Consider the following 182,925-nt stretch of genomic DNA (forward strand, 5'->3'; position numbering starts at 1 on the left):
GGGTTCGGCATGATCATAGGTCTTGGGGAACAGGCCGATCGGGTTGATGCCCTCGCTCTTGCGTCCGGCATACCAGATGTCGAGATTGGCAACGACGGCTGCTGCATCGAGCGGGCTCCCGTCGGAGAAGGTCACGCCGGTCTTCAGATGCAGGGTGAATTCCGTCGCATTGTCATTCTGCTCCCAGCGCTCGGCGATCCACGGGCTTACCTTGCCGTCGGCATCGACATAAAGAAGCTTGTCGGTGACATGGCCCCAGATATGGCCCTGAAAGCTGGAGATCGCGCTGTTGTTGGGAATCCAGGTGTCGCCCAGCGAATCGATCAGGAAGACGACATCTCCGCCATCATGCGCGCCGTCCTCAGCCAATGCCGGGGTTACATTCGCTGTTGCGACCAGGGCGGCAAATGCCAGCGCAGAGGTGGCGGTCAGCAGACGACGCCGGGAAAGAAGAAGGCGAGGAGAACGGTCGTTCATGAAGCAGTCCTGTTTGGTTGCCGGGCTAATGACGAACAGGAGCCTATGTGAGCGGATCGGTTTCGAGAAAGACTGGTTGTTCTTTTTCCATCAAATTTGTAGATTATTTTGTCAGCGCGATCTGAAGCACGAGGATCAGGATTTCCGCCGGTCGAGTGCCGGGCGAGCGGGATTGCGTGACGACGGTCTATCCGACGATAAACGTCATTCCATCGAGAATGCGTACGGGCGGCGGTTCACCGGTAAAGCGCTCGACATCGACCTTCGTCAGCTGGCCCGTCGAGCCTTGGGAAAGCTGCGATGTGCCGGCGTCACGGGTGAGGATGTTCGGATTTCCATGAACGCACATGGCCATCGCAGCTTCAGCGTTATCGGGCTCGAACCATGCGCCGGTGGCAAGCTGCATGACACCCGGTCTTACATCCCTACTGATGACAGCGGCAGCGAGGCAACTGCCGCGGGCGTTGAACAGCCTGACGATATCGCGATCCGAAATGCCACGCTCTGCGGCATCGGCAGGGTGGATGCGCAGCGGTTCCCGGCCGCCGATCTTGGTGGAACGGCTGAAGTCACCATAGTCCAGCTGGCTGTGAAGGCGCGAGTGGGGCTGGTTGCAGACGAGATAAAGAGGATAGGGACCTTCCGCCGCCTCCGTCTTCGGGTCCGGTCCATACCAACGTGGATGGCCGCGGCAATCGTCATAACCAAAGCTCTCGATTGTTTCGGAGAAAATTTCGATCTTGCCCGATGGCGTCGGCAACGGATGGGCGTTCGGATCGGCCCGGAATGCGCGCGCAGGCCCGCCGTCGTCGGGTCTTACCGGTAGCAGCAGCTCTCCCTTTTCCCAGAACGTTTCGAAGTCCGGCGCCGGATGACCGGCGGCGACGAGGGCTGTTCGCGTGGTCTCGAAGAGGAAAGCGAGCCACTCACGGCTTGACCGGTTTTCGGTGAATTCAGCGCGCTTGCCGAGGCGCTCTGCAATATCAGCGAATATCTCGTAGTCGGAGCGTGCTTCGCCGACCGGTTCAATCAGCTTCTTCATCGCGATCATCATCGGATCGCGGTCGGCCGCACCGATATCGTCGCGCTCGAGCATCGTGGTTGCGGGCAGGACGATATCGGCGTGGCGTGCAGACGACGTCCAGGCCGTCTCGTGCACGATAATCGTCTCCGGCTTCTTGAACGCCTGGCGAAGCCTGTTGAGATCCTGATGGTGGTGGAACGGATTGCCGCCGGCCCAATAGACGAGGCGGATGTCAGGATAATGCAGGGCCTGACCATTGTAATGGAACGGTTCGCCCGGGTTCAGAAGCATGTCGGCGATCCGTGCGACGGGAATGAAATCCGGCACTGGATTGTGAAACTGCTTGAGCGTCGGCAGGGGCACGGCAAGCTGGCTTTTGCCGATATTGCCGAGCGCACCAAGCGAATAGGAAAAGCCGCCGCCATCCAGGCCGATCTGGCCGAGCATGGCCGCCAGTACGATCCCCATCCAGACCGGCTGCTCGCCGTAATCGGCACGCTGCAGCGAATGGCTGACGGTGATCAGCGTTCGGGCATTCGCCATGCTGCGCGCCAAATCCACGATCGTCTCGGCGGCGATACCGCAGATGCCGGCTGCCCATTGCGGGCTCTTCTCGATGCCATCCTCGCGTCCCAGCAGATAGGCCTCAAGGCGTGGATAGCCTGTCGTATAGCGGTCGAGAAATTCCCGATCGTGCCGTCCCTCGCTGATGAGCACGAAGGCGATCGCCAGCATGAGCGCGACATCCGTTCCCGGGATGACCGGCAGCCATTCGGCCTCGAGATCACCTGCAATGTCGTCCTTGAGCGGGCTGATGAGGACGAAACGCGCGCCGCGCGCACGGGCGCTGCTCAGCGTCGGGCGTACGACGTGCCGGCTGATGCCGCCGCCGTGGACATCGGTATTCTTCACCGCCATGCCGCCGAAGGCGACGATCAGCTCGCTGCTGCGCTCTATCGCTTCCCAGGTAACGCTCTTTCGGTCGAAGGTATCGTAAGGACCGAGCACATGCGGAATGATGACCATCGCCGCGCCCGAACTGTAGGTATTGACCGATCTGACATATCCGCCGAGCACGTTGAGGAAGCGGTGGATCTGGCTTTGCGCATGATGAAACCGCCCTGCGCTGGACCAGCCGTACGAGCCGCCGAAAATGGCCTGCGGTCCGGCTTCGGCGTGAACACGGCGAAGCTCGTTGGCGACAAGATCGAGCGCTTCGGGCCAGCTGACCTCGACATATCCGTCGCTCCCACGTTTTCCGGCATTATCAGGCCGGCCTTCAAGCCAGCCGCGCCTGACGGCCGGGCGCCGGATGCGGGCGGGGCTATGAGCGATTGCGGACAGGTTGCCGAGCAGGGGCGATGGATGCGGGTCGGCGGGATGGGGACGGATTTCGAGGACGTCGCCCCGGTACCGTCCGTAGAATGCGCCCCAATGAGAGCTGTGGGGTTTGAAGCCGTCCATCGCAGCGTCTCCCGTGAACAAGGGTGGAAAGATCGGCAATCCTCACCCAGGCAGGATCTTGCCGGGGTTCATGATGCCCTCGGATCGCCGGCGTGGGATGGATTCGCCGCGGCCATGCTGGTCACGCAACGCGTGCGAGGTCGATGAGCGGTTATCGAATCTTGCCTGTAATTGGACCGATAGCTCGGGGATAGGATGCCCATCTTTCACGTCCTTTTCCGTGCTGACCGTGACAGCCGGAATCGCGCTATGCCGTCACGATCAGGCATCGATGCGGGTTGGCCGGTACCAAGTCTCACAGACGCGCCGTCAGACGGCGATCTTCTCGCCATTCAGGTGGCGCTCAAGGAAGGGCAGGCTATCCTGCCCCCAGTAGAGCTCATTTTCGTAGCGAAACGTCGGAAGACCGAAGACGCCGGCGGCTTTGGCCATCTCGATGTTGGATCGCCAGATCGACTGGATGGCCTCGGTCTTCGCGCGTTCTTCCAGCTTCGCACCGTTGAAGCCGACGGAACTGGCGATCGCCTGACGCACCTCGCTCCGGCCGATATCCGCCGCTTCGGCCCAGAATGCCGTCTGTAGCGCGCGGGTTAGTTTTAGCCAATCCAAACGATCCTCGATGGCCGCAATGACCATGAAACCCGCGGGAGTCGGGTCCGAAAGGGCGGCGCGATTTTCGAAATTGAGCGTCTTGCCGCGCAAAGCCGCCCAGCGTTTCAGGTCTTTCATCCAGTAGGCGCGCCGAACCTCGGGCCTGTTGCGGGAATAGATACCGCCGTTCTCTTCGATTACGGAAATGACGTGCGGGCGGATCAACATGTCGTGCGCTTGCGCAAGATCTGTAAACGCATCGAGGCCGATGAAGGACCAGGGCGAGCCGATGCCGAAGAAATAGTCAATTACCTTTGTCATGCTGTGCCTTTTCAGCCTTTTTGATCGAAGAAACCGCGACGTCAAATACAAAAAGCGCGCAGTCTCTGGCGGTCAGAACAGCCTGGGGATCGCGGCCGACGGCGACTGTCGCGAGTGCTCCCTCGTAGAGAAGGCAAAGATGGGCGGCCGGCTGGACTGCTTCTACGCCTGCTCTCGTCATGAGCGAGGCAAACAAATGACGCACCGTTGCTTTGTGGTTGCGCGCGACGGCAACGACGCGTTCTGAATCGCCATGCTCGGCGACCGCAAGCGCAAATGCGCACCCTCGAAATTCAGGGCTATCTGCTTTTTCATGCAGACGCTCGAAGATCAGGTTGAGCTGATCTCGCGGATTTGCTGCCTCGGCGAAGACGGCGTCCAAAGAGCGGATTACCCGCTCATGGCGATCCTTAAGATAGGCCGCGACGAGATGATCCTTGGATGGAAAATGCCGGTAGAGCGTTGCCTTGGCGACCTTGGTCTCATCGATGATGCGATCGATGCCCACAGCGCGGATACCCTCTCGATAGAAAAGCGCGCCGGCAGACGCAAGAATGTGATCTGAAATGGAGGCTTTCATGGAATTGCTACGGGGCCTTCTCGAAACAGCGCGCTGACATGCGAGTGCAGCGAGGGAGATTTCTATGCCCTCCGACCATTAAGAGAAAGACAGGTCATTCCGCTTGGATGGGTCGCTGGAAATATTTTTGCTCCGACACATGGCGTTGGTGCATGGCTCAAGGAGTGGCCGGATTCCAGTCCATGATCCCGTGGCTATGTCGTAGGCGGCTTGCACCGGACAGATTTCGGGCGTTCGGATGCCAGCATCCGGTTAAGCACGGTGCAGCCAATGGCGACTTCCATCTGCTGCGTGCGGAAGGATCGTGGCCGCAGTCGATGCCCGACAATCGCGGTCTCAACCAGCGAACGCTTGCCGTGGCAGGTCGCAGCTTGCCATTTCATCCGTCCGCCCGTGTTGATCGCCGCGATGTGCCGGTCTCGTTGACTGGCGGTTTCTGTATCGGAGCAGTTGATCGCATTGTTGCGCGGCGGAATGACGACGACAGCATCGGCGCCGTGCTTGATGACGTCGTTGTAGGTCGGCTTCCCACCATAGGCACCATCGGGCGTGATTTGGCGGATCGGAGTGTCGATTTGGCCGAGCAGCGGTTCGACTTGCGAGCCGTTGCCGGTGTCTTGGTCGGTCATGACGTGGGCGATGATCTCGCCGCTGTCGGCATCCAGTGCAAGGTGCAGTTTGCGCCAGGTCCGTCGGGAGTTGGTGTCGTGCTTTTCCTCCAGCCACTGGCCAGCGCCGTAGACCTCGGCCCCGGTGCTGTCAATGAGGACGTGAACGGGCTCATTTCTCGAAACCGGGCGGCTTTGCCGCCGATCAGACGATCGCCACAAACTTGCCCTCCGGCTCAGCGTGGCATGATGGGGAACGGCGAGATCTAGCCCCGTCAATTGCAGCACCGAAGTCAGCGAACCTTCCATCTGGCGCAGCCGCAAGCTGAATACGAGGGCCAAGGTCAGGGCAGTCTCAATCGGCAGGCACGAGTAGCGTGGCTGGCCGCCACGCATTGTTCTCTTCGGCGCCGGCCGGGATGACAGCGCCGCTGGCGTCATCCAAAGCGTCAGGCTGCCGCGCCGGCGTGGATCGGCCTCCTATTCCGACCAATTGGTCAACTTGAATTTCATCTTGCCAATATGGTGACGGCGGGCGGAATGGTGTTTGTAGGGCATGGACGAAAATCATGGCGTCCGTTGGCGATCCCGCCCGCCTATCGGCAAACCATTGGAATTTGATCCATGCACCAACGCTCATCGTCAGCGAATAGCGCTGACGATGTCCATGAAGCGCTTGACGCGGGCGGGCTCGACCTTGTTCCAAGTATTGCCCTCATATTTGAAATGCGTGCCGATGACGACGCCGCTGGCGCAGGAGAGGATGTCGGTGACATTGTCCTTGTTGACGCCTGTATTGGCGAAAACGGGAACATCCCTCACGGCTTCGCAGACCTTGCGCAAGCCGGACTGATCGACCGGCTGCCCGGTCAGCGGACCGGACACAAGGATGGCGTCGGCCAGCGATGAGAAGACCGCGCTCTTTGCGCGCAGTTCGATCGGGCGCTGGTCGAGCGAATGGGCGAATTCGGCATTGATGTTGAACAGCATCTTCATGTCGGTGCGGCCGAGCTTGGCGCGCAGCCGCGCCGGCGTCGCGCAATCCGGGGCCCAGATACCCATGTCGGAGGCGAAGACGCCGGTGAAGATCTCGCGCACGAAGCTTGCGCCGGTGGCGGCACCGATGGCGACGCTTGCCGTCGGATCCCAGAGATAATTGACGCCGAAGGGAATCTTGAGTTCCGCCTTCGCAGCCTGGACGATCGCCGTCATTGCAGCGATACCCTCCGGCGGTGCCTTCAACTCGTAAGGCCTGTCATTCTCGTTGCCAAACATGATGGCATCGACGCCGCCTTCCTGCAGCGCGCGAATATCTTCCATCACGTCGTCGATGAGTTTCGAGACGCCGCCTTTCGGATCATAATTCGGCGAACCGGGCAATGCGCCGATATGCGCCATGGCAATGATGACCTTCTTCTTGTCACCAAAAAATTCAAAAACCATCGAAAGCTCCGAAATTGGGCGTTAGGGAAAGCGGGTTTTCACAAACCGGATGCTTCAGGAGGATGCGCCGGCGACCATCACTTCAACCCTGGCGGCTTCAAGCGCTTTTGCCAGTTCTGGCGGCGGCGATGCATTGGTGATCAGCATGTCGAATTGTGACAGCGGGGCGATATGAACGAGCGACATGCAATCGAATTTCGATGCGTCGCAGAGAACGACCTTCTTCGTCGAGCGGCGGAGATAGACGCGCTTCATCTCCGTATCATCGAAGGAATAATCATAAATACCGTCTGACGTCAGTCCGGAAACGCCGACAAAGGCGATGTCGAACCAAAGTGCTTCGAACTGGGAAATCGCCGTTGCATTGGAGATCGACAATTCATCGTTTCTCATGCGTCCGCCAGGCAAGTAGACTTCCGCCAGGCCTTCCCCAAGCTGGGTGGCGTTGCGCACGCTGTTGGTGAAAAACTTTACATGCTGCTGGCCGGCGAGCAACCGGGCAAGCAGGAATGTTGTCGTGCCGACATCCAGCGCGATGGTGCGAAGTCCTGAGGCGACCCGCGCTGCCGCTTCCGCAATCAGCCGTTTCGGCAATGCGTTCTTGGCAAGGCGAGCCTGAAAGGTCGGCTCGTTGAGGCGCGAGGTGGTTGCTGAAAGGCCGGGTTCGACAATTGTGGTAAGGTCGGTGCTGACTGCTCCGCCATGGGTGCGGGCAAGCCGTCCTTCCTTCTCCAGTTCCGTCAGGTCGCGCCGCACGGTCATTTCAGACACGCCGAGCTGTGCGGCAATTTCCGTTACGGATACGGCGCCCGTTTCGGCCAGCGCATCCAAAATGAAGGAACGGCGCGTGCGCGCGAGAACTTTCGTTTTTTCGACGGTCAGCGTTTCGGCGTCATGGCCTGTGATCATTGGTCTGTCTTTCATTTAGATAAGCTGAGCGGGTGTTTGCGTTCGCATGCTACCGAAGCTCAGCCTTCCCATTACATAACCAGTGCTTAGCTCAGAAAGCGAACAAATTCAAACATAAATTTCGATTGATTTGTAAGTTTTTGTTGTTATATGATCGCGGTGTTGTTTTGGTCGGAGATATGGCTCGTGGGACATCCGAAGTTTGCGGAACTCGACGGTTTGAAGGCGATCGTTACCGGCGGCGGCAATGGAATAGGCCGTGCAATCGCGCAGGCGCTGGCAAAACAGGGTGTCAAGATCACCATTTGCGACATCAATCTGGAGGCGGCGAACACAGTCGCACAATCGATTGCCGGCCATGCGCTGGAGATTGATGTTCGTTCGCGTTCCTCCGTGGAAAAGACGTTCGAACGAGCCGCGGATCTCATGGGCGGCTACGATATACTGATTGCCAATGCCGGGGTCTCTACGATGCAGCATGCGCTGGAGATCACCGACGAGGAGTGGGACTTCAACTTCGACGTCAACACGCGCGGCATCTTCCTGACGAACCAGATCGCTGCGCGCCGCTTCGTGTCGCAGGGCCAGGGTGTGATTGTCAACACGGCCTCGCTTGCCGCGAAGGTCGGCGCGCCGCTTCTGGCGCATTACTCTGCCAGCAAATTCGCCGTTCTCGGCTGGACACAGGCGCTTGCCCGCGAACTGGCCTCGAAAGGCATCCGCGTCAATGCCGTCTGCCCGGGCTTCGTCAAGACCGGCATGCAGGAGCGCGAGATCGATTGGGAAGCCAAATTGCGCGGCGTCAGCCCCGAGCGCGTCGTTGAAGACTATATCGCCCAGACGCCGCTCGGGCGGCTGGAAACACCCGAAGATGTCGCCGATGTCGTCGTTTTCCTCTGCTCGAATTCCGCCCGTTTCATGACCGGTCAGGGCGTCAATGTCACCGGCGGCGTCTATATGGCCTGACAGGCCAGCCGACCGCCCAAGCCGCATCATATCGGAGAGAGCATGGCATCCATCGTCTTTGAGGGAGTGGAAAAGCGTTATCCGGACGGATATGCGGCAATCCAGCACCTCGATCTCACCATCGAGGATGGTGAGTTTCTGGTTCTAGTCGGCCCAAGCGGCTGTGGTAAGTCGACCGCGCTGCGAATGATTGCGGGTCTCGAGGATATCACTTCGGGTCGCCTGTTGGTTGGCGATACGCTCGCCAACGGCCTTGCGCCCCGTGACCGCGACATCGCGATGGTCTTTCAATCCTACGCGCTTTATCCGCATATGACCGTTGCCGAGAATATCGGCTTCGGCCTTTCCGTGCGCGGCGTCGACAAGACGGAAATCGATCGCAAGGTCAGGGAAACGGCCAAGCTTCTCGAACTCGACGCCTATCTCGGCCGCAAGCCGGGGCAGCTTTCCGGCGGTCAGCGACAGCGCGTGGCGATGGGCCGGGCGCTGGTGCGCGCGCCCAAGGCGTTTCTGATGGACGAACCTTTGAGCAATCTCGACGCACGGCTGCGCGGCCAGATGCGGGCCGAAATCGCCCGGCTGCAGAAGTTGAGCGGCATTACCACCGTCTATGTCACGCATGACCAGATCGAGGCGATGACCATGGGTGACCGCGTCGCCGTGATGCGCGCCGGCGTTTTGCAGCAGCTCGGCACGCCGCGCGCGCTTTACGACACGCCCGCCAATCTCTTCGTTGCCGGTTTCATCGGCACGCCGTCGATGAACTTCCTGAAAGCCACGCTGGCGGGCAGTGAGGGCGGTCTGGCTGCTGCCGCCGGAGGGTTCACTCTGCCGGTGCCAGAGCCTGTCATTGCCGCGCGTCCGGCGCTTGCGCGTCATGTCGGCAAGGAGATCATTGTCGGCGTTCGGGCCGAGGCGTTGAGCACCGCGGATGCTGTTGATCCGAGTTTCGGGCGCATGGAAGGAACGGTTGCCTTCATGGAGGATTTCGGCGCCACGAAACTTATCCATCTCGAGATTGGCGGGGCCGGCAAGCTGGAGGAGGTGACGGCGGAGGCAGACGAAGTTTCGCTTTCCGGCCCTCGATTGCGTGCCTCCGTGCCGGCAACACTTCCGCTTTGCGTTGGCGAGACGATCGCCCTGTCGGTCAACCCGGCAGAACTGCATTTCTTCGACGCAGCGACTGAAAACGCGATCCGCGATTGAAAGGTTCTTTCGCCATGCCCGTGTTCATCGGCATCGATATCGGGACGACCTCGACGATCGCGGTAGCGATGTCGGAAACCGGAAAACCGTTGGCCTCGGCCTCGCGCCCCTCGCATTTGTCCTCGCCGCATCCCGGTTTTGCCGAGGCCGACCCTGGGCAATGGTGGGCGAACACGCAGGTCGTGGTGCGGGACATGATCACGCGCTTGCCTGAGGGATGCGAACTCGCCGGCGTCTGCGTCACCGGAATGTTGCCGGCTGTGGTGCTGCTCGATCGCCAGCGCCGCGTCCTGCGTGCGAGCATCCAGCAGAGCGATGCGCGTTGCGGGGCGGAAGTCGAAGCCATGAAAGCGGCGTTGGACGAGGCGCGCTTCCTCAGCCGCACCGGCCAGGGCCTGACCCAGCAATTGGTCGCCCCGAAACTGCAATGGCTCAAGGCGCATGAGCCGGATGTCTATGGCCGGATCGCCCATGTCCTCGGCTCCTATGATTTCATCAACATGCACCTGACCGGGCGCCTGACGGTCGAGCGCAACTGGGCGCTCGAAGCGGGATTCATCGATCTTGACGATCACCGGATTGCGGACGACCTCGTGGTGCTGTCGGGACTTCGCCCCGGCGCCCTGCCGGAGCTCGTCGCATCGCATGAGGTCATCGGCGCGGTGACGGCAGACGCGGCGCAACTGACCGGCCTGCCGGAAGGCCTGCCCGTCTTCGGCGGAGCCGCCGACCATATCGCCTCCGCGCTAGCGGCTGGCCTGACGCAGGCCGGCGATGTCCTCCTCAAATTTGGTGGGGCAGGCGATATCATCGCCATTGCCGGCAGGCCGGAGCCAGATCGTCAACTTTTTCTGGATTACCATCTCGTCCCCGGCCTTTATGCGCCGAACGGCTGCATGGCCTCCTCCGGCTCGCTTCTCAGATGGCTTGCCGCCCTCATCGGTGGCTCGGAAGGTGACGATGTTTTAAAGCAGCTCGACCAGGAAGCGGCGGCCGTGCCTGCCGGCGCGGACGGCGTGCGTGCACTGCCTTATTTTCTCGGCGAGAAGACGCCGATACATGACCCGCTGGCGCGCGGTACGTTCACCGGCCTCAGTCTCGGTCATACGCGCGGCCATATATGGCGCGCGGCGTTGGAGGCGATTGCCTGCGGCTTCCGCCATCATCTCGATGTTCTTTCGGAAACGGGGCGCCCGGCAACACGGCTGATCGCCTCCGACGGGGGAAGCCGAAGCCGTATCTGGATGCAGATCGTCGCCGATATCTGCGGCCAGCCGATCCATGTCTTGTCGGATGCCTTCGGCTCGTCGATTGGTGCGGCCTGGGTGACGGCGGCCGGATCAGGCGTGGCGGCATGGGAGGATGTCGCGGCCTCCGTGCGTTTTGGCGCGGTGCTGCAGCCTTCGCCCGAAGGTGTCGCCGCCGGCGACCGGATCTATGCCGACTACCGCGATCTCTACCGGTCGCTGAAACCCTTCTTCGCGCGTGGAGACTAGCCATGATCAAGGCAATCGCCTGGGATGTCGACGGGACGCTGATCGACAGCGAACCGGTTCACCACAAGGCGCTAATGGCCGTTTCGGAGCGCTATGGCGTCAACATTGCTGCCGATGATACGCGTTTCATCGGGGTGGCGATGAGCGATGTCTGGACGACGCTCGCACCGCTCTATCCGCTGGGACTTGGCCCGGAGACTTGGATCGCCGAGATTGTCGAAGCCTATATTGAGCGGACCGCCGAATTGCAACCGATTGCTGGCGCGCGGGAGACGGTGCTTGCGCTAGCCGAGTCCGGGCTTGTTCAATGCGCGGTTTCCAATTCGTCTCGCCGCATCGTCGAGGCCAATCTTAAGGCTATGGGGCTCGACCGCGCGATGGCCTTTGCGATCGGGCGCGAGGATGTAGTGCACGGCAAGCCCGATCCCGAGCCCTATCGGCTTGCCAGCGGGCGTCTTGGCCTTGATGCTTCGCACATGCTGGCCGTCGAGGATAGCGTCGTGGGCGCGGCCTCGGCGCGGGCGGCGGGCATGCCGGTGCTGCGCTATGGCGCGGATTTCACCGACTTCGCGGCGATCCTCGACCTGGTTGAGGAGCGGAGGCTTCGCGCATGATGAATTTCTGGCCCTGTAATCCGCCTGAACGCGCCGCAAAGGCGGCGCTCGTCGTGATTGACATGCAGGTCGATTTCTGCGCGCCGGGCGGGTGGGTCGATCAGTTGGGCGAGGATGTCAACAATACGCGCTCCATCATCCCGGCCGTTGCCGAGGCCCTGACAATCGCGCGGGCCGCGGGCCTAGCCGTCTTCCACACCCGAGAGGGCCATAAGCCGGACCTGTCGGATCTACCGGCCAACAAGCAATGGCGCACCCGCATCCATGGGCTCGGCATCGGCGATGAAGGTGCTTCCGGGCGCATCCTCGTGCGCGGCGAACCCGGCTTCGAAATCGTTCCCGAGCTTGCGCCGCTCGCTGGCGAAATGGTGATCGACAAGCCGGGCAAGTCGGGTTTCCACGCGACCGATTTCGATGCGCGGCTGACGGCTCTAGGCATCACCCATCTCATCGTCATCGGCGTCACCTCCGATTGCTGTGTGCAATCGACCTTCAGAGACGGCTTCGAGCGCGGTTATGAATGCGTCATTCTCGAAGACTGCACGGCAGCGGTCGAAACGGCAAATCACGAAGCGACGATGGATATCTTGAAAGCCTTCGGCGGCCGCTGGGGGACAGTGTCCGATCTCGCGAGCTTCCGCGCCGCCGTGGAGGCGCTTCATGGCTGACAACTTCCCCGGCGTTGCCGCCGCCCCGTATTCCTGGCCCTTCGACGGGCAATGGAGCGCTGCCGACAGCGCGCTTCTCATCCTGGGGTTCCAGAACGGTACGATCGCCGCACTCGGTGCGGAGCCGGAGGCTGCTGTTGCGGCAAAGCTGATCGCATGCGCCCGGGAAGCCGGCCTGCCGGTGATTGCGAGCCGGCGCGGCCGCAGCGAGACGCTTTCCCCGGCTGCTGCCCGGCGCGCCGCCATGGGCGATCCCGTCTTTGCGCCCGGGACGTCGGAATGGCAGCTTTCCGACATGCTCGGCCTGCAGGTGGAGGCTTTGATCTTCGACCATCCGGGCGACAATGCCTTCTATTCGACTGGGCTCGAAGCCTGGTTGCAGCGGCGCGGCATCCGCAATCTGGTGCTGGCGGGTGTTCCAACCGAGGGCCTGCTGCACGCGACCCAACGTGCTGCCAATGACATGGGCTTCGAATGCATCGCCGTTTCCGATGCGTGCAAGGGAACGACGGATGCACGTCATGCCGGGCAATTGCGCATCACCGTCTTCGGCAACGGGCTTTTTGGCACCGTGACGTGCTCGGATCAACTGCTCTCGGCGCTGAGGGCGCCCATCCCGACCTGAAGAGGATCGACATGTCTGATTTTCACTGGCCGGCCGAGACCGGCAGCCTCGACTTCCATACGCTGACAGCTGCCTATGCGTCCGGTCAACTCAAGCCTTCCACGGTCGTCAACGCCATCTATGACCGGATCGAGGCGCGGGGTGACGACCATGTATGGATCTATCTTGTCTCCCGCGCCGACGCACTGAGAGCGGCAGAGGAATTGGAGAATGCCGGCTATGACGGCCGTCCTCTCTGGGGGATTCCTTTTTCGATCAAGGATTGCAACGACGTTATCGGCCTGCCGACGACGAATGCGCTGAAAGAGGGGACCTATATAGCCGAAAGCACCGGTCAGGCCGTGACGCGCCTTTTCGACAATGGCGCGATCCTGATCGGCAAGACCAACATGGACCAGTTCGGCATCGGCCTTGTCGGCATGCGTACGCCGTATGGTGCGTGTTCGTCGGTGTTCAACGATGATTATATTTCCGGTGGTTCCAGTTCCGGTTCTGGTGTTTCCGTGGCGGCAGGGCTTTCCAGCTTCTCGATCGCCAATGACGCCGCCGGCTCCGGCCGCGTGCCGGCGGGCTTCAACAATATCGTCGGGATCAAGCCGACGCCGGGCATTGTCAGCAATGCCTGCGTATCGGGCGGCGGCTGCGTGAAGACGATCGAGACCGTGTCCGTCTTCGCGCTGACGGTGGAGGATGGCATGGCGGTCATGCGCGTCATCACCGGCTACGATCCGACCTATCCCTTTTCCAAGCCCGAGGCCGATCATGTCGCGCTCGACATGCGGCCGGCCCCGCCGAAGTTCCGCTTCGGCATTCCTGCCGGCGCGGCGCTTCGCTTCTTCGGCGATAGCGAGGCGGAGCGGCTGTTCCAGGAAGCCGTCAAGCGGCTGGATGCCATGGGTGGCGTGGCGGTCGAGGTCGATTTCGCCGCATTCGAGGAAACCCAGCGTATTCTCTACGAAGGCCCGTGGATTTCGGAGCGTGCGCTCAGCCTCGATAAGGTGCTGGCCCAGCATGGCGACGCGATCCATCCGGTCACAAAGACGATTCTCGAAAACAGCGGGCAATATTCATCCGTTGATACATTCCGCGCCATTCACCGCATCGCCGAGTTGAAATGCGCGACACGCCCAATCTGGGATGACATCGAAGTGCTTCTGGTGCCGACGACGCCGACGATCTATCGCAAAAGCGAGATTCTCGCCGATCCGATCGCGCTCAACGCGCGCCTCGGTATCTATACCAATTTCGTCAATCTGATGGGGCTTTGCGGGATCGCCGTGCCGAACGGTTTCCGCGTCGACGGGTTGCCCTCGGGTGTCACCTTCCTCGCTCCCGGCATGGCTGAAGCGAAAGCGGCGGCGATCGCGGCTGAATTCCATCATCGCGCCGGCATCGGGCTCGGCATGAACCTCAATCCCTATCCGGCCTATGGCGCCCCAACGGAAATTCCGGCCGGTCACCGCGAGATTGCCGTTGTCGGCGCACATCTGTCCGGCATGCCGCTCAATCATGAACTGACGGAGCGCGGCGGCGTATTCCGTGGCCATACCCGCACGACAGGCGATTATCGGCTTTATGCGCTCACCGGCACGACACCGGCCAAGCCCGGTCTCGTTCGCGATCCGAACGCCAAGGGGCCGGGCATCGAGGTCGAGATCTGGTCACTGCCGCTCGCAGGCTTTGCCGATTTCATCGAGCGCATTCCGCAACCGCTGGGGATCGGTAAGGTCGCGCTCGAGAGCGGTCGCCAGGTATCCGGATTCCTTTGCGAGACCGTGGCGCTGAACGGCGCGATCGACATTACCGCGCATGCCGGCTGGAAGAATTATCTGGCTTCGAAAGCGGCTTGAGAAAGGTGCTCGCGGGGAGCGTTTCCGTTAAAACCGGAAGCATATGAAGCGCTCCGGACGTTTTGTTTGTCTTGCTCGAAATGCCAAAAGGCCCCGCGAGATGCCCACCTTTTTAATCGTCGGAGTTTGTCCGCTCAGTTGATGCCTTTGGTCAGTCCCTGCACGAAATAGCGGTTGAGGACGAGGACGATGAGCACGATTGGCACGGTCGAGAAATGCGCCAACGCCCCCAGCGTCCCCCAGGTGATATCCTTTGTGCCGTAGGCCGAAAGTAACGCCACCGAGATCGGCTTGGAATCGAGCCGTGTCAGGAACATGGCGAAGAGGAAGTCGTTCCACGAGAAGAGCACGCAAAAGAGTGCGGAGGCGATGATGCCGGAACGCACCGCGGGCAAAGATACTTTCCAGAAGGCGCTGAACTGCCGGCAGCCATCCGTCAGCGCCGCTTCTTCCAGCTCCTGCGGCAGGCCACGGAAATAGGAATACATCATCCAGCTCACGAAGGCGGTGTTAAGCACGCAATTGATGAGGACGACGCTGAACAAGCTGCCGATAAGGCCGATATCGCGCATCAGCAGATAGAACGGGATAAGCGCCGCGACAGCGGGGACCATGCGGATCGTCATGAAGAAATAAGCAACGCCCATGGCGGCAGGATGTCTCGAGCGGGCGAGCGCATAGCCGGCAGGAACGCCGAGTATCAGCGAAAACAGCATCGAGCCGCCTGCAATCAAGAGGCTGGAAGCGATGAGGCTGCCGACATCGAAGATTCGCAGCGCATTGCGGAACTGGTCCAGCGTCGGCGTGAAGAAGAGATGCGGCGGAATGGAGAAGATCGCGTTCGACGGTTTGTAGGCGGTCATGGCGAGCCACAGGAAGGGCAGCAGGAAGAAGACGAGGGTCAGCAGCAGGAAGCCGCGTCGTGCCGTGTCAAAGACCATGGAGCGTCGCGTCATCGGCCGTTGGCCTTCTTGTCGAAATGGCGGATCATGAGGATGAAGCAGGTGGCGATGATCGCCACACAGAGAAGCGCGATGTTGGAAATCGCCGACGCCTTGCCGATATTGAAGAAGCTCAGGCCCTCCTTCACCGCATAGACCATGAGCATGTTGGTCGAATTGCCCGGTCCGCCACCGGTCGTCACGAACACGCTGTCAAAGACGCGGAAGGCGTCGATGGTGCGCAGCGTCAGCGCCAGCATGACGGCTGGCAGCATGAGCGGCAAGGTGATGGAACGGAAGGTGCGCCAGGCGGTTGCTCCGTCGACGGCGGCGGCCTCCAGGAGGTCGCCGGGCAGCGCCTTTAGGCCGGCCAGCAGAATGAGCGCGACGAGCGGCGTCCATTCCCAGATGTCGATGAAGATGAGCGTGGCCAGCGCGGTCGACGGCGTGGCGAAGAGGCCGCGCGGATCGGTGATACCCCACTGGGCAAGATAATAGCCGACCATGCCGTAGTCGGCGAGCAGCAAGCCCTTGAAGATGAGACCGACGACCAGCGGCGTGATGGTGACGGGAACAAGGATCAATGTCAGGCAGACGCGATTAAACCGGTCGTCGCGCCAGAGCGCCAGCGCGATGACAAAGCCGAAGATGAGTTCGATGGCGACGGAAAAGACGGTGAAGATCACCGTATTGGCGATGGCGCCGCGAAAATCGGCGTCTGCCAGCAGGTTGAAGTAATTGTCGATGCCGACGAAATGCGTCCGCGCCGGTTTCAGCAGATTGTATTCGTATAGGCTGTACCACATGCCTTTTACGAGCGGGAAGACGCCGAGCGCGATCACATAGGCGACGGCGGGGAGCGCCATGGCAAGCAGGAACAATTTTCGCCGCGTGGCAAAAGGGACAGGCGAGAAGCCCGTGGCCGCCTTGCTTTCAACGGAGCTGGTCAGGTTCATCGCGTAATTCGTCATCACCGAATGGCCGTTTGCTTCGCGTTTCGATCTGAGAGGAAAACGGGCCGGCGTGCAAACGGAATCTTGCTTTCAGCGTACCGTTGAAGCTCGCGCGACCAGCGCCCTCGAAAATGAAAGGCCGCGTCACGGTCTTTCGTGAAGCGGGCCTGTTCTTAGAACAGCTTGGCGGCTGCTTCCTGCGCCGCGTCAAGCGCGGCCTTGGGCTCGACCGTACCAACGAGGACGGAGTTGACTGCCGTGCCCAGGATGTCCTGGATTTCCGGATACTCCGGAATGCGCGGGCGATAGTCGCCGTCGCCGTTCTCGAAGACTTCGTTGAGGACAGGCAGGAATGGATACTTGGCGTTCAGCTCCTTGTCGGTAACCGTGCTCTTGCGGATGTAGCTGCCCGCACCGAGCATATTCATCTCCTTCTGGATCTTCGGACTGATGACCCATTTGATGAAGGTCCAGGCGGCTTCTTTCTGCTTGTCCTTCGCATCGGCGTTGATGGCCATGCCCCAGCCGCCGATTCCGTAGATCTTCGGTAAACCCTTACCGCGCGGAGCAAGCGCGACATCGACCTTGCCGACCACCTTCGACGTCTTCGGATCGTAATAGCCGGGCGCGCCGACAGACCAAGTCTGCATCGTGGCGGCAATCCCTTGGCGGAAGCTTTCCTCGCGGCCGCCCCAGTCATAGTCGGCGGCACCGGGAGGAGCTGCCTTCTTGAAGAGATCGCGATAAACAGTCAGGCTCTTGATATTGGCTTCGGAATTGAGCGCGGGCTTGCCGTCCTTGTCGAGGATGGCGCCGCCCATTTCGGCGTTATATTGCATCCAGTCCTGAGCGACCGCCGGGCCTTTCTGGCCGTTGGCGACAAAGCCGTACTGCTTCTTGGCCGGGTCGGTCAGCTTATAGGCGGCGGCAACCAGATCTTCCATCGTTTCCGGCGCCTTCAGGCCGGCGGCATCGAAGAGATCCTTGCGATAGGCGAGAACGTTGGCATAGCCGGCAAAGGGGTAGGCGACCTGCTTGCCTTTGTAGTTGCCGAGCGCTTCCATGAGCTTGGGATAGATGTCGGCGGTATCGAGCTCCTTGGCATCGCGCTTCATCAGGTCGTTGAGATCAATCGTATAGCCATTGGCGGCGAACTGCCCTGCCCAGACGATGTCCATGGTGATCAGGTCATAGCCGGCGGTGTGGCCCACGAAATCGGCGGTCGTCTTCGTCAGCAGAGAGCCGTAATCCATGATGTCGACCTTGATCTCTGCGCCGGTCGCTTCCTTGAACTCGGGCGCGATCTGCGCCAGCACGGCCGAAAACTGGTCGTTCATGGATGCCAGATTGAGAGTGATGCCGGCCAGCGGCTTGTCGGCGGCCTGCGCCATGCCCGCTGTCAGGGCAAGGATGCAAACGGTAGCAAATTTCTGAAAATTCCCCTTCATGAATGTCATTAGTGTTCTCCTTTTCATGATTGATTGCCACTATACATCAAACAAAAACGCACTCAAGTACACTTGACAAAAAAGCAATAACGGCCTGAATATAACAAAATTGAACAATATCGCTCATTTTTTGCTTGATGATTGTGCAATATGCCTCGTTTTTGCGCATCGGCCGGCTTGCTTAAGAGACTGCGGTCATGCCGGACTTGGCGCGAGGCCGTGTCAAAGAAAAAAATGTCAGGATCGAACATGAATGGGGGTCTCAGCATATCGCGACTTGAAACGCTAGAAAAACGGCTCGTCGCCGAGATGGAGGCCACGGAAGCGCTCGGGCGGGTCTGGGCTCCAGCACCGGAGCCAGGACCTGCTTGTATCTCGCGCTATAATGTCGTGATCTGTGGGGCCGGCATGTCGGGGCTCGCTATCGCCTTTGGCCTGAAACGGCGTGGGGTTGCGGGTGTTCAGGTGATCGACAAGGCCGGGAAGGGGCGGGAAGGGCCTTGGATCGGCTGCGCGCGCATGAAGACGCTGCGCTCGCCGAAATATCTCGCGGGGCCGGATTTTGGCCTGCCGTCGCTGACGCCGCGCGCCTGGTACGAAGCCGTCCATGGCACAGACGCCTATGAAAGCCTCGACAAGATGTCACGGCAAGACTGGATGGCCTATCTCGGCTGGTATCGTGCGGTGACGGAGCCTGATGTGGCCAACGGCACGAGCCTTGCCGGTATCTCGCAAGTCGGCGGCTGGTTGCGGCTTGCGCTCGAAGCGGACGGTGAAACGCGACAGATCGAATGCCATCGGCTTGTGCTGGCGACCGGTATTGATGGCGGCGGCGCGCCCATGATCCCCGATTTCGTTCGTACCTTGCCCAAGTCGTACTGGACCCATAGTGCCGAGATCGCAGACGACAGCCATCTCAAGGATCGAGATGTCGCCATTCTGGGTTCGGCGACCTCCAGCTTCGACTGGGCGGTGACGGCTTTGGAAAAGGGTGCGAAAAGCGTGGCGATGATCGGCCGCTCGCGCAATTTCGGCCGGACGGAAGTGTTGGCCTGGACCAATTTTCCGGGCTTCCTCGGTCATTTCGGCGATCTGTCGGATCTGCAAAAATGGCGCTATATGCGGCTATACAATGGCTTCAAGATCCCGCCGACACAGGATCAGTTCGACCGTGTCGTGTCCGATCCGCGCTTCACGATGGCGCTGGGCCACAAGGTGCAGTCCGTGACATTGGATGCCGCGCGGGTTGTGATCGAAAGCGACAGCGGCATGTTCAGCGCCGATCATCTCCTGCTTGGAACCGGTTATACGATCGATTTCAACCAGCGCGCGGAATTGAAGAGCATTGCGCCGCATGTTGCTTTCTGGTCCGATCGTTTCACGCCGCCGGATGGCGAGGCATCGGCCGAGATCGCGGCCCATCCCTATCTCGGGCGCGGCTTCGAACTCACGCCGAAGAATGCGGCGACCCATGGCTGGCTGTCGCACATCCATTTGTTTAATTGTTCAGCCATTGCTAGCCTAGGCCCGATCAGTAACGGTGTGACTGGCATGAAATACGGTCTGCCGCGCATCGTCGATGCGGTTGTGGGTGGTCTCTTTCACGAGGCGGCCGACGATTTTCTCCGTGACCTTGCGGCCTATCGGGAGCATCATTTCGATCCGCGCGGCTATGATGGAGACCTTGAAGGCATGAAGGAAGTGTCATCATGACAATCATACCTACGTTTCCGCTCGACAAGGTTCTGGAAAGGGCTCGGCGTGACAGCGTGGAATTTCCCTATCTGCTCGCCAATCACGTTCCAATGGTCCTCGTGGCGCTCGATCGCATGGGCGCGACCCCTGAGCGTCTCGACGAATGGTACGAGATTTATCGCGTGGCAAACCAGCTCGTTCCCGCGCCGCCAACCGTGGCCCCGATCGAGCGTGAGCATTGGGACGTGGCGCTCGGTGACCGGACGCGGGAATCAGATTATCGCGCCTATTTCGTCGCGGAAGTCGAACGGCTCGGGACCGATGCCGCGATCCGCCATTATTTGCCTCGGCTTATCCAGGGTGTGGCCGGCAGTGCGCTGCACCCGCTGATGCGGCTGGCTTACGCGGTGCTCAACAGCGACCCAGCGGAAGTGGGAACGGCGCTCGGATACTGGGCAACCTGTTATCTGCCCTTGCCCGATCCGACTGGGATAAAACCGGACACGGACGATCCGGCAGCGATTCTCGCTGCTATGAATGATGTTGCCGGCGCACACGACTATGTGCCTGAAACCGATCTTCTCTGGCACAATATACGCGAAGTCGCCGCCTTGCCGGACTTTCCGCCGGTGATCGATCGCTTGCGCATTGATGAAGCGACACCGAAACGCATGGCGGAGACGGCCCTGGCCCTATTCGCCGCGACCATGGATTTCTCGGCGCTCCACGCCGTTACCGGCTTGCATTGGGCTCGGTTGGTCGCGCCGCATCTGGATGCTCCGCTGCCGCTCTACCGTGCCTTTTGGCAGGTGATTGCCACACTCGTTCCGAAGATCGGCTTCCCGGTGCTTCCGACCGCCGAAGCCCTTCAGGTGATGCGTGAGATGCAGGTGCCGGACTGGCCGGAGATAAGGGCCGCCGCGGTGGCCTCTAACGACGAACACGACGTTAGCCTGGTCTTTTCGGCGTTGCAGGAACACCTGGCCTGGGGTGATCCTCTTTATCGAGTCGTGGCGGCGCGCCGCGTCCGGCTGATCTAGAGGTTGGCGTGCTGAGTTTCAGCTCAATTTGAGCCACTTTTTCATTTCGCGTTGTACCAACTGAGTGCAATTATGGTGTTGATCGAAAACATTTTCTTGCGGTGTGGGCGGATCCGTCCAGAATAAAAAAGTGAATTAAATTCGTGCGATAATCAACAGACGGAGTATTAGTCGCTGTCAAAACGGACCGTGCAGGTCTTTGACGCCGAGGCCGGGCATAGTGGAAACCATCAAAGGGCTCGGCGTAATGGACCACGCCGCTGCGTTCCTCGTCGAACACCTGCCAGATCGTTCGATCTCTCTGCTCGGGGTAGCGGTGTGCCTCGGCATAGGCAAGGCTACGACGCATCGGCAACCCCTCTTCGCTTCCAGCATATGGAACGGCTTGATAAGCCGACGAGCCCGTCGAAGTTTTGCCGGACGATGAGCTAGATGATCGAACAAAAGCGATATGAGAGCGCTCTACTTCATCACTGTGTAAGGCCGGATGGAATCATGGGTCAGCTCTCGCAGTATACAAGAAACCTTCCGGAAACTACCAAGAGCTAAAAAGCGTTCTCTTGCTGTGAACCTTATCAGCAGGAGACAGCAATGGCGGATAACAGCACCACGACAATCAGCGCCACATTCCAAATACGTCAGGCAACAAATCTTGTCGTCGAACATCTAGTTCAGGAGCACGCAATTTCGAGGCAGGACATTTTCGCTCAATCGGCAAACGATCGCAACACCGCAGGTTCGGCGGCCTCGGGAGGCGATATCCGGTATGACGAGGGAGCTCGCGGTGACGCACCGTTGGCGGGCGGGATCGAGGTCTCGGCGGATATCGTGCCAAATCCGGCTTACCTTCGCCGAGAGACTTTAGAGCATCATGGTTGAGATCGTCCGCGTATTCGCCTTCGGAACCTTGAAGAAGGGTTTTGTGCTGCATCAGCGAGGCTTGGCAGGCGCGCATTATTGTGGCCGCGCTCAGACGCGAAAGGCCTATCCAATGGTGATCGCGGGTCAATGGTTTGCACCCATGATGTTTGATGAACCTGGAACCGGATCGATCGTCAGCGGCGAACTCTACGAACTGAGCGGGGAAATGCTAAGCAAACTTGATAGGCTCGAGTCCGTCGGCCAGCCTGGGCACTTTCGCAAACGGATCGAACTTGAAACCGCTAGCGGCAATCTTGCTGACGCTTTTGCCTATTTCAAGGCTCGCAGGTTGGCGGTGCCGATATATACTGGCTATCTCTCCACCTATGACGACGATCGCTTCGTTCCAACAGAGCGACGAAGCTGAGTGAGACACGATTGTTTCGAGTTGGACTTTGGAAGGGAGGGCGCAAGCTGCTTCAATGCAGGTAATGCCGATCCGCTCATATAGTCGATGGACGGATCACCTGGGTCCGCGGGCAAAGATTGGCTTGAGGACAGGAAGGTTCGAAGTGAGCGATTAAGCCTGCGCTGAAAACATTGCCAAATGCAATGCGCCTCCCGTTCCGCGCGGGCTTTATCTTCGCCGTCCTGAAACAATCAAGAGGTTTGCCTCAACGGGTGCTTGTGATCAAACTTGTAATCCAATTGAGAAAGGCAGGCGGCGGTCGAGCCGCCTCGCTGGTTAGGCCATGCCAAGCGGCGGTATCGTGGAACCAACAGTTAGACTCCGTGTCGGCGGTGGCAAACGAATTTGTCTTGACTGATTTCCTCAACGATCTTTAATTAACTGATCTACTGGACCAACCAGTGGACCGGGGGGAGCGATGGACGAAAGTCCGATCTTGACCGAGGGGCCGAATATCGCGCGGAGTCTCGCCCGCCGAACGGCGCGTGATGTCATCGCCGAGAAGCTGATGGTCCTGATCGCCACCAATATGTTGCGACCGGGCGACGAGCTACCGGGCGAGCGCGAATTGGCCAACGTTCTCCATGTCAGCCGCGAAACGGTGCGTGGCGCGATTCAGGCGCTCGCCGCGCAGGGCATCATCGAGGTTTCACATGGCAGCCGCAGTCGTGTCTGCGAGGTCGATCTCAGCCACATTACCGTGACGATTGCCTCTTCCAATGCAATTGACGGCTACGATCTGGACTCCGTCCATGCCGCGCGTCTTCATATCGAGCTCAAGGTTGTCGGCGATGCCGCCGAGCGCATCGATGACGTCACTCTGGCAAAGGTGCAGGCTCTGCTGGAGGCTCAGCGCCTCGGGGGTAACGATGCGATGCGTTTCCTGATATGCGACCGCGAATTCCACGTGGCGATCTATCGGGCCTGCGGAAACCCGCTGCTGGCCGCCTTCGTCACCGATTTATACACTTACATGATGAATTACCGCCGCCACGTCATGGCCAAGCCGGGCGCCATCGAGGCAAGCTACCTCGATCATCTGGCCATCTTCGAGGCGCTCGCTCGCCATGATCGCGACGCCGTCGTTGCGGCCTTCGAGCATCATCTGACACGTATTTACGATACGACCAAGGTTCAACTGGCGAGCGGCAATCCGGTCTGATCCGACCAGCATGAGGGGATTTGACTGACATGAATGTGAGGGAGACAAAGATGCCGGTCGGCAGCGGGGAATAGGACGTCGAAATTGGATTAATGCGTTCCGGCGGTGGTGTCTCGGAGGAGGGATGACCGCAGGTCAGGAAAGTGAAAGGTTCTGGGAGGGACTTTTATGGCAGGTGTCGAGTTTGTCGATGTCAGGAAATCATTCGGGGCGTTCCCCGTTATCAAGGGCGTGAACATCGAGATAGCGGACGGTGAATTCGTGATCCTGGTCGGACCGTCCGGGTGCGGAAAATCCACGCTCCTGAGAATGCTTGCCGGGCTCGAGAATATTTCCGCCGGCGAGATCCGTATCGGCAACCGCGTCGTCAATGGAGTGGCACCGGGCGACCGCGACATAGCGATGGTCTTTCAGAATTATGCGCTTTATCCACATATGTCGGTGGCCCAGAACATGGCTTTCTCGCTGATGCTCAAACGCGCGCCGAAAGCGGACATGGATCAGCGTGTCAAGAAAGCGGCGGAAATCCTGGGTCTGACCAAACTTCTCGACCGCTATCCCCGCCAGCTTTCCGGCGGTCAGCGTCAGCGTGTCGCCATGGGCCGGGCGATCGTGCGCGATCCCCAGGTTTTCCTCTTCGACGAACCGCTTTCCAATCTTGATGCCAAGCTCCGGGTCGCAATGCGCGCAGAAATCAAGGAGCTTCACCAACGTCTTGGCACCACGACCGTTTACGTCACGCATGATCAGATCGAGGCCATGACGATGGCCGACAAGATTGTCGTCATGCATGATGGCGTCGTCGAGCAAGTAGGTAAGCCGCTGGATCTCTACGACACGCCTGCCAATCTTTTCGTCGCAGGCTTCATCGGTTCGCCGGCGATGAACATGATCAGAGGCCGCCTCGATCCGAAGAGCGATGGCCGGTTTATCGCGTCGGATGGTACCGTCCTGCCCATTGCAAATCCGCCTGCCGGCGCAAAGGGTCGGGATCTCGTCTATGGGTTGCGTCCGGAATACATCATGCTCGATGCCGATGGGCTGCCCGCGGAAATCATCGTGATCGAACCGACAGGCTATGAGACGCAGATGACGGTTCGCTTCGGCGGCAGCGATGTCAATTGCATCTTCCGGGAGAGGATTAGTGCCAAACCCGGAGATACGCTGCGCATTTCCATCGATGTGCCGCATGTCCATCTCTTCGACGCAGAAAGCGGTCAGAGATTGACGATTTGATGTCGCTTCGGTGGGGAGCCGGAAGAAGAGGAGTCTTCCTGCTCACCTATCGATGCGGAAGCATTCGACCGGTTCGAATGCGATAGTCGTCGTCCACCAAACGGGAAGGTGGGCGCCGGGGGAATTTGCTCCCGTTTTCAAAGGAGGAGTATCATGCCATTCAAGAGACGTGACTTTCTTGCCGCATCGGCGGCAGCGGCCGGGATCGCCGGCCTCGCGCCGCTCGGAATACGCCCATCTTTCGCTCAAGCCGAACCCAGCTACACGCCCGAAAAGGGCGCGAGCCTCCGGCTGCTTCGCTGGACCCCCTTCGTCAAGGGAGACGAGGATGCCTGGCTTGCAAATACCAAGAAATTCACCGAGACGACGGGCGTTGAGGTTCGTATCGACAAGGAAAGCTGGGAAGATATCCGACCGAAGGCCGCCGTCGCCGCCAATGTCGGTTCCGGCCCCGACATGGTCATGTGCTGGTTCGACGATGCTCATCAGTATCCTGACAAACTCGTCGACCTGACGGAACTCGGCAACTACCTCGGCAACAAATATGGCGGCTGGTATGACGGCGTGCGCGGTTATGCAACCCGCGGCGACAAGTTCATCGCCATGCCGCTGACAGCGATCGGCAATGCCGTCGTTTATCGCGACAGCCATGTAAAGGCGGCCGGCTTCAGCGAATTCCCCAAGGACACCGCCGGGTTCCTTGAGCTTTGCAAGGCCATGAAGGCCAAAGGCACGCCCGCCGGCTTTCCGCATGGCAAGGCGGTCGGTGACGGCAACAACTACGCCCATTGGCTGCTTTGGAGCCATGGCGGCAAGATGGTGGACGAAAGCGGTAAGGTGACCATCAACAGCCCTGAAACGCTGGCGGCAATCCACTATGCGAAGGATCTTTATGCGACCTTCATCCCCGGCACGGAAAGCTGGCAGGACATCAACAACAACCGGGCCTTCCTTGCCGGACAAGTATCGCTGATCGCCAACGGCGTTTCGGTCTATTACGCAGCTAAAAAAGATCCGAAGCTCGCCGAAATCGCGGCCGATATCAGAACCACGAACTTCCCGATCGGTCCGGTCGGCAAGAGTGTCGAACTGCACCAGACGAGCTCGCTGGTTCTCTTCAGCCATACCAAATATCCGGAAGCAGCCAAGGCCTATATCAAGTTCATGATGGAAGGCGACCAGATGAACGCCTGGATCCAAGGATCGAGCGCCTATTGCTGCCAACCCTTGAAGGCCTTTGCCAACAATCCCGTCTGGACCGCCGATCCCGTCCATGCACCCTATGCACGCGCATCGGAAACGCTGCGCCCGAACGGCTATGCCGGTCCACTGGGCTATGCTTCGGCGGGTGTGATGGCCGATTACGTGCTCGTCGACATGTTCGCCGCCGCGGTGACCGGCCAGATGACGCCGGAGGATGCGATGAAAGAGGCTGAGCGCCGCGCAAACCGCTACTACAAGGTTTGATCGCCCGCTAAGACCTGCAGCATGCCGGCGACGGCATGCTGCGACTGTCCATCAGGAGATAATGCCATGTCGACCGTGACATCCAGCGATACGACGCGCGGCCCGATCAGATCGCTCATGCAGAACAACAATATGCTCGGCTTCCTCTTCATGTTGCCGGCGGCCATCTTTCTGGTTTGTTTTCTCACCTATCCGCTGGGACTTGGAGTCTGGCTCGGCTTCACGGACACGCGGATCGGGCGCAGCGGCAGCTTTATCGGATTGGAGAATTATCAATTCCTGGCCAATGATTCCGTATTTTGGTTGTCGGTCTTCAATACGCTGCTCTACACCTTCATCGCCTCGATCCTGAAATTCGTGCTCGGCCTTTGGTTGGCACTGCTTCTCAATCAGCACCTGCCATTCAAATCCTTCTTCCGGGCGATCGTGCTTCTGCCCTGGGTGGTGCCGACGGTGCTTTCGGGATTGGCATTCTGGTGGATCTACGACTCCCAGTTTTCGATTATCTCATGGTCGCTGATGAAGATCGGCGTGATCCATGGCCCGATCAATTTCCTCGGCGATCCGACCAATGCGCGGATCTCAGTCATCATCGCCAATGTCTGGCGCGGCATTCCCTTCGTCGCGATCTCGCTGCTTGCCGGCCTGCAGACAATCCCTGCTTCGCTGCAGGAGGCGGCATCGCTTGATGGCGCCACAAGCTGGCAGCGTTTCCGTTATGTAACGCTACCGATGTTGACCCCCATCATCGCCGTCGTGATGACCTTCTCCGTGCTGTTCACATTCACGGATTTCCAGTTGATCTATGTGCTGACCAAGGGCGGGCCGGTCAACGCGACGCATCTGATGGCGACACTGTCTTTTCAGCGTGGCATCCCGGGCGGGCAGCTCGGCGAGGGCGCGGCAATCGCGGTGGCCATGATCCCGTTCCTACTCGCCGCCATCATGTTCAGCTTTTTCGGTCTGCAGCGCCGCAAATGGCAGCAGGGTGGACAAGACTGAGACCGGGAGGACGCCATGACCATCAAAACCGAGACGGCCAATCCCGTTCTGACCGATGACATCCAAGGGATGGGCTATCTGAACCGCCTGCCTCGCCGTATCGTCATGCTCTACCTGCCGATGGCGGTCTTCGTCTTCGTGCTTCTATTTCCCTTCTACTGGATGGCCATAACGGCTATCAAGCCAAACGCACAGCTGACCGACTATAATAACTATAGCCCCTTTTGGGTCGTGGGGCCGACGCTCGATCACATCAAGTACCTATTCTTTGAAACCTCCTATCCGGGCTGGCTTTGGAACACGATATTGGTGGCGGTGGGATCGACGGCGCTGTCGTTGCTGGCATCGATTTTTGGCGCCTACGCGATCGAACGCGTGCGTTTTACCGGCTCTCGTTCGATCGGGTTGCTGATTTTTCTAGCCTACCTCGTTCCGCCTTCGATCCTGTTCATTCCCCTGGCGTTCATCGTCTTCAAGCTTGGAATTTACGATTCCAGACTTGCGCTCATCTTCACCTATCCCACCTTCCTCATTCCCTTCTGCACATGGCTGCTGATGGGCTACTTCAGGTCGATACCCTTCGAGCTGGAAGAAAGCGCGCTGGTCGATGGCGCCAGCCGCTGGCAGATCCTTGTCAAAATTATCCTTCCGCTGGCGGTGCCTGGGCTGATTTCGGCTGGCATCTTCGCGTTTACGCTTTCCTGGAACGAATTCATCTACGCGCTTACCTTCATTCAATCGTCGGAAAACAAAACAATTCCGGTTGGTGTACTGACGGAATTGGTTCGCGGCGATGTCTTTGAGTGGGGTTCGCTCATGGCCGGCGCTTTATTTGGTTCATTGCCGGTCGTTATCCTCTACTCTTTCTTCGTCGATTACTACGTCTCGTCGATGACCGGTGCTGTGAAAGAATGATGGACGCTCCGACAGCGGATCGGTGGTACGCGGTCCGCTGCCTGCGCTTTTCGGCATTTAGTAGATTACCGATCAAGGGGTGATGTCACGTTGTCGAACGATCACTGAGCATCCGGGACGAGGCTGAGTTCAGGTGATGGCGCCAGTAACGCTTTCCAATGCGCCATTGCGCGGATGGCGATGGATGTGAGTGGCGAGAGCGGAGCGTCTGTGACGTGGAGTGACGAAGAGATTTGGGAGGACCGCGCTGCCGACAGGTGCGCCCGGCGATGGTGACCAAAGGGCACGGTGCGGCCGAGGGCAGTATCGCTTGTCTGGTCCATGGTGGAGGCGTGCAATGAGAAGCGCGAGAAAGCGCTGGAAGTCGATCAGCTGAGTCGTGTCTTCGACGTTTCCACTGCCTGGCTCAACCGGATGATCGATCGCAAGCCAAAGTGCTATCTACACGTCGTGCAGGATGTCGCTCTCGTCATCGGAGAGGCAAATCCTGGCGCTTGGGGGTGAATCCGACTGCGGCAAGTTCATCGTGGCGCGACTTGTCATCGGGCTCCATGGCCCCAGTGAAGGCGTCATCGTGTTCGGGCCGTCCTCAGACGGCCGCCCGATGGAGGCGCAGATGATCTTAGGATCCGCATGCCAGCCTCAATCCGCGCTGGCGGGTCGGCGACATCATTGCCGAGCCAATCCGCGAGTTTGGCTTGCGTGAAGGACATGACGCGATCGATGAGCGCGTAGCGGAACTGCTGCGCACCGTCGGTCTTTTGCCCGATGATGCCAAGCGCTTTTGCACAAGTTTTCCGGTGGGCAGCGACAGCCATATCGATCGCTCGCGCGCTGGCAAGCGAGCCGGAATTTCTCGTTTGCGACGAACCAACATCGGCGCTCGACGTTTCTGTTCAGGCGCAGGTCCTCAATCTTATGCATGAACTGCAAGACGAGCTTGGGCTCACCTATCTCTTCATAAGCCACAATCTTGCCGTCGTCCGTCCCATGGCTGACCGGATCGTCGTCATGTATCTTAGCCACCAAGCCCCCTTGAGCCCCCGGAAGGATGTGCCTTTCATCCCCGCTGTCCGAAAGCGACTGAGATCTGTTAGTCGGTCACCCCTGACGTACGCCTGCGTCGGGGTGGCGGCGCGATTGCCTGTCATCTGGCGCCAAAAGACTAGATAACGATTGTAGAGTTCTACGACGCGCGAAGGAATGCACGGTTCGCAATGGAAATTACTCGCTTCGCCGAATGCAAGAAGCAGATGGAATATTGCCGACAAGCAGATGAAGACCTTTTGTGCACTTGGAGATAAGATTGCACACAAGCGCGGATTCTCGACGCAGATCGGCTAAGCGACGGGACGGACCCGCATATCGTCACGAGTGCTCGAACTTTATAAATCCCATCTATAACGTATTCTAAGCGGGTGGGTGCATCCGAAGATCTTATCACCTGGCAGTCAGATCGGATTGGGCTGGTCTCCCGCGGGTGGCTCTGGTGCAGTAATCGACCGATGATCGAGACGGTCCGCGCCCTCGGCGCCGCGAGCTATCATCGCCATGGCGATATGACGGGCCTCGTCCGCGAAGCCTCCCATGATGGCATTGGCGAGCGCCAGATGAATGATCGGGTTCGGATCATAAACGAGATCGCGATCGTGCAAACTCAGATCCGCCGTGAACAGGGTACGAAGCATGATCTCCAGCGATCTGCCTATGCCGAGTAACAAACTATTGTGGCTTGCTCGCAGGACCGCGAGGTGAAAGGCGATGTCTTGCTCAATTGCCGCGACCGTCGGAAGATCTTGCATGGCCATTGCAAGCGCTTGAATGTGTTGCTTCTCTTCGGCCGTCGCATTTCGAGCAGCCATGGATGCGGCGCCGGGCTCGATAAGTTCCCGCAATTGCGCGACCTCACGTCGAAACATGGCGTGCGATTTGCGATCTTTAAGTTTCCAACGGATGATGTCGGCATCCAGCCCGTTCCATTCTTCCTTCATGGCGACGCGGGACCCGTAGCGGCGCGCGGTCCTGATCAATCCTTTGCCTGCCAAGACTTTGACGGCTTCCCGCAAGGCGTTTCTTCCGACACCGAAGCGAGAGGCGAGTTCAGATTCCAGCGGCAACTGCTCTCCAGGTTGCCAATCACCTTCCACGATGGATCTGCCGAACCTTTCGACGGTGTCCATAATCACGCCCTTCGGAAGCATGGTCTTCTCCTGCTTGCAAACATTCTAGATCCTATCTATAACGCATTTAACGCTTGGGGAGGGCAAGCAGTCATCGGCAAATGTCGCAGATGTTAGTTTGATAGATCAAGTCAGGTCTAACCCGCAATCCAGGGAGGAGCCGATCCTGTGCGAACATTTATAGGAAATCTGTCGCAGCGATGCTGGGCCGGATAACAAACCTCACATCAGAGGCTGGATCCAGAGCACCAGCGCATTTGGCGTCCTTTGACTGCTTCGCTTGCATTGAAGGGCGACGTTGTCGGCGCGGCCTACCTTCCTGGGCGTCACGGTTTGACGAAACTCACATTAGTTCATTCTCCCAACGGACGAATATCCATGAAAATCGAAAGAATAGAGTGCTTCACACCACGGGTTGGTCATCGCAATCAGCTGCTGGTCAAGGTGACGACTTCAGATGGAATTCATGGTTGGGGCGAGTCCGGTTTAACGGGCAGGGAACATGCCGTCATCGGGGCGATCCGTCATTACGAACAGTTCCTGATCGGCTGCGATGTTCGGCGGGCCGGGGCTCTGTGGCAGGAAATGTACCGCAGCCAATATTTCGAAGGTGGTCGTGTACTGACGGCGGCAATTGGCGCGCTGGACATCGCCTTCCACGATATTCGCGCAAAGGCGCTCGGCGTGCCCGTTTACGACCTTCTCGGGGGCAAGCATCGCGAGCGCGTCCCAGCGTTTGCGACCGCGCCGGCCAATCCCGGTCCCGAGATGATCGAGCAGGCGATAATCCTGAAGGATGCGGGCTGGAACTCCATCCGCTTCGTTCCGTGGGGCCAACACTCCTTTGATCTTTTCGAGCCGCGAGAGTCGATCGCGCGCACCGCTCCCTGGATGATTAAGGCGAGAGAGGAGGTGGGCGCGGAAGTCGTTCTGGGGATCGACTACCATCACCGGCTCAGCGTCGCCGAAGCCGCCTCGTTCTGCCAGAAGATGCCTTCCGGAACCCTCGATTACATCGAAGAGCCGATCCGTGACGAGACGCCGGAGGCCTATGAGGCGCTTCGAAAAATGACCGATGTACCCTTCGCGATCGGCGAGGAGTTTTCCTCGAAGTGGCAATTCTTGCCCTATATCGAGCGCGATATTCATCAATTCAATCGGTTGGATATTTGCAATGTGGGCGGTTTTACCGAAGCCATGAAGGTCGCCGGCTGGAGCGAGGCGCATTACGTCGACCTGATGCCACACAATCCGCTGGGACCTGTCTGCACGGCGGCGACCGTGCATTTGGCAGCGGCGGTGCCCAACTTCGCTTGGCTGGAGTGTCGGGCGTCACCGGTCGAACAGCTTGGTTTTGATTCGCGTGAACTCTTTCCGTCACAGGCCGAGTTGAATGGCAGTTCCTATGACGTACCGCAGTTTCCGGGTTTGGGGATCGAGGTGAACGAAGACGCGCTGAACAAGCTCGACTTTCAATATTTCGAGCCGCCCCACCTGCGCCGTGGCGATGGAAGTTTCACCAATTGGTGATTGGAGGACCGGGAGGAATAGACTATGGCAATTTCAACATACTATGCGTCGGCGAGCCGGACGCGATATGTCATTACCGCACTCTTATTTATAACCGGTGTGATCAATTACCTCGATCGCACCAATCTGTCGATCACGGCACCGTCTTTGTCGGCGGAACTGAAAATCGACCCGGTGACCATGGGATGGTTGTTTTCGGCATTTGGATGGACCTACACGGCCATGCAGATCCCTGGCGGGTGGCTCGCTGATCGTGTCCATCCGCGAATCGTCTATCCCCTGACAATCCTCGTTTGGTCGGTGGCAACTTTCAGTCTCGGTTTCGTCGCCGGGATCGTCAGCCTCTTTATCCTTCGACTTGCCGTAGGCGTTTTCGAGGCGCCGAGCTATATCGTCAACAACAGGATCGTCACAACCTGGTTTCCCGAGCGAGAACGGGCCACCACAATCGGCATCTATATCTCCGCGCAATATGTGGGTCTCGGCTTTCTTACGCCGGTTCTCGTCTGGATTGAAGCCGCCTACGGCTGGCGTTCAGTGTTTGTCCTGACGGGTATCCTCGGTTTGATCGCTGCCATTTTGTGGGCGACGATCTATCGCGATCCAAGCAAGTTCAAAGGGACAAACGACGCGGAACTCGATCTTATCCGGGAAGGCGGTGGCGTTCCCGAGCTGAGTTCACGCTTGGTGAGGGAACAGGCAGGCCGCAAATCCTTTACCTGGTCCGATCTTGTGGTCGTGCTCAGCAAGAAGAAGCTGTGGGGACTCTATATCGGTCAGTTCAGCTACTTGGCTTCTGCTAACTTTTTCCTTACCTGGTTCCCGACGTATCTGGTTCAATACCGACATCTCGATTTCATCAAAGCCGGATTCTATGCCTCCGTGCCGTTTCTCGCCGGTTTTGGGGGCGTGCTCGTCTCCGGCTTCATCTCGGACGCGCTTCTTCGTGCCGGCTATAGTCTGAGCGCCTCACGCAAAATCCCGGTCCTTACGGGTATCGCTCTCTCCGTCCTGATCGTGGGTGCGCAATTCGTTGAGAGCCCTGGACTCATCATCATGCTTTTGGCCATCGCATTCTTCGGAACGGGAATGGCCTCGATTACCTGGTCCTACGTATCAGCATTGGCGCCGGAACGATTGATTGGCTTGACAGGTGGCGTCTTCAACCTGTTCGGAGGCCTCTCGAGCATCGTGATACCAATCGCAATTGGTTATCTCGTCAATGGTGGGAGCTTCGCGCCTGGGCTCGCTCTATGCTCCGGCCTGGCGGTAGTGGCGGCTTGCTGTTACATTTTTCTCGTCGGGCGAATGGAGCGGGTAGAAGAGTAGATATTCGTCGCAAGGCCATCCATCTGGCAACTGTTGACAGAATTCGATTTGGGGAGCCGGTTGGCTTTAAACTAATCCAACTGACAGCACACGTGTATTCAATTCCTCGACCATCTGGCTCACGAGAAGTCTCGTGGCGCCACTTGCGCCGTTTTCACTGCCTTCCGCCCCTCGGCGCGAGGCGAGATTGGTGCGCTCGATCTGCCTCCTTAGGCCGCCACCCGCCCAATTTGTCCGCGTGTTCCTGTGTAAAATCCACAAACCATGTCGGTTGGACGCCAAACGTCTGATGCGTGGCCATCAGCACCTTAGCGACGGGTGCCTCAGCCGCTCCTCGGTTTGTTCGTCGAGCGCGTCGACGAAGTCTTCGGGCAGCCCCCTGTCAAGCAAATCCCGACGTCGCTCTTCAGGGGTAATGCTGACATATTTTACCGGCTTCCCGATTGACGCGGAAATGCGCGCTGCAATTTCGTCCATCTTCAGGGCTTCAGGACCGGTCATGTCGAGACTTTCCCCCTCGTGACCACCGTCTCGAAGCAGACGGTATGCGATCTTGGCAATATCCTCGGCGTCTATTGGCGAAAGCGATATGTTCCCGAAGGGAAGGCGGAGCGTAAGTGAGCGGACCGGAGTGTGATCCATGCTTCGAAAGAACGTCCTGCATGTCGATCAATGGGATCGGATGCAGACGCCTTTGTGGTACGAAGAGGATATGTCCGCCCCGCAACTTGAGCGTGAGCAGTAAGATGAACAGATCTACGGCCAACGTGAGCTCGACGGCGGCCCCCCTTTGGGCGGGTGGCAGGAAAGCGGCGATAGGTCGAGACCTGCACTTATTGTTAAGCCGGCGCCTCCGTGGATTGCCCGCCATAAGTTCTCTTTTCAGCGATCGAGGCTTCAGGCGTGGCCGGATTGGGATTGATACAGGTTCCCCGCTAACGCATGACGCATCAGATCGCCGCCGGGCAGTTGGTTCCAATACTGGAAGCGTTCCGACCCCCGCCGATGCCTGTTTCCGTGCTCTACCCGCAGAACCGTCACCTATCGTCGCGGATCAGGGTCTTCATTGACTGGCTCACCGAGGTGTTTCATGATCCCTAGGGCGGAGAAAGAGCGGTGATGTCCTGGGCATGAGATGTGGGAGGCTTAACGGTTGATGGATGACCGGGTGCGGATGAGCTCGCCGACGATTAGTCACAAGAACCGCTGCTTTCCACCACAGATCATTGCTCGTGCAGTCTGGCTCTATTTCCGGTTCCTCTTAAGTCGGCGGTTGGTCGAGGACATGTTTCCGAGCGTGGCATCGTCGTGTCTTATGAAACGATCCGGCGATGGGGCTGCAAACTCGGTGTGGCTCACGCAAAGCCGTTGGGCAGAAGGAAACCTTCGCGAAATAATATCTGGTATTTGGACGAGGTGCTGATATCCATCGGTCGGAAGCTTTGGCCACGGCGAGCCGTCGATCAGGATGAAATCGTCCAGGTCGTCGCGGCACGACAATGGCCAAACGGTTGCTTGTCAGACTGGCGAACAAGCAAGGCCTGTCGACGAAAACGCCCTTGTCACCGACAAGCTCAGTGCTTGCGACGGTCACTGTCGACACCACGGCCATCACGCGTGACAATGCAAAGTAGATGATGGGCAAATTGGACCCTAGAGGCCAATCCGGCTGGACGTAGGATTGAGCGGATTACATGGCGACCGCCATCGGGCCACTGTCAGCGCGTATACCTCAACGCAGTCGTCGGTCTGGATGGTCGCCCGTTTATCTGATCAAGAGCATAAGCTATTGCCGCACCTCGTGCTGGAGCTTTTGAGCATGGCTATCTCGATGGTCAAAAGGCACGTCAGTGCGTTGATTTCCGTCAGCGAACGGTCCGCCGAAACGGCAGGTTCATCTCTCGCCGACGATTGCGCGCGCGGGTCGCGGCATGGGCCGCCGCTCAGAACTTTGTGTTGAAAGAATCCGAAGGCGGCTCTGGTGAGGATGCTTCAACAAGTCTTTTTGGTCTGAAGTACGCGATCTTGTCGGCTCATCAGGACAAAGATGGCGCTCGTATAGTGGTTAAAGGACAGGACGGTCGCGTGAACAACGCGATGCTGACGTCGTTTGCCCTGCTTCTGCACGAGTTCGCTACGAACGCGATAAAATATGGTTCACTTTCGGTAAACCGGGGGCGCGTCGAAATTGAGGTTACATACAACGATAGTGTCGTGCTGACGTGGACAGAGGTCGTTGGACCACCGGCGCGGGTTTCCCGAAGGCTCGGCGGGCTTCGGATCGGAGCTTGAACGCATGACAATCGCGTCATTGAAGGGATCGATCCACCGAGAATGGCGTTCCGATGGGCTGCGCATCATCGTCGAAATTCCTAATCGCCCTTCGCACGGTTAGCTTGAATGTTGACTGGCCGGAACTCGGCGACGACGACCCGGCTCGATTGAGCTAGGGGCCTCGTCAAAAGCGGCGGGATCATATTCCGACGCGGTCCTCAACCAAGCGACTCTTGCGGGATCCTCAAGCGGATGCGCAAGCCGTCCGACATCCAATCTCGTGTAATCGAGCCCTTGAGGGCTTCCACTGCGACACTTTCCAATTGCGAGCCAAAACCAGTTGTGCCGGTCGGCGCCTGAACAGGGGGGCCGCCGGTTTCCACCCAATTCAAGTCGAGGCCATCTTCGTCCCGGACCTCGACATTGACTTGGCCTTCCGGTGACGATAGCGCGCCGTACTTTATCGAGTTCGTGACCAATTCGTGAAGAACCAAGGCGATCGACGTCAGTGCAACCGCACCGACCTCAATGTCGTTGCCTTTGGCAGTGATGCGTACGCTCTCCGAGTCCAGGTGGGCTGCGAAAATGGCTTGAATGAGCGCAAAGAGGCTGGCCGAACCGCTGGAGTGTGCCACGCCGCCGCCCTTGCCCAAAACGAGGTCGTGGGCGACGGACAGTGCTCTGATACGCGCGCGTAGGTCACCGGCAAGGTCGCCAGCGTTCGTGGTTGTTCGTTCGCTCAGGGACACGAGCGAATGCATGATGGCGAAGAGGTTCTTCACCCGGTGGCTCATCTCGCGCAACAGAAGATCTTGCCTCTCAATCAACCGCTTTCGCTCCGAGATGTCCCGGACAATCTTGGAAGCGCCGACAATTACGCCATCCTTGTCACGGACGGGTGAAATCGTCAGTGAAATCTCAACAAGGGTACCATCTTTGCGGCGCCTCACCGTTTCATAATGCTCAATCCGCTTGCCAGCCCGAATTGAGGCGATGATGGCCGCTTCCTCGTTCAGTCGATCGGGTGGCACGATAATGGTGATGGGCTGTCCGATTGCGTCGGCGGCGAGAAAACCGAACAACCGCTCGGCGCTCTTATTCCAACTCGTGATTACGCCGTCGACGGATTTGCTGATGATGGCGTCCTCGGAGCTTTCGACGATGGCGGCAAGCCAAGCGTCAGCCGATAGGGACAGGGCGGCCGAATGAACATCTTTGCGTTCCTGTGACAATTGCTTCTCCTTCTCTTGCGCTGTCGCAGATTGCGAGAATCAATTCACCTTTCCGTCTCTCCGATTGACCGCGTTTCGACTCCTTGGATCGATCGGAGGAACCGCATGATTATTTCCACTGTATAATGACTACCGGGCCCAGAAGTTTCAACATTGATGATGTCTCCAGCGGGCGCGCGGTAGAGTCTCCCGCTGGACATGGCGATTGTCCATTTAGAATGCGCAACCCTCATAGCCTGGCATCCGGAACCTTTCTATTGATGAGATGTTGTAATGCCTAAAAGCGCCGCCGCCTGCCGGACCAATGATGTCCAGCAAGGTGCACAAGAGCCTCTTCGGGACCTCCATGCGAATTCTTGTGGTTGAAGATGAAGCCCTGATCGCCATTGATATGGAATATGTCCTGCGCTCGTCCGGCTATGACGTTGCGGGGCCGGTCGGCAATCGAGAGGATGCGTCCCGGATGGGAGCCAACGTCGATATCGCCCTTGTCGATGTTCATCTCAGCGATGGTAAGACAGGTCCGTTACTGGCAGCAGATCTTGCTCAGGTGCACGGTGTCACCGTTATATTCGCAACAGCCAATCCGGAAATCGTCGCCGCCGATCCTCACGCCATCGGGGTGCTTGTGAAGCCTGTCTTTGCTTCCGATCTCCTTAACACCATAGAGTATGCCGTCGCCCTTCGCAACGGCGTGCCCGCCGAGGCGCCCCCTTGTCTGATACGGCATCAGCCATAGCCTTCTTGCCGCCGACCTCCGGCGATGTCGACGCTCAACCAGCCTAGGAGCGAGCCGAAACATCGCCTGCCTGCCGGCTTAACCTGAGGAGAAAAGGTGATGCGCAATCAAATTCTCATGCCTCCGGCTGGCCTCAGCTTGACGCCCGCGCGACCGTATTCGCATCGGGCGGGGAGTAACTGGATTTTCGGATTTGGAAGCCTCCGCAGAGGTAGTCAGAAAGACTTGTGAGCGTGGAGACGACGCAGGCATGCGCGACATGGACGATGAAGAGAACCTCTATCCGGAAGGAAGCACGCGCACCAAGGTCTTCGAGCATGGTTATCTTAATGGTCAAAAGGCACGGCAATAGGACATGTTCGCCAGCTTGAACGGTCGGACCTTGAGATGTCAGAGAATTCCTTGAGATTCTTCATCATGATTCATGGTATTCGCAGGCACCGCAGAGGTTTTCTCCGCGATGCCGAGGGAAGCCGGTGGGCGCCGTCATCAATATGGGATTTTCACTTATTTGGGAGATGCCAGTTCTCATTCACTGGGATGGCTTTTGTACCAGGCCATAAACGGTCCAAGAGGGGCGCTGCGGTATCTGCAGAATGGGTTTGAGCGACATTCGGGCCAACGTTATTGGCACGCGGCATATTCCTGCCAAATCGCCCTTCGCTATCGCTCCGCTCCTGAAATTGCTCGCGAGTCTTTTATCTCCGCCTGTGACAATGCCAGAACCGGAGCTAGCTGGGTCGGCTCGTATGCGGCTTTCATTTAGATGCCGCGAAAGATCTATCCAGGCGTGCCGAACTGATCAGCGATCTTACGTCCGACCGTTGATAATGCGGCGCGCTGCATCATTTTCGTTGAGAATAGCACAGAAGATGCGCGCCTCCTCTCTCCGGCAAGTTGTCGAGCTCCCAAGTCGTGGGCTTGGCGGTTTTGCCGGTAAACACATCCTAGACGGTCCAGGAGAAGTCCGGCTCCTGGCGGAGGGCATATCGTCTTGTCGTTGGCCCCATCGCATTTTCGTGAAAGATGGCAACGGCCGAATTGGTCTTCGCGTTCATCGATCACGGCGAAACTGTCGGAATAGTCTGTGCAGACGCCTCATCTGCGGAAGTCATTTGCCTGCTTCCTGATTATATTTTCCGCCATGACTTGTCATATCGGAAATAGAGCCTATGTTACCTCCATCGACCATTGCTTGTGACGTCGCTCAAGAGCCTCGTGCTCTTCCTCGGATTCCCTCTCAACTAATCGATCTCATCCCGCAAGGTATCGCGGGAACAACAACGATTGCTTCGAAAGGAAATCGTTATGAACACTGGCACCGTTAAGTGGTTCAATTCCGCAAAAGGCTTCGGCTTTATTCAACCCGATAATGGCAGCACGGATGTTTTCGTGCATATTTCCGCCGTTGAACGTGCTGGAATGAATTCCCTGAATGATGGTCAGAAGATCCGCTACGACATCGTGCAGGACCGAAGGTCGGGCAAGAGTTCGGCCGACAATCTTCAGGCTGCTTGATATTGTCATTCTCTCTTGCTGACCACGGATGTACTGGCAGCTGGGGTGAATGGTGCTGAGAGGTCGGGGTAACGCCCGGCCTTTTATTTTTTCACGGAGCGGGACATGAAAAACCGGCAATACCGGATCGGCGACACCATCCTGTTGAAACACGGTGTTCTTGGAGCTTCCGGCCCATCGGGGCGCGGTCGAATTGTCTGTCGTTTGCCCGACTCCCAGGGCAGTGTGCAATATCGCGTGCAGTTTGAATTCGAGAATTTCGAACGGCGGATCCTCCAAATCGACATTGATGTTGTCGCATCGCCACCCTCGCTGCTGGAGAAAAGTTCCCCGCGAGAAGGAAAGCCGTCCAACTGGCTCAATTCACACGCAATTCGTATCAAGAAAAACTAATCGAAGGAGCAATCTTGCTAGTAGATGTAAGGGACAACAATGTCGATCAGGCGCTTCGCATTTTGAAGAAGAAGATGCAGCGCGAGGGCCTGTTTCGGGAAATGAGAGCGCGCCGCGCCTATGAAAAGCCGTCAGAAAAACGCGCCCGCGAGAAATCCGAGGCGATCCGCCGGAGCCGCAAGCTCGCCCGCAAGCAAGCCCAGCGTGAGGGGTTGCTTTCCGTCCGCAAAAAGAAAGCGGTCGCAAGTTCACGCTAACCGATTCTTTTCGCCATCCCTCGTTAGGAGATGTCATGACCGTGACGAAAGAGAAGCTTTTCAAGCAGGCAAGGGTTTCGCCTCAGGATAAGATATCCGCGACCGATTTAGCGGCGAGGGAAATTACCGCTGCTGAAACCGCTAGCCGCGAGAAAAAGACGGAAAAACTCCGTGCGCTCCGCCTGGCGCAGCCCGTCGTGGAACCCGCCAAGCAGTCGAAAAAGCGGCAAAAGTTAGCTTAAACCTGCTTCCGCCGCTTCATTCAGACTCATGGGAACTGCGTACATGAACGCGCTGTGGCCCCACCGCTCCCCGTGCGCGTGAATCTATTATACCGCACAGCATGATGTTCCACGAGCTGGCAACGAATGCGTTGAAATATGGCGCATCATCCGCTCCGGACGGTGAGTTGCAGGTTCAATGGTCGTTGGAGGAGGGGCTGGGGACCGCTCGGATTTCTTATGCCGGTGGCGTGAAGCGGGTGGCCCTGGGGTCCCGCCGCCGAAGAGAAAAGGGTACGACACCGAATTGATCGAAGGTACCTGCCGGCATCTTGGTGGAACCGCGGAACTTAACTTCGATCCAAAAGGTTTGACAGCAATTATCAATCTCCCCTGGACACGCTTGTGAGCGAACCTGAAAATGGCGAGGTCATGCGCAGGATCGTTCTCGTAGTCGAAGACGAGTTTTTCATCGCGATAGAGCGGGAAAGCGTCTTGACCAAAGAGGGATTTGAGGTCTTGGGGCCGGCGAGCTCCGTGCACCAGGCGTTTGAACTGTTGAAGAGCCAACGTCCGGATGCCGCCGTGCCGGATGTCACTCTCAATGGCGAGAAGGTTACGCCCGTCGCTCTCCTTTTAAAGTCCTGAGGCGTGCCGTTCGTCCTCGCCAGCGCGAGCGATGCGGCCGAACTTGCCCGGCATGATATCTTCGCCAAGGTGCTCAATCTCGGGAAACCACGGACATGAAACACCTTGTGGAGGTTGTTCGGTCGCTTTGAGGTTCCGCTGGAGGATCGATAATCGTCGCTTTGTGAGCCCCGATCCGATTCCCGCTCGTTGGAACCGACGACGGCACGAGAAGTTTCCCTTTGAAGGAGACTGCCATGACTGAGAAAAAGAAGATCGTTGAAGTGAAGGTGAGGACCGACGAGGGCGAAGCGGTGCCGATGGGCATCATGAACGCCAGCCAAGCGACCAAACTTTCGGAGGGTCTTGATGTCGTGGTCTCCCCCTCGGATGGCGAGACAGGTGCCGGCGATCATGAAGAGCTGAAACCTGTGGTCAGTCATGGCGCTGCGAATCCTGTGTTTCCGTCACCAACCGCCAACACAGAGGCTGACCGCGCCAAGGAAGCGCGGTCCGTCGTGCGCGATGCTTTGGACAGTCTGGTTGCATCGGCGAATGAAGCGGGCTGGAGCACGCGCGAAATCGTTGTCGCGATCCTCGAAGCAGGAAGGTTCCTCGAAAAAGCAAATGCCGCCGATCCAGATCCCGCCGAAGATCCGGCCATCAGCGATATCGCACGCGAGCAGATTGGTCACGGGGAGCAATATGACTAGAGGATCGGCTAATGCTCGCCTGTGCGAGTCTGGATCAACTCTTGATAGAGTAGCTTGAACATCCGCGGCTGACAATCACTCGCGATACTTTACTTCGCTTGCGCAACGAAACGAAAAGCTTCAACCACGTCGAAGCTCAGAGTCTCGAAAATATAGGGGAAGCGACGCATAGCGAAGTTATTAGGAGGCACATTCATTGGTAACGACAATGATTTGGCTCTCCCCGCGGCCCATCGCCACCGATCGGATATGTGTATTTTGGTCGGCCATTGGAACGTACGTGATGTCATTCGCGTTATTGCTTGCCGGATAACGCGAGGCCAATATGAGCAAAAGCACTGCATCGAATTTCTTTTCCCAATTCGCGACAACGATTGCCGACTGGTCTGGTCGTCCAGCAACTTTCGTGCTCGCCGTAATACTTGTTCTGGCTTGGGCAATTACTGGCCCGATTTTTAACTATTCGGAGACGTGGCAGTTGGTGATTAACACTGGAACGACCATCATCACTTTCCTGATGGTCTTTGTTCTCCAGAACTCGCAAAACCGCGACGGAAAGGCACTTCAAGCTAAGCTCGATGAGTTGATCTTGACGTCACAGGCCCATAACAAATTCGTAGGCATTGAGAAGCTTGACGAAGAATCCTTGCGGAGGATGAGCAAAACGCTGGCCGAAGAAGCTGACTGTATCGAAGAAGTCGCCGACGGAAAGACGAACGCGCGTCAACCGGTGTGATCTGTTGCTTTTCTCAACCTGGACGTTGAAAGCGATCATCGACGGAATCACTCCGCCGATGATCGAGCCCATCCTATCGAATATTGGCCGGCATTCTTGCCGCCGACATCAGTGGCTGCGCGACCTGGTCAAGTAGTTGGCCGGCATTTTGTTCCTCTCCCAGTGATAACGTTAACAATTGGGCAATGCGCGGCTGAGCGAGCTGAAGGGCGAGGTTGCGGGCCGCGGTATAGGCGGCGATCTCGTAGTGCTCGACGCGCAGGGCGGCGCCAATAAGCGCAAGATCCGCCGGCGCGTCGTCCTTCTTTTTTCCCTCCGACATCACTTCCTCACCCTCTTCCACTAATCCCATCATCCCCTTGCAGGGCTTCGCCCTTGCGGATGATCCCAGGATGCGCAGACATTCGTTCAGGCGCTCCACCTGAGTTTCGGTCTCGGCCAGATGTTTTTCCAACAGAGTCTGCAGCTGTACTGAGCGTGCACTCTTCTGCATTTTGGGAAGCGCCTTCACCAACTGCTTCTCCGCATGCAAGAGATCTCGTAGTTCATCGAGAAGCACGGCTTCAATCGCCTCTGATGCTTCTGGCGGGGCGCTGCGGGCCGCGATCTTCGTGGCTTTGTCCGGGGCGCCTCTCAAGTCTTGAAAGGCCGGAGCTTCGACAAACTTCCACGGCTCGCCCTCGTTCCAGGGGCCGCGCGTGTCTACCTCGCCAAGATCGCCTTCCCCGGTCGAATCGTTGAAGAACTGATCAACCAGCCCGGCCGTGGGCGCAATCCTGCCGACGCTGAGCGGCGGCTTTCCCATGCTTTCGAGCGCAAGCTGGAATGCCCGCATGTGAGTGATTTCCCTGGTCATCAAGAATTGAAGAGCGTCCTTCGTTCCGGGATCGCGACAAAAATCGATCAGGCGCTCGTAAACGATCTTGGCGCGCGCTTCCGCGGCAATATTGCTTCGGAGGTCGACATCGAGTTCGCCTGTGATCTTCAGATAATCGGCTGTCCACGGATTACCCATCGAGTTAAACAGGTTCACGCCACCACCTCCAGCGATAGCGATCAGAGGATCGGCCTCGGCTTCTTCGCGCACTGACTTCAGTGGCTTGAGGTGCATTCTTGCGAGCGTACCGACAATTTCAAGGTGGCTGAGCTCCTCGGTGCCGATGTCCATCAACAGGTCCTTGCGACCAGCGTCTTCGCAGTTAAGGCCTTGGATCGAGTACTGCATCGCTGCGGCCAGTTCGCCGTTTGCCCCTCCAAACTGCTCCAGCAGCATGTTTCCGAACTTCGGGTCCGGTTCGTCCACACGAACGGTATACATAAGCTTCTTGACATGATGATACACGGGCGGCGTCCTCCTTGGTTGCCGCGCTCGAACACCAGCGGCTGAGGTTTGTTCCGGCTCTCATCAAAAATGGCTGGCCAATGAACCAGGCGGAAGCAATCCGCGCGAACCTCTCTTGGCCGCTAGGTTTAATTCCGCCCATGTTCGTTGACCGAACTCAGAAATAATTGTCGGTAAGCATGCCAGCTATGCGAGCCCGGGAAAAAACGACCGGAAGTCGTTATTTTGAGCGATTGAGAGTCTTTAGCCCGTTAGGTGGTGGTCGATCTCTCCCGGGCGAAATTCACACGGATAGATGAGTGCCCGCTCGACATCGGCTTTGCTCAAGAGTTTTTCGATGACGCCAATGGCTGATTTGTTGGTAGCGACCACCTCCGGCTTCGCGATCGCAAAGATCACCGTAACGTTGTACTCCTGAACGAGATGGTCCGCCACCATCGGACCGCTTCTCCCGTCGCTCAAATGGACATCGATCAGAGCTATATCGGCAATTGCGCCGAGGGCCTGCTCTTCATTGAAGCTTCTTGCGAGCCCGACAAGGGCATAACCGAGCGATGATATCGTATGCTCTAGATCCGCCGCGAGCTAGGAGGCGTGACGCAGGTTGCCGTCATACGTCGATCCGCGAAACTCGGCGATGAGGGTCGGCCATACGAAGGCCAGGTTCTTTCCCTTGAGCGGCACGGCAAGTCGGCTGGTTTTCAGGGTGTCGAGTGTCTTCCTGAGGTAGGCGGCATCCTTGGCATCGAAGCCGGTTCCCACCCACCGACATAGATCCAGTCGCGTCCCTTGTGGCCGGCAACAAGAAGGCTTCCGATGCCCCGCGGGCGGAGGCTGATTGCTCATAGCCGACGATCATTAAGCTTTTGCTTTGCACACATTTGATCTTTATCCAGTCCCCAGTTCGCCCGCAGCGATAGGGTCGATCCCAGTGTTTCGCGATCATACGCTCGAGCACCCTGGAACAGGCCTTGGCGAGAAGTGCCGCGCCATCGCCTCGAATTCTTCGGAGCTGTATTGCGCCTGCGGCGCCATCGAGAGAATCCTCAGGCAGATGCCGGCGGACGGAAAGTTCCATTCCCGTGAGATCATGGCCGTTGAAATAAAGCGGATCGAAGGCAAAAATGACCGCTTCCGCCGGGGCTCGCTTGCCGCCGCGTCCGACGAGCGAGCGCTGCAACGCCCCAAAAGTCCGAGTACCCCTTGTTATCGAACACAATGGCCTCGCCATCGAGAATGGCGGTGTCGACATCCAGTTTCCGCGCGGCATTGGTGATAGCTGGAAAGTGATGGGTCCAATCGTGGCCTCCGCGTGTAATGACGCGCATACGTTTCCGCTCAATATGGACACATGGGCGATAGCCGTTTCACTTTAAGCGCCCGGTCAGGGCCTTCCGGCGGATCCGTCTTCAAGAGAGCGAGACACGGCTCGATACGGTCCGACATTTAGCCAAAGGGAAGATTTGGGCTGGGCAGGGTCACGGCGTTGGGCGGGCTTCGACCGGGCGACCCAGGCGAGCCGTGTTGCAGGGGCAACTCGGTCATGAGCGATCTTAAAAGTGAGTCTGGAAAACGGTCACTTTTTATTCAGCGGGCATGAGTTTCGCGTTCGGCTCGGCCTTGTGTCGCGAAGCCTACGACTTCACCTGTCTAAACAGCCAATCTCTAGCAGCGTTGATGTAGAAAAACTTCCGCGCGGAACCCATGTGGTCGACACCCTTGAATGTGAGAAATGTAATGTTGCTGTCCTCATTCAGGTAACCGTTGATCTGATTGCTCAGTACTTTCTGATTATTGACTGGGAATATAAGTGCTGGATCGAGCTGCTCGGCTGGCCGAGTTACTTTGGCACCCGCGTTTCTCCATACTGGCACGCACTTCTCGTTCCAGGGTGTCGCCTTGTTGTCCTCGGTACCCGTGATAATCAGGACCTTCTGCTTGGCAAGCGCGACAACATCGCTAGGTCGCTGCTGGCCAGCGATTATGAGCCCGGCTGCAAAAGTCTCTGGATGTTTTGCCATCAGCCAGAGGGAACTCATCGCGCCCATCGACCATCCGGTGCAGTAGACCCTCTTTGGGTCGATCTTCAGCACCTTGTCTCTCCGGTCGTCTAAATTCGGGTTGCCGTAGTTCCATGTGTTGCTCAGCAGAGACTCGACCAGCCGATACGTATTTTCAACGTCGCAAGTGTGCTCCCAATAGTCGTTCATCGTGGTGCGCTCGTAGCGCGGCGTGATAACCACGCATTCATGTTTGTCTTGCTCCTCCGGTAAGGTCCATATGCTCGCGATGCACTGTTCAGTCAGCGTCTGAGCGCATGTGCCGTCGTAGCTCGTTCCCGAATGGGTGATAGCGAGGAGGAGAGGGTAGGCTTTGTTCTCGCCGCCTTTTTCCAGGAACGACTTCGGCAGATAGATACTATATTCGAGCCAAGCGGAACGCGTATCGTCCCACCACCAATGGTTCTGCTCCCAGGCGTCGACGCCGCGGATCACGACGCTGTTTCCGCGCCGGCCGGCATTCGTCCATACAGTTCCGGTTGCGGCGTAGACCGACCCGCCCACTGTTCTGACGTTCTTGGCCTGTGTCAGCGCGACCTTGTCGCTGTCTGCGGTTGGAAGGCTGAGGTCTGGGTTATGCTCGAATTCGGTGATAACGTACCGGCCGGCAACACTCTTTTGGTCAGGACGCAGCGCCGGCTCTGCATTGGTATAGATGGTGGCGATCGCCCTTGGTTTGGCGGGGGCGGTCGTAGCGTTTTTGTCGGGTTCCCGCGGCATTCCCGGGAAAAATCCTTCGGCGGCCGGGAAGACAGCAGTAGCGTATGTGTCAGTCGTTAAACTGGCTGGATCGATATCGACGTCATATTCAACCGCAATTCCATAAACCTGTTCGCCACCGCCGGTGACTTCGCAGAGTGCATAAATGTTCCGAAGACCTGGACCCTTGTGGCTATTTGATCTCCCGAAGTTGTCTGGTGCGGCCGCCGCGAAGCCGTTTCCAACCTCTGCGCGGGCCTCCCTGCCTCCGAGACCTATTACGGAGGCGGCGCCGGCCAAGGCCGTCCCAATTGCAACAAAATCCCGTCTCGATAGATTGGCCATGAGAGTCTCCTCTTGATGTCAGGCTGGGGCGTCTTGGGACACGCGGGCCGAGTTGTCGGTTTCGATGACATAGAAATAGATGAGCATGCCCACGAAAATCACTCCCGTGAGAAGCGTGCTGGGGATCAGGTCGACTTTGTGGGCAAGCGCATCGCCCGCGCCTGGCCGCCAGTGCGAATAAGGGCTAGTGTCGTCCAGTAGGGTATTGCCTCGCTTAGTTTGCCGTCCTGCCTCCAAAGGGTCGTTGCAAGCGCGACCAGGGCAAAGAGCACGACGGCGGTACCGATCGGCGTGAAACCAAGTCTGAATGATACTGCGTCTCCCCCGATCGTGCCCAGTACACCCGCCAACCATTGTAATCCAGTACATCGGGTTGACGCCTACCGACGTAGCTCCCGAACGCAGCCAATAGGCTCGATAAAGAAGCACGCTCACAACATAGAAACCTAGGACAACAGCCGCGGATATAGAGAAATCGATCTTGTGGTCGTGGAATGCGTCGCCGATGGTCGGCGCGCCGGCGCGAATTATGATGATTGCGGCCCAGAAGAAGAGCGCTGTTTTGCGGGGGCTCGCATGCTCGGCCATGAATACTAGAAGCAGAGCGCCGATGATCCAGGGAAGCCCGGTCACATGCCCAAGGCCAAGACCGTCGGACATAACATCCCCGGTGTTGGTTCCGAAGGTACTGGCTGGCACCAGCGTAAGCCAGTATCGGGCGTTGAGTTTGGGCAGTGTATGCATGACAGGCGCCGTCTCTTCGTCTGGACAACAGTGCAATTTATAGGTACTTATAGGTACCATAATTGTGGCGAACGTTCGACGGGTAACGAGGAGAGGCTTCTTGAGCGATGGCACCGACCAGCCTCCAACTCGTAAGAAACGAGGTCGCCCGCCAACGATGGCGCCAGAGGCGCGTCGCGCTCTCGTTGTCGATGCGGCCTACACGGTTTTTCTAGAAAACGGCTTTGCGGGGACGACCACCGAGATGGTCGCGTCCAAAGCGAGCATATCGAAGCGATCCATCTATGAGCACTTCGCGGGCAAGATCGAGCTGTTCGGGGCAGTAGTGTTGAACAACCGCCATCTGCTCATCGATCTGCCACGCCCATCCGACGAAGGCCTTCCGATGATCGACAAGCTTGTGAAGGTGTTCCGCCTCGATTTGGACAGCCGACGCGACCAGGAACGGGAAGCGCTGCTGAACCTCATCTTGCGAGAGTCCGTCCTCTTTCCCGAGTTGGCGGACTATCTTTACGGGCAAAACATACTCCGGACGCGTGAAGACCTAATCGAATGGCTGGAGGCCGAGCGTGATCGTGGTGCCATAGAGCTGAATGATGTTGTGCTGTGCGCCGGCATGCTGATGGACATCGCCTTTGGAGCGCTGCTGCCCAGAAGGCGACAACAGGGCGACGAAGCAAGAGACCAGCGGAAGCAGGAGATTCGTCAGCGCTTTCAGATATTTCTCAGAGGCATCGCGCATTACGCCGAGCGCTAAGTGGGCTTACCGGCGATGACCGCTACGGAATGATCGGTAATAGGCTGGGAAGGGTCGGCATTATAGCCTAATCACGCGGGACGTGGTCAGACTGTTTTCGGCGTGGGATATCCGACGACGTGGCCGTGACGCCGGCGCGTCGAGCAACCTACTTGCACGATCTCAAAACGTCCTATTATATTCAACAGGCTGGTCTGCTCGATCTGGGAGACAAGGGATGATCCCACTGACGAAATTGAAGCCGAGCGCTTTCTATTGGGCGACGCGGAAAGACGATCGGGAGGAAGGAGCGCAGATTGTTCAAGTGTCCACAATATTTGGTGAGGACCCAGAATATTGGACCGTTGCTTGTCTGGGCTCGGACGAGCATCGCATGCCTGCAGATTTCGAATTCATTGTCAGGATTGTTCCACCGGGTTCCAAACTCGCGATTGATTTGGCCGCGCAGTGATTACATTCGCATCTCTTTCGCCAGCCGCGACTTAGATCTCTTCGCCGCCGCGCGCATTTTTCCCAGCCCAACTCCCGGACCTTGTTTCCGGGGTTTTTTATTTCGATAATAAACCTCCACCTGCGGCGGAGGGCTGGACGAGTTCTACACGGTATTTGAGAGACCTCCTGCTTGAACCGCTGGGGTGGCCCAGACTTCGAACAAGGAGGTTTTATGGATGAGCAGACGCTCTCGCATGCGCTGCTTTCCCAGATCGGCACTAATCATGCTGTACACCATCGAACGGAAGAAGGTCGGGGTTTATCAACTATTATGAATCCTTCACCTTCATTCCGAATGTGAGAGGTGAGATCGGAAAGTGGCAAGAAAGAGATGACGCTGCACGGCAACATTGCCTCGTTCCGGAGCATCTTCATTCGAGATCGATACGCGCATCATCGTGTTCTCCCATATCGATGATAAAGGACATTATCATGCATTTCAGGGAGCTGGTGAACGGCCAAATGGTCGTGCGTTCGAATCTCATCATCTCCTTCAGCCGCAAAAAGCGATCGGCCAACGACATCTCTTGGTAGCAGGCGCTCTCAAGACCATAATGCGGGGGAAGGCGGGAATGATCAGTACTTCAGAGGTTGTGAATACACGCACGGCGATATTTGCCCGATTAGAAAATCCAATCGCGTAAACGGTTGGGCTGCCCGTCTCCTTGATCGACACATCGCATGATTTTCGAAATTCAATTCGCTCTGATGATTCGTATTTCAGGCGCTAAGCGGCCCGAATGAGGCTGTTCAGAGAGCCGTCAAAGAGGTGCTGAACTCCTATTCGGTTGCCATTTGGACACAATGGTAAACAACCGAACTGTCACAATTCACTATTTGTTAGGTCCGGATATTGCCTCCCGCCTTCTGGTTGATATTTCTGCCTTGCTTCTAACATCCGAAGGAGATTCCGGAATGCGGAAATGGGCGGCGATTTTACCCTTGGTTGCACTCAGCGCCTGCGCGGGACCATCCGATGGACCGAGCGCCCTCAATATTCGCAACGCAAGGATGCCCGATACCCAGCGGGAGATTCCGGTCGTGCCGCTCTCGGAGGCTCCGATGGGTGCGCAGATCGTCGCATCGTCCCATGCGTACACGGATCAGGGATTGGCAAGCCTACGCTCGGGCGGCGTTTCGGATGCACGCCTGCGGCCGGGCGACGTGTTCGACGTAACGGTGCTGGATACCGGCGAGGACGGATTGCTGTCCGCCACCCAAAGCAAGTCCCTCAATCTCGGCCGCTTCACCGTCGATTCTCGCGGTTTCGTCACCATGCCATACGTCGGCAAGCAGCGCGTCATCGATTCCACGCCGGAAGGCCTGCAGTCGAAGATCGTCACCGCCCTCAAAGGCTCCTCGGTCAATCCTCAGGCTGTCGTGACGGTCGTCGACAAGCCGTCCAGCGCCGTAACAGTCGATGGCAAGGTGCGCTCCGCCGGCCGCTTCCCGTTGACAGCCCGTGGGGAGCGCGTGCTTGACGTTCTTGCGCTCGCCGGCGGCGCATCGTCCGCGCCGGCCAACACGACGGTGACGCTGACGCGCGGTTCGCAAAGAGCAAGCGCGCCTCTGGATCGCATCCTTCAGGATAGCAAGCAGAACGTGCGCCTCCTGCCTGGCGATCAACTGTTCGTCAGTGGCTCTTTGCAGACGTTCACGGCGCTCGGCGCCTTCAAGAGCGTCGGCGAGTTCCCACTTGAGCCTGGCCAGACCACCTTGGCGCAGGCGCTCGCCCGTGCCGGCGGCCTGCTCGATGACCGCGCGGACTCCCGCAACTTCTTTCTTTTCCGAAACCAGAAGGTCTATTCGCAGGCTGCGTCGAGTCCAGGCAAGAGCGCCATTGCTCCGACCGTTGTTTCGGTCAAGCCGGTCATCTACAGCGTCAATCTTAAGCAGGTATCGAATTTTGTGCTGATGCAGCAGTTCAAGATGCAGGATGGCGACACGATCTTCGCGAGCAATGCGGACACGGTCGATTTTGCCAAGCTGTTGACCGTTTATCAGAAGAGCGCGCCCACGGCCGCGGCCCCGCTTCCAGGTAGTTCCTCCTCGAATTGACAGGGCTGAAACTAGATCGACTCTATCAGGGCAAGGGCCGCCATAGCGTTTGGCGGCCTTTGGGAAGGCGCGGGGTCCGTTAGATGTCGGGCAGCGGCCTTGATTTGAACGATTGATTCCTGGGCCTCGTCGCAATGGTCCAGAAGCAGGTTGATGACGCATCCGGCCGAGTAGAGATCGGCGCTGATCTGCATGGCGGTATCGCCTGAAACCTCCGGCGCTGTGAAGCCCGGCGTCATCGCCTTGGCGATATCGAGATCGCTGTATCGGCTTCCACATTCTACCATTGTCCCGAAATCGGCGATTTTCAGCTGATTGAGATCACCATCTTGAAGCAGAAGATTGGCCGGCGAAATATCCCCGTGGACATAACCGGCGTGATGGATCGCGCTCAGTCCGACGAGCATGGACTTCACCGCCGCCCTGACATCCGCCTCCGACAGGGAAACTTCCGCCAATCGTTGAGACAAGGATGGTCCAATCCATTCCATAATAAGCGCCGGGCGCCCATCGGGCAGGCGGATGGCACACTGAGTAGTGGCAAGGTCGTTACAGCGCAGCGTCATGCCGATGCTTGCTTCACGCAGCAGCAAGGCTTTGGTGGTCGGCTCATTCGCCCGATCCGACGGGATCGTTTTCATGGCATGAAAGGTGCCGAGATCGCGATGGCGCAACCGGCTGATTTCGGTCCGGTCGTTGCGGTGGACAATCGCTTCGACAAGAAAGGTATTTCCGATGAAGGCCGCTTCACCCCTGGGAAGGGATGGCAGGCGTCGATCCAATGCATCGCGTAATCGATCGACCAGAAGATCGCGCACCTCCTTTGGTCGCTCGACATTGCCATCATGGGTGAGGAGATGCAGCAGCTCAGCAAAGCTGGCCGCAATCCTTTTGATACCCTCGTCGTTGGTGTCGCCACTCATGTCGCGCCGATGACGATTGCGCTGACATTCTCGCGGCAATTGGCGATGAGTGCTTCCTGGATCAGCGCCTCGGCCGCTTGTTCCAGCGGCGTCTCGATCAGGATTTCCGCGATGACGCGATCGGTCAGCGTGCGCGAAAGCGGACCGCTTGCAAGCAGGAGCCTGTCGCCGCGTTGAAGCTGGTCGCCAACGGCTTCCGAGACGAATTGATCCTTCAGGCCCAGAGCTCGGCCAAGTGTGCGCCGCAATCCTATGTCGATATGGTCATGGGTCAACAGCCGCATCATCCCGTCGCGAAGCAGATAGCAGCGTGAATCTCCCGCCCATATCGCCACAAACTCGCCATTCAGCAAGGTTGCGGTCACGACGCTGGCGACGGGAGGCTCGCGTTCGGCGGTGGCAGCCTTGGCGCGTAGGATCGCATGGGCATGGCTGAGCTTGCTCTTGATATCCTGTACCAGCGGCTGCAGCGCTTCACGTTGCGACATACCGGCAAGGATTCCCGTCGTTATTCTTGCCGCCTCGATGGCGCCGATGCCATCGCCGACACCATCCGCTATCGCGAAGACATGCGGTGCGGCGCTTATAAGAAGCGCATCGGCATTCAATGAGAGACGCGTTCCGGCATGGCTGGCATGGCTGTACGCTATCGCAAAATCCGAGGGCCCAGTCTTCGCCGTTTGCGGCGCTTCGATCGCGGCGGCAGAGTATATATCCGGCTCGACGCTGACGGGGATTTTCGGGGCTTCTACCGTGACGAGCTTGACGAAATCCTGTGCGGTGGGAGCGGCCGCGGTGCGGAACCCTTTGCCTTGGCGCGTGCCGGGATTGATACGCCACCAAAGCGAGCCCGGTGCGGGAGCATTGCTCATTGCGGCGGACTGCATCACGCTTGAGTGCTTGTCGATGAATGGCGGGCGAAGCCGCTTGATGCCCTCGACGAAACGGCTCATCGCGAAATCGGCCTTGTCGGAGGTCTCCGCCAGGGCTTCGGCAGCGGTAAACCAGCTATCGTCTTCGCACAGATCACGCAGCTGTCCGGAGAAGCGCTGCAATTGAGCGGCGATAATCAGAGGAAAACTTCGGCCGACGCGGTCACGGCTGGGCAGAAGGACGCCTGCGACAGCAGACGGCCCCCAGACACCCTTGCCGACGACGAAGCGCCAGGCGGTCGTCGCATGAAACAGCTGGCGCCAATCCGATCCCGATGTCGCTTCCAGTGCGATCAGGCCATTGTGAACCCATTGGTCGAGTTCGCTCTGGAGACGCGAGCCGAGCGCGGCGGAAACGAAATCTCCATGCGTCGGCAATTTTCCGAAAAAGCCGACCGCATCTGCTTGCATCGGCGATTGGGTGCGGGCGAGCGGCTCGTTCATCGGCGGACCGTCAGAATTGCCCCGGGCAGCTGAAATCGGACAATGCCTGCAGCCGGAAGGGATTAAGCACCGAGCCGAATTGGACGTCGAATTCCGCCATCTGGCCCTTGTCCTCAAATCGAGCCCGGAAAAGATCGGGAGCCTGGACCGTCACCTTGGCGGCATCGAACAGGCGGAAGGGCGACCAGTCGCCGGTCTGTGTGATGGCCGGTTGCAGATCTCCCGGGAAAAATCTGACATTGGACTGGTTCACTGCGCCAGCGGGTGGCCAGGTTATGGATTTTGGCACAATTTGTCCGTGATTATAAAGGACATGCTCGCCGACGATATCAACCATCACTGAATTGGCATTGTCCGACAACGAAACGGGCTTGATATTGATTGATATCGAGGGTTTCTCACTGCCGGCCGGAAAGAAGGCATGCTCGATCTTGCTGGCATTTTCGAACTGCGCGATCGCCTGGCTCGGAATGCTGTCGCCGCCGAAAGTACCACGCCAGCCCCAAGGCTGAGCGCTCGTGTCGACAAATGCATCCAGCCGGTTCTTGAAGAAAGATTGGAACAGGCCTTGCGGTCCGAACAATCGGATGAAGTCCGCCATGGCGATGTCCTGGCTGGATTTCCGGTCGAACGGATAGCGACCGGTAACGATGCGGGCGCATAGATCGGCGCCTTCCGCAGCCCATAGATCGTTGATGCGGGCGCGGGCCGTCTTGACCGCCAGCGAGCCGATATCTGCGGCAACCGCCACCATCCATGCATCGGCTGGCGCCGGCAGCCCGCGGGCCTGCTGCAGCAAGTCCTGATTGGCATTGGCGAGTTGGCCGCCGGCGTCGAAGACGCGTGCCACTTCCGCCGTCGAGTTCGCTGCGCGCGACAATTGGCCGTAGATATTCTGGAGGATCGGCTGGAGACTCTGGATCTGGGAGCGCGGCTTATCGTTGCCATTGGCGTTGCCGTCTTGGGATGACGGTTGCGCATTGACGGCATTTGCCTCGAGCGCGGCCCGCAACGGACCGTAAGGATCGGGCGCGCTGACCGCGCCTGTGGTGGCGGCCGTCAGCGCCGCGTCCGGAACATCGTCAAGCGAGGCAATCTCGGCACCGACGTGGGGGCGCAGGTCGGTGGCGGCTGCTATGGATTTCAGCGCCATCTCCACTGGGCTTGGATTGGCCGCCAGGATGCGCGCCGTCTCGGTCGCATCGGCAAGATTGCTCGATGGGCGCACCTGAAGATCGGCCAGCAACGAAGACCATTGCTGCTGGAATGCGTCGAAATAAAGCTGCAGCGTCGCCTGGGAAATCGCGTCCGTGGTCATTGTCGAAGGAGCCGCGCCGCCGTCACCGCGGACCCATTGTTCCTTGAGCGCTTCGGAGGCTGCGGTCGCGACCATCGGCAGCACCACGTCACGATAACCTTTGCTCGTGAAAATTCCCGGAATGCCCTCCCGCAGCGTTGATTTAGATTTGCGCTGGAAAATCTGGGCTCCCAGCGGTCCCAATGCGTCGGTAGGGAGCCAGGCATCAAGCTGGCGAGCCTGCCGGGAATGGATGAGAATATCATAGGTTCGGGCCGCAAGACTTTGCGAGTGGATCGTTTCCCGTGCCTTGGCAATCAGGGCATTGTCCAGCTCGATCGCGGGCAGGCTGCCCGCTGCCATGGCCTCTGCGTGAGCAGCCAGCGCCTTGCGCGTGGCCGAGCGTCCTTCGCCGGGGTAAAGTGCAGCAAACATGTCTTCCGATTGCTGCGCGACGAAATCCCCGTCGACCGGCCCCAGCCCGCCGAGCATGCCATACAACTTCAAAGCATCGAAGGTCTTCTGAACATCCGAGGTCTGCTTGAGCTCCGTTTGAAGCGCTACCAGCATGCGAGGCAGAAGCAGCGCGTTCAAGGCGCGCTGATAGGCTCCGCGCTGGCGGCTGGCGATCTTGTCACCCTGATCGAGGCCGAAACTGGTCGGCCAGATGCGCGCCTCATCGAAGCCGCTGTTGACCGCACGCAGATTGTCGAGCGCCGGCAGGACCCGCAGAAAATCGGCATCGGTGACATCGCGCACCTGAATGCCGCTTGCGAGCTTCTCGTAACTGTCGATCCGCCGCTCTGCTGCCGCGATCGCGCGCGAGTTCTGAAAATAGGTTGCCGTCCAGCCGGTGAAGACGATCGCGAGCGCGATGGCCGCCGCGCCATAAGCGATCCGTCTGATCATGGCTTGCCGGCCCGAGAGGCGTCTGTCGCGGGCGACCAGCGACGCCTCGCCGAAGATGACCTCCTTGAACAGACGCGACAGGAAATAGCTGCGTCGCGTGTGCGGAGTGTCCGTGTCGCGGCTCTGTGTGCCGGAGGCGAAATAGACGCCGCGAACGAGAGGGGATTCGATGAGGCTGGAAGATGCACAGAGCTCGGTCAACAGCTCCTGCAGGCGCTCTCCCAATGAGGCAAGCTCCGCGGGAAAGCGGAAGATTCGACCGCGAACCTCGATATTCGGCTCCTGCTGCAGGCGTTCGATCAGCATGGCATCCACGCGCTGCTGCAGCAGCGCGAACTCTTCCATGAAACGCTCGGGCAGGTTCTCGCCCTTATAGCTTTCATCGAGATTGAAGGTCGTGCCCCAGACCTGCTCACGATCGGTTTTGGCAAGACCGTCGAAGAATTCGACAAAGCCGGTCAAGAGATCGGCCTTCGTTAGGACGACGTAGACGGGTACGCGCGCATGCAGGAACTCGTCGAGCTCCGACAGGCGTTTGCGAATGGAACGCACCTCTTCGAGCTGTGCCTCATGATCGCGGCTGAGAAGGTCGCCGATCGAGAGCGTTACGAGCGCGCCGTTGATCGGCTGCGAGCGGCGGTACTTGCGTAACAGCCCGAGAAAGCCTTCCCATCCGGCCTTGGACGCACCGTTCAGATCATCCTGCGTGGTGTAGCGGCCAGCGGTGTCGATCAGGATCGCCTCGTCGGCGAACCACCAATTGCAATTGCGGGTGCCGCCGGCGCCCTGCACGGAATTACTGCCCATCGCATCCCCGAGCGGGAACTTCAGCCCCGAATTGGTCAGCGCTGTCGTCTTTCCCGATCCCGGCGCGCCGAAGATGACATACCAGGGCAGTTCGTAGATATAGCCGAAACGCTTCTTGCTGATACGGCGCAGAAGCAGCAGGGCTTCCTTCAGGCGGCTATGGATTTCGCCGACTTCCGCCTGCTGGCTGGCGGCATCGTCGGCAATACCTTCCACGAGCGCCTTGTCCCTTTTGCGCGCGCGCAGGGTCGTCGCCAGCATGTAGATCAGCCAACCCGCTATGATCACGCCGATCGCGATCATCCGGGCGGTGCTGCTCGACAGCGGCTTGAAACCACCATAGCCGGCCATGGAACCGTAGAACCAGATGACGACGCAGATCGCCACGACCCAGATCAGCGAGATGAAGCGCTGACCGAGAAGACCGGCATAGGCCGAGACATAGGAGCGAAGCGTGTAAAACGCGCCAAGCGGATTCATCGAGCTCCTCCCGTCGTCGCGGATGTCGCCGGTGCATTAGCGCTCGGCGTTTGTGGTGTTGCCTGCGGATTGAGGGCGGCATCGCCAAGACGTTGTGTTGGGTCGGTCAGCACCAGGATCTCCGTCCGGCGGTTGGCTTCGCGGCCTTCCGCCGTGTCGTTGCTTGCGAGCGGATCGCTGTCGGCGCGCCCTTCCGTGAGAATGGCCTCCTTGCCAGTATAGGCGGCAAGAATATCGCCGACGGCGCGGGCGCGAGCCTCGGAAAGATGCCAGTTCGACGGGAACTGCGCCGTGCGGATCGGCACATTGTCGGTATAGCCGACGACGACGGCACGGAATTTTTCCGAAGCCAACGCTCCGCCGATGCGCTGGAGGAGATCGCGGAATTTAGCGCTGACTTCGGCGCTGCCTGTGTCGAACAGGCCGGAATTGTTGATGCGCACCAGCAGCCTGCCATTGGAATTCGACAGCGTGACCAGTTTGCGGTCGACTTCCGGCTGCAGGAAAGCGAGCAGATTGTCGAGCGGCGTCGGCTGCGGCTTGACCTGCGGCGGTATTTCCGGCTGCTTCTTCGCGGGAGGGGGCGTCTGTGCGACTTCTTTCGGCTTCGGCGCGTCGATCAGAACGCTCGGCGTATCGCGTGGCGGCAGGTTGGCCAGGCGCTCGAAGGTGGCGTCGGAGGCATTGTTGAGCGAAAGCGTGAAGAACATGTAGCCGAGCGCGAACAGAAGCGCCAGGACGGAAAGGATCGTCCAAAGCGCGACAGCCGTGCGCAGCGGCTTGTGGCGCGCCGAAACGCCGCGCCAGTGCGGCGACAGCTCGCGTTCGAAAACACCATACTGACCGAGCAGCGTCTTGTAGAGACTGTCGCGGATACGCCCGAGTTCCAGCGATCCGCGCGGCGAAACGCGCGTGCGGCCTTCGAAGGCGAGCGACAGGCAGAGATAGATGAGAAGCAGCAGGTCCTTGTTGGTGCCCGGGCTCTGCTGGAAATGGTCCAGGAGATCGAAAACCCGGTCGCCGCCGGTCACGTCCATGTGGAAGGTCGAGACGAGGCCAGATCGCGCCCAGCCGGCCCGCACGCCCCAAGGCTTGCTCAGAACCACGTCGTCAATGGTCGCGCAGATGACATAATGCGCCGCGCGTGCCCGTTCCGGGCTGATGCGCGCACCCGCGAGATCGCGCTCATAGCGCCCAACCGCATCGATCGTCACCTGCCTGAGCTCGGCAATGTCGGGCTGTTCCTCGGTGTTGCGCAGGCTGTGAGCGAGATTGAGCAATGGTGCGGCCGAGCGCACGATGGTTGGAACATCATCACCGCCAAAGCGAAAGCCGCGGATCAGCGCATCGACGGACCAGCCGCCGGCTGCATTGGCCGATTTGTCGTTCGGCTGCTTATCCAGCTCCTCGTCGAGAATATCGGCCACCTTGCGGGCGGCTTCGTTCTTGCGTGCGCCATCCTCGGTCAGCTCGATGATCGTCGGCAGCTCGTGCCAGGGTGTTGAGCGTGGTGTATTCATTCTCTGAGAGCCCACAGTTCCATCTCCAGGCCAGGGAAGTCGCCCGCGAGATGCAGCGCGATCGCGCCGGAGGTATCAAGCTGTTTCCAAAGCGGATTCTTCGTATCGAGTTCGAAGTAGATCGTGCCTGACCGGTATGGCAGCTGCCGCGGCAGCACGGGAAGGGGCCTGACAGGAATGCCGGGCAGCGCGACATTGACAAGCTCGGCGATCCGCTCCACGGGGCCGATCTTGATCTGCGCGGGCAGCTTGCGTCTGACATCCTCGGCCGACATCTCGGCACGGACCGCAAGCACAAAGCCCGCATCCTTGAGCAGCGAGCGGTCGTTGATGGTGCCGACGCGCACGTCGTGACGCCGTTCGATAAGTTCGATCGCAACGGCGGCCTGCTCGAGCACCGCGGAAAGCGAGGCGCGCAGATCGTTGAACACAGCGGCAAACGTCGCCTTCAGATCGTCATGGCGATAGGGCGGAAAATCGGTCGCCCGCTTGCGATCGGTTGTGAAGGTGGCGAGTTCGCCGGCTAGCTGGATGCATTCCTCGTAGAAGATGATCGGATGCATCCGCGAAGCATTCGCCGCGATATGCCGCAGCATCGGATCGGCACGATTGAGAATATGCAGCAGAAAATAATCGCCGACCTCGGCGGTTCCACGCACCGTCGGATCGCCAATGCGCTCGGCGATCGCTTCGGCCCGATGCCGCACGATTCCGAGCAATTCGGTAATGAGCTCATTCAAACGCGCTTCGGCCGCGCAATTCAGCGATGGGGCGATGTAATCCGGATCGAGAATGACTGAACGGTCGGAGCGAACCTCGATGATGCGCGCAAGGCCGATCAAGTCGTATCCAGCGAGTTCGTCGCCGGTCTTCAGGTAGCGCAGGTTCAGGCGGCCGACATCGATCGGCGCCATGAAGTCGGTTTCCACATTCGCATCCGGCGCCTCATATTGCGAGGCTGTTATGCGCACGCTGTTGCGCATGGCGCTGCCGTTCATGGCGACGTCGGCTCTTCCAGGCTGACGGCTGGGCAGGGCCAGATAGACGATAGCGTTCTTCGTTGAATCGTCGAGTTCCAAGGGGGGCGGCAGATCCGCATCAACGGGCGCTTCGAACGGCGTGCCGTCGGGCAGGATGCCGCGCAGGTTCGACAAAGCAAACTGGCCGATCGCGAGCGCGCTGCGATCGATGCCGATCTCGGCAATGCCCCAGGGATAGGGTGCGAGCCCCCGCGCGGTCGTTCGGACTAACCGCTCCGTCCAGCGGTCGGCCTGCTGGAAATGCTGCACGCGAAGGAACATACCCTCGCTCCAAGCCACGCGATTTTCGTTCTTCATCGGGTGTTGCCCGTCCTCTCTGCCAAACTGGCGGTATCGTCTTCGTCGCGGCCATGGGCGTGGGCGCTGAACGCCTCGGCCAGCAGGTCGCGGACCGAAATGCTTCTGCCGCCCCTTTCGAACTGCGCGCGGTAAGCCTTCCAGTAATCGCCGTTGCCGCGCCAAAGAGCCTTGCGCTGGGAGGCATCGACAAGCGCCTCGATCATCCGGGGCTCGAACATCCGATTGGCTTCGCGAACAAGGTTTTCAAGACCGGCGTTAAGCCTGGATTGCCTCGAAATGAGCGATCGAAGGCGGTCGGCCAATTGCTCCGTCCGTTCGCGGCTGAACAGTGAAGCGGATGAATGAGCCCGACTGTCTTCAATTCCGAAAATAGACGCTTCGTCGTCGAGTGTCTGCTCCAGCGTCGAAACGAGCGCTTCGAGCTGCCGCAGCGGATCGAATTGCAACGCAAAACTCGCATCGTCCGCGTCTTGATCCGTATTATCGGCGGCGCGCATATCATTGGCCGGAATGATCGCCTTTGCAGTTTCGACCGTCTCGGAACCGGAACCGCGGGCAACGGCAACGGAGACGTGGGTTGCCGCGCCATGTTCGAGTTGGCTGCCCAGCTCGAAGTCCGAGTTCCAATCATCCGGAAGTATCGGTTTGATACCGTTGACATCGGGCGGGCCGTTCCAGCCGATGTCGACATTCCTACTTGGCGACTTGCCATTTTTCGACGATTGCGCCAGCGCGGCGATCCAGTCGTCGCCATTGCGCTGGCCGAGCACGCCGGTTGCCGTGCCGCCGCCGGGCGCGATGTCGGCAAGGATCGACGAGATCGTCAACCTTTCGTCGCTGAGGCGCAGATCCGCTGCCGGATCGTCGATCTCGCGATCAGCTTCCCCAGTAATGACGACGGTGAACGCGACGTCGCCGAATGCGATTTTGGATTTATCCGTAAGTCTCGCCGTCTCGCCTTCGAAAATGGTCGCGCCGTCCACACGAGTGCCATTGGCGCTCTGGTCCCGCACGAAAAAGCCGGCGCGATCGCGTTCGATCGCGCAGTGAATTTTCGAAATCAGCCGCTTTGGATCGGAAACCTGCCAATCGCAATCGGGCGATCGGCCGAGCGTGCGTTTGCCCCGCTCGAAGAACCACCCCTTGCTGGAACCTTCTCCGGCTGTCTGCTGCAGTTCAAGCCGCATGGAGGCCTCCGTGATCGGATTGTCCTGGCGCCTTACGTGGCTCCGCAACGATGGCATCGCCACTGTCGCGGTCTGCCGCTGCTACGCGTGCCCAGCTGTTCCATCCAAGCCTCGGCGGATCACTGCTTTCGCCAAGCCGGCAAAACGGGATGTGCTCCTTCTTCAAAACCACCTGAATGTCAAAATCGAGCGACGGATCCACATAAAGGCGCGTCAGGGCAAACAGCGCATTTATATTGGCGCTGCCAGGAGAAAGAGACCGGTAATCCTCATAATCGACCGGGCCGATCACGACGCGGAAACTGCCGCCGAAATCGTGGACTGCCGCGCCCGCGGTCGAGTTCACGCCAAGCTGCACACCCTGCGGCTGCCCCATGCGGCTGCGCTCGCCCTCGGGAATGGAAAGCCATCTGCCTTTGAATAATTCGATCGCAACCGGCAGGCCGCTGAACTCCTGCAGCATGGCCTGCAGATTGACCGCATTGCGGTTTCTGGCCGAAAAAAATCCGGAAAATCGGAGGATCAGTTCGTCATCGGGACCGACCTGCTCCCTCAGCCGGGCGGTACCGAAACCCGTCAGTGCGAACAGGGTCTTGATAAAGGCGTTTCCGTTTCTGTCCCGGCTCCATCGCAATCCGCGCGCAAGACGATATTTCTCGCAGGCATCGGCGAAAAGCTCCGCAAGGCGGCTCGTAAAGAGATCGAAAAAGCTTGAAAGGCCATGAGCACGATTGCGCTCTTCGCGCATGACTAGCTCGTTGTAACTCGGCGGCATGGCCCCGAGTGGCCCGAGCAGACCGGCCATGCTTGCCTTGACCGACCCCGCCGCGCCTTTTCGCTTGAAGTCGCTAATGGCAAGCGGCGCCGGCGAAACGCCGACGGGTGAGGACACCGTCAAATGATCGCCGGCCGCGTGCTGGGCGACACGAAACGCCGTCGATGGCTCGAAACGACCGGGGTCGCGTTCGAGCAGCGCGGCAAGCATTTCGCTATCACTTGGCCGGAACTGGTCCATCGCTTGCGTTCATCTCCCTCGTCACAATAGCGGCCGCTCGGCGGCGCGCGCCGGCCAGACGGCGATTGGTTTCGATTGCCCCTTCATCGAGATGGAAAGGCGAGTGAAGCTGTTGATCGAGGTGTAAAGCCCGAAAAACCGGTCGAGGACACTGCCGAAGAGATAGGCCGAAGGCCTGTCGATGGCGGCCGGATCAAACTCCAGGATGATATCGGTGCCCGTCACCATCCCGCCGCCGCCAAGCCGCGTCATCGAGCTTTTGGCGTCGACCCGCACAAGAGCATCCGCGAGCAGTCTGGTTTCGCGGCTGTCCCTGAAAGCATAGAGCGCAAGAATATCCTTCAGCGCGGCGCCATCATTGTCGAATATGGAAAGATGATTGAGCTGGAGATGCGACATGAGCCGCCAGTTGCGCCCTTGCTGCTCGTTCATTCGCACGGAAGGCGTAGGTGCCATCAAGGCTTCGACTGAGCCGACTGCCTCGCTGCCGGAAGCCAGCTGCAGATAGGGATGGCCGCCGCCAAAGGGCAATTGCTCCGGCAGTTCGCGGTTAAGGCACAGCGCGTCTATGCTCGCGATCTTGTCAAGCGGACCGCTTGCCCGGCGAGCGCGGTCTACGAACGCGATTTCCATGTCCGAGGTATGGTCATCGGCGTCAAAGCGGCGCGTGCATTGCCAAAAGAGCGTAGAGGCTCCGCCCTTCAGGCTGCGACCGAAGAAGGGTTGGCACTCTTCCTCGTCCCCAGTGCGCGCCGACACGACCACCTTCTCGATCGCATAGATCTCCCGCGTCTTCTGCCGTCTGGCATCGGGAAGCACGCGATATTCGGTGCGCGCACCGTCGAGTGCGATCGGTTCGCAACTCTGGCGAAACAAGTTTACGATCGGAGTGGCATTCAGGACGAAATCCCGGGCGGAGATGGCGCGCTCCAGCTTTACGCTGCTTTCATCGAGATAAATGAAGATTTCCAGCGTTTCGCCACGCCAGGCCTTCAGGCCGACGATATCGATGAAGAGGAATTTCTGCGGCAAGGCGAAGAATTCCGTCAGCAGACGATAACCGGTGAAGCTTGAGCTGGGATAGGGCAGGATCGCCTCGTCCGGCTCGAAGCCGACCGGGCGGAGCGCGGCCGCCGGCAGCGTGACCGGCGCTCGATCATCGGCGTGGTGGGCAAGCGCGATGCCGAGCGTGTGATTGACGAGAAGCTCGTAAATCGCGACGGCCTGCTGCCAGGACGAACCGATATGAAGCCGCAGCCTGTCCACGCCGATCTCACTGAGCGGCTTGTTGGCATCCCGTGCCCGGATCGACAGGCGAAGACAACCGGCCGCACCTGCATGAGGGGAGGGCGGCGCGCTGATCGGGTGGCCAGTCAGCGAAGCCGAGACGATCTCGATCGGCGCGACCAGCGTATCCTGTGTCGTGCGGAAGCGGCAGCTCTCGCCGCCAATCGGCTCCGCGAAGATTTCGGTGTGACGCGGCAGGGTTTGCACCGATGTTAGCGTGCTGCTTGGCGTGAGGCGCACGATGCTCATCGAGGGCAATGGCGCGAGATAGTGCGGATAAAGAGTTTCCAGCAACCCATCCGTCAGTTCCGGAAACTCGTCGTCGAGCTTCTGGCGCACGCGGGCGGCGGAATAGGCAAAGCTCTGGATCAGCCGTTCGACATGCGGATCGTCCGCAACCTCGCCGGTCAGGCGTAGCCGGCCGGCGATTTTAGGGAAAGCGTCGGCAAAACGTGCCGCACGCCGACGGATCGCGGCCAGCTCGTCGTTGTAACGCTGCAGGAAGCCGTCAGCCATTATTGGCCTCCACCAGGAAGCGCTGAGTGGAGGGGTCGATCGTCGATTCAAAGCTGATCGGCGGCATACCCTCATGCACGCGGAAGGTCGCGTGGATGCGCAGCCGCAAGGCTCGTTCGCCATTTCCGCGGCTCTTGAGGATACTCACCTGCACATCGGAAAGCCGCGTTTCGAACAGCGTGATGCGCCGCTCGATCAGGTGTGCGAGACGGCTCTTGGCTTCATCGGTGACGAGATTTGCCGAGACCATGCCATCGACCCCGAAGGACACCAGCGCATCGCCGAGTTCATCGTAAATGGAGGGCGGAGCAGTCGGCCGGCGGCGCGTGTTGAGTAGAGCTTCGAGATCGCGGCGAATGCATTCGCGCAGTTCGCGCAGTTGCTCGGCCGCCGTCAGCGGTGGATCCTGCAGGCGATCGGGGTCCCCGTCGATCAGTCGATCGATGATCGACCTCGCGACGATCCTTTCCCGCGGCCTGTAGCGCTCCAACGGATCAGCCATGGGCGGCGCGCCTCGTCCCGGCAGAGTTTGCAGCGACTTCCAGCGACTTCAGATCATGGAAGGAAACCAGATCGTCGCCCGCCAGGAAGCACTTTTGGCCGCGGCCGGTCGTAATGCCCGTCGGCTCGTCGACCCATTCGGTCTCGCGGCCCAGCAGCAGCTTGGCGCCTGTCGTGCCGTGATAGATCGCCGGCAGCAGTACGGGCGCGCTCGCGCCGTCCACGAGCTCAAGCTCGGCCCTGCGGAAAGCGAGATCGCGGGGGCGGGCAATCGGCTCAAGGCGAAGCGCGGCAATCCTGGAAAAGTCGATCCACAGATAGGAGCCGCCGGTCATGATGACCTCAAGAGCATGCGGGATCCGATCGTCTAGATCTCGAAGGTCCGAAACAAGCTGGCCATTCCAGCGCATCGGCCGTTCGCCCCTGATCGCCTCAAGGGATTGCAGCGCCGCGGCCGTATCCGAAGAATGGTCGCGATGGGCGATCGCCACCTTCATGGCCGCCTGATCGAGCGCCGTCGGGCCGTTCGGGAATTCCGGCACCGCCGTTTCCTCGAACCAGGCCAAACGTGCAGCCATCGCACGAAGCTGGTTGCGCAGCATAGCGAAGCCCATCATGTCTTCCGGCGCGAATGTTGTCGCGATATTGCACTGCGCATCGGCTCGCGCGTAATCACCGGCAAGGATCAGAAGATCGATCAGAATATGCCTGCCATCCTTGTCCGTCGGCGCTGCCTTTACATGTGCCTTCGCCTGCTCAATTGCGTCGTCGAGCGCGTTTTCGCTAAGAGCTTCGGCAATCCTGGCGGAGAGCGTCATGCGGACATCCTTTGCGTGTTCGCGGGGCGGGAGAATGCATAGGTCGCATTCGCCGTCTCCGCGATGAGGTGAAAACTTGTCGAGACGTCGTCGAGCTGAAAATGCGGCTGCAGCCGTACCGTGCAAGCGAACATGCCCGGCTTGCCGGGAATTTCATCGACGCTGATGCCGGCCGAGCGCAACGGGAAACGCGTGCGCAGCGACAGGTCGGCGTCGTCGTTGCCGAGCGTGTAGGTTGACAGCCAATCGTTCAGCTTGCGTTCAATGGAGGCACTATCGGCGAGCTTGCCGATGTCATCGCGCATGATGACCTTGAGATAGTGCGAGAAGCGCGAGGCGCACAGCACATACTGCAGCATCGCTGCGATGCGGGCATTTTGCCGGGCATGCTCGCTCGAATAATGCGGCGGCGCATGCAGAGACTGATTGGAATTGAAGATCGCCGACGAGGAGAGATATGTCGTAGCGACAGGGACTATGCCGAGCTCGCACAACTGCTGCTCCTGTCCATTGGTCAGACGAATTTCGACGGGAGCCTGTTGCGACAACCCGTTGCTTTCGATGCCGAGATCATAGGGAGCGAGCTCCTCCGCGCTCAGCATGCCGCCATCGATGGCGTCCTGCGTCACCCCACGAATATCGGCGAACCAGCCGGTTTCGATGAAATTGCGGATGACGATCATCGCGAAAGCGAAGGCACCATTGCCCCAAAGCAAGGTGCTGCCATCGGCTGCGATGCTTTCGCGGAAAGGGAACCGATCGTCGCGCTCGCGCGAAAACGCCTCATAGGGCGCGCGCATCAGGATCCGTGGGGCGACCAGTCCGAGGAAACGGGAATCCTCGCGCGCGCGAAGCCCATTCCAGCGGATGCGGGTGGGATCATAGGCCAACCAGGAAAAGTCCTGAACGCGATTGAGCTCGTCAAAATCCTGCAGGCCGATGGCTTGTGGTGCGGCGGCGGCTACGAACGGGCAGAAGGCAGCGGCGGCGGCCATGCCGATCTGCGTGAGCGCGCCGACCGTATCGCCGCCGACCCGATCTTGTGGAGAAAGCTCGTAGTCGCCGATCAACAGACCGAACGGCTCTCCACCGGGCATGCCGAATTCGCGACTGTAGATCAGCTCGAAGAGATGGCTCTGGTCGAATTCCGTCGTTCGCTCCAGATGCCGCGTCAGCTGAGCCCAGCTGACGCTGAGGATCTTGACCTTCACCTCTTCCGATCGGCCGGTGTGACGCATGAGCATGGCGAGTCCGCGCCACCGCGCTTCCATTGCCTGGAAGTCCGGATGGTGCAAGATGGCATTGACCTGCTTGTTGAGCGCATCGTCGATCATGGCGATCACGCGATGCACCTGACGCGGCCAGGCTGCTCTCGGTTCCGTCGTTGTCACGGTCATGGCGCTGACTGAAGGCGCGCGGCGAGGAGATCGCCGCGCCGCCCCTCCTAGTTCTTGCTCGGAATGCGCGCGACCATGCGAAGCGAGGTGGTCAGCTCTTCCATCTGCAGCCAGGGGCGCATCCAGGCGACGGCGTTGTAGGAGCCCGGCTTGCCCGGAACTTCCTGGACGGTCACCTTGGCATCGCGCAGCGGATATTTGGCGCGAGATTCCTCGCCTGCATCGTCGTTCGCGTTGACGTAGTTGGCGATCCAGCGGTTGAGCCAGTTCTCGCAATCCTGCGCTTCCATGAAGGAGCCGATCTTGTCGCGTCCCATGACCTTCAGATAATGGGCGAAGCGCGAGGTGGCCATCATGTAGGGCAGGCGCGCGGAAACCGCGGCATTGGCCGTTGCTTCAGGCTTGTCGTAAACCTTCGGCTTGTGAGTCGTCTGCGCGCCGAAGAACACGGCGTAATCAGTGTTCTTGTAGTGGCAGAGCGGCAGGAAGCCCAGTTTGCCGAGTTCGGCGTCGCGACGGTCGGTGATGCCGACTTCGGTCGGGCACTTGAGGTCGAGGTCGCCATCGTCGCTCGAGAAGATGTGCATCGGCAGGTTTTCGACCTTGCCGCCGTTTTCCGCGCCGCGAATTGCCGTGCACCAGCCGCTCTGCGCAAAGGCATCCGTCAGCCGCGTTCCCATCACGTAGGCTGCATTCATCCAGCAGTAGGAATTATGTTCGAGTTCGCCGGTCTTCGAATGATCGGTTTCGTCGAAAGCGAAGTCGTCGATCGGATTGGTCTTCGGGCCATAGGGCATGCGGGCAAGCACGCGGGGGAGGGCGAGTGTCACGAAGCGCGAATCCTCGCTCTCGCGCAGGCTGCGCCACTTGGCATATTCGACCGTTTCGAAGATCTTTTCCAGGTCACGCGGACGGGCGAGTTCGCGATAGTCATCGAAGCCGAACATGCGCGGGCTTGCGGCCGAAATGAACGGCGCGAAAGCGGCGGCTGCGATCGACGAAATCGCCTGCAGCGTCTGCACGTCATCGAAGGAATTGTCGAATTCGTAATCGCCGATAAGGGCGCCCATGGGCTCACCGCCCGGCGTGCCGAATTCGTCTTCGTAGATCGACTTGAAGAGCCGCGACTGATCGAACTCTACCGCCTTTGCGAGATCCTTGGAAACATCCCGCTTGGAAGCGTTCAGCACACGGATTTTCAGGTTGACGCTGGTCTCGCTGTTCTTGACGAGATATTGCAGGCCGCGCCAGCTGCCTTCCAGCTTGGTGAATTCAGGCGATTGCATGATCGCGGCAAGCTGACGTGAAATTTTCCGGTCGAGCTCGGCGATCGCCTTGTTGAGCGTTACCGTCAGGTTGCGGTCATAGGTGACGGTGCCCTTGAGGGCCTGATCGGTCAGCGTCCTCAGGAGATCCTGGGCACGATCGGGCTCGGTCTGCCTGGTGGCCGCCACGATCTGCGACAGCAGATTTTCCTCGGGCGCGAACTCGGCCTCTTTGGTCTTCAGTTGGCTTTCAGCGCTCATTTTTCGATCCTTGCGGAAATGCGGGCGATACCGATGGAGTTCAAATCTGTCGTTATCGGCCGCTTGAAACGAAACTGGGCGATCGGCTTAGGCTGATCGCCGACGACGATCAGCTTGCGGCGGGCTTTTCGGCCAATCCGAGCTCGGACATCAGCTTGGAAAGATCAGCCTTGTTCTGGAGCACGTCTTCCAGCAGCCGCTCCAGCTCTTCCGAACGGTCGGCCTTGCTCATGAGGTCGCGGAGCTGGTTGCGCGCATCGAGGAGGGCCTTGAGCGCCGGGACCTGACTGACGATGGAACCCGGTTCGAAATCCCGCATGCTTTCGAATTTCAGCGAGACGGGAAGCTGCGAGCCGTCGCCCTCCAGCGTGTTTTCGACAGAAATGTTCAGGCCGGGCGTCATGCGCCGCATGACGTCATCAAAATTATCGCGATCGATCTGAACGAATTTGCGCTCGCCGAACGGTTTCAGCGGTTGGGTCGGGTTACCCGAGAAGTCGCCGAGAACGCCGACGACGAAAGGCAATTCCTTGACGACCATCGCACCTTCGGTCTCCACTTCATACTTGATGTGGACCCTGGGCTTGCGCACTCGCTCGAGCTTTTCGTGAACACTCGCCATAAAGTTTCTCCTTCCATGCCAGCGGCAAATTCGCTCTACAGATGTGGCGCAACTCGACTTTGGAAAGGGCCGGTTGCAAAAAGTTCAGAGGATGGTTGTATTTCTCACCCATTCTTATTCGATTTCAGCTGAATGCCTGCCGCCGTCAGCACGGCGTTGCGAGCCTGCTGTTCTGGCAGCAATTCGGCCAGTAGTTCGGAAAAATCCATGCGGCCGCGCCTGACCATCGTCTCGATTGACATCGAGATCGGAGAGTGGGGTTCGGTGCGGCGGAAGTAGCGCGCGACGGCAAGCAGCAGCTCGAAGGCTTCCTCGCGCGAGCCGATCTGTTCAGCGCTCAACGCGCGCGGACGTGTTTGCGCCTGCTCGCCGTCCTCCGGCTGCGGTTCCATCGCAGCCACGGCCTCAGACGATTCGATGCCGGCGAGAGAGCGAAGCGCCAAGGCCGCCTCTTGCAGAACATTATGCGTATTGGAACTCGGCGGTGCCATCTGCCCGCAGCGCTCGTTCAGGATGGATACGAGCCGGTCGAAGGCGGCAATGCAGCCATTGACCGTTTCAAGATGCGAACTCATCGCCGTCGTGCCTGCATCGAGAACTGCCTGATTTAACTCGTCACGCCGCTTCACTTCGTTGGGCCGTTGCGACAGCTGAAAGTCCCAGAGGGAAAACTGGCCGAATTTCACGCCAGGAATGAGCGGCGACAACCTGATCGCTTGGATGATGGTTCCTTCGCCGCCGATGCCATTGAGGCCCGAAAGCGGGGCAAGTCGTTCCTCGATATCGTCGACGCCGACGGAATGAAATTTCTCCCAATGCTTGTCCAAAAGCGACGCGATTGCATGATAGACGTCCCGCAACCCTTCGAAACCGCGCAGACGTAATTCCGCTTCAGCCAACCATGCTAATACTTCGAGGTCCTTACTTTTTGAAGAAATAATCTGCAATCCGAGATTGCTGACATCTGTCCAAAGAGGCGAAATGCTAATATTTTCGCCCGGAGATATACCTCGTTCCGCCGCGCGAGCCTGGTTTCTTGCATCCTTTATTCTATAGTATATTTCGCGCATAGAAGTATTATTGCGAATATTTTCTCCGCAAGGCGCGTTTTCTTCAAATGGATTTTCTATGTCGCGAACGTTCAGCAGGGAATTAACTCCATATCATGAACTACATCGTTAGAGGGCGTGATAGTTAGATCGATATATTCCTTTGTCAACCATGTCTATTCTGCAACAGATTTATGACGATTCCATTTTTTGACCACATGAAAAATTTTTTGTAGTCCATCTGGACGTATGGAAATAACCGCCCTAGTTGTTGCCGCGATTTGGAGCGTGTGGTTGAAATGTAACCAGAGGGAGGAAACTTCTAGGTGTCGAACATCGATCTCAATCGTCTGATCAGAACGCTTGAGCCAGCATTGCGCGTCGGTCTCGAGGCTGCGGCGTCGCTCGCAGCACGTGATCGCCATGCGAATGTCGATGTCGCACATTGGATATTGTCGTTGCTGGATGTATCCGAAGTTAGCTCTTTGTTTGAAGAGCTTAGCGTTTCTTCCGCGGCGCTCCGCGCCGAGCTTGATAGCGCCATCGCCGACCTGCCGAGAGGCGATGGTGCCGCACTGGTGCTCTCTCAAAATTTGCTCGCTCTGATGCGCGAGGCATGGCTTGTCGCGTCGCTCCAATGTGGGCGGAGCCACATCACGCTCGCCGATCTTTTGACCGCGTTGAGCGACGACCAGTCGCTGCGAATCATGGCGCGGGGCATGGCGCCTTCGCTGCGCGGCCTTGATCGCAACGCGCTCGAAAAAAAATTGAACGCGACTTCCGCTTCCGATGGCGCATCGTCATTGTCAGAGAATTCCGAAACCGTTACCGCCGCCGGCGAGAACGAATTCCTGCGCCTCTACACACGCGATATGACGGCGGATGCAAGACTTGGTCGTATCGATCCGGTCATCGGGCGTGATCGCGAGCTGCGCCAGGTGATCGATATCCTGATGCGCCGCCGGCAGAACAATCCGATGCTGGTTGGCGAAGCGGGTGTCGGCAAGACTGCCGTTGCCGAGGCGCTGGCGCTGGAAATTGAGGCCGGCAACGTGCCTGACATGCTGAAGCCGGTACGGATTCTTCTTCTCGATCTTAGCCTGCTGCAGGCTGGCGCCGGCGTGAAAGGCGAGTTCGAGCGCCGCTTGCATGGCGTTGTCGCGGCTGTGCGAGCTTCTATCGAACCGATCATCCTGTTCATCGATGAGGCACATGGCCTGATCGGTGCCGGCGGCCAGGCCGGGCAGGGGGATGCCGCCAATATTCTGAAACCGGCGCTGGCGCGCGGTGAGCTCAGGACGATCGCGGCCACGACATGGAGCGAATACAAGCGCTATATCGAGAAGGATGCGGCGCTGACCCGGCGCTTCCAGGTCGTTCAGGTGCTTGAGCCCGACGAAGAAACGGCAATCCGCATGTTGCGTGGCGTCGTCGGCAGCTTCAAGGCTCACCACAAGGTACGCATTCGCGAGGAGGCGCTCGCGGCAGCCGTCCGCCTCTCGGCGCGCTATATCCCGGCGCGGCAATTGCCCGACAAGGCGATCAGCCTCATCGATACCGCCGCGGCAGCCGTCTCGCTGGCCCGGCAGACCGTTCCCGAGGCGCTCAAGGAATTGCGCAACGAGCAGCAGATGCTCGAGGTTGAAGCCGCCGCGCTTTCCGCCGAGCCGCCGACCCCGGATATCGTCGAGCGTCTTGCGATCATCGAGGGCGAAAAGGGCGAGGTGGTAGGTGAGATCGAACGGCTACAGGCCAAGCTCGACGCTGAAATCAGGCTATCGGCTGAGGCCGATCGCATCGAAGCCGCGCTCGGCGGTCCTGATGATCAGCAGGTGGAAGAGGGCATTCGCCAGCGCGGCGGCAACGTTGCTCTTTTCCCGCCCAATGGCTTATCCGTCGAGGTCAATCGCGCGGCCCTCGTACAGGCCGAGCGCAGTCTTGCCGACGTTGCTGGCGAAACGCCGTTGGTTCCCCGCGTGGTCGACAAGGAAGTGATCGCCGGGATCGTCGCGCGCTGGACCGGCATTCCCGTTGGCAAGCTCTTGTCCGATCAGGTCGAAACGGTCAAGACGCTCGATGCAAGGCTGAAGGAGCGGGTGCTCGGACAGGATAACGCGATCGCACGGATTTCGGCCGCTATGCGGTCCGCCCGCGCCGGCCTTTCCGACCCACGTCGTCCGCCCGCCGTCTTCCTGCTCGTCGGCATGTCGGGAACCGGCAAGACCGAGACGGCGCTTTCGCTGGCCGATCTTCTTTATGGCGGCAGCCAGTATCTGACGACCATCAACATGTCCGAGTTCAAGGAGGAGCACAAGGTTTCGCTGCTGCTCGGATCTCCCCCCGGTTATGTCGGCTATGGCGAGGGCGGCGTCCTGACCGAGGCCGTCCGCCGTCGTCCCTATGGCGTGCTGCTACTGGATGAGATCGATAAGGCGCATCCGGGCGTCCAGGAAGTATTTTACCAGGTTTTCGACAAGGGAACGCTGCGCGACGGCGAGGGCCGGGACATCGATTTCAAGAACACCACCATCGTGATGACCGCCAATACCGGCTCGGAATTGCTGGCGGCTCTGGCGGCAGACCCGGAAACTTTGCCTGAGGGCGAGGCGCTGGAAGCGCTACTGCTTCCCGAATTGCAGAAACACTTCAAGCCGGCCTTCATCGGCCGCACGACCGTTCTGCCCTTCATGCCGCTGAACGGCGAGACGTTGAGCGGGATCGTCGACATTCAGATCGGCCGCATCCGTGATCGCGTCGCCGCCTCGTACGGCACAATCGTTTCGCTCGCCCCCGAAGCCCGCGAGGCGCTGGTTGGCCGCGCCAAGGCGAGCGAGATGGGCGCGCGTGCCATCGAAACCATGATTGGCCGCGATCTTCTGCCCGAGCTTTCGACCTTCTTCCTCGACGCGGTTGCGCAGGGGCGCAAGGTTGGCGGCATCACCATCAGCTTTCACGATCACCGCTTTCTCATCGAGGAGGATCCGGTGGGCGACCACGAATTCGCTGGCCCCGAGGAAGGCGGCACGGCGAATAAAGCAGCCCCGGACGAACACAGCGCCCGGATGCGGCATTAGACGGAAGGGTAACCCCGCCCTGCAGCGACAGGGCGAATTCAAATCTCAACAGGAGAGTTCAGAGCATGCCGATTTATCTGCAGATCGACGGAATTCAGGGTGACGCAACCCACGAGCAGCACAAGAAGTGGATGGACATCGAAGTCATCCACTGGAATGTCTCGCGCAACATGAAGACGTCAGCCGGTTCGGCTGCCAACCGCGAGGCTTCCGAGCCGACCGTTTCGGAAGTTATCCTGACCAAGGTCAGCGATTCCTCGTCGACGAAGCTGTTCCAGGAAGCATGCTCGGGCCGCACCGGCAAGCAGGCCGTGATCCATCTGGTAACGACCGGCAACCCGGGCGATACCTACATCGAGTACACGCTCACCAACACGCTGATCGCCAGCTACTCGGTCGATTCCAACGGCGACCGCCCGGTCGAGACGATCAAGCTCAACTTCACCAAGATGGAAGTGAAGTACACGCCTTACGACGACTCGCAGACGCCGCAGTCGCCGATGATCGCATCCTACGACCTGGCAACGACCAAGGCTGCCTAACATCAGTATCGTTTTCCGGCGCGCTGGCATCAGCGCGCCGGAAGCGCGTCCGCTGCCAGATCGTGTTTTGGCGCGATCGGCATGTTTCGGCAAACGTCCCTCAAAAGAGGTCGCCATGGTAGATTTTTCCGTTTCGTCAGCGGCACTGCAAATGGAGCCCGTGAAGCAGGCCGATCTTCCGCCCGTGAAGCGTGCAGGCCGCGGGCCGTCCTACGACTATTTTTCCTATCAAAGCGGCCCGCGCGAATTCGCGGCGCGTGGTCAGGCGATGGGAGCCGCCGCATCGCTTTTCCGGATGTTCTCCGAAAAAGCCAACGAGATGTCGCTGACGCATTGGCTCCAGCGATGGCTGCGCAACAACGAGGCGCATATCATTCGCGAGATGGATACCAACCATCATTCGGTGTTCGTTGCGCAATTCAATTATTCCGTCACCGACGGCGAAACACGGGTCCTGATGGCGCGCGGTGCCTATCTGCTTGGCACAGTGCCGAACCGCGCCGATATCGGCAAGATCCTGACCCCGCAGGTACTCTATGGCCCGGGCATGCACGAGACGCTGCCGAACGGCACTTTGTTCCAAATCGTCTATCTCGTTGGCGGCCGCAAACAGCAGATCGGCAGTACCGGCACCGTAGGGTCGGCAAGCTCATTGGTAGGATAAGCGCAGATGAACGATCAGCCCTCGGCCAATGATTTCATCCAGGCGACCCGAAACCTCAGGGTTTCCTCACCGCTTGGAACGGACCAACTCCTGCCGGAGCGAGTGATGATCACGGAAGGCGTTTCGTCGCTTTTCGACATCCGCCTCTCCGTACGCGCCAAGCGTGAAGTCATCAAGCCGGAGGAGCTGATCGGTCGCCTGATCGATATATCCCTGGAGGTCCAGCAGGATGAAGACGGTGGCGATGGCGTTCGCCGTCCATTCAACGGCTTGGTCACCGCGCTTCAGGAGGGGCCGCCGATCACGCGCGGCCTGCGTTCCTACTCGATGGTGATTAAGCCGCAGATGTGGCTGCTATCACAGCGATCGGATTGCCGCATCTGGATGGACAAGACCAGCATCGATATCGTCGAAACGCTGTTTTCCGAACACGGGATTCCCGCCCCGGATGTGTCCGGTGTCGTCACACCGCCGCCGCCACAGCATTATTCCGTGCAGTGGAACGAAACGGATCTAGATTATCTGACCCGCCGCTTTGAGGAAGACGGTCTCTTCTACTGGTTTTCGCATGAGGAGGGCAGCCACCGGCTGCATGTCGCCGATGGCGCCAACTCATGGGCCGGCCCGTCTCCATCGGCGCAGGGAGAGGGGCGCGTGCGCCTTGCCCAAGGCTCGACAGACCGCAACCACATCAGCGATTGGGCGAAGCATTACGCCTATGTTCCAGGCCAGCGCGCCGGCGCCGACTGGAATTTCGAAACGCCGCAAATGGTGCCGGGCACGACCACGCCGTCATTGGTGCAGATGCCGGGCGCGATGAAAAGCGAGCTTTACGAATATCCGGCCCGCATTTCATCCGTTGCGGAAGCCGAGAGGGCGCAGAAGCTGCGCATGCAGGCGAGCGAGGCAGACCATAATCGGGTCGTCGGCCGATCGTCATCGCGCATATTAGAGGCCGGCCGGCGATTTACGCCTTACGAAGTGGCGCATCCCGAACATGTCTATGAAGAGCATGTTATCATTCGCGCCACCCATTATGCGGTCGACCCCTCTTACGAAACCAATGCGGATCAGCCGGAATATACCAACGAATTCGAAGCGGTGCCGTCGCGAGTCGCAATGACGCCGCATCGCACAACCGAACGGCCGCGCATCCGCGGCACGCAGGTCGCGATCGTTGCCGGTCCTTCGGGTGAGGAAATCCATCCCGATCAATATGGCCGCATCAAGCTCTGGTATCCCTGGGACCGCCGCGCCAAGAAGGATGGATCGGACACCTGCTGGGTGCGCGTCGCCCAGAGCTGGGCCGGCGGCACCTGGGGCGGCCAGGTCATCCCGCGCATCGGCATGGAAGTCATGGTCGCCTTCATCGACGGCGATCCGGATCGGCCGCTGGTGACGGGCGTGGTGCCGAACCCGAGCAACGGCGTGCCCTACGACCTACCTGCCAACAAGACCCGTATGGTGCTGCGCTCCAATACGCATAAGGGCACCGGCTTCAACGAGATGACCTTCGAGGACGATGCCGGCCGCGAAAACATGTTCTTCCACGCCCAGAAGGACCAGACGACGCGCGTGCGCAACGACCGTACCAAACGCGTCGACCGCCACGAAGTCGCCTCCATCGGCGGCAACCGCGCGGTCGAAGTGAGCGGTAACCAGAAGCACGAGATCGGTGGATCGGTGAATACGGTTGTGGGCGGTACCGGGCCGATGGCCATGGCGTTGATGGGGGCGGTGCAGGGACTTTCGGGGCAGACGGCCGGATTGCTTTCACAGGCAGGTCAGATCGCGGGCGGGGGTGGGGAGGGACTTGCCGCATTCGCCGGCACTATTGCCTCCTCCGCCTTGGGCTTCCTTGGATTGGGTGGGCTTGGCAGCCGCGAAGGCGTGGTCTCGGGGCCAAATCCGAGGGCGGATGCAGGAACGAATCTGTCTGGTTCCGGCAGTGGGTTGGGCGAAGCGGCAAGCGGCCTCTTTCCACTTCCGGGCATCATGAACACCGTCGTCGGGTCGTTCAAATCGGACACCATCGGCATTGCAAGAGCCGAGCAGATCGGCGTCAGCAAGGTGACGCATGTCGGTCAGACGTCCCTCGAAAAGGTCGGAAAATTCAAGAAAGTGATCGTGGGCGACGAATTCGTCATAGAATGCGGCGCCTCCAAATTCATCATGCGCCAGGACGGCACGGTCATCATTCTGGGGACGCACTTCAACTTTACTGCATCCGGTCCGACGCAGATCAACGGCAAGGTCGTCGATCTCAACAAGCCCGGCGGCGGCTTCGCCGAAGCTTCGCCGACATCGTCGGATACGACAGCGCAGGGCTGAGGCGCCATGTCGGTAGACAATCGCACACCTTTTCCGGCACTCGCTTTCCGGCAATATAATTTGGCGGGGGATTTGCTAGGGGTTGTTGTCGCCAGAGGCACGTTCAAACTGACAAAGGACGGTCCGCTGGTCTTGGACGACAATCAGCAACCATTGGTCATGTCGGATGTCTATGACGGCGATCCGCATGAGGCACCGCAGATGGCTTGCACCGATCTGGCGCCATTCAAGCCGGGTACGGATGTAACTTTTGTCGGAGCTGCCTTTGCGCCAGGCCGTGTCGAGGCGTCGTCCTGGACCTGCGGCCTGAAAGTTGGGTCCGTGCAAAAGCGCCTGCGCGTCCATGGGCCTCGTGTCTGGCGGGCGAAGACTCGCAAGACGTGGCGTGGACTGATCGACAAGGAGAAAGAGGATGCGCTTGACGGGTGGGATCTGACTACGGGAGAGCCTGTGACTTATGTGCCCATTGATTGGCGTTTAGCGTTCGGCGGCAGGATTGAGAACGGCGAGATATTCGAACGGAACCCCCTTGGGATCGGGCTTGTCGATCAGGACCAATACCGTGAAAGATCGGAATGGCCGGCGCCGCAGATTGAGGATGCAGACGAACCGGTTCGCTCCGTCGACGATAGGCCGGCGCCTGCAGGTCTCGGTCCGCTTTCGCCATTCTGGGAGGATCGGATACGGAAAGCCGGTACCTATGACGATGCCTGGCTGAACGAAAGGCATCCTCTGCTACCACATGATTTCGATTTCTCTTTCTGGCAGGCGGCGCATCCGGATTTGGTGGCAAATCCCTGGCTGCAGGGCGACGAAGCCTTTGAGCTAGATCACCTCCTGCCGGGATTAAAGATGTTCCATGGTCGCCTGCCTGGCGTTGGCCTTCAGATTGAAATCGATCGGGGTACAGGCCCGGCGCGTGGCCCCATGGTGCTCGACGGCGTCCATTTCGACATGAGGCCCGGTGTGGGGCGCGTTTTCCTGACCTGGCGGATCGGCTTTCCCTGGCCGGAGCGTCGCGGGCTGCCCAGGATGACTGTTGTCAATCTTTCTGAAGGTGTCAGCTAATGGCCGGCAATCAGCCTGCAGAAACGCCTCCAGAGCCAGAGCCTCTGGAGTATGTACGGATCGATCCCAATAGTAGTTTGCTGTCGGACAACAGCAAGCAAGCCACGAAAGGTCCTCGAATAAGCCCGACGGCAGCCGTTCCACCGCCCCCGGAATTCATTCCCGATGACAGCTCCGCGATTGCGGTTTGCCTGTCGCCGGATGTTTGTCGTTCACCAACTGCACCCGTGCCCTACATGGTATGGGGCAAGGCCGACGATAAACAGAATTACTCCCCGGATGTGAAATCCAACGGGAAGGTTATCAAGCGCTCCGATTCACAATTCACAGCAACTTATGGAGATCAGCCTGGAACGGGACTGGGTGTAAAATCAGGCACTGTGGGAAACGTCGTAACGCCGGTGACCTCGTCCAATATCGTGCGAGCAAACGGCATACCGGTACAGCGCCATACGGATCGTTGTACGTTGAACAACGGCAACTGCCCTGGCGAATATGTCAATGTAAAATCCACGGAAGTGAGTCTGCCACCCGACGGCAATGATAGCCAGAATAGAAGCTGGTGGGATGCCGCCAAAGATACGGGTGGCGATTTTTGGAAAGGGATGACTGCAACATCGGGTACAGCTTCCACCGGTGAGGGAATATTCAATAAAGTTGGCGAATGGTGGCATGATCCCTCTCAGATCGGCCGGGACGCGCAATCTGCCTATGATAGTATTCCGACAGGCGCAGAGATTTGGCAGGGCACGAAGAACATTGCCGGCGGCGCGGCGCATGTGGCTGGTGAGGTCTGGAACGATCCGGTCGGCAGCGCAAAGGCGACGGGTGGCTGGGTGAAAGATCAGGCCGTCGGGGCTTGGCAGGGAGTTGAAGGGGGGTACGAGAAGCACGGTATTGCTGGCGCAGCCGGTGCGGTCGTTGGCCTCGCAGTCGAGGTCGTCAACCCCTTGAAAAAGCTTAAGATGCTTGAGAGGGCCGCCGAGGTTGCGGAGGAACTGGGCGATCTGAAAAAGGCCGAAAAACTCAGGAAAGAAGCAGAGGAGATCAGGGAGAAGGAAAGGCAGGCGGAGCGAGCTCGCAAGGCCGAGGAGGAGGGGAAGGATGGAGCGCGGAGTACGCGTGTAATTCCAGAGAAAGACGTTGAATGCTTTAAGAAGCCGCCGCACCTCTCCGATGAAGAGTTTGATAAACAACTTAATGAGCAAATGGACGCACTCAAAGACATCGATGCTGATACATTGCTCCAACGGCGGCAGGCTATTCGAGACGCAGGCGGTACATCACCGCTTAGAGATCTTAATGCTCAAACACAGGCGCGACGCGACTACGAAAGCAGCAGAATGGAAGAGCTTGCACAGGATGGTATTGTTGGTCAGGAGGCAGCAGACAAGGTTGCTGACGAGATGTCGCAACTTGCGGCAACACATCGGCTTGATATTATCGCCGGCGGTGATCCCAGCGATATTTCTGGATTGGGAGACAAAGGAGTTAATTCTTCTCTAGGTTCGCAGTGGAAGGGGCGTAGATCACAATCTCTCGAGGATTATGCTCGTGAAATGAAAGAAAATGGACTTGGAAAAGAAAAGATGAAAGTTCATCTAAAGAAATGCTAAGGTATATTTGATATGAACAAGCTTTATGAAGACATAATACGCAAATTTGGAGAACCGGCTTCGAACGCCTCGTTTACGGAAGAGGAACGTTTGGCACTTCGGAAATCTTTTCCGGACCAAGTCGCCGATTTTTGCTTTGACATTGGTCGGTCGGTGTTGCGTGAAGGGCTTATTCAATCGTGCCATCCCGATGATATGAGGGGAGTCCTAGCGCTTATTTTCGGTGCTGACAGAGATTTTTCGCACAACAATTGCCATGCTTTTGCTTATTCTGCTTTTGGAGTTATTTTCTTTTGGATGAAAGATTATGGATACGGCAATATCAGTGTTTACGAAGGCCGTTTGACGCAGAAGAATTTTGTGAAGGGGCAGCCTGCAGGAGCGGCGGCTGCCAATGCGGTTTCAGTACCGTTCTGGTTATCGGATCAGGCGCTGGATTTTGAGGACGGAGTCGGCAAACCACTATTCAAGCGAGCTTCTAAGAAGCTCGGATTTCTCGAAACTGGAGAATGTTACGGATTCGTGCCTGCTTTGGCTCTCGGAGGAGTTTCAGATATCGCCCACCTCAAGCGCCTAAAGGCGTCCGAGCATTTTGCTATCGTCGCGCAGACTATGGAATACAATCTTATCGACGTTCAAGGATATGGCCAGTCCGTGGTCGTGCGCCCGATAGGGCCGCGATAGCCTTTTCGCAAGTCCTCGAGAAGAGTGGGGCGTGATCAAACCACTTCCCGATATCTACCGCCTGCAAAATGAGTTGCTTATGAACCGGAAAAAAGCGCCGCAAGAGATCGTGCGCCCCGCAGCTTTTCTGCGCCAGTGCTTGGGCTTGGGCTTGGCGAATGGCGCGGCGCCTTGCTCCTGTGACTACGCTCCCGGTCTCGGCCACCTGCTTTAGCTGTTCAATTGGCGCGCTGTCGCTGACGCCGAGCCGAGCGGCGGCGGCAGGCCGCGAAAGCCCTTCAACCCGTTCGCGCGAATCAACCGAATATCCGACTATCGATACTGGCCTCCTGCCGGATGGTGGCGCTCGTCGATCATCACGGTCCTCTTCCGAGAAAACCAAAGGTAAGCACGATGCCAGCGGCGAGGGGGCTAAACCTCGCACTTTCGCACGGACTGGCGAAAACCCCTAAGCCGCAGTCCGGACTGCACTCAAGCCATTTGAAACGGTCGCTCAACTTGACTGGAGAGTACTTTGCCAAAGGCTGCAAGAATTCTTGACGTTGCACCACATGACGATTACGTCGTGACGGCAAAAGAAGTGATCGAGGGTTTCTTTCTTAGGTTGGAGCAGGAAGTGGAAGTTCGCCTGGTCGCCGCGGCTCTACGTGCGGGGTGGCCTGCGAACGAGGCGCCGGATGTCATCGATCAGCTCCGGTTCGAAGCCGGTGGACAGCGGATGGATTGAGGCGCGCCCCTTGTGGAGCTCCCTTCCAGCGTAATCAGCACCCTCAGGCACTGTGTCCAACCTGATGCCTTCCAGGATTTTTTCAATCACTATTTCAGAGCGCGCAGCTGGTGAATTGGAGGCGGCCTGATTGGCTCTTCCTCCAATTTCCCATTCATACATACTCGATAATTCGGCGGCTGGCTGGATTACAGCGAGATTTCGCCTACGACGCCGCGAGCAAATATCCCTCCCGCGGATCATCGATTGCGGTCCCATTGATCGTGATCGCATATCCTCCTGTCGCATCAACTCTCGAAACCGAAATTTCGTATCGACCGCTGGGCAATTCCAGCGCAGCCGAATAGCCGTCCCATCCGGCCGGCAGCACAGGCTTAATATGCAACCGTCCGCTTTCGGTGCGAATACCGAGGATGCCTTCGATCGCGACGCGGTAGAACCACCCGGCCGAACCGGTGTACCAGCTCCAGCCACCGCGGCCCCTGAGGTCGCCTTCTCCATAAACGTCGCCGGCGATGACATAAGGCTCGACGCGATAGGTCTCCGCGGACGATTTGTCGAGCGCGTGGTTGATGGGGTTCAGCATTTCGACCGCGCGCCAGGCGTCCTCGCCGCGGCCCATCCGGGCAAGGGCAAGAGCCGTCCACGTGGCGGCATGCGTGTATTGGCCGCCGTTTTCGCGGACACCTGGCGGGTAGGCCTTGATCACACCGGGATCATTGATCGGCTTGACGAAAGGTGGCGTCAGCAGGCGGATGAACTTGCCCTCCTCATCAACCAGCTTATCGAGGACCGCGTTCATGGCCATGTTGCTGCGATCGGCATCTCCCTCGCCGGAGAGCACGCTCCAGGATTGGGCGATCGAGTCGATCTTGTCTTCCGCCGATTGGCTGGAGCCGAGAGGCGCGCCGTTGTCGTAGTAACCACGGCGATAATATTCGCCATCCCATCCGGCCGTTTCGATCGCGGCCTTGAGCTTTTCAAGATGATCCGCCCAACGACTGACGCGTTGCGTATCGCCGCGCTTTTCCGCATAGGCGATGAAGCGACGCAAGGCGCCCGCGAGGAACCACCCCAGCCAAACGCTTTCACCACGGCCGGCGATGCCGACACGATCCATCTTGTCGCACCAGTCACCGCTCATCATCAGCGGCAACCCGTTGACGCCCGTGCGCTTGATCGCGAGATCGAGGCCTAGAGCGGCATGTTCGTAGAGCGATGCGGTCTCGTCGGAGACACGTGGCTGCAGGAAGGCGTCGTACTGGCCGGGGCTGAGTTGCGCGCCTTCGACGAAGGGCAGCATCTCGTCCATGATCGAGGCGTCGCCGGTCACCGTGCAGTACTGGCCGACGGCATAGGCGAGCCAGACCGGATCGTCGGAGATGTTCGTGCGAACGCCGGCACCGCTATCTTCCAGCCACCAGTGCTGGAAATCGCCTTCCGGGAACTGACGGCGGCCGGTATTGAGGATCTGCTTGCGGGCGATCTCAGGCGAGTGCAGCAGAAAGGCGAGCGAATCCTGCAGCTGGTCGCGCAGGTTCCACGCACCGCTCGATTGGTAGAAGGCGGTGCGGGCCATGATGCGGCAGCTATAGGTCTGATAGGGCAGCCAATTGTTGACCATGAAGTCAAGCCGCTGGTCCGGTGTCGAGACATGCGTCTTGCCGGTGAAGCTCTTCCAGAACTCACGCGTCTTCTCGAGAACCTCCGCAAAACCGATGGAGCGGATGTCGGCGATGAGAGCGGCGGCGTCCTCCTGCGAGGCGGCGTCACCCATATAGAAGCAGATGTCGCGCACTTCGCCCGGCTCGATCGTCAGATCGAATGCCATGGCGGCTGCCGGATCACCATCGAGGTCGACGGCATTGGAGAGCCGCGAGCCGGCCGAAACCGTGCGCGGCTGCTGGATCGTTCCGTGCCGGCCGATGAATTCGCGGCGGCTGGTGGAGACGCTCGACGGTGCTTCGCTTGCAGCAAATGCGGCGACGCGCGTCCCGAAACTGACACTGAACGGATTTTTCGCAAAGACCGCTCCGCTCGCACTGTCGAAGCTCGATATGATGAAGGGCTTGCTCTTGGTCGGGTTGTTGCCAAGGATCCATTCGGCGTAGCCGTAGAGACGCAGCTTGCGTGCTTCACCCGCATCGTTGCGGATGCGCAGTTGCGTCAGCTTGACGGGCTTTTCCATGTCGAGGGTCTGGGTGACTTCCAGGGAAATCTCGTCCTGAACCGTCGAAAAGACCGAGTAGCCGAGGCCGTGGCGGGCTTCGAAGCGCGTGTCTGAGCGCTGTGCCAGTGACGCGTAGGGCACGATAACGGAGCCGCGATCGAGATCCTTCAAGTAGAAGGCCTCACCCGGGCGGTTTGTGACCATGTCGTTGGTCCAGGGCGTCAGCTGATGATCGCGCGAATTCTGGCTCCAGGTGAAGGCGGCGCCTTCCGCAGAGACATGGAAGCCGAAGCTCTCGTTGGCTATGATGTTGACCCAGGGGTGCGGCGTCTGTTCGCCGCCGGACAGGCGCACGACATATTCGCTGCCATCGGCCGCAAAGCCGCCATAGCCGTTCCAGAAGGCAAGATCGCTGCCATCGACCAGGGGCGTCCCGACAGTGTCGCGAACCATACGTGGCACCAGGGTGGAATCGCCCCACTGACCAAGCAGCGCAGGCGAACCGGAAACGGAACGGGCCTTCTGCAACTGGTCGATGAGGCTGCCATCGCGACCACGCAACACGACGCGCGAGGCGGCGATGATGGCGTCATAGGCTTCCGGAGTCGTCAGATCCTTGCGCAGGACATAGATATTGCGCTGGATGCCGGCAACCTCGCTGGCGTGACGCGCCGCGTCACAGAGCTGGTCGATGGTACGCTGCATTTCGGCAGCCGCCTCACCGGTGCGCTCGTTGAAGATGACAAGATCGACCTCGACGCCGCGCGATTGCAAGAGGCCTTGCGCACGCAGGAGTTCCTTGACGAGATCGGTGCCGAGCTCGTCGGTGATGCGCAAGGTCATCAGTGGTGCATCGCCGGAGAGAGTCGCTCCCCAAAGAACGGACTGCGACTTCAGGCCTTCGCGAACCGTCTTATTGTCGGCACGCAGCGCCATGTCCGGATAGATGATGTAGCGGGCAAAGCGCTGGTAGGCGGCCGCCTCCTTCGAATTGACGCCGATCTGGCGCAGCTGGCTCTGCGTTCTCGTCCAGGCCTGAACAAGACCCTGGGCAAAGCTTTCCGGCTGGCGATAGTGATCGACCGCCGCCTCGAGCTCGGTGCGTTCGGCCGCGGCAATGGTCCAGAAGGTTACGCTGACCTTTTCTCCTGCCGGCACACGAAGCGTCCGGCGCAGCGACAGGCAGGTATCCATCGTGAAGCCGCTCGAATTGGAAAGTTCCGCACCTGCGTCGAACGCGGCAGCTTCCGTCAGCGTGCGCCCCCGCCCAAGGAAGCGCATGCGGTCCGTCTCATACTGTGTCTGCAGGCTCTCGCCTGACGTATCGACGATGAGATGGGCAATGGCGACCTCGGGATCCGTCACGCCACGCTTCTGCCGCTCGACGAAGATCGCGTCACCATTCTCGGCGATTTCGGTCTTAAGGAACATACGCGCAAAGACGGGGTGACCCGTATCGACGGCATCGAGCGTGGCGACAGGCTCCATGTACGAGGTCACTTCGATCACCCGATCCTCGGTGCCGGTATTGCTGATCGTCAGGCGACGGCCTTCTGCATCGTAATTGCTTGCGACGAAGACTTCCATTTCGCTTGTCAGCTCACCGACGGTCTTGATGAACTCCGCCTTGTCGTCGCTAAAGCTTACGCGAACATGCTCGTTGGCGATCGAGCGCGGCTCCGCCGTCGCGGACCACCATTCGTTCGATGCGGTGTCGCGCAGAAAGACGAACGATCCCCAGCGATCCTCGGTCGGGTCGGCGCGCCAGCGGTTGACCGAGAGATTTTTCCAGCGGCTGTAGCCGGAGCCGGTCGCCGTCAGCATGGTAGAGTAACGGCCGTTCGACAACAGCAATAGCTCGCGCTCGCGCGATGCCGGGTCTTCGAGGCGCCGCACTTCCGGACGCATCAGGTCGCCTTGGATGGTCGCCGGCGCGTCGGTTTCGTGCTTCGAGGCCATGACGGGAATATCGCGCGGCGCTTTTTCCTGCAGCAGCAATTCGGCAGCCTCGATCACAGGATCGGCATGGAACAGCTCGCGCAGCAGGCCGTCGAAAGCCACGTTGGCGACAGCAGCGATCGACATGCCGTGATGGTGCGCATAGTAGTTGTAAACCACCGCGCATTGCTTGCCTTCCGGCACGCGGCTTGCCGTGAAATCGACGGCATCATGGAAACCATACATGCCGAGCGCGCCGACGGCACGCAACCGCTCTAGGTTTTCGAGGGCTGCGACCGGATTGTACTGGCTTGCGAGCAACGAGGCATAGGGCGCAATGACGGCGTTCTGTCCGAGACCGCGTTTCAGGCCGAGCGTCGGCACCCCGAAGTTGCTGTACTGATAGTTCATCTGATGATCGCGGGCGTTGAAGGCCGCTTCCGAGATGCCCCACGGCGTGCCAAGCTTGCGCGCATAGTTCATCTGCTCCAGAACGATCAGATTGTTGGTCTGGTTGAGAATCCCGCCGCTGCGCTCCTGCATGACGAGAGGCGGCATCAGATATTCGAACATCGAGCCGGACCACGAGACCAGCGCACCGCGCGTGCCGACGGGCACGACGTGGCGGCCGAGCTTGTACCAATGCTCCGTCGGCAAATCACCTTTTGCTACGGAGAAGAGGCTCGTCAGACGAGCTTCCGAAGCAAGTAGATCGTAGCAGGCGGCATCCACTTCTTCCGTCTCGACGCGGAAGCCGATCGATAGCAACCGGCGCTCCGGACGATAGAGGAAGCTGAAATCCATATCGAAGGCGATTTCACGGGCGCGATTGCCGATCCGGATCAGCCTTTCGCTGATATCAGGTGCCTGGGCGGGATCGAAAGCCTTGTCGACCTGATGGAGTTCGCAGGTTTCGACCAGCTTCTCCGCCCAATGAACGACTTCCTCGCTCCGCGTGGTCTTGACTTCCCTGTCAAGGCTTCCGGCAAGTTCGCGGATTTCCCGAGCCTGCCCGGCAAATCGTTCGATGAGGCCCGAGGAAAATTCCTTCTCGCGTTTACCGGTCGCGACCGCCGCTTCAAGCTCGGCGATACGGCCGTCCAGCCGGTCATGAAGGGATCGGTTCGACCGCGTATCGTCATCAAGCTCCGAAAGCACCTCGCGCAGAATTGCCGCGACATCGCCGATGCCGTCGAGATCGGTGTGGATATGGGCAAGAGGAGACTGCGCCCAGATGCGGCATGCGGATGAAACGGCGATCAGATGGCCGGCAAAATTTCCGCTATCCACCGAGGATACATATTTGCGGCCCAGCGGCTTCAACGTGTCCGTATGATACCAGTTGAACAGGTGGCCGCGATATTTTTCCAGCTTTTCGACCGTCTCGATCGTCTGTTCGATGCGCTTGACCGCGTCCACGAATGAAATCCAGCCGAAACGACGCGCCGAAATGACCGACAACAGATAGACGCCGATATTGGTCGGCGATGTACGCATGGCGACGACGGCATGCGGCGTCTGCTGAACGTTGTCTGGCGGCAGGAAGTGCTGATCAGGAACGACGAAGTGGTCGAAATAGCGCCAGGTACGTCTCGCGATCTTGCGCAATTCGTTGCGGACGTGGTCGGGCACAAAAAGCCGATCTTCGGTTTCTGCCGTCTGGCTGACCAGCCAGGCGATGGCCGGCGACAGCACCCAGAGAAACACGAAAGGAAGTCCGACCAACCAGGCGATGTCGCCGGAAGAGGCGGCGAAGACCAGCGCCACAATGGCCAGGAGGGGCGCGCGCCACATGACCTTGTAATGGCCGAGGATCGTCGTCTGCGCCATGGCCTGCGCACTTGCGGCGGTGCGCCACTGCAACATCAGCTTGCGGCTGACGAACATGCGGTAGAGCGAGCGGACAATCGCATCCGCCATGACGCAGGCGATGTCGGCGATGAAGATGATGCGCAGCGCCACCTGGGCATTGGCATTTTCAATATCTTTCCAGACGGTATGGAGATGTGCCCGCAGGATGATGTCGCTGGTTCGCGGGATGATACCATTGATCAGCGACAATGTCGGGGCAACGAACAGGCTGAAGATCAGCAGGATCTGCCAGATGAGCGCGCCGAAAGGATCCATCCAGTACCAACCGAGCACGGAAGCGAAGAACCAGGCGATCGGCGTCAGCGAGCGACGCAAATTGTCGAGCATCTTCCAGCAGCCGAGCGCGGTAATGCCACGGCGCTCGTCGAAAATGTACGGAATAAGCTGCCAGTCGCCGCGAGCCCAGCGATGCTGACGCGAGACTTCGACCTCGTAGCGAATGGGGAAATCTTCAACGAGCTCGCAGTCCGTCACCAGACCGCATCGCGCCATCGAGCCTTCGAGCAGGTCGTGGCTCAATATCGAGTTCTCACTGATCCGACCCTTCAGCGAGGCTTCGAAGGCGTCGACATGATAAAGGCCCTTGCCGGTGAAGGTACCCTCACCGGTGATGTCCTGATAAACGTCGGAAACCGCGAAGACATAAGGGTCGAGACCGCGATTGACCGAAAAGACACGCTGGAAGGTCGATGCGTCCTTGCCCGTCGTCAGCGACGGCGTCACGCGCGGCTGCAGCACGCCATAGCCATCGACGACGCGCTGCTTTTTGTCGTCGAAAACCGGGCGATTGATCGGATGGTGCATCTTGCCGACGAGCTTCGTGACGGTATCACGAACAATGCGCGTGTCGCTGTCCAGTGTCATGACGTACTTGACGTCGGCCGGCACGACATCGAAGCCCGCGATAAAGCTCGTGTCTTGGCTGCCGCGCAGCAGCATGTTGAGCTCGTGCAGCTTGCCGCGCTTGCGCTCCCAGCCCATCCACACGCCTTCGGCCGGGTTATATTGCCGGCGGCGATGCAGGAGATAGAAGCGCTGCCTGCCTTCTTCCGAATAACGTGATTCCAGTTCGGCGATCTTGCCGCGCGCATAATCGAGAACGTCGAGATCGCGGGCGGTCTGTTCTTCCTCGGCATCCGGCCAGTCGGTCAGGAGTGCGTAATAGATCTCACCGCGAGCATTGGCAAGGTAATGTACCTCAAGATTGCGGACGAGTTCATCGACGTGCTCACGCCTGCCGATCAGGGAAGGAATGGTGACAAGCGTGCGGGCGTCCGCGGGCAAGCCCTTCTTGAATTCATAGCCGACGAGACGATCAGGCGTGATGAAGAATGTGGCGAAGAAATTGAAGAGGCCGGTCGCGCCCTCGGATGCTGGGAGCGCGAACATCAGCAGCAGGACGATCGTCGCAAACAGCGGCATTCCCGCGTCGACGAATACCCATTCGACCAAGACGAGCGCCAGCAAAGTCAGGAGAAGCACGGGAACGGCGATCGAGAGCCAGTTCAGCTTGCGGACCACCCGCATGAACCGCAGGCCAAGCGTCGGTCGGAAGCCGATTTCCGCCTCCAGTGCCGGGCGCCCGTCGCCGACGAAATAGTAGCCAACGTTGCTTGCAGATCCGTCCCTGCTCTCATTCTTTGCACGGTCGGTCAGCCGCACTGCGGCCTCGGCGATATCCATCTCCGTCTTGTCTGACCGCTTCGCGAGCTTTTCGATCTGGCGGCGGTAGCTGTTGCGAGATCCGGCATCGAGCTCTGCATAATCCGTCTGCTGCCAGAGGAGCTTGTCGATGGTGCTGACCTCTTCGACCCACTCCGACCAGTCGGTGTCGTTGATCTCGCGCAGGCTCTTGATGATGCTGCCCATCAGCGCATTGGCCGCGCCGAGCCGGGTCTGCTCAGCCGACATGACGGCTTCGGCATCCGTTCCCTTGGCGGAAAGTTTGGCCTCCAACCAATTCAACGCAGCTTCAGTTGGTTCGAGTGCATTGCGAAGACGATAGTGGAGCTGCGTGACGAAGGTCGTGTCGTCGAGATTGGCAGCGAGCGTTTCCAGATATTGCGCCGCGCCGGCGTCACCGAGCGAAATTGCCTCGGTGGCCGCTGCATTGGCCGCCGCGCGCATTTCGCGGCTCTTATCGATCTGCGATGCCACCCGGCGAAGATTGTCGATCAAGACATAGCGCACCAGCGAGGGCAGCGCCCAGAGTTCGCCGATACGCAAGGTTTCGCGGTCCTGGAACCCTTCGGTGACCGCGGTCATGCCAGCATTGCTGATATTGCTGTGCGCATGCGCCATGTAGAGCCAGGCGAGCGCGAGGGTGCGCGGCACCTCCGTGCCGTCGAGATTGATCTTGCGCAGTTCGCGATAGAACTTCTTCGGAAAGTCGCGGCGAACTTCCTGGATTGCCTCTTCGACGATGTAGTGGTTGTCGAGCAGCCATTCGGCAGCCGGCGTGATGCTTTCGCCAGCATCGACATCCGCGGCGGCGGCGCGATAGACCCGTAGGATCTCGTTTTCATTCTCCTTATGTCGGAGATAGAAATCGAAGCCACTGAATTTTAGGAGATCAAGCGTGCGAGTTTCTGCAAACTTTGCTGCCATCGCTCTCAGCTGATCGTTGGACAAGAGAGTGGCGCGAATTCCGAATTCGCGATCCAGATGAGCCATCTGAGGAGTTGGAGCAGAATCGTTGACAGTATCTTTAGATGACATGTGTCTTTCGCTTTTGTCTCGTCGTTTCCCGAATGCAGAGTTCCAGAAACGACAACCCGGAGCCTGAGATCTTCGTTGCAGCGCCCCAGTTGACGGTAACTGGGGCGATGATTGCCGCTTAACTAGCCGCACCACCCTGAACGCAGGATTAATTGTCTGGGCCGGCGACGTTGGCGGCCGTCGGAATTGCCGTTTCGAAGCAATCGGCCATTCTCGCTGAGCTTTCCTGCAAAGCTCCTTAGAGGCAAAACAAAATCATCTTATTCCTGAATTACTGGCACACAATCTGACGACGTATTTGATCCCGTAAATTCACAAAGGAATGAATTACCAGAAGGGCAGCTTAAATGTCCGTGATCGCACCGACACTTTCCCATGTGCTCCAAAATTTCGAGCGGTTCAAGGCAGAGCTAGACAGCAGCGCCGACCTCCGGCGTCGCCTGGCATATGCTCGCGCTTGGTATGCTCTTCAAACCGAAGATGGCAAGTGGCTCTTCGCGCCAGACGCGATGGGCGCCGAGCGGAGAAACAGCTGCAATCCTGGTTGACCTCCGTGCCCCAAGCCGATCATCTTAATCAGGAGTTGACGGAAGCGCTCACGACCTTTCTTGCCAGCTACGGCAAATCGCCGAGCACAGCCTGTCGGATCAGCGTAACCAGCGATTTCTACCAGAGCCAAAACAACCGATCGGCGGATGATCATGTTTTGACCAATCTCTTGATTGCCGTGGCAAGTCGCCTGTCACCTGAGGAGCGCCTCGGACTGAGAGCCGCTCTCTAGGCGGGAATCCTCGCATATCCTGCGGTTTTCAGCCGAACTTCATGCCACTGCGCGGGCTTACCACGCAGACGCCGTCGAGACACCTAGAATGTGGCGATATTACAATGTGTTAGAGGAAAGAGGGCACAACTCCCATCAAAAGCATGAATAAGATGAAGGCGACTCCAACCGGACACCTGCGTGCCTTCCCGATAGTCGGCACGCGTTCGCAATGAAGCTCCGAAACGGACGGCTACAAATTCCGGATCGGACGCATGTAAGTTCCAACGTGAACGCGCTGGCTATCTTAATTCGCGCCACGGTCGTTTGGTGATAATACGACCGAAAGGTGGCCCCTGTTGGCTAATGTCGTTTAGTCGCGCCAAGGCGCACCAACGCATATCCGGCACCGCCAATCTCAATCAAAAGGTCTGATCTCATTTCCCGATCGGTGACCACCTTGATTTTGGTCCATTTGTCTATCTTCGTGTCGTGCGGGAGAGGCAATCCCTCTCGCAGCAGGAGGGTGAGCTCAGGTGCTCTTTCCGACTTATAAATACAAATCCTCATCGCGCGGAACCCTAACTGCACAGATTTGTGACAGCTATATTGCAGTGCGTTATCAACTATTGCAATGCCGCGAAATCATTCTTTGCAAATGGCCGACGAATATGTCTGTCCTCCTATCCATGATTCTACCGCTACGCGTATGAGATAACGATAGATCAATCAGCTTCCGGCATTCGACCACAGGCCTTGATCCAACGGCCTCATTGGCTCGTGAGCCGACACGTAGAGCCTCGACAACAGGGCACCACGTCCGCTGGCGCCGAGCTTCGATGTGTCAGCTTTTATGACGAAAGCCATTTTTGGTGGCATGCACCAAAGCAATGATTGCAGTCCATTCAAGTGCTGAAGCTCAGGGCGGTGGGGTGCCGATGAGCTGCTCACGAGCGCAATGCATTCTCGCCGTAACGGTCAGAACGCGCTCTTCACCACGCCGCCATCAACCCTGAGCGCCGCGCCATTGGTGGCCGAGGAAAGCGGGCTCGCGATATAGGCGACCATGGTTGCTATTTCTTCGGGCGTTGTGAAGCGCTTGATCAGTGAAGTTGGTCGGATTTTCTCGAAGAATTCGGTCTCGAACTGCGCGAAGCTCTTTCCTTCGGATCCGGGCAACGCTGCGACGAAATCCTCGACCCCGCGCGACTTCGTTGGACCAGGCAGCACACTGTTGACCGTGATCGCGGTGCCGGCAACGGATTCGGCGATACCGCGCGCTGCCGCGATCTGAGCCGCCTTGGTCACACCATAATGCACCATCTCGGCAGGAATATGCACGCCGCTTTCGCTCGATATGAAGATGATGCGCCCCCAGTTATGCCGGCGCATCGACGACAGATAAAGACGAGCGAGACGAACACCCGAAAGCACGTTGACATCGAAGAAACGTCGCCAGTCAGCATCGGGAATTTCTTCGAATGGCTTGGGTTCGAATATGCCAAGGTTGTTGATCAGGATCTCGACGTTTGGGAAGCGCTTCGTGACCGCATCGGCCGCCGCCTCGGTTCCAAGATCGCCGGCAAATCCGTCAACGTGGCCACTTCCGATCGCGGCAAGTTCGGCGACCGTGCGATCGACCGCATCTTGGGTTCGTCCGTTGACGATGACATGGGCGCCTTCGCGAAGGAGAGTTGCCGCGATGGCATGACCGATGCCGGCGGTGCTGCCGGTGACCAGAGCCAGTTTACCGTTAAGCTCGAGGTTCATGAGGGTTCTCCAATGAGAGATATGACAGGAAGAGCACGCGGAATAAGCATGTTTCGCAAGGGAAGGCTATTTGCTTTGAGAACCGCGACCCTACGACGGATCCGGTTGATTGACTAGTTCACTTCCTTGGTAGCGATCGCCGAATGACGATCAACGCATTATCCGTGAGCGATCGTGCGAGATCCTTTGCATTCAACCTCGGCTTCTTCTTCCGATGAGCAACGGCGCCGGTATGGCATTGCCGTCAATGGGTTGATCAGATTTCGCATCGGTCGTTCCTCGCGTCTCTGTTAAAGGCAGCGAGACGGCGTCACGTCCTGGTGGATGCCGGGATTTATGCAGAAGGCGCATAAATTGCATGTTCAAATCTCGTTTGTGGCCGAATTCAAAAGCAACGTAAGCTTTTCCCATTACAAAACGGAAGCTCACCAACGAGCTCAGGGGATCGAAATTTGATGAATTCAGCGCCACTGGACGTGAATGCGCTTGTGATCGTGCCGCAGCGAAAAATCGGCACGAAGATCATGGCGGCGATCTGCGTCATCCTGCTTGTTCTTCTGGCGAGAGCCTTCTGGAAGGGCGATATCGCCTGGGAATATGTCGGACAGAACCTGTTCACCAGGGCCGTCATGGCGGGTGTCGGCAACACGATCATCATGACCTTCTGCGCCATGATCGTCGGCATCGTTCTCGGTGTCGTTGCCGCAATCATGCGCATGTCGGACAATCCGGTTCTGCGCGGTATCTCGGTCGGCTATATCTGGCTGTTCCGCGGCACACCGGCGTTGCTGCAGCTTCTCCTGTGGTTCAATCTTGCCTTGATCTTCCCGACGATCGGTATTCCCGGATTGTGGTCGCTCCGCACCGTCGATGTCATGACACCCTTCGTTGCCGCCCTCCTTGGCCTTGGCATTCAGCAGGGTGCTTATACCGCCGAAGTCGTGCGCGCCGGTCTTCTGTCGATCGACAAGGGGCAGATGGAAGCAGCCCAATCGATCGGCATGACGAAATTGCGGGCAACGCTGAAGATCGTTCTGCCGCAGGCCATGCGTGTCATCGTCCCGCCGATCGGCAACGAAACCATCGGCATGGTGAAGCTCACCTCGCTTGCCAGCGTCATTCAATATTCGGAAGTGCTCAAAAACGTCGAGGACATCTACTATGTCAACTCGCGGGTCATCGAACTGCTGATCGTCGCCGCCATCTGGTACATGGTCGTCGTCACCATCCTCAGCATCGCACAGATCTATATCGAGCGGCATTTCTCCAAGGGCTGGGGCAGGCGGGATGCGGGCGCCCAGCAGGCGGCCAACCAGGCTCTCACCGGGGAGGCAAGCTGATGGACGCGATCATCAAGGCGCACGGCCTGCAGAAGTACTTCGGCACGTTTCATGTCCTGAAGGATATCGATTTCGAGATCAGGAAAGGCGAAGTCGTCTGCATTATCGGACCTTCCGGTTCGGGAAAAAGCACCTTTCTGCGCTGCATCAACCAGCTCGAACAGATCGATGCCGGCTATGTCACGGTCGAAGATGAAATCGCCGGCTATCGCCGCGAGGGCAATCGGCTCTTTCCGCTGCCGGATCGGGAGATCGCCCGCCAGCGGCAGGCCGTCGGCATGGTCTTCCAGAAGTTTCATCTCTTCCCGCATCGCACGGTCCTGCAGAACATCATCGAAGGTCCGGTCGGCGTGCAGAAGCGGCCGAAGCAGGAGTGCCTCGCCGAGGCGCGCGTTCTTCTGCGGCGTGTCGGCCTTGCCGACAAGGCGGGCGCCTATCCAGGCGAATTGTCCGGTGGTCAGCAGCAGCGCATCGCCATTGCCCGTGCGCTCGCCATGAAACCGAAGGCCATGCTCTTCGACGAGCCGACCTCGGCACTCGATCCCGAACTTGTCGGCGAAGTCCTCGGCGTCATGAAGGAGCTTGCCGCCTCCGGGACGACGATGATCGTCGTCACCCATGAAATCGGCTTTTGCCGAGAGGTCGCCGACCGTGTCGTCTTCATGGATGCCGGCATGATCGTCGAGACCGGCACACCCAGTGACATATTGGAAAACCCCAGGAATCCCAGAGTGAAGAACTTCATCTCTGCGGTGCTTTAACAAGAAAAACCCGAAGCAAGATCATCAGAGGACAATCGCATGAAACTCATTCGTCTCGCCGTTTCGGCGGCCCTGCTTTCGCTCGCGGCCACCGCCGCCTCCGCGGACTCGAGCCTGAACCTCATCAAGGACGGCGAGTTACGCATCATGACCAACCCGATCTATCCGCCCATGGAGTTCGTCAATCCGGATACCGGCACGATCGATGGCTTCGACGTCGACCTGGCGAATGCGATCGCCAAGAAGCTCAACTTGACGACCGTGTTCGTGACCTCCGCCTTCCAGGAGCTGCAGAGCGGCCTTCAGACCGGCCGCGCCGACATGATCATCTCCGGCATGAGCGACAACGTGAAGCGCCAGGCCAGTATGGACTTCGTCGATTACATCACCAGCGGCCCGATCCTCTTCACCGTCAATGCCAATGCCGCGACCTACAAGCAGGCGACCGACTTTTGCGGCAAGACAGTTGCCGGAAGCCGCAGCACCTCCTTCGGTGATAACGTCAAGGCCTGGAGCGCGGAGAATTGCGAAGGCAAGGGCAAGCCCGCCATCAAGTTCGAGGGAACGGCGGATTCGAACGCCGCCCGTCTCGGCATGAAGCAGGGCCGTTATGACGCGGTCGTGCAGGGCATCGAAACGATCGCCTACCAGATGCGTATAGAGCCGAACACCTACACGCTCGTCGGCGAGCCGCTGCTCAGCAACGACACATTTGGCATTGGTTTCAAGAAGGACCACACCGCGCTTCGCGATGCGGTTGCCGGTGCTCTCGACGGGCTGATCAAGGACGGCACCTATGACGAGATCCTCAAGAAGTGGGGCCTCATCCACAATGCCGTTCCGAAAGCCGTGATCAACGGCGTCAAGTAAAGCTTGAAGAAGCGCCGCAATAAGAGCGGCGCTTCCCTTTCCATCGTAGGCAGTCATCGGCCGGGGTGTCTCAGCGCCCGCGGATGGATGGCTGCGTCCCAAACACCTTGAAGCGCATGCAGAGTCCCATGACTGCGAAGAGTGCAATCAAATCGGCAAGACCAAGCCTGTGGCCGGCAGGCCGGCAATCGGCTGTGGCGCTTGCCTTCGATGTCGATGGCCCGACGGGCGATGCGATGCTTGACGGCTCGCTGCTCTCCAATCCCCGCTATTTCACGCAAGGCGCCTACGGCCCGTGGCGGGCACTGCCGCGGCTTCTCGATCTGCTCGCGGCTCATGGGCTCAAGGCGACTTTCTTCGTGCCGACCTGGGTGGTCGAACATTGGCCGTCGCAATGCGAACGCATCCTTCTTGATGCGCATGAGATCGCTTATCACGGCCACTATCACGAGGTTTTTATCGACTGCAGCCGGCAGCAGCAGCTCGACATCATGGGTCGCTCCCGCGACATCTTTCAAAGCCGCATGGGTGTGACGCCGGTCGGCTTCCGCACGCCGTCCGGCGACTGGAGTGACGAGACCGCGCAATTGCTGCACGAGTTCGGCGTCATCTATTCGAGCTCTATGCGCGGCGACGACAGGCCTTATTTTCACGCGGCATCGTTCGGTCGTGGGCTGGTCGAGATTCCGGGCCGCTGGGATATCGATGATTATACCGCGCTCGCCTATAGCGAAGAGCCTGATTTTCCCATCGGCCTCGACCGCATCTCCGGTTACGCCGATGTTCAAAGGAACTGGTGCGCCGAATTCGAAGGCTACCACCGCGAAGGGCTCTGCTGGACGACGATCCTGCATCCGAAAGTCTGCGCCAAACCTGGTCGGCTTACGATCCTCGAGGGTCTGTTCAAGGCGATCACCAGCCATGGCGACAGCGTCTGGGCGACACACTGCGCGGAAATCGCAAAGTGGTGGATCGCACAACATCCGGAGAAGGCCGCATGAGCAGCACGGCATTTGAAGGTTTCTGGCCACAGGGCAAGACATGCGCGGCGATCGTCTCGGTGATCTTCGACGATGGGCTCGATGCCGTCGTGCAGGCGCCGGATCTCAAAGGGCGCAGCAAGAGCTTTTCGGTCTGGCAATATGGCGCCGCGCGCGGCGTCGAGCGTCTCTGCAACGTCTTTGCCGATACTGGCATATCCACCAGCTGGTTCGTGCCCGGCATCGTTGCGGAGAAACACGAACGGTTGCTGCGCGACATCGTGGCGCCACACCATCAGATCGAGAGCCACGGCTGGGATTTCGAGCGCTATGACGCGATGGATGCGCCTGCCGCCGTGGACCTACTCAAGCGCAGCCGTGACAGGTTGAGCGGGATCGCATCGAATGAGGTTTCCGGCTTCCGGTTGCCTGCCGGCAACTGGCCGCATCACTTCGACCGGCTACTGGTTGAGGCGGGATATACCTGGTCGGCATCGCTGAACGGAGACGATGTGCCCTACAGCCATTCCTCGTCGCTGGTGGAGATCCCGGTTCACATCGAGCTGGAAGATCGGCCCTATTTCCAGTTCAATTTCACCCCGGCCTTTCCAAAAGGGCAAAGCCGCATTCCGTCTTATGAGGCGGTTCTTGGCAACTGGATCGCCGAGTTCGATGCCTACCGCAAATACGGCCTTTGCTATGTCATCCAACTTCGCCCGGAATGGACCGGAACGCCAGGCCGGATCGCGCTCGTCGAGGCCTTGCTCGCCCATATCACAAGCTTCGGTGACGTGTGGCTGGCGACGGCGGCGGATGTCGCGCGCTGGCATGCCAATAAGGGCCCTGCCGCACCGGGCGATCACCCGATCAATGTCTACGAAGCCTATGTCGATGAGGAACGGCCCCGTGAGCGATAATCTGACACAGGCACTGGCGGAGCTTGTCTGCTCGACGAGCCATGAAGCTTTTCCGCCCGAGACCATTCACAAGGCGAAGCTCCATATTCTCGATACGCTGGGAGCGGCCATCGCCGGCTCGGCCTCTCGCGAAACCAATGCGGTCGTGGCGATGCTTGATATCAAGGCCCAGACCGGTCATGCCGCGATCTGGGGACGACCGATCGCGTCGGACGCAAGGACAGCCGCCTTCGTCAACGGCGTATCGGCCCATGCCTACGAGCTTGATGACAGCGGCGGTTGCGATCATTCCGGCGCCGTCGTCCTTCCAGCTGTGGTCGCCGCGCTTGGCGATCGAAGCCAGCCAGTGAGCGGCAGCGAGCTCCTGCGCAGCGTCCTGCTCGGCTATGAAGTCGGCCGTCGCGTGCTGGAGGCGGTCGGCGGATATGAAGAGCACAACGGTCTCGGTTGGCATTCGACAGGTACTTGCGGTTCATTCGGCGCTGCCGCTGCCGTCGGCAGCATCGTGAACCTCGATGTCAATGCAATGGCCTCCGCTCTCGGCTCCGCTTGCTCCTTTGCTGGTGGAACCTGGGCCTTCATCCACAATGGCAGCTCGACCAAGAAGCTTCATGCCGGCCGCGCCGCCGAAGGCGGGCTTATGGCCGCCTATCTCGCACGGCAGGGATTCGAGGGGCCTGATAGCGTCTTCGAGGTGGAGCGCTGGGGCAGCTTTTTTGCGACTTTCGGCGCCGGCAAGGGCGATCCGCAGGCGCTGATCCGCGACTTCGGACACAACTGGCGCCTGAACCGATGCTCGATCAAGCCGCATGCCACCTGCCGTGGCACGCATGCGGGCATCGATGCGCTTGATATCATGCTACAACGTCATGGTCTCAAGCCCGACGATATCGCCGCCATCGAGGTCGATATCAGCGGCTTCCAGTATGGCATGTGCGGCGGCAAGATCATCGAGTCGCGCGCACAGGCCCAGATGAGCTTGCCCTATGCCCTGGCGGCCCGGCTGCGCTACGGCAAGGTCTTTCTGGCCGAGCTTGAGGAGGCCGCGTGGTCGGCCGTGGGGATCGGCCCGTTGATGGATCGCATCACGGTGCGAATTGATCCCTCCATGAAGGACGAGGACGAGCCGGCGATCACCATCGTCACGACATCCGGCGAACGGCATCAGCTCGTCGTCGAATTTCCTCTTGGAGGCCCGCAGAACCCGCTGAGTGATGAGCGAGTGATCGGCAAATATGCCGCGCTTGCCGGCATGGTGCTACCGGCATCAAGGGTCAACGCCCTCAGCGACTTCGTTCTCGATCTCGAAAATCAGACCGACGCCAGCAGCCTGCTGGCGCTGCTTCAATAGGGAGTGCGCCCGGGGGAGGGCGGCATTCGTTCAAAAGGGAAGACCGCGATGAGAAATCAGAAAGAAGTCACATGGTCGCCGCTGTTCAAGGAGGCCGTCTCCAGGGATTTCGAGAGCTTTCATGAGTGCCTTGATCAAGACAAGCGCATCGCCTTGCACGATGTCGCCGGATCGAAGGTTCACGCCGAGATGCTTGCGCGCGCGGGCATTCTGACCGCGGAGGACAACGCGCAGATTCAGGCCGGTCTCGACAAGGTGGCCGAAGAGATGCGTTCAGGCGCCTTCGAATGGAAGACCGAACTCGAAGACGTCCACACCAATGTCGAGGATCGGCTGATCGCGCTTATCGGCGATGCGGGCAAGAAGCTGCACACGGCAAGATCGCGCAACGATCAGGTGGCGACCGACATTCGTCTCTATGCCCGCGAGCAACTGGATCTTCTCGCCGGCGATCTCAAGACGCTGATCGGCGCCTTTGTCGATCTCGCTGAGAAACATGCCGATGCGATCATGCCCGGCTTCACGCATTTGCAGGTGGCGCAGCCCGTCACCTTCGGCCATCACCTGATGGCCTATGTCGAAATGTTCCTGCGCGATCTCGACCGGGTTGGCGCGGCGCGCGAACGGCTCAACATTTCGCCGCTTGGCGCGGCGGCGCTTGCGGGCACCGGTTATCCGATTGATCCTGAATACAGCGCGTCCAAGCTTGGCTTTTCTACCTCCTTCGCCAACTCGCTCGACGCCGTCTCCGATCGCGATTATGTCGTCGATGTCTGCAGCGCCGGCTCGATCATCATGGGCCACCTGTCGCGTTTCAGCGAGGAAGTCATTCTCTGGTGCACGCCGATGTTCGGTTTCATCGAGGTCGGCGATCAGTTCTGCACCGGTTCCTCGATCATGCCCCAGAAGCGCAATCCGGATCTGGCCGAGCTGGTGCGCGGCAAGGCCGCCCGCGTCATGGGCAATCTCGCCTTTTCGGCCGCGCTCATGAAAAGCCAGCCGCTTGCCTTCAACAAGGACCAGCAGGAATCGAAGCCGCCGCTGACCGATACGCTTGAGACCGTCCGCGCCGCCGTCAGCGTCACGGCGCAAATGATCCCGACCATCACGGTCAAGCACGCAAGAATGCTCGCGGCCGCTACTCAAGGTTATTCGACCGCAACCGACCTTGCCGATTATCTCGTCCGCGCCGGCGTTCCGTTCCGCGATGCGCACCATGCGGTCGCCGCGATCGTCGGTGCGGCCCGCGACAAGGCCCTTCCGACGCTCTCGGAGCTTTCCCTTGCCGAGATGCAGGCCTTTGCGCCTGGTCTTCGCGAGGATGTCTTCGAGGTGCTGACGGTCGAGGGATCGGTCGCTAGCCGCGACCACAAGGGCGGCACGGCGCCTCGAAGGGTCCGGCAAGCCATCGAGACCGTGCGTCGGGCGATCGCCTGAGCGGATCGGTTGCCATTCCATCCACATGCTTTAATGCTTGCCGTTCGAGACAGCAAAGAAGCCGGGTAGGGAATGGAGCCAAGGTTCGATCACAACAGGTTGCCGCCGCTGCAGACCCTGCAGACCTTTTCCGTTGTCGCGGAAACGGGCAGTTTCACGGCGGCGGCGGCGGAGCTCAACCTCAGTCAGAGCGCGATCAGCCGCCAGGTGCAGCAGCTCGAGCATTATTTCGGCTGCAGCCTGTTCGAACGCCACACCCGCAAGGTGGCGCTGACGGAGCGCGGCATGGCGCTGATTCCGATCGTCGACGGATTGCTGGCGTCGCTGAAGACCTCGTTCGAGGCGACGCGAACGACAGTGCGCTCGCTGACCATCCGCATGCCGCCGACCTTCGCGCGCAAATGGTTCCTGCCGCGCCTGCCTGATCTCCACAGGCATCACGAGGACCTGAACATCAATATCGATACCGCCTGGTTCCTGAGGCCGACCTTTTCGGTCGGCGATATCGACATGCTGATCACCTACGGCAATGGTAACTGGCCCGGAATGGACGTGCTGCCGCTATTGCGGGAGCAGTTGACGCCGATGTGCTCGCCACAGTTTCTATCGAAACTGGGCGACCCACCCGCGGTCAAAAACCTGCAGAACTGCGTTCTGCTGCATTCCAATCCGCGCCATAGCGACTGGACCCTTTGGCTGCAGGCCGAAGGCGTCTATTCGTTCTATGCGGCCCGTCATCAAGTCTTCGACACGCAGGATTTCGCGATGACCGCTGCTGCGAGCGGCTATGGCGTGACGATGGGCGATCTTGCCTTTTCGCGCCAGGATCTCCAAAGCGGCGAGCTGGTCGCTCCATTCGAGCGGATCGTCGACAGCGGCTACGGCTACTACGCACTCTGGCCAGCCCGCGCCGAAGCGCGCCAGAAAGTGCGCGCCTTTTCGGATTGGCTGAGGCACGCCTGCAGCGCGAGCTCGGACGGCTTTGGCGGAGATCGAGCCGGGACGTCATCGTAAGTTCCGTTTCCCGCGCGCGATGGAGCGACCTCAAAGCCTGGTTCATGCCCGGCCGTGCCACCCAAAAAAACGCATCGGCCGCTAGTTCTCCGAAGACAAGGGCAGGGGAGGGCCAAGGAGCGCAGGCGAACTGGGGATCATTGGTCTTCAGGGTATCTGTGATGCCGCGTCCTTGTATCGAGGGAATGCCGATAGCCGCGAGCGAGCAGCTATCGGCGTCGGTCAGGAGAACCGAAAGGAAGGCGGGGAGCCCTTCCAGTGCCAGAACGAGGCACCATGCGGAAAGTTCCTGATGACCATTGAAAGAGGTGTGTTCCTCTATTTCCTCGCCAGCTTAGCGCATGGTCGCCGTTGGCCATTTCGCCGTCCGCCCAGAGGCTTCGTCAATCGCCGACCTCATATTCCCCGGCGAGTTGTCTATCGAGTGGAACATTTTGGGAGCTTCTGAGTAGTTTGTTCAAGCCAGACATCTTTAACCCACGGACAAACGCGGAAACGGAACAATTCCGCCCAGCGCGGAATTGAAACTGTTGAAAACTGTCCCTCGATTTGACGGAGAACGCCGTGCCAAAGACCGCAAGAATTCCTGACGTTATCTCACCCGACGATCACGTCCTCACGGCAAAGGAAGCGCTTGAGGTTTCTTTTCTCAAGCTGGAGCAAGAAGTGGAGGTCCGCCTCGTCGCCGCGGCTCTACGTGCGGGATGGTCGGCAGACGAGGCGTTGGATGCCATCGATCAGCTCCGGGCGGAGGAAAACGGAGATTGAGGCGCGCGCTCGGGCGCGGCCCTCGCGGTCGGCGTTTAAATCACGTGGCCGTGTGATGAAAAAGGAGACCTGATATAATCCGGCGCCATCTGAATTCGCTGGGTGCGGCGACGGCGACTGTGTCCAAGATGTAGGTTCGAAAGGGAGGCTCCGCATGCGGAAGCTCCCTCCAGCGTTTAATCGCGATGCTCCGGCATTGCCTTCAGCTGGTCCTTTGTCCAAGACGTCACGCCATGGACATCGCCGCTTTCGTCACGCATGAAATCGAGATCGGTCACTCGAACGGACACCGGCTTCGCACCGATGCCAAGGAAGCCGCCGTCATCAATTACGACGCTGCTGCTGCTGCCGGCTCCATGCACGTGGTCAACCGTACCGATCTTATGATCATCGGCGCCATAGATGGATGCGCCTTCCAGGTTAGCTTGTGTGAGTTCTTCTTCGGTCAGTCGTATGTGGTTGCTATGATCCATGAGCGTTTCCTCCTTTTGCTTCCGAACGCCTATTGACTAGCGACGTGATGGTGCTGCGTTCGGGTTTATCCGTATGCTGAGAGCTGACGTCACAAACCGCGACATTGTCTCCGCGATCGACATGAAGACCAACGACCGTGTAATCGCTTTGTTCCCGGATTGAGACTTCGGGCAAGCAATGGCTGCCCCTCATGCGCGCCAAAACCGTTTAGGTGGCGGCCTCCACGCACCTCAAAAAGAAAGCAGGGCGTCTGGCCCCTTCAAAAACACTGATTTGCGTTTAACCACACTTCGAAACGCGGGTGGTTTGCCCATAGTTGTTCCGCGATCCAGGAACTCGATCTCGTGATCGGGCGTTGTACGTCGTCAATTTGGTGTACGCGAGAGGTGAACGTGGTTGAGAGCAAGAAGCCGGCAGTGGTCAGTTCCGGCATTCCCGGGCTGGACGAAATTCTCCGTGGCGGTTTGCCCGCATCAAATCTCTATATCGTTCAAGGTGCGCCGGGGTCGGGCAAGACGACCGCAGCTTTACAATTCCTCCGCGCCGGTGCCGCGAACGGAGAGCGCTGCATTTATGTCAGCCTGTCTCAGACGAGGGCGGAGCTGGAAGCGATCGCCCTGTCCCACGGCTGGACGCTTGAGGGCATCCGGGTAGAAGAGCTCGCGGCCTCCGATTCGATCAAGGGAGCGACCGACCAGTCCATTTTTCAGACCGCCGAACTCCGTCTGGACGAGACAAGGAAGATGATCGAAACCGCGATTGAGGAACACAAACCGAGCCGATTGGTCTATGACTCACTGCTGGAAATACGGTTGATCACCGGCGATTCACCCCGCTTTCGTCGTGAGTTGATCGCCTTCAAGGCGTTTCTTGCCAAACGCGACATCGTGGCTCTGCTGCTTGACACGCAAACACCAGAGACCGATCGAACAGGCGAAGAGGTCGATGGCATCGCTCACGGCGTCATTCGTCTCGACAAATCGCTTGAGGAATATGGTGCGGTTCGCCGCCGCATCGAGGTCAGTAAGATGCGCGGTGTGCCTGTCGCGGACGGCTATCACGACATGGCGATCCGAGAAGGCGAGGGCGTGGTCGTGTTCCCGCGGATCATACCGGGCGCCGTGGCGAGAGCGATCGAGCCTCAGTTGATCAAGTCAGGTGTGGATACCCTCGATGGCATGTTCGGCGGTGGCCAGGAAGCGGGAACAACCACGCTCGTCATCGGTCAGGCGGGTACTGGTAAATCAACCATGGCCTCGCTTTATGCGACTGCGGCCCTCAAACGAGGCGAGAGCGTAGGCCTGTTCCTGTTTGAGGAACGAATAGAGACTTTCTTCCGGCGTTCGGAGGGATTGGGAATGGATCTGCGCCAATTCCACGAGGATAGTCAGTTGATCATCCGAGATTTCAACCCGAATGAGATATCGCCAGGTGAGTTCGGTCAGATCGTGCAGCAAGCGGTGAGCAGTGAAAGGGTAAAAGTCGTCGTCATCGATAGCTTCACGGGATATCTGAATTCATTGCCGCATCGCGAAAAGGCGGTCCGAGACATCCAATCGCTCCTGAAATTTCTGGCGCGAGCTGGCGTGCTTACCATCCTTATAGTGGCGCAGCATGGTCTGCTCGGACAAGGGGTCGCTATTGATGTCGATGTAAGCTTTCTGGGCGACACGGTGCTTTTGCTGCGAATTACCGAGCACGAGGGTAGGCTGCGGCGCAGCATAACGGTCGTGAAGAAGCGGCACGGACCGCACGATCTCGACGTACGGGAATTGTTCATTCAAAGTTCCGGCGTCACGGTGATCCCATATAACCCGATTCCGGAGACCTAATCGCCCGTGGCCGCGAATGACAGCCATCTCGACTGGGTATTGGTAATCGCGCCTTATCGGCGCGACGCCGAACATTTGGAGATACTCTTAGCTGAGGAGGACGTCATTGCGCGGCGAGCGGAGGGCTTGGAACAATTGAGGGCGCTGTTGGCACAAACGCCCGGTGTCGTGGTTGCGACCCAGGAAGCACTCGATCCAGAGGTGCAGAAGGCGATCGGTCGCCACCTTGTCGAGCAGCCAGAATGGTCCGAGATGCCTATCCTTATCCTATTGGATCGGATGGTTCCTCCGACCCGCGTTCAGGCTGAGCTGTCAACAGTTTGGCCCCGCTCGCGGCAGCTCTACTATCAGCGTCCCGTAACGGCGCTCGAATTGCTGAGTGGCGTTCAATCGAGCCTCTTGGCCCGCCTGCGCCAACGAGACGTTCGGGATCACATCGAGCGTGAGCGCGAGCTTCGGCGTGAGCTCAACCATCGGGTAAAGAACATTCTTTCCAGCATTTCCTCAATCTTCCAGATGACGCGTCGGCGTGCAGTTTCGCTGGATGAGTTCGCCGACGATTTCGCCGGTCGGCTTGCCGCTCTTGCCAACGTACATTCCGCGGTGTTCCAGGCGAATGGCGATGCAGCCGAGTTCTCCCATATCGCCGAATTGACCTTCAGCCCATATCGGGCGAAAGGCGCCGATCGCATTAGTTTCGCGGGGCCGGAAATTTTGCTGAGTGCCGAAGCCGCGACGACGTTGGCCTTGTGTTTCCATGAGCTCGCGACAAATGCGCTTAAATACGGTGCCCTCTTAAAACCAGAGGGCCGGATCAGTCTGAAATGGTCCGTCTCACAAGATGGGAACCTGGATCTCGAATGGCTTGAGAGAGGAGGTCCGCCAGTATCGGAACCCAAAAGGAGCGGATATGGAACACGCTACATCCGCTCGGCGTTATACAACCTCTTTGGCACGCCGCCCACCATCCTGTTTCATCCACAGGGGCTACGCTGTACTCAAGTCGGTCCCCTTGCACGCGTGTCACCGAAGGACCTTTGACCTCCAGGAGGCCTTTTAGCCATGTCATCTTCGGCATATCCACTGCGCATATTCTGTCTTGAAGACAACCCGCTGATCATCTTTCAGCTTGAGGCCATGATTGAGGATTTGGGGCATATCTTTGCGGGGTCCGCCATGAGCTTCACCGACCTCGTCAAAAGACAGGATCTTGGCAGTATCGACGGAGTGCTAGTGGATATCGATCTCGCTGATGGACGCACCGGCCCTAATGCGGCTATCTGGCTTTCCCAACAGGGGATTCCAAGTATCTTCGTCACAGGCCAGGAGGCGATCGCGGCGGAATATTCCCAAGCGGTGCTTGCAATTATTGGGAAACCGGTGGCCGAGATCGAACTCGCGGAAAAGCTGGAGCTGTTTCGGCACACCAACCGCAACCATGACCCAAGACGCTGACGATCGCTCGTCGACAGAGGAGCGTTCTTCGGTCGGTTCGAAAGCGGGCTCGTCAATGCCCTGGCGGCTGAAATCCGCCGTGTCTAGCAACCGTCGGGCTTGTCGGCTTTGCTTGGTATTCCCTTGGCGCATCTAAGATCACAAGCAAGGCTCTGTTCGCCGAGGGGAGCATGGTTCGCCGGCACGAGGCTTGAGACCGTGTCCTATCTCACCCACGAACTCTCCCCATAGCGCGCGCTTTCACAGGCCTTTTCGGGGGCTTAGCCGGCGGGCGTTTCGCAATCCGTTACTGATCACGAACCTTGTCACAAGCAGCTAACTCGTGATTGCTCTTGATGGTAACCGAAGAGGAACATTCTCTTTACTGAGTAATTTTCCTTTCAGCTCATAGGAGCTGAAAATCGAAAGGAGAATGCTATGAAAACGAGACTTGTAGTTTCAGTTGCTGCCCTTGGCCTTCTGGCCGGTTCGGCCTTCGCGCAGTCTTCCACGGTAACCGGCGCCGCGGGCGGCGCGGTGACGGGAGCGGTTGTCGGCGGCCCTGTCGGGGCTGCCGTGGGAGGTGTGGCCGGTGCGATTGCCGGTACAGCGATCGATCCGCCGCCGGAGAAAGTGGTCACCTACGTTCAGGAACAGCCCCTGCCTCCATCCGAGGCCGTCGTGCAGGATCAGATCGTTGTGGGCCGCGCGCTTCCAGAGACGGTTGTCGTCACGCCGGTGCCGGATAATCCGACTTATGCGTACGCCGTCGTCAACCACAAACGCGTCATCGTTCAACCGAAGACGCGCAAGGTCGTTCGCATCCTTGAATAATGCCGAAAGGGCCTCCGAGAGAGGCCCTTTTCATTGCATTCGGTCAAGGTGGTGCGAGGCGACCCTGGACCGACGGGAAACTTATGGAAGAATTGCGCCCGGTTGGCATCGAGCGCCGAGTGGCAGCCGTCGAACACCTCATTTGTCAGACCTTAGGGATTGGCTTCCGTCTTCAGCATCAAGGGAGGGACAGCGGAGACGAGGACGGCCTTGTTGCGGAACTCCGCTCATTCTCGGTAAAAGTCGCGGGTTCGGCTCCTCTCAAGAGCAAACATGCTCGGAGCATATTCCCTGAGAATTTCCGTGAGCCCGTTACAGCCCAGCCGGCTCGGCACAGCCGAACAGGATTGCTTGGCTCAGCTGCCGGTAGCGTGCGGTGATTTCCTCTGGTGACGGTGCGAAAAAGCTTTGATTGATCATGCGCGCAGACGCTCAGGGGGCTAGACAGGCGGCTTATTCACATGTCGCCATCGTCAGCGATGCCAGCGTTGTTTTCGCCGAGCAGCGGTAGTGCCTTGAAGCCGCGGCGACGTAATGCTGTTGCCCGATCTTACCCAATTGGTCGGCCACGTCGGGATCGATGACAAGACCGCTCGACGATATAACCGGCTATTTGAACAATTGCTCATCATTCAGCTGCAAATTATCCCCGCATCGTGATCAGCGGCCGCAATACGCCAGCGACAATGATCTGGATTTCATCGCCGATACGGGCAGAATGAACGGGAGAGGCTGTCCAATTGGGAGGTTTGCGCCTTCAGCATGGCTAGGCTAGCGTAGGATAGGGCCATTGGACACCTTAGTGGAGATGAAACGATGTTCACTCACGTCATGATTGGAAGCAACGATTTGGAGCGAGCGAGAAGCTTCTACGACGCCACATTCGCTGCACTGGGAGGCAATCCCGGCGAGATGGACGCGAGAGGCAGGCTGATCTATACCCATGAGGGCGGCCGGCTCATGATCACAAAGCCCATCGATGGCAAGCCGGCGACCGCGGCCAATGGCGGGACTATCGGCATAGCCGCCGCGACCCCCGACCATGTCCTTGCGTGGCATGCCGCCGGTACGGCACATGGGGGCATGGCGATCGAGAGCCCGCCCACGGAGCGTCCAAACGGGTCATTCGTCGCATATCTTCGCGACCCGGACGGAAATAAATTGACCGCGCGGACTCCGCCGACGAAGTGAAGCAGGTGTCAAGCAGCGCCTAGCAAACGGCATGATCGGGGCGGCTATCGTCCTGACGCTTGCCGAACATGGCGCCGACGTCGCGCTGAACTTTCAGAATTCGGCCGAGCGGGCGAAGGCGGTCGTCGCCTCAATTGAGGATCTCAGCCGGGGCGGATCGGATCGTCGGCGCGACGGGCGCGGTCTACTTCATGACGAAATCGGCGCTGCAGTCTTTCACCCGGGGCTTAGCGCAGGAACTGGGACCGCGCGATATCACGGCCAATCTGATCCAGCCGGTTCGACGGATACCGAGATGAACCCGGCGAATGGAGACTATTCTGAATTCCAGCGTAACCTCATCCCATTGGGCCGATATGGGGCGCCTTCGGACATCGCGGCGGCCGTCGCGTTCCTGGCTAGTCCCGTGGCAAGGCAGGTCACGGATGTGATCCTTAACGCCGATGGCGGTTTGAACACCTGACCGCGGCGGTTCCTTCATGATGGTTGGCGACGCTTGCCTCGGAGCGACAAATCTTCCCGCTTGGTCGTCGCCAGGCATCTCATCAAACGTTGCTTGGGACTCGGCGGGGCATCGCCTCGCTCCCCGCGATAGCACTCCCGCTGATGGTCTAGGCAGCCGCGAGACCGCCAGGTAGTCATGCAATGAAACATGCTTAGGGCGTGATTTGGCTGATCCTCCGATATGGTTAAGCGGCTGGCGTTTGGCGATTAGGCCGTTATTGCCGATTTCTATCTGAAAAGGACCAATCACGCATTTGCGTCAACTCACAGAGATACTTTCAACTTTTCGGAATACTTTGTCTTTCTTGGCTAACGCAGGAAAGATGAAGCAAAACGGGTTTAATCGAGACCATGGACGACATTAACAGGGCTGATCAAAAACCCCCTGTGTTTTTAGGGGAAAGCGTTAATTCTGTTTCAACAAAGCCGGGCTAACTTTTCTCCTGATTGGGCAGGGCATGATGCGCCTGTGATCGAGCGGCGTCTCGATGGCTCACGGACTGCTTTTCTTTTAGAAATTTCACCTCGAGAGCTCCAGAAATACGGGTTTCGGCGAAGCGGGTTAGCGTCACGGCACCCCGAACGTAGGTGAGCAATTATGATTTTTTCTCTTCGCAATATACTTGTTGGAATTTTCCTTTTTCTCAGCGTCGCTCTGTGCGTGCTAACGGGATCTTCGACGCTTGATGCCTATCGCGATGCAGGTAAGTATGCCGACATCTCGAAGTTAACCATGCTAGATCGGGCTCTCTTCCAAACGCTTGCGAACTTCCGCAACGAGCGAGGCGATGGGTCGTCGCTCGCCAAACTTGAGCTTGGCGGGCAAGATGCAACGCTTGCCTTGTTAAGAACGGATAGGGGCATCGTCGACAAATATATGGCTGACGCGAAATCAGTCTTTGCGAACATTGACGACCAGACGCTCAAAGCCCCGATTGCCGATGTCATGAATGCCTATGATCGGGTTGTCGAATTCCGCTCAAAGCTCGACAGCGAAGTCGCCAAGAAGCTCGCTGATCGCAACCCGACGCTGCAGGCTACGACGCTGGACATCGGTCAGCAGTTCTTGACCGCGTTGGAGACGGGGTCAACCGTCATTGAGAGCCGGATTCGCACGAGTGATCCCTCAATGACGGCGCTGATTCAGATCCGTGCGCTGACATGGTACACTCGCGCGACGGCCGGTGCCGCAAACCTGTTGTTCGTCAACACGCTGGCCTCTGGAGAGGCAATGAAGCCCGAGGACGTCAGCAAGATCCAGCAATTCGATTACGCTGCGAGTTTCACCTGGGGACAAATCGGCACTCTGGTCAATCATCCGTCGACACCACAGGTCGTCAAGGACGCCTATAAAGTCAGCAGCGCGACCTATTTCAGCGGTGACTTCGCAGCAAAACATAATGCATTGCTTGCAAGATTCGCGGCCGGTGAGAAGAAGGCCATGCCCCTCGACGACTGGCGTCCGCTTGGCAACGCCACCCTTCTCACCATCACGAACACCGCGGCGGCGGCCGCGGACGGCATGGTCGCCAAGGCATCCGCCAGCCAGAATGATGCATTCGTCAGCTTGATCGCCTATGGACTCACCTTCCTTGTTGCCGTGGTGCTGAGCGCCACGGGCATATGCGTCATCCTCCTTCGCGTCACGAGGCCCGTCGGCGCGCTAACTCATTCCATGACCGAACTTGCCCAAGGCAACCTCTCGGTATCGATCAGTGGCGTTGAACGGCGTGATGAGATTGGCGCCATGGCGCGTTCCGTACAGGTTTTCCAGCAGGCAGCCCTGCGCAACAAGGCGCTCGAGGCCGAAGCCGCCGAAGCACGCATTACATCGGAGAATGAACGCCTCGAAGTGCAGCGCCGAGCCGAGGAGGAAGCCGAAGAGAGGCTGTTGCAGGCTACGGGTTCGCTTGCGACAGGACTTCGTCATCTGGCATCCGGCGACCTGAGCTGCGAGATCGAAACGCCGCTGGCTGCGCAGTTCGAAGCTCTGCGTCACGACTTCAATTCATCGGTCAGCCAGTTGCGCGCTGCTATGTCCCAAGTCGGCCACGCCGCGTCACTGGTAAACAGCGGCAGTTACGAGATCTCGCAGGCTTCCGACAATCTTTCCAAGCGCACGGAGCAGCAGGCCGCCTCGCTGGAAGAGACGGCAGCAGCGCTGGAAGAGGTTACGGCCAATGTTCAATCGACCTCCAAGCGGGCTGGCGACGCACGCGACTTGGTGCGCGGTGCGCGATCGCGAGCGGAAAACTCCAGCCAGGTCGTCAGCAATGCCGTCAGCGCCATGGGCAGAATTGAGCATTCGTCCAAGCAGATCAGCCAGATCATCAGCGTGATCGACGAGATCGCTTTCCAGACCAACCTGCTTGCGCTCAACGCCGGTGTCGAGGCCGCGCGCGCGGGCGAAGCCGGTAAGGGCTTCGCTGTTGTAGCCCAGGAAGTTCGCGAACTGGCCCAGCGTTCTGCCAATGCCGCCAAAGAGATCAAGGCCCTGATCGGCAATTCCGAAGCTGCCGTCGGCGAGGGCGTGAAACTCGTCAACGACACTGGCGAGGGCCTCGCAGCTATCGCCGACTTGGTCCTGCAGATCAATCAGCACATGGATGCGATTGCCACCGCCGCTCAGGAACAGTCCATGGGGCTGTCGGAGATCAACAGCGCCGTCAATCATATGGACCAGGCGACGCAGCAGAATGCCGCCATGGTTGAAGAGATGAACGCCGCCGGCGCAGGCTTGGCCGAAGAGAGCAAGCGTCTTGGCGAGCTTCTGAGCGCATTCCGCACAGGCGAAACCGAGCGCATGGAGCCGCGGGCGAGGCCCCCGGCCCGGCCTGCCTCAGCCCCGACAGCAGGCCGGCTTGCTGCACGCCCCGCTCCTGTCACGCAAGGCAATGCTGCGCTTAAACATCTTCAGCAGGAATGGTCGGAGTTCTGATTGGTTTGATGTGAGGAGAGGCACCGCGGCTCTAGCGCGGTTCAAGAAGCAAGGATTGCCCCGGACGTTTTGTACGGGGCATTTCGTTTGGCCAATTCAGTGTTCATGTGTGCCGAGATTCACCCATCTCTGCATTGCACCGTGACCTCTGCGAATGCCGATATCTCTAACTCATCAATGGGTTCTCAGCCACTTATTGGATCAGCTTAACGCAAATCTCGGTCAACGCGCCGCGAAGCTTAACGCCAAAGGTGAATAACGGAGCAGTCGACTACTCGCGCCACGCGGTGCAGGAAAAGGAAGCAGGGATGATCGAAAGGTTTGACATCATCCACCGTCTTGACGTCCGAGCAAGACCTTGCTTTTCAGCGGTGCGAATGACATCGGTCTCTTGAGGCGCCATGCTGAACGAATTCCGCAATGGACGCTTGTCAGGTTCCTTTCAAGAGTGAGACGTTCAGGGTTTGAGCAACAATTAGCTGCCTGCTCATCGTGCCGGAGAGCATTCACACTTGATCACCAGCCGATATGAGGAACCTTGCCGCGAAAATCCACGCGGCAACGGACCAGCCACTTCATTCAATCTTTGGTTTCCGGAATCTGACGACGATCCTTTTTGTCGATAAGGCTCCTTTCGACCGGCTCATCGCTTCCTTGCCGCCATATTATTAGGAGTAGGAAGTTCCTATCCAGCGGTCCGCTCCGTGGCGAACTTCTGAAAAGGTTACTTTAAAAGATCCGCTGAGCGATATAGTAGTACTTATCGGGACTAGCTTGATGTATACTTTCTCACTGACGTTGAAGATCAACGCCTAGCGGTATGTATCAAGGTAGACAATATAATTGTAGTTGTATTTTTTGATAATTTGGAAATAGATTTCCATGGATCTACATATTTTGACGGATAATTAAGCACAATCCCACATCCTTCTCTTGAGGAAATCTTGGGATATGTTCCATGGCATCGATCCAGCAGAAAATCATCCTTGCAAGCGTGGCAATCTTTGTAATTGCGGGCGGCGCGACTGGTGTTGGCATATGGTCCGCCTCGACCCTGACGCAGAATGCCGAGAAAATAGCAGGGTCGGCTCAGGTGCTGCGTAATCACATGCAGGCAGATATGATGCATGACGCTTTGAGAGCGGATGTGCTGGCTGCGTTGCTCGCATCCGATCCCGCATCCGGCATTGGCTTTGAAACGGTCAACTCGGATCTTTCGGAACATGTCACGTCGTTTCGCGAGATGATCAAGGCCAACAAGGCGCTCGCGACAGATCCGGAAACTCAAAGGGTGCTCGCCGGTGTGGAATCTCCGTTGCTGAGCTATATCGACAACGCAACCAAAATGGTCGCGACCGCTGAGAAGGATCCGGCAGGTGCGTTAAAGGCATTGCCCGATTTCATGAAGCAATTCTCCGCTTTGGAAACCGCGATGGAGAAGGCGGGCGATCAGATACAAAACGTATCGGAGTCGATCTCGACAGAAAGTGCGCGCACAGCAGGTTCCATACGCAGCATCATGCAGGGGCTCCTAGGGCTGACGGTGCTGTTCTCCATCATGCTCTTCGTGTTGTTCCGCAGGACCGTGTCCAAACCCATCCTGGCGCTTTGCGCCGATATGGCCAAGCTCGCGGGCGGTGACACCAATATCGTTTGTACCGGCATCGGTCGAAGCGACGAAGTAGGGACGATGGCGCAGGCTGTTGAAGTATTCCGAAAAGCAGCGATCGCCAAGGGCCAGCTCGAAGCGGACGCGGCAAGGGACCGTCAGCAGGCGGAAGCCGACAGGATCGCCACTCAGCGGCAGGCGGAAACCGATGCCGCGGACCGTTTGCGAGTCGCGACATCCGGTCTTGCCATGGGACTTAAGAGGTTGGCTTCCGGGGATCTTTCTTTCCAGCTCGATGAGCCATTCGCTCCGGATTTCGAAGCTCTTCGACACGATTTCAATACGTCATTGCAGCAATTGAGCAGCACATTGCACGCGATTGCCGAGAGTATTGTATCGATTGACAGCGGCACGCAGGAGATCTCTTCCGGAGCCAACGATCTTTCCCGCCGCACCGAGCAGCAGGCGGCATCGCTTGAAGAGACGGCCGCCGCTCTCGATCAGATTACGGTCAATGTAAGCAACTCGAGCAATCGGACGGAAGAAGCGCGAGCGGCAGCGACTGCCGCCGATCATAGCGCAACCCGGTCGGCTGATGTCGTCAGCAGGGCCGAGGAAGCCATGCAGCGCATAGAGAGTTCCTCCCAGCAGATTTCCAATATCATCGGCGTGATCGATGACATTGCCTTCCAGACTAACCTATTGGCGCTCAATGCCGGTGTGGAAGCGGCGCGCGCCGGCGAAGCTGGTAAAGGATTTGCAGTCGTGGCGCAGGAAGTGCGGGAATTGGCGCAGCGCTCCGCGGCCGCGGCAAAAGAGATCAAGGCGCTGATCAATGCTTCTTCGTCCGAGGTCGATGGTGGAGTGAAGCTGGTGCGTGAAACGGGTGTCGCATTGAAGGAAATCGGTGAGCGCATCTCGGGCATAAACCAGCACATGAACGCCATCGCCGCATCCGCCAAGGAGCAGTCGACAGGCCTTGCCGAGGTCAATGCGGCAGTCAATACGATGGATCAGACGACGCAGCAGAATGCGGCGATGGTCGAGCAGTCGACGGCAGCCTCCGCCGCACTTGCCGCTGAGGCCAGCAAGCTGCGTGAACTCGTATCTCAATTCCGCCTCGACGCCGCGGCCTCCGCCAGCTCGGCAGTCTTGCGACAAACCGCGCGCGCCATGGCTGAGCCATCGCGTCGTGCTTCCGCCGAGCCGGTCGCGCAAACGGCCCGTAGATCGGCTGCCGTTCGCGGTCGAGTCGTTTCCGATTGGAAAGAGTTTTAAGCAAGCCATGGGGCGTAATGGCCAAGGGGCTTTTTTGGATCTTTTCACATTCCCAGTTGGGTTAGAAGCGGAAAGCAGACAACTAGCTCTAGATGGACCATCTCCGGCAGGCTAGCTTCCTGCTTCACCAAACGGGAGCATTGCGCGGGCAATAGGCAACGATAGGGTCTCTATTGCCTTTCAAGTGCTGACAACCTGTACTGTCCATACTGCCGCTGCTGATCGGAACGGTCGCCTGGCTATGGAAGGCCCCTGAGATGGACCGAACCGCAGCATCGGAAGCAACTAAGCTGCCTACTTAAATTAAGGTTTTCTGATTTGCGGATCAAACAGTGCCGGCCGTATGCTTGCGTCTCTATTTCCGCGCGAGCGAAGAAAATCAAAATATCCCGACAATTAAAAGTATCCGTATGAATCATTGCGAAAGGCGCAATCGGTCCCTTTCAAATAATCAACACAGCCGCGACCCGCACTGCGCTGCTTCAGCGAATTGTAGACATGCGGAACTGACCCGTAGCGGTGACTAATCGATGACCGACCATGGCCAACGAGCCATCGTTACCGATCGGTTCTTCAATGGACTGCAATCGTGTGATGAATGTTGCGTCGAGAAGGAGTCTCACGCAAATCCTTCGATCTCGGCAACCTTGAATAGGCTCACCTCTTTTTTTAATGCTATGGAAGAATTGATTCGGATAATGTTATTAAAATTATTCTATGAATTTCCGCTTCGAAGATATGAATGCAATATTATCGAAACTATACATCGGTTCATCCATGATTAAATTCCAGAATTGAAAAATATGCAAGGATATAACCATAGGTCGTGATTTGTAATAAGAAATATATTATGATAAAATATAAATAAGCTTGGGAGGGGAGGGTGTTTTATCTTCGTCACGCCGTGGCCGTTGTGTTGAGTGCCACGCTGCTCGCGCCGCTGTCTTTGAAAGCCGCCGAGAAGGTCGGTCAGGCGGTGTTGATCAAAACCGAGGTCACGGGTGCTGGCGGCCCGCTCGCGGCCGATGATCCCGTTCATCGGGACGAGCAAATTCGCACCTCGATTTCGGGTCTCGGACAGTTCACATTTCGGGACGGCACCAGACTGGCCGTCGGAGCCGGATCGTCCGTTACCATCGACAAATTCGTGTTCGATGACTCGGGCGCGGTGAAAAAGCTGACCGTGAATGCGGCAAAGGGCAGCTTTCGCTGGATGAGCGGAAATTCGAACCACTCAGCCTATCAGATCGTGACGCCGGCGGGAACGATCGGCGTGCGCGGAACAGCGTTTGATTTTTATGTCGGAGCCAACGGCACGACGGCAGTCGTCCTGTTGAACGGCGCTGCGCAATTCTGCGGCGCTGGCGGCTGCAGGCAGCTGAAGCAGCAATGTGATTGCGTCGTTGCGAAGCGCAACGGTCAGATCAGCGAACCTCACCGGGTCAATCGCGACGTTCTCAAAACGCTGGGCAACCAGCGAGCTCTGCCGTTTCTATCTGGGGATCAGCAGCTTTCAGGGCGAATGGGCTTTGTCGGTGGCGGTGGCTGCGGTCTGTCGACGGCGATGAGGAGCCAGCCAAACGGGATCTCTCCACGCAGCGCTCCGGCGAACAATCCCGGTCCGACACAGCCTGATACGCCGAGCGTACCTAACACGCGGGAGCCGACACATACGGAGTCGCCGACTGCACCGACCGAAACTCCCACCACGCCGAATGTCCCAAATACACCAAATACGCCCGACAAACCGCATAACCATGACGATGATGATGGCAAGCATCACGGCGGTCATCATGGCAGGGGCGAGCATGGATGGGGCGATCATCATCGGGGCGACGAGGACAATGAAGGCGATGACGGCGATCATAATGATCAAGGTGATCACGATGGCGGGCATCACCATCGCTGAGGTCCTGAATTGCGAGAGAATAGCGAGTTAGGCCGTCTCCGAGCCTGAAAAGGCTGAATCGCAAAATCAGCTAGATATCGGCTGCCTTGTCCGCGGTCTCGTCGACGAAGTGTCCGCCTCGTCGAGAAATCTGGGCGTAAAAATCCTGCAGTAGTCCTGCTGCCGCCGCTCGCGCCTTAAATTTGGCGGCGCTGATAAGTTTGCGGCTGCCTGTCGAGCGTACCCGAAGGGCATCGACAAGCTGCCTGTGAGCAGCCTGTAGTTCCACAAATCCGGCGGACCTCGCCACGCGTTCGTCGCCGACCACCGCAAAGAGTTTAGTTCGCATGCTCTTACCCTTCAGCGTCAGCGCTCCCGCTTCGAGCAGAGCGCAATCGGGCAGCAATCCTGCCGTCGATTCGGATACCAGAATATCGAAATTGACGTCCTTGCAGGCGGATTCGATACGCGCGGCAATGTTTACGGCATCGCCGACCGCCGTGTAATTGAAACGGGTCTCGGCCCCCATATTGCCGACGCATGCAAGCCCTGTATGGATGCCGATGCCTATTCCGACCCGCCGCGCGTCTCCGAAACCGAAGGCATCGTCGCCATTGAGGTGGGCGAGTGTTTCCCGCATGCCGAGAGCCGCGCGCACGGCCTTGCCGGCATGATCGTAGACATCGACAGGGGCATTCCAGAAGGCCATGATCGAGTCTCCGATGAACTTGTCGAGCGTGCCGTCATTGGCGATGACATGGTGGCTCAGCGCATCGAGCAGCGTGTTCAGAAACGCAACGACTGCGCTTGGGCTCATCTCCTCGCTGATCTGGGTAAAGTTTCGCACGTCGACGAACATGACCGTCAGTTCGCGTTCATCTCCCCCGAGGCGTAGTGCGTCGCGCGTATGCTCGATGCGATGGAGCAGCGATGGCGAGAGGTAGTGGCCGAAAGCCCGCCGCACGTCGCGCCGCTCCCGATCCGTCACGAGAAAGCGGAATGCCGTCGCGGCGAAGTGCGTGATCGATCCAGAGACGATCGGTGCCAGCGGGTCGAAGAGAAGCCCTCCATAAAGAAAGGCGGCCCAGGAGGCCACAAGGGCAAAAAAGGTAATTAGCAGGCCGCAGGCGAGGGCCGCGGCCGGATTGACGAAGGTAGTGACGACCACCAGAAGGCTGCCCAAGAGGGCGATGGACAGGATTTCCAGCCCATCCGCCCAGTCCGGCCGAGAAAGGAAGCGGCCTGAAAGGATCTGCTCGACGATCTGCGCGTGGATGGAGACACCCGGCACATTCTCGTCAAGGGCCGTCGTGCGGACATCTTGGAGGCCGGAAGCGGAGGTTCCGACGAAAACGATACTGCCTTCGATAGCGGTTCTGATATCGGCGGAGGCGCCTTCGGTCGCGAGTATCTTGCTTGCCGAGATATATCGCTTCGCGGTGTCGCGGCTGACATAGAGCCAAAGCTCGCCGGCTGCCGTTACCGGCGCGACGAAATTGCCGATCTTGACTCGGGTGAGGGTATTGGGTGTGCGCGGCGCGGCGTCAAGCACGTAGGTGGAGGCTCCCTGTGCGACGCGAAGCGCCTCAAGCGCGAGATTGGGATAAAGCTGCTTGCCGTCGCTGAGAAAAAGCGGAACCGCGCGTACCACGGCCGATGAAGCGCCCGGATTGAGGCTGATATGGCCGAGCCCCGCGGCATTGGTTTCCAATTGCGGCAGCACAGGCGTGGCGGCCTTGATCGTCGGCGGCGCACCGGAGGGATCTTCGCCGGTATAGGCAAACCCAGCCTTGACCGGCGGCAGATAGTCTCCCTCGTTGGAGAGGCCGAAGCCTAGAACCACCGGCCTTCCCGACAGCGATTGGGAAAAAATCTCATCGTTATCCGGTAGTTTGCCAAGCAGTGACGGATCGATGCCAATGACATCGCGAACGATGTTGCGCGGCGAAAGTCGGTCCGGCTCGGCGAAGAGGATATCGAAAGCGATAGCGGCCGCGCCCAGATCGGAAAGCCTGTCGACAAGGGCGGCAATCCGGTTTCTTGGCCAGGGCCATTGACCGAACTCCCGCAGCGACGCCTCGTCTATGTCGACGACCCGGACGGGCTGGTTATCGAACGTCCGGGGCACCAGGCGCTGATACTGGTCGAATGTCAAATCGCGCGCGAGCCTTAGCAAGGGAGGATCACTTGCCCGTAGGGTCGTCAATGCCGTGACGAAGGCCAGGCCGATCACGACGCCAATTTGCTGCGCACGCGTCACCATTATGGTGTCAGCCCTTTTGCCGTGCATCCCCGGCAATAAGTAACGGTTCGAGGAACTACAAAAATCTATCGGTCTGCTGCGCCACGAAAGAATATGCTGCCTTGTTCCCGATCATGATGCAATGATCAAAATATCGAAGAGATAGAGAACAGAATCTTGCACCGCGATTGTCGAGGCAATGCCGCGGGCGCGCGCCTCAACGGAATGACGTTCGGTCTCCCGACGCGATGCCGTTAGCGCTTGCCGAATGCGCGCAGAAAGGTCTTTGTCGCCTCTCTTGCCATACGATGGATTTCTTCCTCTGCAGTTGGACGGCCGATCTGTTGGTTGATCCGTAGATCTGTCGCGAGTAGCGCCATGTACTGCCGTGCGGCAAGTGCCGGATCCTCTATGTCGAGATGGCCAGCCAGCGCGAGCTGCGCAAGCCGAGCCGCGATGGCTGGGTATTTCTTGCCCGGTCCGTATTCCTTCCAGGTCTCGAACAGTTCGGGAAATCTGCTGCCTTCGGTCTCCAGGAGCTTGCGTAGCCAGCGACCATTCGGATCACAGACCGCCTTGCGTAGGAGAAGCGACGAAAATTCGGTCAGTTCCTTTTCGAGATCGACAGGCGCCACGGGAAATGTGTCCAACACCCGAAAGAAGTCGGCGCTCGACTTCTCGGTGATCTCCGCGACTACAACCTTGAACAGATTATCCTTGTCGCCGAGTTGATTGTAGACCGTCTGACGCGACACGCCGGCCCTTGCCGCGATGGCATCGATGCTCGCCGCCGCGAACCCATCTTCGGCAAATACGTCCGCGGCCGCGTTCAGGATTGCCTGACGTTTGCTGGTGGCGGGCGGACTCTCTATCTCGGAAGAAACCGCTGCGGGCGAAGTTTTCATGACACCACCATATAGGACTTGACTAATTGGACAATGCTGTCCAAAATATTTTACAGGAATGACTGGCTCCGCATTGAACCATTTCCGTCGTTCCACCGTCCTATCTATAATCGCCCACTCAATCCCCGTCACATGCTTTTTGTATGAGGCCTTGCTTCGTCCGGGGAATGTCGTGTGCGGGAAAGGTCTTTCCGTGCAGAGCAAGGATTACGTTTCATCCCCCAGGGCTAGCGGCTCCCACCATGCGATCGTCCTGGGCCTTCTTTCAGCCGTCGGTCTCTTCGCCCTCGACATGTATCTACCCGCGTTGCCGACGATAAGTCTGGATCTTCACGCCGACAGCCATGCAGTCCAGGCAAGCCTGATCTCCTTCTTCGCCGCCATGGCCGTGTCGCAGATTATCTACGGTCCGCTGTCGGACATGTTTGGTCGTAAACGGCCTCTCTATGTCGGTCTGGCGCTCTACATCCTCGGCGCGATCGGCTGCGCGCTCTCCACCGATATTAGCTGGCTGGTCGCCTTCCGTTTCATTCAGGGCACCGGCGCCTGTGCCGGCGTCGTGATTGCCCGCGCCATCGTGCGCGACCTGCATACGGGAGCGGCCGCGGCGCAACTGATGTCGCGGCTTATGCTGGTCTTCAGTATCTCACCCATCCTGGCGCCGCTCGCGGGCAGCATCGTGACGGTGTTCGGGAACTGGCGGCTGATCTTTTGGGTCATGGTCTTCGCAGGCGCTGTCGGCTTTGTCGCGGGCCGCTTTTTCCTCGAGGAGACCCGCCCGGTTGCGGCGCGCAGTGAGAGCAGCCTCGGCGGGGCGTTGAAGGCCTATGGAACACTCGTTAGGGACCCGTATTATCTCGGTCTGGTGCTGATGGCTTCCTTTGGCATGTCCAGCTACATGATTTATGTCGCCAACTCCTCCTTCGTGCTCATCGGCCATTACGGGCTCTCTCCGAGCTTTTACAGCGTGGTCTTTTCCGTGAACGCCATTGGCTTCATTGGCATGTCGCAGATGAACGGCTGGCTTGCCCGCCGGATTGGTTTGCGTAAGGTGATTCGCGGTGCGGTATCTGGTTATGCGCTGACGATGGTGGCGCTGGCCGTCCTGATGGCCGGCGGAGTCGATCGCCTAGACATCATGGCTGCCTTCCTGTTTGCGGGCTATGCCTTTCTTGGAATGATCGTGCCGAATGCGGCGGTACTGGCGCTTGAACATCATGGTCGTATCGCCGGCACGGCCTCGGCGATGATGGGGACGGTCCAGTTCATGACGTCGGCGCTGGTGGTTGGCGTCAGCGGCATGTTCATGGATGGCACGGCGAGACCGATGGTAGCCGTCGTTGCCATCTGCTCGGCCATCGTGCTCCTCCTTTCGATCGCGGTGCTGAAGAGCAGGCATGTGGTGGCCGCCGAATAGATCCTGCTGGGCCTATTGCAGCGCCTGGTGCAGGCCGCTTCACCGAGCCCTCTTCGGCGAGCGAACTGTGCTGCCCAAGGGGTGGTATGCTTGGAAGAAAGGGACACACTGATTGTGTTGGCGCGCGATTGGTACGAACGCGATGGCTGGCTCGGTCTGATGAGGTCGGTCATGGCGCGGCAGTACCTATCTAAGCGAGGCGTCACCGGTTCGAATCCGATCAACGGCACGGTATCCGTCGGTGTGGTGAGCTGATGCTCACCTTCTGTCGAAAGTCTGCGAACCGATGTCCAGGCAGGGGTGATGCCAACGCCCGCGGGCAACAACAAACTTTCGCGCCCCTCCCGAAACTCGGCGACGTTGTTCCTCTCGTCTTAGGAACTGGACCTGCGGGCATGTAGCCGGCGACTTCACGTTTCAAACACGATGCCGTCGATAATCTTTCGGCGTCTTGGCGTTTCGCAACACAGTCTGCCAGACTGCGCCGTCTTCCCTCTCGCGCATGGCCAAGACGCTTGGTTGCAGATCTTTCCCGCGACTTCAGGCGAGTCTGCCGCAGTCTTGTTTTGACGTCATCGCGCTGATCACATAGCCTCGAAGGGTCGGAGAAATTTCCAGCAACCCCGTTACGCCATCGCGCGGGCTGCTATCCCTTTATTCCGGCCGAAAGCATGATCGCCCGCGTGATCTGCTTCTGAAAGACAAGGTAGAGAATGGCGACGGGAAGGCCGGCCAGAACAGCGGCGGCCATGTCCTTGGCAAAACGCACGCCGAAGACATCCTTCACCTGGGTAATCCCAACGGGAATGGTGATCGTGCCGTCCGATGTCGCGACCAGGAATGGCCACAGGAAATTATTCCATGCCGCGATGAAGGTTGTGATGCCGAGCGCGGTGATCACGCCCCAGTTCATCGGCACATAGATCTTCCAGAGCGTTCTCAAGTGCCCGGCATTGTCGAGCATCGCCGCCTCGCGGAATTCCTTTGGAATCTGGTCGAAGAATTGCTTGAGGATGATGATGACCGATGGCACCACCAGCTGCGGCAGCACGATGCCGCCCCAGCTGTTGATGAGTCCGAACATGTTCATCAGCACGAAATGGTTGATGATGAGCGCCTCCGCCGGCACCATCACCGAGGCGATCAACGCCCCATAAATCACGCGGCGGCCGGGAAACTGGATTTGGCTGAGCGCGTAGGCGCAGCCGACGCTCATCACAAGCACGAGAACCGCGATGATCGCCGAGGTGCCGACCGAGTTCATATACCATTGCACGATGCTGGAGTGCTCGACCACGTAACGGTAGGGTTGGAGCGTCGGCGCCTTCGGGAAAAGCCCGGGTGTCCGACTGACCACCTCCGTGTCGGATTTGAGCGATGTCATGACTGCCCAGTAGAGCGGAAAGAACCAGATAAGGGCACCGAATGCCGTCAGCGCGGTCAGTGCGCGCCCGCTCCAACCTCTCGAAGCGACATGACTGTTCGCCGTGGCCGGCTCTGTCCGCGCGCTTGTCGTGAGAACGCTCATTTTTCCCCTCGCGCACGCAGGAACTGATATTGCAGGACCGAGGCAATGAGAATGATGGCGAACAGGATGGTGGCGACGGCGGCACCTTCGCCACCCTTGTTCTGCTTGAAGGCGAGATCGTAGATGACTGTCATGACAACGGCCTGCGCATCCGCCGGCGTGTGAGCGAAATAGCCGAGCAGATAGGGTTGCGCGAAGATCTTGAACTGCGCAATCAACTGCAGTGTCAGAACCAGCGCCGTGACCGGCCAGATCAATGGCCATGTTATTCTCGAAAACACCCGCCAGCGGCTGGCATTGTCGAGTGCGGCCGCCTCGTAGACCTCAGGCGAGATGCTGCGCAGCGCCGCAAGAAACAGAAGGATGTTGAAGCCGATCGTCCACCAGACGGTGACCACGGCAACCGACGGCATGAAATAGGTTGGCGAACGCAACACCGGAAGCGGCCTCCCTCCAGTGAACAGACCGATGATATTCTGGATGACGCCGTATTGCATGTTTGCAATCCAGGTCCAGATCTGCGTCACCACCGATACCGGCAGGATCGAGGGCAGGAAAAAACAGGCGAGAACCAGCATCTGTATGCGGCCGCTCAGGCGATTGATGCCCATGGCAATGAACAGCGCCAGAAACGTGCCGGGGACGACGGTCAGGACGATGAAGTAGAGCGTGTTCAAAAGCGCCTTTTGAAATTGGGTTGAGGAGAGCTGGCGCGCATAATTGTCGAGGCCAACCCATTCGCCGGGGCCGATCAGCGGTGCATTGGTCAGGCTCATTGCCACCATCCGCCATGTCGGGTAGGCAAATATCACTAGAAACGCGACGACCGCCGGTGCGACAAGCAGCGCGGCAACCACATGATCCTGTTTCTTGTTGCTGACCGCGGCCATCCCCCACCTCTCTCGCTGATGCAGCCCCGGGGCAGGGAGGCGTCCCGGGGCTGTCGAAGAAAACGTCACTGAGAGTTCATGTGATCGCGAAACTTCTCGAGCGTTTCCTTCACATCGCCCTCGCCATTGAGCGGTCCCGACGCCATGTTTTGCCAATCGTCGTCGAATTTCGAAGCCGCGCCCGTCAGCGGCGTCTTTGGCATGTAGAAGGCGTTGAGCGCCATGGCGGCATAATCCGCCTGCGGCTTGAGCGCCTTGTAGGCGGCCGAGGTGCTAACCGGTAGATAGGCCGGAATGTGGCCGGCCGCAGCCCATTCCAGTGAGTTCACGTTCATCCAGCGGATGACTTCAAGAACCGCGGCGCGTTTTTCCGGGGTCATGGTGACGCCGACATTGTTGGGGATCACGAAGGAGTGCGAGTCCGACCAGTTGGCGGGCTTGCCCATCCAGGCTGGGATGTTGACCATGCCGTATTCGAAACCGTTGCCCTTGGCGACTTCGGTTTCCATGGTCGGCAGTTCCCAATTGCCATTCAGGAAGAAGGCGGATTGTCCGGCGATGAAGGTGGGAGTGATGGTTTCGGTGTCGATATAGGGCTGCGCCCAGCCCTGTTTCACCCAATCGGCGACTTCATTGTAGGCTTTTTCCATCTTGTCGAAATTGTCGCCCTGCAGGAACTTGCCGTCCGCGGTCAGTTGGCCGCCTTGCTGGCCAAACAGGGTGTAGATATCGCGCAGATCGCCGTTGGACGAAGAAATGACGACGCCGTTCTTGCCGGCGTCCTTCGCCTTGGCCAGCACTGCGCGCCAGCCTTCCAGCGTGTCGATGCCGGTAGGCTTGCCGTCGTCGCCCAATGCGCCCAGCTCTTTCAGTATGGTCTTGTTATAGTAGAGCACTTCCCCATGCACGTCGAAGGGGACGGCGTAGCGCAGATTGTCGACCGTCGAGGCGGCGATCGCGTTCGGTGGATAGTCGCTGTCCTTCAGGCCGACGGCCTCGAGCTCTTTCGGATCGATCGGCGAGATGGTCTTGGCCGCAACCGCGGCCGCCAGGCGTGACAGGTGGTATGTGGCGATGTCAGGCCCCTGGCCGACGGCGGCGGATGTCTGCAGCTTGGTATAGTAGGGAATACCCCATTCGAGCGTCGTGCCCGTGATCTGGATCTTGTCCTTGTGCTCCTGGTTGAAACGCTGGATCAGCGCCTTCATCCGTACGCCGTCGCCTCCGGACAGAAAGTCCCACCAGACGACGTTTTCGACCGCGAATGCCGGAAAGGCAGTCATGAGGGCTAACGCCGCGATCGATGTTCTCAACAGGTTACGCATTCTCTCTCCTCCAGGCTGCTTCTGTTTTCCTCCCGGGCCGCTCTTCACTAAGCGGCCCTTATGCCTCGCGCGGCGGCCAACGAGCCGCGTTATATCCCCTTGCAACTATCTGGACCGCCTCGACCTCCTCCCGGTCATATGCGGCGGTTCAATCTTTTGGCCACCTATCCGGCTGCCGTCTCGATAATGCAATCAAGCAAGGTTGCCGCCACCGGATCGACACCGGCCGCTTCACGCATCAGGCCGAAGGTCGTGGCGACGATACGGCCGGCGCCAACCTTCCTCTCGGCAATGGTTGCACATGGCTTGTGGATCCAGCCCACCATCGTGCCGGCGTGCACCAAGCCGTCGAAATGGATCGGCCGAAAGCCGGTGATGACGCGGTTCGGGTTGACGCCGACGAAGGAGAGATCGGTCAACGGGCCGCCCGGCAGGCGCTCGAATTTTCCCGAACGCTTCACCCAGCTGAAGCCGGTGACCCAATTGCCCTTCCAGATGGTGCCGTTGCGTTCGGTGACGCGCATCTGCGGCATGGATTGCCCGCGATCGCCCCCGGCCGGGTAATTCCAGTTGGGCTGGTCGTTGCGCAAATTGCCGAACGGCAGCGGCGGCACATCGGCAAGCGACACAAAATGGGCGCCGTGCTCCATGGCGTCGATATCGGCCTGACTGAGAGAAGACGCAACCCGCACGTCCGCCTTGCCGGCCTCGACAACCGCATAGCCAAGCGCTGCTAGATAGTGCGCGATCTCGGGTTCGGCCGAGAAGACGGAAAGAGCCGGCTCGGAGCGGCTGCCATAGACGCTGACGTCCAAGCTGTTGCGCGCAATCTCCTTGCCGCTGGCGGTGATCGTAAACTGGACGCTGACCTGACCGCCGGCCATGGTGGCGGTGAAGGGCAGAGAAATTGCCGGTAGATGATGCACCGAGGTCGCGCTAATAGCCGGGATCGCCATTTTTCCAGCGTCCGTCCCATCGATGCTCCAGCTCAGTTCGGCCGCGTGGATTGCCTTGCCACCGGTCGAGATTTCGAGCTCCACGCTCGCCGTATCGCCTGCCCACACGGCATAATGCTGCATGCGCGGGATGATGACGACATCGGTGTTAATCTCGTGGAAGCGATTGTGGTAGGCGCGCGTATTGCGCTGCATGTCCATCAGGCCATTGGCTTCCCAGTGCAAATCGGTCAGCTCGGTGATGACATAGCCCTGAATGGAGGCATGGCGGCGCATCTCCTCGATTTCGAATTTGAGCGCATTGAACTGATGCCACTGCGTGTCTTCGATGAAGGAGCCGAAGGACGGAAAGACCTTGTCGAACTGATAGGTGCGGAAGCGCTGTTCGACGCCATGCGGATAGGTCGCGCCGTCGCTGTCCCACTCCAGGCCATTGATGAACCAGAAAGGTTCCTTGCCGTCCTGCTTGAGCTTGTCGGGATGCGGCAGACCCCACACGCCGAACTCGGAGACGACGAGCGGCTCGTCGCCGCGCCGTCTCGCATCGCCGTTCGGCGAATAGGACCACGCGGGCCGCGCGGCGAAAGCCGATACCCAGTCGGTCCATTCGCGTGCCATTTCCGGAACCGAGGCGTAATAGTGATAGTCGTCTATGTCGGAGACGACATGGAAGTTCGGAATGCAGGCGGAATTGTCAACGACCAGCCGTGTCGGGTCCATCCTCTTCAGCCAGTGATAGGCGCCTTCCAACCAGGCTCGCTGATCGGCGCTTTCGACGAGGCGTGTTCCCCAATCCTCGTTGATGATGGTCCAGATCACGATGGAAGGGTGATTGCCGTCGCGTCGCAGGATTCCTTCCATCGTATCGAGCAGGCGCTTCGCTGATTTCTCGGTGAAGGTCTGAATGTTTGGAATTTCCGTCCAGACCAGCAGGCCAAACCGGTCCGCCACATCGTAGTAGCGTGGATCGGGAGCCTTGATATGACAGCGCAGGAGGTTGAGGCCGAGTTCCTTCGACTTGCGTGCCTGATCCTCCAGAAATTCCAGCGACGGCGGCGTATAGATGCCCTCGGGATAATAATCCTGATCCAGCGCGCCGCGCATGTAGAAGGGGTGCCCGTTCAGAAAGAACTTTCCATCCCTTGCCTCGAAGGTGCGAAAACCGAAATTCTCCTCGGCGGCATCGATAACGTTGCCCCCCTCGGATAGCTCGGCAACGGCCCGATAAAGAGCGGGATCGTCGAGCGACCACGCTTCGACATCGGCGACCTTGAGCGCAGCCGAAATCCGGGCCTTGTCGTTGAGCGCAAATTCGCTCGAAGCTGCGACCGCTCCCTTGCGATCCAGAATGGTGATCTTCAAGGCGCCGGTAAAAGCCGCTGCCAGCTCGACATCGATAGCGACATCGCCCGTTGCGAGATCGGCGCGAATGGCCTGGTGGGTGATATGCGCCTCGCTGCGGCATTCCAGCCAGACCGATTGCCAGATGCCACCCAGCATTCCGTACCAGCTTTGCTTGCCGTGCGGGATCTCGTCGAACGGGAAATCCGGGAAGGCTCGGGCATCGGCGCTTGGCAGCGTAACCTTCACATCCAGACGCAACTCGCCGGTCAACAGATCGAAAGGGATGACGAATTCGAAGGGCAGATAGCCTCCTTCGTGAGAACCGAGCGCGCGGCCGTTGACCGATACTTCGGCGAAATAGTTCACGGCGCCGAAATGCACGATGACCTGACGGCCAAGCCATTCCTGCGGCACGGTGAAGGCGCGGGAATAGGTTGCCACGCCGGCCGCGGCACGCAGAACCGGAAAATGAGCCTGCCAGGGCGCGGGCACGGCGATCGTAGTCGGCGTCCGCCCTTCCAGCTGAAAGTCCCAGGTTCCGTCGAGAGACAGGCGCGCACGCGGCCCGGAACGGGTATCGGCGAAACGGCGGGAGGCGATGGTCATGGCCACGAGCTTTTCGGTTGGATTAAGTCACAAAATAAGTTACATGAAAGTTTCGTAACTTATAAACTTAACTTCCGCAAGGGCCGTAGCTTCACATTGTCCGTCAGATTTCCTAACGTGCGCGCAGACTGCCCTTGAGTCCGAGAAAGAAACCGAGTGAACGACAAGACGACGAAACGACCGACCATGTCCGATATCGCCTCGCAGGTCGGCGTTTCGCATGCGACGGTTTCACTGGTGCTGAACGAGGCTCCCGGCAAGAGGGTCTCGGAGAAAGTGCGCGAACGCGTGCTGGCTGTCGCCGCGGAACTTGGCTACCAGAAGACAGCGCCGGCCAATGACCCGATCGGCGGCATCATCGTTTTGCTGATAGACGATCTCATGGCCTCGCAGCATGCTGCGCCGCTGATAGAAGGTGTTCGGAGCGCGGCGGAAGAGCAGGGCTTGGCGGCGTTCACCGTCGTGACGGGCGGACAGGTCGAATTCGCCGAATCCATTCTCGACTATCTCGGACGGCGCCAGATCGTCGGCGTAATCTACGCCACGCTCATCACCCAGCTAGCGCCGATCCTGCCTTCCAACCTTGGCAACTATCCAGCCGTCCTTTTGAATTGCCACCAGCAGCGGGCCGAGTTCTCTTCGATCATTCCAGGCGATCATGCCGGCGGTTATGCGGCGACGGAAGTCTTGATCAAGGCCGGCCATCGCCGCATCGCCATGATCGATGCCGGCAGGCAGCGGCTTGAAGCGGCGCGCGATCGCCTGAGCGGCTATCGCCAGGCGCTGACCACCTACGATATCGCCGTCGATCCGGAACTGATCCTTTCAGAAGCCTGGTCCCTCGATCTCGGGCGGGAAAAGATGCTGCAGCTCCTCGATCTGCCATTGCCGCCGACGGCGGTTTTCTGCTTTTCCGACCGGGTCGCGATGGGCGCTTATGATGCGATCAGGATGCGTGGGTTGAGGATTCCCGACGACATTTCGGTCGTCGGTTTCGACGATGAAAGTCTTGCCCGAAAAATCCTGCCGCCGCTTACAACATTGAAGCTGCCGCACGAGGATATGGGTCGTTGGGCGGTCTCCGAGCTTTTGGAAAAAGTAATGCAGCCGAAGAAGCCACCAGTGAGGCTGAAGATGGAGTGCCAGTTGATCCTTCGCGCTTCAGTCGCGCCGCCGCCTTGAGTGCGATGAAGGGACAGCTCCTTGGGCATGGTCGGCCCCAGATGCGCCTGAGCGACGACATATGAGTGAGATGCTGCCCTGGCTGAAGTCCGTAAAGAAGAGCGGAGCGGTAATGGCCCGTTTGCGCACCGCGATCGTCTGCGGGATTCGCTCAGTTTAGCTGGGGCGTCGTATTCTTGATTGGCGAGAAAGTGGAGCACCGCCACGGGGCTGTCGAATACAGCACCGTTGCTCGCTTGAGTCTTCGTTCAAGCTGCTTCGTATACCGCCATTAAAGTTTTTTGCTCTGGAGCCAGTGTCGGATGGCCTGAATGAGTTCTTCCTTGCGCTCCAACGGCAGCCAATGCCCGCAGGGCATACTCGCCACGGTAAGGTCTCGGCAGGCTGCACGCATCGGGTCGCCCTGACGATTTCCGTTGATGCTGCAGATCTGATCGAAGTCGCCGTTAACGAACAGCACCGGCTGCGACAGTCGGCCCCCAATTGGGCGCCTCGCGCGCGTAGACGGTGTTGGCATCACCGTTCAGATACAACGCGCAGGTAGGGAGGAAGCCGCGAAGCTTGAACGCGTGCACCAGCTCTTCGAAGTCCGCCGGCGGCCACAGTGCCAGGTCGGGCCGGGTGGGCGGGGCTCGGTGTGCGGCGCCGAAGCGCCCACCGTTGCGCGTGACTTTCGCGGATGGCGAAACCTCGCCGACGGCGGCAGGGCTGCCCGATCGAAAGATCGATGCCAACGATGCTTCCGCGTCCGCGTCGAGGTCAGCCACCGCCGTATCGAAATGCGTCGTGTAGTACCGATAGTAATCCCATTGGCCGTCCGGATATTGGTCGGCGGGGTAAATCGTTCGATCGACCAGCGCAACGAGCGTAGGCAGGGCGTTCCCGTCGGGAAAATACGCCCACGAGATCAGTACGACGCCACGGCAGCGTTTCGGCTCATGCGCGGCCAAGGCACCGGCTACGATGCTGCCCCAGTCGTGGCCAACCCAGATTGCAGCCTCGCGGCCAAGGTGGTCATGGAGCTCCGCCATGTCCGCCACGATTTCCTCGATGGTATAGGCATCGTTGGCTGCAGGTGCGAAAGAGCTGCCAAAGCCGCGAAGATCAGGAGCGATGCAGCGCCACCCGTCGGCGGCGAAGGCGTTCATCTGGGCGCACCACATCAGACCTATGCTCGGCCAGCCGTGGAGGAAGATCATCAGCGGTCCGTCGGCCGGCCCGCATTCGATGTAATGCGTTGTCTGACGGGGCGTGCTGAAGGTGCGGGAAACCAGCGTTGATGAGAGCATTCCCCCCGCTGCGCCCGCCAGGACGGCCGCGTCGGTCACGAGGGGGATGGACCGTTGGTCGGGATGCCCGATCAGGATCGGACCTTCGACGGGATGGTGTTGGATCATAGGCATGCGCAACCGTACGCCGAGCAGATGCTTGCGATTAGGCCTGAAATCACACATGAAGTATGAAGCAAAACTTCAAGGTGGATCACTTGCGACAGAAAAATATCCTCGAAGGCGTGGCTGTGTTTGTCGCCGTGGCCGAAGCTGGTAGCTTTTCCGAAGCAGCGCGGCGTCTCGGTATCTCTCCATCCGCGGCCAGCCAGGCGATCCGAAGCCTCGAGGAGCGTCTCGGCACGCCGCTTTTGCGCCGCTCGACCCGCAGTTTGAGTTTGACGGAAGTCGGTACCGACTATCTCCTGGCGGCGGCTCCTGCCCTGTCGCAATTGAGGCGAGCGGCGGAGGAGGCCGCACGGCGGGGTGGTCGGCCAGCTGGCCCCTTGCGCCTCACCATGCCGCGCGCGCCCTTCGACCTGCTCATCGCCGCAGCACTGGCGGCTTTTCAGGACACCTATCCCGAGGTGGAGCTTGAGATCGCGGTCGAGGCGCGCATGATCGACATCGTCAAGCAAGGCTACGACGCAGGATTACGCTATGGTAATTGCCTCGAGAAGGACATGGTGGCAGTGCCAGTCGCGCCCAAGTCAGAAGCCGTTCTCGTCGCTTCACCTGCCTATCTTCATGCTCGAGGGATGCCAAATCTCCCAAGCGATCTGCTCAGTCACCGCGCCGTGGTGTGCCGCAGTCAGACAACCGGCTTGATCATACCATGGATCCTGCAATCCGCAGGCGAGACCGTACAGATCGCGCCGCCCGCGGCCACGATCGTTCACGATCTCGCCTCACAGATCGAGCTGACTGTAAGGGGCTTAGGAATTGTCAGCGCTCCGGCTGCGAGCGTGTCCGACCTCCTGGCCGCTGGAAAGTTGTCACGGGTCCTGCCCGAATGGTCTTCGCCGCTGGAGGCGCTTTATCTCTACTTTCCGAGCAGGCGCCATCAATCAGCGGCATTGCGCGCGTTCGTCGCGTTTCTGAAGGGACGCTCCTATCTTCCCTCCAACTGAGTAATGGTCAGGTCAAAAACGTAGATGGGCGAGATGAAGCCTCATCCCGCCCGGGATCAAATTCGCGCTCGGCCTTAAGACTGATCAGCCTGAAGGTTAGCAAGCAGTGTGGAGCACACCGAATTCTACGAACCGGCCACCTTCGCTATCCGATCAAGCAAACGATAATCCAGCGCTGAAACTTGCCATTAACGCAAGAGCCGACGCTTAACTTCGTTTCGAGATCTTGCGGTCAAGCTGCGGCATCGCGCAATTAACGCAATCGGTCCCATCCTTTGGGCAGAGCAGGCGGTCAAGCGGGTGCCGCATCGTCAGATTGGAGGGGGCGGCGTCCTTCAACGCCGGCGCGTTCCCTGATGTCACCGGCTGCAAGTGAGCATCCGCCGTCAACGGCGCTAGGGGGTAGAATCACGCAACAGCAGGCGCGTGCCGACCTCTACGATGGATCTGATCGCGGGGAGGAGTTCCTTCCCCAACTCGGTCAACTCGTATTCCACCGTGGGCGGTGATGTCGGTAAAACCTTGCGCGTGAGGACGCCGCGCTGTTCGAGATCCCGCAGCCTGCTCGTCATCACCTTCGCCGAGATGAAAGGATTGTCCCGGCGCAATTCCGAGAACCGGCGTGGGCCTTCGCTCAAGGACCAGAGCACCTCCGGCGTCCAGCAGCCGCCAAGGAGATCCATGCATTTCGACATGGGGCAGCCCGGGGGCGTCTCCACCTTCTTTCGTACCTTGAGTACCATTACCCTTCCTTCAACGGCAGTTTCCAGTTGGTTACCGGAAAATGAAGGTAACCGCAAGATACGTGGTTTCCCGTGGTAACGATGGCCGTTATGTACAGGCCATCGAATTCATTGCAACCACGAAATGGACTGAACGATGTACGCAGTAACTGGAGCAACAGGACAACTTGGCCGCCTCGTGATCGAGGCGCTGCTGAAAACCATTCCCGCCAACCGGATCGTCGCGGCGGTTCGCAATCCGGCAAAGGCCAGGGATCTGGCCGAACGCGGGGTGATCGTGCGCGAGGCGGATTATAGCCGGCCCGACACGCTTGGTCCGGCGCTGACCGGCGTGGAGAAATTGCTGCTGATTTCCTCGACCGAGGTCAGCGGCCGTCTTCCGCGGCATAGCGCTGTGATCGAGGCAGCCAAAGCGAACGGAGTTTCGCTGATCGCCTATACCAGCATGCTGCACGCCGACACGTCGCCGGCAAGGCTCGCAATCGAGCATCGCCAGACAGAAGAGGTCATCGCGGCCTCGGAACTGCCCGCGGTGATCCTACGCAACGGCTGGTACACCGAGAATCACCTCATGGCGCTCCCCGCAGCACTAGAGCACGGCGCCTTCGTCGGTGCCGCAAAGGATGGGCGCTTCTCGTCAGCGGCCCGGCAGGACTATGCCGAGGCTGCAGCCGTGGTGCTGGCGACCGATGGGCATGCCGGGAAGACCTATGAGCTTGCAGCCGACCAAGCCTTTACCCTTGCCGAGCTTGCCGCAGAGGTCTCGCGCCAGTCGGGCAAGGCCGTCGTCTACAACGACCTGTCCGAGATTGCCTATCGTGATGTCCTGACGGGCGCCGGCCTGCCAGGCGACCTCGCCGCTCTTCTGGCCGATGCCGACGCCGCTGCCTCGCGCGGTGCGCTGTTCGACGGCGGTGGTGCGCTCGGGCGGTTGATCGGTCGTCCGACCACTTCGATGCAGAGCCTGGTCGCCGCCGCGTTGCGCGCCTGAGCCAGGTCTTCAGGCGATGTCACGTCGACAGAACGGCCGTGGTTTCCTGTTGGGCGGAGCCGCCTGACCTCCATCCCACCTCGCAAGCTCGCGTGACACCAACGTGTCCGCGAGGTGAGGAAGTTCCACTCATCAACGCGATCAAGTTCAATTCGTCTCGTAAGATTAATCCAGAGAGCTGCCCCATGCCCATGAAATATCAAACAAACGACAAGGCGACGTCTTCAACAACGCGTCTGGAGCACAATTTGTCCCGCGCCGTCTCAGTCGGTTTCAGCGCTGGACTGACTGCCGGCGTGATCGTTCTCGTGCCCGTTCTGATCCTGCAACTGTCCCGGGGCGTTGGGATCGTACCTGAGATGCAACTGGCAGCCAGCAGCCTGATGGGCATGGCTGCCTATGCGGGCGCGACCGGCTTCGTCTTCGGGACGTTGCTCCACTTTTTCGTGTCGGTCGTTCCAGCCGTCGTCTACGCGCTGGTCGTCTGGCAAGTGCCGGTGGTGAACCGCTGGACGTGGATCGGTGGTCCTGTGCTCGGCATCATCCTGTTCTTCTTCATGGGCTTTGTCGTATTGCCGCTCAGCGCCTTCACGACACCCGCATCGGTGACCCCGATGCCCTTCGTGCCGGCCCTGCTGATCCATATGTTCGGTCTTGGGTTGCCGATCGCATGGGTTGTCAGGCGCGGATGGGCTCGGTCGAACAGTGTCGCTTGATCTGCTATGCGCGGTGATCAGCCTCGCTGGTAAGACAAGGTGAGGAAGAGCCCGATTTAGCGCGAAACGACAGCGGGTTGAACGCGGTTGATCGCATCCTGTCATCGGCGGGTCGATATGCGCGGTAACAGCAGATAGGATGCATGCTCTCCGCCCGTCGCCAGCGTATCCGTCCCGCCATAGAGGGTGGCGTCGCGGTTAGGATGCGCGGCGAAGAACAGCCCGGAGTTGCTGGAGTTCGGAAGATCGTAGTCCTTGGCGCGAACGATGTTTGCGCCCGGGCCGTAGCCGAAATCCTTGCCCTGGATGGTCAGAGCCAGACGATAGCCCTTCGGAATGACGATGCTCGTCGGTTCGGTGAATTCCACATCCACTGGGTAAAGCTGCTCGGGCGTCATCGGCTCCGACGTCAGATGCGGATGGAACGGAGCATACTCGGTCGAGCGTGCCGGATCGACCGCTCGGTGCGACACGCGCAGATAGCCGAGGCCGAGCGGTACATTCGGGTCGCTGTTGCCCATGAAGGCGACGTCGCGGCCTTGCGGATCGATCAGCCGCGCGGCCGCGAAGATGTCCATGTCCGCTGTGGAGGAGCCGACCCAGAGCCTGACACCGATCGGGCCGGTGAACTCCGTCTCCTCAGTGAACGGCGCGGAGGTGAACGTCAGCCCTTCGCCCAGGCCGGGATAGGATTTCTCCGCGGGTGCGGCGGTTCCGAGCGCGGGGTCCATCGATCCGTTTGCCGCGTCGAGATAATAACGCTGCCACTGCGTTCCAGGCAGCGGCCACGCCGCGGCACCGCGCCACGCCGTTCCGTCGGGACGACGGATCTGCAACGCCACCCGCGGTTCCTTCTCCCATCCGTTGTTCACGCCCTTGAGGAAGTGATCGAAGAAGCGCTTCTGCAGCGCCAGCGCTTCGTCTGAATAGAAGGGCGTCAGATGATCGCCGGTCTGGATGCGCAGCCATTTCTGCTTGCTGGCGGCAGAGCGAAACCCCTGCGTGCTCCAGTCCGTCCAGTTGGCGACATCTAGCAGTGGCACCGTGATGCGGCTTCCGTCGGGGATTCGCTCGCGATAATAGGCATCATCGAACGGATGCTTGGCGAAGGCCTCGACCGGATCGACGCGGTTCTGCTTCAAGACATCAGGAGGGAGAGGCGCCCCCGTATCCTTGCCGCCATCGATGGAGTCGATGAGCGGCGTTTCTGCGTTGCCATTCTGGTTGGGCACCACCTGATGGGTCCACCAATATTCCCAGGCGACGTTGAGGATCCCGCCATAGTAGGCGATCTCACGATACTGATCGAAGGCTCCCTCCCACGGCAGGATCGCCGCAAGACCCTGAGGGTGTAAGGCGGCAACCTGATACTGATTTATCGCCTGGAATGACGTGCCCAGCAGGCCGACCTTTCCCGAGCTCCAGGGCTGCCGCGCTGCCCAGGTGATCAGCGTCGCATAATCTTGCGTTTCGCGCGGCGAGAAGGGATCGAGCACGCCTGGTGAGGCGCCGGCGCCGCGGACATCGGCATGGATGACGATGTAGCCGTTCGCGACCCAGCGTTCTGGATCGGGCGCCTCGAAGCGGATGTAGCGGCAGGAGGATTTTTTGCAGAGATCAGGGTATTTTGCGATCAGCTTCGCCCACGACGTCTTGTAGGCGGGCGCATCCGCGAGGCTCGTATCCTTGCCATAGGGGCCCATCAGCATCAGGATCGGGTACCGGCCCGGCTTTTCCGGGCGATAGATGTTGGCGCGCAGCTGCAGGCCATCGGTCATGGTGACCGGCACATCATGGTCGAAGAGCATCCCGGGAACGCCGGAGGCGACAGGCGTCGCCAGGCTCGGCTTGGCAAAAGCGAGCGCGAGAGTGAAGGCAAGGGGCAGTAGTTTGGTCAATCGCATCGGAGGTTTTCCTTTGTTGTCCGCAGGCCGAGCAGCGGCGTTCTTCAGCGCGCGCGATGTTCCGCGACCGAAGTCATGCAGGAATGTGAGTGTGCTTGTACCTTTGGGTTCGCTTCAGGGGAGGGCCGATGATGCCCGCGCGTCGGCGTTGCGGAGAGCCGCGCCGATATCGTCCATGAGCCGCGGATGGGTCGGTTGCCAGCTCAGGCGCCGCTGCGTGAGTTCACTGGACACCGGATTGTCGGCGCCGACGAAGGGCGCGAGCCAGCCGAAATGCTTGTGTGCGTCTTTCGGAAACAAACCTTCGACGCGGATTCCGAGGTGGCTGCCGATCGCCTCCGCGATGGCGCGCACCGGGATTCCTTCTTCGGCGACCGCATGATAGCAGGTGGCGGCTTCGCCTTGTTCGAGGACGAGGCGGAAGAGGCGCGATGCGTCGAGCCGATGGACAGCGCCCCACCTGTTTTCGCTATCGCCGATGACATAGGCGGAGACCCGCTTCTTGCGCGCGATAGCGATCAACTGGGTGACGAGGCCCTGCCGGGTTTCGTCGTGTACCGAAGGCGGTAGCCGAACGATCGTGGCCCTCACGCCGCGGGCTGCGAGCGCCAGGGCTGCCCCCTCGGATCGAGCCCTGAGACCGCCCACAGCATTCGGATCGGCGGGATCCGTTTCAACCGCCAGCCGTCCCTGAACCATCGCCATTGTCGGAAAGGCAATGACCAGCGATCGCTGATCTCCGCGCAGCGCGTTGCCGAGCGTCTCGATCGCGCGCCGGTCCGCCTCGACGGCGGCGGTCATAAACCGCTTGACGATATTGGTCGGGCTGCCGCCGAGCATGACCCGCAGGCGCGTCGCGAGACTGGCGTGCGAGATGGCATGGAAGAAGGCGGTGTGAATCACGCCGTCCGCCCGGGCCGCGCCGCGTGCGAGGCTTTCGAGCTCCTCGATGCCACCGCGCTGCGGTTTCGCGCCGGCCGCTTCAAGGCGTGCGGCGGCTTCCGCCGAACGCACGAGCCCGGTGACTTCGTGCCCGGCCTCGATGAGCTCGCGGACGATGGCGGCCCCGATGAAGCCGGTGGCACCGGTCACGAATATGCGCATGGCGCTTCTCCTCTATTGACTTCAAACCCAATTTAGGCGGTTGCTCAGGAACGATCCATGCCGCATAGTTCGAATATGGTTTTCGATCGTTCAGGAAGTCACGAATGGATGCACTCTCGGATGTGCTCTCGCTTCTGAAGCTGCGTAGCTACGTGTCGGGCGGCTTCGATGCGGGCGGTGATTGGGCGATCAGCTTCGGGCCGCATGAGGGGATCAAGTTCCACGCCGTCGTGACCGGCTCGTGCTGGATATCGGTGGAAGGCGAGTCTCCTGTTCAGGTCAGCGCCGGCGAATGTTTCCTGCTGCCGCGTGGCCGGCCGTTCCAGATCGCCAGCGACCTGTCGGTCGCGCCGGTCCCTGTCAGCCAGGTCCTGCCGCCACGGCCGGAAGGGCGCATCCTCACCTACAATGGCGGTGGAGACTATCTCAGCATCGGCGGCTACTTCACGCTGTCGGAGGGCCAGTCGGAGCTGCTCTTGAACGTCCTTCCGCCACTCCTGCACATCCGTGATCGTCCTGGCAGCGCGACCCTGAATTGGTGCGTCGAGCGCATGCGGCAGGAGCTGTCGGAGGGACAGCCCGGCGATTTCATCGTCGCGCAGCAACTGGCGACGATCGTGCTGGTGCAGGCGCTGCGGCTTTACCTGTCCGACCGGACGGCCGAGGAAGCAGGCTGGCTCTCCGCGCTCGCGGATAAGCGTTTGCGCGCGGCCATCGCCGCAATGCACGGAGCACCTGGCCAGCGATGGACGGTGCAGACCCTCGCCAGGGAGGCTGGGATGTCGCGCACCGCCTTCGCGGTGACCTTCAAGGAAAGGGTTGGCCTTTCGCCGATGGACTATCTGACGCGCTGGCGCATGATGCAGGCGGCGGACAGGCTGACCTCGACGCGTCAGTCGCTTGCCGAGATCGGGTTGGCGCTTGGCTACGAATCCGAAAAGTCCTTCAGTACCGCTTTCAAGCGGGTGATGAACTGCTCGCCCCGGCAATATGGCCGCCGGCAGGTCGAGGCGGGTGAAGCTGGACGTCGCCTAGCGTCTGGTAGTGAGCAGTCCTTCTCGTCACTCCCTTAACGGTGGAGCGGACACGTTCAACATGGTTCCCGTTTTGGTCGCCGGCCGGCAGGAGGATCCCCGCGGTTGGCCGCGAGGATCTGTCCGACAACGGCATGTCCGCGATCCTGTCCGACATGCCCGGCCGAGAGATCTGCCATCAGGAAATTTCGTCCGAGCAATTGAAGCAGCGATTCCTCCGTTACGGCGCGAAAGCCAGGCATGCCGTGCATTCGCGTCTGTGCTCTCAAGCTCCGAGTGGAGCCGGAGCTTTGGGGTTTGGGGAGACCTTGCGCACCTCTTCAAGTGCGCCCGCGATCGAGGCCCGACGCACCTCCTCGCTGCGCCCGAGCCCCTCGGCGATAATAAACTCGATATCCGTGACACCCATGAATGCGAATGCGGAGCGGAGCAGCGTCTCGGCATGTTCGAACGAGTGATAGGGCGAGCCATCGCTGTAGACGTTGCCGCGCGCCAGCGCGACGATCACGCGCTTTCCCTGGGCGAGACCGATCGGCCCGTTTTCGCCGCGCGCAAAGGTCTTTCCCCGCACGACGATATGATCGATCCAGGCCTTGAGCTGGGTGGGAACAGAGAAATTGTAGAAGCCGGCCCCGATCACCACAACGTCCGCGTCGAGGAATTGCTGCACGTCAGTGCCGGCGTCGAGCACCTTGAACGCGTCGAGGGTGAGATGCGGGAGCGGTTCGCTGGCAAGGTCGCGATAGGTGACGTCCACCGCGTCATGTGTTTCGACGATCCGCTCGACGATAGCGGCAGAGAGCACCCGGCTTGCCGAGTTTGCGCCCATGATACTGGAGTCGAGATGAAGAAGTTTCACTGGATATCTCCGGTCTTGATTTGTGACCAGGACTATCTATGTGACCACAGGTGCTCCGCCAAGAACGCATATTTTTAGGACCTGGTCACATGGATATGCCTGCCTCGCCGGCCGTCAGCGCCCAATGCCACAAGGTCGGCAAAGTGCTCGCCATCGTCGGCGACAAATGGACAGTGATGATCGTCAGGATACTGGTCGAGCGGCCGCATCGCTTCAACGAGATCAAACGGACGGTCGGGGGCATCTCGCAGCAGATGCTGACACGCACCCTGAAGGCGCTCGAGCGCGACGGGATGGTGAGCCGGACGGTCTATCCGACGGTCCCACCGCAAGTCGAATATGCCCTGACGGAACTTGGACAATCCCTGGCTGTGCCGGTCCGCGCACTGGGTGCATGGGCGGGAGAGCATATCGACGAGATCGAGAACAACCGGGCGCGTTATGATCAAGACAAGCATGCTCCTACCGGTCGCGGTGGATCAGAGTAGGCCCGCCGTCTGGCGGACGGGCAGCTCGACATGGCGGCTGAACCCGCCATCGTTGCGCCGGTGACAAATACGTTCATGACAGAAGTCTCCTAAATTCGAAGTGGGGACAGAAGCCGTCAGCCGGGCCTACGCCGGCCTGATTGCCTCAATTCTGGAGACGTTGATGGCGGGTTTCGCCCGGGGTGCCGCCTCTACCATCCTGTCGATCAGCGCCTTGCATTCCTCTTTCCCGGTCGCGAGCAATTCGCGCATCGACTTCACGCGCGAGAACATCCACAGCATGAAAGTCAAAATGAAGATTGGAAGGCCGCTGAGGCGCACTTTCGACTTCGGATAGACTGGGTAGCCAAGCCCTTTGATCAGCGCGAAGCTTTCCTTCACCCCGCGTGCGACGAGCTTTGCTTCGCCCCAGGAGGCACCGCCGCCGCGCCGCTCGCCCGCCACCGCGACGCTTTCGAACCCGATGCATAGCGGAACGTGGCAACGCAGCCAGAGGGGCATATCGGGTTCGTGGGCCGCAGGTAGTCCGGCGGCGCTGAACACGTCCACCCAGCGCTGCTCACTCATGATCGTCTTTTGAGATTTCGAAATAGTGGGCTTGAGCTTGCCGTCTTTGTCAATCATCGCCTGCACGAAAGGCATGCCGAACGAGCATCGCTCGGCGCCGACCGCATCGCGCAGCCGCTCCGGTTCGAAACTGACAAACATGAACTGGATGCTCTTGGCGGCGCTGCGCTGCAAAGCCGGCAGCACGGCATCGGCCTGATAGTCGATGACCGTCACGATGATGAGGTCGTAAGGTGTCTCCTCGTCGAGCACGTCCGCGATTTGTACGTCGGCGCGCTCACCCGTGACGGTGACGATGCCGTTGTCGCGCCGCAACTGCTGAAGCCGGGCCGACATCGGCCGAGCGATGACAGTGACGTGGTTGCCGGCGCGAGCCAATTGGAACGCGAATGTGCTGCCGATTTTGCCGCAACCAAGGACGGCAATGCGTAAAGACTTCGACGAGAGTGGAGGTGAAGGCATGAACAAGTCCCCGATTTCGGTCGAGAACAAATCAACCGCAACGGCGTATGCTGGTAAAGTAGTGACCTTATGGTAGTATAAAGACTAACAGGATGAGCGAATATCTGCCTATCGAAAACATGCTTGGGCGCTATCTCCGCGATCGCCGTGCCAAGCTCGATCCCGCAGCTCTGGGGTTCTCCTCGGAACGTCGCCGGACTCGCGGTCTGCGCCGCGAGGAAGTCGCGCAACGGGCCAACATCAGCCCGACCTGGTACACCTGCCTCGAACAGGGGCGCGGCGGCGCGCCATCAGCCGAGGTGCTCGATCGCCTCTCGCGGGCCTTCATGCTCACAGATGCCGAACGTGAGCACCTTTTTCTGCTCGGCCTCGGCCGCCCGCCCGAGGCCCGCTACCAGAAGAACAATGGCGTGACGCCGCGACTGCAGCGCGTGCTGGACGCGCTGGACCCGAGCCCGGCCCTGATCAGAACCGCCATTTGGGACGTCGTCGCCTGGAATCGAGCAGCAACCGTGCTGCTGACCGATTATGGAGCGTTGCCACCGGATGAGCGCAATCTGTTGCGCATGATATTCCTCAATCCGCACGCCCGCACGATGCAACATGATTGGGAGAGCGTGGCGCACTTTGTGGTGGGCGCGTTCAAGCTGGACGCCGCGCGTGCGGGGGCGGCGGCTGAGGTGGAGCCTCTTATCGACGAGCTCTGCCGGCTGAGCCCCGATTTCAGAAGGATGTGGCGCGACAACGAAGTTCATGGCGCCCATGGCGAGGCGGTCAAACATATACACCATCCGGTTCTCGGCCCGCTCGCCTTCGAATATTCGGCGTTTTCTGTCGATGGTAGGACTGATCTCAGCATGGTGGTCTACAATCCGGCGACGCCAGAGGATGCTGAACGGATCAGGTCCTTGATTGCCTAGCCGTTTTGGCCTCGCCTGCGGCGTTTGTCGACCGACTTGCTTCCTGAGGCCCGCCGAATTTCAGATAGTGTCCTTCAACGCCGCTAACATGAACACCCGCGAGTGGTGGGAAAAGAGATGCAGGTTTAAAGCTCTGTCGCCCTAAAACTTCGGACCGCCGTTCCGAGCGATACGGCAGGCGATATCTCCACCGGGGGATGACCGTCCGCCTCCACCTGCTTGTGTGAACGCTTGGGAACGTTCGGCTTCCCCCGCAATGTCCAGATCATGGCGCAAGACTCTTTGAGGCGGGTTCAGGCATAACGCGTCGTGGCTCCGGCAGATTAGGCGAGCAAGTCCCGAGAACTCCAATACGCACGCCGGTTCTCTGTGGCCTTTTCTCTGGAGCACCGCGGTTATGACGCGGCGTTGAGAAAGTCGATGAGGCTGAAGGGCGCATGCTCACCCAGGCAAAGGTCCAGGACTCGGCGCGCGTCAATGGCAGCGGCCTTGCTGCGCGCGAACATCGCCGCCTCATAGACGGTCAGCGCATTCTCGATGTTTCCAGGCTGAGCGGCTATGGCCTCGCCGAGTTCGGCCCCGTCGAGCATCGCCAGGTTTGCGCCGTCGCCGGCCGGAGGCGACAGATGCGCGGCGTCGCCGAGCAGCGTCACTCCTGGCGCACGATCCCATCGATGACCAACCGGGAGCGCGTTGACCGCTCGCAGGACCGGCGCCGTGTCGCTGCCGGTGATCAATGAGGTGAGAGTGGGTGTCCACCCGTCGAATTCGGCTGCTATCCGGGTTTTCACAGTCTCGGCGTCGTTGAAGTCGATGTCCGCAAACCAAGCCGCAGGTCGCATCAGTTGAACATAGGTGTGGAGAGCGCCTGTCGGCTCCCGGTGCGCGGTGATCCCCTTGCCCGGTTCGAGCGCGAACATTCCGCCGGCCCCGACCGCCGCGGCCGTTGCGGGAAACCGCCGATCAGCGTCATGCAGGTAGGTCTCGACGAAGGAAACGCCGACATAGCCGGGTTTCGCGTCTGACAACAGCGGGCGTACCTTTGACCAGGCGCCATCGGCTCCCACGAGCAACGCGGTCTCTACAGCCGAGCCATCGGTGAACGTCAGTTCGTGACGACCGGCGCCAAGCGGCCTGGCTCCGGCGAGCTTCCGCCCCCACCGGATCGTCCCGGCAGGCAAGGAGTCGATGAGGATCCGCCGCAGGTCGCCCCGGAGCACCTCGGGACGTCGGCCGTCTCCGGGTTGGTCGAGCAGCACATTGCCGTTTCGGTCGAGGGCGCGCGTCGCGTCGCCACCGTCGTGAACGATTGCGCGGAATGCGTCGGTCAGGCCGGCGGCAGCGAGCGCGCGCTGACCGTCATGTTCGTGAACGTCAAGCTGGCCGCCTTGAGTGCGGGCGTGCGGGGAGGGCTCCGCTTCGAAGATCGTGGCGGTGATGCCGTGAAGGTGGAGCACGCGGGCGAGGGTCAGGCCGCCCAGGCCTGCGCCAACAATGGTAACGGGAGTGGTTATGATGGCACCTCGAGATGATTGGAACATTGTTCCATATAGCAGGGATTGGAACGGCGTTCCAGATATGTCATCATAGGCGCATGTCTAAACGAGCTCATCAGACCACGCGGCGCGCGGACGCCCTTTCCAAGGCGCGGATTGTCAAGGCGGCGGTCGAGATTCTCGATGCGCGCGGGGAGGCCGCTCTGACATTTCGAGCGTTGGCGACACAGCTGGCGACGGGCAGCGGGGCGATCTACTGGCATATCGCCGACAGGAACGACCTGCTCGCCGCCGCGACGGGAGACGTTCTCGTCCGCGCCCTGGCGAAAGTGGCCAAGGAAGAGGAGCCAAGAGCAGCGATCCGCGCCATCGCGCTTGCGGTATTCGATGCGATTGACGCTCACCCCTGGGCCGGCGCTCACCTTTCCCGCGAACCATGGCATTCCGCGGTTGGAGAGATCTTCGAACGCATCGGCGGATGGCTCCAGCCGCTTGGTGTTCCTGCGGATGCACAATTCGACTGCGCCTCCGCGCTGACGAACTACATCCTCGGTGTGGCCGGCCAGAACGCGGCCAACGCCCGCACGCTTCCGGACGGAACGGATCGTAAGGCGTGGCTGGAAACCATAGCCACGGGCTGGATTCAGGATGATCCCGAAGCGCGTCCATTTCTTCGGCGGGTGGCGGCGCAGCTGAGCGAACATGACGATCGCCAACAGTTCATTGCCGGCGTCGACTTCATCCTGGCGGGCGCCTGCGTCGAGCGAAACGCTTGAGGCGGGACGGTGCTCATGCGCCGACAGCCATCTGGAGCGTAGCGCCGAGCTTCTTGGCCCTTAGGACGCAGGGAGGTCCTGCTGCCGCGCATAGCGCGCGGGCGGCAGCCCGACATGGCGGGTGAAGGCGACACTGAACGCGCTTGCCGAGCCGTAGCCGACGCGTTCCGCGATCTCGGCGATGCCAGCTTCGCTGCGCCGGAGCATGTTCTTAGCCAGAGCCATGCGCCAGTTCAGAAGATAGGCCATCGGCGCAAGACCGACGGCGCGACTGAAACGTTCGAAAAAGGCCGAGCGGGAAAGAGCCGCCTCCTTCGCCAGTTGTGCGACCGTCCAGACCTTGGTCGGGCTCTCGTGCATCCGGCGTAACGTCACGGCAAGACGTTCGTCAGCGAGCCCGCGCACGAGGCCGGGTGATGCAGGTGTCGCCGCCGTCGAGCGAAGTGCTTCTATCAGCAGGACTTCGAGCAAGTGGGTGAGGATGACGTCGCGTGCCGGCCGCCGGTCGCGGAATTCGTCTCTGACGAGCTCGACGAGGGTGGTAAGCCGAGGCTGGCCGCGGACATGCACGACCTGGGAAGCAGCGACACCAGCAGGCCCGCATCGGCAGAATCGAAGCTGCAATGGCCCGCCAACATCGTCAGATCGGGCGGTTCGCTCTGATCGCCGATCCTGAATTCGCCCGAGCCAAGCGCAATGGCCACCGCTTCAGGGAAGTCGGTCGGGGGTGGCACGAGGCTGGACATTGCGACGCCGTAGGACTCGGGGACCAGGATGAAGTCGCCTGAGCGCACTTCGATCGGCTCGCGCCCGTCAATCGCGAGGCGGCAGGAGCCCTCAAGAACGACGCAATAGAAGGGCTGCCCGGTATCCGAACGGCGGATGTGCCAACTCCCGGCGCCGACGACGCGCTTCGCATGTCGGGCGCTCGGATTGAGCAGCGCAACGACCTCCGCCAGTGGATCGATCATATGTCGGACTTTCACTAATCAAACTTGGACTATTGATTATAGATGGTCCAGGCAAGTGGGTCTATCGTCTTCGTGTAGACAATCAAACCTGCGAGACCTGCATGAAGACCATATTGATTACCGGCTGCTCTTCCGGCTTCGGACTTGAGACCGTCAGATATTTCGTCGACCGCGACTGGACGGTCATCGCGACAATGCGCACGCCGCGCGAGGATGTGCTGCCCTCTTCAAAGAATGTGCGCGTGCTCGCGCTCGATGTGACCGATCCGGACAGCATCCATCAGGCCATCGAGGCTGCCGGGCCAATCGACGCCCTGGTCAACAATGCAGGCGTGGGCGCCGCGGCGCCGTTCGAGGTCATGCCCATGTCGACGATCCACGACGTCTTCGAGACGAACCTCTACGGTACGATGGCCGTCACGCAGGCGGTGCTGCCGCAGCTCAGGGAACGTAGGGGAGGGGTCGTCGTGAACGTTACGTCGTCCGTGACGCTGCGGGCGCTCCCGCTAGTCGCAGCCTACACGGCGAGCAAGGCGGCGGTGAACGCCTTTACCGAGTCCATGGCGCTGGAAGTCGCACAGTTCGGCATACGCGCGCACATCGTGCTACCCGGGCGCGCGCCCGAGACCCGCTTCGCCGAGAATGGCAGCTCCCGAATGCGGGGTCTCGACCACGAGGCCTATGCCGATCTCGTCAAAGGCTTCATGGCCCGCTTCAGCCTGCCGGGCCCGGTCACCCATTCGCGGGATGTCGCCGAAGCCGTGAGGCGCGCGGTGAACGATCCCTCGAGCCCCGTGCGGATCCCCGCAGGCGCCGACGCGGTGGCCTGGGCCGAGGCGAGCTGACGTGAAGGTCGCCACGCGATCACGCCCAATGGCAATGTCCTGCCCTTGGCACGGATTGATGTTCCTGCTTCCTGTTATTGATCGGTGACTCGCGTATGCTCGTCATATCGCATTGGGTGCGGAGGCCGGATGGGAGGAAGAGGCGCGTCGCGCCCACTCCCTCTCCGGAGCGGTTTGGCTGTCGGGCCTCAGGCCGCGGTAGCGATCTCACTGGCAAAGGCCCGGTAGGAATGCAGAGGGCGACCCAGGATCGTGATCAGCCGCTCCACGTCGCCGAGCTCGGGGATCATGCCATCGGTGACGTAGCGTTCGGCCATCAGACGCATCTCATAGGCCGTCCACTTCGGCATGAAGCTTGCCATGTTCTGCTCGAATCCGCTGGGATCGTCGCCGCCGTAGACAACCGGGCGGTCGAGCAGGTCCGACCAGATCTTGGCCACATCCGGGCCGGTCAGCGTGTCGGGGCCGACAAGGTTGATCGTCTCGATAGGTAGCTTGCGGGCAGCCTGGTCGCGGCGGATCAGTTCGATGGCGGCGACCTCGGCGATATCGCGGGCGTCGACCATGGCGACACCCTTATCGCCGATCGGCATCGGGTAGACGCCGTGATTGAGGATTACGTCCTTGATCATCAGCTCATTGTCGATGAAGTATGTCGGGCGCAGGATGGTGGCGCTGAAGCCCATCTGGACGAGCATGCGCTCAGCACCGAACTTGACGGCGAAATGCGGCACATTCACTGCACGATCGGCATCGAACACGGAAAGATAGACGACCCGTTCGACGCCCGCCTCGCGGGCGATGTTGAGCGTGATGATCGCCTGGGTGAATTCATCGCCGGTAACGGCATTCAACAAAAAGAGCGTGCTTACGCCGTGGAAGGCGTTGCGCAGCGCATCGATGTCGAGCAGGTCGCCTTGAGTAACTTCGACGCCGGCCGAGACATTGGCCCTTGAGGGATCGCGGGTCAGCACGCGAACCTTCGCGCCACGCTTGATGAGTTGATCCACGACGTGGTGGCCGACACGACCGGTGGCGCCTGTAACGAGAATGGTCATTGGGATTGCTCCGTTGAGGTGTTCAGTTGACAGTTATCAATTTAATGATCCAAATTGCGCCCGATAGACGTCATATTTGGACAGACTGTCTCGTTGGTGAAACACATGGATCTGCTCGCTCTCGCCGATTTCAATCTGGTCGCTCGCCACGGCGGGTTCGGCAGGGCTGCTCGCGCCACTGGCCGACCGAAGGCAACCTTGTCGCGGCGTGTGGCCGACCTTGAGGCGAGTCTCGACCTGCGTCTGTTCGAGCGCGGTGCACGGACGCTAAAGCTCACGGAGGAAGGGCGCGCACTCTTCGAGCGAACAGGCGCACTCCTGACCGAGCTTGACGAAACGGCGAAGGCTATCGCGTCGGGCGGACATAGCCCCCGAGGGCGGTTGCGGATCAGCGCACCCTTGCTGTTCTCCCAGACGGCAATGGGGAAGCTTGCGGCGGGATTCGTCCTGAAACACGCCGAAGTTCAGCTCGAGATCACGACGGAAGACCGGGCAGTCGATATGATCGAGGAGGCTTATGATCTGGTCATTCGCGTCAATCCGGAGCCGGACGAAAGCCTCGTTGGTCGCGTGTTCCTGCATGATCGGCTGGTGGTCGTGGCAAGCCCCGATCTACCGCGCCCGATGGGCCGCGACCCCGTTGCCGCCGTCACTCGTGGATCGATGGCCCAAGCTGAATTGTGGGAGGTCATGACCTCAGCGGGAAAATTGAGCATCGCGGCAAGGCCAGTTCTGAGCGTCTCCTCGTTCATTATGGTTCGTGATGCCGTTCGAGCGGGGGCGGGAGCGGCGCGTCTACCCCTATCGCTCGCCATTCCGGATTTGGCTACCGGCAGGCTGGTGAGCTGGGGTGAGCTAGAGGGGCTTCAAACCGCTCTTTGGGCACTATATCCAACGCGTCGGCTCCTCAGCGCGCGTGTTTCGGCATTCCTAGATTATCTGAAGGAGGCCTTTCCTCAAGGGACGCCCGACGAGCTTGCCGCCTTCGTTGAAGGATGAATGCAATCGCAATGGTTTATCGCGTAGAGATGGACCGAACGCGGCCGCACTCCATGATTGGGGATTAGTTTCGCCCATTCGATGTCTTCGCCAGCATCTCACTCAGCGTTGCCGCCGAGAGCATGGCTTCGGCTAAAAGTTTCTTGAGCTTCTGGTTTTCTTCCATCAGTGCTCTCATTCTTTTGGAATCGAGACCGGCATTTCCGAAATGAAGGGATTGCCACCGATAGAAGGTCGGCTCGCTGATACCGTGCTTGTGGCAAACATCAGCAACCGTCACCCCAGCCTGGTGCTCTTTCAGTATGCCGGTAATCTGATCGTCGTCGAATTTTCTCTTGCCCATCACCGCTTCAGTCCTCACGAAATGCTCTGTGGAAACTGTCGATAAGTGGTCTGATGGCATAGAATGCCACGCTGCTTTTGCCCGTTTCGATCAGTGTCTGCACAGGCATGCCTGCGACCAATTCGACATCGTTCATTTTCGCCAACCGCTCGTCCGTCACTCGGATCGTCGCGGCAAAGTATGGCTGGCCGCTCTGCGCATCGGTGAGGCGGTCCGCCGATACATACTCGACCCGGCCTTTCAGCAACGGAACGCGCCGCTGATTGTATGGAAGGAGGTGAACCTGCGCCTCAAGCCCCGCACGGACGAGATTGATGTCTTCCGGTCTGACGTGGGCGGACACGATGAGGCGATCGCTGCGCGGCACAAGATCGACGAGCGGCTCGCCCGCGCCGACCACTCCGCCGGCGGTGTGGATGCGCAGGTTCATGATTGTTCCGTCTTCGGGCGCCCGGATATCGGTCCTTGAAAGCTGATCGTCGATCGCCCACAAGCGCTCGCGCAACTGCATGATCTGACTTTCCGTGTCGCGCATACCCTGCGCGACTTCGCTCAGCCGGTCGCTCTCGAGCTTTGCGAGATCGGCCTGTGCCTCGCTGATCACCTGGTAGGCGCGCGAAATCTGGGCCTCCACCTGACCCCGCTGGCCGGCGAGGTCCGCTTTTTCCCGCTGGAGGTTGAGGACAGTATTTTTTCGTTCCAATCCCTTGGCGTTGAGGGCCGTAACCTGATCCAGTTCCTGCTGCGAGATTGCCGCCCTGTCGGTCAGTGCTGTCTTCTGCGCGCCAAGCCCTACGATTTCCTGCCGCACCTGTGCGATCTTCTCGCTGGTTATGCCAACTTCCGCCTGCATGACCTGACGACGCGCTTCGAAGATTTTCCGCTGTCCAGTCAGAATCGCGCCGACTGAGAGATCTCTGTCCATTGCCGACCTGAGGTCCTGCGGAAAAGCGATATGATCGGCGCCCGTCTGCTCGGCAAGCAGGCGGGCGCGGCTTGCTTCGGCGTCCCAAAGTTGCCCTTGAATATTGTCGCGCTCCGAGCGGGACTTGGTGTCGTCGAGTTCTATCACGACTTGCCCTGCCGTCACGGCATCGCCGTTCTTGACGAGTATCCGTCGCACGATACCGCCTTCCAGGTGCTGAATGGTCTTGCGGCTGGACTCCGGCTCGATGACGCCGGATGCAACTGCGGCGCTTTTCAGCGGCGCCAGCACCGACCAGATTCCCAATCCGACTATAAAGACTCCGATCAACAGGTTCCCCGTCCATATAACGCCCCTGAGCCGCGGCATGGGCGAAGGGGGAGCGGGTCCGCGCTGTTTCGTGCCGAGCACCGGCGCGTAAGCTGTCTGTTGCTTGTCTGTCGCCGTCGATCGTTCGGCAAAGCGCTGGCTCACTTTTGACGAACTTGAAAATCTCGCCAGCGTTGCATCCAGTTGCACAAGGGTCATGTCCCAGTCCCCTCTATGTTCCCGTTCGCGACGGCGGTTGAAGATAGGTTTCATAAATCTGCTCGCTGTCGCCGAAGGCAGCCACCGTCCCGTTGCGCATAATGGCGATCTTGTTGGTAACTGGTAGGATACCCATGCGGTGAGTTATGATAACAACGGTCATGCCCCTGGATTTCATGCGTTCAATTGCCTTGTGCAGCATGCGCTCGCCATCATAGTCCAGGCTAGAGTTCGGATCATCGAGAACGATGAGGGATGGATTTCCATAGGCGGCCCGTGCCAGCCCCAGCTGTTGGCGCTGAGCGCGAAGGAGCAGGCTACCACCTTCTCCAATATCGGTCTCGTACCCCTTTGGCAGCCGCATGATCGCCTCGTGCAATCCAACCAGCTTGGCTGCATCGATTACCCTGGCGGGATCTCCTCCATCCAGCCGGCCGATCACATCCTTGATTGCCCCGCCGAAAAGCTCGATGTCCTGCGGCAGATATCCGACGTGGTAGGCGCCTCCGCAAAGACGCAGAGCCGAAACATCTACCCCACCAAGAAGGGCGCACCCGCTTGTTGCTTGCACGACGCCCGCAATAACACGACCTAACGTCGATTTTCCCGATCCGGAAGGGCCGATGAGGGCAACGCAATCGCCAGGCGCCATGCGCAACGTGATTCCGGTTAGTATCTGCCTGTTGGCGAATGGTTGAATATAGCCGACGTCTTCGAGAACCAGGCCATTGGGTTCCGGCTGAAGCACCGTTCGGGCATCGCGTTCCGACGCAACGGCGATCAGCATGCGGTTGAGGCGATTGAAGGCGTTGCGAGCAAACATTAGGGAGCGCCATGCGCCTATCGCGCCCTCGATCGGCGCAAGTCCGCGCCCGAGCAGCAGGCTGGCGACGAAGATGATACCGGGACTGCTGTTGCTCGAGAGCACCAGCCAGGTCGCGGATCCCATCAACAGGATCTGCGCCAGTGTTCGGATCGATTTGGAAAAACCAAGAATGATCTCCGTCCGATGCATCGCGATGTCTTGTGCTCGTCTTGCCATTTCCGCATCGCGATAGACCACTAGCGCGGCACCATATTCCATGCCCATCGCCCGGATCACCTCGATGTTTTTTAGGGCGTTCGCGAACCGCAGATAGCTTCTGGAGAGGGCAAGATTGGCGCTGGCAAGCGGTTCTTGCGTCGCTAGCTCCGTGAGGCAGGCAAACAGCAGAAGCGCTAATGCGCTCAGAAGACCGAGCGCCCCAAGCAGCGGATGAACAAGAAAGAGCAGGAGCAGGAAGATCGGTGCCCATGGGAGGTCAAAAAACAGGGAACTTGCCGGGGAATCGAGGAATTGGCGTAAGGTGGTCAGATCCCTGAAGCACTCCGTGGCGGCTCCTGCATCGGCGCGTGCGGCATATTCGAATGATGCGGTAAGCACCATGGGCCGTAGCCTGTGATCCAGCCAGCTGCCGATGCGCGAGAGGGCTGCCCGGCGCACAATGTCCAGCGTTGCGCCAACCACCACGGCGACGGCGATGACTATTGTCAACATCAGAAGCGTGTCGGCGCTGCGGCTCGACAGAACTCTGTCATAGATCTGCAGGAGATAAACGGAAGGCGCCAGAAGGAAGAGATTGTAGCCACAGCTATAGAGGAAAACCAGCCCAAGTGCTCCGGCGCAAGCCCGGAGCGCGATGACGAGCTGTGTCTGTTGGCGCGATGGCGTTACAGAAAGCGTTGCCATTATCCGATCTCGCTCCGCGTGAGACTGACAAGACGAGGCTGCCGATGGGTTCCGCAACCTATGAGGGTCGCCGAGTGAAGCCGGCGACCCTCTGGGTTTGGGGTTCATGAGCCAAGATGGCTGAGATCGATATGGCCGAAGTCGTTCGAGAAATGATCGAGAGCATTGTTCACTGTCGTCGTTGAGGGGTCCGTGTGAACGAGCGCTGCCGAGATGTCGCCGCCGCGAGCCAAGTTGCCGTTGCCGCCGTTGCCGCCGACGCCAGCAAGAATGGTGGCATGCTGATCTGCAAGAAGCTGAGTATATTGTGTCGCCGTGGTATCCGCGCTGACCGCCGCCGTGTCGCCGCCGCTCACGCTTCCCTGGCTGCCGTTGGAGTGAGAATCTCCTCCGGCGCCTCCCGCGCCGCTATTCGTGACCGCCGCTAGGAAGCCATTCTGGGCTTGCGCAAAGCCGCCAGGTCCGCCGCTGCCGGCGGTCCAATCTGCCATCTGCCCCACGTGATCGCCGTTGTGCAGATCGATGGATGCCCCGTCGACCGTTTGCGTATTGGCGACATACGCAACCGGATTGTAGTCAATATTGCCATGGCTGTTGCCATCGCCGCCGTTGCCGGCGCTCGCGTCGCCGGCAACCGGGTCACTGAAATGGATCGTGTCAGATATTTGTGGGATAGGCATTGATGTTCCTCCTTCGATTTCGTTTCGTCCGTGTGGTTCTACGGCATGGGTCTCCAGCGTCTCACCGCCCGCAATACAACCGCGGGTGAATATTACCCGCGGTCAAATCTGGGAGCTATCTAGATATTCGGTGACGCTCCTTCAGGCGTATGCTTGGAGATGAGCGCAATTTGACCTCGGCGCGTCGTGGTCGGCACCAGATGAGATGGTCATGATCGGGCCTGCGGCCCGATCGACACGCCTGATCTTTCGAAGCAAAGGAGGTTCAAGCAAACAGGCGGCATTCGGGTCTCTGCTGCAAGGCCGGTTTGGCGCCCTCGAATTCTCATCGCGGGGCGCTCGATCCATGATAGCCAAATGGCTAGGACGCTAGCCGGCAGGATGTAGACGAATTACAGGCTCTGCTTTTCTCACGTTCAGGTGCACAATGTCCGAAAAATCCTGTCTGCATAAGTTGCTCGCCTTGTGGGATGTTCGGTTGATTTGCAATGGAGATGGTTATGACGGACACCCGTCCCTTATTGGAAGACTTACCCAAAACAGGCACCGATCAAAACCTCACCTCCAATTCGGCAGCGGGGCACCTGGCTCTGGTGCCAACCTGGCTTCCACTGGATGTCGCGTCGGGTCCGAACTACAACTCAGCTGGTAGCGGCGGCGACGGGATAAGCGAAGGCGTGATCGACAGCAACGCGCTGGCCGTCTTCGTGCCTTCCAATGCTGCCATTGCGGGACCTCATTCGAGCGCGGACGCCTTCCAGGGTAACGATGCGCTGGTCAACCAGCATCCCACCGAAATGGCTGGGATCGGCGGGAATGGCGGAAGTGGCAATATTGCGATTGGCGGCGGCGACGTCAGTCATGCCGGCACCGGTGGCAACGGCCTCTTTTTTGGCGGTCTCGTGAGCACTGATGTTGCGGTGTTTGCTCCCGTGAACACGGCTGTGGCGGTTGGCCATGGCGCTGAGGCTCACGCCGATCAATCGAACAACGCTTTGTTCCTGCAGGGGGCAACCCAGATGGGCGGCATCGGTGGCTCCGGCGGCGATCATAATGTCGCGATCCACGACTCGACGATGAACCCGGGAACCGCGGTTACGTTTACCGGTGACAATTATGCGGGGCATGGCGGCAACGGAGTTTTCGTCGGCAGCATGGTCGATGTGAACGTGGCCATTTTCTCCCCGATCAACATCGCGGTAGGCGCCGCAGGCGGTTCGGCCGAAGCCCATCAGACAAACAATGCGGTTTTTGATCAGGGCACGATGCAGATTGCCGGCATCGGCGGCAACGGTGGTGGCTTCAACATGTCATCGGGGACGATTTTTACCGGCAGCCATGAAGCTGGCGGTGGTGGCGTTGGATCATCGACCGGCAGCATGGTCGACATTAATCTCGCCTATTTCCATCCCATCAATATCGCAGTTCCTGCCGGTGGGACGGCGGACGCCCAGCAGATCGACCATGTTCTCTACGATCAGCATGCACTTCAATTGGCCGGCGTCGGCGGCCACGGTGGCGGCGGCAATCTTACGGACGCCCATTCGGCTCTCGTAGACGACATTCTGGGCTTCGTACATACCTGACAGATAGTCTCCTTGCGGGCATTGTGAAGGCTCAACTTCATGAAGCCATTCTCCGCGCCTTTAAGAACCATATGCTGGATTGCTTCATCCGTTTGGCCTTGCCTCTCGGAGAGGCATGGCGCGGAATACCCGGTCACCGAGACGCCGAGTATTCCCCTCGTAACCCAATTTATGTTGTTATAAATCTCGATCGTTCTAGGCTGTTGTGTCTGATCGGAACCTATAGGTGCCAATACAGTATTGAGGCTGCTTTAAGTTGAAGGACGTGCTTGAACTGAATCTCATTGACAGATAATGATATTCTGTCTGTTTTTCCTGTGATGTATTTCTCGAATATCATATGTATTTTTAATGTCACCGATAGCTTTGTTGACACGCTTTCTGCATATGAATTCAACGAAGTGAATCGATGCAACATATATTAGTGAATAATGATTTCAGTGCGATATACATGCAAAGGTTGACTGTCCTTGAGCCATTGCACTCTATAACAACTCTCGTGATAGATAAGACTATTGATATCGATAGTACCTCTTTTTCATGTCATGACATGAAACGAGAGCGGAAATAATCTGGGTTGCGGTTGGGCTGCAGATATTCCGGGGAGCGGTCAAGTGTCCAACAGTGCCAAATCCAAGCGTCATATGGGGCGCAATATACCAACTATTGTCGTTATTCAGCATTCCACATTGGCGCGTACGACTGTGGTGAAGCTTCTTGAGCGTGAATTCGCCGGCTGGAATTTTGTCGACATGATCTCGACGGAAAGTCTCGATAGAGCCCTTGGTGCCGAGGTACGTTTGATTGCGCTGGATCTGGCCGGCAGAGGTGTCGAGAGTGCAAGCCTGCGTAATGATCTCGCCGCGATTGCCGCGCGCTTTCCCCAGGCTCCCATCACCCTGCTCTTAGGTACGGATGATGTCGACATAGTCCGTCAGGCGCTCAAAATGGGCATCCGCGGTTTCTTTTCGACTTCACTTCCCATTGATATCGCCCTTGCCGGCCTTCGTCTCGTTCTGGCGGGAGGAACATTCTGCCCGCAGCTGTTAGGCGTTGTTGCAGATGAATCAAGCGAGCATGTTCCGGCCAGAAACGAGGTGGAGAAAAACCTGGATGAAAGGACGCAATATTGGACGATCGCCGATTTCACTCCCAGGGAGGCGGAGGTCCTCGCGGAGTTGCAATGTGGCTGCTCGAACAAGGTTATTGCAGGAAAACTCAATTTGTCGGGGCATACGGTGAAGATGCATCTGCAACACATAATGCGTAAGTTGCAGGCGCAGAACCGGACTGAGGTGGTCGCTCGCCTGGTTCGACGAGCCGAGAGCGGGCATGACGCCTCCGCGAATTAGGGTGGTATCGCACGTGCCAAGATGGTCGATGCGGGGCTGCGCGACAGACCATTCCTTATCCTTGACCTTTCCTATGGACGTCCATTGCGGAACATGAGTGCCGGCAAAGAACATCCACAGCTTGTCTTCGCTGCATGCGAATCAGGCAGTTGGGAGTTGCCGCCTCCCCGCCCGCTTTGCGAATCCGGCTCGGCGAAGCTGGTGACCGCCCTTAAGAAAGGCGCCCCACGATAAACGCTCTTTCACGATGACCAGACACCCCTCCAAGCGGCTCCTTCAAAGCCTCGATCTCCTGGCGCCAAGCCAATACCAATCTAGCCGGCTTGCGACCGACATGCAAAGCCATCCGGCTGGATGCGGAGAGTGACGCATGTTTTCATTTGAAACCTAATTCCAGTACTAAGGCGGAAGACCGGCTTACGGATCTGATCATCCTTTTGGAGTAGCGCCGTCAGCAGAAGGTGGAAATCTGGGGGGAATCCGCGCCGACGCTGCGTTTCATCTACTTCTTTATGATGAGTTTCGAAGCTGTAGATCATACGATGGTGGTATTTAGCAAGATAATTAATCGTATAAGTTGCGAATGGTCGGTTTCGCCAAGCTCCCAGGAGCCAAGGATGCACAAATAATGCCACGTGTTTCACTTGCGCGCGCTGGACTTCGCTTCTCACCGTAGCGGATATAACGGCTGCTATTGTAGCGGGATGGACTGAAAGGCTGATCCCAATTCGTAAGATGGCCCCTTCAGATTGCTGGTCAAATATTGGGCATCTGCGGACCATGCCGTTAGCACAATCTTAACGATATTGCGGCGCACAAAAAACCGTGCAACGATCGCTGCATTCTTTCGGGAGGAATAATATAGCGCATTCATCAAAGGATCTATGGCTATGTTTTTCTTTAGAAAAAGCAAAGATGGCAGAAATAATGATGCATCGGTGAGATTGGCATCTTACGCTGTACTTGGTGTAATGGGTACAGTATTTGCCTCATCCGCATTCCCTCCATTCTTCACATCGACTTCTACTCGCGCTGTGATCAACGCACCGCTCGTGCCGCTGACAACGCCGATCAGCGGCAAGGTGACGTCGCTCGGCGCAGCGGGCGAAATAACGGTCGAGAACGATCGCGTCGACAATTCGACCTTGATCGGCTTGAAGGTTCAGCTTGCCGCGCTGCGCAACGAGATGGAACAGAAGAATTCGATCGTCGGCGACTACGCCCAGCGTATCGGCGACCTTGAAAACGATCTTTCCGGCCAGCAGGCGGCACTCCTCGTCAGGATCACCGCGGATCTCAAGGCCGCCGAGGCGGCTCTGGAGATGGTGACCTACTCGTCCCGCATCGCGAAAGCCGAGGCGGCGCGCAAACTCAGGCTCATGGCTCGGGGTATCGCCGCCGGCAGCGAAGGCGAGGTCGCCGATACGGTTCGTCTGGAGGACACCAAGCTTGAAGCCGCCAAGCTCGCCGTGGCCAAGCTCGCCTCGGAACTCGATTTTGCCCGACAGGGTGTTTATGTTGGCGCCGACCTGCAGTCGCTGCAAAATCTCCAGCAGGAAATCCGCACGCGCAAGGCCGACCTCCTGCAGATCAAGTTGCAGATCGCGACGATGCGCACGAAAGAGACCGAGCTCGGCTCGCTCGTGATGACGGAGGCATCGCGGGTCGACAGGCTGGCGCGGGCCGATTTGCACGTTCCCTCGACGAGCCAGCTTTACAAGCCGGTGGCTGCATCCGGACGCGAGGTCACGGCTGGCGACACGCTCGCTGAAACGCTCGACTGCCGCGACGCCTTTGTCGTCGCAATCTTTTCCGAGCGGCAGGCGCAAGCCCTCGTCGTGGGGTCGAAGGTTGATGTCAATGCCGAAGGTTGGCCTCAAGCGGCAAGCGGCGTCGTCGAGCGTCTGGTTCCGCGTACGACCGACAGGGTGGATCTCGATTACGCCGTTCCTTTCCCGCCGACGGAGCGTCGCGAGCTCTATGCGTACATCCGCCTGACCGAGCCTGGCACGGCAGACTTGCGAGGCAGTCCGTTCTGCTCTGTCGGCACGTGGGTCGACGTGACGATGCCCCAGGAATGGCTTCAGAAAACGCAGCATTATATACGCGAGGCATCGACATCGCTCATTGGCGTAGCCCAGGCATCCGCCGCGCAATGGCCCGCGGCTGAGACAAAACTGACCGGTCTCGTCCGGCGGTCGGCCGAACAGTTCGGCGTGCTCAATTTGGAGGAGCGCCTTGCAAAGGGCCCTCGGGACATCCGCGCCAGCTGGAGGATCCTCTATCCCCAGCCTCGGCGTGCCGAGGCGCATGCCGTCGAGCTCCTTAACGAGCGAATGAGAGCTGCGCCGGTGAAAAGCTGACGCAAGTCGCTGCGGCACCCGGCGGCCCGTGACCGATCGCATCCAGGCTGAAGTCAGGGAGAAACAGACCGTGTTCTTTAGTTCCGACGACGACTTATTCAGTGTTCTGACCTTCGATCTTGTCATCGCCGCTTGCGCGATGTTGTTCGCGATGCTCGCAAACCCAAAGAAACCGTTCGAGCGGGCGGCATTCAGTCTGCTCATGCTCTTGTCGCTCGGGCTCTATCTTTCGTGGCGCGCCCTCGACACGCTTCCGCCCTTCGAGTTTTCCGCCGAAGTGCTCTGGAATTATGTTTACTTCCTCTTCGAGGCGGTGTCGGTGCTTTACGCCATCGGTTCGATCCTGATCCTTCTGAGAACGACTGACTGGAAGAGGGAGGCCGATCTCGGTGAAAAGGAACTGGCGGCCAAGGCCGACATTCCTTTCGTCGACGTTGTCATCTGCACCTATAACGAGCCACTGAATGTCCTGGAAAAATCGGTCATATCCGCCCAGGCGATGAACTATCGCAGGCTTCGTGTTTTCGTCTGCGACGACACTCGTCGCCAGGAAGTGCGCGACTATTGCGCACGCGTCGGTGTGAACTACCTGACGCGTCCGGATAACAAGCATGCCAAGGCCGGCAATTTGAACAATGCCTTGAATCATACGAACGCGCTCGCCGAGACTTCCGATTTCATCATGGTTCTCGATGCGGATTTCGCCCCTCAAGCAAATTTCCTGAACCGAGTTATCGGTCTCTTCAAGGACGGGAAGGTCGCCGTCGTGCAGACGCCGCAATTTTATTTCAACAGCGATCCGATCCAGCACAATCTCGGCATCCGACGCTCCTTCGTCGATGACCAGCGTGTCTTCTTCGACACGTTCCAGCCCGCCAAGGATGCCGTCGGATGCGCGTTCTGCGTGGGCACCAGCTTCGTTGTGCGTCGCGCCGCCGTCAACGAGATCGGCGGCTTTCCGCATGATGCGCTGTCCGAGGACATGCTGCTTACCTACCGCCTGATGGAGCGGGGCTATGTGACCCGGTGGCTGAACGAGAAGTTGAGCGTCGGCCTGTCGGCCGAAGGCATTCCCGAATACATCACCCAAAGGACCCGCTGGTGCCTCGGCACGATCCAGATCGGCCTGCTGCGCAACGGTCCGCTCTGGCGCGGCAACTTCACCCTCATCCAGCGTCTGCATTATCTGCACGGGCTATTCTGTTGGCTGTCGAAGCCTTTCATCCTCTGCCTTTTGCTGGCGCCGTCCGTCTATTGGCTGACCGGAGTTTCGGCGCTGCAGGCTGACGAACTGCTTTTCATGAAATACGGCCTCAGCTCGCTCTTCCTGTTCTGGACCTATTCGACATGGATATCCGAAAGGCGCACGCTGCCGCTCTTCACCGAGGTTACACATGCGCTGACCGCTGTGCCGATCACCATCACTCTCTTCCAGGCGATCCGTAAGCCGTTTGGCCGCCCTTTCAAGGTGACGGAGAAGGGAGGGGACAGGTCCGCGATCCGCGTTCACCGCCCGACCGCGCTGTTTTTCGGCTTCGTAGCGGCCATGTCGGGGCTGTCCGTCGTCCGGGTCGTCTATGGTTGGGATGCACCCGTCGAATTTTCCGCACGCGAGTGCCTTAATCTCGTCTGGTCGTCAGTGGCGATGATCATTGCGTTCACGAGCCTGCTTTGTTGCATCGAGCTGCCGCGTTTCGGCCAGGAGGAACCGATCGAAGTCCGGCTTCGCGGACGGCACCGGGCCAATGGGCACATCGCCGACGTGACGATAACGGCCGTGTCCACCGAAGGCGTGACGCTGGCGGAACACGGCCCGACCGGTGCGGAGGACGAGGCGGTGTTCATCCCGGAAATCGGCTGGATTTCCTCCTCGGTCAGAGCGGCGCCATCGTCGACGGCTTTCTGCCTTATGCCGACGCCGGAGCAGCACAATGCCATCCTGCGGCTGCTTTTCAGGAGCGCGCCCGACAACGTCGCGGAACGGGGAGACTTGCGCAAATCGATGCAGATGCTCTTGTGGCGCGCCTTTTCCTGATCGGCGGGCAGGACCATTCGACAGACCCAGGGTGATATATGCGAAGCTTTTTCAGGGCCTTTCTGGCTGGCGCCGTCGTCGCATGTTGGGTAAATGGGGCATGGGCAGGCGAGGAACGGCATGTTCAACTCGCCGCAAGGCTTTGCGCCGGCCTCGTTACTCATATGAGCGGCGAGCCGGCGCAGCCTTTCGTCTTTCGCAGCTACGAGCCTCTGGCCGATGCTTCCCCGCTCCATCCCGCGCTCGAGAATGCGGGCTTCACCTATGACAACGCACTGGCGGTCATGGCGCTATATGCCTGTGGCCGAAAATCGGAAGCGAGCCGGGTCGCCGATGCATTGGTGCTCGCGTTGAAGACGGATCGATTTTATCACGATGGGCGGCTGCGAAACGCCTATCGCGCCGGCCCGGTTGAGGATAACGGCAGCATGCTGCTTCCGGGCTATTGGAGCCCCGTTAGCAAGTCTTGGATTGAAGACGACTATCAGGTCGGCAGCGCGACGGGCAGCACGGCCTGGGGGGCGCTGGCACTGCTGACCGCCTACGAACAGACCGGCCGAAGGCCCTATCTGGATGCCGCTCGGACAATCATGGACTGGATCCATCGCAGCACCGCAGATCCGCAAAATCCCGGTTATTTCGGAGGCTTTTTTGGTCAGGAGCCCTCACCGGAACGCATAGGCTGGAAATCCACGGAACATAACCTCGATGTCTATGCGGCGGATCGCTGGCTTGCCGAGCTCGATCCCATGGGCGACTGGATGCATCACGCCGAGAAAGCGCGCGCGTTTCTGGAGGCCATGTGGGATTTCGAGGACGGTCGTTTCTTTGTCGGCAGCCTGCCCGACAGCGCCGCACCGAATACGAGGATGTCGGGTCTCGACGCCGAATTGTGGCCGCTCATCGCCGTGCCGGCCTACGCGTTCAGGCGCGCGCGCGTCCTGGAATGGACGAAACGCAATCATGGCGTTGATGGTGGTTTCGACTTCAACAACGACCGCGACGGCATCTGGCTTGAGGGCACTGCCCAGGCCGCCCTCGTGTTTCGTCTGAGCGGCAGCGCGAAAGAGGCCGAACCTTTGTTCGAAACGATTTCCAGGCAAGTTGCCCCCGACGGGCTGCTCTATGCCACGGTCAACGCTGAGCTATCGACCGGCCTGAAGGTTGGGCCCGACTCCGCCTCCGTTGACTTCAAGTACTTCCGCCTTCCCCATATAGGAGCGACGGCATGGGCCGTGCTTGCCGCGCTGAAGCGCAATCCTTTCATAGGCACGGCCGGTCAGTCGGCGAACCGTTAGAGTTCCCGGAAAAGTACGAAGCGGTGTTCGTCCGGAATTGCGAAAAAAAACAAAGGGCGATTTCCTGATTGGATGAAGCGCCGAACCGCCCTGGAATAGACCACGCCACCGGGCGGCGATTGGGAAAGGTTTCAGTGGTCTAAGATGAATTGCCGTGCCCGGTGGGCCCAGGCAGGGCGGCTGCGTAGCACTATCGCGCATGTCGGCTGTGAACTTGAGTTCAGTAACTTGCACGATTCAATCTGTCATTGTGCTGCGGTTTTGTGAATGCCGCCAGGCGTATCCGAAGACGGGCACGCGGAATCACAACTGGGTCTTTCGCGCCAACTAATCGCAGACGGTTTCGCGCACCACCACCCGATGATGATGGCGGTAGCTGTAGCGTCTCTCGGTCCAGCACCGGCGATGATATCTGTAGCGTGGGCCGTCATAGTACCCATCATCCGCGTAGGCCGGCGGAGCACGATAATAACGCGGCGGCGGCGCATCATAGTCGTAGCGAGGCCCAACTCCGTATTCAAAGTAGACCTGAGAGAATGCCGGGGACGCGGCCAAGGTCGTGGCGAGCGCCAACGCTGCGATTACGATTCTTTTCATGTCTTTCCATTCCGATTCATGTACAGCTGCGGCGCGCTAACCCGCGCCCTAAATGTAGTATGCCATGAGCACTGCTCGTGAATACGGACGAAAGTCCCGATCAAGTAGGGACTTAGGCCTAAGAGCTCCCGAATGCTTTGTTCGCTAGCGTTCATAGAAGTTGGTGGACTCGTCTTTCTCGAAGCGTAAGATGAAGTATCGGCACCAACCGAATACGTAGGCGGTGGCGACGGAGGGCTTAGACGTGCTCCCGCCTGCAAGACCGAGGGAGCGGTATTATGCCCTTTCGGAAATACGCATCTATTCCAGATGATCCCAATTTTCGCGAAGCGTTAATGGTTTGGGCTCGCAAGTTTACCAGATCCGAGGCGGTCGCGAGACGTGTCACTCGACGGACGATTGATGTGTTGTGCGACAATCCAAGCCTCCTCGACGGACGCGACATAAACGAAGCGATTTTCATGCTGTTGCGGCGGCACGCGTTCGATGAAATCGAGTGGTCGTCCGAGCAAGGCCATCAAGGTGATGGGGCCATGTCCGAGAAGCAGCCGATGTGGTGATAGAGCGCTGCATCGTAAAGCCGCATCTTCCCGAAACGGAAAAGCCGCGGGATCACTCGGTAGTCCGCCCGATCAGCAGGTCGGAACCTGCATTTCATTGCATATACTCTGATTCTCCCATGGAAGCCCGCCAGCGAATAGTGTCGTGATCCACTGTATAAACGCTTCAGTTCGTGCCGGCGTGAATTTCGCGGACGGACGGACAAGATGGATCCCCCCATCGATCTCGAACTGCCACTCAGGTAGGAGCCGGACGAGCGTCCCGGCAGCGAAGTCACGGACCATGGACCACTCGCCGAAGCCGACGATGCCGATTCCCTGCCGTGCCGCTTCGAGCAGCGTGTCGATGTCGTTCGATCGATAGCTTCCGGAAGGCAGGATCGTCTCGCGCAGCGGGCCCTTCCGCATGCGCCACTCCGGCACCAGCACTGGCCCGGTATATCGAAGGAGGTTGTGATCCACGAGCGCGCGCGGAGAGGCGGGAATCCCGTGGCGATCGAGATAATCCGGTGATGCGCCGAGAACGATCCGGTGGTCGCCCAGCTTGCGTGAAACAAGACGGCTGTCACCGAGCGTTCCAAGGCGTACTGCTGCGTCAAATCCTTCGCCGATGAGATCGACATGCCGCTCGGCGTAGTCGACCTCGATGTCAAGGCCTGGATATCGGCGAGCAAAAGCTGGCATCGCAGGCGCCAGCCATTGCCGGCCCATCGCCGCCGGGAAGGCCAGGCGCAGCCGACCTTTGAGCTCGATACCGCCGGCGGCCGCCTCCTGCTCGGCCTCTAAAATGGCGTTGGTTGCACTTAGAATGCGTTCCGCGAGCTGGGCACCGGCTTCCGTTAGTCGAACCCGCCGTGTCGTTCTTTCGAGCAGACGCACGCCGAGGCGTCGTTCCAGCGCGGCGATACGTTTGGACACAATGGTCGGGTGTCGGCGGAGCATGGCGGCTGCCGCGACGAATGAGCCTTCCCTGGCAACAGCCACGAGTGCTGCAAGTTCGTCGGTCCGCGCTTGTTCGAGATACATGATTATCGGATCGCCTCCAAATCGCTTTCAGAGAAGCAGGATTGCTGCACATATTGCAGCATTATAATGCGACGAACCCTAATTTTCCTAGCTCCACAGTGAGGCTACCTCTGTTTCGACACGGCAGCGATGCGATTGCCGTCCGGATACGAGACGAAAAGGAAAACCACGATGACGACTGTGAATGAACGTCTGGAATGGCGCTATGCGACCAAGAAATACGACCCGAGCAGGAGCGTCGCCCCCGACACGCTCTCGCGCATTGTCGAGGCGGTGCGCCTAGCACCCACGTCGAGCGGGCTTCAGCCCTTCGAGCTGATTGTCGTAAGCAACCCGGACGTCCGCACGAGAATTCGAGCCGCGGCCTGGGATCAGGCGCAAATCACCGACTGCTCGCACCTGCTGGTTTTTGCGGCCTGGGACGACATCACTGCTGCTCGCGTCAACATGATGTTCGACCTCACCAATGAGGTTGTCTAATCGCATTCCATCCGTCAAGCTGGTTTTGGCATTGAACGACCTTGCCGGCTTGCGGGACAGGCAACGCGGCCGAACCGATTGAGTGGATCTGCCCTCTCCGGCCATGTCGTACTGAGCTATCCAGTGCTGGGCGCAGGGTTGTCTCCGCGGTCGGCAAATGCCGCCGCACAATGGTCTTCGCAGGTGGGATCTTCCTATGTTCGAGACGCAGTCTCAACGAGCTGCAGCCACTAGAAGCGGAATGATCCTGCCCACGTCCGCAGCAGGGACGCTCAGCGCCCAGAGTTAGATGGCGCGCTGAGGGACGACGACTGGGCGTCTCCTATACGGTGGCGCCAGCCGATGCGTTGAACACTTCTGCCGTCTTGAGCATGCTGTGCATGATGACCGCGAGTTTCCGGGCCACGGCCACAGCGGCCCGCTTGAAGCCGAGTCGCTCGCGCAGCTTAAGTCCCCAACTCTTGAGACTGCTCTCGGTCCTGGCACTGGTTCTCGTCAGCAGCGTTGTCGCCGCTTCGTAAAGCAACCCACGTAAGCGATTGTCACCCCTGCGCGAGATATGGCCGTCATAATCGACCTCGCCTGATTGGTAGCGCCGGGTTGTCAACCCGAGCCAGGCGCCCACCGAGCGCGACGTTCGAAAGTTTCCTGGATCTTCAATTGCCGTAACGTAGGATACCGCCGTGACAACCCCGATGCCTGGGATTGTCATCAGTAGCTTCGTAGCTTGGCTCTCACGCGCCACCACCAGCAACTGGCGACTGAGATCAGCTGCGCGCTTTCGGAGATCGTGCCACGCCTCCAAAAGAGGCAAGATAACTTTTGCAAGCTCGTTGTTCCCATCCAAAAGCTTCCGCACATCGCCATCAAATACTCGACCCTTCGCTTTCGGGATGATCAGGCCGAAGGTCTTCATCAGGCCGCGGATTTGATTGCCGAGTTGTGTTGAGATGTTCAAAAGCTGTGCGCGGGCAGCCACCAACGTGCGGGCCATCATGGCGTCAAACGACTTGACGCGAACCGCTTTGTAAAAACCCGCTTCAGCGAGTTGCGCCAAGCCGTCCGCATCATTGGTATCGGTCTTGTTGAGCGTCTCGTTCAATACCTTTTGTGCGTGCCGCGCTTCAATGCAGATCGCAGGAACCCCCTCGGTCGTCAACGCGTGATAGAACCACGTCGACAGCGGTCCCGTTTCGAATACGACGCGCCGAGCGCGGGGAGCATGCCTGCGGATCATCTCTGCCAGAAGTTTTGGATCCGAAGGGCACTTCCCCCGCCAGATCCGCTTGCCGTTCTCCCGGATCGATATCGCGGTATCTTTCAATGAAACATCAAGCCCAATATACTGGTTCATGGTTGCCTCCATCCGATGTTTGGGCCCGGTTCCAATCGAGAGCCCTTTTTCCATCTTATCGGGGGCAACCACCCCCGCTAGCACAAAAAGCCAGGGCGAGATCGCGCCGCGATTACTCCATGTTCGAGGCTTTAGAAACGAGGGCTGGGAAAATTATCGCAAGAAACTGTTGGGTATAGTTGCCGCGCAGGGAACAGAGGCCAATTATCAAGCCGCCGCCCGGCAGGCCTATATCGGCTTGGGCGTCGCCGTCATCGCGGCAGCCTTCGAACAGGTGGACTCGACACCTATGGAAGGCTTCGACCCGGCCGCGGTCGACGAGATATTGGACCTGCGATCGAAAGGGCTGCGCAGCGTCGTCATGCTGCCGATTGGATACCGAGCCCCAGAGGGCGATTGGCTCGTGCATCTGAAGAAGGTCCGTCGAAGCCGCCATGAGTTTGTCACCGATATCGTGTGATCCAGGCATCCGCAATTGTCGTGGTGGTCTATGCTTCGGGGTGCGGCTCGATCTCGCCGCTCCTCTCATTCCCCCCGCGCAAATACCAGGTGATCAGTGCTTGCGGACATTGATAACAGAATTGTGCATCCTGCCGCTCGAGAGGTGAGGCCGCGGGCTCCAGCCGGCATACTCCGTATGAAGCGGAGCGAGGCGCCCATGGCATCCTGATGCCGTCCCGCAAGGAGCCTGGAGCCGGTGATTGAGCATGCATAGGTAAGCTGGACGAATGCCGGCGGCGCGTTGAATTGAACGCTAATGAGGCAACCGAGCGCGGATTACGTCTATGCCGGCAGGAGCCCCGTGGCTCGGTAGCTTTCGATTAAGGCGTCGAACAATGATATGTCGCAGCGGCTTCTCGCCATCAGCTGAGCTCCGGCGACCGCCGCAAAGATCGCACGTGCCCGCGCCTCGCTGTCTTCTGGGCGCGTCACGCCGGCGGCGGCGAGCGCCTTTCTGATCCAGGCCACATTGACGTCGGAGAAGGTCTGAACCTCCGCCGTCACCTCATCTGGAAGGTCATCATATTCCGCCGACATGAAGCTGCAGAGGCAAAGTCGGTTGTCGCTCTCCAGCGACCTTCGAAAGATTTTCGGATATTCCCGTAGCGCGCTGATTGGATCGGCCGCGTTTATAAGGAGGGTATCGAGCTCCCGTTCGGTATCCTCCCAGTAGCGCCGAGCAACCGCCGCACCGAGCCCCGCCTTGCTTGGGAAGTGATGATAGATGCTCGCTGCCTTGATCCCGACCTGGGCCGCGAGATCGCGGAAGTTCAGCCCGCTGTAGCCATGTGATTGAGCGATCTGCCTGGCAGCGGCCAGGATCGCTTCCTTTGAATTCGTCATCGTCATCTCAGCGGCGAGGATTGAATGGTTATTGCCCTACCAAATGTTAGATAGGGGTTGACGCACAAAAAGGAAAGGGTTTATCTCCCCCTAACGAACGTTAGGTTGGCTACGTCCGGAGCGGACGTAGCCGGAAGAGAGAGAAAGCCATGAGTGAGAACATCATCTATTCAGACGCGACCAAGCTCGCTGAGATGATCCGCAGCCGCGAGGTTTCAGCGGTCGAGGTCGTCAAGGCCCATCTGGATCGCATCCAGGCGGTTGACCCGAAGATCAATGCGATCGTCACACTCGCCGAAGACGCCCTGGAAAAGGCCGAGGCGGCGGACGCCGCGGTCCGCGCGGGTGATGAGCTCGGTGCCCTTCATGGCGTCCCCTTCACGGTCAAGGACTCGATCGATACCGCCGGCGTGGCGACGCAGCGCGGCTCGCCGATCTTCAAGGGACGCATGCCCGATGCCGACGCCACCAGCGTCGCACGCATGAAGAGGGCTGGCGGTATCCTGCTCGCCAAGACCAATCTTCCCGAATTCTCCTACTGGATCGAAAGCGACAATCTGCTTACCGGCCGCACCAACAATCCCTGGGATCTCTCGCGGACGCCGGGCGGTTCGAGCGGTGGCGAGTCGGCCGCGATTGCGGCGGGCATGTCGCCGATCGGCCTCGGCACCGATCTCGCCATCTCGGTGCGTGGACCGGCCGCCCAGACCGGTATCTCGTCCATCAAGGCAACGCACGGCCGTGTGCCGATGACCGGCATTTATCCGCGCGCGCCGCGCCGCTTCTGGCACGTAGGTCCAATGGCCCGCAGCATCCGCGACCTGGCGCTCGCCTTCTCGCAGCTTGCCGGTCCTGACGGCCATGACGCTTTCGCGACGAGCACTGTTCAATTCGACGCCGGTATCGGCCGTCAGCCCTATCGGCAGCTCCGGGTGGGTTGGCTGGTCGAACCGGGCTTCGGGCCGATCGACCCTGAAGTAGCCAAGGTGGTCGAGGCGGCCGCCGAGGCGCTCAAAGGTCTCGGGCTACATGTCGAGCCGGTGCGCATTCCCGCGCTCGAAAGGGATTTTGCGCTCGATGTCTTCAATCGTATCCACGTGATGGAGATGAAGCAGGCCTTCGCGGAGGCGACCGCCGGGCACGAAGACCAGATGTACAAGATGTCCAAGACGATGCTGTCGCTACCGGACACCTCCATGGCAGATTTCATCGAGGCCGAGCAGGCGGCCGAGCGTCTGCGCGATGGCTTCGCCGAGTATTTCCAGAAGTTCGATGCGCTGATCACGCCGGTGCTGCCCTTGCCGGCCCACAAGCACGGCCAGGAGGAGTTCGTCATCAATGGCCGGGCGGTCGACGCCACATATCTGCAGGGTGCGACCGTGCCGCTCAACGTCACCGGCTTGCCGGGAATTTCAATGCGGTTCGGCACGAGCAGGGAAGGTCTTCCGATCAACGTCCAGATCGTCGGCAGCTGGCTGGCGGAGTCGACGATCCTGGCGGTCGCGTCCCAGCTCGAGAGCGTGAGCACCGTCAGGGATCTGCATCCAGATCTTTGATGGGTGGCGCCGGGAGCGATCAAGTTCGTGCGGCAGCGCATGTGTCGCGATATTATTTTGTCGAGGGGACGCTGCCCGCAGTCATGCCGGTGGTAAGCACCTCTGGCAACTAACCTCCGCCAGTGCCTCGAATACGGCCGGCGTGCGTTCCAGGCGTGCGATCGTTCGCGCGCCTTCGAGCGCGGCTACCAAAGCGGCCGCGGTGGAGGATGCGCGCGCGGGAGCGAAGCCACACCGCCTGAAATGCTCTGCAATAATCTCGGTCGAATCGACAAATCCGCGCGCGACCCTTTTGGTCAGCTCAGCGTCGAGCGCGGGCAGTTCATTCGCCAGATTTTGCATCAGACAGCCATATTGAAAGTCGGAGGCGACCATTTCGGCGGCGAATGTTCCGAAAATCTGGCGAACGAAATTTTCCGCATCGCCGGCCGTGTTCGCGGAGATATTTCGCAAAACCGCAATTCGGCTCGCGACGTATTGATCGATTGCTTCTTCTGCGAGCTGTGCCTTGCCGCGTGGAAAGTGAAAGTAGAACGATCCTTTAGGGGCACCGCTTTCTTCAATGATCTGGGTCAATCCAGTCGCGGTATAGCCTTGGATGCGAAACAGTCTTTGGGCGGTTGCAATCGCGTTGGCGCGGGCGTCAGTCTTGCGTGGCATGCAACAAACATAACACGGTTCGCTTGACGCCGCTATGGCGATCGCCATACTATGGTGATCGCCATAGAAAGAGGCCCGCGGATGAATCATCCCGTTCATTTCAAACCATCGATGTCCCGACGAGCCGTTTTGGCGATGGGCGCGGCCAGTCTGGTTGCCGCGTCCCTTCGATCGGCTCGCTCAAACCCCATGGGAGGAAGTGCTTTGACTACACCACCTTACGGCGGGGGAACGCTTCCCAAGGGGGGCCGCTCGCGCATGATCCACGGGGTCAACGGCCTTGATGTCCATATTCTCGAGGCCGGTTACGAAAACCCCGGCCGGCCCCTCGCGCTGCTTCTGCACGGCTTTCCAGATCTGGCTTACGGCTGGCGACATCTGATTCCGGTTCTGGCTGACGCGGGGTACCATGTCGTGGCGCCCGATCAGCGGGGTTTTGGCCGCACCACAGGTTGGATGAACGGCTATGACACCCCGCTCGCGCCCTTCAGCCTCTTGAACATGACGCGCGACGCGCTCGGGCTGGTTTCGGCGCTGGGGTATCGGCGCACGACGATGCTTGTCGGGCACGACTTCGGTTCGCCCGTGGCCGCCTATTGTGCGCTCGCTCGACCTGACGTTTTTCCATCGGTGGTGCTGATGAGCGCGCCGTTCCCTGGCCCGCCGGCATTTCCGTTCAACACCGCGGAAAGCGAGGCATCGTCGCCGGTCCAATCGAACACTGACAATCAAAGGTTGGCGGCCGCGCTGGCCGCGCTCGATCCGCCCAGAGAGTATTATCAGCAATATTTGAGCACGCGGAAGGCCAATGATGACATGTGGCGTCCCCCTCAAGGTCTGCACGCGTTTCTTCGCGCATTTTTCTACGTCAAGAGCGCCGACTGGCCGGGAAACAAGCCGCATCCGCTGCAGGCGCGAACCGCCATGGAGCTTGCAAAAATGCCCACCTACTATGTCATGGATCTCGGCAAGACGATGCCCGAGACTGTCGCTCCATTCCAGCCTTCCGCCGCCGAGGTCCAAACCTGCAAATGGCTCACCGAGCCGGAACTTGACATATACACGGAGGAATATGGCCGCACCGGATTTCAGGGCGCGCTGCAGACTTATCGCGTCTATTCCGATCCTGACCTGAATGCCGAGTTGCGCCTGTTTTCGGGCAGGACGATCGATGTCCCGTCACTCTTCGTGGGCGGGAAGAGCGATTGGGGCACCTACGCAGCGCCGGGCGCGCTCGATATCATGAGGACAATGGCAGCGACGAAGATGGCTGGCATCGAGCTGATCGACGGCGCCGGTCACTGGATCCAGCAGGAGCAGCCGGGCCGGTTGAGCGAGCTGCTGCTCGCCTTCATGAAGGAGGCGGGTGGGGCGGATCACCCCAGTGATTTCGGACTTGGCGGTCATTAGTCTGCCCCCCAATTGACGGGAAGATCACAGAGCGGTTTTATGGCCGGCGAGAAGCGATCCGCAGGCCTAGCAGCGGCCATCCGGATCATAGTCGGCGAGGCTCGGAGATCAGGGACGGACCTTACCGATTGGAAGAGCACCGTCCAATGGTCTCATATGGGCTGTCGTTGTGACGCATGCGCCGGAGGTCAACTAAAAGGATCTCACAGTCCACTCACAAGATTTTTATAAATTAGGCTACGCTAATTCGGCGCTCGCTATTTTCTTCCCGTTTCCAGTTCCTATCTCGCGCTTGCGAGATGATCGCGCATTCCAACCCGCCGGGCATGGGTACGCCCCCTGCCTGCCGTCCGGCCCATTACAAGGACTCGACAATGGGTGATTTGCTTAAAGGGATCTCCAGCTTTCGCGGTGCCGTCTTTCCCGACCATCAGGCACTTTATCGCAAGCTGGCGGAGGAGGGGCAGCAGCCGCAAGCGCTGATGATTTCCTGCGCCGACAGCCGGGTCATGCCTGAAACGATCACGCAATCCGGCCCCGGCGAACTCTTCGTTTGCCGCAATGCCGGAAACATCGTTCCTCCCTTTTCCACGGCGAATGGCGGTGTGTCCTCGGCAATAGAATATGCGGTCGTAGCACTCGGCGTTCGTGATATCATCGTCTGCGGGCATTCCGATTGCGGTGCGATGAAAGGGCTTTGCCATCCTGATCTTTTGAAACCGATGCCGAATGTCGCCGCCTGGCTGAAGCACAGTCATGCCGCCCATTCGATCGTCTGCGAAGCCTACCCCGCCGACCTGTCCGAGCGTCAAAGGGTTCGCGCCATCGCGATGGAAAACGTCGTCGTTCAGCTCGACCACTTGCGCACGCATCCTTCCGTCGCCGCCAAGCTTGCGATCAACGACATCACACTGCATGGATGGTTCTTCGATATCGAGACGGGGGAGGTGCTCGTCTATGACGGTACGGCCGCTCGCTTCACGGAAATCCTTGAGGACAGGCCTTTGCCTGTCGCGGTTAAGGGTCGTGGTCGTCCGCATGTGATCCCGCAAGCTGCGGAGTAGGCCGATGATGTCAAGCTCTGCTCTTTCACGCGACCTCGCGTCCTCGCTCGTCGTATTCCTCGTCGCCATACCGCTCTGCCTCGGCATTGCCGTGGCTTCAGGCGTTCCGGTGGCGATGGGCCTCATTTCAGGCATTGTCGGCGGCATCGTCGTCGGCCTTTTGGCGGGATCTCCGCTTCAGGTATCAGGGCCGGCCGCTGGCCTTGCCGTGATCGTCTTCGGTTTCGTCGAGCAATATGGCATCGACATGCTCGGGCCGGTTCTCATCGTTGCGGGTTTACTGCAGGTCCTTGCCGGATTCCTGAAGATCGGCTCGTGGTTCCGGGCGATTTCACCCGCGGTCGTCCACGGCATGCTCGCCGGGATCGGCATCCTCATCATTCTTGGCCAGATCCATGTGCTGATGGGGGCAAGACCGGCTGCCGGAGGCATCGAGAACGTCACCGCCATGGAGCAAACCTTTGCTCGCGTATGGGGCGCGGGGCTGACGCGTGAAGCAGTCGCTCTCCTCGTGGGGCTGATTTCCTTGCTGGCCATGATCGCCTGGGAGAAATTCAGGCCGAAGCAACTGATGCTGATACCCGGTGCCCTGGTGGGGGTTGCGGCCGGTACGATATTGACGGTTGGCATGCAGCTGCCAATCGCAAGAGTGGAGGTGCCGTCCTCCCTTATCGAAAGCATTACACTGCCGACGCTGGATGGCTTTGCCAGGATGGTTGAGCCCGGCATCATCGTGACGACGCTGGTCATCGCGGTGATCGCCAGTGCGGAAACGCTGCTCTCATCCGCCGCCGTCGATCGCATGCATGATGGCGTGCGGACCCGCTTCAACAAGGAGCTGTTTGCGCAGGGTATCGGCAACGGGCTTTGCGGTCTGCTTGGTGCGCTGCCCATCACCGGTGTCATCGTCAGGTCGTCCGCCAATATTCAGGCGGGCGCACGCTCGCGGGCGTCGGCCGTGCTGCATGGCGTTTGGATCCTCGGACTGGTGGCGTTTCTGCCGGAGCTGCTCGCGATGGTGCCGCTGACGGCGCTTGCCGCGGTGCTGCTGGTGACAGGATGGCGGCTGATCAGTCTTCATCATGTCCGGCATCTCTTCGATCATCACGGCTGGGTCCCTGTCGGGATCTGGACCGCGACGGTCGCGATGGTGGTGCTTCAGGACCTGCTTGTGGGCGTGGCACTCGGTCTTGCGCTGTCCATATTGGAAATCCTTCCATATCTGCGTCGCAAGCTCGCCATCGACAGATTGGAAGAGGATGAAACCATCCATCTCGACCTCGTGGGCGTGGCGACATGCAAGGACGTTCCCGCCCTGCTCAACATGCTGGAAACGCTTCCCGAGGGTCGCAAGATCAGGATTGCCGGCACGCGCCTGCACTACCTTGATCATACAAGCGCCGAAACCCTGCGCGAATGGCTGAAACGGCAGAAGAAATCCGGGCGTCTGGTGGAAATCGAGCATCCACCGGTCGGCCGCCATCGGCGGCTGACGCCAATCTTTGAAACGCTAGCGCGGGAGGTTGCCTGATCGGTGAAGAACTCACCGGCTACCTCGCGATAATATGCTTGCCCCGCTTGTCGGGGCAAGACCAACAGCAAAACATACAAATGCCCGTCGAGGGAGATGCGAGAAAGAGCTAAATCTAGTATCGGTAGTGATTTGAAATATACAATCTTAAATTGCATCAGATAGATTCATTGTGGAACATAAGCTGAGGTGGCGAGCCCTGTCTTTTGGGGCAAGACGCATTTCATCAAGCCGCGGCTTTCGAGAAAGGCGTGACTTTGCCCATCGAAGCTAGGGATCAAACACCCAATCCTCAGTAGGCGGCGAGCAAGTTCGATCCGAAATCGGGCTCGACGCCGAGCAGCGGCGCGGCGTGGCTGATGATATCGTGGACCATGGGGGCCGCCGTTTCTGCAGCGAGGTTCAGGTTGTGAACACCCGTCAGCGGCTGGTCGATGAAGGCCAGCACCACATATTTCGGATTATCCATGGGAAATGCCGCCAGGAACGAATTGAAGCTGAGTTTGTGCGAGTAAACGCCGTGAATGACCTTGTTTGCGGTGCCCGTCTTCCCGCCGACATGATAGCCGGGGACGTCGGCGGCTCTGCCGGTGCCCTGTTCGCCGTTCAGACGGAAAAGGTAGCGGATCGTGTCGCTGGTGCTCTTCTTGACGATCATCGTCTCGGTCTTTTCCGCTTCTTCCTGCGTGCGCGGAAGGAAGGAAGGCTCGATCAGCTTGCCGCCATCAATGAGGGCTGCGCCAGCGACGGCCGTCTGCATCGGCGTAGTGGCGACGCCGTGGCCGAAGGCGATGGTGATAGAATTGAGCTTCTTCCAAACCTTTGGCTGGCTGGGCGCCTTCACCTCGGGCAGTTCGGTCTGCATCTTCGTCAACAGCCCGAAGCGGGTCAGATAGCTCTTCTGGATGGTCATGCCCACCTTATCCATCATCTTGGCCGTGCCGATGTTGGACGAATAGCGGAAGATTTCCGGGATCGACAGGACACGCCGCGGCACGTCGCGGTCGTCATGGATGGTAAAGCCGCCATAATGCAGGGGAGAGCTGGCGTCGAAGGTATCCGTCAGCTTGACCATGCCCGTGTCGATGGCCATTGCGATCGAGAAGGTCTTGAACACCGAGCCCATCTCGTCGGTGCCGTTCGACATGCGGTTCAGCCAGCCTTTGACATCAGCCTGCGGATCGTTCGGATCGAAATCGGGAGCCGAGGCCATGGCCAGCACTTCGCCGGTATGGATGTCGAGGATGACGGCGCCAGCCGCCTGACTCTGATATCGGCCGATTGCATCCGACACCACGTCATGCACAACGTTCTGAACACGAAGATCGATCGAAAGCCGTACCGGCTCCAATTGGTCGCGGCTCGTCAGGCCCGTGGAAGCGAGATCCGACAGGCCCTGCATGTCGAGATATTTCTCCATGCCGGCGACGCCGTGATTGTCGATATCGACATAGCCGAGAATATGTGCGGCTGTTCGCCCGCCCGGATAGAAACGCTTGACCTCAGGCCGAAAGCCGATCGCCGGAATGCCGAGCGCCAGGATCTCGCTCTGTTCCTTCGGCGTCAGCTGCCGGCGCAGCCAGGCAAAATGCGAGCGGCGGTCGGAAAGCTTTTTATAAAGTGATTTTCGGTCGATATCGGGAAAGATCGAGGCGATTTTTTCCACTGCCTCGTCCGGATCGATCACGCGGTTGGGCTCGGCAAACATCGAGACTGTGCGAATATCGGTTGCGAGCAATTCGCCGTTTCTGTCGACGATATCCGGGCGCGCGGCGCTGACATGATCCGGCGGAATCGCCGACGTGTCGGTCCGCGGCTCCATATCGAAATAGGTAAGCCTGGCAAAGATCGCCACATAACAGACGAACAGCCCACCCGCCAGCATCATGATGCGAGCTTTGGCGAGTTTGGCTTTGCCCGTTGCGCGTACAGGCGGGCGCTCTCGTCCGCCCGGACCAAAGGTGATTCTGATGAGGCGACCGCTATTTGCGCCGAGGGCGTGGATGATCGACATGAACGATTTATTCGCAAAACAGGGGAAGGCGGACGTGCCTCTGGATCAACAATCTCTAAGCTCAAGATGGTTAACAGGGACCTAATTATAAGTTTTTCTTACTAACGTTGTGTTTGAGGCGCGCCTCGCGCTCTGCGCGTATTGCGGTTGCGGGCGAGATAGCCCTGCCCGACCATGTCCGCGCCAGAGATGTGGTTCAGAGCGCGAGCTGCTCGGCATCCTGAGATCGAACCAGAGCTTCGAGTTCCTCATAAAGCGATTCCGCAAAACTGCGCAGCACAGTCAGCTCGAAATCGTTCATGCCGATGCGCGCAAGCTGCACAGAGATATGACCGAAAAGCGTCATGGCACTGCGCCCCTCGGGGAAGCTCGATGGATGCAGATCGACGGCCGTACCTTTGTTGAGTATCCGGGGCGCGTCCTGGCCCGAAACCAGGATGCGGATACGGCCGTGGCTTTGGTCGCAGATGAAGGCGCGGCCGGCCAGGACATCGGCGATAGCCTGCCTTTGAGATTGAACGAGCTGCTCGTTACCGGCGATGAACCATTGCCGGTATCCCGCCGGGCGTACGGAACTCCGCTTGAGGCCGGCCACAGGAAGATGGGCCAAAAGCTCTTCGCTCGTGGTTGCGCCCAGCACATGCAGGAGATGCCCCTCGGGCAGGGCTTCAAGCCGGATGGTCTCGCTTTGCAGGACGGTCTTTCCGGCAAGGACCGGCTTTGATATCGGCAAATCAGGCATGGAGTTTCTCATTCTGCGGGTCGAGGAAGACCGGGCTGCAGATCATTGCATCCGTGTATTCGTTTCTAAGCCCGTTCCAGACGACGACCTTCTCGCCGATGCGCTCCGCTCCATTCTTGATGAGAGCGAGCCCGATCGTATGGCCGAGGCTGGGGGAAAAGGCGCTCGATGTCACATAGCCTTGGTCGTTTTCGAGTGTCGCCGCCGCACCGTCCGCAAGGATATGGGCGCCGGTACGGAAGCTTGTTGCCGGGTCCACCGGTTTGACACCGACGAGGCGAAGCCGATCGGCGGCCTGGAGACCCTCGCGCGCGAGCATCGCCTTGCCGATGAAATCAGGCTTCGCCGCCGAAACCATGCGGGCAAAGCCAAGATCGCCTGGCGTTACCGTGCCGTTGATCTCGGCATGGGTGACATGACCCTTCTCGATACGCATGACGCCAAGCGCCTCGGCGCCATAGGCGCAAATTTCATGTTTTTGACCCGCCTCCATGATGGCGTCGGCGACGAATTCGCCATAGGCCGCCGGCACGGCGAGCTCGTAGGCGAGCTCCCCGGAAAAAGATATGCGGAAGAGGCGACCCTCAAGCTTGCCGCCGAACAATGAGACCGCGCGCGCGCTCATGAACGGGAAGGCGGTGTTGGAAATATCCTCGTCGACGATTTCGGAGAGGATCAACCGCGACTTGGGTCCGGCGACCGCCATCTGCGCCCATTGATCGGTTGACGACGCGAAACAGACCTCCAGCTCGGGCCAGAGCGTCTGGGCACAGAACTCCAGGTGGGTGAGCACGCCGGCGGCAAGCGCTGTCGTTGTGGTCATGAAAAAATGGTCTTCGCTCAACCGGCTGGTGGTGCCGTCATCATAGATCATGCCGTCTTCGCGCAGCATGATGCCGTAGCGCGCCTTGCCGACGGAAAGCTTGGCGAAACCGTTGCAATAGATACGGTCGAGGAAAGTGGCGGCATCCTTGCCGAAGATCTCGATCTTGCCGAGTGTGGAGACATCGCAGATGCCGGCATTTTTTCGGATGTTCAGCACTTCGCGATCGACGCTTTCGCGCCAGGTTTTTTCACCCTCGCGCGGAAACCAGGAGGAGCGATACCAAAGGCCAGTCTCCACGAAGATCGCGCCATTCTTCTTTGCCCACTGGTGTAAAGGGGATTTGCGCGCGGGCTGGAAGTGCTTGCCGCGCGAGGCGCCCGTCAGCGCCCCGAAAGTGACCGGCGTATAGAAGGGACGAAACGTCGTGGTGCCGACCGCGGCCGGCGATACACCGCGGGCCTCGGCGAGTATGCCAATGGCGTTGACATTGGAGAGCTTGCCCTGATCGGTCGCCATGCCGTTGGTCGTATAGCGCTTGGCAAGCTCGACATCGCCATAGCCTTCACGAACGGCAAGGCCGAGATCCTTGAGGTGCACGTCGTTTTGATAGTCGACGAAGGCCTTGCCCTTGCCACCTTTGACAAACCAGAGCGGCTTGGCAGCAGGCGGTACTTCCTCCATTGACGCAAAGGCCGGGACGATCTTGCCAAGGCCGATTGCTTCCAGCGCCTCGGCGGCTTTCATTGCCCCGTCGCCAAGGCAGCTATCGGTGGAGGCAAGGCCGGCTGCGGAGCCGGCAATCAGCAAGCCATCCTGTCTTTCAGGGGCCAGGAAGGCTGCACACTTTTCCGACCAGGTCGGCTTTGCACCGCGATGGCAGGCGAGGTGAATGATCGGGCTCCAGCCGCCGGACATGGCAAGCGCGTCGGCTTCGATTTCCCGGCTACCGGAGGAGCTCGCCACGGTCACACGGCGCAGCTGCTTGCCGCCATGCGCGTCAATGACGCGAGCGCCGGTCAAGACTTGTGCCTTGCCGTTCCAGAGATCGTTGCCATCGGCGCGACTATCGACGATGGCGGCAACCTCGACGCCCGCTGCCTCGAGCTCGGCGGCGGTGCGGTAGCCGGAACTGTTGGTCGTGAAGACTATCGTGCGCTTGCCAGGCGCAACCGCCTGCCGATTCAGATAGCTGCGCATTGCGCCTGATATCATCACGCCCGGAATGTCGTTGCCGCCGAAGACGATTGGGCGCTCTTCCGCTCCGGTCGCGAGGATCGCCTGCTTGGCGATGATGCGCCACAGGCGCTCGACCGGCCGTCGCGGATCAGACGTCGCCACATGCTTCTGAACGCGTTCGACCGCCCCGAAGACATTGTCGTCGTACCAGCCGATAACTGTCGTTCGCGGCAGGCACTGCACGTTCGACAGGCTTTCGAGCTCATTGATCATGCTTTCGAACGTCGGATTCTTCTCTGCGAGCAAACCGCCGCCGAGGGCGAAGCCTTCGTCTGCAAGAACCACCCGCGCTCCGGCGCGTCCCGCCGTCAGCGCCGCGGCAAGACCTGTGGGTCCGGCGCCGATCACGAGCAGATCGCAATGCGCCCAGCATTTTTCATAGGAATCGGGATCCAGCTCATAGGATGCCTTGCCGAGACCGGCGGCCTTGCGGATCAGCGGTTCGTAGACCTTCTCCCAGAAGGCGGCGGGCCACATGAAGGTCTTGTAGTAGAAGCCGGCGCTGAGGAAAGGCGACAACAAGCCGTTGACGGCGCCGATATCGAAGCCGAGCGACGGCCAGCGATTCTGACTGCGCGCCGTGAGCCCATCGTAAAGCTCGATCATCGTGGCACGGGTATTGGCTTCAGTTCGTCCGCCCGTGCCGGTCGTGACAAGGGCATTGGGTTCGGCGGCACCCGCCGTCAAGATGCCGCGCGGGCGATGATATTTGAAGCTGCGGCCGACAAGCTGGATACCATTGGCGAGCAGGGCGGAGGCAAGCGTGTCGCCGGGATGGCCCGTCAGATCCCGGCCGTCGAAGCTGAAGGCGAGGGTCTTCGAACGATCGATCAGGCCGCCGGAGGAAAGACGATAGCTGCTCATGCGCCGCCCCCAAGCTTGGCAAGTGCCGCGTCGCTGACGCCATGGACCTTGTGGGTAACAGTGTCGCGCTCGACGATCAGCCAGCGGCGGCAACCGGATGAGTGATGCCAATACTCCTTGTGAAGCCCCTTCGGATTGTCGCGCAGATAGACGTAATCGTACCAGTCTTCCGCGCCGGCGTCGGCTTTCGGGCGGCTGAGGTTCGCATCGCCCTTGATGGTGAACTCTTCCTTGGGCCGGGCGCCGCAGTGAGGGCAGGAAATCAGGCTTGCCATGTCGTCATGTCCTCAATGCAGGTTCGGCTGGGCGCCGACGCCTTTTTCATCGATCTGATAGCCGCGCCGAAAGCGATCGAGGCGCAACTGCATTGCTGTCTCATGCGGCTCGTTGCGGGCGATCAGATGCGCGTAGCAATAGCCCGACGCCGGCGTGGCCTTGAAACCACCGTAGCACCAGCCGGCGTTCAGATAGAGGTTGTCGATATGCGTCCGGTCGATGATTGGAGAGCCATCCATGCTCATGTCCATGACGCCACCCCATGTGCGCAGGTAGCGCACGCGCGTCAGCGCCGGGATCATCGCCACACCGGCTTCGGCGACATGTTCGACGGTCGCGAGATTGCCGCGCTGGGCGTAGGAATTGTATCCGTCGATATCGCCGCCGAAGACGAGACCGCCCTTGTCGGACTGCGAGACATAGAAATGGCCGGCGCCGAAGGTGACGACGCAATCGATGAACGGCTTCAGGCCTTCCGAGACGAAGGCCTGCAGCACATGGCTCTCGATCGGCAAGCGCAAACCCGCCATGTCGGCGACCACCGTGGAATTGCCCGCGGCCGCGAGCGCCAGCTTGCCGCAACCGATGTAGCCCTTCGTGGTCTCGACGCCAAGGACCCGGCCATTGTCGGAACGAATACCAGTCACTTCGCAGCCGGTGATGATGTCGACGCCACGGCTGTCGGCGCCGCGGGCATAGCCCCAGGCGACTGCGTCATGGCGCACCGTGCCGCCGCGCGCCTGCAACAGGCCACCCATGATCGGGAAGCGGGCGTTTTCGAAATCCAGGAAGGGCAGCTTTTTGCGAACAGCTTCGCGATCGAGCAATTCCGCGTCGACGCCGTGCAGGCGCATGGCGTTGCCGCGACGGGTATAGGCGTCGCGTTGAGCATCCGAATGAAATAGATTGAGAACGCCGCGCTGCGAGACCATGGCGTTGAAATTGAAATCCTGCTCCAGCCCTTCCCAGAGCTTCATCGAGAGCTCGTAGAACGGATTGTTGCCGGGCAGCAGGTAGTTCGAGCGGATGATCGTCGTATTGCGGCCGATATTACCCGAGCCGAGATAGCCCTTTTCCAGAACGGCGACGTTGGTGATGCCGAAGGTCTTGGCCAGATAATAGGCGGTTGCCAGCCCATGACCGCCGCCACCGACGATGATGACGTCATAATGCGGTTTCGGTTGTGGCTGGCGCCAGGCGGGCGCCCAGCCGGTGTTGCCGCGAAGACCGTTGAGGAAAACAGAGAAAGCCGAATAGCGCATGGTTCGATCCGCTGTGAATGCGCTCATGATGACAGAGTGGCAAATGCCGACTTGCCCAATTAGGACCTCTTTCGATAGAAAAGGGACATGGCGCCAATCGATGCAAGAAATAGTCAGTCCATCGGCTTCGTCCTGATCCCGGGATTCGCGCTGATGTCCTATGCTTCCGCGAGCGAGCCGTTGCGCGCCGCGAATCTTTTGGCCGGACGTGAAATCTATCGATTGTCGATTTTTTCGCCGGATGGCATCCCGGCGGTATCCTCTGGTGGTGTACCGGTGCCGGCCGACCCTCTCCCGGGTCGCGGATCCGAGCTCGGCACGGTCTTCGTCTGCGCCGGCGGCTCGCCGCGCGATTGGCACTACCCTTCGGTTCTCGCCTGCCTCCGCCAGCTCGCACGCGAGGGCGTGCGCATCGGTGGCATCTCCGGTGGCCCCTATCTGCTTGCCGCCGCCGGGCTTTTGGCCGAGCGCGATTTCACCATTCATTGGGAGCATGCGCCGGCCCTGCTCGAAGCCTTTCCAGCACTTGCGCCGCGCCAGGCACGCTTCGTCATCGATGGCAATCGCATCACCTGCGGCGGTGGCATCGCGCCGCTAGACATGATGCATGTGCTAATATCTGAGCACATGGGCGCCGATTTCGCCCGGCGCGTCAGCGACTGGTATCTGCACACCGAAGTCGGCGAGCCAGCGGCGCCGCAACGTGGTTCGCTCGCAGAACGCTACGGCGTTCACCATCCGGGCCTGCTCAGCGTTCTTGCAAAAATGGAGGAAACGATCGAGATGCCGCTCGACCGTACGGCCATGGCGCGCATTGCAGGTGTCACGCAGCGTCATCTTGACCGGCTGTTTGCTAGTCATCTCGGCTCGACATTCCTAGATCAATATCGGCTGATACGCCTGCGGCATGCCCGGCGGCTTCTGGAGCAAAGTCCGCTTTCGATTTCCGAAATCGCCATCGCCACCGGCTTTTCCAGCGGCGCGCATTTCTCCAGAGCCTATCGCTCGCTTTATGGCATGGCACCCAGCGAAACCCGCCGCGTTTGATTTTCGTCGCAGTTGAGAAAATTTCACTGGGAAGATAGAGTTCTTCCCAGCAGGCCCTGCCGACAAAAAAGGATACAGAATGAAAACCAAGGCAGACACGATATCGGCCGACGACCAATCCCATGCTGGACGCTCGGCCTTCTCCCAAAACCCGCATGCGGTTCGCGAGCCGAAGGAAAACAATCTCGAAATGGCGATCGGCCACGAAGTTCGCGCCTATCGCAAGAAGCTCGGCATCACCGTGACGGATCTCGCCGCCGCGACGGGGATCTCGCTCGGCATGCTGTCGAAGATCGAGAACGGCAATATCTCGCCGTCGTTGACGACGCTGCAATCGCTGTCGCGTGCGCTCGGCGTGCCCTTGACCGCCTTCTTCCGTCGCTATGAGGAGCCGCGCAACGCCGTCTTCGTCAAGGCGGGCCAGGGTGTCGAGCTGGAACGCCGTGGCACGCGCGCGGGCCATCAATATAATCTCCTTGGCCATATCGACAACAATTCCAGCGGCGTCATCGTCGAGCCCTATCTCATCACGCTGACGGCGGATTCCGACGTCTTCCCGACGTTCCAGCATGAGGGAATGGAGTTCCTCTATATGCTCGAGGGCGAGGTCATGTACCGCCATGGGGACCAGCTTTACCCCATGCAGCCCGGCGATAGCCTCTTCTTCGATGCGGATGCTCCGCATGGCCCGGAGGTGCTGGTGAAACTGCCGGCAAAATACCTTTCGATCATTAGTTACCCACAGCGAGGCAAGACCGACTGACTTGCCTTAAAAGAAAAAATTATTCTTTTGAGTTGAAAAATCGCAACGGACCTGATAGCCATTTTTGCAGATGCGAAAACGGAGGCTTTGGGCATGTGCGGAATTGTCGGTCTTTTCTTGAAGGATAAGGCGCTGGAGCCGAAACTCGGCGCGCTTCTGTCTTCCATGTTGATCACGATGACCGATCGCGGACCTGACAGTGCGGGTATCGCGATCTACGGCAACGATAATGGCAGCTCGGCCAAGATTACCGTTCAGTCACCTGATCCGGTCAAGGATTTCGACGGATTGGAATATGAGCTGAGGCGGGCGCTCGACATTCCCGTGGCCGTGGCGGTCAAGAGCACGCATGCCGTCATCACCCTTGCCAAGGACAAGCTTGAAGAGGGCAGGGTGGCTCTGGCGGGTCTGCGCCCGAATATCCGGGTCATGAGCAGCGGCGATACCGTCGAGATCTACAAGGAGGTCGGCCTGCCGAAGGATGTGGTCTCGCGCTTCGGCGTCACCGCCATGTCAGGCACGCACGGCATCGGCCATACGCGCATGGCGACGGAATCGGCCGTCACGACGCTCGGCGCTCATCCCTTCTCCACTGGCTCGGACCAGTGCCTGGTTCACAACGGTTCGCTATCGAACCACAACAACCTGCGGCGCGAGCTGAAGCGCGAGGGCATGACCTTCGAGACGGAAAACGATACCGAGGTCGCGGCCGCCTATCTGACGGCCGAGATGGCCAAGGGCAAGGATCTCGGGGCGGCGCTCGAAAGCGCGGTCGACGATCTCGACGGCTTCTTCACCTTCGTCGTCGGCACCAAGTCCGGCTTCGGCGTCGTTCGCGACCCCATCGCCTGCAAGCCGGCAGTTATGGCCGAGACGGACCAGTATGTCGCCTTCGGCTCCGAATATCGCGCGCTCGTCAGTCTTCCGGGCATCGAGGATGCCCGCATTTGGGAGCCGGAGCCGGCGACCGTCTATTTCTGGGATCACGAAAAGGCTGCCTGATCAGAAGCGCCGCAATCGAGAGAGATCTTACATGCCAGTTTTCGACCTATCCGTCACGCCGCTGCGCGAACTCAATAGCGCCCTTCATGGCCTCGCAGCCGGCACCAACGATACAGCTTTCGAAGTCGTCAATCCGCGCGGCCATCATGCTGTTGCCGCAGGTATCGACGCGCCCGTTACTGTCGATATCAAGGGCTCCGTCGGCTATTACTGCGCCGGCATGAATGATGGCGGCAACGTCACCATCCACGGTTCGGCCGGCCCAGGCGTTGCGGAAAACATGATGTCCGGCACCGTCGTCATCGAAGGCGATGCCAGCCAGTATGCCGGGGCGACCGGGCAGGGTGGCCTGCTTGTCATCAAGGGCAATGCCGCCTCGCGCTGCGGCATCTCGATGAAGGGCATTGATATCGTCGTCTACGGCAATATCGGCCATATGTCGGCCTTCATGGGACAGTCAGGCCATCTGGTCGTGCTCGGTGACGCCGGCGATGCGCTGGGGGACAGCCTCTACGAGGCCAAGCTCTTCGTCCGCGGTTCGGTGAAAAGCCTCGGCTCCGATTGCATCGAAAAGGAGATGCGCCCGGAACACCTGCAGAAGCTCTCCGAGCTTCTGGAAAAGGCCGGCGTGCGCGGCGTCAGGCCGGAGGAATTCAAGCGCTATGGATCGGCGCGCAAGCTCTATAATTTCAATATCGACAATGCCGACGCGTACTAAGGCGAAGGGGACCTCATGAGCTACCACAATCCGCACACGCCGCCTCGCAAGTCCGCTACCTTCGACGATCATACGCTCGCCGAAATCCGCCGCGCGGCGGCGACAGGCATTTACGATATTCGCGGCGCCGGCACCAAGCGCAAGGTGCCGCATTTCGATGATCTACTGTTCCTCGGCGCGTCGATATCGCGCTATCCGCTCGAAGGCTATCGCGAGAAGTGCGATACGACCGTCGTCCTCGGCAGCCGTTTCGCCAAGAAGCCGATCACGCTGAAGACCCCGATCACTATTGCCGGCATGAGCTTCGGCGCGCTTTCCGGCAATGCCAAGGAAGCACTTGGCCGCGGCGCTACGATCGCAGGCACGTCGACGACGACAGGCGACGGCGGCATGACGGACGAGGAGCGCGGCCATTCGCAGACGCTGGTCTATCAGTACCTCCCGTCGCGCTACGGTATGAACCCTAGGGATCTGCGCCGCGCCGATGCGATCGAAGTCGTTGTGGGCCAAGGCGCCAAGCCCGGCGGCGGCGGCATGCTGCTCGGCCAGAAGATTTCCGATCGCGTCGCCAATATGCGCAATCTTCCGAAGGGCATCGATCAGCGTTCGGCCTGCCGCCATCCGGATTGGACCGGTCCGGACGATCTCGAAATCAAGATCATGGAGCTGCGCGAGATCACCGATTGGGAAAAGCCGATCTACGTGAAGGTCGGCGGTGCGCGCCCCTATTACGATACGGCTCTTGCGGTCAAGGCCGGTGCCGACGTCGTCGTGCTTGACGGCATGCAGGGCGGCACCGCTGCGACGCAGGATGTCTTCATCGAGAATGTCGGCATGCCGACGCTTGCCTGTATCCGCCCCGCAGTCCAGGCACTGCAGGATCTCGGCATGCATCGCAAGGTGCAGCTGATCATTTCAGGCGGCATTCGTTCTGGTGCCGATGTGGCCAAGGCCTTGGCGCTTGGTGCGGATGCAGTTGCCATCGGTACGGCGGCGCTGGTTGCGATCGGCGACAACGATCCCAAATGGGAAGAAGAATATCAGAAGCTCGGCACGACGGCTGGCGCCTATGACGACTGGCACGAGGGCAAGGACCCAGCCGGTATCACGACCCAGGATCCTGAGCTCGCAAGCCGGCTCGACCCCATTGCAGCCGGCCGGCGCCTTGCCAATTATCTCAAGGTGATGACGCTGGAAGCGCAGACGATCGCGCGTGCTTGCGGCAAGAATCACCTGCACAACCTGGAGCCGGAGGATCTCTGTGCGCTGACGATGGAGGCCGCCGCCATGGCGCAGATTCCGCTCGCCGGCACCAATTGGTACCCGGGCAAGGGAGGCTTTTAAAATACCGGCCGGACCGAGAGGTCCGGCCGCTGCATGCATCATCGAAGTGTCTCGAAGAAATCCAAAGGGGAACGAGAATGACACTGGATCTTGCTGCCTTTGCAAAGGACAAAGGCATCAAATATTTCATGATCAGTTATACGGATCTTTTTTCCGGCCAGCGTGCCAAGCTGGTGCCGGCGCAGGCGATTGCCGGGATGCAGGAGGAGGGTGCCGGCTTTGCCGGTTTTGCCACCTGGCTCGACATGACGCCCGCCCATCCCGATCTTTTTGCCGTACCCGATGCCTCCTCCGTTATCCAGCTCCCGTGGAAGAAGGATGTTGCCTGGGTCGCGGCCGATTGCATGATGGAGGGTGAGCTGGTCGCCCAGGCGCCGCGCAACGTGCTGAAGAAGCTCGTGAAGGAAGCGGAAGCCGCGGGCAAGCGCGTCAAGACCGGCGTCGAGGCCGAATTCTTCCTGATCACCGCCGATGGCGCCAAGATATCGGATGAATACGACACGGCTGAAAAGCCTTGCTATGACCAGCAGGCTGTCATGCGGCGATATGACGTCATCTCCGAGATCTGCGACTATATGCTGGAGCTTGGCTGGGGCGCCTATCAGAACGACCATGAGGATGCCAACGGCCAGTTCGAGATGAACTGGGAATTCGACGACGCCCTGAAGACGGCGGACAAGCACTCCTTCTTCAAATTCATGGTCAAATCGATCGCCGAAAAGCATGGCCTCAGGGCGACATTCATGCCGAAGCCTTTCAAGGGGCTGACGGGCAACGGCTGCCATTGCCATATTTCCGTATGGAGTAATGATGGCAGGACCAATGTCTTTGCCGACAGGGAGGCCGCATTCGGCTTGTCGGCCGAGGGCAAGCATTTCCTCGGTGGCATCATGAAGCATGCCTCGTCGCTGGCGGCCATCACCAATCCCACCGTTAATTCCTACAAGCGCATCAATGCGCCGCGCACCACGTCGGGTGCCACCTGGTCTCCCAATACCGTGACATGGACCGGCAACAACCGCACCCATATGGTGCGCGTGCCTGGTCCCGGCCGCTTTGAGCTGCGCCTGCCCGATGGTGCCGTCAATCCCTACCTGCTGCAGGCCGTCATCATCGCTGCCGGCCTCGATGGCCTACGCAGCATGGCCGATCCCGGGCCTCATCACGATATCGACATGTATGCGGAGGGTCATCTCGTGAAGAATGCGCCGCGACTGCCGCTCAATCTGCTCGATGCGCTGCGTGCCTATGACGAGGACGAGGGGCTGAAGCAGGCGATCGGTTCGGAATTCTCCGAAGCCTATCTGAAGCTCAAGCATCAGGAGTGGAACGCCTACTGCTCGCACTTCACGCAGTGGGAGCGCGACAGCACGCTCGATATCTGAGTGCGTGGCGGCAAGATGCCCTTCAGGGCTCAGGCGCCGGGGTGCATTCCCCCGGCGCGAGGGCGGAATTTTGGCTGCGGACGGCGGAGGAAGATCAG

At 59.3% G+C, this 182,925-nt stretch carries 147 protein-coding genes and 9 pseudogenes (1 of these 156 only partly in view); 91 read left to right on the top strand and 65 right to left on the bottom strand.

Annotated elements, in window-relative coordinates:
* The 7 genes from GDN47_RS23210 to GDN47_RS23240 all read right to left on the bottom strand — a co-directional run.
* Positions 1-477, bottom strand: the start of a protein-coding gene (locus GDN47_RS23210) for an ABC transporter substrate-binding protein (RefSeq protein ID WP_152094339.1). Its footprint begins 1,176 nt before the window's first position; 477 of the gene's 1,653 nt are visible here — the first part of the coding sequence; it begins with the start codon at positions 475-477; the stop codon falls past the left edge of the window.
* A gap of 187 nt (positions 478-664) precedes the next feature.
* The gene (locus GDN47_RS23215) at positions 665-2,965 is read right to left on the bottom strand and encodes a molybdopterin guanine dinucleotide-containing S/N-oxide reductase (protein ID WP_152094340.1); all 2,301 of its coding nucleotides are present in this window, start codon (positions 2,963-2,965) and stop codon (positions 665-667) included.
* 309 nt (positions 2,966-3,274) lie between these two features.
* Complete coding sequence (locus GDN47_RS23220; protein ID WP_113390731.1) at positions 3,275-3,877, bottom strand: 2-hydroxychromene-2-carboxylate isomerase; 603 nt, start codon at positions 3,875-3,877, stop codon at positions 3,275-3,277.
* Positions 3,861-4,457, bottom strand: a complete 597-nt coding sequence (locus tag GDN47_RS23225; RefSeq protein WP_113390730.1) for a TetR/AcrR family transcriptional regulator — start codon at positions 4,455-4,457, stop codon at positions 3,861-3,863. Before GDN47_RS23225 ends, GDN47_RS23220 begins: the two co-directional genes overlap by 17 nt.
* Positions 4,458-4,651: 194 nt before the next feature.
* Positions 4,652-5,518 (bottom strand): IS5 family transposase, encoded by an 867-nt coding sequence (locus GDN47_RS23230; protein WP_233790087.1) that lies wholly within the window; start codon positions 5,516-5,518, stop codon positions 4,652-4,654.
* A gap of 189 nt (positions 5,519-5,707) precedes the next feature.
* On the bottom strand, positions 5,708-6,508 hold the full coding sequence (locus GDN47_RS23235; protein WP_113352280.1) for a BtpA/SgcQ family protein: 801 nt from the start codon (positions 6,506-6,508) through the stop codon (positions 5,708-5,710).
* A 54-nt stretch (positions 6,509-6,562) separates the two neighbouring features.
* Positions 6,563-7,417: a DeoR/GlpR family DNA-binding transcription regulator gene (locus GDN47_RS23240; protein ID WP_113352279.1), complete on the bottom strand. Its 855-nt coding sequence runs from the start codon at positions 7,415-7,417 to the stop codon at positions 6,563-6,565.
* A 150-nt stretch (positions 7,418-7,567) separates the two neighbouring features.
* On the opposite strand from GDN47_RS23240, the gene GDN47_RS23245 reads away from it, so the two are divergent.
* Genes GDN47_RS23245 through atzF form a run of 7 tightly spaced genes read left to right on the top strand, consistent with a single transcriptional unit; the run spans position 7,568 to position 14,842 of the window.
* Positions 7,568-8,383 carry an SDR family NAD(P)-dependent oxidoreductase gene (locus GDN47_RS23245; protein ID WP_152094341.1) on the top strand — a complete coding sequence of 272 codons (816 nt, stop codon included), beginning with the start codon at positions 7,568-7,570 and terminating at the stop codon, positions 8,381-8,383.
* Between the two features lie 42 nt (positions 8,384-8,425).
* Positions 8,426-9,589, top strand: a complete 1,164-nt coding sequence (locus tag GDN47_RS23250; RefSeq protein WP_152094342.1) for an ABC transporter ATP-binding protein — start codon at positions 8,426-8,428, stop codon at positions 9,587-9,589.
* A 14-nt stretch (positions 9,590-9,603) separates the two neighbouring features.
* The gene (locus GDN47_RS23255; RefSeq protein ID WP_152094343.1) at positions 9,604-11,085 is read left to right on the top strand and encodes an FGGY-family carbohydrate kinase; all 1,482 of its coding nucleotides are present in this window, start codon (positions 9,604-9,606) and stop codon (positions 11,083-11,085) included.
* A 2-nt stretch (positions 11,086-11,087) separates the two neighbouring features.
* Complete coding sequence (locus GDN47_RS23260; protein WP_113352275.1) at positions 11,088-11,699, top strand: HAD family hydrolase; 612 nt, start codon at positions 11,088-11,090, stop codon at positions 11,697-11,699.
* Positions 11,696-12,367 carry a cysteine hydrolase family protein gene (locus tag GDN47_RS23265; RefSeq protein WP_113352274.1) on the top strand — a complete coding sequence of 224 codons (672 nt, stop codon included), beginning with the start codon at positions 11,696-11,698 and terminating at the stop codon, positions 12,365-12,367. Before GDN47_RS23260 ends, GDN47_RS23265 begins: the two co-directional genes overlap by 4 nt.
* Positions 12,360-12,992 (top strand): cysteine hydrolase family protein, encoded by a 633-nt coding sequence (locus GDN47_RS23270; protein ID WP_152094344.1) that lies wholly within the window; start codon positions 12,360-12,362, stop codon positions 12,990-12,992. The genes GDN47_RS23265 and GDN47_RS23270 overlap by 8 nt, the downstream gene beginning before the upstream one ends.
* A gap of 11 nt (positions 12,993-13,003) precedes the next feature.
* Positions 13,004-14,842 carry an allophanate hydrolase gene (gene atzF, locus GDN47_RS23275; RefSeq protein WP_113390726.1) on the top strand — a complete coding sequence of 613 codons (1,839 nt, stop codon included), beginning with the start codon at positions 13,004-13,006 and terminating at the stop codon, positions 14,840-14,842.
* Positions 14,843-14,976: 134 nt separating this feature from the next.
* Here atzF and GDN47_RS23280 read toward each other — a convergent pair whose 3' ends face one another.
* The 3 genes from GDN47_RS23280 to GDN47_RS23290 all read right to left on the bottom strand — a co-directional run bounded on the left by GDN47_RS23280 (position 14,977) and on the right by GDN47_RS23290 (position 18,184).
* Positions 14,977-15,783: a carbohydrate ABC transporter permease gene (locus GDN47_RS23280; RefSeq protein WP_152094404.1), complete on the bottom strand. Its 807-nt coding sequence runs from the start codon at positions 15,781-15,783 to the stop codon at positions 14,977-14,979.
* An 11-nt stretch (positions 15,784-15,794) separates the two neighbouring features.
* Positions 15,795-16,739, bottom strand: coding sequence for a carbohydrate ABC transporter permease (locus GDN47_RS23285; RefSeq protein ID WP_113390744.1), 945 nt, complete (start codon positions 16,737-16,739; stop codon positions 15,795-15,797).
* Positions 16,740-16,909: 170 nt separating this feature from the next.
* Positions 16,910-18,184, bottom strand: a complete 1,275-nt coding sequence (locus tag GDN47_RS23290; protein ID WP_371865530.1) for an ABC transporter substrate-binding protein — start codon at positions 18,182-18,184, stop codon at positions 16,910-16,912.
* A gap of 249 nt (positions 18,185-18,433) precedes the next feature.
* Here GDN47_RS23290 and GDN47_RS23295 point away from each other — a divergent pair, with 249 nt between their 5' ends.
* The 10 genes and pseudogenes from GDN47_RS23295 (at position 18,434) to GDN47_RS23340 (ending at position 29,200) form a co-directional block, all read left to right on the top strand.
* A complete protein-coding gene (locus tag GDN47_RS23295) occupies positions 18,434-19,897 on the top strand; it encodes a SidA/IucD/PvdA family monooxygenase (RefSeq protein ID WP_233790072.1) in 1,464 nt (487 codons plus the stop codon).
* Entirely contained in the window at positions 19,894-20,919 is a 1,026-nt protein-coding gene (locus tag GDN47_RS23300) for a questin oxidase family protein (protein WP_152094346.1), read from the top strand. The genes GDN47_RS23295 and GDN47_RS23300 overlap by 4 nt, the downstream gene beginning before the upstream one ends.
* 591 nt (positions 20,920-21,510) lie before the next feature.
* Positions 21,511-21,798 (top strand): hypothetical protein, encoded by a 288-nt coding sequence (locus tag GDN47_RS23305; RefSeq protein WP_152094347.1) that lies wholly within the window; start codon positions 21,511-21,513, stop codon positions 21,796-21,798.
* A complete protein-coding gene (locus GDN47_RS23310; RefSeq protein ID WP_113390723.1) occupies positions 21,791-22,207 on the top strand; it encodes a gamma-glutamylcyclotransferase family protein in 417 nt (138 codons plus the stop codon). Before GDN47_RS23305 ends, GDN47_RS23310 begins: the two co-directional genes overlap by 8 nt.
* A 460-nt stretch (positions 22,208-22,667) precedes the next feature.
* Positions 22,668-23,411 (top strand): FadR/GntR family transcriptional regulator, encoded by a 744-nt coding sequence (locus GDN47_RS23315; protein WP_152094348.1) that lies wholly within the window; start codon positions 22,668-22,670, stop codon positions 23,409-23,411.
* Between the two features lie 168 nt (positions 23,412-23,579).
* Positions 23,580-24,647 (top strand): ABC transporter ATP-binding protein, encoded by a 1,068-nt coding sequence (locus tag GDN47_RS23320; RefSeq protein WP_113352264.1) that lies wholly within the window; start codon positions 23,580-23,582, stop codon positions 24,645-24,647.
* Positions 24,648-24,800: 153 nt separating this feature from the next.
* The gene (locus GDN47_RS23325; protein WP_112722171.1) at positions 24,801-26,114 is read left to right on the top strand and encodes an ABC transporter substrate-binding protein; all 1,314 of its coding nucleotides are present in this window, start codon (positions 24,801-24,803) and stop codon (positions 26,112-26,114) included.
* A 66-nt stretch (positions 26,115-26,180) separates the two neighbouring features.
* Positions 26,181-27,116 carry a carbohydrate ABC transporter permease gene (locus GDN47_RS23330; protein ID WP_113396167.1) on the top strand — a complete coding sequence of 312 codons (936 nt, stop codon included), beginning with the start codon at positions 26,181-26,183 and terminating at the stop codon, positions 27,114-27,116.
* A gap of 15 nt (positions 27,117-27,131) precedes the next feature.
* The gene (locus GDN47_RS23335; RefSeq protein ID WP_069614176.1) at positions 27,132-28,031 is read left to right on the top strand and encodes a carbohydrate ABC transporter permease; all 900 of its coding nucleotides are present in this window, start codon (positions 27,132-27,134) and stop codon (positions 28,029-28,031) included.
* A gap of 321 nt (positions 28,032-28,352) precedes the next feature.
* Positions 28,353-29,200, top strand: a pseudogene (locus tag GDN47_RS23340) (ATP-binding cassette domain-containing protein).
* Positions 29,201-29,482: 282 nt separating this feature from the next.
* Here GDN47_RS23340 and GDN47_RS23345 read toward each other — a convergent pair.
* Positions 29,483-30,232, bottom strand: a complete 750-nt coding sequence (locus GDN47_RS23345; protein WP_113352262.1) for a FadR/GntR family transcriptional regulator — start codon at positions 30,230-30,232, stop codon at positions 29,483-29,485.
* A gap of 357 nt (positions 30,233-30,589) precedes the next feature.
* Between GDN47_RS23345 and GDN47_RS23350 the strand changes: the two genes are divergently transcribed.
* Both GDN47_RS23350 and GDN47_RS23355 read left to right on the top strand, forming a co-directional pair.
* The gene (locus tag GDN47_RS23350; RefSeq protein WP_152094349.1) at positions 30,590-31,741 is read left to right on the top strand and encodes a mandelate racemase/muconate lactonizing enzyme family protein; all 1,152 of its coding nucleotides are present in this window, start codon (positions 30,590-30,592) and stop codon (positions 31,739-31,741) included.
* 24 nt (positions 31,742-31,765) lie between these two features.
* Positions 31,766-33,070 (top strand): MFS transporter, encoded by a 1,305-nt coding sequence (locus tag GDN47_RS23355; RefSeq protein WP_113420304.1) that lies wholly within the window; start codon positions 31,766-31,768, stop codon positions 33,068-33,070.
* Between the two features lie 300 nt (positions 33,071-33,370).
* On the opposite strand, the gene GDN47_RS23360 is transcribed toward GDN47_RS23355, so the two are convergent.
* Positions 33,371-33,571, bottom strand: a complete 201-nt coding sequence (locus tag GDN47_RS23360; protein ID WP_145322874.1) for a Rossmann-fold NAD(P)-binding domain-containing protein — start codon at positions 33,569-33,571, stop codon at positions 33,371-33,373.
* A 441-nt stretch (positions 33,572-34,012) separates the two neighbouring features.
* On the opposite strand from GDN47_RS23360, the gene GDN47_RS32620 reads away from it, so the two are divergent.
* From GDN47_RS32620 to GDN47_RS23375, 3 genes and pseudogenes are all read left to right on the top strand, one after another.
* Positions 34,013-34,171, top strand: coding sequence for a LysR substrate-binding domain-containing protein (locus tag GDN47_RS32620; protein WP_113396164.1), 159 nt, complete (start codon positions 34,013-34,015; stop codon positions 34,169-34,171).
* Positions 34,172-34,244: 73 nt separating this feature from the next.
* Positions 34,245-34,646, top strand: a pseudogene (locus tag GDN47_RS32420) (transposase family protein); the annotation flags it as partial.
* Positions 34,647-35,026: 380 nt separating this feature from the next.
* Positions 35,027-35,362, top strand: coding sequence for a hypothetical protein (locus tag GDN47_RS23375; RefSeq protein WP_145322876.1), 336 nt, complete (start codon positions 35,027-35,029; stop codon positions 35,360-35,362).
* A 200-nt stretch (positions 35,363-35,562) separates the two neighbouring features.
* Here GDN47_RS23375 and GDN47_RS23380 read toward each other — a convergent pair whose 3' ends face one another.
* Complete coding sequence (locus tag GDN47_RS23380; protein WP_113420301.1) at positions 35,563-36,576, bottom strand: PAS domain S-box protein; 1,014 nt, start codon at positions 36,574-36,576, stop codon at positions 35,563-35,565.
* A 307-nt stretch (positions 36,577-36,883) separates the two neighbouring features.
* Between GDN47_RS23380 and GDN47_RS23385 the strand changes: the two genes are divergently transcribed.
* The 9 genes from GDN47_RS23385 to GDN47_RS23430 all read left to right on the top strand — a co-directional run bounded on the left by GDN47_RS23385 (position 36,884) and on the right by GDN47_RS23430 (position 41,780).
* Positions 36,884-37,315 (top strand): response regulator, encoded by a 432-nt coding sequence (locus tag GDN47_RS23385; RefSeq protein ID WP_162759609.1) that lies wholly within the window; start codon positions 36,884-36,886, stop codon positions 37,313-37,315.
* Between the two features lie 460 nt (positions 37,316-37,775).
* The gene (locus tag GDN47_RS32770; protein WP_371865531.1) at positions 37,776-38,081 is read left to right on the top strand and encodes a DUF982 domain-containing protein; all 306 of its coding nucleotides are present in this window, start codon (positions 37,776-37,778) and stop codon (positions 38,079-38,081) included.
* Between the two features lie 542 nt (positions 38,082-38,623).
* On the top strand, positions 38,624-38,833 hold the full coding sequence (locus GDN47_RS23395) for a cold-shock protein (protein WP_069614189.1): 210 nt from the start codon (positions 38,624-38,626) through the stop codon (positions 38,831-38,833).
* A gap of 105 nt (positions 38,834-38,938) precedes the next feature.
* Positions 38,939-39,226, top strand: coding sequence for a cold-shock protein (locus GDN47_RS23400; RefSeq protein ID WP_113396159.1), 288 nt, complete (start codon positions 38,939-38,941; stop codon positions 39,224-39,226).
* Positions 39,227-39,240: 14 nt separating this feature from the next.
* On the top strand, positions 39,241-39,483 hold the full coding sequence (rpsU, locus tag GDN47_RS23405; RefSeq protein WP_113420298.1) for a 30S ribosomal protein S21: 243 nt from the start codon (positions 39,241-39,243) through the stop codon (positions 39,481-39,483).
* Positions 39,484-39,518: 35 nt separating this feature from the next.
* A complete protein-coding gene (locus tag GDN47_RS23410) occupies positions 39,519-39,725 on the top strand; it encodes a hypothetical protein (protein WP_113396157.1) in 207 nt (68 codons plus the stop codon).
* Positions 39,726-40,109: 384 nt separating this feature from the next.
* Positions 40,110-40,352, top strand: coding sequence for a response regulator (locus GDN47_RS32700; protein WP_308936554.1), 243 nt, complete (start codon positions 40,110-40,112; stop codon positions 40,350-40,352).
* A gap of 221 nt (positions 40,353-40,573) precedes the next feature.
* Positions 40,574-41,044 (top strand): hypothetical protein, encoded by a 471-nt coding sequence (locus tag GDN47_RS32775; protein ID WP_371865529.1) that lies wholly within the window; start codon positions 40,574-40,576, stop codon positions 41,042-41,044.
* A 325-nt stretch (positions 41,045-41,369) separates the two neighbouring features.
* Entirely contained in the window at positions 41,370-41,780 is a 411-nt protein-coding gene (locus GDN47_RS23430) for a low affinity iron permease family protein (protein ID WP_113352241.1), read from the top strand.
* 73 nt (positions 41,781-41,853) lie between these two features.
* Here the strand turns inward: GDN47_RS23430 and GDN47_RS23435 are convergent, their stop codons facing one another.
* The 5 genes and pseudogenes from GDN47_RS23435 to GDN47_RS23455 all read right to left on the bottom strand — a co-directional run bounded on the left by GDN47_RS23435 (position 41,854) and on the right by GDN47_RS23455 (position 46,970).
* A complete protein-coding gene (locus GDN47_RS23435) occupies positions 41,854-43,122 on the bottom strand; it encodes a DUF892 family protein (protein WP_113352240.1) in 1,269 nt (422 codons plus the stop codon).
* A 243-nt stretch (positions 43,123-43,365) separates the two neighbouring features.
* The gene (locus tag GDN47_RS23440) at positions 43,366-43,560 is read right to left on the bottom strand and encodes a hypothetical protein (protein WP_113352239.1); all 195 of its coding nucleotides are present in this window, start codon (positions 43,558-43,560) and stop codon (positions 43,366-43,368) included.
* Between the two features lie 147 nt (positions 43,561-43,707).
* Positions 43,708-44,674, bottom strand: a pseudogene (locus tag GDN47_RS23445) (ATP-dependent DNA ligase).
* An 82-nt stretch (positions 44,675-44,756) separates the two neighbouring features.
* Positions 44,757-46,226, bottom strand: a complete 1,470-nt coding sequence (locus GDN47_RS23450; RefSeq protein WP_152094351.1) for a prolyl oligopeptidase family serine peptidase — start codon at positions 46,224-46,226, stop codon at positions 44,757-44,759.
* A gap of 18 nt (positions 46,227-46,244) precedes the next feature.
* Positions 46,245-46,970 (bottom strand): hypothetical protein, encoded by a 726-nt coding sequence (locus GDN47_RS23455; protein ID WP_162748806.1) that lies wholly within the window; start codon positions 46,968-46,970, stop codon positions 46,245-46,247.
* A gap of 100 nt (positions 46,971-47,070) precedes the next feature.
* Between GDN47_RS23455 and GDN47_RS23460 the strand changes: the two genes are divergently transcribed.
* From GDN47_RS23460 to GDN47_RS23470, 3 genes are all read left to right on the top strand, one after another.
* Positions 47,071-47,727 (top strand): TetR/AcrR family transcriptional regulator, encoded by a 657-nt coding sequence (locus GDN47_RS23460; protein WP_145322882.1) that lies wholly within the window; start codon positions 47,071-47,073, stop codon positions 47,725-47,727.
* 217 nt (positions 47,728-47,944) lie between these two features.
* Entirely contained in the window at positions 47,945-48,178 is a 234-nt protein-coding gene (locus GDN47_RS23465; protein ID WP_113352235.1) for a hypothetical protein, read from the top strand.
* A gap of 956 nt (positions 48,179-49,134) precedes the next feature.
* Positions 49,135-50,277 carry a polysaccharide biosynthesis/export family protein gene (locus GDN47_RS23470; protein ID WP_152094352.1) on the top strand — a complete coding sequence of 381 codons (1,143 nt, stop codon included), beginning with the start codon at positions 49,135-49,137 and terminating at the stop codon, positions 50,275-50,277.
* An 11-nt stretch (positions 50,278-50,288) separates the two neighbouring features.
* On the opposite strand, the gene GDN47_RS23475 is transcribed toward GDN47_RS23470, so the two are convergent.
* From GDN47_RS23475 to tssA, 14 genes are all read right to left on the bottom strand, one after another.
* Positions 50,289-51,200 carry a protein kinase domain-containing protein gene (locus tag GDN47_RS23475; protein WP_152094353.1) on the bottom strand — a complete coding sequence of 304 codons (912 nt, stop codon included), beginning with the start codon at positions 51,198-51,200 and terminating at the stop codon, positions 50,289-50,291.
* A complete protein-coding gene (gene tagF / locus GDN47_RS23480; RefSeq protein ID WP_152094354.1) occupies positions 51,197-52,576 on the bottom strand; it encodes a type VI secretion system-associated protein TagF in 1,380 nt (459 codons plus the stop codon). The genes GDN47_RS23475 and tagF overlap by 4 nt, the downstream gene beginning before the upstream one ends.
* Before the next feature lie 10 nt (positions 52,577-52,586).
* On the bottom strand, positions 52,587-56,069 hold the full coding sequence (gene tssM / locus GDN47_RS23485) for a type VI secretion system membrane subunit TssM (RefSeq protein ID WP_152094355.1): 3,483 nt from the start codon (positions 56,067-56,069) through the stop codon (positions 52,587-52,589).
* Entirely contained in the window at positions 56,066-57,589 is a 1,524-nt protein-coding gene (gene tssL / locus GDN47_RS23490; RefSeq protein WP_152094356.1) for a type VI secretion system protein TssL, long form, read from the bottom strand. The genes tssM and tssL overlap by 4 nt, the downstream gene beginning before the upstream one ends.
* Positions 57,586-58,926, bottom strand: coding sequence for a type VI secretion system baseplate subunit TssK (tssK, locus tag GDN47_RS23495; protein WP_113352229.1), 1,341 nt, complete (start codon positions 58,924-58,926; stop codon positions 57,586-57,588). Before tssK ends, tssL begins: the two co-directional genes overlap by 4 nt.
* Positions 58,923-60,116, bottom strand: coding sequence for an FHA domain-containing protein (locus tag GDN47_RS23500; RefSeq protein WP_173002548.1), 1,194 nt, complete (start codon positions 60,114-60,116; stop codon positions 58,923-58,925). Before GDN47_RS23500 ends, tssK begins: the two co-directional genes overlap by 4 nt.
* Positions 60,106-61,131: a type VI secretion system baseplate subunit TssG gene (gene tssG, locus GDN47_RS23505; protein ID WP_152094358.1), complete on the bottom strand. Its 1,026-nt coding sequence runs from the start codon at positions 61,129-61,131 to the stop codon at positions 60,106-60,108. The genes GDN47_RS23500 and tssG overlap by 11 nt, the downstream gene beginning before the upstream one ends.
* A 21-nt stretch (positions 61,132-61,152) precedes the next feature.
* Positions 61,153-62,934, bottom strand: coding sequence for a type VI secretion system baseplate subunit TssF (gene tssF / locus GDN47_RS23510; RefSeq protein WP_152094359.1), 1,782 nt, complete (start codon positions 62,932-62,934; stop codon positions 61,153-61,155).
* The gene (gene tssE / locus GDN47_RS23515; protein WP_152094360.1) at positions 62,927-63,436 is read right to left on the bottom strand and encodes a type VI secretion system baseplate subunit TssE; all 510 of its coding nucleotides are present in this window, start codon (positions 63,434-63,436) and stop codon (positions 62,927-62,929) included. Before tssE ends, tssF begins: the two co-directional genes overlap by 8 nt.
* A complete protein-coding gene (locus tag GDN47_RS23520; protein WP_152094361.1) occupies positions 63,429-64,253 on the bottom strand; it encodes a type VI secretion system accessory protein TagJ in 825 nt (274 codons plus the stop codon). The genes tssE and GDN47_RS23520 overlap by 8 nt, the downstream gene beginning before the upstream one ends.
* Positions 64,250-65,650 (bottom strand): type VI secretion system contractile sheath large subunit, encoded by a 1,401-nt coding sequence (gene tssC, locus GDN47_RS23525; RefSeq protein WP_152094362.1) that lies wholly within the window; start codon positions 65,648-65,650, stop codon positions 64,250-64,252. The genes GDN47_RS23520 and tssC (GDN47_RS23525) overlap by 4 nt, the downstream gene beginning before the upstream one ends.
* A gap of 47 nt (positions 65,651-65,697) precedes the next feature.
* Positions 65,698-67,176: a type VI secretion system contractile sheath large subunit gene (tssC, locus tag GDN47_RS23530; protein ID WP_095437909.1), complete on the bottom strand. Its 1,479-nt coding sequence runs from the start codon at positions 67,174-67,176 to the stop codon at positions 65,698-65,700.
* 109 nt (positions 67,177-67,285) lie between these two features.
* Positions 67,286-67,798 (bottom strand): type VI secretion system contractile sheath small subunit, encoded by a 513-nt coding sequence (gene tssB, locus GDN47_RS23535; RefSeq protein WP_069613678.1) that lies wholly within the window; start codon positions 67,796-67,798, stop codon positions 67,286-67,288.
* A gap of 104 nt (positions 67,799-67,902) precedes the next feature.
* Positions 67,903-68,943: a type VI secretion system protein TssA gene (tssA, locus tag GDN47_RS23540; RefSeq protein WP_152094363.1), complete on the bottom strand. Its 1,041-nt coding sequence runs from the start codon at positions 68,941-68,943 to the stop codon at positions 67,903-67,905.
* 230 nt (positions 68,944-69,173) lie between these two features.
* Between tssA and tssH the strand changes: the two genes are divergently transcribed.
* The 8 genes from tssH (at position 69,174) to GDN47_RS23580 (ending at position 79,553) form a co-directional block, all read left to right on the top strand.
* On the top strand, positions 69,174-71,921 hold the full coding sequence (gene tssH, locus GDN47_RS23545; protein WP_152094364.1) for a type VI secretion system ATPase TssH: 2,748 nt from the start codon (positions 69,174-69,176) through the stop codon (positions 71,919-71,921).
* Positions 71,922-71,986: 65 nt separating this feature from the next.
* Positions 71,987-72,463, top strand: a complete 477-nt coding sequence (locus GDN47_RS23550; protein WP_069613675.1) for an Hcp family type VI secretion system effector — start codon at positions 71,987-71,989, stop codon at positions 72,461-72,463.
* A gap of 115 nt (positions 72,464-72,578) precedes the next feature.
* Positions 72,579-73,127 carry a hypothetical protein gene (locus tag GDN47_RS23555; protein ID WP_113352219.1) on the top strand — a complete coding sequence of 183 codons (549 nt, stop codon included), beginning with the start codon at positions 72,579-72,581 and terminating at the stop codon, positions 73,125-73,127.
* A 6-nt stretch (positions 73,128-73,133) separates the two neighbouring features.
* Complete coding sequence (tssI, locus tag GDN47_RS23560; RefSeq protein ID WP_152094365.1) at positions 73,134-75,458, top strand: type VI secretion system tip protein TssI/VgrG; 2,325 nt, start codon at positions 73,134-73,136, stop codon at positions 75,456-75,458.
* Between the two features lie 6 nt (positions 75,459-75,464).
* Complete coding sequence (locus GDN47_RS23565; protein WP_152094366.1) at positions 75,465-76,526, top strand: DUF2169 family type VI secretion system accessory protein; 1,062 nt, start codon at positions 75,465-75,467, stop codon at positions 76,524-76,526.
* Entirely contained in the window at positions 76,526-78,142 is a 1,617-nt protein-coding gene (locus GDN47_RS23570; RefSeq protein ID WP_152094367.1) for a PAAR-like domain-containing protein, read from the top strand. Before GDN47_RS23565 ends, GDN47_RS23570 begins: the two co-directional genes overlap by 1 nt.
* A gap of 12 nt (positions 78,143-78,154) precedes the next feature.
* Positions 78,155-78,826: a T6SS immunity protein Tdi1 domain-containing protein gene (locus tag GDN47_RS23575; protein WP_152094368.1), complete on the top strand. Its 672-nt coding sequence runs from the start codon at positions 78,155-78,157 to the stop codon at positions 78,824-78,826.
* Between the two features lie 514 nt (positions 78,827-79,340).
* Positions 79,341-79,553, top strand: coding sequence for a hypothetical protein (locus GDN47_RS23580; RefSeq protein ID WP_152094369.1), 213 nt, complete (start codon positions 79,341-79,343; stop codon positions 79,551-79,553).
* A 205-nt stretch (positions 79,554-79,758) separates the two neighbouring features.
* On the opposite strand, the gene GDN47_RS23585 is transcribed toward GDN47_RS23580, so the two are convergent.
* Both GDN47_RS23585 and GDN47_RS23590 read right to left on the bottom strand, forming a co-directional pair.
* Complete coding sequence (locus tag GDN47_RS23585; protein WP_173002549.1) at positions 79,759-88,251, bottom strand: glycoside hydrolase family 94 protein; 8,493 nt, start codon at positions 88,249-88,251, stop codon at positions 79,759-79,761.
* Positions 88,252-89,989: 1,738 nt separating this feature from the next.
* The gene (locus GDN47_RS23590; protein WP_113352158.1) at positions 89,990-90,781 is read right to left on the bottom strand and encodes an SDR family NAD(P)-dependent oxidoreductase; all 792 of its coding nucleotides are present in this window, start codon (positions 90,779-90,781) and stop codon (positions 89,990-89,992) included.
* A gap of 455 nt (positions 90,782-91,236) precedes the next feature.
* Here GDN47_RS23590 and GDN47_RS23595 point away from each other — a divergent pair, with 455 nt between their 5' ends.
* The 9 genes from GDN47_RS23595 to GDN47_RS23635 all read left to right on the top strand — a co-directional run bounded on the left by GDN47_RS23595 (position 91,237) and on the right by GDN47_RS23635 (position 100,219).
* Positions 91,237-92,121 (top strand): amino acid ABC transporter permease, encoded by an 885-nt coding sequence (locus GDN47_RS23595; RefSeq protein ID WP_152094370.1) that lies wholly within the window; start codon positions 91,237-91,239, stop codon positions 92,119-92,121.
* Positions 92,121-92,882 (top strand): amino acid ABC transporter ATP-binding protein, encoded by a 762-nt coding sequence (locus GDN47_RS23600; protein ID WP_152094371.1) that lies wholly within the window; start codon positions 92,121-92,123, stop codon positions 92,880-92,882. Before GDN47_RS23595 ends, GDN47_RS23600 begins: the two co-directional genes overlap by 1 nt.
* Before the next feature lie 39 nt (positions 92,883-92,921).
* Positions 92,922-93,752, top strand: coding sequence for an ABC transporter substrate-binding protein (locus GDN47_RS23605; protein ID WP_152094372.1), 831 nt, complete (start codon positions 92,922-92,924; stop codon positions 93,750-93,752).
* Positions 93,753-93,880: 128 nt separating this feature from the next.
* On the top strand, positions 93,881-94,753 hold the full coding sequence (locus tag GDN47_RS23610; protein ID WP_233790077.1) for a polysaccharide deacetylase family protein: 873 nt from the start codon (positions 93,881-93,883) through the stop codon (positions 94,751-94,753).
* Complete coding sequence (locus GDN47_RS23615; protein ID WP_152094374.1) at positions 94,750-95,649, top strand: polysaccharide deacetylase family protein; 900 nt, start codon at positions 94,750-94,752, stop codon at positions 95,647-95,649. The genes GDN47_RS23610 and GDN47_RS23615 overlap by 4 nt, the downstream gene beginning before the upstream one ends.
* Positions 95,639-97,000 carry an MmgE/PrpD family protein gene (locus tag GDN47_RS23620; protein WP_152094375.1) on the top strand — a complete coding sequence of 454 codons (1,362 nt, stop codon included), beginning with the start codon at positions 95,639-95,641 and terminating at the stop codon, positions 96,998-97,000. Before GDN47_RS23615 ends, GDN47_RS23620 begins: the two co-directional genes overlap by 11 nt.
* A 48-nt stretch (positions 97,001-97,048) precedes the next feature.
* Complete coding sequence (gene argH / locus GDN47_RS23625) at positions 97,049-98,437, top strand: argininosuccinate lyase (RefSeq protein WP_152094376.1); 1,389 nt, start codon at positions 97,049-97,051, stop codon at positions 98,435-98,437.
* Positions 98,438-98,509: 72 nt separating this feature from the next.
* Positions 98,510-99,451 carry a LysR substrate-binding domain-containing protein gene (locus GDN47_RS23630; RefSeq protein ID WP_152094377.1) on the top strand — a complete coding sequence of 314 codons (942 nt, stop codon included), beginning with the start codon at positions 98,510-98,512 and terminating at the stop codon, positions 99,449-99,451.
* A 564-nt stretch (positions 99,452-100,015) separates the two neighbouring features.
* Complete coding sequence (locus tag GDN47_RS23635) at positions 100,016-100,219, top strand: hypothetical protein (protein WP_152094378.1); 204 nt, start codon at positions 100,016-100,018, stop codon at positions 100,217-100,219.
* 176 nt (positions 100,220-100,395) lie between these two features.
* On the opposite strand, the gene GDN47_RS23640 is transcribed toward GDN47_RS23635, so the two are convergent.
* Positions 100,396-100,692 (bottom strand): PRC-barrel domain-containing protein, encoded by a 297-nt coding sequence (locus GDN47_RS23640; protein ID WP_152094379.1) that lies wholly within the window; start codon positions 100,690-100,692, stop codon positions 100,396-100,398.
* Positions 100,693-101,085: 393 nt separating this feature from the next.
* Here GDN47_RS23640 and GDN47_RS23645 point away from each other — a divergent pair, with 393 nt between their 5' ends.
* The 4 genes from GDN47_RS23645 to GDN47_RS23660 all read left to right on the top strand — a co-directional run bounded on the left by GDN47_RS23645 (position 101,086) and on the right by GDN47_RS23660 (position 104,793).
* Positions 101,086-102,525: a DUF7125 family protein gene (locus tag GDN47_RS23645; RefSeq protein WP_173002550.1), complete on the top strand. Its 1,440-nt coding sequence runs from the start codon at positions 101,086-101,088 to the stop codon at positions 102,523-102,525.
* Between the two features lie 6 nt (positions 102,526-102,531).
* Entirely contained in the window at positions 102,532-103,566 is a 1,035-nt protein-coding gene (locus GDN47_RS23650) for a sensor histidine kinase (protein ID WP_152094381.1), read from the top strand.
* A gap of 21 nt (positions 103,567-103,587) precedes the next feature.
* Positions 103,588-103,980 carry a response regulator gene (locus GDN47_RS23655; protein WP_152094382.1) on the top strand — a complete coding sequence of 131 codons (393 nt, stop codon included), beginning with the start codon at positions 103,588-103,590 and terminating at the stop codon, positions 103,978-103,980.
* 417 nt (positions 103,981-104,397) lie between these two features.
* Positions 104,398-104,793 carry a DUF1236 domain-containing protein gene (locus GDN47_RS23660; protein WP_113352146.1) on the top strand — a complete coding sequence of 132 codons (396 nt, stop codon included), beginning with the start codon at positions 104,398-104,400 and terminating at the stop codon, positions 104,791-104,793.
* 65 nt (positions 104,794-104,858) lie between these two features.
* On the opposite strand, the pseudogene GDN47_RS23665 reads toward GDN47_RS23660, so the two are convergent.
* Positions 104,859-105,005: pseudogene (locus GDN47_RS23665) on the bottom strand (alpha/beta fold hydrolase); the annotation flags it as partial.
* 203 nt (positions 105,006-105,208) lie between these two features.
* Between GDN47_RS23665 and GDN47_RS23675 the strand changes: the two are divergent.
* The 6 genes and pseudogenes from GDN47_RS23675 to GDN47_RS23700 form a co-directional block, all read left to right on the top strand.
* Positions 105,209-105,304, top strand: a pseudogene (locus GDN47_RS23675) (GntR family transcriptional regulator); the annotation flags it as partial.
* A gap of 305 nt (positions 105,305-105,609) precedes the next feature.
* Entirely contained in the window at positions 105,610-105,984 is a 375-nt protein-coding gene (locus GDN47_RS23680; RefSeq protein WP_112722191.1) for a VOC family protein, read from the top strand.
* Between the two features lie 143 nt (positions 105,985-106,127).
* Positions 106,128-106,447, top strand: a pseudogene (locus GDN47_RS23685) (SDR family oxidoreductase); the annotation flags it as partial.
* Positions 106,448-107,086: 639 nt separating this feature from the next.
* Positions 107,087-109,426 (top strand): methyl-accepting chemotaxis protein, encoded by a 2,340-nt coding sequence (locus GDN47_RS23690; protein ID WP_152094383.1) that lies wholly within the window; start codon positions 107,087-107,089, stop codon positions 109,424-109,426.
* 958 nt (positions 109,427-110,384) lie between these two features.
* On the top strand, positions 110,385-112,313 hold the full coding sequence (locus tag GDN47_RS23695; protein ID WP_152094384.1) for a methyl-accepting chemotaxis protein: 1,929 nt from the start codon (positions 110,385-110,387) through the stop codon (positions 112,311-112,313).
* A gap of 883 nt (positions 112,314-113,196) precedes the next feature.
* Entirely contained in the window at positions 113,197-114,222 is a 1,026-nt protein-coding gene (locus GDN47_RS23700) for a FecR family protein (protein ID WP_152094385.1), read from the top strand.
* Positions 114,223-114,292: 70 nt separating this feature from the next.
* Here the strand turns inward: GDN47_RS23700 and GDN47_RS23705 are convergent, their stop codons facing one another.
* Both GDN47_RS23705 and GDN47_RS23710 read right to left on the bottom strand, forming a co-directional pair.
* On the bottom strand, positions 114,293-116,464 hold the full coding sequence (locus tag GDN47_RS23705; RefSeq protein ID WP_285772588.1) for a CHASE2 domain-containing protein: 2,172 nt from the start codon (positions 116,462-116,464) through the stop codon (positions 114,293-114,295).
* 233 nt (positions 116,465-116,697) lie between these two features.
* Positions 116,698-117,444 (bottom strand): TetR/AcrR family transcriptional regulator, encoded by a 747-nt coding sequence (locus GDN47_RS23710; RefSeq protein ID WP_308936555.1) that lies wholly within the window; start codon positions 117,442-117,444, stop codon positions 116,698-116,700.
* 97 nt (positions 117,445-117,541) lie between these two features.
* Here GDN47_RS23710 and GDN47_RS23715 point away from each other — a divergent pair, with 97 nt between their 5' ends.
* The gene (locus GDN47_RS23715; RefSeq protein ID WP_145323006.1) at positions 117,542-118,765 is read left to right on the top strand and encodes a multidrug effflux MFS transporter; all 1,224 of its coding nucleotides are present in this window, start codon (positions 117,542-117,544) and stop codon (positions 118,763-118,765) included.
* Positions 118,766-118,855: 90 nt separating this feature from the next.
* The gene (locus tag GDN47_RS32110) at positions 118,856-119,020 is read left to right on the top strand and encodes a hypothetical protein (protein WP_173002552.1); all 165 of its coding nucleotides are present in this window, start codon (positions 118,856-118,858) and stop codon (positions 119,018-119,020) included.
* Between the two features lie 391 nt (positions 119,021-119,411).
* Here the strand turns inward: GDN47_RS32110 and GDN47_RS23720 are convergent, their stop codons facing one another.
* The 4 genes from GDN47_RS23720 to GDN47_RS23735 all read right to left on the bottom strand — a co-directional run bounded on the left by GDN47_RS23720 (position 119,412) and on the right by GDN47_RS23735 (position 125,414).
* The gene (locus GDN47_RS23720; protein WP_233790093.1) at positions 119,412-120,149 is read right to left on the bottom strand and encodes a carbohydrate ABC transporter permease; all 738 of its coding nucleotides are present in this window, start codon (positions 120,147-120,149) and stop codon (positions 119,412-119,414) included.
* A 140-nt stretch (positions 120,150-120,289) separates the two neighbouring features.
* Entirely contained in the window at positions 120,290-121,183 is an 894-nt protein-coding gene (locus tag GDN47_RS23725) for a carbohydrate ABC transporter permease (protein WP_152094387.1), read from the bottom strand.
* A 65-nt stretch (positions 121,184-121,248) separates the two neighbouring features.
* Positions 121,249-122,508: an extracellular solute-binding protein gene (locus GDN47_RS23730; protein WP_152094388.1), complete on the bottom strand. Its 1,260-nt coding sequence runs from the start codon at positions 122,506-122,508 to the stop codon at positions 121,249-121,251.
* Between the two features lie 164 nt (positions 122,509-122,672).
* Positions 122,673-125,414: a glycoside hydrolase family 2 protein gene (locus GDN47_RS23735; RefSeq protein WP_152094389.1), complete on the bottom strand. Its 2,742-nt coding sequence runs from the start codon at positions 125,412-125,414 to the stop codon at positions 122,673-122,675.
* A 156-nt stretch (positions 125,415-125,570) separates the two neighbouring features.
* Between GDN47_RS23735 and GDN47_RS23740 the strand changes: the two genes are divergently transcribed.
* Complete coding sequence (locus GDN47_RS23740) at positions 125,571-126,596, top strand: LacI family DNA-binding transcriptional regulator (protein WP_233790079.1); 1,026 nt, start codon at positions 125,571-125,573, stop codon at positions 126,594-126,596.
* A 446-nt stretch (positions 126,597-127,042) separates the two neighbouring features.
* On the opposite strand, the gene GDN47_RS23745 is transcribed toward GDN47_RS23740, so the two are convergent.
* Positions 127,043-127,993: an alpha/beta fold hydrolase gene (locus tag GDN47_RS23745; RefSeq protein WP_233790081.1), complete on the bottom strand. Its 951-nt coding sequence runs from the start codon at positions 127,991-127,993 to the stop codon at positions 127,043-127,045.
* Positions 127,994-128,082: 89 nt separating this feature from the next.
* On the opposite strand from GDN47_RS23745, the gene GDN47_RS23750 reads away from it, so the two are divergent.
* On the top strand, positions 128,083-128,994 hold the full coding sequence (locus tag GDN47_RS23750; protein ID WP_173002553.1) for a LysR family transcriptional regulator: 912 nt from the start codon (positions 128,083-128,085) through the stop codon (positions 128,992-128,994).
* 395 nt (positions 128,995-129,389) lie between these two features.
* Here the strand turns inward: GDN47_RS23750 and GDN47_RS23755 are convergent, their stop codons facing one another.
* Positions 129,390-129,737 carry a winged helix-turn-helix transcriptional regulator gene (locus GDN47_RS23755; protein WP_113352124.1) on the bottom strand — a complete coding sequence of 116 codons (348 nt, stop codon included), beginning with the start codon at positions 129,735-129,737 and terminating at the stop codon, positions 129,390-129,392.
* Positions 129,738-129,873: 136 nt separating this feature from the next.
* Here GDN47_RS23755 and GDN47_RS23760 point away from each other — a divergent pair, with 136 nt between their 5' ends.
* Together GDN47_RS23760 and GDN47_RS23765 are read left to right on the top strand one after the other, a co-directional pair.
* On the top strand, positions 129,874-130,728 hold the full coding sequence (locus GDN47_RS23760) for an SDR family oxidoreductase (RefSeq protein ID WP_145636678.1): 855 nt from the start codon (positions 129,874-129,876) through the stop codon (positions 130,726-130,728).
* Positions 130,729-130,919: 191 nt separating this feature from the next.
* On the top strand, positions 130,920-131,444 hold the full coding sequence (locus GDN47_RS23765) for a hypothetical protein (protein ID WP_210248405.1): 525 nt from the start codon (positions 130,920-130,922) through the stop codon (positions 131,442-131,444).
* Between the two features lie 101 nt (positions 131,445-131,545).
* On the opposite strand, the gene GDN47_RS23770 is transcribed toward GDN47_RS23765, so the two are convergent.
* Positions 131,546-133,348, bottom strand: coding sequence for a CocE/NonD family hydrolase (locus GDN47_RS23770; protein WP_152094390.1), 1,803 nt, complete (start codon positions 133,346-133,348; stop codon positions 131,546-131,548).
* Between the two features lie 114 nt (positions 133,349-133,462).
* A complete protein-coding gene (locus GDN47_RS23775; protein ID WP_152094391.1) occupies positions 133,463-134,452 on the bottom strand; it encodes an SDR family oxidoreductase in 990 nt (329 codons plus the stop codon).
* A gap of 104 nt (positions 134,453-134,556) precedes the next feature.
* Between GDN47_RS23775 and GDN47_RS23780 the strand changes: the two genes are divergently transcribed.
* On the top strand, positions 134,557-135,525 hold the full coding sequence (locus tag GDN47_RS23780) for an AraC family transcriptional regulator (RefSeq protein ID WP_152094392.1): 969 nt from the start codon (positions 134,557-134,559) through the stop codon (positions 135,523-135,525).
* Positions 135,526-135,751: 226 nt separating this feature from the next.
* Here the strand turns inward: GDN47_RS23780 and GDN47_RS23785 are convergent, their stop codons facing one another.
* Positions 135,752-136,345 carry an FMN-dependent NADH-azoreductase gene (locus tag GDN47_RS23785; protein ID WP_145323021.1) on the bottom strand — a complete coding sequence of 198 codons (594 nt, stop codon included), beginning with the start codon at positions 136,343-136,345 and terminating at the stop codon, positions 135,752-135,754.
* 89 nt (positions 136,346-136,434) lie between these two features.
* Here GDN47_RS23785 and GDN47_RS23790 point away from each other — a divergent pair, with 89 nt between their 5' ends.
* Positions 136,435-136,833 carry a winged helix-turn-helix transcriptional regulator gene (locus GDN47_RS23790; RefSeq protein WP_113352118.1) on the top strand — a complete coding sequence of 133 codons (399 nt, stop codon included), beginning with the start codon at positions 136,435-136,437 and terminating at the stop codon, positions 136,831-136,833.
* Positions 136,834-136,959: 126 nt separating this feature from the next.
* Here GDN47_RS23790 and GDN47_RS23795 read toward each other — a convergent pair whose 3' ends face one another.
* Complete coding sequence (locus tag GDN47_RS23795) at positions 136,960-137,892, bottom strand: ketopantoate reductase family protein (RefSeq protein WP_145636688.1); 933 nt, start codon at positions 137,890-137,892, stop codon at positions 136,960-136,962.
* A 62-nt stretch (positions 137,893-137,954) separates the two neighbouring features.
* Here GDN47_RS23795 and GDN47_RS23800 point away from each other — a divergent pair, with 62 nt between their 5' ends.
* The gene (locus tag GDN47_RS23800; protein WP_152094393.1) at positions 137,955-138,782 is read left to right on the top strand and encodes a helix-turn-helix transcriptional regulator; all 828 of its coding nucleotides are present in this window, start codon (positions 137,955-137,957) and stop codon (positions 138,780-138,782) included.
* Positions 138,783-139,177: 395 nt separating this feature from the next.
* On the opposite strand, the gene GDN47_RS23805 is transcribed toward GDN47_RS23800, so the two are convergent.
* Complete coding sequence (locus GDN47_RS23805) at positions 139,178-140,323, bottom strand: FAD-dependent oxidoreductase (RefSeq protein ID WP_233790083.1); 1,146 nt, start codon at positions 140,321-140,323, stop codon at positions 139,178-139,180.
* 53 nt (positions 140,324-140,376) lie between these two features.
* Here GDN47_RS23805 and GDN47_RS23810 point away from each other — a divergent pair, with 53 nt between their 5' ends.
* Positions 140,377-141,054, top strand: coding sequence for a TetR/AcrR family transcriptional regulator (locus tag GDN47_RS23810; protein WP_173002554.1), 678 nt, complete (start codon positions 140,377-140,379; stop codon positions 141,052-141,054).
* Between the two features lie 60 nt (positions 141,055-141,114).
* Here GDN47_RS23810 and GDN47_RS23815 read toward each other — a convergent pair.
* Positions 141,115-142,025 (bottom strand): annotated as a pseudogene (locus GDN47_RS23815) (AraC family transcriptional regulator).
* Between the two features lie 101 nt (positions 142,026-142,126).
* Here GDN47_RS23815 and GDN47_RS23820 point away from each other — a divergent pair.
* Complete coding sequence (locus GDN47_RS23820) at positions 142,127-142,870, top strand: SDR family oxidoreductase (RefSeq protein ID WP_152094394.1); 744 nt, start codon at positions 142,127-142,129, stop codon at positions 142,868-142,870.
* Between the two features lie 188 nt (positions 142,871-143,058).
* Here the strand turns inward: GDN47_RS23820 and GDN47_RS23825 are convergent, their stop codons facing one another.
* The gene (locus GDN47_RS23825) at positions 143,059-143,928 is read right to left on the bottom strand and encodes an SDR family oxidoreductase (protein ID WP_145636693.1); all 870 of its coding nucleotides are present in this window, start codon (positions 143,926-143,928) and stop codon (positions 143,059-143,061) included.
* A gap of 105 nt (positions 143,929-144,033) precedes the next feature.
* On the opposite strand from GDN47_RS23825, the gene GDN47_RS23830 reads away from it, so the two are divergent.
* On the top strand, positions 144,034-144,927 hold the full coding sequence (locus GDN47_RS23830; protein WP_145636696.1) for a LysR family transcriptional regulator: 894 nt from the start codon (positions 144,034-144,036) through the stop codon (positions 144,925-144,927).
* Between the two features lie 64 nt (positions 144,928-144,991).
* Here GDN47_RS23830 and GDN47_RS23835 read toward each other — a convergent pair whose 3' ends face one another.
* The 4 genes from GDN47_RS23835 to GDN47_RS23850 form a co-directional block, all read right to left on the bottom strand.
* A complete protein-coding gene (locus tag GDN47_RS23835; RefSeq protein WP_069614130.1) occupies positions 144,992-145,270 on the bottom strand; it encodes a transposase in 279 nt (92 codons plus the stop codon).
* Between the two features lie 7 nt (positions 145,271-145,277).
* Positions 145,278-146,723, bottom strand: coding sequence for an HlyD family type I secretion periplasmic adaptor subunit (locus GDN47_RS23840; RefSeq protein WP_145636699.1), 1,446 nt, complete (start codon positions 146,721-146,723; stop codon positions 145,278-145,280).
* A gap of 13 nt (positions 146,724-146,736) precedes the next feature.
* On the bottom strand, positions 146,737-148,452 hold the full coding sequence (locus GDN47_RS23845; RefSeq protein ID WP_152094395.1) for a type I secretion system permease/ATPase: 1,716 nt from the start codon (positions 148,450-148,452) through the stop codon (positions 146,737-146,739).
* Positions 148,453-148,556: 104 nt separating this feature from the next.
* Positions 148,557-149,132, bottom strand: a complete 576-nt coding sequence (locus GDN47_RS23850) for a PE-PGRS family protein (protein ID WP_113331788.1) — start codon at positions 149,130-149,132, stop codon at positions 148,557-148,559.
* Between the two features lie 500 nt (positions 149,133-149,632).
* On the opposite strand from GDN47_RS23850, the gene GDN47_RS23855 reads away from it, so the two are divergent.
* The 5 genes from GDN47_RS23855 to GDN47_RS23875 all read left to right on the top strand — a co-directional run bounded on the left by GDN47_RS23855 (position 149,633) and on the right by GDN47_RS23875 (position 157,766).
* Positions 149,633-150,718 carry a hypothetical protein gene (locus GDN47_RS23855; RefSeq protein ID WP_113352110.1) on the top strand — a complete coding sequence of 362 codons (1,086 nt, stop codon included), beginning with the start codon at positions 149,633-149,635 and terminating at the stop codon, positions 150,716-150,718.
* Positions 150,719-151,362: 644 nt separating this feature from the next.
* Positions 151,363-152,070 carry a response regulator transcription factor gene (locus tag GDN47_RS23860; protein ID WP_113352109.1) on the top strand — a complete coding sequence of 236 codons (708 nt, stop codon included), beginning with the start codon at positions 151,363-151,365 and terminating at the stop codon, positions 152,068-152,070.
* Between the two features lie 1,034 nt (positions 152,071-153,104).
* Positions 153,105-154,433: an HlyD family secretion protein gene (locus GDN47_RS23865; protein WP_113391154.1), complete on the top strand. Its 1,329-nt coding sequence runs from the start codon at positions 153,105-153,107 to the stop codon at positions 154,431-154,433.
* 70 nt (positions 154,434-154,503) lie between these two features.
* Positions 154,504-156,468 (top strand): glycosyltransferase family 2 protein, encoded by a 1,965-nt coding sequence (locus GDN47_RS23870; protein ID WP_152094396.1) that lies wholly within the window; start codon positions 154,504-154,506, stop codon positions 156,466-156,468.
* 38 nt (positions 156,469-156,506) lie between these two features.
* Positions 156,507-157,766: a hypothetical protein gene (locus tag GDN47_RS23875; RefSeq protein ID WP_152094397.1), complete on the top strand. Its 1,260-nt coding sequence runs from the start codon at positions 156,507-156,509 to the stop codon at positions 157,764-157,766.
* 327 nt (positions 157,767-158,093) lie between these two features.
* Here the strand turns inward: GDN47_RS23875 and GDN47_RS23880 are convergent, their stop codons facing one another.
* On the bottom strand, positions 158,094-158,363 hold the full coding sequence (locus tag GDN47_RS23880) for a hypothetical protein (protein ID WP_113391152.1): 270 nt from the start codon (positions 158,361-158,363) through the stop codon (positions 158,094-158,096).
* Between the two features lie 278 nt (positions 158,364-158,641).
* On the opposite strand from GDN47_RS23880, the gene GDN47_RS23885 reads away from it, so the two are divergent.
* Positions 158,642-158,923 (top strand): hypothetical protein, encoded by a 282-nt coding sequence (locus GDN47_RS23885; protein ID WP_145636709.1) that lies wholly within the window; start codon positions 158,642-158,644, stop codon positions 158,921-158,923.
* 72 nt (positions 158,924-158,995) lie between these two features.
* Here GDN47_RS23885 and GDN47_RS23890 read toward each other — a convergent pair whose 3' ends face one another.
* Complete coding sequence (locus GDN47_RS23890; protein ID WP_113391150.1) at positions 158,996-159,949, bottom strand: LysR family transcriptional regulator; 954 nt, start codon at positions 159,947-159,949, stop codon at positions 158,996-158,998.
* Positions 159,950-160,120: 171 nt separating this feature from the next.
* On the opposite strand from GDN47_RS23890, the pseudogene GDN47_RS23895 reads away from it, so the two are divergent.
* Positions 160,121-160,420, top strand: a pseudogene (locus GDN47_RS23895) (nitroreductase family protein); the annotation flags it as partial.
* A 331-nt stretch (positions 160,421-160,751) separates the two neighbouring features.
* On the opposite strand, the gene GDN47_RS23900 reads toward GDN47_RS23895, so the two are convergent.
* Positions 160,752-161,783 carry an IS110 family RNA-guided transposase gene (locus tag GDN47_RS23900; protein ID WP_113353887.1) on the bottom strand — a complete coding sequence of 344 codons (1,032 nt, stop codon included), beginning with the start codon at positions 161,781-161,783 and terminating at the stop codon, positions 160,752-160,754.
* Positions 161,784-161,907: 124 nt separating this feature from the next.
* On the opposite strand from GDN47_RS23900, the pseudogene GDN47_RS23905 reads away from it, so the two are divergent.
* Positions 161,908-162,243, top strand: a pseudogene (locus GDN47_RS23905) (nitroreductase family protein); the annotation flags it as partial.
* 323 nt (positions 162,244-162,566) lie between these two features.
* Here the strand turns inward: GDN47_RS23905 and GDN47_RS23910 are convergent.
* Positions 162,567-163,127, bottom strand: coding sequence for a TetR/AcrR family transcriptional regulator (locus GDN47_RS23910; RefSeq protein WP_162749484.1), 561 nt, complete (start codon positions 163,125-163,127; stop codon positions 162,567-162,569).
* Positions 163,128-163,276: 149 nt separating this feature from the next.
* On the opposite strand from GDN47_RS23910, the gene GDN47_RS23915 reads away from it, so the two are divergent.
* Positions 163,277-164,683 carry an amidase gene (locus GDN47_RS23915; protein ID WP_113391147.1) on the top strand — a complete coding sequence of 469 codons (1,407 nt, stop codon included), beginning with the start codon at positions 163,277-163,279 and terminating at the stop codon, positions 164,681-164,683.
* Between the two features lie 81 nt (positions 164,684-164,764).
* On the opposite strand, the gene GDN47_RS23920 is transcribed toward GDN47_RS23915, so the two are convergent.
* On the bottom strand, positions 164,765-165,343 hold the full coding sequence (locus tag GDN47_RS23920) for a TetR/AcrR family transcriptional regulator (RefSeq protein WP_197044223.1): 579 nt from the start codon (positions 165,341-165,343) through the stop codon (positions 164,765-164,767).
* A 258-nt stretch (positions 165,344-165,601) separates the two neighbouring features.
* On the opposite strand from GDN47_RS23920, the gene GDN47_RS23925 reads away from it, so the two are divergent.
* From GDN47_RS23925 to GDN47_RS23935, 3 genes are all read left to right on the top strand, one after another.
* Entirely contained in the window at positions 165,602-166,753 is a 1,152-nt protein-coding gene (locus tag GDN47_RS23925; RefSeq protein WP_152094408.1) for an alpha/beta fold hydrolase, read from the top strand.
* A 374-nt stretch (positions 166,754-167,127) separates the two neighbouring features.
* Positions 167,128-167,817: a carbonic anhydrase gene (locus tag GDN47_RS23930; protein ID WP_113395667.1), complete on the top strand. Its 690-nt coding sequence runs from the start codon at positions 167,128-167,130 to the stop codon at positions 167,815-167,817.
* A 4-nt stretch (positions 167,818-167,821) separates the two neighbouring features.
* Positions 167,822-169,348 carry a SulP family inorganic anion transporter gene (locus GDN47_RS23935; RefSeq protein ID WP_145635821.1) on the top strand — a complete coding sequence of 509 codons (1,527 nt, stop codon included), beginning with the start codon at positions 167,822-167,824 and terminating at the stop codon, positions 169,346-169,348.
* Between the two features lie 292 nt (positions 169,349-169,640).
* On the opposite strand, the gene GDN47_RS23940 is transcribed toward GDN47_RS23935, so the two are convergent.
* From GDN47_RS23940 to GDN47_RS23960, 5 genes are all read right to left on the bottom strand, one after another.
* On the bottom strand, positions 169,641-171,362 hold the full coding sequence (locus GDN47_RS23940) for a peptidoglycan D,D-transpeptidase FtsI family protein (protein WP_145635818.1): 1,722 nt from the start codon (positions 171,360-171,362) through the stop codon (positions 169,641-169,643).
* Positions 171,363-171,558: 196 nt separating this feature from the next.
* Positions 171,559-172,104: a sarcosine oxidase subunit gamma family protein gene (locus GDN47_RS23945; protein WP_145635815.1), complete on the bottom strand. Its 546-nt coding sequence runs from the start codon at positions 172,102-172,104 to the stop codon at positions 171,559-171,561.
* A complete protein-coding gene (locus GDN47_RS23950) occupies positions 172,097-175,030 on the bottom strand; it encodes a sarcosine oxidase subunit alpha family protein (RefSeq protein WP_152094399.1) in 2,934 nt (977 codons plus the stop codon). Before GDN47_RS23950 ends, GDN47_RS23945 begins: the two co-directional genes overlap by 8 nt.
* On the bottom strand, positions 175,027-175,305 hold the full coding sequence (locus tag GDN47_RS23955; protein ID WP_113391140.1) for a sarcosine oxidase subunit delta: 279 nt from the start codon (positions 175,303-175,305) through the stop codon (positions 175,027-175,029). The genes GDN47_RS23950 and GDN47_RS23955 overlap by 4 nt, the downstream gene beginning before the upstream one ends.
* A gap of 12 nt (positions 175,306-175,317) precedes the next feature.
* Entirely contained in the window at positions 175,318-176,568 is a 1,251-nt protein-coding gene (locus GDN47_RS23960; RefSeq protein ID WP_113352093.1) for a sarcosine oxidase subunit beta family protein, read from the bottom strand.
* A gap of 87 nt (positions 176,569-176,655) precedes the next feature.
* Here GDN47_RS23960 and GDN47_RS23965 point away from each other — a divergent pair, with 87 nt between their 5' ends.
* The 6 genes from GDN47_RS23965 to glnT all read left to right on the top strand — a co-directional run bounded on the left by GDN47_RS23965 (position 176,656) and on the right by glnT (position 182,827).
* Complete coding sequence (locus tag GDN47_RS23965; RefSeq protein ID WP_152094400.1) at positions 176,656-177,615, top strand: GlxA family transcriptional regulator; 960 nt, start codon at positions 176,656-176,658, stop codon at positions 177,613-177,615.
* A 79-nt stretch (positions 177,616-177,694) separates the two neighbouring features.
* On the top strand, positions 177,695-178,378 hold the full coding sequence (locus GDN47_RS23970) for a helix-turn-helix domain-containing protein (RefSeq protein WP_113352091.1): 684 nt from the start codon (positions 177,695-177,697) through the stop codon (positions 178,376-178,378).
* A 93-nt stretch (positions 178,379-178,471) separates the two neighbouring features.
* Entirely contained in the window at positions 178,472-179,380 is a 909-nt protein-coding gene (locus GDN47_RS23975) for a class II glutamine amidotransferase (RefSeq protein ID WP_113352090.1), read from the top strand.
* Between the two features lie 31 nt (positions 179,381-179,411).
* Positions 179,412-180,098, top strand: coding sequence for a GltB/FmdC/FwdC-like GXGXG domain-containing protein (locus GDN47_RS23980; RefSeq protein ID WP_112724649.1), 687 nt, complete (start codon positions 179,412-179,414; stop codon positions 180,096-180,098).
* A 15-nt stretch (positions 180,099-180,113) separates the two neighbouring features.
* Positions 180,114-181,442: an FMN-binding glutamate synthase family protein gene (locus GDN47_RS23985; protein WP_112724650.1), complete on the top strand. Its 1,329-nt coding sequence runs from the start codon at positions 180,114-180,116 to the stop codon at positions 181,440-181,442.
* Between the two features lie 77 nt (positions 181,443-181,519).
* The gene (gene glnT / locus GDN47_RS23990; protein ID WP_113352089.1) at positions 181,520-182,827 is read left to right on the top strand and encodes a type III glutamate--ammonia ligase; all 1,308 of its coding nucleotides are present in this window, start codon (positions 181,520-181,522) and stop codon (positions 182,825-182,827) included.
* Positions 182,828-182,925 lie beyond the last annotated feature (98 nt).

It is taken from the genome of Martinezella dioscoreae (assembly GCF_009176305.1).
Taxonomy (GTDB): domain Bacteria; phylum Pseudomonadota; class Alphaproteobacteria; order Rhizobiales; family Rhizobiaceae; genus Rhizobium; species Rhizobium dioscoreae.

Excerpts from the sequence above, each read along its gene's own strand:
- tssE (WP_152094360.1), bottom strand. The coding sequence starts at position 63,436 with ATGGCTGATCCGTTGGAGCGCTACAGGCCGCGGGAAAGGATCGTCGCG.
- GDN47_RS23855 (WP_113352110.1), top strand. The coding sequence starts at position 149,633 with ATGACGGACACCCGTCCCTTATTGGAAGACTTACCCAAAACAGGCACC.
- GDN47_RS23345 (WP_113352262.1), bottom strand. The coding sequence starts at position 30,232 with ATGCTTCCGAAGGGCGTGATTATGGACACCGTCGAAAGGTTCGGCAGA.
- GDN47_RS23320 (WP_113352264.1), top strand. The coding sequence starts at position 23,580 with ATGGCAGGTGTCGAGTTTGTCGATGTCAGGAAATCATTCGGGGCGTTC.
- GDN47_RS23455 (WP_162748806.1), bottom strand. The coding sequence starts at position 46,970 with ATGCATACACTGCCCAAACTCAACGCCCGATACTGGCTTACGCTGGTG.
- GDN47_RS23600 (WP_152094371.1), top strand. The coding sequence starts at position 92,121 with ATGGACGCGATCATCAAGGCGCACGGCCTGCAGAAGTACTTCGGCACG.
- GDN47_RS23615 (WP_152094374.1), top strand. The coding sequence starts at position 94,750 with ATGAGCAGCACGGCATTTGAAGGTTTCTGGCCACAGGGCAAGACATGC.
- GDN47_RS23465 (WP_113352235.1), top strand. The coding sequence starts at position 47,945 with ATGATCCCACTGACGAAATTGAAGCCGAGCGCTTTCTATTGGGCGACG.
- GDN47_RS23820 (WP_152094394.1), top strand. The coding sequence starts at position 142,127 with ATGAAGACCATATTGATTACCGGCTGCTCTTCCGGCTTCGGACTTGAG.
- GDN47_RS23235 (WP_113352280.1), bottom strand. The coding sequence starts at position 6,508 with ATGGTTTTTGAATTTTTTGGTGACAAGAAGAAGGTCATCATTGCCATG.
- GDN47_RS23240 (WP_113352279.1), bottom strand. The coding sequence starts at position 7,417 with ATGATCACAGGCCATGACGCCGAAACGCTGACCGTCGAAAAAACGAAA.
- GDN47_RS23550 (WP_069613675.1), top strand. The coding sequence starts at position 71,987 with ATGCCGATTTATCTGCAGATCGACGGAATTCAGGGTGACGCAACCCAC.
- GDN47_RS23915 (WP_113391147.1), top strand. The coding sequence starts at position 163,277 with ATGAGTGAGAACATCATCTATTCAGACGCGACCAAGCTCGCTGAGATG.
- GDN47_RS23570 (WP_152094367.1), top strand. The coding sequence starts at position 76,526 with ATGGCCGGCAATCAGCCTGCAGAAACGCCTCCAGAGCCAGAGCCTCTG.
- GDN47_RS23280 (WP_152094404.1), bottom strand. The coding sequence starts at position 15,783 with ATGGTCTTTGACACGGCACGACGCGGCTTCCTGCTGCTGACCCTCGTC.
- GDN47_RS23605 (WP_152094372.1), top strand. The coding sequence starts at position 92,922 with ATGAAACTCATTCGTCTCGCCGTTTCGGCGGCCCTGCTTTCGCTCGCG.
- GDN47_RS23680 (WP_112722191.1), top strand. The coding sequence starts at position 105,610 with ATGTTCACTCACGTCATGATTGGAAGCAACGATTTGGAGCGAGCGAGA.
- GDN47_RS32620 (WP_113396164.1), top strand. The coding sequence starts at position 34,013 with ATGACGCATCAGATCGCCGCCGGGCAGTTGGTTCCAATACTGGAAGCG.
- GDN47_RS23565 (WP_152094366.1), top strand. The coding sequence starts at position 75,465 with ATGTCGGTAGACAATCGCACACCTTTTCCGGCACTCGCTTTCCGGCAA.
- GDN47_RS23695 (WP_152094384.1), top strand. The coding sequence starts at position 110,385 with ATGGCATCGATCCAGCAGAAAATCATCCTTGCAAGCGTGGCAATCTTT.
- GDN47_RS23825 (WP_145636693.1), bottom strand. The coding sequence starts at position 143,928 with ATGACCATTCTCGTTACAGGCGCCACCGGTCGTGTCGGCCACCACGTC.
- GDN47_RS23935 (WP_145635821.1), top strand. The coding sequence starts at position 167,822 with ATGATGTCAAGCTCTGCTCTTTCACGCGACCTCGCGTCCTCGCTCGTC.
- GDN47_RS23575 (WP_152094368.1), top strand. The coding sequence starts at position 78,155 with ATGAACAAGCTTTATGAAGACATAATACGCAAATTTGGAGAACCGGCT.
- GDN47_RS23885 (WP_145636709.1), top strand. The coding sequence starts at position 158,642 with ATGCCCTTTCGGAAATACGCATCTATTCCAGATGATCCCAATTTTCGC.
- GDN47_RS23430 (WP_113352241.1), top strand. The coding sequence starts at position 41,370 with ATGAGCAAAAGCACTGCATCGAATTTCTTTTCCCAATTCGCGACAACG.
- GDN47_RS23325 (WP_112722171.1), top strand. The coding sequence starts at position 24,801 with ATGCCATTCAAGAGACGTGACTTTCTTGCCGCATCGGCGGCAGCGGCC.
- GDN47_RS23295 (WP_233790072.1), top strand. The coding sequence starts at position 18,434 with ATGAATGGGGGTCTCAGCATATCGCGACTTGAAACGCTAGAAAAACGG.
- GDN47_RS23440 (WP_113352239.1), bottom strand. The coding sequence starts at position 43,560 with ATGGTGGCGGACCATCTCGTTCAGGAGTACAACGTTACGGTGATCTTT.
- tssG (WP_152094358.1), bottom strand. The coding sequence starts at position 61,131 with ATGGACCAGTTCCGGCCAAGTGATAGCGAAATGCTTGCCGCGCTGCTC.
- GDN47_RS23880 (WP_113391152.1), bottom strand. The coding sequence starts at position 158,363 with ATGAAAAGAATCGTAATCGCAGCGTTGGCGCTCGCCACGACCTTGGCC.
- tssI (WP_152094365.1), top strand. The coding sequence starts at position 73,134 with ATGAACGATCAGCCCTCGGCCAATGATTTCATCCAGGCGACCCGAAAC.
- GDN47_RS23630 (WP_152094377.1), top strand. The coding sequence starts at position 98,510 with ATGGAGCCAAGGTTCGATCACAACAGGTTGCCGCCGCTGCAGACCCTG.
- GDN47_RS23720 (WP_233790093.1), bottom strand. The coding sequence starts at position 120,149 with ATGACATCGCTCAAATCCGACACGGAGGTGGTCAGTCGGACACCCGGG.
- tssL (WP_152094356.1), bottom strand. The coding sequence starts at position 57,589 with ATGAATACACCACGCTCAACACCCTGGCACGAGCTGCCGACGATCATC.
- GDN47_RS23360 (WP_145322874.1), bottom strand. The coding sequence starts at position 33,571 with ATGACCGGTCCTGAAGCCCTGAAGATGGACGAAATTGCAGCGCGCATT.
- argH (WP_152094376.1), top strand. The coding sequence starts at position 97,049 with ATGAGAAATCAGAAAGAAGTCACATGGTCGCCGCTGTTCAAGGAGGCC.
- GDN47_RS23945 (WP_145635815.1), bottom strand. The coding sequence starts at position 172,104 with ATGCCTGATTTGCCGATATCAAAGCCGGTCCTTGCCGGAAAGACCGTC.
- GDN47_RS23585 (WP_173002549.1), bottom strand. The coding sequence starts at position 88,251 with ATGTCATCTAAAGATACTGTCAACGATTCTGCTCCAACTCCTCAGATG.
- GDN47_RS23655 (WP_152094382.1), top strand. The coding sequence starts at position 103,588 with ATGTCATCTTCGGCATATCCACTGCGCATATTCTGTCTTGAAGACAAC.
- GDN47_RS23860 (WP_113352109.1), top strand. The coding sequence starts at position 151,363 with ATGGGGCGCAATATACCAACTATTGTCGTTATTCAGCATTCCACATTG.
- GDN47_RS23385 (WP_162759609.1), top strand. The coding sequence starts at position 36,884 with ATGTCCAGCAAGGTGCACAAGAGCCTCTTCGGGACCTCCATGCGAATT.
- GDN47_RS23980 (WP_112724649.1), top strand. The coding sequence starts at position 179,412 with ATGCCAGTTTTCGACCTATCCGTCACGCCGCTGCGCGAACTCAATAGC.
- GDN47_RS23930 (WP_113395667.1), top strand. The coding sequence starts at position 167,128 with ATGGGTGATTTGCTTAAAGGGATCTCCAGCTTTCGCGGTGCCGTCTTT.
- tssC (WP_152094362.1), bottom strand. The coding sequence starts at position 65,650 with ATGACCGTGACAACGACGGAACCGAGAGCAGCCTGGCCGCGTCAGGTG.
- GDN47_RS23970 (WP_113352091.1), top strand. The coding sequence starts at position 177,695 with ATGAAAACCAAGGCAGACACGATATCGGCCGACGACCAATCCCATGCT.
- tagF (WP_152094354.1), bottom strand. The coding sequence starts at position 52,576 with ATGAACGAGCCGCTCGCCCGCACCCAATCGCCGATGCAAGCAGATGCG.
- GDN47_RS23225 (WP_113390730.1), bottom strand. The coding sequence starts at position 4,457 with ATGAAAGCCTCCATTTCAGATCACATTCTTGCGTCTGCCGGCGCGCTT.
- GDN47_RS23590 (WP_113352158.1), bottom strand. The coding sequence starts at position 90,781 with ATGAACCTCGAGCTTAACGGTAAACTGGCTCTGGTCACCGGCAGCACC.
- GDN47_RS23835 (WP_069614130.1), bottom strand. The coding sequence starts at position 145,270 with ATGGGCAAGAGAAAATTCGACGACGATCAGATTACCGGCATACTGAAA.
- GDN47_RS23660 (WP_113352146.1), top strand. The coding sequence starts at position 104,398 with ATGAAAACGAGACTTGTAGTTTCAGTTGCTGCCCTTGGCCTTCTGGCC.
- atzF (WP_113390726.1), top strand. The coding sequence starts at position 13,004 with ATGTCTGATTTTCACTGGCCGGCCGAGACCGGCAGCCTCGACTTCCAT.
- GDN47_RS23745 (WP_233790081.1), bottom strand. The coding sequence starts at position 127,993 with ATGATCCAACACCATCCCGTCGAAGGTCCGATCCTGATCGGGCATCCC.
- GDN47_RS23400 (WP_113396159.1), top strand. The coding sequence starts at position 38,939 with ATGAAAAACCGGCAATACCGGATCGGCGACACCATCCTGTTGAAACAC.
- GDN47_RS23760 (WP_145636678.1), top strand. The coding sequence starts at position 129,874 with ATGTACGCAGTAACTGGAGCAACAGGACAACTTGGCCGCCTCGTGATC.
- GDN47_RS23330 (WP_113396167.1), top strand. The coding sequence starts at position 26,181 with ATGTCGACCGTGACATCCAGCGATACGACGCGCGGCCCGATCAGATCG.
- tssM (WP_152094355.1), bottom strand. The coding sequence starts at position 56,069 with ATGAATCCGCTTGGCGCGTTTTACACGCTTCGCTCCTATGTCTCGGCC.
- GDN47_RS23395 (WP_069614189.1), top strand. The coding sequence starts at position 38,624 with ATGAACACTGGCACCGTTAAGTGGTTCAATTCCGCAAAAGGCTTCGGC.
- GDN47_RS23315 (WP_152094348.1), top strand. The coding sequence starts at position 22,668 with ATGGACGAAAGTCCGATCTTGACCGAGGGGCCGAATATCGCGCGGAGT.
- GDN47_RS23900 (WP_113353887.1), bottom strand. The coding sequence starts at position 161,783 with ATGAACCAGTATATTGGGCTTGATGTTTCATTGAAAGATACCGCGATA.
- GDN47_RS23985 (WP_112724650.1), top strand. The coding sequence starts at position 180,114 with ATGAGCTACCACAATCCGCACACGCCGCCTCGCAAGTCCGCTACCTTC.
- GDN47_RS23250 (WP_152094342.1), top strand. The coding sequence starts at position 8,426 with ATGGCATCCATCGTCTTTGAGGGAGTGGAAAAGCGTTATCCGGACGGA.
- GDN47_RS23755 (WP_113352124.1), bottom strand. The coding sequence starts at position 129,737 with ATGGTACTCAAGGTACGAAAGAAGGTGGAGACGCCCCCGGGCTGCCCC.
- tssF (WP_152094359.1), bottom strand. The coding sequence starts at position 62,934 with ATGGCTGACGGCTTCCTGCAGCGTTACAACGACGAGCTGGCCGCGATC.
- GDN47_RS23300 (WP_152094346.1), top strand. The coding sequence starts at position 19,894 with ATGACAATCATACCTACGTTTCCGCTCGACAAGGTTCTGGAAAGGGCT.
- GDN47_RS23705 (WP_285772588.1), bottom strand. The coding sequence starts at position 116,464 with ATGGTGACGCGTGCGCAGCAAATTGGCGTCGTGATCGGCCTGGCCTTC.
- GDN47_RS23950 (WP_152094399.1), bottom strand. The coding sequence starts at position 175,030 with ATGAGCAGCTATCGTCTTTCCTCCGGCGGCCTGATCGATCGTTCGAAG.
- GDN47_RS23335 (WP_069614176.1), top strand. The coding sequence starts at position 27,132 with ATGACCATCAAAACCGAGACGGCCAATCCCGTTCTGACCGATGACATC.
- GDN47_RS23270 (WP_152094344.1), top strand. The coding sequence starts at position 12,360 with ATGGCTGACAACTTCCCCGGCGTTGCCGCCGCCCCGTATTCCTGGCCC.
- GDN47_RS23725 (WP_152094387.1), bottom strand. The coding sequence starts at position 121,183 with ATGGCCGCGGTCAGCAACAAGAAACAGGATCATGTGGTTGCCGCGCTG.
- GDN47_RS23690 (WP_152094383.1), top strand. The coding sequence starts at position 107,087 with ATGATTTTTTCTCTTCGCAATATACTTGTTGGAATTTTCCTTTTTCTC.
- GDN47_RS23780 (WP_152094392.1), top strand. The coding sequence starts at position 134,557 with ATGGATGCACTCTCGGATGTGCTCTCGCTTCTGAAGCTGCGTAGCTAC.
- GDN47_RS23610 (WP_233790077.1), top strand. The coding sequence starts at position 93,881 with ATGACTGCGAAGAGTGCAATCAAATCGGCAAGACCAAGCCTGTGGCCG.
- GDN47_RS23790 (WP_113352118.1), top strand. The coding sequence starts at position 136,435 with ATGGATATGCCTGCCTCGCCGGCCGTCAGCGCCCAATGCCACAAGGTC.
- GDN47_RS23805 (WP_233790083.1), bottom strand. The coding sequence starts at position 140,323 with ATGTTCCAATCATCTCGAGGTGCCATCATAACCACTCCCGTTACCATT.
- GDN47_RS23735 (WP_152094389.1), bottom strand. The coding sequence starts at position 125,414 with ATGACCATCGCCTCCCGCCGTTTCGCCGATACCCGTTCCGGGCCGCGT.
- GDN47_RS23595 (WP_152094370.1), top strand. The coding sequence starts at position 91,237 with ATGAATTCAGCGCCACTGGACGTGAATGCGCTTGTGATCGTGCCGCAG.
- GDN47_RS23765 (WP_210248405.1), top strand. The coding sequence starts at position 130,920 with ATGAAATATCAAACAAACGACAAGGCGACGTCTTCAACAACGCGTCTG.
- GDN47_RS23890 (WP_113391150.1), bottom strand. The coding sequence starts at position 159,949 with ATGTATCTCGAACAAGCGCGGACCGACGAACTTGCAGCACTCGTGGCT.
- GDN47_RS23975 (WP_113352090.1), top strand. The coding sequence starts at position 178,472 with ATGTGCGGAATTGTCGGTCTTTTCTTGAAGGATAAGGCGCTGGAGCCG.
- GDN47_RS23920 (WP_197044223.1), bottom strand. The coding sequence starts at position 165,343 with ATGCCACGCAAGACTGACGCCCGCGCCAACGCGATTGCAACCGCCCAA.
- GDN47_RS23220 (WP_113390731.1), bottom strand. The coding sequence starts at position 3,877 with ATGACAAAGGTAATTGACTATTTCTTCGGCATCGGCTCGCCCTGGTCC.
- GDN47_RS23730 (WP_152094388.1), bottom strand. The coding sequence starts at position 122,508 with ATGCGTAACCTGTTGAGAACATCGATCGCGGCGTTAGCCCTCATGACT.
- GDN47_RS23875 (WP_152094397.1), top strand. The coding sequence starts at position 156,507 with ATGCGAAGCTTTTTCAGGGCCTTTCTGGCTGGCGCCGTCGTCGCATGT.
- GDN47_RS23965 (WP_152094400.1), top strand. The coding sequence starts at position 176,656 with ATGGCGCCAATCGATGCAAGAAATAGTCAGTCCATCGGCTTCGTCCTG.
- GDN47_RS23285 (WP_113390744.1), bottom strand. The coding sequence starts at position 16,739 with ATGAACCTGACCAGCTCCGTTGAAAGCAAGGCGGCCACGGGCTTCTCG.
- GDN47_RS23260 (WP_113352275.1), top strand. The coding sequence starts at position 11,088 with ATGATCAAGGCAATCGCCTGGGATGTCGACGGGACGCTGATCGACAGC.
- tssB (WP_069613678.1), bottom strand. The coding sequence starts at position 67,798 with ATGGCGAGTGTTCACGAAAAGCTCGAGCGAGTGCGCAAGCCCAGGGTC.
- GDN47_RS23410 (WP_113396157.1), top strand. The coding sequence starts at position 39,519 with ATGACCGTGACGAAAGAGAAGCTTTTCAAGCAGGCAAGGGTTTCGCCT.
- GDN47_RS23555 (WP_113352219.1), top strand. The coding sequence starts at position 72,579 with ATGGTAGATTTTTCCGTTTCGTCAGCGGCACTGCAAATGGAGCCCGTG.
- GDN47_RS23215 (WP_152094340.1), bottom strand. The coding sequence starts at position 2,965 with ATGGACGGCTTCAAACCCCACAGCTCTCATTGGGGCGCATTCTACGGA.
- GDN47_RS23245 (WP_152094341.1), top strand. The coding sequence starts at position 7,568 with ATGATCGCGGTGTTGTTTTGGTCGGAGATATGGCTCGTGGGACATCCG.
- glnT (WP_113352089.1), top strand. The coding sequence starts at position 181,520 with ATGACACTGGATCTTGCTGCCTTTGCAAAGGACAAAGGCATCAAATAT.
- GDN47_RS23810 (WP_173002554.1), top strand. The coding sequence starts at position 140,377 with ATGTCTAAACGAGCTCATCAGACCACGCGGCGCGCGGACGCCCTTTCC.
- GDN47_RS23850 (WP_113331788.1), bottom strand. The coding sequence starts at position 149,132 with ATGCCTATCCCACAAATATCTGACACGATCCATTTCAGTGACCCGGTT.
- GDN47_RS32770 (WP_371865531.1), top strand. The coding sequence starts at position 37,776 with ATGCCGAGGGAAGCCGGTGGGCGCCGTCATCAATATGGGATTTTCACT.
- GDN47_RS23940 (WP_145635818.1), bottom strand. The coding sequence starts at position 171,362 with ATGTCGATCATCCACGCCCTCGGCGCAAATAGCGGTCGCCTCATCAGA.
- GDN47_RS23350 (WP_152094349.1), top strand. The coding sequence starts at position 30,590 with ATGAAAATCGAAAGAATAGAGTGCTTCACACCACGGGTTGGTCATCGC.
- GDN47_RS23355 (WP_113420304.1), top strand. The coding sequence starts at position 31,766 with ATGGCAATTTCAACATACTATGCGTCGGCGAGCCGGACGCGATATGTC.
- GDN47_RS23450 (WP_152094351.1), bottom strand. The coding sequence starts at position 46,226 with ATGGCCAATCTATCGAGACGGGATTTTGTTGCAATTGGGACGGCCTTG.
- GDN47_RS23305 (WP_152094347.1), top strand. The coding sequence starts at position 21,511 with ATGGCGGATAACAGCACCACGACAATCAGCGCCACATTCCAAATACGT.
- GDN47_RS23830 (WP_145636696.1), top strand. The coding sequence starts at position 144,034 with ATGGATCTGCTCGCTCTCGCCGATTTCAATCTGGTCGCTCGCCACGGC.
- GDN47_RS23475 (WP_152094353.1), bottom strand. The coding sequence starts at position 51,200 with ATGAGTGGCGACACCAACGACGAGGGTATCAAAAGGATTGCGGCCAGC.
- GDN47_RS23520 (WP_152094361.1), bottom strand. The coding sequence starts at position 64,253 with ATGACGCTCTCCGCCAGGATTGCCGAAGCTCTTAGCGAAAACGCGCTC.
- tssK (WP_113352229.1), bottom strand. The coding sequence starts at position 58,926 with ATGAAGAACGAAAATCGCGTGGCTTGGAGCGAGGGTATGTTCCTTCGC.
- GDN47_RS23925 (WP_152094408.1), top strand. The coding sequence starts at position 165,602 with ATGATCCACGGGGTCAACGGCCTTGATGTCCATATTCTCGAGGCCGGT.
- GDN47_RS23840 (WP_145636699.1), bottom strand. The coding sequence starts at position 146,723 with ATGACCCTTGTGCAACTGGATGCAACGCTGGCGAGATTTTCAAGTTCG.
- GDN47_RS23255 (WP_152094343.1), top strand. The coding sequence starts at position 9,604 with ATGCCCGTGTTCATCGGCATCGATATCGGGACGACCTCGACGATCGCG.
- GDN47_RS23770 (WP_152094390.1), bottom strand. The coding sequence starts at position 133,348 with ATGCGATTGACCAAACTACTGCCCCTTGCCTTCACTCTCGCGCTCGCT.
- GDN47_RS23500 (WP_173002548.1), bottom strand. The coding sequence starts at position 60,116 with ATGCGGCTTGAACTGCAGCAGACAGCCGGAGAAGGTTCCAGCAAGGGG.
- GDN47_RS23775 (WP_152094391.1), bottom strand. The coding sequence starts at position 134,452 with ATGCGCATATTCGTGACCGGTGCCACCGGCTTCATCGGGGCCGCCATC.
- GDN47_RS23290 (WP_371865530.1), bottom strand. The coding sequence starts at position 18,184 with ATGAAGGGGAATTTTCAGAAATTTGCTACCGTTTGCATCCTTGCCCTG.
- GDN47_RS23955 (WP_113391140.1), bottom strand. The coding sequence starts at position 175,305 with ATGGCAAGCCTGATTTCCTGCCCTCACTGCGGCGCCCGGCCCAAGGAA.
- GDN47_RS23470 (WP_152094352.1), top strand. The coding sequence starts at position 49,135 with ATGCGGAAATGGGCGGCGATTTTACCCTTGGTTGCACTCAGCGCCTGC.
- GDN47_RS23640 (WP_152094379.1), bottom strand. The coding sequence starts at position 100,692 with ATGGATCATAGCAACCACATACGACTGACCGAAGAAGAACTCACACAA.
- GDN47_RS23910 (WP_162749484.1), bottom strand. The coding sequence starts at position 163,127 with ATGACGAATTCAAAGGAAGCGATCCTGGCCGCTGCCAGGCAGATCGCT.
- tssC (WP_095437909.1), bottom strand. The coding sequence starts at position 67,176 with ATGAGCGCTGAAAGCCAACTGAAGACCAAAGAGGCCGAGTTCGCGCCC.
- GDN47_RS23310 (WP_113390723.1), top strand. The coding sequence starts at position 21,791 with ATGGTTGAGATCGTCCGCGTATTCGCCTTCGGAACCTTGAAGAAGGGT.
- GDN47_RS23265 (WP_113352274.1), top strand. The coding sequence starts at position 11,696 with ATGATGAATTTCTGGCCCTGTAATCCGCCTGAACGCGCCGCAAAGGCG.
- GDN47_RS23845 (WP_152094395.1), bottom strand. The coding sequence starts at position 148,452 with ATGGCAACGCTTTCTGTAACGCCATCGCGCCAACAGACACAGCTCGTC.
- GDN47_RS23960 (WP_113352093.1), bottom strand. The coding sequence starts at position 176,568 with ATGCGCTATTCGGCTTTCTCTGTTTTCCTCAACGGTCTTCGCGGCAAC.
- GDN47_RS23800 (WP_152094393.1), top strand. The coding sequence starts at position 137,955 with ATGAGCGAATATCTGCCTATCGAAAACATGCTTGGGCGCTATCTCCGC.